General features: G+C 47.0%; 136 protein-coding genes and 1 pseudogene. 63 read left to right on the forward strand and 74 right to left on the reverse strand.

Features of this window, described 5'->3' with window-relative positions; all coding sequences use genetic code 11:
- Positions 1 to 193: 193 nt before the first annotated feature.
- The 5 genes from pdxA to D0S45_10240 form a co-directional block, all read right to left on the reverse strand.
- Entirely contained in the window at positions 194 to 1,174 is a 981-nt protein-coding gene (gene pdxA, locus D0S45_10220) for a 4-hydroxythreonine-4-phosphate dehydrogenase PdxA (GenBank protein ID TIH15564.1), read from the reverse strand.
- Positions 1,175 to 1,460: 286 nt separating this feature from the next.
- Positions 1,461 to 3,365: a 1,4-alpha-glucan branching protein GlgB gene (gene glgB, locus D0S45_10225; protein TIH15565.1), complete on the reverse strand. Its 1,905-nt coding sequence runs from the start codon at positions 3,363 to 3,365 to the stop codon at positions 1,461 to 1,463.
- A gap of 87 nt (positions 3,366 to 3,452) precedes the next feature.
- Entirely contained in the window at positions 3,453 to 4,907 is a 1,455-nt protein-coding gene (gene glgA / locus D0S45_10230) for a glycogen synthase GlgA (protein TIH15566.1), read from the reverse strand.
- Between the two features lie 29 nt (positions 4,908 to 4,936).
- Positions 4,937 to 5,416 carry an NUDIX hydrolase gene (locus tag D0S45_10235; GenBank protein ID TIH15567.1) on the reverse strand — a complete coding sequence of 160 codons (480 nt, stop codon included), beginning with the start codon at positions 5,414 to 5,416 and terminating at the stop codon, positions 4,937 to 4,939.
- Between the two features lie 1,326 nt (positions 5,417 to 6,742).
- Complete coding sequence (locus D0S45_10240; protein ID TIH15568.1) at positions 6,743 to 7,351, reverse strand: threonylcarbamoyl-AMP synthase; 609 nt, start codon at positions 7,349 to 7,351, stop codon at positions 6,743 to 6,745.
- Between the two features lie 201 nt (positions 7,352 to 7,552).
- On the opposite strand from D0S45_10240, the gene D0S45_10245 reads away from it, so the two are divergent.
- Positions 7,553 to 9,217 carry a glycosyltransferase family 2 protein gene (locus tag D0S45_10245; GenBank protein ID TIH15569.1) on the forward strand — a complete coding sequence of 555 codons (1,665 nt, stop codon included), beginning with the start codon at positions 7,553 to 7,555 and terminating at the stop codon, positions 9,215 to 9,217.
- A gap of 4 nt (positions 9,218 to 9,221) precedes the next feature.
- Here D0S45_10245 and D0S45_10250 read toward each other — a convergent pair whose 3' ends face one another.
- Positions 9,222 to 9,812, reverse strand: coding sequence for a tRNA methyltransferase (locus D0S45_10250; GenBank protein ID TIH15570.1), 591 nt, complete (start codon positions 9,810 to 9,812; stop codon positions 9,222 to 9,224).
- Between the two features lie 157 nt (positions 9,813 to 9,969).
- Between D0S45_10250 and D0S45_10255 the strand changes: the two genes are divergently transcribed.
- The 9 genes from D0S45_10255 (at position 9,970) to D0S45_10295 (ending at position 19,461) form a co-directional block, all read left to right on the forward strand.
- Positions 9,970 to 10,365, forward strand: coding sequence for a response regulator (locus D0S45_10255; protein ID TIH15571.1), 396 nt, complete (start codon positions 9,970 to 9,972; stop codon positions 10,363 to 10,365).
- A 27-nt stretch (positions 10,366 to 10,392) separates the two neighbouring features.
- Positions 10,393 to 11,130, forward strand: coding sequence for a histidine kinase (locus tag D0S45_10260; GenBank protein ID TIH15572.1), 738 nt, complete (start codon positions 10,393 to 10,395; stop codon positions 11,128 to 11,130).
- 5 nt (positions 11,131 to 11,135) lie between these two features.
- Positions 11,136 to 12,914 (forward strand): chemotaxis protein CheA, encoded by a 1,779-nt coding sequence (locus D0S45_10265; protein ID TIH15573.1) that lies wholly within the window; start codon positions 11,136 to 11,138, stop codon positions 12,912 to 12,914.
- Between the two features lie 119 nt (positions 12,915 to 13,033).
- On the forward strand, positions 13,034 to 13,831 hold the full coding sequence (locus tag D0S45_10270; GenBank protein TIH15574.1) for a cobalt chelatase: 798 nt from the start codon (positions 13,034 to 13,036) through the stop codon (positions 13,829 to 13,831).
- 130 nt (positions 13,832 to 13,961) lie between these two features.
- Entirely contained in the window at positions 13,962 to 15,521 is a 1,560-nt protein-coding gene (locus tag D0S45_10275; GenBank protein TIH15575.1) for a DUF4445 domain-containing protein, read from the forward strand.
- Positions 15,511 to 16,695, forward strand: coding sequence for an rRNA methyltransferase (locus D0S45_10280; protein ID TIH15576.1), 1,185 nt, complete (start codon positions 15,511 to 15,513; stop codon positions 16,693 to 16,695). Before D0S45_10275 ends, D0S45_10280 begins: the two co-directional genes overlap by 11 nt.
- 242 nt (positions 16,696 to 16,937) lie before the next feature.
- Entirely contained in the window at positions 16,938 to 17,582 is a 645-nt protein-coding gene (lipB, locus tag D0S45_10285; protein ID TIH15696.1) for a lipoyl(octanoyl) transferase, read from the forward strand.
- A complete protein-coding gene (gene lipA / locus D0S45_10290) occupies positions 17,524 to 18,399 on the forward strand; it encodes a lipoyl synthase (GenBank protein ID TIH15577.1) in 876 nt (291 codons plus the stop codon). The genes lipB and lipA overlap by 59 nt, the downstream gene beginning before the upstream one ends.
- A gap of 195 nt (positions 18,400 to 18,594) precedes the next feature.
- The gene (locus D0S45_10295) at positions 18,595 to 19,461 is read left to right on the forward strand and encodes a hypothetical protein (GenBank protein ID TIH15578.1); all 867 of its coding nucleotides are present in this window, start codon (positions 18,595 to 18,597) and stop codon (positions 19,459 to 19,461) included.
- On the opposite strand, the gene D0S45_10300 is transcribed toward D0S45_10295, so the two are convergent.
- Both D0S45_10300 and D0S45_10305 read right to left on the reverse strand, forming a co-directional pair.
- Positions 19,462 to 21,303: an ATP-dependent helicase gene (locus D0S45_10300; protein ID TIH15579.1), complete on the reverse strand. Its 1,842-nt coding sequence runs from the start codon at positions 21,301 to 21,303 to the stop codon at positions 19,462 to 19,464. It abuts the gene before it with no gap.
- Complete coding sequence (locus D0S45_10305) at positions 21,296 to 23,539, reverse strand: ATP-dependent endonuclease (GenBank protein TIH15580.1); 2,244 nt, start codon at positions 23,537 to 23,539, stop codon at positions 21,296 to 21,298. Before D0S45_10305 ends, D0S45_10300 begins: the two co-directional genes overlap by 8 nt.
- A gap of 400 nt (positions 23,540 to 23,939) precedes the next feature.
- On the opposite strand from D0S45_10305, the gene D0S45_10310 reads away from it, so the two are divergent.
- From D0S45_10310 to D0S45_10345, 8 genes are all read left to right on the forward strand, one after another.
- Positions 23,940 to 24,626 (forward strand): metallophosphoesterase, encoded by a 687-nt coding sequence (locus D0S45_10310; GenBank protein ID TIH15581.1) that lies wholly within the window; start codon positions 23,940 to 23,942, stop codon positions 24,624 to 24,626.
- 211 nt (positions 24,627 to 24,837) lie between these two features.
- Positions 24,838 to 29,142 carry a DUF4347 domain-containing protein gene (locus D0S45_10315; GenBank protein ID TIH15582.1) on the forward strand — a complete coding sequence of 1,435 codons (4,305 nt, stop codon included), beginning with the start codon at positions 24,838 to 24,840 and terminating at the stop codon, positions 29,140 to 29,142.
- 220 nt (positions 29,143 to 29,362) lie between these two features.
- A complete protein-coding gene (locus D0S45_10320; protein TIH15583.1) occupies positions 29,363 to 32,635 on the forward strand; it encodes a DUF4347 domain-containing protein in 3,273 nt (1,090 codons plus the stop codon).
- Positions 32,636 to 32,651: 16 nt separating this feature from the next.
- On the forward strand, positions 32,652 to 34,160 hold the full coding sequence (locus D0S45_10325; GenBank protein TIH15584.1) for a TolC family protein: 1,509 nt from the start codon (positions 32,652 to 32,654) through the stop codon (positions 34,158 to 34,160).
- A 69-nt stretch (positions 34,161 to 34,229) separates the two neighbouring features.
- Positions 34,230 to 35,048, forward strand: coding sequence for an efflux RND transporter periplasmic adaptor subunit (locus D0S45_10330; GenBank protein ID TIH15585.1), 819 nt, complete (start codon positions 34,230 to 34,232; stop codon positions 35,046 to 35,048).
- The gene (locus D0S45_10335; protein ID TIH15586.1) at positions 35,045 to 36,400 is read left to right on the forward strand and encodes an HlyD family efflux transporter periplasmic adaptor subunit; all 1,356 of its coding nucleotides are present in this window, start codon (positions 35,045 to 35,047) and stop codon (positions 36,398 to 36,400) included. The genes D0S45_10330 and D0S45_10335 overlap by 4 nt, the downstream gene beginning before the upstream one ends.
- Before the next feature lie 12 nt (positions 36,401 to 36,412).
- Positions 36,413 to 36,679: a hypothetical protein gene (locus D0S45_10340; GenBank protein ID TIH15587.1), complete on the forward strand. Its 267-nt coding sequence runs from the start codon at positions 36,413 to 36,415 to the stop codon at positions 36,677 to 36,679.
- Between the two features lie 4 nt (positions 36,680 to 36,683).
- Positions 36,684 to 38,795: an HlyD family efflux transporter periplasmic adaptor subunit gene (locus tag D0S45_10345; protein ID TIH15588.1), complete on the forward strand. Its 2,112-nt coding sequence runs from the start codon at positions 36,684 to 36,686 to the stop codon at positions 38,793 to 38,795.
- A 4-nt stretch (positions 38,796 to 38,799) separates the two neighbouring features.
- Here the strand turns inward: D0S45_10345 and D0S45_10350 are convergent, their stop codons facing one another.
- The 9 genes from D0S45_10350 to D0S45_10390 form a co-directional block, all read right to left on the reverse strand.
- Positions 38,800 to 40,251 (reverse strand): HlyD family type I secretion periplasmic adaptor subunit, encoded by a 1,452-nt coding sequence (locus D0S45_10350; protein ID TIH15589.1) that lies wholly within the window; start codon positions 40,249 to 40,251, stop codon positions 38,800 to 38,802.
- Between the two features lie 2 nt (positions 40,252 to 40,253).
- A complete protein-coding gene (locus D0S45_10355; GenBank protein ID TIH15590.1) occupies positions 40,254 to 42,428 on the reverse strand; it encodes a type I secretion system permease/ATPase in 2,175 nt (724 codons plus the stop codon).
- 5 nt (positions 42,429 to 42,433) lie between these two features.
- Positions 42,434 to 57,142, reverse strand: coding sequence for a tandem-95 repeat protein (locus D0S45_10360; protein TIH15591.1), 14,709 nt, complete (start codon positions 57,140 to 57,142; stop codon positions 42,434 to 42,436).
- A gap of 49 nt (positions 57,143 to 57,191) precedes the next feature.
- A complete protein-coding gene (locus D0S45_10365) occupies positions 57,192 to 57,854 on the reverse strand; it encodes a hypothetical protein (GenBank protein ID TIH15592.1) in 663 nt (220 codons plus the stop codon).
- Between the two features lie 16 nt (positions 57,855 to 57,870).
- The gene (locus D0S45_10370; protein ID TIH15593.1) at positions 57,871 to 58,362 is read right to left on the reverse strand and encodes a toxin-activating lysine-acyltransferase; all 492 of its coding nucleotides are present in this window, start codon (positions 58,360 to 58,362) and stop codon (positions 57,871 to 57,873) included.
- Between the two features lie 314 nt (positions 58,363 to 58,676).
- Positions 58,677 to 59,747, reverse strand: a complete 1,071-nt coding sequence (locus D0S45_10375) for a hypothetical protein (protein TIH15594.1) — start codon at positions 59,745 to 59,747, stop codon at positions 58,677 to 58,679.
- Positions 59,699 to 60,598 carry an AAA family ATPase gene (locus D0S45_10380; protein ID TIH15595.1) on the reverse strand — a complete coding sequence of 300 codons (900 nt, stop codon included), beginning with the start codon at positions 60,596 to 60,598 and terminating at the stop codon, positions 59,699 to 59,701. Before D0S45_10380 ends, D0S45_10375 begins: the two co-directional genes overlap by 49 nt.
- Positions 60,598 to 62,493 (reverse strand): transposase, encoded by a 1,896-nt coding sequence (locus tag D0S45_10385; protein TIH15596.1) that lies wholly within the window; start codon positions 62,491 to 62,493, stop codon positions 60,598 to 60,600. Before D0S45_10385 ends, D0S45_10380 begins: the two co-directional genes overlap by 1 nt.
- Positions 62,475 to 63,128, reverse strand: coding sequence for a heteromeric transposase endonuclease subunit TnsA (locus tag D0S45_10390; GenBank protein ID TIH15597.1), 654 nt, complete (start codon positions 63,126 to 63,128; stop codon positions 62,475 to 62,477). The genes D0S45_10385 and D0S45_10390 overlap by 19 nt, the downstream gene beginning before the upstream one ends.
- Before the next feature lie 464 nt (positions 63,129 to 63,592).
- Here D0S45_10390 and D0S45_10395 point away from each other — a divergent pair, with 464 nt between their 5' ends.
- From D0S45_10395 to D0S45_10410, 4 genes are read left to right on the forward strand one after another with little or no spacing between them, the layout of a single operon-like run.
- Positions 63,593 to 64,810, forward strand: a complete 1,218-nt coding sequence (locus D0S45_10395; GenBank protein ID TIH15598.1) for an HDOD domain-containing protein — start codon at positions 63,593 to 63,595, stop codon at positions 64,808 to 64,810.
- Complete coding sequence (locus D0S45_10400) at positions 64,794 to 65,924, forward strand: response regulator (GenBank protein ID TIH15599.1); 1,131 nt, start codon at positions 64,794 to 64,796, stop codon at positions 65,922 to 65,924. Before D0S45_10395 ends, D0S45_10400 begins: the two co-directional genes overlap by 17 nt.
- A 50-nt stretch (positions 65,925 to 65,974) precedes the next feature.
- Positions 65,975 to 66,865, forward strand: a complete 891-nt coding sequence (locus D0S45_10405; GenBank protein TIH15600.1) for an ABC transporter substrate-binding protein — start codon at positions 65,975 to 65,977, stop codon at positions 66,863 to 66,865.
- A gap of 2 nt (positions 66,866 to 66,867) precedes the next feature.
- Positions 66,868 to 69,603 carry a PAS domain S-box protein gene (locus D0S45_10410; GenBank protein TIH15601.1) on the forward strand — a complete coding sequence of 912 codons (2,736 nt, stop codon included), beginning with the start codon at positions 66,868 to 66,870 and terminating at the stop codon, positions 69,601 to 69,603.
- Positions 69,604 to 69,723: 120 nt separating this feature from the next.
- On the opposite strand, the gene D0S45_10415 is transcribed toward D0S45_10410, so the two are convergent.
- On the reverse strand, positions 69,724 to 70,443 hold the full coding sequence (locus D0S45_10415; protein TIH15602.1) for a DUF4198 domain-containing protein: 720 nt from the start codon (positions 70,441 to 70,443) through the stop codon (positions 69,724 to 69,726).
- A gap of 344 nt (positions 70,444 to 70,787) precedes the next feature.
- On the opposite strand from D0S45_10415, the gene D0S45_10420 reads away from it, so the two are divergent.
- The 4 genes from D0S45_10420 to D0S45_10435 are packed head-to-tail and all read left to right on the forward strand — an operon-like array spanning position 70,788 to position 74,676.
- On the forward strand, positions 70,788 to 71,318 hold the full coding sequence (locus tag D0S45_10420; protein TIH15603.1) for a hypothetical protein: 531 nt from the start codon (positions 70,788 to 70,790) through the stop codon (positions 71,316 to 71,318).
- A 44-nt stretch (positions 71,319 to 71,362) separates the two neighbouring features.
- Positions 71,363 to 72,928 carry a hypothetical protein gene (locus tag D0S45_10425; GenBank protein ID TIH15604.1) on the forward strand — a complete coding sequence of 522 codons (1,566 nt, stop codon included), beginning with the start codon at positions 71,363 to 71,365 and terminating at the stop codon, positions 72,926 to 72,928.
- A gap of 1 nt (position 72,929) precedes the next feature.
- Entirely contained in the window at positions 72,930 to 73,868 is a 939-nt protein-coding gene (locus D0S45_10430) for an alpha-L-glutamate ligase-like protein (protein ID TIH15605.1), read from the forward strand.
- Complete coding sequence (locus tag D0S45_10435) at positions 73,843 to 74,676, forward strand: hypothetical protein (GenBank protein TIH15606.1); 834 nt, start codon at positions 73,843 to 73,845, stop codon at positions 74,674 to 74,676. Before D0S45_10430 ends, D0S45_10435 begins: the two co-directional genes overlap by 26 nt.
- Before the next feature lie 12 nt (positions 74,677 to 74,688).
- Here D0S45_10435 and recJ read toward each other — a convergent pair whose 3' ends face one another.
- The 10 genes from recJ to D0S45_10485 form a co-directional block, all read right to left on the reverse strand.
- On the reverse strand, positions 74,689 to 76,428 hold the full coding sequence (recJ, locus tag D0S45_10440; protein ID TIH15607.1) for a single-stranded-DNA-specific exonuclease RecJ: 1,740 nt from the start codon (positions 76,426 to 76,428) through the stop codon (positions 74,689 to 74,691).
- Between the two features lie 23 nt (positions 76,429 to 76,451).
- Entirely contained in the window at positions 76,452 to 77,276 is an 825-nt protein-coding gene (locus tag D0S45_10445; protein TIH15608.1) for a tetratricopeptide repeat protein, read from the reverse strand.
- 11 nt (positions 77,277 to 77,287) lie between these two features.
- Positions 77,288 to 77,980, reverse strand: coding sequence for an orotidine-5'-phosphate decarboxylase (locus D0S45_10450; protein ID TIH15609.1), 693 nt, complete (start codon positions 77,978 to 77,980; stop codon positions 77,288 to 77,290).
- A 10-nt stretch (positions 77,981 to 77,990) separates the two neighbouring features.
- Positions 77,991 to 78,623, reverse strand: a complete 633-nt coding sequence (locus tag D0S45_10455; protein TIH15610.1) for a guanylate kinase — start codon at positions 78,621 to 78,623, stop codon at positions 77,991 to 77,993.
- Positions 78,616 to 78,876: a DUF370 domain-containing protein gene (locus D0S45_10460; protein TIH15611.1), complete on the reverse strand. Its 261-nt coding sequence runs from the start codon at positions 78,874 to 78,876 to the stop codon at positions 78,616 to 78,618. The genes D0S45_10455 and D0S45_10460 overlap by 8 nt, the downstream gene beginning before the upstream one ends.
- 9 nt (positions 78,877 to 78,885) lie before the next feature.
- Positions 78,886 to 79,767: a YicC family protein gene (locus D0S45_10465; protein TIH15612.1), complete on the reverse strand. Its 882-nt coding sequence runs from the start codon at positions 79,765 to 79,767 to the stop codon at positions 78,886 to 78,888.
- 110 nt (positions 79,768 to 79,877) lie between these two features.
- Entirely contained in the window at positions 79,878 to 81,167 is a 1,290-nt protein-coding gene (gene mtaB, locus D0S45_10470; GenBank protein ID TIH15613.1) for a tRNA (N(6)-L-threonylcarbamoyladenosine(37)-C(2))-methylthiotransferase MtaB, read from the reverse strand.
- 43 nt (positions 81,168 to 81,210) lie between these two features.
- Complete coding sequence (locus tag D0S45_10475) at positions 81,211 to 82,545, reverse strand: DEAD/DEAH box helicase (protein TIH15614.1); 1,335 nt, start codon at positions 82,543 to 82,545, stop codon at positions 81,211 to 81,213.
- A gap of 210 nt (positions 82,546 to 82,755) precedes the next feature.
- Positions 82,756 to 83,745, reverse strand: coding sequence for a class I SAM-dependent methyltransferase (locus tag D0S45_10480; protein ID TIH15615.1), 990 nt, complete (start codon positions 83,743 to 83,745; stop codon positions 82,756 to 82,758).
- A 273-nt stretch (positions 83,746 to 84,018) separates the two neighbouring features.
- A complete protein-coding gene (locus D0S45_10485) occupies positions 84,019 to 84,876 on the reverse strand; it encodes an exonuclease (protein TIH15616.1) in 858 nt (285 codons plus the stop codon).
- Positions 84,877 to 85,109: 233 nt separating this feature from the next.
- On the opposite strand from D0S45_10485, the gene D0S45_10490 reads away from it, so the two are divergent.
- Complete coding sequence (locus tag D0S45_10490; protein ID TIH15617.1) at positions 85,110 to 86,054, forward strand: PilZ domain-containing protein; 945 nt, start codon at positions 85,110 to 85,112, stop codon at positions 86,052 to 86,054.
- A gap of 90 nt (positions 86,055 to 86,144) precedes the next feature.
- On the opposite strand, the gene D0S45_10495 is transcribed toward D0S45_10490, so the two are convergent.
- The 3 genes from D0S45_10495 to D0S45_10505 all read right to left on the reverse strand — a co-directional run bounded on the left by D0S45_10495 (position 86,145) and on the right by D0S45_10505 (position 88,740).
- Positions 86,145 to 86,498, reverse strand: coding sequence for a hypothetical protein (locus tag D0S45_10495; protein ID TIH15618.1), 354 nt, complete (start codon positions 86,496 to 86,498; stop codon positions 86,145 to 86,147).
- 6 nt (positions 86,499 to 86,504) lie between these two features.
- The gene (locus D0S45_10500) at positions 86,505 to 87,110 is read right to left on the reverse strand and encodes a hypothetical protein (protein ID TIH15619.1); all 606 of its coding nucleotides are present in this window, start codon (positions 87,108 to 87,110) and stop codon (positions 86,505 to 86,507) included.
- 82 nt (positions 87,111 to 87,192) lie between these two features.
- Positions 87,193 to 88,740, reverse strand: a complete 1,548-nt coding sequence (locus D0S45_10505; protein TIH15620.1) for a glycosyltransferase family 9 protein — start codon at positions 88,738 to 88,740, stop codon at positions 87,193 to 87,195.
- Between the two features lie 355 nt (positions 88,741 to 89,095).
- On the opposite strand from D0S45_10505, the gene acs reads away from it, so the two are divergent.
- From acs to D0S45_10535, 6 genes are all read left to right on the forward strand, one after another.
- Entirely contained in the window at positions 89,096 to 91,081 is a 1,986-nt protein-coding gene (acs, locus tag D0S45_10510) for an acetate--CoA ligase (GenBank protein ID TIH15621.1), read from the forward strand.
- Positions 91,082 to 91,387: 306 nt separating this feature from the next.
- Positions 91,388 to 92,236, forward strand: a complete 849-nt coding sequence (locus D0S45_10515) for a pirin family protein (GenBank protein ID TIH15622.1) — start codon at positions 91,388 to 91,390, stop codon at positions 92,234 to 92,236.
- 198 nt (positions 92,237 to 92,434) lie between these two features.
- Entirely contained in the window at positions 92,435 to 93,715 is a 1,281-nt protein-coding gene (locus D0S45_10520; protein ID TIH15623.1) for an MFS transporter, read from the forward strand.
- A 210-nt stretch (positions 93,716 to 93,925) separates the two neighbouring features.
- The gene (locus D0S45_10525; protein ID TIH15624.1) at positions 93,926 to 94,498 is read left to right on the forward strand and encodes a DNA-3-methyladenine glycosylase I; all 573 of its coding nucleotides are present in this window, start codon (positions 93,926 to 93,928) and stop codon (positions 94,496 to 94,498) included.
- 213 nt (positions 94,499 to 94,711) lie between these two features.
- The gene (locus tag D0S45_10530; GenBank protein TIH15625.1) at positions 94,712 to 95,062 is read left to right on the forward strand and encodes a hypothetical protein; all 351 of its coding nucleotides are present in this window, start codon (positions 94,712 to 94,714) and stop codon (positions 95,060 to 95,062) included.
- A 331-nt stretch (positions 95,063 to 95,393) separates the two neighbouring features.
- Positions 95,394 to 97,907 carry a TIGR03960 family B12-binding radical SAM protein gene (locus tag D0S45_10535; GenBank protein ID TIH15626.1) on the forward strand — a complete coding sequence of 838 codons (2,514 nt, stop codon included), beginning with the start codon at positions 95,394 to 95,396 and terminating at the stop codon, positions 97,905 to 97,907.
- Positions 97,908 to 98,047: 140 nt separating this feature from the next.
- Here the strand turns inward: D0S45_10535 and D0S45_10540 are convergent, their stop codons facing one another.
- Positions 98,048 to 98,665 (reverse strand): hypothetical protein, encoded by a 618-nt coding sequence (locus tag D0S45_10540; protein ID TIH15627.1) that lies wholly within the window; start codon positions 98,663 to 98,665, stop codon positions 98,048 to 98,050.
- Positions 98,666 to 98,755: 90 nt separating this feature from the next.
- Between D0S45_10540 and D0S45_10545 the strand changes: the two genes are divergently transcribed.
- The 7 genes from D0S45_10545 to D0S45_10575 all read left to right on the forward strand — a co-directional run bounded on the left by D0S45_10545 (position 98,756) and on the right by D0S45_10575 (position 106,184).
- Positions 98,756 to 100,369, forward strand: coding sequence for an ABC transporter substrate-binding protein (locus tag D0S45_10545; protein ID TIH15628.1), 1,614 nt, complete (start codon positions 98,756 to 98,758; stop codon positions 100,367 to 100,369).
- 205 nt (positions 100,370 to 100,574) lie between these two features.
- Positions 100,575 to 101,549, forward strand: coding sequence for an ABC transporter permease (locus tag D0S45_10550; protein ID TIH15629.1), 975 nt, complete (start codon positions 100,575 to 100,577; stop codon positions 101,547 to 101,549).
- Positions 101,550 to 102,476 (forward strand): ABC transporter permease, encoded by a 927-nt coding sequence (locus tag D0S45_10555; GenBank protein TIH15630.1) that lies wholly within the window; start codon positions 101,550 to 101,552, stop codon positions 102,474 to 102,476.
- Positions 102,477 to 102,479: 3 nt separating this feature from the next.
- A complete protein-coding gene (locus tag D0S45_10560) occupies positions 102,480 to 103,448 on the forward strand; it encodes an ABC transporter ATP-binding protein (protein TIH15631.1) in 969 nt (322 codons plus the stop codon).
- 9 nt (positions 103,449 to 103,457) lie between these two features.
- Complete coding sequence (locus tag D0S45_10565; protein TIH15632.1) at positions 103,458 to 104,471, forward strand: ATP-binding cassette domain-containing protein; 1,014 nt, start codon at positions 103,458 to 103,460, stop codon at positions 104,469 to 104,471.
- 328 nt (positions 104,472 to 104,799) lie between these two features.
- Positions 104,800 to 105,534 carry a hypothetical protein gene (locus D0S45_10570; protein TIH15633.1) on the forward strand — a complete coding sequence of 245 codons (735 nt, stop codon included), beginning with the start codon at positions 104,800 to 104,802 and terminating at the stop codon, positions 105,532 to 105,534.
- Positions 105,531 to 106,184: a flagellar brake protein gene (locus D0S45_10575; GenBank protein ID TIH15634.1), complete on the forward strand. Its 654-nt coding sequence runs from the start codon at positions 105,531 to 105,533 to the stop codon at positions 106,182 to 106,184. Before D0S45_10570 ends, D0S45_10575 begins: the two co-directional genes overlap by 4 nt.
- Before the next feature lie 58 nt (positions 106,185 to 106,242).
- On the opposite strand, the gene bioB is transcribed toward D0S45_10575, so the two are convergent.
- The 10 genes and pseudogenes from bioB to D0S45_10625 all read right to left on the reverse strand — a co-directional run bounded on the left by bioB (position 106,243) and on the right by D0S45_10625 (position 119,993).
- On the reverse strand, positions 106,243 to 107,229 hold the full coding sequence (bioB, locus tag D0S45_10580) for a biotin synthase BioB (protein ID TIH15635.1): 987 nt from the start codon (positions 107,227 to 107,229) through the stop codon (positions 106,243 to 106,245).
- A gap of 6 nt (positions 107,230 to 107,235) precedes the next feature.
- Positions 107,236 to 109,215 (reverse strand): annotated as a pseudogene (locus D0S45_10585) (adenosylmethionine--8-amino-7-oxononanoate transaminase).
- A gap of 1 nt (position 109,216) precedes the next feature.
- Entirely contained in the window at positions 109,217 to 109,573 is a 357-nt protein-coding gene (locus D0S45_10590) for a hypothetical protein (GenBank protein ID TIH15636.1), read from the reverse strand.
- Positions 109,566 to 111,227, reverse strand: a complete 1,662-nt coding sequence (locus D0S45_10595; protein ID TIH15637.1) for a hydantoinase/oxoprolinase family protein — start codon at positions 111,225 to 111,227, stop codon at positions 109,566 to 109,568. Before D0S45_10595 ends, D0S45_10590 begins: the two co-directional genes overlap by 8 nt.
- Before the next feature lie 132 nt (positions 111,228 to 111,359).
- Positions 111,360 to 112,172, reverse strand: a complete 813-nt coding sequence (gene amrB, locus D0S45_10600) for an AmmeMemoRadiSam system protein B (protein TIH15638.1) — start codon at positions 112,170 to 112,172, stop codon at positions 111,360 to 111,362.
- An 18-nt stretch (positions 112,173 to 112,190) separates the two neighbouring features.
- Positions 112,191 to 115,565: a hypothetical protein gene (locus tag D0S45_10605; protein TIH15697.1), complete on the reverse strand. Its 3,375-nt coding sequence runs from the start codon at positions 115,563 to 115,565 to the stop codon at positions 112,191 to 112,193.
- Positions 115,566 to 115,672: 107 nt separating this feature from the next.
- Positions 115,673 to 116,689 (reverse strand): sigma-54-dependent Fis family transcriptional regulator, encoded by a 1,017-nt coding sequence (locus D0S45_10610; GenBank protein ID TIH15639.1) that lies wholly within the window; start codon positions 116,687 to 116,689, stop codon positions 115,673 to 115,675.
- Between the two features lie 203 nt (positions 116,690 to 116,892).
- Positions 116,893 to 118,305 carry an MFS transporter gene (locus D0S45_10615; protein ID TIH15640.1) on the reverse strand — a complete coding sequence of 471 codons (1,413 nt, stop codon included), beginning with the start codon at positions 118,303 to 118,305 and terminating at the stop codon, positions 116,893 to 116,895.
- Between the two features lie 62 nt (positions 118,306 to 118,367).
- Positions 118,368 to 118,580 carry a hypothetical protein gene (locus D0S45_10620; protein ID TIH15641.1) on the reverse strand — a complete coding sequence of 71 codons (213 nt, stop codon included), beginning with the start codon at positions 118,578 to 118,580 and terminating at the stop codon, positions 118,368 to 118,370.
- A gap of 6 nt (positions 118,581 to 118,586) precedes the next feature.
- Positions 118,587 to 119,993 (reverse strand): FAD-dependent oxidoreductase, encoded by a 1,407-nt coding sequence (locus D0S45_10625; protein TIH15642.1) that lies wholly within the window; start codon positions 119,991 to 119,993, stop codon positions 118,587 to 118,589.
- Between the two features lie 246 nt (positions 119,994 to 120,239).
- On the opposite strand from D0S45_10625, the gene D0S45_10630 reads away from it, so the two are divergent.
- The 5 genes from D0S45_10630 (at position 120,240) to D0S45_10650 (ending at position 124,452) form a co-directional block, all read left to right on the forward strand.
- Positions 120,240 to 120,671, forward strand: a complete 432-nt coding sequence (locus tag D0S45_10630) for an RrF2 family transcriptional regulator (GenBank protein TIH15643.1) — start codon at positions 120,240 to 120,242, stop codon at positions 120,669 to 120,671.
- Between the two features lie 159 nt (positions 120,672 to 120,830).
- Entirely contained in the window at positions 120,831 to 121,280 is a 450-nt protein-coding gene (locus D0S45_10635; protein TIH15698.1) for a DUF1499 domain-containing protein, read from the forward strand.
- A 131-nt stretch (positions 121,281 to 121,411) separates the two neighbouring features.
- A complete protein-coding gene (locus D0S45_10640) occupies positions 121,412 to 121,846 on the forward strand; it encodes a rhodanese-like domain-containing protein (GenBank protein TIH15644.1) in 435 nt (144 codons plus the stop codon).
- A gap of 186 nt (positions 121,847 to 122,032) precedes the next feature.
- On the forward strand, positions 122,033 to 123,313 hold the full coding sequence (locus tag D0S45_10645; GenBank protein ID TIH15645.1) for an agmatine deiminase family protein: 1,281 nt from the start codon (positions 122,033 to 122,035) through the stop codon (positions 123,311 to 123,313).
- Between the two features lie 77 nt (positions 123,314 to 123,390).
- On the forward strand, positions 123,391 to 124,452 hold the full coding sequence (locus tag D0S45_10650; protein TIH15646.1) for an IS110 family transposase: 1,062 nt from the start codon (positions 123,391 to 123,393) through the stop codon (positions 124,450 to 124,452).
- A gap of 353 nt (positions 124,453 to 124,805) precedes the next feature.
- Here the strand turns inward: D0S45_10650 and D0S45_10655 are convergent, their stop codons facing one another.
- From D0S45_10655 to D0S45_10665, 3 genes are read right to left on the reverse strand one after another with little or no spacing between them, the layout of a single operon-like run.
- On the reverse strand, positions 124,806 to 125,576 hold the full coding sequence (locus D0S45_10655; GenBank protein TIH15647.1) for a GTP cyclohydrolase I FolE2: 771 nt from the start codon (positions 125,574 to 125,576) through the stop codon (positions 124,806 to 124,808).
- Positions 125,577 to 125,996 (reverse strand): nickel-responsive transcriptional regulator NikR, encoded by a 420-nt coding sequence (gene nikR / locus D0S45_10660; GenBank protein TIH15648.1) that lies wholly within the window; start codon positions 125,994 to 125,996, stop codon positions 125,577 to 125,579.
- Positions 125,997 to 126,014: 18 nt separating this feature from the next.
- Entirely contained in the window at positions 126,015 to 126,686 is a 672-nt protein-coding gene (locus D0S45_10665) for a methyltransferase domain-containing protein (GenBank protein ID TIH15649.1), read from the reverse strand.
- Positions 126,687 to 126,969: 283 nt separating this feature from the next.
- On the opposite strand from D0S45_10665, the gene gcvH (D0S45_10670) reads away from it, so the two are divergent.
- The 6 genes from gcvH (D0S45_10670) to D0S45_10695 all read left to right on the forward strand — a co-directional run bounded on the left by gcvH (D0S45_10670) (position 126,970) and on the right by D0S45_10695 (position 133,108).
- Positions 126,970 to 127,350 (forward strand): glycine cleavage system protein GcvH, encoded by a 381-nt coding sequence (gene gcvH, locus D0S45_10670; GenBank protein TIH15650.1) that lies wholly within the window; start codon positions 126,970 to 126,972, stop codon positions 127,348 to 127,350.
- Positions 127,351 to 127,439: 89 nt separating this feature from the next.
- Positions 127,440 to 128,771, forward strand: coding sequence for an aminomethyl-transferring glycine dehydrogenase subunit GcvPA (locus tag D0S45_10675; GenBank protein TIH15651.1), 1,332 nt, complete (start codon positions 127,440 to 127,442; stop codon positions 128,769 to 128,771).
- Complete coding sequence (locus D0S45_10680) at positions 128,771 to 130,216, forward strand: glycine dehydrogenase subunit 2 (GenBank protein TIH15652.1); 1,446 nt, start codon at positions 128,771 to 128,773, stop codon at positions 130,214 to 130,216. The genes D0S45_10675 and D0S45_10680 overlap by 1 nt, the downstream gene beginning before the upstream one ends.
- Positions 130,203 to 131,591 (forward strand): FAD-dependent oxidoreductase, encoded by a 1,389-nt coding sequence (locus tag D0S45_10685; protein ID TIH15653.1) that lies wholly within the window; start codon positions 130,203 to 130,205, stop codon positions 131,589 to 131,591. The genes D0S45_10680 and D0S45_10685 overlap by 14 nt, the downstream gene beginning before the upstream one ends.
- A gap of 173 nt (positions 131,592 to 131,764) precedes the next feature.
- A complete protein-coding gene (locus D0S45_10690) occupies positions 131,765 to 132,175 on the forward strand; it encodes a hypothetical protein (GenBank protein ID TIH15654.1) in 411 nt (136 codons plus the stop codon).
- Positions 132,176 to 132,352: 177 nt separating this feature from the next.
- Positions 132,353 to 133,108 (forward strand): ABC transporter substrate-binding protein, encoded by a 756-nt coding sequence (locus D0S45_10695; GenBank protein ID TIH15699.1) that lies wholly within the window; start codon positions 132,353 to 132,355, stop codon positions 133,106 to 133,108.
- Here D0S45_10695 and D0S45_10700 read toward each other — a convergent pair.
- Entirely contained in the window at positions 133,105 to 134,283 is a 1,179-nt protein-coding gene (locus tag D0S45_10700; GenBank protein ID TIH15655.1) for an SGNH/GDSL hydrolase family protein, read from the reverse strand. The genes D0S45_10695 and D0S45_10700 overlap by 4 nt on opposite strands.
- Positions 134,284 to 134,358: 75 nt before the next feature.
- Between D0S45_10700 and D0S45_10705 the strand changes: the two genes are divergently transcribed.
- Complete coding sequence (locus tag D0S45_10705; protein ID TIH15656.1) at positions 134,359 to 134,988, forward strand: MBL fold metallo-hydrolase; 630 nt, start codon at positions 134,359 to 134,361, stop codon at positions 134,986 to 134,988.
- A 57-nt stretch (positions 134,989 to 135,045) separates the two neighbouring features.
- Here D0S45_10705 and D0S45_10710 read toward each other — a convergent pair whose 3' ends face one another.
- Positions 135,046 to 136,113: a phosphotransacetylase family protein gene (locus D0S45_10710; protein ID TIH15657.1), complete on the reverse strand. Its 1,068-nt coding sequence runs from the start codon at positions 136,111 to 136,113 to the stop codon at positions 135,046 to 135,048.
- Positions 136,114 to 136,333: 220 nt separating this feature from the next.
- Complete coding sequence (locus tag D0S45_10715) at positions 136,334 to 138,442, reverse strand: CoA-binding protein (GenBank protein TIH15658.1); 2,109 nt, start codon at positions 138,440 to 138,442, stop codon at positions 136,334 to 136,336.
- A 28-nt stretch (positions 138,443 to 138,470) separates the two neighbouring features.
- On the opposite strand from D0S45_10715, the gene rnc reads away from it, so the two are divergent.
- Positions 138,471 to 139,178, forward strand: coding sequence for a ribonuclease III (gene rnc / locus D0S45_10720; protein ID TIH15659.1), 708 nt, complete (start codon positions 138,471 to 138,473; stop codon positions 139,176 to 139,178).
- A gap of 172 nt (positions 139,179 to 139,350) precedes the next feature.
- Here rnc and D0S45_10725 read toward each other — a convergent pair whose 3' ends face one another.
- The 5 genes from D0S45_10725 to D0S45_10745 all read right to left on the reverse strand — a co-directional run bounded on the left by D0S45_10725 (position 139,351) and on the right by D0S45_10745 (position 146,537).
- Entirely contained in the window at positions 139,351 to 140,223 is an 873-nt protein-coding gene (locus D0S45_10725) for a flagellin (protein ID TIH15660.1), read from the reverse strand.
- A 525-nt stretch (positions 140,224 to 140,748) separates the two neighbouring features.
- Positions 140,749 to 142,398: a flagellar hook protein FlgE gene (locus tag D0S45_10730; protein TIH15661.1), complete on the reverse strand. Its 1,650-nt coding sequence runs from the start codon at positions 142,396 to 142,398 to the stop codon at positions 140,749 to 140,751.
- 73 nt (positions 142,399 to 142,471) lie between these two features.
- Positions 142,472 to 143,209, reverse strand: coding sequence for a flagellar hook assembly protein FlgD (locus tag D0S45_10735; protein ID TIH15662.1), 738 nt, complete (start codon positions 143,207 to 143,209; stop codon positions 142,472 to 142,474).
- A 42-nt stretch (positions 143,210 to 143,251) separates the two neighbouring features.
- Positions 143,252 to 144,988: a flagellar hook-length control protein FliK gene (locus tag D0S45_10740; GenBank protein ID TIH15663.1), complete on the reverse strand. Its 1,737-nt coding sequence runs from the start codon at positions 144,986 to 144,988 to the stop codon at positions 143,252 to 143,254.
- A gap of 136 nt (positions 144,989 to 145,124) precedes the next feature.
- Positions 145,125 to 146,537 carry a glycosyltransferase family 9 protein gene (locus D0S45_10745; GenBank protein TIH15664.1) on the reverse strand — a complete coding sequence of 471 codons (1,413 nt, stop codon included), beginning with the start codon at positions 146,535 to 146,537 and terminating at the stop codon, positions 145,125 to 145,127.
- Between the two features lie 126 nt (positions 146,538 to 146,663).
- On the opposite strand from D0S45_10745, the gene D0S45_10750 reads away from it, so the two are divergent.
- Together D0S45_10750 and D0S45_10755 are read left to right on the forward strand one after the other, a co-directional pair.
- A complete protein-coding gene (locus tag D0S45_10750) occupies positions 146,664 to 146,876 on the forward strand; it encodes a ribbon-helix-helix protein, CopG family (protein TIH15665.1) in 213 nt (70 codons plus the stop codon).
- Entirely contained in the window at positions 146,860 to 147,129 is a 270-nt protein-coding gene (locus D0S45_10755; GenBank protein ID TIH15666.1) for a type II toxin-antitoxin system RelE/ParE family toxin, read from the forward strand. The genes D0S45_10750 and D0S45_10755 overlap by 17 nt, the downstream gene beginning before the upstream one ends.
- A 55-nt stretch (positions 147,130 to 147,184) precedes the next feature.
- Here D0S45_10755 and fsa read toward each other — a convergent pair whose 3' ends face one another.
- Entirely contained in the window at positions 147,185 to 147,829 is a 645-nt protein-coding gene (fsa, locus tag D0S45_10760) for a fructose-6-phosphate aldolase (protein TIH15667.1), read from the reverse strand.
- A gap of 403 nt (positions 147,830 to 148,232) precedes the next feature.
- Between fsa and trpB the strand changes: the two genes are divergently transcribed.
- Entirely contained in the window at positions 148,233 to 149,444 is a 1,212-nt protein-coding gene (trpB, locus tag D0S45_10765; protein ID TIH15668.1) for a tryptophan synthase subunit beta, read from the forward strand.
- An 80-nt stretch (positions 149,445 to 149,524) separates the two neighbouring features.
- Here the strand turns inward: trpB and D0S45_10770 are convergent, their stop codons facing one another.
- From D0S45_10770 to D0S45_10800, 7 genes are all read right to left on the reverse strand, one after another.
- Entirely contained in the window at positions 149,525 to 150,283 is a 759-nt protein-coding gene (locus D0S45_10770; protein ID TIH15669.1) for a YkgJ family cysteine cluster protein, read from the reverse strand.
- Positions 150,273 to 151,211 carry a bile acid:sodium symporter family protein gene (locus D0S45_10775; GenBank protein TIH15670.1) on the reverse strand — a complete coding sequence of 313 codons (939 nt, stop codon included), beginning with the start codon at positions 151,209 to 151,211 and terminating at the stop codon, positions 150,273 to 150,275. Before D0S45_10775 ends, D0S45_10770 begins: the two co-directional genes overlap by 11 nt.
- A 191-nt stretch (positions 151,212 to 151,402) precedes the next feature.
- Complete coding sequence (locus D0S45_10780; protein ID TIH15671.1) at positions 151,403 to 151,720, reverse strand: Hpt domain-containing protein; 318 nt, start codon at positions 151,718 to 151,720, stop codon at positions 151,403 to 151,405.
- A 3-nt stretch (positions 151,721 to 151,723) separates the two neighbouring features.
- The gene (locus tag D0S45_10785) at positions 151,724 to 154,102 is read right to left on the reverse strand and encodes a response regulator (GenBank protein TIH15672.1); all 2,379 of its coding nucleotides are present in this window, start codon (positions 154,100 to 154,102) and stop codon (positions 151,724 to 151,726) included.
- A gap of 15 nt (positions 154,103 to 154,117) precedes the next feature.
- Positions 154,118 to 155,125, reverse strand: coding sequence for a BMP family ABC transporter substrate-binding protein (locus D0S45_10790; protein ID TIH15673.1), 1,008 nt, complete (start codon positions 155,123 to 155,125; stop codon positions 154,118 to 154,120).
- Positions 155,126 to 155,143: 18 nt separating this feature from the next.
- Positions 155,144 to 156,652 carry a [FeFe] hydrogenase H-cluster maturation GTPase HydF gene (gene hydF, locus D0S45_10795; protein ID TIH15674.1) on the reverse strand — a complete coding sequence of 503 codons (1,509 nt, stop codon included), beginning with the start codon at positions 156,650 to 156,652 and terminating at the stop codon, positions 155,144 to 155,146.
- A gap of 212 nt (positions 156,653 to 156,864) precedes the next feature.
- On the reverse strand, positions 156,865 to 158,559 hold the full coding sequence (locus tag D0S45_10800) for a glutamine--tRNA ligase/YqeY domain fusion protein (protein TIH15675.1): 1,695 nt from the start codon (positions 158,557 to 158,559) through the stop codon (positions 156,865 to 156,867).
- A gap of 394 nt (positions 158,560 to 158,953) precedes the next feature.
- On the opposite strand from D0S45_10800, the gene D0S45_10805 reads away from it, so the two are divergent.
- Positions 158,954 to 159,412 carry a chemotaxis protein CheX gene (locus D0S45_10805; GenBank protein TIH15676.1) on the forward strand — a complete coding sequence of 153 codons (459 nt, stop codon included), beginning with the start codon at positions 158,954 to 158,956 and terminating at the stop codon, positions 159,410 to 159,412.
- A gap of 46 nt (positions 159,413 to 159,458) precedes the next feature.
- Here D0S45_10805 and D0S45_10810 read toward each other — a convergent pair whose 3' ends face one another.
- Entirely contained in the window at positions 159,459 to 161,798 is a 2,340-nt protein-coding gene (locus tag D0S45_10810) for a diguanylate cyclase (protein ID TIH15677.1), read from the reverse strand.
- 93 nt (positions 161,799 to 161,891) lie between these two features.
- Entirely contained in the window at positions 161,892 to 162,209 is a 318-nt protein-coding gene (locus D0S45_10815) for a helix-turn-helix domain-containing protein (protein ID TIH15678.1), read from the reverse strand.
- Between the two features lie 224 nt (positions 162,210 to 162,433).
- On the opposite strand from D0S45_10815, the gene D0S45_10820 reads away from it, so the two are divergent.
- The 3 genes from D0S45_10820 to groL all read left to right on the forward strand — a co-directional run bounded on the left by D0S45_10820 (position 162,434) and on the right by groL (position 165,313).
- Positions 162,434 to 163,078 (forward strand): helix-turn-helix transcriptional regulator, encoded by a 645-nt coding sequence (locus tag D0S45_10820; GenBank protein ID TIH15679.1) that lies wholly within the window; start codon positions 162,434 to 162,436, stop codon positions 163,076 to 163,078.
- Between the two features lie 185 nt (positions 163,079 to 163,263).
- Positions 163,264 to 163,551: a co-chaperone GroES gene (locus D0S45_10825; protein TIH15680.1), complete on the forward strand. Its 288-nt coding sequence runs from the start codon at positions 163,264 to 163,266 to the stop codon at positions 163,549 to 163,551.
- Between the two features lie 85 nt (positions 163,552 to 163,636).
- Positions 163,637 to 165,313, forward strand: coding sequence for a chaperonin GroEL (gene groL / locus D0S45_10830; GenBank protein ID TIH15681.1), 1,677 nt, complete (start codon positions 163,637 to 163,639; stop codon positions 165,311 to 165,313).
- Positions 165,314 to 165,582: 269 nt separating this feature from the next.
- Here groL and gcvH (D0S45_10835) read toward each other — a convergent pair whose 3' ends face one another.
- The 4 genes from gcvH (D0S45_10835) to D0S45_10850 all read right to left on the reverse strand — a co-directional run bounded on the left by gcvH (D0S45_10835) (position 165,583) and on the right by D0S45_10850 (position 169,302).
- Positions 165,583 to 165,972 carry a glycine cleavage system protein GcvH gene (gene gcvH / locus D0S45_10835; GenBank protein TIH15682.1) on the reverse strand — a complete coding sequence of 130 codons (390 nt, stop codon included), beginning with the start codon at positions 165,970 to 165,972 and terminating at the stop codon, positions 165,583 to 165,585.
- Positions 165,973 to 166,017: 45 nt separating this feature from the next.
- Positions 166,018 to 167,442, reverse strand: coding sequence for a dihydrolipoyl dehydrogenase (lpdA, locus tag D0S45_10840; protein TIH15683.1), 1,425 nt, complete (start codon positions 167,440 to 167,442; stop codon positions 166,018 to 166,020).
- A gap of 24 nt (positions 167,443 to 167,466) precedes the next feature.
- Positions 167,467 to 167,895 (reverse strand): OsmC family peroxiredoxin, encoded by a 429-nt coding sequence (locus tag D0S45_10845; GenBank protein TIH15684.1) that lies wholly within the window; start codon positions 167,893 to 167,895, stop codon positions 167,467 to 167,469.
- 417 nt (positions 167,896 to 168,312) lie between these two features.
- Positions 168,313 to 169,302 carry a hypothetical protein gene (locus D0S45_10850; protein TIH15685.1) on the reverse strand — a complete coding sequence of 330 codons (990 nt, stop codon included), beginning with the start codon at positions 169,300 to 169,302 and terminating at the stop codon, positions 168,313 to 168,315.
- Positions 169,303 to 169,576: 274 nt separating this feature from the next.
- On the opposite strand from D0S45_10850, the gene D0S45_10855 reads away from it, so the two are divergent.
- The 3 genes from D0S45_10855 to D0S45_10865 all read left to right on the forward strand — a co-directional run bounded on the left by D0S45_10855 (position 169,577) and on the right by D0S45_10865 (position 172,179).
- On the forward strand, positions 169,577 to 170,815 hold the full coding sequence (locus D0S45_10855; GenBank protein ID TIH15686.1) for a M48 family peptidase: 1,239 nt from the start codon (positions 169,577 to 169,579) through the stop codon (positions 170,813 to 170,815).
- Positions 170,816 to 170,911: 96 nt separating this feature from the next.
- Positions 170,912 to 171,565 carry an L-fuculose-phosphate aldolase gene (locus D0S45_10860; GenBank protein TIH15687.1) on the forward strand — a complete coding sequence of 218 codons (654 nt, stop codon included), beginning with the start codon at positions 170,912 to 170,914 and terminating at the stop codon, positions 171,563 to 171,565.
- A 2-nt stretch (positions 171,566 to 171,567) separates the two neighbouring features.
- Positions 171,568 to 172,179 carry an NAAT family transporter gene (locus D0S45_10865; GenBank protein TIH15688.1) on the forward strand — a complete coding sequence of 204 codons (612 nt, stop codon included), beginning with the start codon at positions 171,568 to 171,570 and terminating at the stop codon, positions 172,177 to 172,179.
- Positions 172,180 to 172,230: 51 nt separating this feature from the next.
- Here the strand turns inward: D0S45_10865 and D0S45_10870 are convergent, their stop codons facing one another.
- From D0S45_10870 to D0S45_10900, 7 genes are all read right to left on the reverse strand, one after another.
- On the reverse strand, positions 172,231 to 174,201 hold the full coding sequence (locus tag D0S45_10870; protein ID TIH15689.1) for a response regulator: 1,971 nt from the start codon (positions 174,199 to 174,201) through the stop codon (positions 172,231 to 172,233).
- Between the two features lie 247 nt (positions 174,202 to 174,448).
- Positions 174,449 to 174,997, reverse strand: coding sequence for a chemotaxis protein CheW (locus D0S45_10875; protein ID TIH15690.1), 549 nt, complete (start codon positions 174,995 to 174,997; stop codon positions 174,449 to 174,451).
- A 93-nt stretch (positions 174,998 to 175,090) separates the two neighbouring features.
- Positions 175,091 to 177,127: a HAMP domain-containing protein gene (locus D0S45_10880; GenBank protein ID TIH15691.1), complete on the reverse strand. Its 2,037-nt coding sequence runs from the start codon at positions 177,125 to 177,127 to the stop codon at positions 175,091 to 175,093.
- A 171-nt stretch (positions 177,128 to 177,298) separates the two neighbouring features.
- Complete coding sequence (locus D0S45_10885) at positions 177,299 to 177,643, reverse strand: Hpt domain-containing protein (GenBank protein TIH15692.1); 345 nt, start codon at positions 177,641 to 177,643, stop codon at positions 177,299 to 177,301.
- Between the two features lie 47 nt (positions 177,644 to 177,690).
- A complete protein-coding gene (locus D0S45_10890) occupies positions 177,691 to 179,343 on the reverse strand; it encodes a glycosyltransferase family 1 protein (protein ID TIH15693.1) in 1,653 nt (550 codons plus the stop codon).
- A gap of 228 nt (positions 179,344 to 179,571) precedes the next feature.
- Entirely contained in the window at positions 179,572 to 180,852 is a 1,281-nt protein-coding gene (locus D0S45_10895) for a response regulator (protein ID TIH15694.1), read from the reverse strand.
- A 231-nt stretch (positions 180,853 to 181,083) separates the two neighbouring features.
- Positions 181,084 to 182,841 carry a tetratricopeptide repeat protein gene (locus tag D0S45_10900; protein ID TIH15695.1) on the reverse strand — a complete coding sequence of 586 codons (1,758 nt, stop codon included), beginning with the start codon at positions 182,839 to 182,841 and terminating at the stop codon, positions 181,084 to 181,086.
- Positions 182,842 to 183,206 lie beyond the last annotated feature (365 nt).

Here is a 183,206-nt window from a genome sequence, read left to right on the forward strand (position 1 = left end):
TACCGAATCGGTACTTGGTGCCTCAGAGCACGAATAAGAAAAGGAATATCAATAGTTACACCATTAGGTGAGGGACGACTACGGCCTAAAAAGACTTGAAGATAGATTTGACGGGGTGCTTGACATTGTGCCGCATAAGAAAAAGCCCGCAAGATGAACTTCTTACGGGCCTCAAAAAACTTCTTAGATATTTCTATGCGTCAACCATCATCTCGGCACATTCCATGGCAGCCTTAAAACTCTCCAATGAGGCCTTCCCGGTTCCAGTAATATCATAACCGGTTCCATGGTCCGGGGAAGTGCGAGGAAAAGGCAGGCCGAGAGTAATATTAACTGCCTCGCTGAAATGAAGAAGCTTAAGCGGGGCCAGACCCTGATCGTGATACATGGCCAGCACGGCGCTGTAATCACCCTGTGCTGCAAAATAAAAAACCGTATCTCCGGGAAACGGCCCTTCCACATCAAAGCCCATAGCCCGTGCTTCAGCAATGGCAGGTTCGATGACCTTGATCTCTTCATCACCGATACGGCCGGACTCCCCGGCATGGGGGTTCAATCCGCAAACTGCAATGGGCTTGCTAAGTCCCAGAGACTTTACCAGACCGTCAGTAAGCTCAATACAACGCAGAATCCGCTCTTTGGTAACCAGCCCCTGAATATCCACAAAACGGGGATGGGTAGTCACCAGACTGACCTTAAGCTTCGGCCCGCCCAGATGCATGCAGACATTTTCCCGCCCCACGCCTGAACGGGTCGCCAAAAATTCCGTATGGCCCGGAAAATCAAACCCGGCCAATTGCAGCATGGCCTTATTCAAAGGACAGGTGACCAAACCAGCAAGCACCTTCCTATTCAGAAGATCCATGGCAGTTTCCATGGCTTCCCCGGCGCAGCGTCCGCCTTCAGGATCAGCCACACCGACCTGCAACTCAAAATCGTCCAGAACTTCCGGGCAAAACAGATAGTATCCCGGCTTTGCGTCCACAATCTTCTCAGGGTCATCAAGCAATGTATAAAATTTTTCCAGACCCAACTTTTCCAAATGATACACCAAACCATTCTCAGGTCCGATCATCAAATAAGCACGGTCCGCTTTGCGCTCTGCCAAAAGACGGCAAGCCAACTCAGGTCCCAAGCCATTAGGGTCACCAAGTGTAATGCATATATTTTTCATAAGATCTCCTTAAAAGATGCCTCCGGCGGCTGGGGAAGGGGAACTTTTGGAAAAAGTTTCCCTTCCCCAGACCCCATCCCTTCAAAACTTTTCAATTTGCTTCGCATATGCTTCACAGTCCGACTTTCAAAAAAAAGGACCACAATATCTTTTAATATACTGCGGCCTTGATTTTTGTAACAATTTACTCACGAAGCGGCGAAGCCTCGATAAAAAGTTTTGGGATTCTTAAACCCTTTTCCCCAAAGGGTTTAAGGCCCCCGGCAGGGCCGCCGGAGGCATATTCCTACGCCTGCTCGGGGCGAAGTGCAATAGCTCCAAGCGGCGGCAGGGTCAGTTCCAAATAATAGGGAAACGCGCCTAGATCCCCGGCCTTACGGGCCTCGACCTTACCGACATTACCCATATTTGAACCGCCATAAATCTCAGCATCGGAATTAAATATTTCTTCCCATTTTCCGTCCTGCGGACAACCGAGACAATACCCGCTGCGCACCACCGGGGTAAAGTTGAATACCCAGAGTACCGGACTCTCCCCTTCGCTCTTACGCAGAAAACTTATGGTAGAAGATTTGTAGTCATTAAAATCTACCCACTCGAAACCGGACCAATCAGTATCGTGTTTGTACATAGCCGGGTTCTCATGCATGACCCGGTTAAGATCGATAACCGTGTTACGCAACCCCTGATGAGAAGGAAAACCGAGCAAAGTCCAGTCCAGCTCCTGACGGCAATTCCACTCATTCCATTGCCCGAACTCACAGCCCATAAAAAGCAGGTTCTTGCCCGGATGCGCCCATTGATAAGAAAAAAGCAACCGCAGATTAGCCATTTGCTGCCACATGTCGCCGGGCATCTTGGAAAGCAGCGCGCCTTTGCCATGCACAACTTCATCGTGGGAAAGGGGCAAGAAAAAATTCTCGCTGAAAGCATAGACCATAGAAAAGGTCAGTTTATTGTGGTGAAACGAACGGTGAATAGGACTCTTTTCTATATAATCAAGAGTGTCATTCATCCACCCCATGTTCCACTTGAAGGTAAATCCAAGCCCGCCAGTGTAGACCGGACGGGACACACCAGGCCATGACGTGGATTCCTCGGCAATCATCATGGCACCGGGGAATTGTTCGTGAACCACGGTGTTGAGCTTCTTGAGCAACTCAATGGCCTCGATATTCTCGTTGCCGCCATGCTCGTTGGGGATCCACTCTCCTTCGCGGCGGGAATAATCGAGATACAGCATGGAAGCCACAGCATCTATGCGCAGCCCGTCAATATGAAATTCTTTGAGCCAGTAGAGAGCGTTAGCCAGCAGAAAGTTGCAGACCTCATGCCGCCCGAAATTAAAAATATATGTTCCCCAGTCCGGATGTTCCCCTTTACGGGCATCGGCATGCTCGTAAAGAGCGGTGCCGTCAAAACGCCCCATTCCCCAATCATCCTTAGGAAAATGGCCCGGAACCCAATCAAGAATTACGCCTAATCCGGCCTGATGGCACTTATCGATGAAATAGCGCAAGTCATCGGGACTACCATGACGGGAGGTGGGCGAATAATAATGGGTAGTCTGATAGCCCCAAGATTCATCAAGGGGATGCTCGGCAATGGGCATCAGCTCGATGTGGGTGAAGCCCATATCCTTGACGTAAGGAATCAACTCTTTGGTCAGTTGGCGGTAGGAACGGTAATCCCACCCTTCCCTGCGCCATGAACCGAGATGAACCTCATAAACGGAAACAGGCTTATCCAGCGGCAGTCCGGTCTGGCGACGCTGAGCCATCCATTCTTCGTCCAGCCATTCATAATTATCAAGCCCCCAGGCAACGGCAGCGTGTCCGGGACGCATTTCTGTACGGAAAGCTAGAGGGTCAGTCTTGGTTACTTCATGCCCGTCACTCTGAACAACGTGATATTTGTACATCTGCCCGGGCTTAACACCGGGAATGAATCCGGCCCAGATGCCGGAAACGCCCACAGGCAGGAGCTTGTTGGCCCGGTTATCCCAGCCGTTGAAATCACCGGTAACAAAAATTTCACGGGCATTGGGCGCCCAGACCGCAAAACGGTAGCCCTCCTGCTCTTCCTGAAGGTCAAAATGCGCTCCGAGAATCCGGTATAAATCCCAATGTTCCCCTTTGCCGAACAAGAAAAGATCAAAAGGGGCAATGTAGACAGGTAAAGTTTCTGGCATCAGGGCTTAATCCTCTGGCTTGCTGCAATCGTCCATAAATTCAACAGCGGGTAAAATTTTTTAAACTTCTGAGAAACTGGAAGATTTCTATAGTCTGGCACCCAGCTCCCGATATAATTTAATGTACTCAGCAGCCGAACGGTCCCAGGTGAATTCCTTAAGCATAGCCCGCTTCACCATTTTCTCCCACTCTTCGCGGTCATGCCATGCATCTACCGCCTGAATCACCGCCTCGTAAAAAAGATCGGCATCCGTATCCGTTTTTTCAAAAGTAAATCCAGTGGCATCCGCTGCCGGATAAGGGGTGATGGTATCACGCAGGCCGCCCACAGCAGTGGCAACCGGAGGAGTACCAAACCGCAAGGCATAAATCTGGGTCAACCCGCATGGTTCATAGCGTGAAGGCATGAGAAAAATATCCGACCCGGCCTGAATTCCATGGGCCAGATCTTCGGTGTAACCCACCTGCACACAGAACTGACCGGGATACTCCTCCATGAATTCAAGCAACTGTGCTTCGTAACCGAGATCGCCCTCACCGAGCACAATCACACCTACATCTTTCTTCATCAGCCTCGGCAGGATGTCAATGAGCAGGTCAATGCCCTTCTGCCCCCGCAAACGACCGATGAAACCGAGCACCGGCTTATCTTCCAACTGGTCGGACATGTAAAAATCACGAAGCATGCTCCTCTTGCACTCCTGCTTGCCGCTGATGTCCTCAGCACTATAACAGCAGGGCAAAAACTTATCATTGCAGGGGTCCCAGATGGAATAATCGGCACCGTTCAGGATACCGTACAATTTATGGGTCTGGCTGTTCAAAAAGCCTTCCAATCCACAGCCGAATTCAGGTCCAAGAATTTCTTTCGCATAGGAAGGACTGACCGTGCTTACCGCATCACTATAAGCAATGCTGGCTTTAAGCATATTCAAGTCACCGTAGAACTCTGCTCCGTGCATGGACCATGCTTCAGCAGGCAGACCGGATTCATGAAAAAGCCTCTCCGAAAAACGACCCTGAAAAGCGAGGTTATGGATCGTGGTCACCGTCTTGGTATTCTTCCAGAATGAATCTGTTTCCCGCTCAAAATAAAGGTAAGGCGGCACCAGCGAGGACTGCCAGTCATGAGAGTGGATCACCGCCGGGGGCGACGGAAGCAAACGTGCCCATTTAAGCACGGCTTTGCAGAAAAAGATAAACCGCTCGCAATTATCAAAGTAGTCGCCGTAATGGGTATTGTAATAATGACGGCGGTCAAAAAATTCACCACGTGACACGAAATATACGGAAATCCCGTCATAATCAGTCTGGTAAATTTCGGCGGTAGTGGACGGCCATGGATAGCCCACATGCAGGTCGGAATAGACCAACCGCAACTTGTGACCATCAAGATTCATACGCCCATAAAATGGAGTTATTACTGCGGTTTTGACCCCCTTGGCATGGATGGCAGGCGGTAATGCCCCCATAACATCACCCAGCCCTCCGGTCTTGGAAAAGGGATACATTTCAGATGTAACATAAAGAACGTCGTGCACTGGTGAGACTCCCTTCAATTTTCAGCTTGTTATTCTTTACTGCCCACGGCTGCATGATCCTGCAAACGGATCAGCTTTGAAGAAAAATCGCTAAGAATGTCCCTATGATCGAAAACAAGATCAGGCAGGCTGTCCAGCTTGAAAAAACGAGCTCCTCCGGCATCATCCCCGGCCTGCAAAGCTGAAACATCGCTGGTCACCGCGCTGTAGGTAACGCTGATGGTGTGCTGGCGATCATCACGGCAGGGCATGGAATAGACCCCTACCAACCCGGTCAGGACCACCTCAAGCCCGGTTTCCTCTTTTGCCTCCCGCACGGCAGCATGTTCAAGAGTTTCCCCGTAATCGACAAACCCTCCGGGCAAAGCCCAGCCCAGAGGAGGATTGTTGCGTTCAATAAGAACAACTCCGAGGCTAGGATCATAAATAACAACATCAACAGTGGGGACGGGATTGCGGTAAAGTACAACATCTTCTCCGCAGTGAGGACACGGTTTTGAGCCGAGCATAAATAAACAGCCTTTCTTTGATCTACTACAAATATATTAACTTTTATACATGGGGAACAAATTACAATCGGTTCCTATAAATACCGCGAATGGATTTTCATTACAAGGAAATCCGAATTATTTTCTAAAAGTCCACCTTTGTAACATCTCCCGGTCAGGTTCAAAATATTTAACCGCCCTACGCACCAAAACCTGACTAGAGCAAAACCGTTACCCCAAGCCGTTTTATCCGCCTTTACGGCTCTCTATTTCAGGAATGCAATAGAATCTTTTTACCGTAACAATGAAAAAGGCCCCGTCGGTTAATTCCGACGGGGCCCGTTTCAGCATTTTTTTTCAGCAAAAGTCTGAAGGTAATATCTATCTAGCAACCCTTGTGCCAAAGTTGAAAGCAGCCCAATAAAGATAGATAACGCATTGTAATATCTCATCTTACTCAAGATAAACCACCCATCCCAAAAACAACAAATTAGTACAAGATTTTTTACCTGACAAATAAATACCGGATGAAACAAGCATCCGGGGTAAAATATTTTTTACCGGATTTACTACTTAGCACGAGCATAAAAAATTATTTTCCAAACTCGCCCCACCATAAACTCCAGCTCATTCATAATTCCGTTCGCAACAAATTTCCTTACAGAATGAAAAAGGCCCCGTCGGTTAGTTCCGACGGGGCCCGTTTCAGCATTTTTTTTCAGCAAAAGTCTGAAGGTAATATCTATCTAGCAACCCCTGTGCCAAAGCTGAAAACAGCCCAACAAACACACCTAACGCATTGTAACATCTCATCTTATTCAACAAAAGTAATTCATCCCCAAAACAGCAAATCAGTACAAGATTTTTTACCTGACAAATTAATACCGGATGAAACAAGCATCGGGGGTAAAATATTTTTTACCGGATTTGCTGCCCAGCACTAGCATATAAAATTATTTTCCAACCCGCCCCACCATAAACTCCAGCTCATTCATAATTCCGTTCGCAACAAATTTCCTTACAAAATGAAAAAGGCCCCGTCGGTTAGTTCCGACGGGGCCCGTTTCAGCATTTTTTTTCAGCAAAAGTCTGAAGGTAATATCTATATAGCAACCCCTGTGCCAAAACCACAAGCAGCCCAAAAAACCAACCTAACACATTGCAATACCTAACTTTACCCAAAAGGAACTACCCACTCCCAAAACAGCAAATTAGTACAAGATTTTTTACCTGATAAATAAATACCGGATGAAACAAGCATCAAGGGTTAAATATTTTTTACCGCTAAAACAAAAAGACCTGCTCTAATAAAAGAACAGGTCTTAAAATTATATTTCAAAATAAAATCTAATCAACTAGCTCAAATCCGGCGCGAATCAACTGCTCACGAGTAACCACCCCGTCACGGAAAATCTTCAAACGGTTGCCCTTGAGCGGCTCAACAACAGTTGAAGGCTCTCCGCCTTTCGGACCGGGGTCAGGGTTGTAGATCCCCTCCACCATCATGGTCAGCTCTTCATCCAGCTCAGCGGCAATACCGGTTCCCGGCTTACCACTCATATTGGCACTGGTGGCTACAAGCGGAGTGTGGGCTTTAAGGCACAACTCGGCAGCACATGTATGCTCAGTCCAACGCACGGAAGTATAGCCCCTAGAATCCTTAACAGCAGAAGGAAGCTCTTCCCGCCCTTTAACCAAAATGGAAAGCGGTCCGGGCCAAAACTCATTGGTAAGTTTAAGCAATTCGGGGGAAACAGATTCAGTAACAAGGTCAAGCTGGTCAATACTGCCGATAATAAGAGGTAAAGGCTTGGACACCGGACGCCCCTTAATACGGGCAACACGATTCGCAGCCCTTTCATCCATGGCATCCGCACCAATGGCAAAAAGGGTTTCCGTGGGATAAATCAATACTCCGCCGGTCCTTATTATATTTACAGCTTCCTGTTCACTCATACCTGTTTAACTCCCAAAATGCATAACGGCATACGGAGCGACTATTAATACCAACTTTGTATCTTATGTCCAGCATCTTTTACTATGTCAGAAATATCATTATTAACAATCCACATTAAACACTACAGAAGCAGCATGACTTTATCACCCGTTTGGCATATTAAAAGGCACAGCCAGTACGTGAACAAACGGAGATGACAAATGGTTGCTACCACACACAATTTTGGAACTGAAAAAGTAGACACCTTTCTTTCAGCAATTAAGAATACCGTCCCCCTCTGGGTTATGGGAACTGAAGAGTTTTCTCACCAGAATGGCTTGATCAATGTTTTTCAAAACCTTTCATCCGCCAACCCTCAGTTTAAGGAAATCAGCTCGGGGCTGGCCCTGCTGGCGTGGCAGCAAAATCCGCTTGACCGTTCAGCGGCCGTGCGCTGTATGGACCTGAATAATTCATCACGCCCGCCCGCACTGATCAAAATCTTGCAAGCCCTGATAAGTTCCCCGGTATCGCACATCCCCCTTCAGGACCTCGACAACCTGCTTCAATCCGGGGATCAAACCCTCATTATCCGACATTTATTTCCCTTGTTGCGTGGATCGGACGGCTTGAACTGGCTGACCCATTCATGGGATACCCTGCTACGCATGGGCAATGCGGAATTGCCCAGAACGGCCCTTGATCTGGTTAATTGGAATGACAATTTAATCCAGCTTAAACAGAGACTTAAAACACAGTACAATTTTTTATACAGTTCAATTGATGAAACTGTGCAGGACCTTGAAGAGCTGGATCACGACATCTGGTCACTGTGGCAGGATTACATGCGCAGTGAACTCCTGCTCCGCTCCGGACAGACCGAAGAGGGCAAGGACATACTGGCGAAGCTATGGAAAAAGAACATCTGGAACCTCAACTGGGGTCAAAAACTGCATGGACTGCTCAATCCTATAGATACAACTAATGCCCTCAGCCATTCAGATGAAGTCGCCATTCTGCTCTATTCTTGGAACAACGGACAATTGATTGAGAACACGCTAAAAAATGTTGCGACATCAAATATCGGCAATGCGCGGATATTCGCCCTGAACAACGGCTCTGATGACAGCACCGGACAGGTTATAAATGAGGCTCAGTATCGCTTTAAAAAGGGGCACTATAAACCTATCAACCTGCAAGTTAACGTAGGTGCCCCGGCGGCCCGCAACTGGCTGCTGGCTGAACCGGAAGTGCGCAAGGCCAAATGGGCCGTATTTCTGGATGATGATGTGGAACTGGAACCCAACTGGCTGGAAGAACTTCTGGCGACCGCGCAAAGTTACAACAACCCCGGAGCTGTGGGATGCAGAATCACCTCCACAGAAACTCCCCGGTCATTACAGTCAGCGGATTACCACCTCTTTCCTCCCGGAAACGGGACTTCCCAAATCGAAGGGCTAACTGAGAAGATCATGGTCTTTGACAGTTGCCGCAACGGCTTTGATTATGGACAGTTTTCTTACACCCGTCCGGCAATGCACGTTTCAGGCTGCTGTCATATGCTGAATATGGAAGCAATCCATCAATGCGGGAATTTCGACGTGCGCTTCAACCCCACCCAATTCGACGATCTCGAAAGGGACCTGCGCGCAGCACTTGGCGGGTACGAACATGTCTACGCCGGGCAACTGCGCATCGGGCATATCCAACACTCAAGTCTTGCCAAAGCAAGCAATGTGCGTTCCATGGCTCAGGTTTTCGGCAACAAGATAAAACTGGAAAGCAAATACAGCGAGCATGACCTGAACGTCCTTTTCGGGAAAGACATGGCCATGCTCTGGCAGGATGTTGACCGCAAATGGAAAGAGCTGGCAGAAGTCCTTTAACAGACTATCTGGCAAGCCACTCTGCTGTTAATTTTTCCATCTCTTCGGGAGAAAAAGACGGATTATCGTACATACCTTTTGCATATCGCTGGGAAAATCCGTGATACAGAATCAAGGCAGCAGCAACGGAAACGTTGAAACTCTGGATCATACCCTGCATGGGAATGTAGACTTCATCAGGAACCAATTCCGCCAATTCCGGCGCGGTTCCGCTATGTTCGTTGCTCAGGATAACCGCTGAGGGTTTGCTGAAATCAAAATCCATAAGCGGCTTTGCCGTTTCGGAAAAACCAGTTCTTACAACCTGATATCCCTGCTCACGCAGCCCTCCGACCATCTTTACCGGGTCGGTATGTTTAGTGCGCTCAACCCACTTTTTACCTGAAGCGGAAGATTTTTTTGCAAGTTCAGGCCACTGTGATACAGTATAATACAGATGTATGCCGTAGATGCCGAAAGCGTCACAGCTTCTAAGGATGGCCGAAACATTGTGGGGGTCCCAGACATTATCCACAATCAGGGTAAAATCCTTCTGGCGTTTTGCCAGAACTTCCCGGACTCTTGCTTCTCTTTGAGGTGTTCTCTGTCTTTCCATGGCGTACTGGGTACTCAACCTTTTGCAAGTTTGCAAGGGGTGAGGCTGCAACAGCGACACAGCGCAGCATAAAGCAGATTATTGAGAAAGACATTAGATTGATTTAAAAAAGATGATATGTAATGATTTCAGAGGATATATATTCACGGAGGCTTTAATGCGCGCGCTGATTGCAGAGGATGAATTTGTAGGACGAAAATTACTTTCGACCTTTCTGGCCCCACTTTTCGTGATTGATGTCGCGGTAAACGGTAAAGAAGCGGTCGAGGCATACAAACTGGCCTTTGAAGAAGGTGATCCATACAGCTTAATTCTTATGGACATCATGATGCCTGAACAGGACGGCCTCTCCGCCCTTGAAGAGATCAGGAATTTTGAAAACAAAAACAAAGTAGTGAACCACTGCAAAGTGGTCATGACCACAGCACTTGATGACCCCAAAACAGTCATCCGGTCTTTCCATGATGTTGAAGCATCCGCATTCATCGTCAAGCCGGTAGACAGGAACAAACTTTACGAAGAACTCGAAAAAATCGGGTTGATGAACAAATAATTTTCCGGCTGATGGAGCATCTGCAAAATGAGTGAAGACGATTCTCTTGTTGAAGAATTTTTCTCCGAAGTAAATGACAAGTACTACCCACAGGTACTTGAAGGAATCGACCTCCTTGATGAACAACGCATTGAGGAAGGCATCGAGGTGCTCTCGCGTCCGCTGCACACAATCAAAGGGGTCACCGGATTCATGTCCGGGTTTGAACCGGCTTCCACCTTTACCCACAAGGTCGAAGATTTCCTCAAGAAAATGCAGGCCGGAGAGGTTGAGCACGACCTCATGCAGATTGCCCTAGCCATTGAGTCCGTCAACACGATTTTCATGCTCATCGAACAGCTTCGGGAATCCGGCAGTTTTGACCAAAGCCTCACTGACGACATTGAAACCAGACTCTGCGGGGAAGGTCAAAAATCCGGAGCCGCAGATGAGTCCGGCATAAACCCCATTGAAGCCGAAGAACTCCCTGATGCGCGAATATTCAATCTCAAGGTAAACAGACTTTACAGCTCCGAACAATTGAAAATGGTGGAAGAAAGCCTGCAATCAATAGACGGAACAAGCAGGCTCCTTTTTGATTTCGGGATCACCATGTCCGTAGGGTCTGCATTTTTCGAACTAATTGCGTCTTATTCCGAAATTTGCGAAATAGGCATCACCGGAATGAACAGCCATTGTACAAGCACTTTTTATTCTTGGGGTTTCCAGCGCTATCTGACTGTTTTTGACAGCAGGGAAAGCTTTCTGAACAACACCGGAGTTTGAGGATAATGAAGGACAGTATTTCCAGTTGTATAAGCCAGATTCAAGAATCAATCATCGGCCTTGAGCACGGGGACGGTGATATTAATGATGTTTTGAACGCACTAGGGCTTGACAATGCCCAGATGAGATCGGCTCAGATAATCGCCCTTATGGATATGCTGACTGACGGCATTACCCCTGTAACCCCGGACCTGATCACCTCCCTGCTTGATATTGCCGAAGCCCAAAAAAAATTCTTTTACTGCATCGGGGGACTGCTTGATCAAGGCGGTGCTCCGATTGATTCAAGAAAGGATGACAGTTCCGCCTGCGACACAGAAGACCGTGAAGCAATCGCTACAGCACCGGATAAATATGAACAGGAAATGATGGCCGAGATGATGGCCATGACCGAAGGAACTCCAGACGAAGATGAAGGCTGGGAAAAAGTTGAAGGACAGCCTGAAACCCCGCTAGCTGAAGCAGAGAAGAAACAACAGGAACAGGCTGTCGAATCGGAAAATAGAATCGAGCCTGAACAGGTTGCAACAGCAGCAAAGCAAATCCCAGACGAAGAGAAAAGTGCCAAAGTCCAACCTGCTCCCGCTAAAATGAAAGACGCACAAGCTATTTCCTCCATTCGTGTTTCCACCCAGCAACTCGATTCCCTCATCGAGTTGGTAGGTAAACTGATGGTCACCTACGCGGTCATTGCTCAGACTAAGTCTGATAATATTTCCAAAATTTCATCCAGCCTTTCTGAGTTGGATAAAGTCATCCGCAACCTGCAATCGGAAGTGGATGAAATCAGGATGGTTCCGCTAAAACAGATTTTCATGCCCATGCACAGGCTGGTTAAATCCACCTCGCAAAAGCTCAACAAACGCATCAAATTCACCATTATCGGAGAAGAGCTGGCACTGGATAAGACCATCGTGGAATGTTTGAATGAACCGCTGGTCCATCTGCTGCGCAATGCGCTTGACCACGGCATTGAAACTACTGAAGACCGCCAGATGTGCGGCAAGAACGAAATGGGTAAGGTAGACCTGAAGGCCTACCGTCAAGGCGAATTCGCTTACATAGAAATTATCGACGACGGTAAGGGTCTTGATGCCGACATCCTGCTCAGCAAAGCCCTTGAACGCGGACTGGCCGACCCGGAAAAAAAATATACCAAGGAAGAAATTTACGAGTTCATCCTGCAATCAGGCTTCTCCACAGCCAGTGCGGTCACCGATATTTCCGGTCGCGGAGTAGGCATGGACGCGGTTGTTGCCGCCATCCAGAATACGTTGGACGGGAAAGTATCCATTACCAGTGAACTGGGCAAAGGATCTACTTTCACCATTAGCATCCCCTTAAGCCGCTCGGTAAACGAAGGAATCGTGGATGCCCTGATCACCTCAGTTGGCCCGGAAACCTTCATCTTCCCCAGCCGGGAAGTGCTGGAAGTATACGAGCCCGTAGAAAAAGAGTTTACCGACCTGCCCGATGGCCGGGAAACCGTATCTGTTCGCGGCAAGATTCACTCCCTGATCCGTATGCACAAAGTTTTTGACCTCCCGGACCCCACTGACGAGGTAATCCCCAAGGTCATCATGGTAAAATTGGGAGAAACAGTTGTCGCCATTCTCGTAGACGAAGTCCTGCGTCAGCAAAAAGCGGTCGTCACCGGATTCACCCTGCCGGTAAACTCCATCTACAAACTGCCCATCCTCGGCTTCGGCATGATGGGCGAACACGATGCCCTGGTGGTGGATACGGAAACATTGATTGCCGCACACATGGAAGGGGAAGCCTAAAAACAATCCGCGCCATCCCGCAATTTTCCAGCGCACAGGAAAAACTTTTCTCTGTGGCCTTTGTCTGCTATGCATGCGTGTTCACGACAAAGACAACCTCTCAGCGCAGGAAATAGCAGATGAAAAAAGCCATCCTTTTTGCAGCACACGGATCGAAAAACAGAGCTGCCAGTTCGGCACTGGGCAATATTTTGAAGATGGCTAAAGAGGCCCATCCGGACATCCCGGTTTACAGTGCTTTTACTTCCGGGCATGTACTGAAAAAGCTTCGTGAACAGGGCCAGAACATGCCCACCGTAAAACAGAATCTTGAAAATCTGGCCGAAGAAGGTGTCACCCATGTGGTTGTGCAATCCCTGCACGTGATTCCCGGAACGGAATTCAACAACATCAGCAGGCTGTTGGACAGGGTCGACAAAGGCGAAATTAAATTTGAAAAAGCCGTACTTGGCGAACCGCTGCTGACCAATGAACAGGAGATCGACGAAATATCCGACATCATCCTGAATCTGCTGGAAGAACGGGATTCGCAAAATGAGGCTCTGATCCTCGTGGCTCATGGTTCCAAATTTTCCGAGAGCGGCAACTCCTTGTATGATAAATTCAAGGAAGTACTGGAAGCAAAAGACAAAAACGCCTACCTCGGCAAGCTCAATTCCGAAGGTGGCATTGAAAAGATAAGCGACTGTATCAAGGGTTCCGGGGTAAAACGAGCCTATCTGCTGCCTCTGCTCTTCGGAGCCGGAAACCATGTAAAAAAAGATATGGCCGGAGAGCACGATGGATCATGGAAAAATGTTGTGGCCTCACGAGGAATTGAACCGATTCCTGTAGTGCAGGGAGTCGGGGAATTCGATATTTTCGCCCAACGCTGGATGGACAAACTTGAAAAAGCCATCAGCCAGCTTGATACATAAATTGAGGTTTTGAAAACAGGCTCCACGCCACCACAATTTATTACCTGCCCAAAAATTTCTCACTTGATTGTACTCCGCACCGCATATACATTATGCTGGTGCGGTTAATTTTTTAACGGACCGGAAAACAATGACAACTTCCATCACAGTGCATTGCCATGACAAAAAAAACATGGAGATTGCACCCACTGCCGGGCTGAACATGGCCCAGACTCTTTTCCTGAACGGAGCATTCAAAGGAGTGCCTCTCTGTTCCGGCATGGGACGTTGCGGGCTGTGCAAAGTGAAGTTTGAATCTGCGCCGCCCGAGCCGCGCAAGGAAGAGTTGCAAAAATTTTCCGCCACAGAAATAAAATCCGGCTGGCGGCTTTCCTGCCTGCATCCGGCAGCCCCGGCAACAATTTTTCTGCCTGAGCCGGAACGGATTGTACCGCGTGTCTCAGACAAATTTTCCCGAGAACTCCCTGACAACATGGCCCTTGCCGTGGATCTGGGCACCACCGGAATGCACTGGGCGTTCACCCTTGGAGACGAAACAGTAAAATCAGGACAGGAACTGAATCCCCAGATGGGGCTTGGCAGCGAGGTTATGTCCCGGCTGGCTTTTGCCGCAAAACCAGAGCAGCGCAAAATACTTTCAGAGCTGGTCACAAGGCGATTAAATGAGATCATAGCTGAAACAAATCAGGTTAAAGAACTGGTAATTTCCGGCAATCCGTCCATGACTTCCATCCTCGCTCAGGATGATGTTGAAGGCTTAAGCCGTGCTCCCTACTCCCTGCCCAGCAAGGGAGGGCAAAGAGTAAAGCTTGACGCAAACCTTCCCGAAGCGTACATCCCGCCACATCTGGCCCCGTTTGTTGGTGCAGATATAACAGCCGGGATTGTAGCCCTGAATTTTTCCGAGCCAAAAGCGCAGCCGCCGTATCTCTTCGCGGATCTCGGCACAAATGGCGAATTCGTGCTCTGCCTTTCCGAGAACGAATACATTATCTCCTCGGTACCCATGGGCCCGGCGCTTGAAGGTGTCGGCATGAGTAATGGACGCACAGCCGGACCGGGAGCAGTATCAGCTTTCACGCTTACCCCGCTGGGACTCTCGCCATCAATAATTAAAGCGGATAGACAAGAGCAAAATCGGAAACCGGGCATCACCGGAACAGGCTACCTTTCACTCTGCGCCCTGCTGCTCAAATCAGGTGTGCTAACCCGTGAAGGACAATTCGGCATGGGAAACACCCCGCTTGCCGCAAAGCTTGCCGATAAATTGACAGAGATAAACGGAACCCCGGTCCTTGATCTGGGACATGAGGGATTAACCCTCCCGGCCCCGGATGTGGAAGAAATTTTAAAAGTTAAAGCGGCCTTTAACCTCGCCATGTCTGCCTTGCTGAATGAAGCAGGGCTGGCACCTTCCGATCTAAAGGAACTCATTCTCGGCGGGGCCATGGGCCAACATGTAAACAGAAATGATCTGGTAACAACCGGATTCATCCCTGCGGAAAGCGGTGCAATCACCCGAGCCGCAGGAAATACTTCCCTCGCGGGAGCAAAAATTTTAACATACAATAAAAAAGCAAGAGATTTTGCCGCCAGCCTGCCCAGCCGTTCCAAAGTTCTGGAACTGGCCGGAAGCAACGATTTTGGCGATAAATACCTTGCGAGGATAATTTTCAAATATGTCTATTAAAGTAAGTTCACTTTTCCCCCTGCCGACTAATAATGTAACAAAATTACTGAATAACTACTTAAAAATTCTACAAAAAACAGTCCCGCTTAAAAGTAAGCACAGCGAGGAACTGCCCTACGCAATACGCGACCTTTCCCGCGACCTGACCGGGGAACGCTCCGGCCTGTCCAATGATTACATGGGCGACCCGCGTAGCCTGAACGCATATCTGCGTTATTTCCTGCCTTGGAACCTGTACCGTCTTGCAAGGCTGTTTCAGGGGCTGGACATCAACCTGCCCGATAAAGGTATCGTCGTTGATCTCGGAGCCGGACCGCTTACCGTGGCTCAGGCCCTGTGGATTGCAAGGCCGGACCTGCGCGATAAAAAACTGACTTTTATCAACGTGGACCGCACCCCGAAACCCATGCGCGAAGGCACCAAGCTCTTTCAGGCACTTGCCGGTGAAAAATCACCATGGCGCATGGTTAACGTAAAAGGCGGCTCCACTTCCAAACTGCGCGAAAAAGCACACCTGCTGGTCACCGCCAACATGGTCAATGAGGCTTCCGCAGGCACACGCATTCCTCTGCCTGTCTGGGCGGAAAAATTCTGCATGTCCATGGTCCACAAGCTGGCCCCGGAAGGCAGAATTCTGATCATCGAACCGGGCATCCGTCGTTCAGGGCGGGTACTTTCCGTGATTCGTGGACAATTTGTCGAAGCAGGATTTCCCATTCTCGGTCCCTGCACCCATGAACAGGAATGTCCCATGAACGGCGAACAGGGTAAGGCATGGTGTCATTTCAACTTTGATTCCGAGCACGCCCCGGCATGGTTGCAGAAGCTTTCAGCCCAGTGTCGTCTTGAAAAGGACAACGTCAGTCTGAGCTTTCTTTATGTAGGGCTGCGCAAGGAAGAAGTCGAAGCACCGCGCGAAGGTGAAATGCGTATCCGCGCTGTATCCGAATCTTTCAGACTTGATGAAGGCGGTTTCGGTCAGTACGGCTGTGCAGCCGAAGGTCAAATCCTTCTCTCTGCGCAAGGCGGAGCAAAAACCTTGTACCCCGGCGGACTTATCGGTATGCCCGTTCCTGAAGAAGAAAAACGGGATGAGAAGTCCGGCGCACTCATCGTGCCCCTGCCCATACGCGAGCACGACAAACGCAAGCTGGAAGAGAAAAATAAAAAGTAAGAAATGCCTCCGGCGGCTTAAACCCTTTTGCAAAAGGGTTTAAGAATCCCAAAACCTTTTATTAAGGCTTCGCCGTTTGTATATTCGAAAGTCAATTTAGCATATTATATGCGAAGCTTACTAAAAGGTTCTGAAGGGGATGGGGTCTGGGGAAGGGGAAACTCTTGCAAGAGTTTCCCCTTCCCCAGCCGCCGGAGGCAAAATCTTTTCATAAAAAGCGCGAAGCGCATCAAAAGACTCTTATGGAATTTATAGATCTGGGATTAATTTCCCACAAAGAAGCCGAACAGGTCCAACTTGAAAGGTTGAAACAAGTAATGGAGGGCAGCGCATGCGAAGCCCTCTATCTTTTGGAGCATCCTCCTGTTGTCACGCTGGGCAGACAGGGCGGGCTGGAAAACCTGCTTATCAGTGAAGAAGCCCTCAAGCAGATGGGGGCCGAAGTGGTCCAGACAGCTCGCGGCGGCAACATCACCTGCCATTATCCCGGACAAATGGTGGTCTACCCGGTCATACGCATTGAAAAACGGCGCGGCGGCATCAAAAAATTCTTTCATGACATGGAAGAGACCGCGATTCGTACTGCGGGAAGGTTCGGCGTGGAAGCAGCAAGAAGCGAGGGTAGACCCGGAGTCTGGGTCGGTCCCGGTAAACTCTGCTCTATCGGCATCGGGGTAAAAAAATGGATCACCTACCACGGCTTATCATTCAATGTTTCCAGTGACATGAAACTTTTCGACGCCATCACCCTTTGCGGGCTACACGGCGCGCACCCCACTTCTCTTTCAAGGGAGGCGGGCAAAGAAATTTCTACCGAGGAAGTAAAAAATGTCTTCAGAGAAGAATTCAGAAAAATATTTGCGGATACCGCCGTGGCTGCGGGTTAAACTGCCCACCGGAAGAACTTTTAACAACACCAGCAAGATGCTGGAAGACCTGAATCTGAATACGGTCTGCCAGTCCGCGAAATGCCCCAACTGCTGGGACTGTTTCTCGCGCAAGGTAGCAACCTTCCTGATCATGGGCAATAATTGCACCCGCAACTGTGCCTTCTGCAACATCTGCCCCGGCCTGATCGAACCTTTGGACGCAGACGAACCGCGCCGTGTTTCCGAAGCTGTGAAACGGCTGGAGCTAAAATACGCAGTTGTAACCTCAGTTACGCGCGATGACCTGCCCGACGGAGGCGCATCCCATTTTGCTGAAACCATCGAACGCATCCGAGCTGAACTTTCTGAATGCAAAATCGAAGTGCTCATCCCGGATTTTAAGGGCAACCTCGATGCGCTAAAAGCTGTCATCGCTGCCAAGCCGGACGTAATCAACCACAATGTGGAAACCCCGCCCGCACTTTACCCGCAAATCCGCCCACAAGCAGATTACCAGCAGAGCCTGGAACTCATCGAACGGGTCAAACAGCTTAGCGACATCCACGCAAAATCGGGCCTCATGGTCGGCCTCGGCGAAACAGACGAGCAAGTTTACCAAGTAATCGACGACCTCGCGGCCATAAATTGCGACATCATTACCATCGGCCAATACATGCGCCCTTCAAAAGCCCACCCGGCTGTGAAACGCTACGTAGAGCCGTCAGTATTCGATGAATATGCCGAATACGGCAAAAAGCTCGGCGTACCGCACATGTTCTGTGCACCGCTGGTTAGGTCGAGCTTTAATGCTGCTGAGGCTTTTGACAAGATTTAGGCTGTCATTTACATCGCTAATCGCGACTGTACATTGATAATCGCGACTGGCACAACGCTAATCGCGACTGAGCAATGATCCCATATACTAAAAACGCAAAAAGTCACCCACATTTATTGATTATAAATGTGGGTGATTTTTTATTTTTAGCGCAGGGCGTACACTTAAACTCAGTGCGGCGGTCTTCTTAAAAATATGTCAGGGCCAAAATTATCTATGTGGCCAGTCCGGCCTAAAATTCAAGAAGATGAATCGTTAACGTCTTGGTTAACCAGAACAGCTAACGAGTATGACTATAAACCATATATGCTATGTCAAATTGCATTAGATAAAAAAATAAGACCGAATCTTGACTTCGACATCAAAATAAAAAGTGATGATCTAAAAAAATTATCAAGGTTGTCGGGACAACCCTATAACAAATTAAAGGACGCTACTTTTCTAGATGAATATTTTAAATGGGATAGAAGTACTAAACTCTGGCTAGATTGTAGAATTAACCGTCCACCACGGAACGCAAGAGTCGTATTTTGCCCTAAATGTATCACGGACCCAAAACAACATACTCCATACCTGAGAAAAGAATGGAGAATTTCATACAACGTAATATGCAAATATCATAGGATAAGACTAATTGAGAAATGTCCCATTTGCTACACACCATTTAATCTAAATAGTCCTTTCTTGCTCCAAAAAAAATTACAGGTATGCCACAATTGTGATCAACCTATACGAAAAATGGCTATACAGATCTCTGATCAAACAAGACTTGATCAGATGCTTATAAACTCGAAAGCCATCTCATCTAGTTTAATTAATTATCTCAACAACGCTGTGTTTGAGGAACTGAAGAAACAAAGAGAAAAGTCGTCTAATCCAAAAGTACTAGAATTAATTAACCCTAAACTACAGTCACTATGGGATTGCCGAACAACCCCACTTGGAGAAATGGACATAGGATTACGATACGAGTTAATGAGGCTAACTATGCCAATATATAAAAATGTCATCAATCGATCATATGATTACATTGCTAACCTTGGAATAAATATATTAAAATAATTATGGCAAAACAATTTCATCAGCAGAAAACCATCCATGTTTAATTACCTGATTCGCTACATCATCTGGGTTGTCTGAATACATAATCAATGCGAGGCTCTCTTCGGCCCGACTACAGGTGACATAAAACAGACGACGGGTATTCTCTATTGATGAAGGAGAGCCTTCTTTTACACCGAAAAGCTTTTCGTATGAGAACATAAAACCTCTCGCATCGTGGTCGTCCAAAACAACACACACCCTTGAAAATTCGAGCCCTTTAACTCCATGGTGAGTGTCAAACGGGGCGTCTCCTTTAACATACTGGCTGTATGCCTTTATCTGCTGAAATGGGGTTGCCCCAAACTGCCGCCAGGCTTTAGTCTCATCGTCCGCATCATCTTCTTCGTCTTCTTTCTCATGTATAGGAGAACTAAAAGGTTTCAGCTTGTCTGGAATTAAAAATAAATTTGTTTCCGCGATGTTATGAAGAACGTCAAAAAAAGAAACATTAGGATTCTCCTCAAGTAAGCCCACCAGTGATTGAACAGCCTTATTAGCAACCTTTAATTGTTTAAGCTGATTACTGCCAAGTTCTTTAAGAAGATCTTTATCCAATAAGGGAGAATTTTCACGGACAATCCTTCCAACAGCAAACCTATCACAATTCTTTGCCGCCTCACTCACCGGTAAAATGAGCTCCGAAAAAATGCGTAAACTTGGCAACTCTCCATTGTTCAGCCCAGTCTTAAGTTTGTCTATCGAACTCAAAGGATCCCACATATCAAGGAAGCCCAGACGGTTAGCGGCCATACGATGCTCTAACACAAGAGTTTTGACATCGGTAACATTTGACCACTTGTCATCCCCAGTAATCTCCTTCATTTGATCATAGACAACCTTTTCTGCAGCTCCTTTGTCAGCTGTTGAATTAGGTAAAACGAAAAGCCGAGCAAGGCCTTCATGTGGTTTATCTTGGCGAGGCCGTTGACGTTGATTATCTACAGGCTCCCGAACATTATTTATGAATTCAACAATACGTGGATAACAACGATGATTCATCAACTTTGCTGGTTTGGCCCAATCTTCGGGGACTGATGCTGCCAAATCTGTTTTGCCATCAAAATAAATCCGCTGCATGGTGTCACCAATAACCCCAATAACAAATCTAGCACTGTGAAGAGCCTGCACAACCAGCAAAGCATTCATAAGATGTTTGTTGGTATCTTGACTCTCATCGATTAATAGAATGGGAAATTTGTTTACAAGAATGCTCTGCATCATTGGCTTTTCAGCCAGAAATCCAGATGAAATTTTGATAATTTCACTATGGTTCAAAGCATTTCTTTCATAGTTATCGCCGTTGGGGTTGTAGATGAATTCTTTAAATCTATCTAACTGTTCAATCCGTTCACTCTTGACAGCAATCTGCCGCAAACGCTCTGCGGAAGCTTTGGTACCAGCCCGACCTTTGGCTTCCTTCTCACGAATCTCTATAATTTCAACATTAAGATTCACTCTCAACCATTCTCTAATATCATTATGTAGTCCTTTTATAAGTGACCAAGCAAAACTATGAATGGTTGAAACTTCAAAAAGATCATCAAATTCAATACGCCGTTTAATTTCATCACAAGCATTGTTGGTGTAGGTAATAACACCAATCTTTCTACCATGAAGACAGAGCTCATCCCCCCTAACAGTCCTTGCCACCTTGAGGGCTTCAACCAAAGAACGCGTTTTACCAGAACCGGCACCAGCAAAAAGAAAAAAACTCTTAGGTACGTCCGAGGTAAGGCAATCCCTTATCGTTACATCTGCAGGAGCATCAAAGACATCGTCCGGAGACTGCGCTTTACTCATCTTCAACCCTCTCTTTGACAGGAATAGTATTGTTCAGTTTTTGCCGGACATTCAAACGCTCTTGAAGCCACTCAAGGCCATCTCTGATGTAAGCTGGTGGGGCAAGATCTTTTGGATTTTTGGTAAAAAGAAGATCTAAGGCAAACTGAGCTTTGCTGCCAGTTTTCAAAACTTCAAGTAACTCCTGTCCTAAAGTATCCAATGATTTATTCTCATCGATAGCCTTTTTAAATTTCTTTATAAGCCCAAATCCATCATCAATATTTTTAAAAAAATTGATGTTATCGAGAACAAGCGCATCTTCGAATGTAGTTGGTATAGCCTCAATATTTCCGTCCATCAAAATCGGCACTTGATAAGCCACACGAACGGAAAAACCATCCAAAACCATCTCTTTGTATTTGGAGTCTAAGTCAAGCAACTCATCAAGAATCTCTTTATTAGGAAGTTCCTTTCTGATCAATGTATTCCCTGTCTTCATCTCTATATCGCGTACGGGAGGAGCAGATTTACCATCTTTCTGTGAATCCAAATCAGTAATAATAAGAGTGTCTATACCTAATATTTTAATTAAGGGCAGCAAACGGTGAGCGTGACTGCCATTAATTTCAAGCATGGTAATATAATTTTTAGCAAGGTCTTTACAGTGACGGTTGATAAAGTGAGGAACAAGCATCCTTTCTGCTGCCCCTTCAATAAGGATCACGCCATCAGCAAAAAAAAGATCTGCGTGAGTAGCTTTCAGATAGCGCTTAACAAACTTAGCTGTTTGATTTGGATTTCCAAATACTTCTGTTAAGTTAGTAACCGTTGTCGTTGGAATAGCACTACATTTCCCTGCTGGTTGCCGCCTAAAATAGCGAAGGTTAACGAAATCTGTCTCGTGGGCAATATGACTAGAATGCGTGCTTACTATAAGCTGACTAGTCAATTGCCCATCTTCGGGATGCAAAATTTCATGCGCCTTTCGGATAAACACCTGTTGCACTTGGGCGTGAAGATGAGCTTCTGGCTCTTCCAGTAAAACCAAATGAATAGGCTTAGATGGTGTGTTCGTAGATTTTGCCTTACCAACTCTCAAGCGAGCGTCTCGAAAACTAAGTAAATGAAAAACCATGGATATCAAATTTTGGTATCCTAAACCGTTGCAATGCTCTGGCAACCGGCAAGCCGAAGACATCTTCTTGGCCGAGATCACTTCATATTGAACTGCTGAGTCGTGGTGAAGCCCATCAGTTGGCCTTATCTGAGTGGAGAGTGTAATTTTGGGTTCAGTTACACCAGGATAACCAAGCGTTTCAAGTTCACTAAGGGGAGAACTAAACCCCTCCTCTAGTTTTCTATCAAATGCTTCTTGAGCCTTATATATAGCCTCAAGGATTCTGACATCAGTACTATCAACGGCTTCTTCTGGATCAAGATGTTTTTTATAGTATCTATCTAACTGGGTAGACAACCGCTCTTGAAGCTTTGGTGTACTAATATCGTCTTGAGACCTGCTGTTTGGGTCCTGTTGAGGCCATAGCACATCTAATCTGACCAAATCAGTTAATGGATTAAACTCAAGAGGCTCCCTATCATTAGTAATAGATTGAGGCCTTGCTAAACCACATGCCGGTTTTTCCTGCTTTGCAGGGTCCAACAAGTAAGCATTAACCTTGAAATATATAGTTTTTGTCAAATTCTTTTTTAAAAAATCGGTCAGCGATGCAGGCCAAAGATCAAACCCTTTCTCTAGCTCTCCACCAGCCCCCTTCAAAGCTTGCTTAGCCGACTCATGCGCAGATATGTAATCTTTTTTGAGAAGGTCAACCTCCACTGGCTCAAGCTGTAAACGCACCCCAATTCCTTCTTCAGGTTTCCAATCAAGAGCCGGTAGAAAATGGGAGACATGATGAATTTCATTCTCTTCTACATTAAGCCAAACATCGATGGAGGGAAAAAGGTCGGGCCACTGGAAAGGTAGCTCTTTATCATCTTCCTTTTGAAAACTATCTCCAAGCTCATCGATAGCTGCCCAGCGGTCCAAAGGGATATCGTGCATTGAAAACCTAGGCTTTCCACGAGTTGTCAAAAATCGATCTAAAGCGAGGACAGCTGAAGTTTTTCCGCTGTTGTTGGCTCCAACTAACAAAGTTGTTTTTTTTGAGAAATCAACTTTAACAGCACCTAATCTTCGAAAATTTCTAATTTCAATAAAATCAATGTTCACTTGTCCACCTCTACTGTTAACCATCTATAATGGTAGATGAAATCAGCTAAGTTCACCCAAGCACTTACCGCTTTTCAATAAGCATCGACAGCTAACCCAGCATTTGCATAAGCACCACGAGCCTATGAAAGAAATTCATTTATTTGCTCGTTTTAAACGAAAGACCGATAGATTTATTACCCACCCCATAATTCTAAATTTATCAACAGGCCAAAAAGTACATCTAAATTATTATAATATCAACCAGATCACTAATTTAAAGTTAATACTCACTCCACTTTTGCCGATAAATTAAAGAGGAGCATTTTTCGCAGCCAGCGCAACACATCATAAATATTATCGGCAGAAGCTATATACTAACGGACAAGACATGAGAGTGATCTCATGGTGACGCAGGCATCAAAATGAATTACATTTGGACCATATGAAAACCATAATCCTAGGCGACATCCACGGGGACTTCCAAGTCATCAATCATTTGGTTGAAATAGAACAGCCAGATATTATTATCCAATGCGGAGATTTCGGATATTGGCCACGTAAAAACGGATGGCCGCCTAACGACCCACCGTTGAAACTAGGTAATGCAAAACTATATTGGTGTGACGGAAACCACGAAGACCATGAATCCCTTGCTAAGATTGCAAGCTCAGGACAACTTGAGGTTGCACCCAACTGCTTCTATCAGCCTCGCGGATCAATTCTGACGCTACCAGACAACCGGACGGTTCTTTTCTTTGGAGGAGCAGATTCAACGGACAAAAATTCAAAGACTGAAGGGGACAGTTGGTTTTCTGGGAAAATCCCAACAACAGCGAACTTTGAGCGGCTAGATAAGAATCTGCACATAGACATTGTAATCAGTCATACCTGCCCAAAATCATTCGAACTTAGACAAGCAGCACCGTTGGGGTATCGCAAATCTTCATGGCTTGCCAAAGCAGATGACCCGACACGCGATATTCTTGAATCCGTTTTACGACAATACAGCCCAGCACAATGGTTTTTCGGGCACTTCCACATCCATCAAACAGGTAAATTCAAAAACACGGCATGGACAGCTTTAGCGATTCCTATGGAGGATGAAGAGATTTGGTGGGTTGATCTTTAAAACCATCATTTCAATCGATTAAAGCTATACCAAAAGCATATTACTATAAACTCTCCCCTCTCTAGACATACTTATAGACAACCAATGATTCACATGCTAATCACGCTTTTGTTTTCTTAATCATACACATAGCTATCTTAGTCCTGATTTATACTAGATTTATTCTTTTAAAAAAAAGAATCATTTTAGCACACTGAAAGAGAGACAAAAAATGAGACTTGAAGAGAGAATTGTACTTGATGGTGCGGCAGCTGTTGTTATTGACCACGCTATCCGGACTGTGGCCGACGCGCATGCTTCTGATGCAACTACCGATACGAACTCCGCACAGGATTCACATATAGCTCTTGAAGCCAAAGAGACTGTACAAGCCAACGCAGATGCTACCAACACCACAGGCACTCCCGATGTTGCCGCGCTCCTGAATGCTGTCGCTCCCCAAGACAACCTGTCTACAAGCACAGCAACTCCCACCAAAGACCAAATACTCTCTTCAAATTCTAAAAAGAACTCCCAGCCGGAAGAAGATCCGGTTACTGTTCTGGTGGCCTCCAGCGGACTTACTGACGTTAATGACCTGCTTGGCGCTGCCAAGGACAATGTGGTCACCGTAACCTATGACGGTGACTCTGATAGTCCTGACAATATTTTTAATAAAATCGAATCCGCTCTCGACGGCAAACAGGCAGCGTCCATCGGCTTTGCCTCCCACTCCATTGGTTCCGGTTCCATTCACCTTGGCGGAGACTATTCCGTTGATGCCGACACTCTTCTCTCCAATCCTGAAATGAACGAATTCTGGAAGAACGTCGGCTCACTTGTCGAATCAGATGGTCATATAGACCTACTCGGTTGCGGCGTAGCAGAAGGTGAAGTGGGTAAAGATTTCATTAACAAGCTTGAACAAATCACCGGACGCGAAATTGCCGCAAGTATTGATGACACCGGGAATGCAGAATCCGGCGGTAACTGGTTGCTTGAGGATGGAAGCATTAATCTTGCTGAATTATACTTTGACGGTGCTAAACTAAATTCTTTTGACGGGGTGCTTGCTACATCTTCAGTCACTATTGAGCTTGCTTCCGGTGGACCATCGCAAACTTTGTATGACGTTGATGGAGATGGGGCCTATGAAATCGACAGTGCTGAAAAGTTAATCGCTCTGTCTCAGACAACAGATAAAGGACGGGACTGGACCGGTTGTAGTTACGAAATTACTGCCGACATAACATTTGATGCAGACCACAATGCCGTTGACTGGGATGGAGACGGCACCGTTGGAGATGCAGATGATGCTAAGGGTTTTAATCCAATCGGTGATAGCACAAATATTGCCGATATTAATGATAAACCATTCGTCGGCACATTCTATGGAAACGGACATTCCATCAATAACCTGTTCATTAACAGAGACACCGAAGACCTTGTTGGCCTGTTCGGTTCTGCCCAGTTCTCATCAATACAAGACATCAACTTGGTTGATGCCAACGTCCGGGGGCAAAACAACGTCGGAGCTATTGTTGGTCAAACACTTGCTTTTACCATTAAAAACTGCAGCTCTACAGGAACCGTAAGAGGAACTAAGTCTGTAGGGGGCTTGGTTGGTTATCACGCCCAGAACAGTACCATTACCGGCAGCAGCTCATCATGTCTGGTTACCGGAAATTCTTCTGGCGGCTTAGTCGGATCCATAGACACAAGTGATATAACCAAGTCCTTTGCTTCAGGTAACGTTATCGGCGGAAACAGTGTTGGTGGGCTTCTGGGTTACGCATTTTCCGCAAACAATACCATAACCGAGTGCTATGCCACAGGAACGGTCAAAGGCGTCAGCAATGTCGTTGGCGGGTTGGCAGGTCTTTTTAACGGCACCATCAATAATTGCTACGCCACAGGAAATGTGGACGGCAATGAAAACATAGGCGGACTCGTCGGTGAGACCAGAGAAGGTTCAGATGCCTCTATACAGAACAGCTATGCCACCGGGACTGTCACCGGAACATCAAATATCGGCGGGCTGGTAGGTCGTGCCCGAGGAACAAGCACCATAGACAACTCCTACGCAACAGGAGCGATCGATGGAGCAGCTGCAGGCGGACTTGTCGGCAGACTTGCCGACACTATAGCATCAAGTGCCCCCAAAATTACCAACAGCTTTGCCTCCGGCAAGGTAACCGGGTCATCTGGCTTAGGTGGATTAGTTGGTATTATTGAGTATGGAGGATCTGTAGAGAACAGTTCTTCATTTGGTACCGTAGAAGGAACCAACGCTATTGGTGGATTGGTCGGATTTATGAGCGTCAAGACATCACTCACCAACTGTCACGCTACAGGTACAACCAAGGGGAATAACGAGATTGGTGGACTTGTCGGAATGATTGACGGCTCCGCTGCAGAAAACACTTTCATTAAAAACAGTTATGCTACAGGAACTGTGAACGGCAACGACCGGACAGGAGGTTTGATCGGCGACCTCGGCGATCATGTAAATATAAACGATAGTTACGCAACGGGGACAGTCACAGGAAATGACTATACGGGCGGATTTGCAGGTAAAATCTTATCTTCCACAGCAGTGGATAGCTGCTATGCAGCAGGAAGTGTAATAGGAAACGACTACGTTGGAGGCTTTGCAGGACTTCTATCTGGAACCGCAGGAACAGAAGCCAGTATCAGCAACAGCTATGCAACAGGTACAGTCTCAGCAACAAGCTACGTAGGCGGATTAGTCGGCAGGTCAAACGGAAAAATCAACAGCAGCTATGCACTGAGCAGTCAGATAACAGGGCAAAGTTATGTCGGCAGAGTCACGGGACAGAATTCTGGAAGCGGGGTACTGAATAATAACCAAGCCAATGACTCAATGTCTGTTACAGATAACTCCAAAATAACAGTTGTGGGCGGCAATGTTGTTGTAGGAGAAATGATTACCGACAGAGGATCTGCTGGAGAAGACGGCGAAGATTTTTCCGGCAATACATACCAAGCATATCGCCTGTGGGATGAAAACATCTGGTCATTCCCAGCCAACAAAAACCAGAGCCCCACCACCAAAGTAGCTGCAAGTACTTCAGCACACGATATCTATAAAAATTGGGGCACCACAATCTGGAAGATCCCAGCCGACACAACTAAAAATCCCACTCTGAAAAACGCGGGAACTACTGCTGTTAATCCGGGCAATGACCATGGTGCGGGAACTGGTTCCAGTTCAAATGAAGGAAACACCAATTCTCCCGACTACAATCCTTCTGGTCACGATAGTCATAAAGTTACAGATGTTATTCGTGATCCAAATGAACATGACTGGATGCATGAAGTAGATAACGCGCATGCAAACTCAAAATCTCAAAATGAATACCTTTCGGGAAGAGTTCAAAACGACCTCAAAAAACTTGGCGAATTTTGGGATAAAAATGCGCAACCATATCTTGAAAAAGCAAGCGACTATTTTGAGACAGAATTTTCCGAACTAAATTTCAAAAAATCAAAATGGTCTATCCGTGAAAGGTACGCTCTTGATCTATACAAGGCCAACCATAAATATATGGCCCCTACCATAGATTCAGAAATTGAAAATGCTGTAGAAAATTACGTTTCAACCTACAGTCCGGATGAAACCGCAAAAATTGGTGACTACGTTGATGCAGTCCAATACGCGGAAATATCTGAAAGCGTTTACCAGTTAGATGACAACCCCACTATGGGATGGGAACAAATCGGATTTATGGCCTTTGATGAAAGAATCACCAAATCCCATGGCAACAATGTCCTACAATCCAACAACGACGAAATAAGCGCACAAGAAAATCAGGAATTAGAGTACGCACTTGGCCTCGAATACATAAAACTTCAAGCTGATCCCTTACAAAAAGGGGATCACACGAAATATTTTGATCTCCACAAAGACGCACTAATTGGTTCTTTGCAAGGCTTTAAAATGGGGATTTATAAAAAAGATGGGCACATTACTTTAGCTTTCTCTGGAACAGACTCTATGTTTGATGCTGGTGATGTAATGGCTGATATAGCCCCGGATGGTTTCAACCCTCAGCTAAAACTAGCCAATGCCATTGCTGATGTTGTCATTGAAAAATACGGCGAAGATATAACTATCACCGGGCACTCACTAGGAGGATTTTTGACTCAAAAAGTAGTTAAAAATCTTCAAGAAAATGGCAATTCAAAAGTAAGAGGCATTACATTTAACCCAAAATCTGGAGTTGAAGGAACAACAGGTATAAACGTTACCAATTATATTTCTACTGCTGATGGCGCAAATGCGGTCACCGCAAGCCCCCATCCTGTCACTAGAACATTAGGAGTAACAGGCGATCATATAGGTGAAATAAAATATATCAACGGCGGCGGGTTCCATGGAATAGATGCCATATCTCAAAGGATAAAACTGCTTGCCAATGATCAGTTAATGGAAAATGTAATTGATGATTCATCCGAAATTATGAATGATTTTGCAAAAACAAAAGAAGCAAACTCATACAAGATTCTGATGTAGGTGTACCCAAAAGAGTCATGCTAGTCCTATGATATTCCAAGACTATGCCAGTATATCTATAACACATAAAGCAATCTGTTATAGACTACCAATGATTCATATGATAAATCCCTCACTGTTTTCTTAACATTCGACCAAGATATCTTTGTTCTTATTCATAATCGATTAATTCTGACGCCAGTACGGAATTATCTTCGGGATACTAGAGAGAGGGCGGAACATGAGACTGGAAGAGAGAATTGTACTTGATGGTGCGGCTGCAGTTGTGGTTGAGCATGCAGCACAGGCTATGGCTGATGTGCATGTCGTTGACACTGCTAACGATGCAAATGCCGCACAGGATTCACATGCAGCCCATGAGGCTAAGGAGACAGCGCAAGCAGATTCGGGCCCAGCCGACACCGCAGACGCACCTGATGTTGCCGCGCTCCTGAAGGTTGTTGCCCCTCAAGAGAATCAGCCGGTAAATGCTGTTGCTCCTATCAAGGATAAAACAGGCTCCTCTACCGCCGAAAACAACTCCCAGCCGGAAGAAGATCCGGTTACTGTCCTTGTAGCCTCCAGTGGCCTTGCAGATGTTAATGATCTACTAGGTGCCGCAAAGGAAAACGTGGTTACCGTTACCTATGACGGTGACACTGATAATCCTGACGAAATTTTTAATAAAATAGAATCCGCCCTCGACGGCAAACAGGCCGCTTCCATCGGTTTTGCCTCCCATTCTATCGGCTCCGGTTCCATTCATCTGGGCGGAGATTACTCCGTTGATGCCGATACCCTTATTTCTAATCCTGAAATGACCGAATTCTGGAAGAATGTCGGTTCACTTGTCGAACCAGATGGTCATATTGATCTGCTCGGTTGCGGTGTTGCTGATGGAGAAATTGGCAAGGATTTCATTGCCAAACTTGAGCAGGTCACCGGGCGCGAGATTGCCGCAAGTATTGATGATACCGGAAATGCCCAGTCCGGCGGAAACTGGCTGCTTGAGGAAGGCGGGGTTGATCTTGCTGAGTTGTATTTTGATAGCGGGAAGTTGGGGGAATTTGATGGGGTGCTGGCTACTCCTTACATTACAACATCTTTAAGTCATCTTAAGTTTTATGATACAGATAGAGATGGATTTTACGAGATAGATAGTGCTGAAAAATTAATTGCATTGTCTATTACTAATGATCGAAGAGATTGGCAAACTCATAACTTTGAACTCACTAAAGATATTGTGTTTGATTCAGATGAATCAAAAGTAGACTGGAGTGGTGACGGAAGACTAGGTGATGCTGAGGATCTAAAAGGTTTTAAGCCCATTGGGCATCCTTTTGTGGCATTTAACGTTGATTTTGAGGGTAATGGATATTCAATTAAAAATTTATACATCAATCGGCCGACACAAGATTATGTTGGTTTATTTGGGTCTGCTAGTGGTGGGAGCATCGATAATGTGGGATTGATAGATGTTAAAATTACAGGCAACGAATATACAGGTGGTCTAGTTGGAAAATCTGAATCCACAATTACAAATTCTTCCGTTACTGGGAATATTACCGGATCTTCGCATACAGCAGGCTTAGTTGGCGGGGGCGTTGCCTCAATTGCAAATTGCTATTTTACGGGTAATGTTCAGGGGGAACATTATGTTGGAGGATTAATAGGCTATTTGGGGGATAACGTTGGCTCTAGTGCAAAAGTAACAAGTTGTCACGCTTCCGGGAGTGTGACAGGGGTGTCAGCATGTGGTGGATTGATCGGACGGATATATGGTTCCGGAGGTGACTTTACTGTCTCTGATAGCTATTCCTCTGGTTTTGTCTCAAATACCTTACAGAAAATTGGTGGGTTAATTGGAGAAGTTTACTCCGGTGTTGGTGGGAATTTTTTAATCCAAAGTAGTTACTCAACAAGTTTTGTTGATGGTAACACAAGTGTGGGTGGGCTTATTGGTATGATTGGCGGGAAGGGAGATTATAACGTCACTAATACATACGCAAGTGGCAATGTTAAAGGATTCAATTCTGTAGGTGGATTAATTGGGTTCTCATTAGGGGCTAATATACGGTTAAGTTCAGCTTTAAATTCTCAGGTGGAAAATACAAGTAAAGCCGGGACAGGAAGAGTTGTTGGGGCTAACGATAAAGGTTCCATCTTCGGTAATTCAGCTAATTCCTCGATGAGGACAATTGGATGGGACGTTGCTGATGAGGACAAAGGAGCTGACACTCTTGATGGTAAAGATGTCTCCAGTTCTCCATATAATGCGTATAAAGATTGGGATCAAACAATCTGGAAATTCCCTTCTTCGCATGATGCTCATCCTGCTTTAAGGTCAGAAAGGATAGTCCTTCCAACTTCAGAATCAAAACTTGAACCTGAAGTTATTGTTGATCCTGTAAATCCTATTGTTATAAATTCAAATACAGATTTAACAAATACTCAGGAAATTTTTGTAAGAGAAATTAAAAATAAGTGGAATGATAGTATTAAACCATACCTTACTAACATTACAAATAAAATTAATGCTGAGCTATCAAAGGTTTCTTCCTTTTTTGATTATCATGAATTAACTCGTAGTGAAGCAGGGCTTCGATTTGTCAAAGCGGTCTCCAATCCTGAAAATATGGTGGAAATATATAGTTCTCTTGAAGATTACATATCTACATTTTCTCCAGATGAGACAAAAGAAAAGGGGTGGCTTTTTGATTCCATACAATATGCAGAGATGGCGGAAGCTGTTTATTCAAAAGAAAGAAATAACGTCATGGGATGGGATTTAATCAGCAGAGTCGATGAAGAAATTAGTGGTCTTGATGAAAGTGCTAGCTATGCTCACAATTTTAGCTCATCAGACAGCGATTTGCAAAAAAAGATAGAAAACACTTTTATTAAAATAGCCACGAAATACAAAGAAAAAGCAACTTTTGAAGCTAAAGATAGTGTTTATGACAGCCTTTATGAATTAGGTGGATTTATTTTTGAAAAACAACAAGAAGTTATGCTTTTAGGCCTTGAGGCAGGAGTCTATAAAAAGGGTAATCACGTAACACTGGCTTTTGCAGGTACAAACGAACTTACAGACTGGATCGCTAATGTAAGTCCGGATGATATGAATACTCATAAAGAGCTTGCTTTAGAAATAGCTAAAGTTGTCATAGATCATTACGGAGATGATATCACTATTGTTGGTCATTCTTTAGGTGGATACTTGGTCCAAGAGGTTGTCCATGATTTAAATCTTTATTATGGGAAAAAAAATATTGATGGTGTTGCATTTAATGCCAAATCTGGAAGAGAAAATAACAAACATGTTCAGGTTATGAATATCAAATCTGATGGAGATGTCGTTCAGCATCTGACTAATAAACTTTCCAGCAACATTGGAAATGAAGAGCATACAATATCTGATGGAGGATGGCATATGATGGATACTCTTTCTGATGCGATGAAAAGAGATCTTGTTTTGAAGACTGTGGTCGATGTTGTCGTTAACAACAACTAAACGTTATTGGTGAAACATGTATAAATATATTCCTTTTCTCCTTCTCCTCCTCACCGCCTGCGCCCCCAAAACCGGCACAGAAATGAGGAACGAGAATCTGGCTAAGGATCTCTCCTTTACTAAACAGGCTGAGATGACTCTTTCGGGTCAGAACTCAAATGCGACTTCAACTGAATCCAGTGAAGTTATCAACGGTAAGGCTATCTCTTTGCGGGATGCCATTGATTATGCTTTGAAGCATAACCTTGATAAAGCCGTGTCAGAGCATCAGGTTGCTGTGCAGCGTGAAGTGCTGACCGGATCATACTGGCGTATGCTGCCTTCTTTGATGAGTAATGCGGAATTCTCTACTCAGGATTGGTACACCCCCAGCTCGTCAAAGAGCTTCCAGAGCGGACAGCAGTCTCTGGAGCCTTCCATTTCTCATGATCTGGAAACCTCCACCCAGTCTGTGGAACTTTCATGGAACCTGCTCAATCTGGCGGTTGATTTCCAGCGCACCTATCAGTCTGAAGCACAGCTGGGCATGAGCAAACAGCAGCTTAAGCGTGTGAAGCAGAATTTGATTGTGAGCGTTATTCAGGCTTACATGCGCTGTTCTATTGCCAAGGATGCTAAAGGGCGGGCTGATGACCTGATTGCTAGTGCTCTCAAGCGTCAGGAAATAATCATCAAGCAGATGAAAGCGGGAAGCCAGAAAAAGAAAGATGCTCTGAACGGTCAGATTTCCATCATTAAGCTGCGCGACAGTGTGCGCCGCTATGAATATGATTACCGTCAGGCCAAGAAAGAATTGGCTCAGCTGCTGGGACTCGCTCCTGCTGCGGAATTCAGCATTGAGGGAATCAACCTTGCGGATGTTCCCAATGAAATGGCTATGAATCTTCCGGCATGGGAAAAAGAAGCACTGGCATCGCGTCCTGAAATGTTTGAAATGGACCTGAAGGAAGATGAAGCCGTGCGTGAAGCGGATATCGCTCTTACCCAGATGTTTCCGGCTCTGACTCCCTTTGCCCGCTACAGCCGTGACGACAACTCCTACATGTCCCGTCACCAGTGGTGTAATGTAGGACTACGTGTATCATGGGATCTGCTGACCATTCCTCGTCTTTCGTCCGAGCAGCAGACCGGTATGAAACGGGCCGCGGTGGTTCGCAAACAACGTCAGGCACAGGCTCTGGCTGTTCTGGTACAGTTGAATCTGGCTACTATTGAATACCGCGACGCTTATGAATCTCTCGGCATTGCTACCGAACTTGAGCAGAGCCAGAAAGAACTTCAGGATGTAATTGACCGGGGAGTTAAATCCCGCACTGAAAGCGAAAGTCTTCTGCTACAGACTAACCAGCAGTACCTTGAGGCCCGTGTTAAAAGGCTTCGGGCTTACTCTGACCTGATCATTGCAAAGGCCAAGATTTACAACTCAATTGGTCGTGACTTTGATCAGCAGGACCTGACCGCAACCAGCGGAATCAGCACTAAGCATGCTGAAGTCACAGATGAAATGTCCTACGCCCTGAAATAGATAAAACCAAACCGAACAGCCGGGTGAGCCTTTTGGGTTTTCCCGGCTGTTTTTTATGATCGAATCAATATGAAAAAACTGCTTCCAGCCATAGTCTTGCTTGCACTGCAATTACTGCTTGTCCCTTGCGCACTTGCGTATAATTCCACCTTGCCTACTTTCCCTGATTTTTCTGAACAGGGAACCGGGAATGATCCAGATCTCCACAAAACTATGCAGGGCACATTTAAGGTGGTTTTTTCCCCGCGCAAAGAAGTAATTCTTTCTGCGGAGGTGGATTCCACAGTCAGCCTTATTGCAAAGGAGTTCGGGCAATCTTTCAAAAAAGGGCAGGTACTGATCAAACTGAACCCGGAAATGTTTATTTGGCGTCAGGATAAGGCCAAAGCTCTTCACAAAAAGGCGGCTGAAACTTTCAAGGTTATCGAAAATCTGTACAAAGACAAATCCCGTTCCATCATTGATTTGGAAGAGGCGCGGGCAGATTTGACCATTTCCAAAGCCAATATGCGTATTGCCAGTAAGGAAGTAGGATTTTGCACTATCACGGCTCCGTATTCCGGGCGGATTGAAAGGCTGCTGGTGGATGAACGGGAATGGGTGGAAGCAGGGACCCCGCTGATCAAGATTGTCAGCGATTCCGTCCTGCTGGCCCGTACACTAGTGCCGTGGGATGAGCTAAAATCATTTCCCGTCGGTAGCCCTATAAATATCAAACTGAGCAGTGGTGAAACAGTAAAGGGTAAGGTTTCTCATGTAGGCGCGGTTATGGATTCCGCCAGCCAGACCTTTGAAGTGAAGATTGAGGTCCCCAATACAAAACGAAAGCTCAAATGCGGCATGACCGGCCATATTCCCACGCCCGTAGCCAAGGTTGCTGAGCGATGAGTAGTGAACAGCACCCTGCAATGATCCTGCACCAGCTTTCCACGGAATTACTGGCTGCGGAAGACCTGAAGCAACTTTATTTTCGGCTGCTCAACCGCTCCATCTCGCTTTGCCCTTATAAGCGGGCTGTGCTGTTCAAGGTTGATGGAAAGCGCGCTAAATTTCTGGCTGTGTCCGGTAAATCCGGAGTAGATGCTTATTCCGAGATGGTCGAAAAATGGGAATCTCTCGCCTCGTCGCTTTCTGACAAAGAGAACCCGCAATTGCTGAAAGCAGGTGTATTGCCCGATCAAGAAGCGCAGAATTGGAAATTTATCAACGACCATACCAACGGTCTTTCCGTATACTGGCTGCCGATCAAACCGTGGGGAAAGACTAAGTACGTCCTTTGGTTTGAGCGTTGGGAGCAGGAAGAGTGGACTGAACGGGATTTACAACTGCTCAGTCTTGTCGGTGTTAGTGCGAATTCGGCTTTTGAAAGATTGGAGCCGGAAACCTTTTGCCGTCGTATGAAAGATAGAATTTTTAGCTGGCACCGTTTTCTGGTTGCAATCGTTATCCTGCTGGCGATGCTGCTCTCATGGCGCGTTCCGCTTCGGGTAGTCGCTCCATGTGAGATTCTTCCGGAAGATCCTTATATTGTTACCGCGCCACTTTCTGGAGTAATTTCGGAAGTGCTGGTTGAGTCTGGCGACATGGTTACCGAAGGCAGCCCGCTTTTTGATTATGACCCTCGTGTTGTTAATGAAGAACTTGAAATTGCCAAGCAGCAGGTAAAGATACTTGAGACCACCATGCGGACCACCGAGCTTAATGCTCTTAACAGTAAGAAAGCAAAAGCTGAACTGTCCATTTTGAATTACCGTCTTAAGCAGGAAAATATTCGACTGAAGATGGCAGAATACCGTGCTTCAAAGTTAAACGTTCGGGCGGAAATTCCCGGTTCAATCATTGTGGACAGTCCAGACGAATGGCGCGGCAGGCCAGTTGAAGTTGGCCAGAAAGTGCTCATGGTGGTTGATCCGGAGAACATCAACCTTCGCATCTGGCTCCCGGAAGCGGACAATGTAAATTTCAGCAACAGTACTGAAGTAAAAGTACTCTTGAACGCCTTTCCTGATGACTCCTTGCAGGCACGTCTTAAATACGTGGCCCAGAGTGTTTCTGTAAGTCCAGAAGGAGTCCCATCGATAATGGCCGAAGGAGTCCTTGATGGCCTAGCGAATACCGGAGAAGGAAATCTTCGAATGGGTTTAAAAGGATCAGCAGTGCTTTATGGTGAAAAGGTTTCGGTCGCCTACTGGCTGCTACGCAAACCATGGGCATCAGCTCGAAGAATAATGGGAATTTAAAGGAGAATAGATATGGCAGACGAAAGTAACGATCTCAAAGTGGTTATCCCCAATGATCTTGATTACAAATTTCGCGATTTTTTCAACGTAAATGCTTCCGCCACGGAAGTGGTTATTGAAATGGGTAATGTGCATCGCTCGGTACAGAATGAAGCCGTGCTGCGCGATCGTGTAGTCTTTTCTGTTCCCGGAGCAATCCAGCTCAAGGATGCCTTGAACTCAGCTCTTGCCGAAGTGGAACGCCAGATTCGGGAAGCAGCAGAAAACAACAAGGCTTAATCTTATGATGTCAGGGGATACTCCCCTTCCGATTCTACGCCCGGACCTTGATATTATTCCGGGCCCGAAAGCCCATGACGGCTCACCCACAACGGTTGTCTATGATCCTCTTGCAAGGTCATACAACCGTTTTTCGTGGTTTGAATTTGCGGTAATCAGGCTTCTGGGGCAGCCGCGTACTCTGGACGAAGTGGTCGATCTACTGCAGCAGGATACAACCATGAATCCGACCCCAGAAGAAGTCCTGAGCGTATGTCAGGAGCTGGTTATGCAAGGGCTGACCGTGAACACCCTAGTTCAGCAACCAGATCAGCTTGAAAAAGAAGTCAAAGCCAGAACCCCGCACTGGTTCAAATGGTTGCTGCATCACTATCTGTATTTTCGTATTCCCCTTTTACGGCCCGACGCATTTCTCAAAAAGACAATCAACTATGTGCGTCCGTTAGCCTCCACTGCGGCTTTTGTCTTATATTCCATTTGCGGAATTATGGGGCTGATTCTGGTAAGTATGCGACATGAACAATTCTTCCATACTTTCCAGTATTTTTTTAATTTTAAAGGATTGCTCTATTACGGCTCGGCTATAACGCTCGTTAAAATTATTCATGAATTTTCACACGCATACACCGCCAAAGCGCACGGGCTAAGAGTCCCTGTCATGGGGGTGGCTTTCATTGTGCTCTGGCCGGTGGCTTACTGTGACGTAACCGATGCATGGCGCATCCCCAAACAGAGAAAGCGACTTCCGGTTGCTGCTGCCGGGATAATTGCGGAACTGGTTATAGCTGGTTTCTGTCTCATGGGCTGGGCTTTTACCCAACCGGGATTGCTGAACAGCCTATTCTTCGTAGTATCTACAGCGTCGCTTATTTCCACGCTGCTGGTGAACCTGAACCCGGCTATGAGTTTTGACGGTTACTACATCTTTATGGATGTGTCCGGCATCGACAACCTGCGCTCAAGGGCCTCCAATTATCTTAGGTATTTATTCCGGACATCCTGTCTGGAAATGAAGCTCACCGCCCCGGAGAAACCTAAAGGATGGCGCAAATTCCTTTACGTCACATATTCTATATATTCATGGGTTTACCGCTTTTTTTTGTATATTGGTATCGCCGTGTTAGTTTACTACAAATTCACCAAGCTGCTTGGAATATTATTGTTTCTGGTAGAAGTGTGGTGGTTTATTGCCCTGCCCATAGTCAAGGAGATTACAGCTTTGATCAAAATGCGCCAAATGCTTACCCTCAATACCCGGTTAATAACCTCGCTGTTGCTACTCTCCTCGATAATCGCTTGGCTTGTTTGGCCTCGTACCCATACGTACTATTTTCCTGCTGTGGTTGAAGCACGAAATCTGCAACAGATTTACGCCCCTTTCTCTGGTGTTGTAACTGAGATCAAGGGCTGTCGGGGTAAAGAAGTCAAAATCGGTGATGAGATATTGAGCATAGCATCAGTTCCCCTGCGGGCGGAAATAAGTGAACTTTCATTGCAGGAGAAAATCCTTGAGACTGAAGCACAACTGCTATTCATTCAGCACAATTTTTCCGCAATTCCTCAGAAGGAAGAAGAAAAACATCAGATCGCTTCCAGATTGCAGGGAATTAAAAAAAGACAGGAATTCTACAATCTTTCCGCACAGGTTTCAGGAACAATCACGGACTGGGATCGCAATCTACGTTTAGGACAGCATGTGCAGCAGAATCAGATTTTCGGAAAAATAGTTAACCCTGATGATTTCTATCTTGCAGCCTACCTCCCGGAAGATAAGGTCTCTCTTCTTTCTGAAGGGGATACTGCCCATTTTTACCCGGAAACAGGGGCTAAAGCTGCATCCGGTACCATCATAAAGATTAGCAAAAGCAAGACCGACTCAATCCGCCATATCGCACTGACGTCTCTAGCCTCTGGAGATATTCCTGCCACACAGGACCGTTACGGCAAGATATCTTTGTTAGAAGCTAGGTATGTGGTTGAAGTTAAACCGGATAGCCCTGTTTTATTCCCCCTCGGTAAGAGTGGGCAAATGCGTATGCAGACTGCTCCCAGGTCATATCTGATCGATCTGTGGCATAAGGTTTACAGGACTTTGGTTAAGGAGAGTGATTTTTAACGGATTACCGCTCCTTCATGCTCTCGCTGGTATACTTCATCAAAGGAGAGAGGAAAAACTCAATAAGCCTCCGCTGACGAATCTTCACTTCAGCAGAAGCGCGCATGCCGGGACTTAAATTAACTTTCCTACCGTTAACCAAAATAAATGTCTGAGCCATATCCACCCGGGCATTATAGTAAAGTTCTCCCTTTTCGGTCTGTACGGCATCTCCAGAAACGTGACGCAAAGTACCATCAACAATCCCATACTCGGTAAACGGAAAAGCTTCTAGCTTGACTTCAACACTCTGTCCGGGCCTAACAAAACCAATATCCTTATTCTGTACTTTAGCTTCGATCTCTAACTTAAAATTCTCCGGAACAAGGATCATAAGAGGCTGAGCTGGAGTGACAACACCACCGACAGTGTGAACATTGAGTTGCTGAACTTTGCCTGAAACCGGCGCAACTATACGCTGCAATGTATCAACCTGGGTAGCTTTTTTAAGTTCTTGAACCAGCGATTGAACCTGAGTAGAGACCTGCGTTCTTCGTTCAAGAAGATCCCTGCGATACTCTGAAAGAGTTTGAACTCTCTGTTCAAGAGCAAGCAACATTGAGGCTTCAGCTTCTTCGTACTTTTGCTGTTCAGTTTTAAAATCCTGTTCAACCTGAATACGCTGGGTCTCTATTTCCAGCCATTCATTTTCAGGGGCGACATCCTGATTATACAGCTGCTTGCGCATCGCAGCCTGTTTCGTAATGATTGGCAGAGTATTTTTTAATTTTTGAACAGTATGTTTGGCTGCCTGCATTTGCGCTTTGATACGCCGAACCTCATTATCGTAAGTCTTAAGCTTGGAAAGTAGAGCCTCAGCTTCCTGCGCTAGATAACGCTTTTCCTGCTCCACTTCATATGGCTCTGTCCCCTTCGGGGCAACTAAACGGGGAAGTCTTCCTAAATTTGGCTTCCAAGCCAGCAAGGCATCAAGCCTAGCCTTTTCCATGCGGGCAGCGTCAAGTTCGGCATCATAACGGTCCACGTCGGCACCACTTGAGGTGGTATCCAACTCAATAAGCAGATCCCCCTTTTTAACCAACTGGCCATCATGAACCAAAATTTTGGAGACCACCCCATGTTCAAGAGGCTGGATAGTCTTTACGCGTCCCGAAGGAATAATTTTTCCCTCAGCAACAGCCACGACATCCGTTTTACCGAGACAGGCCCAAATCACTCCCAGTACGACAAAAAGCACTATACACCAGAGAATGGCCCGACCAATTGGTGAAGGCGGAGTTTCCACAACTTCAAGAGAAGCGGGTAGAAACTCCATCTCATCAGAAGCCATCTTCGGCGTACATGCAGCCTGAATTTTTCCCCATCTACTTTTTATATCTTCCCGAAAAGTTTTTTTCTCATTTTCAGGCGGCATTCCAGAGTCACTGTTTGGTTTCTGCAAAGGGATTTCCTGCATACCTATATTCCCTCCGCCGCACCTTGCGATTGATAATTCCAAAGCTGAGAATAGTATCCACCTGTATCAATTAACTCATCATGCGGTCCAGACTCTACAATCTGTCCCTTGTCCACGACTACAATCCTATTGCAATCTTTAACAGTTGAAAGGCGATGAGCAATTATCAAAACAGTACGGTTCTGGCTGATAGCAGCCATATTTCGCTGAATAATATGTTCGGATTCATAATCCAAAGCTGAAGTGGCTTCATCAAGAATTAAAATACGAGGATTGGTAAGTAAGGCCCGGGCAATGGCTATCCGCTGACGCTGCCCTCCTGAAAGGCCCGTCCCCTGCTCACCAATCATAGTGTCATAACCTTCGGGTAATTCAAGGATAAAATCATGCGCCCCGGCAAGCTGGGCCGCCCGCACCACGGATTCCATGGGCGCACCGGGCTCAGCAAGTGCAATATTATCACGAACAGTGCGGTTAAAAAGCATATTTTCCTGTAAAACCACACCAACCTGACGGCGAAGCCACGCAGTATCAACCAATGTTAAGTCAATTCCATCCACCAAAACTCGTCCTTTTTCAGGTACATAAAGTCTCTGAACAAGGTTGGTTAAAGTGCTTTTCCCTGAACCGGAACGACCGACAATCCCCAAAGTCTCACCAGCCTCTATAGAAAGATCGACATCTTGCAGAATAAACGGGCCGTCCTGCCGATATTTAAAACTGCAGGTCTCAAATTTAACCTCTCCCTTGAGCGAAGGAAGTGTCGATCTATTCGGGTTGTAGCCCGGTTCTGTAGGGTTATTTAAAATATCCCCCAGCCTCTCAAGCGACACTCCTGCCTGTTGAAAGTCCTGCCATACCTTTGAAAGTCTCAGAATCGGGCCACTGACACGTCCGGCCATCATATTGAAGGCAATGAGCTGACCGATACTCAAATCGCCGTCAATAACGCTTCTGGAGCCTATCCAAAGGATAAGTAGAGTCGTAATTTTGCTTAAGAATGTAGTGGCCTGAACCGCAAAGTTACCTAAATTATCGGTACGAAATGCAGACTTTACATATCCAGCCAACAAATCTTCCCAGTGGCGCTGAAATTGCGGCTCTACCGCCATGGATTTTAACGTCTGCACTCCGGTAATCGTTTCGACCAAAAAAGCTTGGGATTCTGCTCCACGCTGGAATTTTTCATCCAGCCTGCGTCGTAAAACGGGAGTGACGAACACTGAAAGCCCAACATAAAAAGGCAAAATCCCAAGCACCAGCAAGGTCAATTTCCAGCTGTAAAAAAACATTACCAAAATAAAAACAAAGGTGAAAAACAGATCAATAACAATCGTTAAAGTAGATCCGGTCAAAAATCGGCGTATACTTTCAAGTTCACGCACCCGCGCAACTGAATCCCCAACCCTCCGGGCATTGAAATAGGCCAACGGCAATGAGACAAGGTGTGAGAATAACTTAGCACCCAGAGTCACATCCACCCTGTAAGTAGTATGCGAAAAAAGCCACGTTCGTAGTCCGCCTAGAACGACCTCGAACGCGAAAATCGCCAAAAGACCAACCGCAAGTACATCAAGGGTTGTCAGCCCCTTATGGACAAGAACCTTATCGATAATAACCTGAAAAAATAGAGGCGTAACCAGCCCAAACAACTGTAAAAAAAACGAAGCAAGCAGAACTTCTCCAAACAGCCGCTTATACTTCAGAAGAGCAGGGATAAACCAGCTGATATTAAACTTACGTATTGCCTCCGGAAGAATTGATCTCTTCGTGATCAGCAGCAACCTCCCGGACCATACGTTGGAAAACTCATCTATTGAAATTTTCTCAGCACCTTTTTTAAAAGGATGCTGCAACAGGACATCGTCTTCTCTGGCTCCCCCAATGATCATCCAGTTACCGTCGTTCATCAGAGCCATAGCCGGAAAAGGAACTTTCAAAAGTTTCGCACAATCCCGCTCAATAACCTTGGCTTTCAATTCAAGAGCCCGTGCGGCCTTGATAAGATCAAGCTGACTCATGGCTGAACCGGCAGGGGCAAACCTGTGCCTGATACCGTCGGGGTCAGCCGCGACACCATGAAAACGGGCTAAAAGAACTAAAGAAACAAGTCCAGTATCTTGAACTTCAGATGGGCCTGCTGAACTATTTTCGCCGCTGTTTTTTTCTTCACTCATATAAACTAATTCTTTTCCCAGCTTGCGGCGATCATACTTTGCGCCCCGTCATGAATTTCAGAAGGCACAGTTAAAATTCCTGCACTACTTGGAGAGTATGAGGACATGGCTTCAACAAGTCCCTGCACTTGACTTTCTACTAAAACAGACCCGTCAGATAATTTAAATTCCGCTAGATGATTATCTTGCGAACTATACCAACCATCCACGCTAAGCTTATCAGCACTGCCAATAACCCCAACTGTCAGATCGGCTCCTGTCTTGAAAAACCACAACTCATCTTGAGTTATGCCTTCGCCGAAAACAGCGGTATTGGATCCGGAATTGTCATAGATCTGGTCAGAACCATCACCTTCGTTAAATAGGTAGGTGTCGTCACCTTCTCCACCATAAAGGCGGTCATCACCTGTTCCGCCATGGAAAGTATCATTGCCGACATCACCGTAAAGCCTGTCATTGCCGCTATCGCCATGAAATTCATCATCACCGGAACCACCGTACAGCCCGTCATCGCCTTCGCCGCCATAAAGCTTATCTGCATCATTACCTCCATAGAGACGGTCTTCACCGATTCCACCGGAAAGGGTGTCATCACCGTTGCCTCCGTTAAGGTAATCGTCGCCGGAATCTCCTACCATAGTGTCATCACCGGAACGACCATAGAGAGCATCTCCGACAGTAAGTCCCCTCATAAAATCATCACCGCCGGAACCGTAAACTACGTTCTGGTCCAGCTCCGCGCCTGTGGTAGTAAGTTTGGCTCTCCCTGCAATGGTCTGGTCACCATCGCTCACATCAAAAGCCAGCTCAACTTCCCCCACGCCGGAAAGCGAAGAGGTAAACGTCCAGAAATTATCCGCATTCCTGAATAGTGATCCCGAACCTGAAGCAATGGTAAGATTTGTAATACTTAAACTATCACCCTCGATGTCACTGACATTTGCAAGCAGGTTGGCGGAAGTAATATATTTAAAAGTGCCGCTGGCTACATTACCAAGATAAGTTTCTGCATTAACAACAGGGGCATCATTCACAGCAGCAACGGTTAGCCCAGCAGTGGCCGGAGCGGTCAGTTTTCCATCACTGACCTCGTAACTTAGGCTGACCGGGCCATTAAAATTTTGGGCAGGAGTATAGGTCCAAGTGCTGTCACCGTTATCTACCAAAGAACCGGAAGACACCGTCAGACTAGCAATACTCAAGCTATCACCGTCAATATCGGAAGCATTGGCAAGAAGATCGGCGGCACTTATCAGGAAAGGAGTATCTTCATCTACACTGCCAAGATCTATCGCACTGCCGAAAGTAGGAGCATCGTTTACTGCTGTGACTATAATCCCGGCACTGGTTGGAGCACTCAAATGACCATCGCTGACTTCGTAGCTCAAACTGACCGGACCGTTAAAATCTTGGGCAGGCTTGAAAATCCAAGTGTTGTCGCCGTTATCCACCAAAGAACCGGAAGAGACGGAAAGGTTTGCGACACTCAGACTGTCACCTTCTACATCAGAAGCATTAACAAGAAGGTCTGCTGCACTTATAATTAAGGAATTATCTTCAGCCACATTGCCGAGATCGATCACAGCACTGGAAACAGGGGCATCGTTCACCGCTGTTACTGCAAGAGCAGCACTGGCCGGGGCACTCAATTGACCATCACTGACTTCATAGCTGAAGCTGACCGGCCCACTATAATCCTTGGCGGGAGTATAAGTCCAAGTGCTGTCACCATTATCTACCAAGGCCCCCGAAGAAACGGAGAGATTCACAACACTCAAGCTATCACCTTCCACATCAGAGGCATTGGCTAGGAGATCAGCTGTACTTATCAGTAAGGGAGTATCCTCAGACATATTGCCGAGATCAACGGCTGCACCGGACAGAGGCGCATCGTTAACCGCTGTCACAGTAAGCCCGGCGCTGGCTGGAGCATTTAAATCACCGTCACTAACATCGTAACTGAGGCTGACTGAGCCGTTAAAATCCTGAGCAGGGGTAAAAGTCCAAGTGTTGTCACCGTTATCCACCAAAGACCCGGAAGAAACGGACAGATTTGCGACACTAAGGCTGTCACCATCTACATCGGTTGCGTTTGCAAGAAGATCAGCGGCACTTATCAGTAGAGAATTGTCTTCAACGACATTGCCAAGATCAACAGTAATCCCAGCAACAGGAGTATCATTCACTGCTGTTACAGTAATTCCAGCACTAGCCGGAGCACTCAGATGACCGTCACTTACATCGTAACTGAGGCTGACAGAACCATTAAAATCTTGGTCTGGAGTATAGGTCCAAGTATTGTCACCGTTATCTACCAAGGCCCCGGAAGAAACAGACAGATTTGTTACACTTAGACTGTCGCCATCAATATCGGAAGCATTGGCAAGAAGATCTACCGCGCTTATCAGTAAAGGTGCATCTTCACCAACACTACCGAGATCGATAGCAGCACCAAAAACAGGGACATCATTCACTGCTGTTACAGTAAACCCGGCACTGGCCGGAGTGCTCAAATTGCCGTCACTTACTTCGTAACTGAGGTTGACTGATCCGTTAAAATCATGGGTGGGAGTAAAAGTCCAAGTATCGTCGCCGTTATCAACCAGCGAACCGGACGAGACACTCAGATTTACAACATCCAGACTGTCGCCGTCTATGTCCGAAGCATTAGCAAGAAGATCTGCTTTGCTGAAGGTCAGCGACTCATCCTCTGCCACATCGGCAAGCATGATAGCGGCTCCTGCAACAGGAGAATCATTAACAGGATCAACCTTCAACTCAGCCGAAGCCGGGGTTAAATAAGTCCCGTCTGACACAGAAAAATCAAACTTAACTGTTCCGTTAAAGTCTGCAGCAAGAGTATAGTCCCAGACACCATTGCCTTTATCTGTCAGGATTCCGCCCCCCTGGACAACAGTCAAATCGACCACAGTCAGAGAATCACCATCAACATCAATTGTTTCAGCCAGTAACCCCGCAGCGGTGATTTCAAGGCTGTTATCCTCCGAGACAGCACCCAGATCAGCAACTGCACCGACTCTTGGAGCGTCATTAACGGCCTGCACAACAAGATCTGCAACAGCTACCTCAGTAAACATTCCATCGGAAACCTGATAAGCCAAACGGATATTTCCAGCCCAGTCTGAAGCAGGACTGAAACGCCAGTTGCCATTCTCTAGCCGGACAATTTCGCCATCACCTTCGGCAACGGTAAGCCCTTCAACCGTCAGCTCATCACCATCTACATCATTCACATGCTGCAGTAGATCGGCCTTAGAAATTTCAAAAGAACCATCTTCTTCAATGCTCCCCAAATCTGCAATATCAAGCACTACCGGAGCATCATTATCAGGGACGATCAACAGAACTCCCGTGGCATGCACAGCGTACTCGCCATCACTAACAGAGACATTCAGATCAACAGAACCGTTCCAGTCTGCATCCGGGGTAAACTTCCATTTACCGCCACCCAAATCTTCCAGCTCTCCCACTTCGGAAGCAAGGGTCAGTGAATCCAAGGCGAGGTCAGGAGAATCCACATCCTTAATTGAACTCCAGATGTCATCAAGAGTAAACTCAATGGAGCTGTTCTCCCTAGCCACCCCAAGACTGAAGGAAGTGGGAACCGGGCCGTTTGCTTCATCCTTGCGCCCGGTAATACCAATTCTGGGGGCATCGTTCACCGGAGTAACAATTGCGCTGGCTGTTGCCGAGACCGGAAGCTCGCCGTCAGAAACGACATAAGAAATATCCGCAGTGCCGTTCCAGTCCAAAGCAGGCCGAAAAGTCCATGTACCGTCACCGTTATCAACAAGTTCACCTACGCTCTCCGGCACACTGATCTCGGAGACAAACAACACTCCGTCTTCTACATCGCTAACCGCAGAAAGCAATTTCTCAGCCGAAACAAGCAGTTCACCATCTTCTGCAATGGTTCCCAGTTCAAGACTACTTCCAGCCACAGGCGCGTCATTAACCGGGGTCACATCCACAAGTGCTGATGTGGAAACAGAGTACTCACCATCACTGACATCGTAGCCAAACTTAGCAGTACCATTCCAGTTTCCAGCTGACTTGAAAGTCCATCCATTTACGCTGTCACCGGAAACAACTCCCTCGCCTTCAAGAAGGACTACATTTGTTACGGTCAATTCAGAGGTCAGGTTATCGATATCGGTAGTATTGGCCAGAAGGTCGGCTGCGCTGAAATTTAAGGTTCCGTCTTCGGCAACATCGCTTAACTGAACGGGATCACCGGCAACAGGCGCGTCATTCACGTTAGAAACATCAAACGAAACCTCAGTAGAAACCGACGCCTCGCCATCTGTTATGTCATAAGTAAACTTGGCTGTTCCGGTAAAATCTTTCGCTGGCTTAAAAGTCCATGTGCCATCGCCGTTATCAACAATTGTTCCAAATTCAGGAGCGACAGCCAAATTCTGCACATTTAGGTGGGAGTTATCAGCAGTATCAATATCAGATGCATTGGCGATCAGCTCCGCACGGGTAATGACGAAATCGACTTCCTCAATCTGTCCGCCCAAGATGACAGGATCACTCACCACTGGAGCGTCGTTAGTAGCCACAACATTCATCTCCGCTGAGTTGGCAACGGAAAATTCGCCGTCAGTGACATCATAGTTGAGAGTCACTTTACCATTAAAATCCTTCGCAGAGACAAAGTTCCATGTGCCGTCACCGTTATCTGAGATGGTGCCAGCGTTATCAGCTACAGTAAGATTTTCAATATTCAGATCAGTTGAATCTATATCGGTAATATTTGAGGTCAACTCTGCTACACTGATGATTCTGAAAGCATCCTCTGCGGCTTCAGCAAGGATGAGGTTATCATTATTCTTTACAGGGGCATCGTTTACAGCATCTACGGTAATCTTAGCAGAGTTGGGGGTGATGATATTGCCCTGTTTTACGTCATAAGTAATATCTAGTTCGCCGTTCCAGTCTTCTGGGGGAGTGAAAGTGTAGGATGTGCTTTCATTAACTAAATAAGTGCTGAATACCATATTTTGGGATGTACTAGCGCCATCAATCATCCAATGAATTATATACGCGTTGTCCTTTTGGATGGCATTATAAATTACTGCGTCTGGATAGGGAGCATCAAAATCAAACGTTTTAACAATTTGTTTTCCTGACTTGTCAAAAAGCCATGCAACTCCTGAATTTTCAGAAGAATTATTTCTTGATGTTGTTATAAAAAGGAAACCATCCGCCACGGCAAAAGTACTACCTGGCCTATAATTTGGCCGATATGTCCGATCAATATAAGAATTACTTTCTATCTCATTTCCGTATTTATCGAAAACACAAGTACGTATAGAACCACTAATGAAATGTTCACCACAAAGAACAAATGCATACTTTTGTTCTGGCAACTCAACAAATTGAATTCTATCAGCAAAAAGGCTACTGCCCCAGATATATTCTTTTTGCGAAATTAATTGTCCCTCAAAATCATAAATAGTATGGCGATATAAAGTGTTATGTTCATCAATATCATCTTTGTTTTTTTCAAGAACTAAATATCCACCATTAAATGGATAAATACCTCTTTGAGGTGCATGGTGCAGTAATTCATAATCAGAATCTGTCCCTATTGCTAGATTAGATATGATTTCGTTACTAGAGTTAATGTAGGCACATTTCCAAACACTTCCTTCATTTTCAGCATAATCTGACCATCGTATAAAACACCTATCGCCAACGCTCATAACATAAGGGGTCATATAGTATCTTCTAATTCGGTCATTGTGAAAATGAGTAGATGTATTGCTCAATATGTTTGTATCTATTTGTAATGGGGGCCCTTGTTGTGCTCCAGTTTGATCAAAGCGCATAAAAATCATTTTCTCATCATTATCGCTTTTTTTGCTAGGGCAACCATACAACACAAACCCACCGTCAAAACATGATGTTCCACCAAACAGATACTCTGTCTCTCCTAGGGTATATATAACCTTGCTAATATGGCCACTCTGGTCATATAAAGCAACTTCTTGCTTATCAACATAAATAAATTTACCGTTTTCAAGGTATACAATTCTCCTACGGCCTCCCCCCCAATAATCTCCTAACCTAAGATTACTATCTATCTCCTTACTAATCTCAAAATCAAATGACTCTATCTTTTTTTCAATACTTACATTTTTACATTCAAAGTTAACATTTTCAACACTTAGTTTTTCACCATTCCCCCCCGCGATATTCCCCAACAGCTCATTTGTGGTAATGGTAAAAGTCCCATCCTCATTCATATGCCCAAAGTCAACACTTCCGGTAACCACGGGTTTATCAACAGGAAGAACATTGAGGGAGGCGCCAGCCTCAACACTGGCTTCACCATCTGAAACATCATATTTAAATGTAACCGGGCCGGGGTTATTTACTGAAGTGGTATACTTCCAGCGATTAGGGCCGACAGCTTCAATTGTACCAGCTCCACTTTCGATTCTTAAATTTGAAATAGACAAATCGCTGTCATCAACATCAGAAACACCTGCAACAAGCTCTGCAAGAGTAATGTATTTCCAGTCTCCTTCGTCGACAGAACCGAAATTGACCTCTTCATTAAACACTGGAGCATCATTGATATTGCTAACTTGAAATGATTTTACGGACTTGGTGCTCTTTTCGCCATCTGAAACATTGTAGCTGACCTCCGCAGTGCCATACCAATCTTTCGCAGACTTAAAAGTCCATGAACCATCTGAGTTATTGACTATTTCACCTTCGCCAGATTCAATAACTACATCACTGACGGATAATTGAAGCCCCTCAGGGTCCGAGGCTCCGGCAAGCAGTTCATCCAACTGAAATGTAACATCCACTTCCTCTTGGGTAGAGTTAAGAGTGAGTCCACTTTCAACAACAGGCGCGTAATTAAAATTTGTTAATTCAAGTGATGCGGAACCAGTTCTGCTGACTGAACCGTCTGAGACGGTAAAACTAAGCTTCAAAGTTTCCTCAACACCCTCTATTGGCCTATATGTCCATGAACCGTCACCGTTACTTTCTAAAACGCCTTGCCCCTCAAGTACCGAAATATCTGTCACAGAGAGAATATCACCATCAACATCGTCAACAAACGCGAGAAGATCTGAACTATAAATTATTTGCTCAGAATTATTAAATCCGGAATCCAGAAATGTAGAACTAAAAATCGGGGCATCATTTACCGCAGCAACCTGCATCACTGCTTCAGTAGAAATAACTGGCCCACCTTCCACCCCAACATCATAAATAAAGCTAACCTCTCCATTCCAGTTTTCAGTAGGCTTGAATGTCCACTGCCCATCACCATCTGTCACAATAGAGCCTATTTCAGAAGGACAAGTTAGATTGAGAACACGGAGATTAGGTGAACGTATAGAGACATTGGCAAGCAACTCTGCTGCCGAAATAGTCAAATTACTATCTTCATCTGTGTTTAGGACAACGCTAGAACTATTCTCCCAGAGAGGAACGGAAAGACTGAACTCTTTGTTAACACTTGCACCGGATTCATCGGTAACAGTGACCTTTAACTGTTGATTGGCTACATCGGTTAACGCGGGAGTTCCACTTAACACAGTACCATCAAATGAAAGCCATGCCGGAAGGGCAGAACCATCTGCACAAGTAACAGAGTATGTGAGCTGATCACCGTCAGCATCCTTACCAATCTCTGCAAGGTTGAGGCTGAATTCTGACTCTGGATTAGCAATAACTTCGGTATCCCAAATATCGGAAACAAGGGTGGGAATAAGATTTGTGCCAGCCGCGCCGAGGATATTTTGTTTTTTAAGGGATGTTGAATCAAAATTCTCAAGAACTATAGATTGACCATTGGACAGTTTGATGACGGTATTATCACCATCCATTGTGGTAGCAGAACGTAATTTACTAAAGTCTGAAATTTCATCAAACGCGCTTAAATCAAGAACATCGCCAGCACTGGGATCAAAGTCTGAGATTGTGGTCACTGCGCCATAGTCACGGGTAATGACAAAGGTATCCTCGCCGCCATTTCCTCGCAGGGAATCATTTCCGCCGCCACTGATCAGGACATTGCTTTCTTCATTACCAACGAGAGTATCACTGTATTTACTACCTTCGACACCTTCAATACTTACAAGCGTATCATTCTCGGCATCGCCGCCTGACATTTCACTTGTGGCAAGGTTAACCGAAACGCCTTCAGCAGAATCTTTATAACTGGCAATATCGACTCCAGCCCTACCATTCAAAACATCTGAGCCGCTGTATCCTATTAGGGTGTCATTGCCAGCACCACCAAAAATCTGGTCATTTTCAGCAGTTCCTCTGAGGGGAACGGCTGTACCATCGCCAAGAATAATTCCATTTACATTGGAAGCAGCAGAACTGTTTTCAGCAGATTGCCAAACAACAACAGTCTGCCCATTATCCAGTGTAACCAAAGAAGGCGTAGCATTCTCGTCTTCTGAATAATCAGCAATTACTTCAATTTCACTAACAGCTTGCCCATTGGCATTAAAAGTCTGCTGCTTGATATTTGTTTCTTTGTAATCTGCCCACGCGATTGTAAAACCACCATCTGCAGTTGCGGCTAGTGACTGTAGGCCATTAAGTTTTGAGGACCCTGAACATCGTCTGATATTAACAAGTTCTTTTACTTCCCCAACACAATCACCCTTACTATCATACCGTTGGGAATAAAAAGCGATGCGGTTATCATAATAAGCATTCCAAACAATCAAAACATCGCCATTAACGAGCTCTACGGCCTGCGGAATTCCTCGCCCATAATTAATTTTATTCTGCTTTTGGTTAACCTGAAACTCTGCCCCGACTTTCTCGCCTTGAGCTGAAAACCTCTGGGCAAAAACATTATATTTCTTACTTTCATTAGCAACATCACGATTATCCCACATAATCATGTATCCGCCGTCTGAAAGACTCAAAATATTCGTATTTACACGATATTGCTCCTGCCCCCCACTAACAATGATATCTTCACCAATCGCTTGGATTCTCGAATCAAATTGCCGCGCATAAACATTATCCGATTTAGAAGCCCCATCCCAATCACTCCAGACGGCAACAAAACCACCATTTTCAAGAGACGTAACAGCAGGCATCTCTTGCCCGACTCTGCCCTCACTGCTGATCAAAAACTCATTACCCTGCGGATTGCCCAAATCATCAAAACGCTGCCCGCAGATATAATTCTTCCCTTCGTATGAATTCCAGACAACCAGATACCCACCGCCTTCCAAGGCGGTGATTGAGGTTTCCAACTGATGCGATGAGGTCTGGCTGTTTACACGTCTTTCCTCGGTCAACTGGTTACCGGCAGCATCGTAAATCTTTGTGTAGACATCCGTATCTTCCCCGTAGCCGCCATAGGCGACTGCAAATCGCCCACCACTGAGGGCAGTAATGGCAGGACGCATCTGATCGGCCATTTCTTTATCTGTGCCGTAAAACTCAGTACGCAGGTTGTCATTGACCTGAAAAACATTCTGCGATGCGCTTTGATTGATAAATCTAACAGGGACATCCAATACGGTTGCTGCACCGCTCGGATCAGTAACCTGAACTTTAAAAACATCATCGCCATGGTAACCATTGTCAGCGGTGTAGGAATAGGTGCCATCCTCATCAACCACAACACTGCCATGCCCGGCATCTTCCAGAACTGAATACTTGAGACTTGAATCGTCATCATCAATATCCGAAGCCTGAAATTGACCGGAAACAGCACTGCCGTCAGTTACGATAATATTGCAGGAAGTAAATGTAGGGGCATCATTAACATTTTCAACATTTATATGGACGGTGGCCGTGACCTCATTTCCGTTGCCATCTTCCACGGCGTAATCAAAGCTGGCGGCCCCGGTGAAATCTTTATCCGCAACAAACTTTACATTGCCGCTGGAATCAACACTGATCTGGCCGTGCTGGGGGTTAAGGAATGAACTGATTGAAACGGTATCTCCCTCAGGGTCGGTAATTCCGGCGATTATGTCGGAAGCACTAACTTCAAGGGTCCCTTCTTCCTGCATATCGTAAGAAAAATCCTGAACCTGAGGGGCAAGATTGACTCCGATATATTTTGTCTGGTCCGCAAACTGTAGAAATTCAGCATTGGAGATGGTGTCTATGCCGTCTGCTCCGGTAACAGTGACCTTGCCATTTACAACATCGGAAATAGTATAGTCGTCCATGTAGCCGGAAAAACGAACAGTATCATTTCCAGCACCGCCATCAATTATATCATCCCCGGCACCGCCGACAATTTCGTCATCAGCAGCATCACCGAAGAGAGTGTCCGCACCTTCGCCGCCAAGCAGGAGGTCAGCACCCGCACCACCGTGCATGGTATCTTCGCCAAGTCCTCCCGAGAACTTGTTGTCTTCAGCGTTACCTGTAAATGAGTCATTATGGTCGGAACCAATGACACTTTCCACATTGGTGATGACGTCACCCTCGGCATCACCGCCGGAGCTTGCTCCGGTTAAATTTACGCTGATACCACTTTCCGATTTTGCATAAGAAACGAGATCATCACCGCGTCCACCATCAAGCCTGTCAGCCCCTTTACCGCCGATTAGCCTGTCATCTCCACGTCCACCGCGAAGATAATTGTCAGAATCGTTACCAACCAGAATATCGTCACCGTCGCCAGTAAAGGCGTTTTCGATAACAACATCATCGCCAATTTTGAGCGTATTTTCTGCAACCCAGCTGGTTGCTCCCGCTTCAAGGTTGATTATTTGATCTGTGGTAACAGCTGCGGCATTGATGGTATCAATCCCTTCAGCATCATTGAGGACACGCCGATTAGCAAACTCATCTCCAGCAAAATTCTTGTACTCATTGGTGTAAACGTAGGTATTATCGGCTGTCGCGGCATCGCCGTAAGCAGTAAGTTTCCAATAATTAAGCCGCCCGGTGTCACCTGTGCGATGATCCTTAACTGTTAGAGTCCAGTCACCTTCACTGATTTCACCCCAATTATGGGTGGTCATGAAGGTCCAGTTTATGTTGTTTTCATCAGCCCCTGTATCATTGGGATCATCAGGGTTCTTTTCAATACGGTTGAGCAGGACGCTCTGGGTGCCATCTGGAGAAGTTAAAATAAGTTCAAGGTCGCCGATATGGGTATGGGAAATATTAACGTGGACTTCTACGGTCTGAACATCAATACCCGCATTAAAGTGGATGGAATCTGAAATTCCGGCAGAATCGCCGTCAGTGATAGATTTATAACAGGTCCGAGTGCCGCTCACCGAGACTTCATTTGCTGAAGTTCCAGCACCTATGGAATCGTGTGTACTGGTTTCTGTCCAGACTTCAGCAAGACGCACCGCTGCGAGAGCATCTACGAGTCCGTATCCATCGTCATGGCTGACATGGAGACCGCCGCCATTCCAGTTATTAGCACCATTTGTTGCCCAGCTTTCGCTAGTAGGGTCATTCTGAACTGCGGAATATGCAAAAATTTCTTGAACATCACGCCATCCAAGTTGAGGATTGGCTTCAAGGATGAGTGCTGCAACTCCAGCTACAACAGCTGAGGAACCGCATGTCCCACCAAAAAAGCGGTAATCATCAAGCGTTGTTTCTGTAAAATTTGTTACATTAGTGGTGATTATTTCATCGCCGGGAGCTGTGATTAGTAAAGACGCCCCTGGATTGCTCCAGTGCATATGTTTGAAGTCTTTACCAATAGCAGCAACGCTTATGTGCCTTCTAGAGTTACTCTTGGTTGTATAGTTGGAGTCAACAAAATATTTACGATCATTCCCACCGGGACTAACGAAGACTGTGCCAAGTCCATTTCTGCCCGCTCGCAATGCGTTCTCCTGATCATTGATAAAAATGTCATCTTTTCCTAGAGGAGAAAAAAGATTGCCTTTTGTATAAACTTTGGCTCTTGCAATTTCTGCGGGAGTCATTTTGCCGTAATACATTTTAGTCGCAAAACGAATTGCAACATCAAATTGACTTTGTCCCTTTAAATCTAGTCCATCTACATATTCTTGAATCGTATTAGTTATAGATGCATTATATGCGATTCCTAATACGCCTTTTCCATCGTTGGCTGCAGCGATAATTCCAGTTGTTCCAGTTCCGTGACTATTTGAAGGATCTCGGTCTCTAACAAAACCATCTCTAGCGCCTGTTCTGTAATTATAATCCTTACTTTTGTCGTAGTTAGGTGCAATATCCGTATGAGTGTAGTCAACTCCGGTATTTTCATTGTTCCCGATAAAAACACCAGCACCAGTATAGTCCTTCCATACTTCCGGGATATTCATGGCCTCGAAATGCCATTGGTGTTCAAAGAACTCCCCTTTATTATCGGCCTCAATATCAATTGTTACTTTTGCGGAATCTTTCCCGCCGTGGCCGTCATCCACTTTATATTCGAAACTTGCTTCGCCGGAAAAGCCTTCATCTGGGGTAAAAATTACGGAATCATTAAAACCTAAACGAACGCTACCGCCAATGGTTTTACCCACGGAAGCTATGGAAAGAATATCAAAATCTTTATCTGAATCGTTTTTAAGCAGATCGTACTTTGTAAATACTATATCTTGATTTTCTTTACCCTTACCGGAATCACCCTTGGCGATGGGGGCGTTATTGCTTGCGCTTAAATGTACTGTTTTGTCTTTGAAAATTATTCTCTCAACACTCACAAGGGTATCTTCACCTTCTCCATACCCTTCGGGATAATTGTGCTTTACTGTTACTGAACCATCTGTATTTTCTAAAACGGTATACTCGCTGCTGTCCCCAGCAAACAGCGCAGAATCGTCACCATCACCGCCATCAAAATAGTCATTGCCACCGCCACCGCGAAAATAGTCATCCTTATTACTACCGATTAGACAGTCGTCCCCGCCGCCTGCCGTAACCACTACCGCTGAATTGCCAGCAGTAAAACTATCATTCCCAGCACCGGACTCAACTATCTCAAAACTTGTAGCACCCAAATCAATAGTAAAATCATCATCACTCTCAACGATAAGCTCATCGACGCCACTTCCGCCATGGAAATATGCATCCTCGGAATCAATGGTAATATTATCATTGCCAGCACCGCCGGAAAGAGAGTCACTACCTGTCCCGCCAGAAATAGTGTCGTCTCCTGCCCCTCCAGACAAAATATCATTTCCTGCTTTACCTAACAGAAGAGCAGACTTCTTTCCTGCTAAAGAAATCTCATCATTACCAACGCCACCGTAGATATTCTGTACTTCTTTTAAATCCTGATCAAAATTATGTGCAGTTCCTGAAACGACTGCAATTTTCTCTCCTCTGTTATCGAGATATATTTTGGCATCACCGACTTGCTCAACCAATTCATATTTAGAATAATAAGAACTTAATCCAACATCAGCCACCTCATGAATCTCACCATTTATTATAGCGTGAGTTACACCAAGCACGACATTACCATTAACAAAATAACTCTCATCATCCCGGTTCAACTTGATGGATTCAATACCAAGAGAGCTTAAACTGAAAAGTTCGCCCTCATCTGAAACTGCATCCTGATCTAAATCACGCCAAACTTGAACCTCATCATACTTAACGTCATTAGTATCAAATTGGCCGTCATGGTTTGAATCAAACATAGCAAGAGCAGCAACGCCCGAATCTGCATTGTTAAACATGATATCTGAAAACATCTCGGTGCGATCCGAGATAAACCCATCAGAATTACGATCCCAGACCAAAATGCCATCATCTGGAGCAACCCACCCAACTCGTTGCAGGCTCCCATCTCCCTGCATATCAAACAAAACTGTGGATTGATCTATTCCAATCAGTTCAATACCATCACCATCAAAATCAATTGTTAATGGATCTCCATCTGGACCGGGGAGCAGGGACCCAAAACAGCCGCTCTCAAACATTTCCTCCTGCTCATTGAATATTGTCGTTACATTCTCAACAAACTCTGAAAAACCTTTGTCTAGTTCATCAAAAGCAATCTCAACGTATTCTTTAACTTTGTTACCAAGCTCTCCGAAAGTATAAGCTGCAACCATTCCTGCGCCGGGCCCTCCAAGCTCAGTTGCTGCTGCAACTACTGGGGTCCCTGCACAATAAAAACCAAGGCTTACCAATGCCTGGCAGCCATCTTTTGTTGCTCCGATCACAGATCCCTTTTTCACATTCTCAACTAATTCTTTCAATTCAGTGGCAAAGTCGCAGGCAGTCGTAAAACTATTCATAACCTTGCCAAATTGTTTCAACACTTTATCTTCAGTTGCTGCGGTAAATGCTAAAGTCGCTTTATATACCTCGCTATCTTTACCCAAAATATTATTAATATCCTTCCCATACTTATCTGCCATATTGATCAAAGTGGAAGGATTCGCATTATTAACTACTTTTGTATCAAAACTAAATTCATTTGTTGTAACATTAAAAGACACAGGATTGGGAACTGCACTATTTCTAATATCGTCAACATATCCAAATTGAACCTTTGATGTGATCGTGCTATTTTCCCCAAATACCATATCTGCATAAGCTTCACTCGGCGTTAATACCCCTACAAAACTATCGCTAATACTGTCTAAAAATTCTAATGCCCCATCTGCATACGCCATTGCATCATTTACAGCTTCACTGACATCCTCCACAGATCTTTCCAAAAACTGTCCTATTTGCTCAGCTGGAGATGAACTTTGGCTTGACTTAATAGACATTTAACCCACCTTACTAATTATAATAAATTGTAGAAGCCAACAGAAAACGTTATTTCTCAATAGCTATAAGAAAAACAACCGTACTACAGATAAGAAAAGCCATCACAACAGTAATCGATTCCTTTAAATGAGTTAAACCTAGCACATGACCATCAAAATAAGACATAGACAGTTCAAAAAGAAACGAAATCCCACAAAATAGCACAAAAACATAAATAAACAAAAATGAGATCAAATATTTACCACTTGCATTCCCAATAAGTCTGAAAGAATATACATAAAAAAAGCGCCTAAAGAGACAAACTGAGAATATAAATAGCAAAACAAAAACACCAAACAACGACTTTAAAATCAAACTAGTTACCGAATATGAGAAATAGCCCATGATGGATCCCAGCAAAATTGGTATAAACAACAATGACAATGTAGCGAACTGCCACAAAAATGGATTATTTCTAATTAAACTTGATTTGTTCAAAGCTATAACAACTTTCTCAGGGCTCTTGTCTGCTGAGAATCCCGTATAAAAACCAATCCCGACAACTCCCAAAATCTCTATTATTGATTGCGAATCAAATTTATCCCATGAATTAACACCATACCTTGTAAGCTTAATCCATAGCTGATAATATAAGGCAACTAGTGTACACGCGAATATCCCGCGAAATCGTATTACAAACCGACAAACCGGATTACTCTTAATCACTTGCATCTTCATCACCCCTTACCTACCACTCAACAACTGCAGCCCCAGCCCCATCAGGAGCAACCTGACGACTCTTAACAGTCTTCCCTTCAAAAACAGTCCGCTTCAAATCTTTCATCACCTCTTCAGCCCCACCAAACGGCGCAACCAAATCAACAAGCCAGATATTATCGCCATTATTCCATTCATCCGGGCGAAGTTTCACATGCCCGGCCTTGAGCCTTGCCTCAGTCTCTTCATTGACAGATGCCCAACAAACATAAGCGAAGGGCATTCCGTCTTTGCGAAAAATCCTGAACTGACGCAAACGAACCGGAGGAACAACCAACCATTTCATATCGGAAAGGAAAAAATATTCATGGACGGGACTATCCATCATAAGAGCAGTAACAACACCAAGAACAGATGAAAGGTCGGGCTGGACTTGAGCCTGCGATTCACTAGCTTCAGCATTTACATCAGGAGAAACATTATCACTCGAATCAACTGTATTCTTATTATTCTCTTCAGACACATTATACTCCTATTTTTATCAGCAAGAATTGAACTTGTATTTCATGATGGCAGGGTTAATTTTCAATTATGCCTATCTATGCATATTTGAATCAACTTGATTAACAGACTTTATCAAAAACGAGACTCGTATTATAACAATGCTCACTCAAATGCAATGCTTCAGAAAATATATCTTAAGATTAATAAACAAACGGTACTGCTAAAAACAAACCCGCCAGCTTTGCGTGCAAAACTGGCGGGTTAAATTTCTGATCGAGAGGCATCACATAAGAATGACTGTATATCGAATTTAAATATTAGACGATTAGACTGCTACTTATTACATTTACGACACGTATTCAGGCGGTTAAATTCCCAAACCATATCTGCAAACCATTTTGGAGGATGTCGAAAATCTCTTAAAAACAAATTATAGCGAACAGCCTTTGCTTTCCAGGCAGACTTCAACCTTCTCTTAGGAAAAACCAGTAACCACAATCCCAATGAGACAATATAATAGCGCAGGTCAATCCTCAACTCTTCGATCGATCCACCTTTGCTGAGTTCAAATACTTTGGGGACAATTCCTATTTTGGAACAAAGATACTCATGAAGCTGATTCTTATTGGAAGTTGAGACAATTATCTTACAAAGCTGATGTAACACCTCAAAATACGACAAATTAAATTTCTTCCGACACCCCATATGAAAATCATTCAGCAACGCCGAATATAAGCCGTAAACTCTCTGATCATAAATAATCGGCTTCTCTGGAGGGACATCGCGCAAGTCGGCTTCGCATTTGGCACATTGGTATATTTCTCGGGCCTGATCAATATCCCGATTAAAATCACGTCGGTGAAAAACGATCGAAGCCCCGCATTCAGGACATGAATCGCGCAGCATTGTCCCATGCTTGGGACAAAAAGCATAAAAAGCAATGCGCCACGCGCGCCTGTAGTACGGCTTCTCGTCTTCCATAAGACACTGAGGGCAGTATTGAACCCCATAACCAATCCGATCTGCGCTTTTACTTTTTACAGGAAGAATCCAATGAGTCTGACCGCTAATGCGCATATGCCGAAGGACCCACCCTACATATCCATGGAGAGTCGTCTCGCGCACCCTTGAAACAGGTGTTCCCGTTACTTCAGCTATCTTATTTATAACAATATCTGGCCCATGCCGCCCTATATCCCTAATCCATGGAGAATAGTTAAAGCCAAACAACATTCGGGACATAGTATGAAGTTTTACTGCATTAGCCTCGGCAATGCGTACAAGCCATGATGACAGGAGTTCATCTTGCAAAGGTTTAGGGTGTGCAGGAAGATATTTTCCCTGAAAGCATGTAATTATCCCCCAAATTCTGATCGATAACGCCTTTGACTTGGAGAAATCCAATTTATTTTTCCAAGAATATCAACATCAATTCTTTCATGTCCTGACTTAATTGCAAAAACAGATGCATCTGCAAGAATCCTGGCAATTTCTCCGATATACCCTTCGCTCATTGACAATATCTTTGTTGACAATCCACGCTCATCCAAACCAGATGGTTGCGCCAAAGGCAAAATCCTTTCAAAACTCAAAAGCAATCTTATATAGTTAGCATTTAATCTCCACCTCGGCAAAAAAGCAGCGTCAAACCTGTTAGACAGCTGCAAATCAGTCTGAATGGCTCGATCGGCTTCTCTAGTGCCCACACCAACAATAGGTATCTTAAGTTCATTACCAAGACCCTTTATAACATTCAAAAACGCCCTTTGCTTTTTCATACTTCCAGCTAGAATTTGCTGAATTTCATCAATAATTAATAATTTTACTCCGACAGCCTTAAGTAACTTCACAGCTTGAAACGCTTTTTTGGATGCCCTATCTTGTGGCCTAAACGGAGCATTAATGTTCTCCAAAATATTATCATAGAAACGGCCTTCCTCCGGTGTTGGTGGAGCTTGGATATACAACACAGGAATAATTGCCGCCTCTCCATCAGGATTGTCATCACGCGGGTGTGCCTTACAAAATCTATTCACAAGCATCGTCTTACCGTTATTGGTATCACCAGTTATCAACAAATTCGGCATGCGATGCGACTTCGGATATTCAACAAGTTCTTCCAAACGTGCCAAGATTTTACTTGCCACTGGGTAACCTATCCAAACTGGAGTCTGAATTTTCGCAATCCTTTCTTGCTCTGACAATGCCATCAGGCTTACAGCAGACTCGCATAAATGCGGAAATTGAGAAGTCATTACAGATCATCCATGAATTCAATTTCATCAAAAGGTTTTAAATCATCAAACTCCAAATTATCATTCTGGATTTCTTCATTCAAACCAACCTTCGCAGATTTATTAATAATTTTATTCGTAGCACCAAGCCCTGAAATCCTCTTTTGCCTTTTTAATCTTGCTGCTTTGGTTTGCTTCACTGCATTTTCCTCGATCTTATCCATTCGATCATATGCTTCAAAAATCTTCCGCTCATCAACATCCTTTTGACCTGCCTCCTCTAAATCTTTCTTTATTTTACGAAATTCCCATATACTGATAGGGGGATGAGAGGTATCCCGATACGGAATAGGGTAATAAGTCTCCAATTCAGGATCAAAAAACCAAATCTGACTAACATCTCGCGGGTCCCGTCTAAATATAAATTTACGAGTTAATTTAGAACGATCCGAGTATGAGCAATTAATCCATCTGCGAAGGACATCACTCCAATATTTAATTTTATCTATTGATACCCCATCTCTTTGAACTGACCTTTTAATCATAGGCATAAAATCCAGAAGCAAAGCTTCTTCATCTGCAATCTTTGGATAAAGACCAACCCCTGGATGACGATCATCACCAAATATCCCCTGTCTATATTTATTATATGGAGTCATATTTAACGATGAATGCACCTCCTCATGATAAATTTGTGTAATATAAATAGTAAGCCATTTTTCAAAATCTGAAAGGGTGAATGAAGCTTTTTTCTCGGACTGGTACCGCCCTCTTTGCTGTACATTGGAAAAAGTTGTTCCAGGAAGGTTATGTATTTTTTTCGCAAAATTACCCAATAACCTCTCGATATGAGGACCAAACTGTGGTCGCCCAACAGGACGCCATTCGATATTAATTCCATATTGAGCACATGCATTTTCAAATGAGATGCTTCTAAATTCTTTTGCATTATCAACATGAATAGTTTTTGGAATTCCGTAGCATGGCCACTTTACATCTATCCCCATTTCAGCCAGCCACTTATCCTTCAATGCAATTGACCTATAAATACTAAGCCCTGTTCCAACATATCCCGGTCTATCGAAAGAGAGATAAAAACCAACAACCATTCGGCTGTATACGTCCATCGCAAGAGTGATCCATGGACGCCCGATAGCCTGACGATGGATGTCGTCGACAAGGATTAAATCAATTTGAGTATGGTCGATTTCAACAACAGCTAAAGGAAAATCTGCACCAGGAAAACTACCCTTTATTTCCCCATAGCTATCATTAGCCTCTTTATCTCCATGACGACGCTTGGTTTTAATATAGGGTGAAATTTCTTTAATCCTATTACGCACTGTATTTATATGCGGTGCCTTTAAACCCTCTTCATAACATTTCTTTTTTATCTTTTTATAAACTTCAGAAACAGATTTCTTTTGGGGGCTTAAATATTCTGTCTCAATAGTACTCTGAACAAGACTCTCAATCTCCTCTGAAAATTTCTTTTTCCCTTTATCGTTCCGATTTCTAGGTACCAGTGATGTCAACTTCCCTGATTGTTCATACCAATGCAGCCAATTATAAAGAGTGCTTGGGTGAATTTGTAATTCTTTCCCTCGTGCTTCAACGACATCCCGAGTTCTTCCCTTAAGATCAACCAAAGGTTCTATTGCTTTATATCGCTCCGTCGCCAACGTCATTCTTTCCTCTGATACGGCATCAATTGCAGGGGAGTCGTCTAAAACGACCTGAAACGGCTCAATGGCAACAATATTAGTCGCTGTTATTTCGCCAGAACTGAGAACCTTAACTAACGCAATATCAAAGTCAGACATCTCAATAAATGCACATTCTTTTCCATCCACATATACTCGATCCCCCCGCGTAAAACGGTATGTTGCAGGAGGTCCTATTTTTTTAGAAACCATATTTCCGACCTCATAGTCAGCGGTAAAGATAAATCACACCCTATTTGAAATGTCCCAACCATATACCATAAAGTAGGCAACAATTCTGCTTGATCCCACTCATCTTCATAAATGCTCTTCAGAAGATCAGCAGGAGTACTTGAATGAAGCTTCTTTAGCGAACCAAGGAGAATATCTCCATGGGTAGAGTCGTAAGTATTCTGACATTTAAACCTTATCAAAAACTTCACATTCTTCAAAAGGCCAGTTCTGATTTCTTTCTCACTAACAATTTTAAAGCGCCACCTTCTGCTTTTAGCAAAAGATAGCGCTTTCATAAATTTGGGCTTCAACTTATCCCAGTTCTTCTTCAGATCACTACGATACTTGACTTCAAAAATTGTTGGCTTTAACTCAACCCCGTCAGCATAGAATACCAAAACATCTGGGGTATACTTACGAAGCTTTCCTTTTGAATCGATCCAATTTATCTCGACTGGCTGGACCTCGAACCTCAATACCTCCGGCGAAAATTCAAGAAGTGACAAGAAGTCCCTTTCCAAGGTAGACTCAAATCCAGCAGGACCGTCTGACTTGGTATTAACAAGTTTACCAGTCACATTGCGATAATTCTTTGGAATTTTTCTTACAGGCATTTGCAACCTAGTCGTGATTATCGTTGTATATCTTATTTACAAAATACGCTTAGATCACACCAGTCGTCAAGAGCGTTGTAGAAACTAGACAAATCCTAGACTTCTAGTCGCGATTAGCGATGTAAATCACATAGGCCAATCTTTTAAAAAACTTACTCATTACGGAACTTTCGTTACGGAAGTTCCGTAATTCTATTTTAAACATAGAATATCACACAAACAATCTCAAAAATAATACAATCTATTCTTTCACGGCCACATTTTTTCAAACGAAACTCTGCCCCTACAGCCACGCAATAAAATTTACTCATCAATGCATGGGAGTTATAGTCTCCATTTCCGGTATTATAAATATCCGCAAATTCGAAACAAATGTTGTAATTTTCTTTACAAGAAAAACAAAAAAGCGATATTTATTACTTAAAAATTGAATCTCAAAAATAAATACAACATCAAGGTACAATATGAGCCCGAAAATTCTCTTTGTCGACCATGATAAGAATATTTTGGACAGCTTCAGGGCCATGATGCACGGCCTGCGCAAAGAATGGAAAAGCCGCTTTGCCGCAACCGGGCAAGACACGTTGGAAATGATCGGCAAAAACGAATTTGACGTTGTCATTACCGATATGAAACTGCCCGACATGGACGGCTGTGAGCTACTTAACAAAATCGCTAAAATACAACCGGACACTATCCGCATAATGCTATCCGGGCATTCGGATATGCCGTCGTTGCTGAAATCCGCAAAACATACCCATCAATTCCTGAGCAAGCCATGCAGCACCGATCTGTTGATCAATACCATCCGCAGAATGATGGAACTGCGCCCAATTCTGGAAGATCGCGAAGTCAGGAAAATAGTAACCGGGCTTGATGCACTGCCAGCACTGCCGGACTTATACATTGAAATAACCCGCGAACTCAACAAACCAGAGCCAAGCCTGCAAAAGATAGGCGAACTTGCCAAGAAAGACCCCGGCATATCAACTACTCTGCTAAAAGTGGTCAACTCGTCCTTTTTCGGCTTCTATGGTTCTGTCTCCTGCCCTTCCCGGGCGGCGGTACTACTGGGGACTGACGTCCTCAAAGGACTGATTCTCGGGGTCCACTTCCTTCAGGAACTGGATACTGATATCCTCGGCCCATACTCCATAGAAAAACTTTGGGAACACTGCCTGCAAACCGGTTACCTCGCCAAGGGAGTCTGTGCATTTATGGATGCGGACGAAAAAACCGTAACCGACTGTTTCGTGGCTGGACTGCTTCACGATATCGGCAAATTCGTCTTCATAACCGAGATGAACAAGGAATATCAGGAAGTACTGAAAAACGTTCGGGAATTCGGCGGTCCGGTGATTAATGTTGAAAAAAAGATTCTTGGGGTAAGCCATGCGGAAGTGGGAGCTTACCTGCTGGGGCTATGGGGATTCAATGAGGAGATAGTAAAAATGGTCTACTTTCATCATTCACTCGAAAATTGCGATAACGTATTTACCCCCACGCACGCAATTCATGCAGCCGATGTACTGCAACACGAGCTTATCCCCCATACTTCCGGCTATATATTTACTGAATTTAATGATAACAAGCTTGCAGCAGCAGGTCTTTTGAAACACATTAATGACTGGCGTGCGGAGTGCAACAACTTGCTGGAGAACAAGCATGAAGAAGAAAAGTAAGGTCCTCTTTGTAGATGACGAACAGAATATACTCGACACATACAGAGCCCTACTGCGCAAACGGTTCAAAGTAGAGACAGCTCTCGGCCCAGAAGAAGGGCTAGAAAAAGTTAAAACATCAGGACCATATGCTATTGTTGTTTCAGACCTGAAGATGCCAAAAATGGACGGGATCACATTTCTCAGCAAGGTTAAACAACTTTCACCGGATACTGTCCGGGTCATGCTCACAGGACATGCCGACCTTGAAGCGGCTATCTCCGCAGTTAACGAGGGCTCGGTTTTTCGTTTCCTGACCAAGCCGAGTGCTATTGAAGAAATGATCCGTACCCTTGAAGCTGCCATGAGGCAATATTCCCTTGTCGTGGCCGAGCGGGAGCTGCTGCGCGGCACATTACGGGGAAGTGTCAAAGTCCTCACCGACATTCTTGCTCTGGTCAATCCAGAGGCTTTCGGGCGCAGTGAAAGAGTCCGCCGCCTTGCCGGATATGTGGGCCAAAACCTGAATCTGAAACAAACCCTTTATCTAGACCTCGCCGCCATGCTTGGACAGTTAGGCTGCGTGACAATACCTGATACGTTACTTCTAAAAGTTTTTACCGGGGAAACTCTCACAGCTGAAGAACAACAAATTTACGGAATGCACACCTCAGTAACAGCAGGTATACTATCCCAGATTCCGCGTATGGAAACAGTTTCTGAAATCATTCAACACCAGAATGATAGACTGGACGAAAATCCCACCATGCCAGTGGAGTCACGTGTACTAAAAGCATGTCTGGACTACGACTCCCTGATTCAGCAAAAAATAGACAAGATGGATGCAATCAGCATCCTGCGCGGCATGAACGGCATATATGACATCAAAGTTCTTGATGTCCTAGAAAAAGGAACTGCCGGGGAGGATGGATACGTACGCCGAGAAATTGAACTTGAGGAACTCAAACAAGGCATGATTCTGGATGAAGGACTTTGGAGTGAAGACGAAGTTCACCTTGTTGCCGAGGGCACAGAAATGACGGAAACCGCAATCATCCGTATTAACAATTTCAGAAGGGCCAAAAAACTTCCCCCCAGAATACGGGTGCTTGTCCCACTCAAATATATCAACTAACCGACAAAGCGTAACTGTCCCAAAATTCAAGCCTGTAGGCGGAGAAAGAAATGTGCGTTAAAAGAAAAACATCTCTATTCATTGCATCCATGTCCCTGCTTACAATAATCATATTTGCAGGATCAGTCTTCGCCTCGGACCTTGAACAGATAAAAGAGAGAGGAGTCCTGCGGCATCTGGGAATCCCCTACGCAAATTTTGTAACCGGACATGAAACCGGATTGGATGTGGAAGTAATCAAACTCTTCGCCGCACATCTAGGTGTCAGATATGAATTTGTGAAAACCGATTGGTCTACCATTTTTGGGGACCTGACCGGAACAATGGTCAAACCCAAAGGAGACGATGTTGAGTTTCTGGAAAAAACTCCCATCAAGGGTGATATTATTTCCAATGGGCTGACCAGACTGAAGTGGCGCGAAAAAATCATCAACTATTCAAAGCCAACATTTCCAACCCAGGTCTGGTGTGTTGCCAGAGAAGACTCCCCTTTGCGCCCCATCAACCCCAGCGGCGACATTGATCAGGATATCCGGACGGTCAAAATCATGCTCAAAGACAAAAAAGTCATGGGCAAGCAGGGGACCTGCCTTGCCCCGGAACTTTATGGTATTGACTCCAGAATCGCCACAATCATTAATTTTACGGGCAGCCTCAACGACATAGCTCCAGCCATTATCAAAGGAGAAGCGGATGTTGCCCTGCTTGATGTTCCTGATTCGCTGGTAGCGTTGAACAAGTGGCCCGGAAGAATAAAAGTTCTCGGCCCGATCTCTCCGCGGCAGATCATGGGATCAGGATTCCGCAAAGATTCACCGCAACTTCTCAAAGCCTTTAATGAATTTTATGCAGAGTTGAAAAAAAGCGGAAAGTACAACAAGCTGATAATTAAATACTATCCTGCTGTGTTCAGTTACTATAAGGATTTTTTCAAAAATTAATCATGTTCCGATTAAAGGAGCCCCATTTGTTCAAAAGCAATAAAGCGATCCCGGCAGCACTCGCTCTGATAGCGATTTTCGTCATATCCATAATCTGGACTAATTATAGTTCTCAGGTGGATTTGCGTAAAGCATCGTTGCAGCAATTCAGCGAGTACTCAGGACGGGAGGCCGACTCATTCAGTCATTTCTTTTCTGAAAGACGAAATGACCTTATCGACCTCTCAACCAGCAGGGCACTTTTAAGCTATTTTGATAACAAAGCTCTGGGCATGGCCCCGGAATACGGCCTGCACGCCAGCCTCGTCCAGATTTCCGAACTGCTAACCCGGATCATCAAGATAAAACAGATTAACGCGGTCCCCACTTACACAAAAATCATCTTTGTTGACGAGACTGGAAAGATACTCGCGGACAACGATCACGCCCGGACATTAAATGCAAAATGCAAAGTAAACATTCCTACGGATCTTGATCCGGAAAAGGTCCGAATTGTTTTAAAAAAAAGAGAAGATAAAACCAGCTTCATACTCATGCTCCCGTACATATTCAGAGGAGAAAAAGTAGGAACTCTTCTGGCATGGCTTAATACAAAAACAATCCTTCCTTTCAGATCCGGATCTCAAACCAACTCAGAGCTGCACAGCTTGAATTATTTGCTTTACGACAAAACCATATACTCCCCGCTGAAGAGTATTCCAAAACAACTGGCAGAGAAAATATCTGACGATTGGGAACTTCAAACAGGCAAGGTAAATGAACTTGTCCTTGACCTTGAGGGACAGGGGGCCCCTTCAAAAAGCCTTGTTGTCCGTTCTGCAATTAAAGGAACCACGATCTCATTACTGAGCATTATTCCCGAAGAAAAACTTATCGGCTCAATTTCCCCACAAAGCCTGCTCATGTACACGCTTCTTCTGGCATTATTCCTTTTAGGCGGTGGTGTGTTCATCATAAAAATTAATGCTCACAACCTTGTCCTCAATACACGGGTGGAAGAAGCAGCAAAACAAGCAAAAAAAATTGAAACTAAAAACAAGCAATTAATAAACGAAATTGAAGCCCGCGGTCACGCAGAAAAAGCCCTTCGCCAAATCAACGACGAACTTGAAAACCGTGTTCAGAAACGGACAGAAGACCTGACCCGAGAGGTTCTTGAAAGACACGAAGCAGAAGAAGCCATGAGGCTTATATTTAATAACACTCATGACTCAATTTTTATCCACGATATTGACGGAAAAATTCTGGATGTAAACGACACCATGCTAAAGACTTATCAAGTGGACATGGAAACAACTCTTCAAATGTCAATCAAAAATGATTTTTCCGCTCCAAGTATGGATCTGGATATACTGGATAAAAAATGGCAGCAAGTTGTGAACGGAGAAGAGGTGGTATTTGAATGGACAGCCAGAAGGCCCGGAAACGGATTCTTATTTGAAGTTGAAGTGGCTTTGAACCGTATTGAGCTGGACGGTAAACAGGTTATTCTAGCAAACGTACATGATATTTCAGAACAGAAAAAAATTTTAATCCAACAGGCCGAACATCAAGAATTTCTTGGGACCATATTCGAAGGCATCGGTGCGGCTGTATTCGTATTCGATCCCACCAAAGGGATTATGGTCGATTGCAACAGTATGGGAGAAAAACTGCTGGATATGAGCCGCAGTGCCATACTCAACGCCGCCTGCCAAACCGAAATCACATTCACATCAGATACCAAAAAAGACCTGCTTTGCCCCAACTGGCATGAACAAGGCTCCTACGAAGAAGGATTTTTATCAATACAAAACTCTGCCCCGCTGCCTGTTTCCCGTCACCTTTTTGAAATCCACATAGGCGGCATGACCCACCTCGTGCAGGTTGTTTTCAACATAGCTGACCGCAAGCACCTTGAAAGAAAACTGAACATCGCACAGAAGCTCGAATCCGTAGGGTTGCTGGCCTCCGGGATTGCGCATGAAATCAACACCCCTATCCAGTATATAGGTGACAGCATCCGTTTTGTAAGAGAAGCATACAGCGACTTAAATGAACTGGTCGAACTTTATGAACAGTATATTAAGGCAGAATCCTCCGAATCGCGTGCAAGCCTCCTTGATGAAATCGAAAAACACAAAGATGACATTGATCTGGAATTTATCAGCACCGAATCCATCAAAGCCTGCGACCGGGCTCTTGAAGGGGTTGAACGAGTAGCTACAATTGTCCTGGCCATGAAAAACTTTTCCCATTCCGGGGAAGAAAAAAGCAAAGCCGTGGACATCAACAAGGCCATTCAGAATACCATTGAGGTCTCCCGCAATGAATGGAAATATGCTGCAAAGCTTGAGACATCCCTCGAACCGGACCTGCCTCCGGTTAAATGCCTGCCCGGAGCCATCAATCAGGTACTGCTGAACGTGATTGTAAATGCAGCCCATGCCATCGCTGAGAAGAAACATGAGGATGAAAAGGGGACTATCTCTGTTACCACAAAATTTGAACCACCCTTTGCAATAATCATCATCAAAGACACGGGCTGCGGAATTTCAAAAGAGAATATGCACAAAATCTTTGATCCGTTCTTCACCACCAAGGAAGTGGGCAAGGGGACAGGGCAAGGACTGGCCATTGTCCATGATATCATCGTTGAAAAACATTGCGGGACCATCGACATTAAATCCGAAAAAGGTGAAGGCACAACTTTCATAATCAAATTGCCGATTGAAGGCGGTGGGGAAATGGACTCGTAATTATTTAACAGCCCCACGTCGGCATTACAAATAATTATTTTTTTGTAAGCCCAAAACAAAACCTCCCTCGGAGCAAGTCCAAGGGAGGCGATCAATCAGGATATGTCCGGTAAAAATCTGCTACTTCGTAGTGCGGAAGGTCAAGGAGAATGCGTACCAGACATAACGAGTATCATCGAGAGCCTTTGCGTACTTACCGATAATGATTTGACGTCCGGCAGGACCGATCTTCACATTGATGGGCTTGGAATTCTTGAGATTCATCAGTTCGGGATGCTCAGAGGTACGATCAGAGGTAGTGGAAATGCGAGCACCTGCTGCGGGCATGGGCTTTCCTTCATAGTACATCATGACCGGAAGAATATCGCCTTCTTTGAGTTTGGAAGGATCTTTAAGGGGAACAATTTCCGCACGCTGCCCAACTGGTTTGCTCATGCTAGGCTGCCATTTGAGAATAGTCTTGGAAAGTTTGTATGAACGTCCTTCCTCAACAACCTTACCGCAAACCTGTCTAGGACGTTCAAAATTCTGCCAACCGCCTTCTTCAGTGTGATACCAATACTTATTGTCAAATTCGACAGTAAGCATGCTGTAGTCGTCGTCAAGCCATGCAAAGGCTTCGCCCTTTTTGTAGACAGCCTCAAGGGGAGTTTTCCAATTACTCTCATTAATCCCGGTCAACGCAGTAATACGACTGATGGGATACGGATCAGTAGAGCCGGGATGGCCGTAAATCAAGTGTGCCGTACGTCCCTTTTTTTCCAGCCACATGTCATGGGCGGAGCAAACGGAAGTAAATGCTAAGACAAAAGCCATTGTTAAAACGAGTTTTTTCATCATCAGAGTTCTCCTTATGTGATTGTGAAAATGAATTTCATTTCCAATAAGAGCGTGACTAACAGACAGAATAATCAAAAGTCAACAGTTAAGTACTAATCCAACCAATAATTATGACTATTAAGGCAGAATAACATGACCAAATAGAGATTCTCAGCTGTCCAACAAATGCCATACCCAGGTTCACGATAAAACCGCCAACTTGACCTTTCAGGTAGATTGATGCACTGCTTTGCCAGGGTCGGATTTAATTAATTTATTGTACTGAGATTGAAAGCTAATGCTTAACATAAATCTACCCGAATCCGCTTAAGCCACGTGATTCTGTTACAATATGGAGAATTACAATGCGCAAACCTATACTATTAGTATTATTCACATTTTTTCTACTATCTAATCTTACCTGCGTTGCCACAGCCAAGGGCAAAGCTGATGTTCCCGCGAACAACAATCAAAACATCGTCGCAGGCTACATCGAAAACGTATCCATCAAGATCTGGAATCGCAAAAGCCCGATCATCATGGAAGCAAAAATGGATACCGGAGCTGACAGTTCCTCGTTGCACGCAACAAACATCAAAATCGACAAAAAGAAAAAAAAAGTAAGCTTCACTCTCACTGACCAGCACGGCAAAGCCCAACGCATAACCTGCCCTTATGCCCGGATTGTACGCATTAAAAAAAGGCCTTCCGGCTACCAGCGCAGAGCGGTAATCCCTGTACAGCTCCAGATCGGACCCAAAAGTTTCGAAGCCTTTGTCAACCTGACCGACAGAACCAACTTTTCCTACAAAATGCTGATAGGCAGAAAAGAATTGCGTCACGGCATACTCATTGATTCCTCACGCCATCACCGCCTCAGCCAATCTGTGAAGTAAAGCCTTTCACTTAACAAACGCAATTTTTTCCGGAAAAAACCACCATGAATTCTATTCAGCTAAAAATACTTGTCGCCCTACTCCTGACCGTGGGATTGGGCATGTTCAGCTACAAAGCTGTCATACTCGGCTTTCCCCTCACTCCAGAGGAACAGACCGAAATCTGGAACGTGGAGGCCCATGTTTCCTTTGAAGCCAAAGGAGCGCCGGTCAAAGCAAGTTTGCAAACCCTGAATCGGTTGCCGAAATACACAGTGACCGACGAATATTTTATCGGAGATGACTATGGACTGCTGCACGCATTGCAATCCGCAGACGGAACTCCGCAGCAAAACCGGAATCCTGATAACATTGTCGCGATCTGGTCCAGACGCTCTGCCAAGGGTAAGCAAGACCTGTTCTACTCTGCCCGGTTGAGACCGGAACATAGTAATCAAGAGGAAAGTTGGGTCCACCCTACGGAAATCCCCAAGCTAACCGACCCTCAATTTACTGAAGCAGAACAAGTGGCAGCAAATTCCCTGATCACTGAGGTGGGAAATGAATCCGCTGACATAGAAACTTTTGTCCCCCAGCTCATGAAACGGCTCATGGAGCCTTCTGAAAACCCGGACGGAGCCTACCTGCTCCGCGATAACGCAAATACACTGGGCGCGGTAAATATGGCTGTGCGTCTGCTGCACTTTTCCGGTATCCCGGCCCAATCAGTACACGGCATTACCCTTTCCACTTCCAAGAATGCCAAAATCAAGCATTGGCTGGAGCTTTTCCACAACGAAAAATGGCACATGTTCGATGTGACTAAAGGAACCTTCGGAACACCGGTCAACTTCGTTACATGGTGGCGCGGAAATGCCCCATTAGCCACTGTCAGCGGCGGAAACAATCTTAGTGTTACGCTTTCCGTGGTGCCGGCAACTGTCAGTGCTCTGGGTAATGTGGTGGACCGTCTTACTGTCACCGCTCCCACCATACTGGAATTCTCCCTATTCAACCTGCCCGTACAGGCGCAGGCCACTTACCGAATCATCCTGCTCATCCCCATCGGTGTACTCCTGCTGGTCTTTTTGCGAAACGTGATCGGCGTCACCACCTTCGGCACATTCATGCCCGTGCTGATCGCTCTTTCCTTCCGCGAAACCCAGCTGATCTGGGGGCTTTGCCTGTTTTCCATCGTTATCATCCTCGGACTGGCAGTACGCCTTTATCTGGAACACCTGAAACTGTTACTGGTACCGCGTCTGGCCTGTGTACTCATTGTGGTAGTCCTGCTCATGGCCGGAATCAGCATCATAAGTTTCAAGCTGGGCTTTCCGCGCGGAGTATCAGTCAGCTTGTTCCCCATGGTCATCCTGAGCATGACCATTGAACGTATATCGGTCATGTGGGATGAACTTGGTGCCGGAAAAGCCATCCAGCAAATTATCGGCTCCATGGCTGTTGCCGTGCTGGCCTACATCGCCATGAGCAACCTGTTCATCGAACATCTCATATTCGTATTCCCGGAACTCTTTCTCGTGCTGCTGGCACTGACCCTCATGATCGGACGCTATACCGGATTCAGGCTACTTGACCTGATCCGCTTCCGCGCATTCCTCAAGGAAGGTTAAAATGGGCTGGTTCAGCAAACTTAAAAAAATCGGGATCATAGGCCTAAACGGACGCAACGGGGCCTATGTGTTGCCCAACAATCCGCGCAAGCTCTACCCGCTGGTGGATGACAAGATCACCACCAAGGAGCTGACCCAATCCGCAGGACTCAATGTCCCGGAACTTTACGGAGTTTTTCAAGCCCAACATGAACTGAAACGCCTACCAAAACTGCTTCAAGAACATGATTCCTTTGTGGTCAAACCGGCACGGGGAGCCGGAGGAAACGGCATTCTGGTCATCACCGGAAAGCTCGGCCCGCGCTTCCGCAAACCTGACGATTCACTGGTGGCTGAGGATGCCATATCCTTCCATATTTCAAACATTCTAAGCGGCATGTACAGCCTCGGCGGAATGCCGGACAAGGCTATGGTTGAATATTGCGTGCAGTTCGCCCCGATCTTCAAAAACATTGCCTATCAGGGAGTCCCGGACATAAGAATCATCGTCTACAAGGGAATCCCGGTCATGGCCATGCTCCGGCTGCCCACACGGGAATCAGACGGCAAGGCTAACCTGCATCAGGGTGCCATGGGCTGCGGAATAGACATGTGCAATGGTACGACCACCAGCGCAGTCTGGAAGAACGACAACTGCACCCATCACCCGGACACCCTACATCCCGTTGCAGGGGTGACCATCCCGGACTGGCCTCAGCTGCTTAAACAGGCAGCTCTGGGCTACACCGTAACCGGGCTGGGCTACCTCGGCGTAGATATTGTGCTGGATAAAAACATGGGACCGCTGATCCTAGAACTGAATGCCCGCCCCGGTCTGGCTATTCAGGTTGCCAATAAATGCGGGCTCCAGCACAGGTTAAATGAAGTAGATAAAGTACATCAGGATCTGCACACAGAAAACCAACGGATTCAATATGCCATGGATAATTTCGGATCATAAGAAAATAAGACTACTTGCCGCTCTGGTCGTCAGCCTGAGCCTGTGTCTACTGGCTGGATGCAAACAGCAACCGAAGGTCATTGTGCCCCCGGTGCCTCCTCTTCCAGTGGAAGTTGCAAAGGAAAAAGCACCGCTGGGTAAAAAAGAAATACGGTTGAATATAAAACTGACCCGCCAGCCGGATAAACGCAAATTGCGCAAGGTCCGCTCCCAGAGCATGCCCACCGGAACCAGGATTTCCTATCCCGCCGGAGCAGATATTCTCCGTTTTCTGCAATACGATGAGGAGATAATCACTCTGCCCAAAATGCAGGCCGTGAGAGATTTCAAAATAATGCTGCTGACAAGAGACCAGAATCCGCCCCTGACCGTGAACGGATATTCCAATGTAACCTACGAACTCATGGATTCAGATCAGCCGAAAGGGGTTATCCTGCTGGATTCATTTTACGGTACTCAGAAAAAAGACGGCACCCTTTCCAAAACCATGCTGCTTCCCACAGAAAGAAAAGATGTATTCAGAAAAGTACAGGCGGAAATCAGCCCGAAAAGAATCAAGTTCAAACCGGTAATCAGGACCAACGTCCTGCCGGATTCAGAACGGCATTACGTAATCAGATTTTTAGGTAAAAAAGGAATGACTATCCTCTTTGAAATCCGCCATCTGGAAGGGGGCAGCCGTCCCAAAGTGGTCAACCGCCAGACCATAGAAATACCGCTAGGCACCCCGCGGATCGAAATCAACGGGCACAGATTCAAGGTCCATACGGCTACGACTGAGTTTATTGATATTGAGCGGCTGAGTTAACGCGATAGCGCCTCAAATTCTCTGCCTTTTTCTCGTATAATCACGAATGGTAAGCTCAATCGTAGGGATACCGTTGAACTTATCGATCTTGGGTGAGAAAGCGAACCGCATAGTGGCCCCGATCAGTTCGGAACCGAGCTCTTCGCCCATGCGCCATGCTTTGGCGGGCATTTTGCGGGTCTTATCAGTGTCGGTAATGGTAAGCTTGACGTGGGCCTTACCCATGGGTCTGCGCTCAAGCACTTCCACCGGAGGGGTGGTAAAAACAGGTTCCGGGTTACCCATGCCGAAAGGCTGCATGAGATCAAGCTCTTTGAGCAATACGTAATCAATATTTTCCAGCGGCAATTCCCGGTCAACTTTAAGCGAGGCTTTAAGAGGTTCGGTGCCGATCTTATCAATTACGGCCTGATCAAACCTTTCCCGGAACTCGGAAAGCAGATCAGCCTTGAAGGACATCCCTGCCGCAAGCTTGTGGCCGCCGAAATTGAGAAACAGCTCGGACATGGAGGTCAGCCCTTCGTGGATATGAAATTCCTTGATGGAACGGGCCGATCCTTTGACAACTCCGTCCTCTTCACAAAGCATGATCGTAGGGCGGTAAAATTTTTCTACAACGCGCGATGCAACAATACCGATGATGCCGGGATGCCAGTTTTTGGAGTAAAGCACCAATCCGGCCCGGTTGTCCCTTTTGACATGCTGCTCAGCCTGCGCGAGGGCTTCCTGTAAAATGAGTTCTTCCTCGGCCCGACGCTCGGAGTTCAACTCATCCAGAACTTTGGCAATAGGCCTTGCGGTTTCCATATCTTCAGCCATCAAAAGCTGGAGAGCCTTGCCCGGATCGCCCATTCTACCCGAAGCATTGATACGCGGCGCCAGTCCAAAACCGACCTGTCCGGCCCCGATAGCCGCGAACATGTCGTACCCGCTGACCACTTTCAGAGCAGCCAGTCCGGGACGTTTTGCTTCTTTGAGCAACAGCAATCCGTTCTTGACCAGAATACGGTTCGGCCCCTGAAGTTCCACCACATCGGCAATGGTTCCAAGGGCCACGAAATCAAGATAAGCCCGCACATCCGCAGGATCACCGGGCAGCAGCCTGTTCAGCTGGGCCATAAGCATAAAAGCCACGCCCACCCCTGCTAAAGTTGCGCAGGGGCAATCCTCGAATGTCTGTCCGTTGTACTCGGTAAGACGCGGGTTGCAGACAGCAGCCGCAGGAGGCAGCTCATCACCTTCCAAATGATGGTCTGAAACAACCACGGTCATGCCCAATTCATTGGCAGCTGCAATTTCCGCATTGTTAGTGATGCCGCAGTCCACGGTTAAAAGCAGGTCTATGCCCTGTTCGTGCAGCTTTTTAATCCCATCCACATTAAGGCCGTAGCCTTCCTCCAGACGGTTGGGCAGATAGTGCTCGCACTCATAACCACGATCAGCGAGAAAAGTTTTGACCACGGCGGTGGAGGTAACTCCGTCCACATCGTAATCGCCCCAGACAGCCATTTTTTTGCCCGCAGCAAGACCATCCGCAAGGACCTGCGCGGCCTGCTCCAGACCGGGAATTTCAGTAGGTTTGCAGAGGTTGCGCAAACCGGGGGAAAGATAAAGGTCCATTTCAGCAGAACTCTGAAAGCCACGGTTCCATAAAATTTCCGCAAGAAGCTCGGTGATACCGAGTTCATCAGCAATAGCAGGTATGGAGGAGGGAAGTTCCTCCTCGCTTCTCAGCTTCCAAATTTTAGGCAATGGTGGCTCCGTAAATTTTCAGGCTAGAAATCAATCTGAAGGTCTTTGATGGGACCATTTTTATCTTTTTTCTTGGAAAGAGCGTCCGTATTGATATTCGGGGCATCATTTTCTTCAGTGATAAATCCATTCCCCTTTAAGTAGGACCAGAACATGATCCCTTCTTCCAGTTCAGGATTCAACTTCAAAGATTTTTTGATATATTTGATGCAATTATCAAATTTACCCTTTTCATAATAGGCACGGGCGATATTCAGGCAGAGGTTTTCGTCATGCTTACTGATTTCCTCGGCCTTGTGATAATATTCAAGGGCCTGATCAATCATTCCATTGCGGCGCAGATTAATGCCGAAATCATTAAAAAGATGCTTATGCTGCGGCTCGTAAATTGCCCCGATACCCACCAATCTGCGAAAGACATCCTCCGCACGCCCGGTCTCCCCGCGCTCAAGATAGGTCAATCCGAGGCCGAAATTGGCCCGCACATTTTCTTCATCCGCATCAATGGCATGCCCGAATTCATATTCCGCGCTGTAGCTTTCACCACTAGCGCGATGCCCTTCCCCACGCTTAATGGAGCCATTCAGAGATTCCATACTGGGCCGAACAACTTCAGCGTAATATTCCGGTTCAGGGTGGTAATTATCGAGGAAAGTATCCCGCTCCACCGTAAGTTTCGGCCCGGAAGGAACATTGTTGATATTCAGCGGCTGCACTTCCAAAGCACCATTCTCCTGCTCTTCCACAAACCAATAAGTTTTCTGCACGGTTTGACGCGTGGTGGTTCCGGTACCGACAGTTGATTCGGTTCGGGACGAGAAGACTCCGGTAATTCGATTGGCAGCCATAACAACCCCTGTTAGGAATTCATTTCCGCAACAATCCTGCGCGCAGCTTCCGCCGGATCATCAGCCCCGGTGATGGGTCTGCCGACCACGAGAAAATTGGAACCGCGATCTACTGCCTGCGACGGAGTAACAACCCTGCGCTGATCATCGGAAACAGACGCGGGACGAATTCCCGGAGTCAAAGCCAGAAAATCCTTGCCACATTTTTCCTTGATAGCTTCCACTTCCAGACCGGAGCAAACTACGCCGTCGAGTCCTGCCTGCGATGAAGCAAGAGCAAGATCAAGCACAGCGGAACCGAGTCCATTGGGAACAGGGAAAGGAATATCGTCCTCGTCCATGCTGGTCAGGATGGTGATTGCCATGAGCAACGGGCCTTCTTCGCCTGTTGCACCTTCGGCGCGGCCCTCACGGGCGGCAATGGCCATGCGTTCCCCGCCAAGGGCGTGCAGACTGAGCATATCAGCCCCAGCACGGGTTGCAGAACGTACCGCACCTTTTACGGTGTTGGGAATGTCAAAAAATTTCAGGTCCACAAAAACCTTGAAACCCATTTCCTTAAAACGAGTGATAATTTCAGGGCCTTCAGCGCAGAAAAGTTCAAGACCGACTTTCACCCACGGAGCAACCCCGCGTACTTTTTCAGCCATTTCAACAGCACTGCGTGCATCTTTAAAATCAAGGGCAACTACTAATTCAGACATATTACTCCCATTATTCCCATGTACTTAAAATACTTTCAAGAAGTCCCGGATTACTACAAGGACGGTTTTTCCCGGCAAGATAAATGGCCCTCAGTTCTCCGTAAGCCTTTTCCAGATCATCATTAACAATCCAGTATTCAAACTTAGGTGCGGAGGCCATTTCCTTCATGGCATTGAGCATGCGGCGATTGATAACCGGCTCAGTATCAGTGTTGCGACCTTCAAGGCGTTTTCTAAGTTCTCCGTAGGACGGAGGCATCAGAAAAACGAAAATCCCATCAGGCATGGATTCCATCAGCTGCATGCAGCCCTGAAAATCAATGTCAAAAAGGATATCCATGCCCTTGAAAAGCATTTTCTCAACAGGCTTTTTCGGAGTGCCATAAAAATTGCCATGGACCTCGGCCCATTCAGCGAATTCCTCGGCTTCCAGCTTTTCGTTGAATTCATCAACGCTCAGGAAAAAGTAATCCTTGCCATCCTCTTCACCCTCGCGCGGATCACGGGTGGTGCAGGAAATGGAAAAACCGACCTGCGGAAATTCTTCACGCAGTTTTTTTACCAGAGTACTTTTCCCGGTACCGGAAGGAGCGCAGATAACCAGTACCTGCCCTTTTCTTTCCGGGATCAGTATATCAGTCATTATCTACCTCCTCGGAAGTGTAACGGTGACCGATTGTTTCCGCCTGAATTGCCGAAAGAATAACATGATTGGAATCGGTAACAATGATGGAACGGGTTTTACGGCCCTGAGTGGCATCCACCAATCGCCCTTCCTGCCTTGCGTCCTCACGCAATCTGCGCATGGGCGAGGAGGAAGGGTTAACGATGGTGATGACGCGGCTTGAAACCACGTAATTACCGAATCCGATATTTAGTAGTGTCTGCTTCTGCATCGGGAAAAATTACTCTATATTTTGAACCTGTTCACGGCATTTTTCAAGCTCGGCCTTAAATTCGACCACAACCCTGCTCACTTCGGAATCCTGACATTTGTTACCGCAAGTGTTGATTTCCCTGAAGGTCTCCTGCAACAGGAAGTCGAGGCGTTTACCAGCATCTTTGTTACCACGCAGAACTTCAAAAATACGTTCAAGATGGGCATCAAGTCTTGTGATCTCTTCGGAAACGTCAAGCTTATCAGTCAGAATGGAAACTTCCTGCACCATGCGGTCTTCAATGTATTCCGCGCCGAGGTTTTCCATGTTGCCCTTAACTCTTTCGATCAGAGCAGCACGCTTGGTTTCAAGGATTTCAGGAATCTTGACTTTAACCTGCTCAGTGTATTCCTTAAGCAGAGTGAAACGTTCCTCAAGGTCACGAACAAGGTCATCGCCTTCGGCCTGTCTGGATTCCTTCCAGTTTGCCAATGCCTTTTCCAGACCTTCGCTGATGGACTTGGCAAGTTTCGGATCAGGTTCGCTGGACGCATCACGCCACAGACCGGAAATGCTGAAAAGCCTGTTGTAATCCGGAGTGAATTCCACGCCGTCTTCAGTTGCCATAGCTTTAAGCTGGTCAAGCATAGCTGTGGCCTGCAATCTATTCAGGCTGATGCCCAGCAGTTCGGTGCTGAAAACTTCAAGGTTAAGGGAAAGGTCAACACGACCACGTGAGCCGTATTTACGGACAATCTTTTCCCAGCGGGATTCATAGCCGCGCAGGGAATTAGGCAGGCGCCATTTCAAATCCAGAAAACGGGAATTAACGCTACGGATTTCCCAAACATGGCTCCACTTGTCTTCGGTGGTCTCAGCGCGACCAAAACCAGTCATACTTACGGGCATTTATTGCTCCTTGGCCTCCGGCGGCTCTCCGAGGGCCAAAGAACCTTTTTGAAAAAAGGTTCTCTGGACTCTCCCAAAACTTTTAATGGGCTTCGCCGGGGTAAATTAAATTATTTTATTTTTACCGTTAGGCTACCATCTTTGGCAGCTACGGGCTTTACTTCTACTAAATCACGGGGCACTTCGTTTTCGAATTCATCTTCCAGAATACAAGTGGAATAGAATTCACAGATGCCCTTATTTTTGTTTTGGAAAAGGACTTTCAGTGAGTCCATTTCTGAAATTTTTTGCAGGAATTCCTGCTTCTTTTCTTCTACCATTTCACGCAGAATCCGGCCCCGTTCCTTTTTGGTGGGTCCGTCAAGCTGCCCTTTCATGGAAGCAGCTATGGTTCCCGGACGCACAGAATACGGAAAAACATGCGCATAAGATAGAGGAAGTTTGCGGCAAAATTCAAGAGTATTTTTAAATTCTTCCTCGGTTTCTCCGGGAAAACCGGTCAGAATATCCGCTCCAAGCCCGAAAACAGGCCATATCTCCTTAAGTTTATCCAAAAAGCCCAACACATCTTCCGGCTTGTAATGCCCACGCCCCATGCGTTTAAGCACCTGACGATCACCGCTTTGCAGAGAAAGATGAAGCTGCGGACAGATCAGCTTGGACTTGGCAAAAATTTCCAGAGCACGCTCTTTAAGCTGGCCCGGCTCAAGGGAACTGATGCGCAACCTTGCGCGTCCGCCCCACTCTGCGCCGAATTCATCTTCGATGCGTTCCATGAGATCCCAGAAATCAATACGCTCTTCAAACTCGCGGCCATAATGACTGAGGTTGATGCCGCTGACGATCATTTCACGGAATCCAGCTTCAAGAAGACGGGAAATTTCCTTAAGTACATCGTCAACCGCACGGCTCACGCTCGGCCCTCTGGTGATGGGGACAATGCAATAGGTGCAACGATGCGAACAGCCGTCCTGAACTTTGACCACCGCCCTTGAGCGTTCGTAGTCTTCAATTTCAAAAGGCTGAAAAATTGTTGTGTCGTCAGAAACTTCAGGCCCGTCTTCAAGCTTAAGCAACTCGAATTTGCGCTCCTGCGGAATTACATCTGTCACTCCGGGAAGCTCTGCCAATTCCTTTGCAAAGACCTGCGCCGCACACCCTGCGATGATAATTTTTCCTTCGGGATTGCGGCGATTGATGGCCCGCACGGTCTTGCGCAGATCACGCAGGGCCGCAGCAGTCACAGCACAGGAGTTGATAATAATTTCGTGCGCTTCTGCATCATTTTCGGCCTGCTCATAGCCCATGCGCAGCCAGCGTTCACGTACGGATTCGCTTTCGTATTGGTTGATCTTGCAACCTAAAGTGGTAATCCAGAATTTTTTCATAACCATATCCATATAATCCGCTCCTTTTATCATGGAGCCTTAAGATATAAAACTATTACTTTTTTCGCGAGGTGTTACGCTTTTTTCGTCCTTTCTTATCCGGGGCGTTACGCTTCCTTCCCTCTTTTTTGTCTGAGCCGTAGCGCTTTTTACCTTCTTTTTTGTCTGATCCGTAGCGCTTTCTCCCTTCTTTTCTGTCCGGCCCGTTGCGCTTTTTTCCCTCACCTTCATCCGAGGTAGATGAAGTGAAATCAGACTTGGGAGCATTGTAATTGAACTGATCCAAATAAAGAAGCTCCAACCCACAGCCCAGACCTTCTTCTATTTCAGCAAGACGGGTCTTTTCTTCATTTGCAACAAAAGTATAGGCAGTCCCTTTAGCATCAGCCCGTCCAGTCCTGCCCGTGCGATGGACAAAAATTTCCACATTGTCCGGCATATCGTAATTTATGACGTGGGTGATGTTTGAGCAGTCGATGCCTCGCGCAGCAAGGTCAGTGGCAACAAGGATGGAGAATTCCCCACTCTTAAAGCCGTCAAGGGCACGGTTACGCTTGCTTTGGGAGAGATCTCCATGCAGGTCAGCAGCAGGCAGCCCATCTTTCATTAGCCGCAGAGCAAGCCTTCTGGCCCAGCGTTTGGTGCGCACAAAAATCAGCACCCGCTCATAAAAAATTTCCATGAGCAAATTTTTGAGAAAACTCTGTTTCAAATGCAAAGGCACAGGACAACAAAAATGCTTAACCCCGTCCGCACTGACTGTAACTGCCACCCGCACCACTTCCGGGTCATTCAGAATAGTCTTGGAAAGTGTGCTGATTTGATCGGGCATGGTGGCCGAGAACATCAGATTCTGCCGCTTAGCCGGAAGCTGAGCGAGAATATTGTTCACCTCATCCATGAACCCCATATCAAGCATATGATCCGCTTCATCCAAGATAAGGGTCTCCACATGGGAAAGATCTATTTCACCACGCTCCAGCAGATCGAGCAGCCTTCCGGGAGTGGCATTGACCACGGCAGCCTTCTTGACCTCTTTGGCCTGCTTGCCGATGCCCGCGCCGCCATAAACGGCAGCACTGCGGATTCCGGTCTGCCTGCCCAACTCAATGAATGTTTCATGAGTCTGCATAGCCAGTTCGCGGGTGGGTGAAAGTATCAACACCCGAACCGGACCACGTTTCGGGGCTTCTTGATCGAGCAAACGTTGCAGCACAGGCAGCGCGAAAGCGGCAGTCTTACCTGTACCGGTCTGGGCAAGGCCCATGACATCACGTCCTTCAAGTACAGCGGGAATAGTCTTCACCTGCACAGGGGTGGGCACTTCATACCCGGCACTGCGGATGCCCGAGACAAGACGCATGTCAAATTGGAATTGATCAAAGCTCAAACAAGACTCCATAAATATTATAAAAAAACAGACAACCTAAGATATTATACAGCGAAGCCCATTAAAAGTTTTGGGGATTCTTAAACCCTTTTTACAAAAAGGGTTTAAGCCCCCGGAGGGACCGCCGGTTGGCACTACAAAAAAACGCGCGCCTCATTAATGAGGCGCGCGGACTATTATATAATTATGATGCTGTGTAAAGTGCTGGATCTACCACCTGCGCGGCAGCCTGCGCTGGGCCCATTCCGAAAGATAAGGCAACAGATCTTCGCCAAGCTGGTGCAGGGGTACAATATTCCCTTCGATTATGATGCCTTGCGGAAACAAATTCATGTCATGATATTCTCTGGGTCCCTGAAAAGCAGTATTTTTCGCCAGCAGCACGGACACATTCAAATCCTTGCAGAAAGCGATTAATCCTTCAGGAAAGAAGGCGGCATCCTTGATATTTTTTCCAAGAGTGCGGAACAAAGTCTTACAGATGGAAACAAAATGTTCACGACGCAGGGGCTGATGCATGGCGGCCACGGTTTCGTTAGAAACAAAGGTCACGACTTTATTAGCCAGCGGTGCATAATTCTTGGCATCCCGTGCATCACCGAGGATAATTTCGGCAATACCCAGCTCCTTAAAAATTTTATAGCTCTGCAAACCTACCATCTTATCGTATTCGATTCCGTAGAGGGTAATGTTCTTAAAACCGTTTCGGCGGGCATGGATGTGCTGGGCAAGGAGCAAAATTCCGGTTCCGGTACCAATATCGAGACCAACATACTCATCCTGCTCAAGGAGCTTGGGAGAAATATTCTGGGTCACGATGGAACGAATGATATGGCTGGTCTTGGTGATGTCCGCGAGCATGCGCAGGGAAAAGGACCACTGACGCAGATAATTCATCAGTTCGATATCGTCATCAGGCTCGTTGAGGCTGCGATGGCGGCTGAACATCTCGCACAATTTGCTTACTTCCTCAAGGGAAACGGGCTTGTCGAAACCGTCCTTATGCACATAGCAATAGAAAAATTTGAGCACCATGCCCATAATCATGGAATCGGAAATTCTGACTGAAGGGTCACTCATGCGGCCCACGTCCGTAAGCAACGAACTGTCAGAATATAGTGACGGATCAATGACCATATCTTCCGGGCCCATGAACGCATGGTGAATCTTATCAATCTCAACTGTGCTTTGTTCCTGCATTTCAACACTCCTTGCGAACATCATATATTAAAATCATGAAGGCATGCTTTACCTACTGCAACGGTGAAATGCACAGACTGTTCCCATTTATTAAGAAGATGCCGCAGGACGTATAAAAAAACTCTAAACTTCCATATAACCTACTATTTTTTAAATGAAAATTTTATTTTTAAAACATAAAAGAGGGCCGTCTTCAAATTTGAAAACGGCCCTTAGAGGCAAAAAGTTCCATCTCCCGCAGGCAGGAAAAAATGACACTTACAATTGCAAAAATTAAAATCTACGAAATGATCCTTCCCCGGAATATTTCGCCCTGATTCCATCAACAACCTCACGGTGGGCCTTGAACGGATTCAATGGTTCGATTTTCTCGGCAATGGACTCAAGGCCGTGCTGGGGAAACCTTTCAAGATGCAGATTGTAACCCTTGATCATCAAATTTTCCAAATTCACACTGTCCAGCACATTATAAGCCAACAGGGTTTCAAGGGCGCGGTCATCACCGTTCATCTCATATTCATTCCAAAGCAGCACTGCGAAGTAGCCGTCCAGCCCTTCAGCATCGCCACGGTCCATACCGAAATAACGCTCAATCCCTTTTAACCCTCCGGTAATTCCCAGAGAGCGAAAGACAAAACGCAAATCGATATGGGCGGCATCGACCTTAATCCCAAAATATTTTTCAATAAACGGCACATCAAAACATTTGCCGTTAAAACTTACAATCAGTGGATAGCGGGCGATCTCTTCTTCGAAATCATAGAGGTTCTTGCCCTGCACATAAGTTTTGATCTCTTTTCCATTCCAGAGGGCAATGGTTGTGATATCGCAACTGTGTGCATCGGTACCGGTGGTTTCAATATCAATATAAGCAACGTCATCCCGGAAATGGGAATAAAGCCGCCACTGATCCGAAGCTGGAAGACGATCCGCAAACCAATTAGCGTCACTCTCTTCAAGCTTCTGCTTTGATTCACCGCAACCTTTTTCCAGTTCATTCATTTTTGCATCGGAAAGGGGCGTGGCAACACCATCGAGAATATCATTCCAGTTGTTCACTCCAGCCTGCCAGATTTTGGCCTCTGTAGTACTTCCAATTCCCTTGAGATGACAAAAAGTTCTTTCGAGCATTTAAAAACAGCCCTGTTTTTCAAATAGTTAATTAAAAACGGACAAAACGTCCTATGTACGGCTCCCGGCACAGCTTCCGGGAAAATAACCCTACGTCAGGGAGAGGATTATCCATAATACCTCTCTTAGTCCAGCAATTACGTAACATTGACATTATTCTGCCACTGACCATACATATATGGATGGTAAAAAGATTATCACTGTAAATAATAGCCGCTATGGGAAATTTGACAATGGAAAAAATCAATTTTCAATACATTCTTGACCTGATTCAATCGCAAGTAATTGGTCCTGTTAAAAAATTTATATCCACCCTGCCGCAGGAATCCTTACCTCTGATTCTAGCGGCTGCGGGATTGATAGGACTGCTGGCAGCGATCTTTGCGTTTTTGCTATTACGCCCCAAGCCGCAAAAAAAAATAAAACCCCAAGGTCCGCAAGACTTTGTTCAATTCTTCCAGAACAGCGGAACAATCATGGATATTGCCGCCGCCGGGCACCACGAAAATGTACTGGGCCGAGCGGTATTGACTGCGGTGAAGCCCGACCGCATGCGCCTTGAAATAATTGAAGAAAATGGAATTGCAAAACTATCCCCCACTGCTGAGATAATTCTCATGTTCCCACCAGAACAAAGTGCAGCCGGAAAAGTTAACTCTTTCAGATCGACCATCAGTTCGCTGGAATGTGACAAAGAGGGCTGCGGCAGGATGACCCTGACCCCGCCGGTTAAATTTTCTCTGGTCAAAAGACGTCGCCACAAACGGAAAAGAGTCGTCGACCAGCAGTTCATCCGGGTCAAGCTCTGGCTAGGTAAAGCAGAAAGTGACGACACTTCATTTGTGGACCGCATCCCGGACCTTGCGGTGAATTCATATGACCCCCGCTCCACCGGACACGAAGACAATCAGGTTATCAATATCTCCAATGGAGGTATCGGGGTAGGCGCGTCTCCCACGCTGGTAGAATCAAAATTCAACATCAATGATGATGTGCTGATCAGCATTTTTATGTTCAATTTCCGGCAGAAAGTTTTTAAGCCGTACTGGTATACGGGAAAAATTCGCTCCATGGAAAATATGGACGGCCAAACCTGCCGGGTAGGCGTTGAATTCATCGGCACAGGAAAAATGCGTGATGAGAATGAACAGAATATTGATTGGAAGGAAATAGAGTAAAAAACCCAAAAATCCCCTGCTGATTAAAATCAGCAGAGGATATTTGTACCGTTGTTACGCAAAAGGACAGTTTATGAATCGTTTTGCGATTTATCCAACCTTGTTAATGTAACGATTGGCAATCAAGGGGGTGCCGCGAGCGGCATTGCCGTACCCCTTGAAGCGGGTACTTTCCTTCTTAACCCGCCCGATATCCTGTCTCAGGGATGCATGGAGTTTCTTAGCCTCCGATGTAAGCTGCCCTTGCAGGTTCTTGAGCTTGTTAAGCTTTTCCAGAATTTGGTCCAGACTCACGCTCTCTTTTGTTTCCAGAGCCTGATCGGTGAGAACACCTCTTCTCTCTGCGGCATCAAAGGCATCATCCACCTCGCCTGCCACGAGAAATCTCAACTCTTCGTGTCCGATTTCAAGAGCCTGATCCAGAAGTTCCAAGGTTTCGGCCATAACAGTCTACCTCTTGGCTACCTCCCTGAGATCCTCGCGAATGATGGAGATAACATTCTTCCATTTTTCAACGGAAGGCAGGAATTCATATTCGAGCAAATCAGCCAGTAAAATCCAGTCCTCGTTTTCAAGGACTTCGGTCATTTCAGTGAAAAGACCGGAAAAATCTTCCACAACTTTTTCAAAATCGTTGTTCTGCTTGATAGCGAACTGGTCACGCAGGTTGCCGACCATGCCGAGGAAATCCCTGATAACATCAAGAAGATCCTGATAAAGCTCAAGTGCTTCAGCATCATCTGCCTGCCTGAAAAGTTCTGCAACCTGCTTGCCGCCGCCAGCCATGATGTTCACAACCTTGTAGAGTTCAAGGGTGATGGAGCTGGCCATTTCAATAGCGGAAGCACTGACGATTTCAAGGCTTTCAATTTCGGAAGTTTCAATATCTTCCGACTGGTTGGGGTAAATTTCACTGAATGGTTCATCGTTGACCTTGACGTCGGTCACAATGCGGTCTTCAAGGTGTCCGGATTCCAGCACCTTATCAAAAACCTGCTCAAGATTTTCAAAACTTCTGATATCGAGATCAGTTTTGGTTCCATCGATAACGATCATAGTGACTCTCCTCCTAAATTAGGTACGTAATTTTTTCCGGTTGGTCCGGTACGCCCTATTTACTACAAGAGTCATGCCAACATTATTCAACGGAAAGGGACATACCACTGACCAAGTCCATGTACCGGGATAGCTGATCCATGACCCCATCCATATTTTCATGGATTCTGGACTCGATCATCCACATGGAAGAAAGTACGGAAAGTTCAGGACAGGACGACAAAATATCCTGTATTTTCTGTAAATTAGCTAAGAACTTAACTTTCATTGATTCAATGGGATCAGCCTGTAGAATCATCGCCTGCTTGCTGAGCAAAAAGAGAACATCCCGGCTGCTGTTAAGCGCGCTGAGCAGTCTAGCCCGGAAGTCGGAGGAAAGCTCCACCCGGGGAAGGTCGGCAGCGGCAATATTTTCTCCGTCAAGAAAACGACGGTAAAGTTCACGCTGCAAAAGAATCCACTTGTGACGATCACTCTGTTCATGCCCGGAAAGTGAACTTAGGGAAATAAAGCCAAGCTCATCCCGCCCGGTCTGATATGCGCGTACTTCCCTGCTTTCAATACGCGGCCATTCTCCTGTATCAATAAATGATGAAGCAGCTTCAAAAACAGCATCAGATGTGACTTCCTGCCGACAGACATTGTCGTAAACACACTTCTGTCCGAAGGAGCAAGGGTGACACTTAAGGTCCGGCTCAAAGCAACACAGCTTTTCGGCAGCCGGGCCTGTATCCCACGGCTGGGCAGTAGCCAGAAAAATAGCAGCCAGCGGAGTTCCAACCCCTGCGGCAAGGTGCATGGTCCCGGTATCGTTGGTCACCAGCAGGTCAAGGCGGCGCAAGACCGCGGCAAGCTCCGGCAGAGAAGTCCCCCCCATCAGATTAACGGACGGAAATTCTGCGCCTTCTAAAATACGTGCGCCTAAAACTTTCTCACTTTCAGTACCCAGCAAAACCGGAATTCTGCGCTTTTCCTTCCACAATCTGCGAGCCAACGCTCTGAAATGACCTACGGGCCAACGTCTGCGGTCTTCACTGGCTCCGGGCTGAAATCCAACAAATCCTTTGACTCCGGGAGCAGGATTCTCCAGCAGTTTCAGTGCCGCGACCTTCATTTCCGGGGACGACTCTGCCAGCTCAAACGGTGCGGTTTTATCGAGACCTGCAACCTTGCTAAAAAGATCAACCACATTGAACGGACTGGAACCACGATTAGCGGAGGCCATTTGCAGAAATCCGGCCCAGCGGGAAGTGTCGGCATTAAAACCGAATTCATCCATGGCGAATCCACGCACCTCGCGACCTTTGGCAAGCCTTAGCGCGATCAATCTGGATGAAACGGACGGGGTCAGATTTATGACCAGAGCCGGATCAAAGGACTCTTCTATTTCAGCGCAGTATGAGTCAAAAATATTAACAGCATCACGCCAGTCCCGATCAATGGCTGCCAGCAGGGATGATCCGGGCAAAGGGAAAGTCTTTGCTACATTGCGCAGCAGTTGCGTTGTTCCGGCAAAATTTTTCAAGCACATGACCCCCACTTCATAGCCCTGCTCTGCCAAAGCAGTAATGACAGGTTGGGTCTGGAGCAGGTCCCCGAAACGGGTGAGATTTATAACTAACGCTTTCATTAAGAACGCCTCCGGCGGCCCTCCGGGGGCCAGAGAAACTTTTTGAAAAAAGATTTCTCTGGACTCTTCAAAAACTTTTAATAGGGCTTCGCCGCTTCGTTTTGGTTAATTTGTATTTATTTAAGGGTATACCGCAACTCTACAAACAACGCCACTAACAGCAAACGGCAAGTTTTCCGGATAAACGGCACGAAGATTCCGCCAAACGGTTTTTAATTCCGTTGAGTGATTTTCTTCCACCGTTTATCGAAAACCATGTGCATGCAATCTTAAAAATGTATATAACACTAGACATCCGGTAAAAATTTTCTGCTGACACATGCACTTTAAAAAAATGACCTCAGGAGGCCACCTCATGACTGAAGAACAAAAAATTGAAAGTCTCTCCAAAGAAAACAGGCTCTTTAATCCTCCTACCAACTTCCCCGGCGCATGCGTAAAAAGCCTCGAAGAATACAAGGCTATTTACGATCGTTCCATTAACGACATGGAAGGTTTCTGGGCAGAACGTGCTGACGAGCTGCTCACCTGGGACAAGAAGTGGGACAACGTTCTTGATTACGATTTCGACAAACCGGAAGTTAAATGGTTTGAAGGCGGCAAGCTCAATGCCTCCGCCAACTGCCTTGACCGCCACATTGAAAACGGTCGCCGCAACAAGGCCGCCCTCATCTGGCAGGGCGAGGAAGACCATGAAGTAAAAGTTTACACCTACGACATGCTGCACCGCGAAGTCTGCCGCTTTGCCAACGTTCTCAAAAAACTGGGCGTACAGAAAGGCGACCGCGTATCCATCTACCTGCCCATGATCCCGGAACTGGCCATCGCCATGCTGGCTTGTACCCGTATCGGCGCACCCCACTCCATCATTTTCGCTGGCTTCAGCTCCAACAGTCTGCGCGACCGCATCAATGACTGCGGCGCAAAAGTACACATTACCGGAGACGGAGTTCTGCGCGGCGGAAGAAAAATCCCGCTCAAGCCCAACTCTGACGAAGCTCTCAAAGAGTGCCCCTCCATTGAACAGTGCGTTGTTGTTCCCAGAGCAAACAATGAAATCGAAATGGTTGAAGGCCGTGACCGCCTCTGGTCCGAACTCATGGAAGACCCGGAAATTACCGACAACTGCCCCTACGAGCTGATGGATTCCGAAGATCCGCTCTTCATCCTCTACACCTCCGGCAGTACCGGTAAGCCCAAAGGCGTTTTCCACACCACCGGCGGATACATGACTTACGCCGCCCACACCTGCCAGTGGGTATTCGATCTTAAAGATGACGACGTACACTGGTGCACCGCCGACATCGGCTGGGTCACCGGACATTCCTACATTGTATATGGACCGCTGGCCCTCGGTGCCACCAGCGTCATGTTTGAATCCGTACCCACCTACCCGGACCCGGCAAGATTCTGGCAGGTCTGCGAAAAATTCCGGGTAAATATCTTCTACACCGCGCCCACTGCAATCCGTGCCCTCATGAAGGAAGGCGACCAGTGGACCAAGAAATATGATCTCTCCAGCCTGCGCATTCTCGGCACGGTCGGCGAGCCTATCAACCCTGAAGCATGGATGTGGTACCACGAAAATATCGGTGCCGAGAAACTGCCCATCGTTGACACATGGTGGCAGACAGAAACAGGCGGACATGTACTTTCTCCGCTGCCCTACGCCACCCCGCTCAAGCCCGGATCGGCTACCCTCCCGTTGCCCGGCATTGATGCGGCAATTGTGGACCGCCACGGCGATGAAGTCGGTCCCAACGAAGGCGGTTTCCTCGTAATCCGTAAACCGTGGCCCGGTATGCTGCGCGGGGTCTGGGGTGCTCCTGAAAGATACAAGAAGCAGTACTTTGAAGGCTTCCCCGGCACATACGAATCCGGCGACGGAGCACGCAGAGACGAAGACGGCTACTTCTGGATCATGGGCCGCGTGGATGATGTAATCAACGTTTCCGGCCACAGACTGGGAACCGCTGAAATTGAATCCGCACTGGTTTCCCACCCGGCTGTTTCCGAAGCAGCGGTTGTAGGTATGCCTCACGAGGTTAAAGGCCAGACCATCTACGCATACGTGACCCTCAAGTCCGAATATGATGAAGATGATGACCTGATCAAGGAACTGCGTATGCATGTCCGCAAGGAAATCGGGCCTCTGGCATCACCGGAAGTGATTCAGTTCGCTCCCTCCCTGCCCAAGACCCGCAGCGGTAAGATCATGCGCCGAATCCTGCGCAAGATTGTAGAAGGCGATACTTCGAACCTCGGCGACACTTCGACACTGGCTGATCCTTCAGTAGTGACCGATCTCATCGAAGGTTATGAAGAAATAATGAATCCTTAAGTATAGCGGAAGTTGTCCGGAAGTCTCCCGGTTCTTTGTGCCACCTCAAAATTCATAAACAATGAATTTTAGAACAAATAATAATTATAAGTTATTATTGGCAGATAGAGCCGGGAGATAATTCAACAGCTTACACTGTACCGGATCGGACCGGAATGTACGGAATATGTTTCTATCTATTTTGGAAGGTGGCTATGGAAACATCGTTCATTCCGGTCTATTTTTTTGCCCTACCGCTTGCAAATCCACTCCATACTGATATTATGAGAAATAATAATATCAGTATATTTGATGCAGGAGCTTGCAATGCGGCGAGAGATCACACAGATATTCTACGGCGAACCTGTTCATGAAGGTGCCGGGGTAAAATTACACCGGGCCTTCGGTTATTTTGAAGCCTCCCTTTTCGACCCTTTCCTCATGCTCGACGACTTCCGGTCCGACAATCCCGAAGATTACCTGAAAGGATTCCCATGGCATCCCCATCGGGGCATAGAAACCATCACCTATCTATTAAAAGGGGATGTGGAGCACGGGGACAGCCTCGGCAATACCGCAGTTACCAGAGCGGGAAGTGTGCAATGGATGACCGCAGGCAGCGGAATAATTCATCAGGAAATGCCCAAAGGAGACACGAACGGCTTCATGCACGGCTTCCAGCTCTGGGCCAATCTCAGTTCTGAAAATAAAATGGTCGATCCCGAATACCGCGAGATTCCGGCTGAAGATATTCCGGTGGTAAAGCGCGAGGACGGCAGCAGCATCAAGATAATTGCCGGAGAAGTAGATCAGATCAAAGGTCCGGCAAGAGGCATCGGCATAGATCCGCAGTATCTGGACGTGACCATTCCAGCAGGACTTGAATTTATCCACCCCACCAAGCGCGGCTACACGGCCTTTATCTATATCACTGCTGGTGAGGGAACCGTTGACGGACAGAAAGTTAAAAACCGTTCGCTGGTTCTCTTCGAAGATGGTGAGGAACTGGCGGTCAATGCGGGCAATGAACCGCTCAGCTTTCTATTGCTGACCGGAAAACCCATTAATGAAATGATTTACTGGCGCGGTCCTATTGTCATGCATACAGCGGAAGATCTGGAAAAGGCTTTTCAAGAATATGAGGAAGGCACTTTCATTAAGCATCCAAAACCATAAACGGACAAATATGCAGGACGGACGGCAAATAACCGGACAAAGACACAAAAGACAACAACGACCTTCCCGTTCACCGAAAATAGAATGCACCAAGAACCCAGCCATGCTTTTATAGCAGCACGGATAAGGATAACAGCAGAAAAAGGACCCGGACTAGAAACACAGTAAAAAGAATCAACTTCAACATCGGGGGAAAAGATGAGCGAAACGAAAGTAATGAATAGATGGTTTGCTGTAGCAGGGGCAGTGCTCATGCAGCTGGCTCTCGGAGCAATCTATGCATGGTCGGTATTCACCCCGTCACTTATTGAGGCCGGATGGAGCAAATTTCAGACTCAGGTTGTTTTTTCCATCGCCTTGGTCAGTTTTGCACTTTCCATGGTCTGGGCCGGAAAAAAACTCGCCAAATGGGGCCCCATGAAACTTTCCTTCCTCAGTGCCCTCGTATTGGGAGCGGGCTACGCCCTTGCCGGTCTTGTCGGCGGAACAAGCTTTACCGCCCTTTGCCTTTTTATCGGACTCATCGGCGGGGCCGGGATCGGCCTTGGTTACGTTGTCCCCATTGCCGTGGGTATGCGCTGGTTTCCAGATAAAAAAGGCTTTATCACCGGACTGGCCGTTGCAGGATTCGGCTTCGGAGCCATGGCCTGGGTCAAGCTCGCCGGGGCTTGGGGTAACCTGATCGGAACAATCGGTCTTTCCTCCACCTTTTCACTTTACGGCCTGCTCTTCTGTTTGATGATCGCAGCGGGTGGATTCTGGATGCGCTTTCCCCCGGAAGGCTGGGCACCAGAAGGCTATCATCCTGAAACAAATGTTGATGCAGCAAATGATGCTGAAGAAGAAAATTTCAGCACCGCTGAAATGCTCAAAACTCCGCAGTTTTTCCTCATTTTCGTCACCTTCACCTTCAGTGCCGCAGCCGGACTCATGTCCATCGGCCTGATGAAACTCTATCCCATGGAAGCCTTGCAGGCATCCGGGCACAGCATGACAGAGGCCAGTGCCATAGCAGGAACTGCCATGGCTGTATTTTTCAGCCTCGCTAACGGACTGGGCCGCATAATCTGGGGAACCTTGAGTGATAAACTGGGCCGCAAACGTTCCATCCTGTTCATGACCGCCATTCAAGGCGCAACCCTGCTGGCATTCACCTCCATGGCCGGGAACACATTCCTGCTCTATGTGGGTGCAACCATTATCGGCTTCAACTTCGGCGGCAACTTTGCCCTTTTCCCCACCATCACGGCTGACACCTTCGGTACCAAAAGCGTGGGCCAGAACTATCCGTATATCTTCCTCGCATACGGAGCGGGCGGCATCGGCGGGCCTTTGCTTGGCGGAGTACTCGGAGATATGGGTAACTTCCCGCTGGCCTTCACCATCTGCGGGCTCTGCTGCTTCATCGGAGCAGCGGCAATATTCATGGTCAAAAGGCCGCACCGAAGCTTAAACGCCAGCCCGGAAACATCCAGCTAGCAAATTTTCATCAGGGTTTTGAGAACTTCTCATCTCTGATGAAACTCCTAACGGAAGCTTAGCTCATTTAACTTCCGTACCCCCTAAAACTCCTCGCCCGATGCACGGTGCATCGAAGCGGGGAGTTTTTATTTTAAAGGACTCTTCCTATTGAACTTAGCTCCTGAACCGCATACCATCCAACATCAATCATCCTAAAGGAGTCACCCCATGCCCCAATCCCGCTGCCAATGGGCAAAACACGACCTCGAAATCGCCTACCACGACACCGAATGGGGAGTCCCCCTGCACGATGACCGACGCCACTTTGAATTTCTCGTTCTGGAGGGCGCACAAGCCGGACTCTCATGGCTGACCGTGCTTAAAAAGCGTGAAAACTACCGCAAAGCCTTTGCTGATTTTAATCCTGAAATTGTTGCCCGCTTCACTGAAGATAACATTGAACGTCTGCGTCAAAACGAAGGGATTATCCGCAACAAACTTAAAATAAACTCAGCCGTGCGCAATGCCCGGTCCTTTCTGGATATTCAAAAAAAATTCGGCAGCTTTGATAACTACATCTGGCAGTTCACAGATGGATGCACGATTCAGAACAATTGGAAATCACCTGAAGAAGTCCCTGCCAAAACAAAAGAAGCGGAAGCCATGAGCAAGGATTTGAAAAAAAGAGGATTCAATTTCGTAGGACCGACAATCTGCTATGCTTACATGCAGGCCACCGGAATGGTTAACGATCATCTAGTGAGTTGCTTTCGGCACAAAGACCTGTTTGATGCTGGATAAGATGCACGGAAACATAGCTTTCAAATATACAATTAGCATACGCACCAAGCCTTGACACACCGCCATTCAAGCACTAATTCTTACGAGTTGCCCGAAAGCGCAACCAATGAACCGGAACCGGATTTTATAAACCCGTCCGGTCTTTTTTTTCTAATGAAATTTTAACAGGCATACGCGCCCGAAACGAGGCCGGCCTGATAAGGAGAATTTAAAATGGCTTACGATGTAAAACTTTTCAAAATTATCAACGGCGACATGGTTATCGGTAAATGGGACGCAGAGAACAACCTGATCAAAGATCCCGCAGTACTCCAGACCGTTCCCGCACAGCAGGGCGTACAGATGATGATCCTGCCTTTCGGCTATCCCTTTGATAACGAAATCGAAGGCGAAATCGAAGGCCGCCACATTCTCTACACCTACCAGAACTGCCCTGAAGATGTTTCCACCAAGTATCTCGAAGCTTCCAGCAACCTGACCCTCTCTTCCGGCGGTCTCGGCGGCATGGGTGCAGGCATGGGTGGCGGAAATGTTTCCGATATTTCCGAACTGCTTAAGAAATAGTATAGTTTTATAAGCCTCTGGCGGGTCTTCGACGACACCGCTGTTATCACGTATCCGTAAAACTCAAAGCAAAGCTTTTCGTTAACGGCTACGAGTCCTGCCGGGGGCCTTAAACCCTTTGAAAAGGGTTTAAAAATCCCAAACTTTTTTAGTAAAGCTTCGCCCCTCGTATTCAAAGACCGTCTTAGTGTGCTACATGCGAAGCATAACTAAAACGTCTTTTGGGAAGAGGGGATGGGGTCTTGGGAAGGGGAGAAACCCTTTTGGGCGTTAGCAAAAGGGTTTCTCCCCTTCCCCAGCCGCCGGAGGCATACTCTATAGGATTTAAGTTTTGAAAAAGCTGCTCCCCCTTTTGCCCCGTCCTACCCGTTATCTGGGTTCGGAATGGGGTTCCGTCCACAAGGACCCCGCTAAGGTCAAGGCGCATATCGCCATTGGTTTCCCTGATCTTTATGAAATTGGTATGTCCTACCTTGGACAGAAGATTCTTTACGAGATCGTCAACCAGCATAAAGATTTCTACGCCGAGCGTGCCTATACGCCCTGCGAAGAAACTGCCGAAATCATGCGTGAACACGGCGAACTGCTGGCTACCCTTGAAAGCGACACCCCGCTAAAAGATGTGGACGCGCTGGGCATCAGCCTGACCCATGAGCTGTGCTACACCAACGTGCTCTTCATGCTCGACCTTTCCGGCATCCCGTTCAAATCCGCAGACCGCGACGATTCATGTCCGCTGGTCATCGGCGGTGGCGGAGCCTGCTTCAATGCCGAGCCTGTAGCAGATTTCTTTGATGTGATCATGCTCGGTGACGGCGAAGAATCCATCATCAAAGTCATGGAGATCATCGCCGAATGCAAGGAGCAGGGACAGGGTCGTAAAGCACGCCTTGAAAAGCTTGCCGAGCTACCCGGAATCTACATTCCTGAATTTTTCGATCCTGAGAATCCCGGTGATTTCTTTGTAGAAAAAGCGGTGGTGGAAGATTTTGAACCTATCCCCTTTCCCAAAGAACAGATCCTGCCATACGGTCAGGTTGTCCATGATCGTCTGACCATGGAAATAGCCCGTGGCTGCACACGCGGCTGCCGCTTCTGTCAGGCTGGAATCATCTATCGCCCGGTCCGCGAACGTACCCCGGAAACCCTGACTAAAGTCCTCATGGAAGGGCTTGAGGAAACCGGATACGAAGAGACTTCCTTTCTCTCACTCAGCACCGGGGACTACTCCGCGCTGGATACCCTTTTCGCTCAGTCTTTCGATAACTGCGCAGCCGAACAGATCTCAATTTCACTACCTTCCTTGCGTGTCGGTTCCCTTTCCGAGCCGATTATGGAGCGAATCGCCACCATCCGGCGCACCGGGGCCACCCTTGCTCCCGAAGCCGGAAGCCAGCGCATGCGTGATGTCATCAACAAAGGCATCACCGAAGAAGCACTGCTGGACCATGCACTCATGCTTTACGAAAACGGCTGGCAGAACATCAAACTCTATTTCATGATCGGTCTGCCCACTGAAACTTTCGAAGACCTTGATGCCATTGTCGATCTTTGCGTCAAAGTTCGCGACGTAGCCGGTAGGCACATTAAGAAACTAAACATTACCGCTGCGGTTTCGCCTTTCGTGCCCAAACCGCACACCCCCTTCCAGTGGGAACGCCAGATTTCACTTGAGGAAATCGGTGAACGGCTGGACTACATGCGCGAAAGATTCAGCAGACAGAAACGCATCAATATGAAATCCCACATTCCGCGCATGACCTTTCTCGAAGGTATTTTTTCACGCGGAGATCGCAGGCTCGGCCCGGTAGTTGAAAGGGTTTACAAAAAAGGTGCGCTCTTCTCAAGCTGGAAAGACCACTTCAAACTTGAGCCTTTCCTTGAGGCCATGGAAGAAGAAGGACTTGATCCTCTGGAATTTACCGGAGCGCGGGAACATGATGCCCGTCTGCCGTGGGATCACCTCTCTGCCGGGGTCAGCAAAAGATTCCTGCTTGCGGAACTGAAACGCGGTATCTCCGAAAAAATCACTGGTGATTGCCGTTACGAAGAATGTCGCAACTGCGGAGTCTGCAACTTTGACGGACGCAAATCTCTGCTTAAAAAGCAGGCTGAGACAATGGACCTACGTCCCAAAATGGTCTTTGAAAGCCGCGACCAGACCGGGGATGTTCCTGATTTCGTACAAGAAGAAAAGCCGGACCTCGGCATCAAGGGCAGCCATTTCAGACTCTGGTACACCAAAACCGGAACTTCGGCCTACCTTTCACAGCTTGACCTGCAACCGGTTATCGAACGAGCCATGCGCCGCGCCGAACTGCCGCTGACCTTCTCGCAGGGTTTCCACCCCATGCCGCGTATGTCCTTTGGGCGTGCACTGCCTGTTGGTGTGGAAAGTATGAAAGAATGGATGAACATTATGCTGCGCACTGAAATAGGTGCACAGGACTTGGTGGACCGCCTCAATAAGCAAATGCCAATCGGCATGAAGATTGTGGGCGCTGATCCGCTGACCTTATCCAAAAAGCAGAAACACCCGGAAGTGGAAGACTTCACCCTGATCTTCACCTGTTCAGATGAAGAAGCAAAAGACAAAATGGACCGCATACGCGAATACGCCCAGTCGGACGAATACGTTGTTTCCCACACCACCAAGAAAAAGGTGAAGGAGAAAAACATCCGCCCCATGCTGGTCAAATTTGAAGAAATAAACGAGAGAACCCTGAAGATGACCTTCGATTGGACTACATTATATATGAGTCCGGTCAAGATGATCGCCGCCATCTGTCCCAGCACAACGCTGCTGGACTTTGATCTGATCAAGACGGATCAGCGGTTTGAGTAAATAGATCAAAATCTTCAGACGGCTTAGAAAGTGCCAGATGCAAGGCGCGCAAAAAAGGCAGGAACGAAGCGTATTAAACATACGTGAGTTTCTGCCTTTTTTGCTGCAACGCCGCAGATGGTGCTTTATAAGCCGTCTGACTACCATTCAAAGAACGGCGGGCCATCCTCGGTTATATCCAAATTGATAACCTTGTAGGCATCGCGGGTTTTCTCTCCCGGCCTTTTAATATTAATGATCACCGGGTCCGATCCCAGCCCCACGGTTGTAAACTCAAACCGCCAGCGTCCGAAATCACCCATCATGCCGGAATCAGGCTTGATGATCTTAAACTTATCCAGACTGACCATTGCCGGATTAAAGGAAACCCCGTCAAACTGATATCCGCCTGATCCGGGATTACGCATTTCGAAAGCAAGCTCTTCACCGGGCATCAGCCCAAGGCTTATTTCATACTTTCCATCCATGTCATACTCGGTAATCGAGTCGGCAAAAGGATTCAGGGATGCGCATCCGCTAATAATAAAAGTCAGAAAAAACAGGATCAACAGCCGATTATACGAATTATATTTTTTTATTTTCATAAATTCTGCATTTTTATGTGCCCATTTTGACACTAAAGTTAATAAAATATTTTTCCTAAAACATTTCAGCACGTTAACAATTTGAGAAAAAACTGATTCAAGTGTAATAATATTAACCGCATACGGCAAGGGGAAGCCGTACGCTTTAACTGTTTTACCAGTTATAATACTCATTTCGATGTGCGTCTAACTCAGGAATGTTCCTGAAATCCCGGGCGCTTGGTGCTTTTACTACTGTTTTTACCCTTTCTAAGGAGTGTGAGGATGAAACGTTCATTACTGTTTCTTGCGCTTGTTGCTATTCTGAGTCTCGGACTTGCCGGATGCAGCGCAGAAAAAAAAGAAGAGGCCCCTGCCAAAAAGGAAACCGCTGAAACTGCTCCCGCAGCTGCTGCCGGTAAAACCCTTAAACTGGCTATGGATGCCGACCCTGTATCTCTTGACCCTCATGTACAGCTTTCCGGTGGTATGCTTCAGTACTCCCACATGGTTTTCGATCCTCTTGTTCGCTGGGCCAAAGACGGTTCCTTTGAACCCCGTCTTGCTGAATCCTGGGAACGTATTGATGATAAAACCATGCGTTTTCACCTGCGCAAAGGTGTAAAATTTCACTCCGGCAACCCCTTCACCGCTGAAGACGTTGTCTGGACCATCGAACGCCTCAAGAAAAGTGCTGACTACAAAGGCCTGTTCGAGCCTTTCTCTCCCGCAAAAGTTGTTGATGCCAACACTGTGGACATCATCACCAAAGAGCCATACGGCCTGCTCCTGAACATGGCTACCTACATCTTCCCCATGGATAAGAAGTTCTACTCCGGTAAGGACGAATCCGGTCAGCCCAAAGACGCTATCGTCAAGACTGGTCCTTCCTTTGCCAACGTGAACGAATCCGGTACCGGTAAATACGCTGTTGCCGAACGCGAACAGGGTGTACGCGTGGTCTTCAAAGCTTTCCCCGAATACTGGGACAAAGCAGGTAACGTAGACACCATCATCCTGACCCCCATTAAAAACGACGCTACCCGCGTAGCAGCCCTGCTTTCCGGCGATGTTGATTTCATCATGCCCGTTCCCCCGCAGGACCTGAAACGTGTTGATACCACAGAAGGTCTGCAGCTGGTAACCATGTCCGGTTCCCGCATCATCACTTTCCAGCTGAACCAGAAACGCCAGAAGCCTTTCCAGAACCCCAAAGTTCGTCAGGCTATCGCTTACGCTACCGATAATACCGGTATCGTAAATAAAGTAATGAAAGGCTTCGCTACTGTTGCCTGCCAGCAGGGCCCTGAAGGTTTTGCAGGTTACAATGCTGAACTCAAGCCCCGCTACGACCTTGAAAAGGCCAAGCAGCTCATGAAGGAAGCAGGTTACGAAAACGGCTTTGAGTGCACCATGATCGCACCCAACAACCGTTACGTTAACGATGAAAAAATCGCGGAAGCATTTGTTTCCATGATGGGTAAAATCGGCATCAAGGTTAACCTGAAGACCATGCCTAAAGCCCAGTACTGGGATCAGTTCGACGCACAGATTGCTGACATCCAGATGATCGGCTGGCATCCTGACACCGAAGACTCCGCCAACTACACTGAGTTCCTGCTCATGTGCATCAACAAAGAAACCGGTTACGGTCAGTACAACAGCGGTAACTACTGCAACCAGGAAGTTGATTCCCTCGTAATCGCTTCCCAGACTGAAACAGACCTGACCAAGCGTAATGCAATGCTCCAGAAAGTGGAAAAAATCCTCTACGACGAAGCAGCATTCGTTCCTCTTCACTGGCAGAACCTGTCTTGGGCTTCCAAGACCGATATGAACACCGAAGAGATCGTAAACGTACAGAACTTCCCCTACTTCGGCGACCTCGTCATCAAGTAAGGGTAATTCTTGATAAAGTTAAATTAAACAAAGGGAACTCCGCAAGGGGTTCCCTTTGCCATGTCTGAAAGACTACTTTTCTAAGCACAGCCAATCCCTTAATCGGGATTCCAAAGGGGCTTAGTTCCTTTGGCCGCCGGAGGCGAAATAATTCGTCAAAAGCGCGAAGCGCCTCAACTGTTTGCCGTCTGGAGTTAATTAAAAAATGTTTGCTTTTATAGTCCGAAGGATCGCACAGGCGATCATTGTAATGCTGATCATCAGCTTCATCGGCTTTGCCATCAAGCAAAGCTTCGGTGACCCGGTCAGGGAGATTACGGGGGTTTCCGTATCTGCTGCTGAAAGGGAAAAAATCAGGGACGAGCTGGGACTCAATGATCCATTCATGGTCCAGTTCGGCCGCTTCATGCAGGGAGCGGTCAAGGGTGATATTGGAAAATCATTCTTCTACAAAAAATCAGCCCTTGAAGTTATTCTGAGTAAGGCTCCGGCAACCTTAGAACTCGTTATGTGTTCCGCCCTGATCATTGTAATTTTTTCCATACCGCTGGGCATTTATTCCGCTATCAGGCCAAAGGCCCTCTTTTCGCGGTTTGTCATGGGTGGGTCCATTGTCGGGGTTTCAATCCCGGTTTTTCTGACCGCGATCCTCATGATTTATGTTTTTTCGGTGGAGCTGCACTGGCTGCCATCATACGGGCGCGGCGAAACAGTCAACATCGGCGGCTGGCGCACAGGATTTTTAACTGCCGACGGCTGGCTGCACCTGATCATGCCTTCCATCGCACTCTCTTCCATCATGCTCCCGCTTTTTATTCGACTCATCCGCTCCGAAATGATGGAAGTTCTTGAAAACGACTACATCAAATATGCTTGGGCCAAAGGACTTACCCCTAAGCGGGTCTGGATTGTCCACGCCTTCAAGAACACCCTGCTCCCGGTTATCACCGTAGGCGGTGTCCAGCTTGGAACGATGATCGCCTTCACCATTCTCACTGAAACCGTATTTCAGTGGCAGGGTATGGGCTTCATGTTCATTGAGGCAGTGGAACGCGGTGATGCTCCGCTCATGGTGGCCTACCTCGTTGTGGTTGGACTCATCTTTGTTGTTGTTAACACGGTGGTTGACGTCATCTACGGACTGGTCAACCCGCAGGTCAGAATAACGGGGCAAAAATAAATGAAAACCAGATCACGCTGGCAGAGATTCAAAGAATCATATTTTCTGCACGACTTTCTGCACGACAAAGTTGCCCTCACAAGCTTCATTATTTTGGCCGTGCTTCTGTTCATGGGTTTTGCGGCACCGCTTATCGCGCCTTTCAACCCATATGATGCCAACAACATCAACATCATGGACGCGGAAATTCCGCCCTCATGGCTCCCGGGCGGAAACAGTGCTTTTCTGATGGGAACCGATGCACAGGGTCGCGATCTTTTTTCCACCATGCTTTACGGTATGCGCGTTTCCTTGATCATCGGTTTCGGAGCTGTGGCTTTGCAGGCTTTCCTCGGCATCATGACCGGACTTGTTGCCGGATTCATGGGCAAAAGGGTGGAATCCATCCTCATGCGTATTGCCGATGTGCAGCTCTCTTTTTCAACTTACATGGTCGCGATCTTCATCTCAGCGATCTTTCAGGCTGCCTTCGGGGTCGCCAAATATGAAGAGATTGCTGTTCCGCTCCTGATTTTAGTAATCGGCTTCGCTGAATGGCCGCAGTACGCCCGTACTGTACGCGCCTCGGTGCTGGCGGAAAAAAAGAAAGAATATGTAGAAGCGGCAAGAGTCATCGGGCTTTCCCAGAAACGTATCATGTGGCGCCACGTACTGCCCAATACCCTTTCCCCGGTATTCGTTATCTCCACAATTCAGGTGGCTAACGCCATCATGAGTGAAGCTGCGCTTTCCTTTGTGGGACTAGGCATGCCTGTAACCCAGCCCTCGCTGGGATCACTGATCAACGTGGGCTTCGAATACATCTTCAGCGGTTCTTGGTGGATCACCATGTTCCCCGGCATTGTACTTGTTGTGCTCATTCTGGTCATCAACTTGCTCGGCGACTGGCTGCGCGACTTCCTCAACCCGAAACTCTACAAGGGGTAAACAATGCAGCCACTTCTTGATGTTAAGAATTTAAGTGTCGAGTTTGCATTGCGCCAAGGTCCCCTTGAGGCTGTCCGCAATGTAAGCTTTACCCTCAACAAAGGTGAAAGACTTGGTCTGGTAGGTGAATCAGGTGCTGGTAAATCCGTAACCGGATTCTCCATCATCAACCTGATTTCCAAGCCCGGACGTATCTCAAACGGATCAATCATGTTCGAAGGGCAGGATCTCGCGAAAATGCCTTTTGATAAAATGCGCGGCATTCGCGGCAATCGCATTTCCATGATCTTTCAGGATCCCATGATGACCCTGAACCCGGTACTGACTATCGGGACCCAGATGATTGAAACCGTGCTGGCTCACATGGATGTTACCCGCAAGGAAGCTGAAGAAATTGCGCTGGAAAAACTGCGCAAAGTCTACATCCCTTCCCCGCGCAAACGTCTGGCCCAGTACCCACATGAATTCTCAGGCGGCATGCGTCAGCGTATCGTCATCGCCATCTCACTTTTGACCGATCCGGCCCTGATCATTGCCGATGAACCGACCACAGCGCTGGACGTAACCATTCAGGCTGAGATCATGGACCTGCTGCTGGAACTCTGTGAAACCGACAACATGGGGCTGATCCTGATCACCCATGACCTTGCGGTTGTATCAGAAGTAACCCAGCGCATCGCAGTCATGTATGCGGGCGGGATTGTGGAAACAGGTTCCACCCGTCAAGTAACGGAAACTCCGGGCCATCCCTATACTCAGGGACTTATCGCCGCGCTGCCCCAATCCGGCGGAGCAGGCGATCGTTTGACTCAGATTCCCGGTGCCATGCCTTCACTCATGCATATGCCCGGCGGCTGTCCCTTCCATCCCAGATGTTCGCACTGTACGGATATCTGTAAGCAGGAACTCCCCGTGCTGAAAGAAAATAAATCCGGTATTTTGGTGGCCTGCCACCATGCCGACAAAGTATAGAGATTCGTCATGCCAACCGATTCCCTCGTAAAAATAAAAAATCTGGTCAAGCACTTCGACATTTCCGGCGGGTTGCTCGACCAGCTGCAAATGGAAAACGGACGCATCGCACGCAAACGCACCATCGTCAAAGCTGTCAACAATGTCAGCTTTGAAATCCAGAAAGGTGAAACCTTAAGCGTGGTCGGCGAATCCGGTTGCGGTAAATCAACCCTTGCAAGAACCGTCATGGGCCTTTATCCGCCCAACTCCGGTGAAGTTATATATGGTGGTGAGCGGATCGATAACCTGCCCCACGGGCGGATGCTTCCCTACCGCACAAAGATGCAGATGGTCTTTCAGGACCCCTACGCCTCGCTGAACCCGCGCATGACCGTGCGCCAGATCATTGAGGAACCCATCTACTTTCACAACAAGGGTATTTCAAGAGGCGACGCAAAGAACAAACTGCATGAAGTCATGCGCAGTGTAGGAATGGACCCGGACTGGGCTGGTAACTACCCCCATGAATTCTCCGGCGGACAGCGTCAGCGCATCAGCATTGCCCGCGCTCTGGCTGTTGAACCGGAATTCATCGTGGCTGACGAACCCATTGCCGCGCTGGATGTTTCAATTCAGGCCCAGATCCTGAACCTGCTCATGGATGCACAGCAAGAACGCAATCTGACCTATTTGTTCATCAGTCATGATTTGTCCGTTGTTGAACATATCTCCACCCGCGTGGCGGTAATGTATCTGGGCAGTCTCTGTGAACTGGGTACTGCCAAGGAAATCTTTGCCCGTCCGCAGCATCCCTACACAAGGGCACTGCTTTCGGCTATCCCGACCCTTGGCGGGGAAAAGAAAAAACACGTGCACCTTTCCGGGGACGTGCCAACTCCCATTAACCTGCCCACAGGCTGTGTATTCCATGGCCGCTGCACCTTCGCAAACGACCGCTGTCTGGAAGAAATTCCCCGCGCACGCAATCTGGAAAACGGTACCCTCTGTGCCTGCCACGCTGTAGAAGAAGGCAGACTATAGATACATAGACGTTAAATCAACGCATTTCCAGTCGACAAAAACAGCAAGGCCCGTTTATAAATAATAAACGGGCCTTTGTATTGGCAGAAGAAAAGAAAATCAAAACCTATAAAACAGCAACCGGAAGACCTATAATTTTCTCCATTAAAACCACAGCACAACACCCCTTTTGCTGAGGGAATTCCGTTACACAACGGGTTTCTAATCGACTTTTTAAAAAAGCCTGCTTATAACGGGCAGGCTTTTTATTTCACAAACAAAAGAATATATTATAAAGAAAGTACACAACAGCTTACTTGATACTAATGATTTTTTCAGAGAGGGTTCGATGGGCGACATGTTTCAAGTACTTGGTGTTTTTTCCAAAAACATCAAAGACCATACCGGTGCCGGAGCAACCATGCAACGGGCCGAGAGCAAAACATTTTATTATGTTACGCGCTCTGGTGTGGACCAATTTCAAGTTCAGCCCCTCAATGACCGAAACATCCCTTCAGGCGTAGTTGTTACTTTAAGCAAAAAAGAGTTCATCACCCAATACGCCCCTGAAATCGACTACTACGAAAAAAAGACCCTTCCAGCCCTGAAATCCCTTCACGCCAAAATCGAAAAAGGTGAGAAAGAATTTCTGGACGGCAATCTGGATGAAGCGGAGCAGTCCTTTACAAAAGCTCTTTTTCTGGACCCGGAACATCCCAAAGCTAATCTGGGCATGGGGTCGGTTCAGTGTACCAAGAAGAATTTCAAGAAGCTGTCCGGGATCATAGACAGGCTTTTGAACAAAGATGAAGTTTTCATGGAAAGCCAGCGGCGGGAATTCAACCTTTTTGCTATCAGCCTGCGCAAACAATCTCTATTTGAAGAAGCTGTAACTTTCTATAACAAAGCAATCCAGATCAATCCCTACGATGAAAATTTGCATTTCAATACTGCCAGAGCTCATTTCGACGCCGGAGACAATGAAATGGCGTTAATTCACCTTGATAAAGCACTTGAAATTGCACCCTCACTTGAAGTAGCCTCCATGTTCAAGAAGTACATCATCAAACGGACTAAGAAATGATCTCTCAAAAGGAAAAACTGAAGGCTGCCTGCACTCCCGGGCTTAAAATTACCATTGAACTGGGAGGACTGAACGATAAAGCCCCGACAATTGTGGTCGGTGGTGATTTCACCAAATCCCTCATCGTCAAAGAACCCATGGTTCACCATGCAGACCGCGCCCTGTGGGCCGAATATCTGTATCCGGGAAATGAGGCCACCATACGCTATATTTTTGAAGGGATTGCTTCAGGTTACAAAACCGAAGTGATCAGGATGATCAGCTCGCCGGACCGACTCCTTTTCCTCAAATATCCTAAACGGATCGAGTCATATAATCTCAGAAGACATAAAAGGGTTTCCTGTTTCATGGAAGCAAAGGTCGAACTCGGCAAAGAAAAGACTGTTGCTGTGCTGGAAGATTTAAGCACCAGCGGCTGTTGCATCAGCTATATCCAGGACAAAAAATATGCAGACCCTGAAATAGGGGATGAAATGAAGGTCTACTGTCCCTACTTCACGGAAAACGGGACCACCTTCATTCCCTGCAAAGTACAGCGCTGCACCAAAGATTCACGGAAAATCATGCTGGGTATGACCTTTGAAAAACCATCTCCGGAAATCCTTATTAAAATACAGGATTACATCGCCACCATCCTCTACCATTCCTGATAAAATTTCAAAAAAGAAGCCCGGTTGAGTCACTCAACCGGGCTTCTTTTTTAATAAACTAATTCTTTTTATTTCGGACCGTCAGTCCCAAATCTTCAAGCATGGTCAGGTCATGGTCTATGCCTTGACCGGATACAGTCAGAAAATCACCAACCATCAGCCCGTTACATCCGGCATGAAAAATAAATGATTGCAATGAGCGCAGCGCGGCCCGTCCTGCGGCCATACGTACCTCAGCATGAGGATTGACCAGCCGGAACATGGCAATGGTCAACAGAATTTCAAGAGGCTGCAAAGGCTCCACATTCTCCAGTGGAGTGCCCGGAATCGGAATCAAGAAATTAAGCGGAATGGAATCAACTTCCAATTCAGCAAGGGCCAGTGCAAGCTCCACCCGCTGCTGATGACTTTCGCCAAGCCCCAACAGACCGCCGCTACAGACCTCAAGTCCGGCCTTTTTAGCATCGCGCACCGTGCGCACTCTCTCCGCATAACTATGAGTTGTACAGACATTGGGGAAGTAACTTTCGGAGGCCTCAAGGTTATGATGGTAGCGAATCACGCCGGATTCATACAGCTTTTCCAAAGATTCAAAATCAAGGCAGCCCAACGAGGCGCAATGATTGAAACTTTTCCCGCGCATACCATCCACAGCTTCGCAGACATGATCAAGAGACTTACCCTTAAGTGCCCTGCCGCTGGTCACGTAGCTGAAAAATTCAAGAGGAGATTGTCCGGCTTTCTCAGCGCAATCACGAATTTCCTGCACTGACATAAGCGGATAGGCTGGAGCCGGAGTTCCCTTGAAATGGCTGGACTGGGCACAAAAGGTACAATCTTCGGAACAGTTTCCACTACGCACATTGGCGATGGAACAAAGGCTCACCTCACGTCCGAAACGGCGCACGGTCATGGTATGTGCGGCGTGAAGCACTTCAGCCAGTTCCCCATGGGAAGCACCAAGTACCGAAACCGCAGTATGCTCATCAATAGCCCCGCCACCGTGAGCAGCGTCCCACAAAGCCTGTTTCTCTTTTCTATCCAATTTATATTACCCCTGAAGACCGACAACTTCACAGACTGCGGAAGTAAGGGCCTCAAGTTCAAGATTTGAAATTACATAGGGTGGCATCACGTAGACCAGCTTCCCGAAAGGACGAACCCAGACCCCACGCTTTACAAATTCCTGCTGAATGACTTCCATATCCACGGGCTTTTTCAACTCCACCACTCCGATGGCTCCGAGGCAGCGAACATCCGCCACCGCATTGGATTTGGCACAAGGAGCGAGACCGGAACAAAGCATATGGGTAATTTCAGCTAGCCGCTCTTTCCAGTCACTTTTCAGCAACAGATCTATGGAAGCGTTAGCCACAGCACAAGCCAGCGGGTTACCCATGAAGGTCGGTCCGTGCATGAACACGCCGCCCTTGGAGGAAATTCCCTCGGCAACCTCGCGGGTGGCAAGGGTTGCAGCCAGAGTCATCAGGCCCCCGGTAATGGCCTTGCCCACGCACATGATATCCGGGCTGATCCCGGCCAATTCACTGGCGAACATAGTCCCAGTGCGCCCGAATCCGGTAGCGATTTCATCGCAGATGAGCAACACATTATGCTCATCGCAGGCCTCGCGAACCCGTTTCAAATATTCCGGGGAATAAAAACGCATGCCCCCGGTTCCCTGCACCACCGGCTCAAGAATAACCGCCGCAAGTTCATGAGCATGCGCTTCAATCTTGGCCTTAAAATCTGCAAAATCTTCATCTGTGCATCCGGCATCAAATCCACATTGCGGGGCCTCAGCAAAAACATGTTCCGGCAAAACCGAGGTAAACATGGAATGCATGCCGTTAACCGGATCGCAGACCGACATGCAGCCGATGGTATCGCCGTGGTAACCGTTACGGATAGTCATCAGCCGGTTCTTTTCCGGTTTTTCCATGACATACCAGTATTGGATGGCCATTTTAATCGCCACCTCAACTGAAACCGAACCTGAATCAGCCAAAAAGACATGCTGCAACGGTTCCGGGGAAGTTTCGACCAGTTTCCGTCCCAGTTCCACCGCAGGTTCGTGGGTCAAACCGCCAAACATAACATGGGGCATGGTCTCGGCCTGATCACATAGAGCCTTACGTAAAACCGGATGGTTATAGCCGTGGATGGCACACCACCACGAAGACATGCCGTCAATAAGCTCAGTACCGTCCTCAAGGACAATTTTCACGCCTTCGGTACGCTTCACCGGAAAAACAGACAGAGGATTCGTAGCGGAAGTATAGGGATGCCAAAGATGGTCCCGGTCAAATTCGAGAATGGACATGATATGCCTCCGGCATTAAGAATCTAAGGCTTTATCTACAATTTCCCAGCATTTTGGATCATTGTAATCCCAATTTTCAATATATGGAATGGAAGCGATTACTTTTACTTCAGCAATTTTTTCGATGAACCGGATATTCTCTTCGGCTATGCCGAACTCTTCAGGCGCAGGCCGACTTACCGCGGTCATAACCAGCCCGGAAATTTCCAGCCCGGACTGCTGCAAGGCTGCGATGGAAAGCAAAGCTTCATTGATACAACCCAGCTTATTTTCTACAACCAGAATCACCGGATACCCAAGCTCTTTCATAAGATTGAGCATGGAGGATTCATCGCTCAAAGGAACCATTATTCCCCCGGCCCCTTCCACCAAAAGAAAGCCATCGTCCTCGCGTTCGCGTACTTTAGCTGCGATTTTTGCAGGATCAAGCTCCACCCCGGCAAGTCTTGCGGCCAGATGCGGAGAAGTAGGCGGCTCAAAAATATACGGGCATTGTCTATTGATATCCCAGACCGCCCCGGCAGCCCGGTAGACATCCCCGTCCGGGGAATCCAGAGACCCGTCAGGCTGGACAATAGCCCCGGACTGGACAGGCTTGATCGGCAATATGGACCGCCCGGATTTCATGAAGAAACGGGCAAGCCCTGCGGTAACCACAGTCTTGCCTACATCCGTACCTGTTCCGGTGATGAAAAAACCGGCAGACAATTTATTCACTCCCGCCGGATTCGATTACTTCCAGCGGATCACGATCACTTGTTTCAGCAAAGAAAAGCTCTTTGTCGTAAGGTCCGAAATGACCTTCATCACCAACAAGGGTAAAAAATTCAATGCGTGAGTAGCGGCGACAACGTCCCTCACTGACCCGATGGGTGATGTAATAATTGAATTTATCCGTGGAATGGGTGGATTGCCCCAGATCGATAACCCGGTTGTCAAACTCGCACCACGCATGGGCAACCCATTTATCATCCTTAAAGATCCAACCGTGGACAACCTCTACTGCGCTGTTCTCACTGGCAGGCTCAAGGCAGTATTCGTATGCGGAAGGTTGATTTCTACTCATTACAGCTATCCTTTTTCAAAGTATCCAGAGCCATTTTTATGGCACCCAGTGCATTACCCACTTCATGATGGGAGGGGAAAACAGCTTCGGTATGCAGTTTCTCAGCAACTTCAGGCAACAATTTCTGCGCAGCGGCACCGATCCCTACGATAGGCAGGTTCAAAGATGCGTCAAAGCTGACCAGTGAACTGGCTGCACGCCCGGAAATAAAGCCAGCCATGTTGCCGCCAATTTCCTTGCGCACAATATGTTCCAGCATGGCGTTTTCGATTTTGATCCTTGTCTCGGAAAGGACCATTGTTGCAAAACCTGTTGCATCAAGATCAAACGCCTTGCCCAGAATGACGGCGGCAGACTCAGAAACGGACTTGTCGCCAATTTCAAGCTGACCCTGAACATGGAGGGCATCAGTAGGAGTAAAGCCCACTTCTTCCACCAACTGTTCACGTACAAGCTTCTGGACCTTGCCGCCAAGACCTATCTCGCCAAGCCCGGTTCCGGCCATAATCTGACCGAAGGTGGCGGGACCGTTTTCAAAAAGATATTTCAGGACCACATCATCAGAACCGCTCTCCGCGGAAGGCCCGATTTTGAGCAAATGAGATTCATGTCCTTTGCCGATCCATTTATCAGGAGCGGGAATATCACCGGCCATGCACAAGGGCACAACTCTTCCCGGACCGACTTCAAAATTTCCAGACCTGTTGATGCGCGCAAAACTGTCACCACCCACGCCCACAGTAAACATCTCCACCGCTTCGACATGGGTTTCCCATTCGCCGATGATGGAACCGCTTTCCTGAATGGTGGGCTGGGAATTGCGGATCAAGGTAACATCGGTAGTGGTTCCACCCACGTCAACGATGAGCGCGTCCTTTTGCGGGGAATAGATGGAACCATAATAAGCGGTTGATGCCGGGCCGCTGGCAAAAGTGTCAGCCGCGCGCTGCACAGCCTCTTCCATGCTCATGGGGGTAGCGTTACCGCGAACCACAACCACGGAAGATCCGAGACCGCGTTCATCAAGGGCCTTGCCGACCCCGGCCAAAAATTCTTTCATTACCGGCATAAGCCGGGCATTGAGCACCGCTGTAGCTGCACGCTCGGCCTGTCCGGCACGGGTACTGATGGTGTGAGAACAAAAAACAGGTTTGGAATCGGTAAGTGAAATGGCTTTTTCAGCAATAAGCTCATGGGCGGGATTCTTGATACTCATGGCGGAACAAACCGCGTAAGCGTCCACATGTCCGGCCATATCCTGAATACCGTCCACAAGGGATTCAATATCCAGCGGATCTTCCTCTGCTCCGGTAATCTTGTGTCCACCCTTAACGTAACGCAGGGTCACCACAGGCAGCTTGAGTGCCTTGGTTGTGCCGATCATAAACAGACCGACCCTTGCGCCCTTGTTCTCAACAATGGCATTTGTGGCAAGGGTTGTGGACACAGAAACAAGGTTAACCTCGTCCGGGGAAATCCCGCTTTCCTTCATGGCCTTATCCAGAGATGAAGCCAAACCAAGGCTCAGATCATGATGAGTGGTGGGAGATTTGGCAGTCGCCACCACGCTTGAGTCTTCGCATTTTACAACAACAGTGTCAGTGTAGGTTCCGCCAGTATCAATACCGATTGCATAACCGCTCTCAAAACTCATTGCACATATATCCTTCGCCCGCAGGAGGCATTTTTGTTCGATAACAGGCCGCACCGCCGCAGACCCGACCAGTACAAATAATGCCGCTTTTCCCGATTGGCAAGGGCTAGGATTCATTTCATAAAGCAGACCCTAGGAAATAATGACGCCCGCATAGGCCACTACTCTTTCATAGTCCCCGGTGGCCTGTCCTGAATTTGTGTACTGCACCAGCTTACCGGAAGTAGATCCCAGCTTTTTCGCGGCAAACATCCCCATGGTCATGGGCAGGACACCACACATGCTGATCTGGTTAGATGAAACAATGGAATAAAGGTCGGACGGGTCCATGCGGATGATAGCCTCAAGAGCCATGGAATCAAGCTTCTTGGCCTGATCCGCAGAAATAAAATGGCTCATATCGGAACTGACCACTATTGAAACAGGCTCCGGGTGGTCTTCCATAATTTCCGCAATGACTTCACCGGCCTTACGTAAATTTGACGGGGAAGCTTCGGACACGCAGACCGGAACAATGCGCATATCCGGATTGATGTAATGCAAAAAAGGAACAATAACTTCAAGAGAATGTTCCCGTGAATGGGCTTTCTCATTGGAAACAAATCCAGCACCGCTTTCAATGAGTTTTGCGGACAATTCCTCATGTACATCCAGCTTACCTCCGGGAAATTCCCAGCTGCCTTTATCCCAAACCGAAAGAGGAGAGCCAAGCCCGGTGTGGTTGGGCCCGAGCAGGAAAACGGTGGAAGCAAGCTGACTCTGAGCAAGGGTCTTGCCACATGGTTCACCGGAAAACATGTACCCGGCATGAGGAAGCATGACCAGACGGTCAACAGCCCGGTCCATATGGGCTTCCGGTGTTCCAACGTACATTTCAATTTCTTTACGAAGCTGATCGGGACTATCCGGGTAAAACTGTCCGGCTACTACGGGCTGTCTGTTCATAATTACCTGCCTTAAAAATTATTGGAAAACAGGGTCCGGCTGGAATTTGGACGCATCCTGTTCAATCTTGTGAGTTGCAAGTGCTGAAGTTGCCAGACGGCCATACAGATCACCCGGCTTCTTCTCTGCCACTTCTTCCATCAGCTTCTTCCACTCGGAAATAGCCCCGGCCTTTTCATAGAGCTGGGCCAAACGAAACCGCGACGATGCCCACTCCGAATCAGTAAGAGGAATATATTTGTCATATTCAGCGGCCCATTTAAGAGCTTCACGGTAACGGCCGGAACTTTCAGCCGCAAAAATAGTCATCAAAATGCAATCCTTGATCTTTTCCCGGTCGCCACCGGTTTCAAGAAGCATGGAAAGGGCTTCCTGCGCATAGACAAAGACCTTCTTCAACTCCTTTTTCTTCATGGAAGCCTTGGACATGTAGTACATGGCGTAAGCCCTTGAAGATTGGGGAAGAAGCAGATTAGAGGCCAGTCCCGCCCAGAGCGGGGTGCTGCGTTCGGTCTCCCCGAGATTTTCATAAGCCATGGCCTGTGCGTATTCTATATGAACCTGCTGCTTGGGATCAAGCTTCCACCCATCCTTTGCAAGATCAACCAGCGCGGTAACCTTGCTCCAGGCCTGTTCATCAACATAAATACCAAGAGCCATATCAAGGGCCATAGCTGAATACTTTGGAATTTCCTCGCCCTGCAAATAACGGTCGATCAATTCCAAAGCCTTTGCAGGCTGCTCTTTTTTCCAAAAACTAAGAGCAACCCCGAGACGGGTCTCGTCATTTACGTCTTTGCCTTCATTATTCTGCTTGGCATACTTATTCCAGTAGCTGACCACCCGGCCATAGTTCTCATCCTTGACCAGTTCCGGTACGGCCTTATCAAAAACCCTTGTACCCAGTTCACTGGCCCGGTCACGCAGGGAACTGCGCGGATACTTATCCAGAAAATCATGCACCGCACCGAGGCAGTCCCCATACTTTTTGTTCCAATAATACCACATACCGAGCTTAAGCTGTGCCAACGGAGCCAGCGGGCTGTCGGGAAATTTATCAATAATATGGGTGTATATCTTCTGAGGCCTGAGATTGTATGGACGGTCGAAAACCTTATCCATCTGGCTCATGCTGGGATCATCGTAAATACCTTCCTCAGCAAGACGCATCATGGCAACAAGACCGCCCTCTTTATCGGGGAAATCCTTTGCTGCTTTTTCGTAAATTTCCTTGGCCGCAGACTTGTCCCCGGTCTTGAGATAAATATCGCCGATACGGGCCAGAACTATGTCCGCTTCCGGGGCTTCGGGGGAAAGGTTGTAGTAGGCCCAGTAATTCTCCCTTGCTGCATCAATTTTGCCCAACCTGTTCTGGGTATTAGCAGACATGAGCAGGAAACGCAGGTCTTCGATATAAAAACGGGGCCAACGTTTATCAATGTAATCAATAATTTGATAGGCCTGCTCATCATAACCAAGAGCATCTAAGGCCTTGGCCAGACCGAGAGCTGCATCGCGGACAATCTTGCTGTCAGGATACATCTGAACCAGATACTGAAACTGGTCCGCAGCCTTTTCATATTCCTTCATGCCTAGATAATATTCACCCCAGTAATAACTGACGTAGGGAATATTAGGATCGTTGGGATATTGAGATTTAAGCAGGTTAAAATAAGCTTTGGCTTCAGGCATGTTGCCGACTTTAAGGTTCAGCAAGCCCAGATTAAGCAAAGCCATGGGTACATTTGGCGACTTGGTGTCGGCGTTCATGGCCTCCATCCAGGCACTGGCAATTTCACCATAATTATCAGCCAGAGCTTCGCGATGCATCTCGGTCAGGGCCTCGGCCTTTCCGTAAAGGGCACGCAAACGCATTTCCTGCGGCAATTCCTTTATCAGAGAAATTTCAGTAAAACCCGCTATGGCAGCTTCTATCTCCCCTTCATCAAGCGCACCTTCCGCAGCAAGTAAAATACCCTTGGCAACCTTAATTCGATCTTCAGGGCTTATTTCCTGCTCACCTTCAACTCCCTCTTCGCCTTCAGCAAAATCTTCGGAATCCTCAACAGGATAGGCATCGGAATCAGATGCATCCTGCTCACCTTCCACAGCTTCATCACGAACATCTGTTCCGTTATCCACATCAGAAGGCTCTTCCACGCCACCCTCATCTTCAGGGGAGAGATAGTCGGTAGCCTCAAAGGAATCTCCATCTTGCGGGGGAGGAGCGACCTCTCCAGAAGCAACAGGCTCAGAAGCTTCTATTTGTCCGGTAACCTGTCCGGAAACACTGCCGGACGCCTGCCCCCCATTCTGAGAAGGAGGCGGGGCAATACTCCCGGAGACACTGCCCGATGCACTACCAGCGGACTGCTCTGGCGGAGCAACTGAACCTGATGCACCACCGGATTCAGGAAGCTCTGCTTCGTAAGCAGCATCCTGCACATCTGCACCTTCATCCATGGCTTCGTCTGTTGCTTCGTCAAAGGGCTTATCTGTAGGGGGAGGCGCAATAGTACCACCAGCCGAGCTGCCGGAACTATCCGGTTCTATGCGTCCTGCGACCTGTCCTCCGACACTTCCACCGGATTGCGTTTCGGTGGAATCACCATTGGACAAAACACGCCGGGCACTGCCCCCGGCACGGGCGGGCAGAATGGAAGTATCCACGGGCTGAGCCTGCCCCGGACCAACATTGGCTACCGGAGCACGGTAAGTATAAGGTACGGAATAAAATGGACGTTTCGTCGGCTGAGGAGATACCTGTTGCACCGGGGTTTCTTCCGCCGCCTGTTCAAGCTCCTGCTTAATCTGCGGGGATTCTTCATCTTCAGGTAAATCTATTTCATCGATGACCGGAGGCTGCGGTTCTTTTTTTACAACTTTTTTAGCAGCAGCGGCTTTATCGGCAGCGCGCTTGGCAGCAACTTTTTTACGGGCAGCCTCTTTAGCCGCAGCCTTCTTACGGTCAGCTTTTTGGCGAGCCGCTTTTTTACGCTCAGCTTCGCGTTTAGCCTTTTCCTTGGGGGAACGCCACTTGGAGCCGATGGGATCACGGAAAAATTCGATCTGCATCTTGCCGTTACCCGCAGGCATGCGGATAAAACCAAATCCGCTGGTCCGGGTTCCGATAGTAATGAAGCTGGGACCGACTTTCAAAGACTTGACGATACGCAAAGAAGAAAGCGGTGCCGGAGTTGGAGCTTTTTCTCCTTTTAACGCATTTTTGGGAAAAGAAATGGTAATCTGCTGCCGCCCGGTACGGGCAACTTTACCTGATAAGTTCTTCTGATCAAAGACAAGACGAATGGAATCCATGTCAGCCTTGGTCTCGATAAAATACTCCAAGGCGTAACCCGGATGAGGGCAGGCTAACCAAAAAATGGCCGCCAGAAAAAGGGTCCGGAAAACTCCGGTAAATCGGCTAAGCGTCACAATCAATTGTCGCTGCAATATTCCTGCCTACCCCTCACAAAACTCACACTTTTTTTTAAAATTTACTAAGTTTCCAAATTTCTTTTCTTAATCTTTTCAATGAGCGTGGTCCGCTTGACTCCGAGAAGTTCCGCGGCTTTGTTCTTCACACCACCGGCCTTTTCAAGGGCCTCGATCATGAGCCGATCCTCGACCTTCTCCAGAAAATCTTTAAGTCCCTTGGCTCCCTGCTCTTCCATATCTCCAAGGGTCGGCCAGTTAAACCCGACGGGTTGCATAAGCTCGGCAACCTTCTTCTTCGGTTCCTTACCCACATCCTTCCAGATTTTTTCCGGCAGGTCATCGGGAACGATCTCATCCTCATCACAAAGGATGCACATTCGCTCCATGAAATTTTCAAGCTCACGGACATTACCGGGCCAAGTATAGGAAACCATCATATCCGCAGCATCAGGATCAACCTTCAATGGCTCCATTTCCTTGTCTTCGCAGAAACGACCAAGGAAATGTTTTGCCAACAAAAGCACATCCCCGCCTCTATCACGAAGGGGAGGCAGATGCATGGGAATTACATTGAGACGATAAAAAAGGTCTTCGCGGAATCTTCCGGCAGCGACCTCGATTTCAAGATCACGGTTGGTAGCAGCCACGATGCGCACATCCACTTTTTTAATGGAAGTACCACCGACCCGCTCAATCTCCTTTTCCTGCAAAACCCTAAGGATCTTGACCTGAAGACTGAGATCCATTTCCCCGATCTCATCAAGGAAGATGGTTCCGCCGTCAGCCAATTCAAAACGTCCCGGACGGGAGCGTACCGCATGGGTGAAGGCCCCTTTCTCATGCCCGAAAAGTTCCGATTCCAGTAGTTCCTTGGGGATGGCCCCGCAGTTTACCGGAACAAAAGGCTTGTTCTTGCGTTTGCTGTTGTGGTGCAAAGCACGCACAAGCAGTTCTTTACCCGTGCCGGATTCCCCGGTGACCAGCACGGTACTGTCTGTCGGCGCCACCTTTGCGAGAATCGCAAAGACCTCCTTAAGCGCAGGACTGTTTCCAATTATACCACCTAAATTAAGAGCCATTCGGCCTCCAAAAAATTCTATTCCGGGGGAACTTTTTCGTTCTGTTCCGCCTTGTACGGACTACCCCATCATATAAACATGGGACAACCCTACACATTCACTGTCAATGAAATGACACAAAGTCAATATACATTTGAATTTTTCTTGTAAAAATCAAATAAAAAACAGCCGAATATCCTGATTTCGTATTCCATAAACAGGAATCACTCCATATCTTCCAATTCTTTGCCTTTGGTTTCTCGGACCAGAAACATGACAAAGAGAAAAGATAGAGCCGCGAAAAAAGCATAGATAGAGTAGGTTGATCCCAATCCGATCCACAGCACAAGCGAAGGAAATGAAGCGGAAACAATAAAATTCGCAACCCATTGCGCCCCGGCACCAAGAGCAAGGGCAGAAGCCCGGATACGATTGTTAAACATCTCACCAAGCAGCACCCAGACTATCGGTCCCCATGAGAACCCAAAGCAAAAAACGTAAAGGTTAGCGGAATAAAGCGCGGCTGTAGCCGAAGTTCCGCTCAACACCGGATGTCCGGCAGCATCAAGCGGGGCATTCCCGAACAGATAAGCCAGAATTCCAAGGGTAACCACCATTCCTGCTGATCCGGCCAAGAGCAAAGGTTTGCGCCCTATCCGGTCGATAAGGGCAATGGCGACCAGCGTGGTTACAATGTTCACAACTCCGGTAATAACCGTAATCCACAAAGAATTTTCTTCGGAAAACCCCACACTGCGCCAGAGCATGGAGCCGTAGTAAAAAATCACATTAATGCCCACGAACTGCTGCAAAACTGAAAGTCCCAACCCGATCCAAACGATGGGTTTGAAACCGACTTTCCCCTTGATAGCTGCAAACGAGGCCTTACTTTCAGTCTCGAGCGTAAGCTTGATCTCCTCGATCTTTTCCAACACGTTTTCCCCGAGAACCCGGCTAAAAATGCGTTCAGCCTCATCCTCGCGCCCGGTCCCGATCAAATAGCGCGGAGATTCCGGGATCATCATAGCCGCAAAGCCGTAAAGCAATGCTGGCGGAACTTCAGCCCAAAACATCCAACGCCATGTTTCAAAACCGAACCAAAGTACATTCTCAGCCGATCCCCCGGCAATACCCACCAACATGTAATTACTGAGCATGGCCACAAATATCCCCACCACAATGGCAAGCTGCTGCAATGAACCAAAACTGCCACGCAAATTTGCCGGAGATATTTCCGCAATGTAGGCCGGGGTAATGGCACTAGCCAGACCGATGCCGACCCCACCGAGAAATCGCCAGAAAATAAAATCCCAGACGCTGACCGGAAGCCCGGCTCCGATCCCGCTGATGGTAAACAAAAAAGCAGCAAGCAACATGGGCTTGATGCGCCCGTAACGATCAGAGACCGGACCGGAAAGCAAAGCTCCGATGGCAGACCCGATAAGCGCGAGCGATACTGACATACCCACCAGCACCGGGCCGACCTTGAAATGATCGCCCAGTGCAACCACTGCGCCGTTAATAACAGCAGTATCAAAACCAAAAAGAAAACCGCCAAGAGCTGCGGCAGCGGAGATGAGGAGAACAAAAATTATACTGGCGGATTTTTTGGAATTGGAAGTGGGACTTGCGGACATGCTCACCTTCTTAAAAATTGAGAGATTTGCAACAGAGTAACAGTAACAAACAATACAACCTGTTACCACACTCTCTGTAGCAATGTCATCACAACTTCAAAAAACAACTCGCTTGAAAATAAAAAAGGGAGATACCGACCAAAGTCAGTATCTCCCATTCTTTCTAGAGAAGCTCTCCCACTAACCCCAAAACCAACTATTAAAAGTTTTGGGGAAAGGAATGCAGAGGAAAACACTTTTTTCAAAAAGGGTTTTCCTTTGCCCGCCGGAGGCATTTTTTCTTATTTCTTAGCTCTCTTGGCAATCTCTTTAGCAGGAATAATACCGGTAGCGGAAGCGGAAACAATGTTTCCTGCCACACCCGGACCGTCACCGGCTACGAAGAGGCCTTCCAGCGCGGTTTCAAGCTGATCGCTGGTTTCCACCTGAGTTGAGAAGAACTTAATCTCCGGTGCATAGAGCAAAGTTTCTTCGTTGGCTACACCGGGCACTACGTCGTTGAGCTTTTCAAGACCTTCGATGAGGTTACGCACAATACGCTCGGGCAGGGCCATAGCGATATCACCACAGGTAACGTTCTTCATGGTCGGCTCGACAAAGCTGTTGCGTACACGGTTCCATGTGGAACGGCGACCGCGCTTGAGATCACCGAAACGCTGAAGGATGGGCTTGCCGCCACCGATGATGGTAGCGAGCTTACCGATGGATTCACCGTAAGCCTGATTATCGGTAACAGGTTCTTCGAGCACAACCTTGGACAGGAAGGCAAAGTTTGTGTTCTCGGATTTCTTGTCCATGTAAGCGTGTCCGTTTACACAAACGAAATCCTGATAGTTTTCAAGAGCTACGAATCCACCCTGATTGGTGCAGAAAGTACGGACCTGATCATCATAGGTGTTGGTGCGGATAAAGAAAGTAGGATCATAGATCACGGAACAAAGATCACGCATGATGTCGCCGTGAACTTCAACACGCACACCGACTTCGATACCACGCTGGGTAATAGCCAGGTCATGTTTCTTGGCTACACTGCCCATCCACTCGGCACCCACACGGCCCGGAGCAAGGATAACATTCTTGGCGCGGTATTCGCTTTTCTTGGTAACAACCCCGGCCAGCTCACCATTCTCGATGAGAATATCATCTACGTGCTCACCGGTGCGAAAGGTCACACCCTTTTGCATGCAGTAGTCGGCCATTCCGGCAATGTGTCCGGGCAGGTTATCACTACCAAGGTGCTTCTGCTTGATCAGCAGCAGATCGATGCCGTTTTTGAGGGCATCCTTCCTAATATTTTTAGCTTCCTCCATGTCGGTGGGATAAACCTTACCGTCCATTTTGAAGCGATTGAAAATTTCTTCGGTTTCATCAATGAGGGCTTTAGCCTCGGAAACAGACATAAACTGGGTAAGGTCGGTCTTACCGAGCTTGTGAATATAGTTGAGTTTGCCGTCAGAAAAAAGTCCTGCCCCGCCAACACCGGAAAGAATGTTGCAGGGTTTGCATTTAATGCATTCCTGATCCCCGGTTATGGGGCAATGTCTTTTCAGGGACGCCTTTCCCTTTTCAATGACCAGAACATCAAGATCAGTATTCTCACCAAGATAGAAGGCTGCGAAAAGTCCCGCAGGACCGCCGCCGACAATAATTACATCAAACTCTTTTTTCCCGTTCTCTTTCGGGCTCATAATATACTCCAGATTGGTCTTTTTAGCCTGCTTTACACAACACGCGCAGACATGCCAATATACGCTTTTAACCAGATATTTTCAAAAACACAACCTTTTCTTATTATTTTTCAAACCGAACAAAACATCAATCTAAACAAGATGTTACAAACCATAATACAGACAATCGGTTGCCGTTGAAGCGATCCCTCTTGACCCAGAGCAATTACTTTTCTACATGGTTTATTAAACCAAAAAGGAAAATTCATGAGACTGACAACCAGAAGCAGATACGGAACCAGAATGATACTTGATATCGCCATGCACTGTACATCAGGCCCGGTGCGTATCAGCGACATTGCCAGCCGACAGGGGCTTTCTACAAAATATCTCGAAAAACTTATCCGCGAACTGAAAAAAGCGGGTTTTATCTCCAGTAAACGCGGTCCCGGAGGCGGACACTCACTGGCCATGCCACCGGAAAACATCACTGTCGGCGCCGTGGTGAGAAGCCTTGAAGGAGACGCCGGGCTGGTTGAATGCCTTGATAACGATGAACTTTGCGGACGCATCGATAACTGCCCCACCCGTGAAGTATGGGTGAAGGCCAGCAAAGCAATGTATGCAGCCCTTGATGAAATATCTATCGCCGACCTGCTCAAAGAAGGATCGTTCTGCATTAAAACCAACCCCTACTAGACTACCACAAACCAAACTTTTCCACCCCTGATTCGTACCCGCGGATCAGGGGCTTTTGTTGTTACGAACAATATTGCCCACAGAATGTTCATAACTTCCGCCTACACAGATCAATTTATTCCCTTGCACATAGCCTGAACAATGCAGTATCTTGCTTTTATGATTTACAAACTAACCGCACTTATTGTCATTATCTGCGCCGCAGCCCTGTTCACCGCCGCACATTTTTCATCTCCCCCGGAAAATCTGGGTATCACCGGCGGAAACCTTTCCCCCTGCCCAAACAGCCCCAACTGCGTATCTTCACAAGAAACCAACAAAGATCATAAAATCCAGTCACTCAAAGCGAGTGGTTCAAACAAGACAGTTATGAAGAAACTAAGGTCCTGCATCAGAAAAATGGGCGGAAAAATAACAACCCGCAGCGGCCCATATCTGCATGCCGAGTTCAGGAGCAAATGGTTCCGCTTTGTGGATGACCTTGAATGTATTTATGATGAAGCTGAAGGCAAAATTGATGTTCGCTCCGCAGCACGGCTCGGTTATTCCGATTTCGGAGTAAACAAGAAGCGGCTGGAAGAGTTGCGCAAACTTTTTGAGAAAGAATAAAAAAAAACAGCAAAAGATACTATCAAGAACTAAAATACCACATCTTCACAACTATCAGTTTTAAATATTCGACGAATTCTCCTGCCTGAGCTTAAGGATTGAAGCTAAACCACTATCCGAAGGAGAAACAAATGAATTTTAACAAGAAGATTATGGTAATGCTTGGATTGGCAACTCTGCTCTTATGCATTGCAGGTAATGCTTTTGCCATGAAAGACAGCTACAATTACATGAGCCCAGCAGCACTGCAAAATGCTATTAACACCAAGGCCGACGTTGCCATCGTGGACATTCAGGTAGCTGATGAATTTAAATCCCACCACATCATGGGAGCAATCGAAACATGTGCCTATCCGGTAAAAACCGCCGCCGACACAAATAAACTCAACACTCCCCTAAGCAACCTCAAAAGCTCAACACAGCCCATCGTAGTAATCTGCCCACGCGGAAAAGGCGGAGCGGAAAGAACTGTCAATTATCTCGCCAAACAAGGAATTGCCCCTTACCGCTTATTCATCCTCACCAACGGTCAGGACGGCTGGCCCTATGCTGTTGAATCCAACTAAAAATAAAGCTTCACAAAAGCCCCTTCTGCCAACCCTCAGGCAGAAGGGGCTTTTAATTTGCTACAAGCACACTGCAAACAGCCGAGGCCTCTGCATTCAGCAACCTTTCGTAAATTGTTGACGTCACTGTGTAACTATTGTGTATTACCACAATACCCGCATAACTCTAATCAACGAGGCAAAAGGATGATAAAACTCGGTAAAGCTTGTCTTCTGGCAACATTATTTCTCCTTGCAACAACAATTACAGCCGCAGCAGAATGGAGATTTCCCGGAGAATTCGAAAAGCAGGAGCGGGTTTATCTCGGCTGGCTTAGCAAAGAATATGTTAAAGGCTACCACACCGATGATGTATTGCTGGAAATAGCCAAAAATCTTGCTCCATATACCGACATCGCCGTCTGTGTGCCGGACGTAATCCAGCTTAAACATGTGCAGGATCTGCTAAAAAAGAACAACCTGCCCATGAACAAAATTTCATTTCAGACCATCCCCTTCACCATGCTTTACTGGAGGGATTTCGGCCCCATATTCACAATAAACAAGCAAGGGCAAAAAAGCATCGCCGACTTCAGCTTCAACAGTTGGGGTTATTTTCTGCAATCGAACATTCATTCCCGGATAATGGAACGTATTGACCGGGATATAGCCAAGCAACGCAACATTCCTTCCAGAATGACCCGACTGATCAGCGAAGGTGGTGACAGGGAGCTCAACGGCAAGGGAACTTTACTGGTAACTGAAGCCTGTGAATTCCAGCGCAATCCCAATCTTTCACGTGATGACATTGAGACTAAGTACAAAGAAATGCTGGGAGCAACCAACGTCATCTGGCTGAAAAAAGGAACAGTTGACGACGATGCATACAACACAAGCACCTTACCCGGGCCCGACGGCAAAGGTGTTGCTTACCGTAGCGGCTCAGCTAACAACCACATAGATGAATTTTGCCGCTTCGTAGCCCCGGACACAATCCTGCTGGCCGAAGTAAGCGAAGAAGAAGCGGGCCATGGTCCGGTTGAAGCTGAAAACCGCCGCCGCATGGAAGAAAATTATCATATCCTTAAAAACGCAGTAGATCAGGACGGTAACCCATTTAAAATAATTCGCATCCCCATGCCGGAAACCCTGTTTTTTGAAATAACCCCGCAAGACGAGGTATACAACGGACTGGCTTCATTTCCCCGTTTTTCAGACGGAACCGCTTTTCCCGTAGGTCACCCGGTACAAGTTGTCCCGGCACAGAGCTATTGCAACTTCCTTATTTCCAACGGCGTAGTTCTGGCTCAAAAGTACTGGCGTGAAGGCCTGCCCGAGAAAGTCAAAAAACGCGATGCCGAAGCATTGGCTGTCCTGAAAAAGGCCTTTCCGAACCACAATGTAGTTGCCATCAACACCCTTGGAATCAACTTCGCAGGCGGTGGAATTCACTGCTCTACGCAGCAAGAACCGTACACAGGTAAATAATAAAAATACCATGTCAGCACTCCCGGGTTTAATCTGGTAGAATACCAGTAAAAGCGAAACTCACAAGGAGGGCTGACATGGCTAGACTAACAATATCATCAATCAGTAGGTTTGTGGAAGGCTTTCAGGGGCAACGTTTTTCCGTAGGTCTCGATGTCCATAAGCGCAGTTTTAGTGTGGCTTTGCTTAGACCAGACGGCATGGTTGAAAGCTGGACTACTCCTGCCGATGTAAAAGCCATAACCAACAGGCTGACTTCACTTCCAATATACATTTCGGCTGTGTGCTATGAGGCCGGACCGACAGGTTTCGGCCTAGCGCGCAGCCTCCGCTCCGCTGGCATCAAAGTTATCGTTGCCGCTCCAAGTCGTATTCCCCGCCCAGTTGCCGCTACCAACAAAACCGACAGTCTCGACTGCATAAAGCTTGCGGAACTTGCAGCTTCAGGATTGGTTCGATCAATCGCTGTTCCTAGTGAAAAAGAAGAAGCATTTCGTGCTTTATCGCGAAGGCGCCACCAGCTTACAGATTCAATTCGCAGAGCTAAGCAGCGCATCAGGTCTTTGTTTTTGGCTTTAGGCGTTGTAGAGCCAGCTGGCATAGATAGTTGGAGCAAGTCAGCGATTTTGGCTCTTGAACACCAACCGCTCCCAGCGGGGGCAGCCGAGACTCGCGACAGCCTTCTTGCAGAACTAAGGTATTTCATAATTGCTCAAAAAGAAGTTGATACGAAACTTGAACGGCTGGCGCAGGGACAAGACGAGGTGAGACGCATTGCCGCAATGAGGTCCGTTCCTGGAGTCGGAAAAGTCGTAGCAACAACGTTTGCAGCAGAAATATTTAACCCGAAACGTTTCAGTCACAGCAAAGAAGTTACAGCCTACCTCGGCCTTGCTCCGGTAATCCGCCAAAGCGGAGGCAGCAAAGGCAAAGCAACACTTCGTCCTGTTGGGCAACGGAGATTACGAAGCCTGCTTGTAGAAGCAGCATGGATCTGGAAGCAAAAAGACAAGTGGGCTCAGGAATTTTACAACAGAATTTTGGGCAAGCATGGAGTGCCACAGAAGGCAATTGCTGCGCTTGCTCGAAAACTTGCTGCTTTGCTTTGGCGATTAAGTTTGCCACCGGCAACAGCATAACGGATCGCGGGGGGCTTTTGGTTGCTTAGACAACGGAATAAAAATGGCGATCCATAATTGATTTGGTACCGAATCGGTACTTGGTGCCGCTGAGCACGAATAAGAAAAGGAGTATCAATCACTTACACCGCTAGGTGAGGGTATGCTACGGCCTATGAAAACTTAGAATTAGAACTGGCGGGGTGCTTGACAACGTGCCGCATAAGAAACTCCCGCCGGTAAATCCAGCGGGAGTTTTTTATGATCCAAAGTGTCGCCGCAATCGCTCAATCCATTCGGTAAGCAACTGCGGCTGTCGTCGGAGATCAGGTGGGGAAGATTCCCCTCTGCCTCCTTACTATAATAGTAAGCACTTATTCCGGCTTGGCAATACTTGCGAAGGCACAATGATTGTGGATTGATTCAAAACTTTCCACATCAACTTTGTACCATAAAATTTTCGGATGTTTTTCCAAGCCCATAGCGGCATTTCTAACCACATCCTCAACGAATGTAGGATTTGAAAAACTTTTTTCAGTCACGTGTTTTTCGTCCTCACGCTTGAGCAGAGAGAAGACTTCGCAGGAACCTGAAGCCTCGGCAATCTCCACCAGATCCTCAATCCAGACAAAACCCTTGGATTTGGTCCTGATGTGCACCACTGCGCGCTGGCTGTGTGCACCTTCGTCGCTGATGGCCTTGGAACAAGGGCAAACGGTCATGACCGGAACCTTCACTCCGAGGGTGAATTCCAGATTTTCACCGACCATTTCACCTTCCACCGTACACTCATAACTCATAATACCCTTCCGGCCACTGACCGGGGATTTCTTTTGCAAGCAGTAGGGAAAGCTGAGTTCCGCATGTGCGCGTTCGGCTTCAAGGCGGCGCAGAATATCACTGAGCAGATTGTAAAAACTCTGGTAATCCAGTTCCTCGGTCCAATCCTCCAATGCTTCCACAAAACGGCTCATATGAGTGCCCTTGAAATGGGCGGGCAGATCAACAGATAAAGCTACTTTAGCCATGGTGCTCTGGCTGCCGGATTCCCGGTCACGCACCACAAGAGGGAGGGTCAAATCCCGCACGCCGACCCGATCAATGGGCATGGCGACTTTGGCGGGACTGTTCTGTACATCTTCCATCTAAACAAGTTCCTCACCGGTAGTGGTCAATCCTAACTTACCGTGCTTGACACCTTTGGTAGATATGAGGCGATGAGCAAGTTCCTTGATCTGCTTACCGTCACCCTTGAGCACCATGACTTCGAGGCAGTTATCATGATCCAGATGCACATGCAGGGTGGACATGATCAAGTCGTGACAGTCGTGCTGTAACTCAGTGAGCCGCTGGGAAAGTCCGCTCTGATGATGGTCATAGACAAGAGAAAGTGTCCCGGCCATTTGCCCCTCGGTCTCATCCCACTCCTTCTCCACAAGCATATTGCGGATCAGGTCGCGGATGGCCTCTGAACGGGTCTGATAACTTTTCTCGTCGCAAAGCTTATCAAACTTTTCAAGAAGATCGGAATCAAGGGAAACCCCGAAACGTATTGTTTTACCCATTTCAAACCTCCGTAAAAATCATATGGATTTGCCGGGAACAACCTCCCGGATGTTAACTGTCATTTCCGCATTGCAGCAGGCAGCCTTTTCGGTCAGGGGTAGCGATGTTTTCCAGCCCATACTTTCAAGTTTATCCCAGACCGGAACTGAAACATCACGTCTCGGCTCGGCCATCCAGATGGTGCCGCCCGGCTTGAGTACCCGCCGGAAAAGCTTTTCCAGCGGATCAAAAAATCTTTTCTCGTAAAGTATATCCCCGCCCCAGATAAAATCAAACGAATGTTCGGCAAGGGACGGTTCCCGCCAGTCCATCTGTAACCAGAGCGGCTGCGAAGCTCCGTTGGAAACGGCATTCTCCTTTGCAAAATAAAGCGGCGGCAATTCGTAATCAAAAGCTACAACTTCTGCACCGAGAGACTGACCTATTACGGCGGTAAGCCCCAGTCCGCATCCGAGATCAAGGCATTTGCGCCCTTTGATCAATCCGGAATTGCGGTAGAGCCATTCCCCCAGCAACACACTGGCAGGCCAGAGTTCAGCCCAGTAAGGTAGTCGTTCGTCGTCACCGAATTCATCTTCACCGATTTCGTCCCAAAGGGTCTCTAGATCGGCTGTACGCTCTATTTTCCAGACCCTTCCGGCGGTCTCTACTTCTATTAATTCCCGTTCACCGGAAACATAATCCTTCAATGAAAAGCACTCCTATACAAGAAATATCCAGACGACACTCTATACTTTGTCTGCGTATGTCTTTTTTCGCCAAAAGACAAGCTTTAGTAACACGATCTACCTTGCTGCAAAATTATTAAATCATTAAATTTTAATTTATGGATAATTTTACAGAATATTTTTCTGCAAATTAGGCCTGCTGAAGCCTTTTATTTCTTAAGCAGGAATGCTATCAGGTGCAAGTTATCCATAAAGACACGGTCAAGTAACACAACAAATCAGTCTATCCATAGAAGGAGGCCCCATGATTCCGCAGGAACTTCTTTACGCCAAATCTCACGAATGGCTCAAGGTTGATGGTGAGAACGGAACTATCGGTATCACCCATTTTGCTCAGGAACAGCTCGGCGACCTTACTTTCGTCGAACTCCCGCAGGAAGGCGATACTTTCGCAGCAGGCGACGAATTCGGTTCCATTGAATCCGTAAAAGCTGCCAGCGAAATGTACGCTCCGGTTGATTGCGAAGTTGTCGCAGTTAACGAAGCACTGGAAGACGCACCCGAAAAAGTCAACGAAGATCCTTACGGTGACGGCTGGCTCATGAAAATTAAAATTACCGGCCCCACTGACGGACTTCTTGATGCCGCAGCCTACGAAAAGGTTACCGAAGAAGAAGCCCACTAATCCGGAGCCGCCCTTTATATAATTGTACACAAACTTCCCCGCCGACCGCTTAAGTCAGCGGGGATTTATTTTTTATACCGGAGGACATAATGCCTTACGTACCCCATTCCCCGGAAGAAATCCGGGAAATGCTTGATGTGATCGGCGTGGACTCCGTGGAAGATCTCTTTGCCGAAATCCCGGCTGAACTGCGCCCCAAAAGCTTTGCCCTGCCTAAAGGCAAAAGCGAAATGGCGGTTTTGCAGCAGCTTGGAGAAATGGCCGCAAAGAACACCACGGACCTAACCAGCTTCCTCGGAGCAGGATTCTACGACCATTTCATTCCCACTGCGGTTGATGCACTTTCTTCCCGCAGCGAATTCTACACCGCCTACACCCCCTATCAGCCTGAATCATCTCAGGGGACTTTACAGGCAATCTTCGAATACCAGACCGCCATGGCCCGGCTCATGGACATGGACTACGCCAACGCATCCGTTTACGACGGCGGGTCCGCGCTTTACGAAGCCACCCTCATGGCTGTGCGCAAGACCAGACGCAGGAAAATCATAGTGAGTGAAGCACTGAACCCCATCTACAGGGTCATGCTTGATTCATACACCACCAACCTGAACCTTGAACTTGTCACCGTGCCCCACAACCACGGCCGCACCAACGTCAAGTCCATAACCGCAGCAGTAGACAAAGACACCGCAGCGGTTATCGTTCAGAACCCCAACTTTTTCGGCTCAGTAAACGATTTCACTGAAATGTTTGCTGCCGTTCACGAACACAAGGCACTGGCAATCATGTCCACCTATCCGGTTATGCAGTCTGTACTGAAGACTCCCGGACAGATGGGCGCCGACATCGCCGTTGCAGATGGACAGTCCATCGGACAGCCCCTCTCTTTCGGCGGTCCCTATCTCGGAATCATGACCTGCTCCAAAGCCCTTGTCCGCCAGATGCCCGGTCGTATTGCCGGACGCACAGAAGACGAAGACGGCAAGCCCGGTTACGTTTTGACCATTCAGGCTCGTGAGCAGCACATCCGTCGCCAGAAAGCGACTTCCAACATCTGCTCCAACCAGGCCCTTTGTGCTCTGCGTACCCTGATCCATCTTTGCCTGCTGGGCGAAGAAGGTCTGCGCCGCACTGCCATACTTTCCGTGGAACGCGCCCATTACGCAGCCGAGCGACTCACCGCCATTAATGGCGTTGAAATGTTCACCAAGGGTCCCTTTGGCAACGAATTCGCAGTATCCCTTCCGGTCAATGCTTTTGAAGTCATTGACAAGCTCACCGAGCGCGGCATCATCCCCGGCTTCCCTGTGGGACGTTACTACGAAGGATTTGAAAACGTGCTGCTGGTGGCCTGCACCGAAAAGACCACTGAAGAACAGATCGGCATCTTCGCCGAAATTCTGCGGGGGACAATCTAATGAAGACAGTATTTGAAAAATCCGTTCCCGGTCGTGAAGGCTGCTGGCCTGAAGAACCCAAGTCCAAAATTGAGGACTTCATTCCCACTGAACTTCTGCGTGAAGAAGCGGGTATGCCCTCCCTTTCCGAGCTGGACGTGGTCCGCCACTTCACCCTGCTTTCCCAGAAAAACTTCGGTGTGGATTCCAATTTCTATCCCCTTGGTTCCTGCACCATGAAATACAACCCCAAGTTCACTGAAGTAGTGGCTGCCATGCCCGGATTCGCCAAGCTGCATCCGGTGATCTCCCAGCTTAAGGGAGCAGGCCGTCATTGTCAGGGCGCACTTGAGGTTATCCACGAGACCGAATCCCTGCTCAGTGAACTGACCGGAATGGCTGCATTTACCATGCATCCCATGGCCGGTGCACACGGCGAGCTGACCGGGGTTATGCTCATGGCCGCTTACCATCGTGACAAGGGCAATAAGAAAACCAAAATCGTCTGCCCGGATTCCGCCCACGGCACCAACCCCGCATCCGCCGCAGTTGCTGGATACGATGTTGTTTCCGTTGAATCCAAAGACGGTATCATCACCCCTGAAGCTCTTGCAGAGGTTCTGGATGATGAAGTGGCAGGCGTAATGATGACCTGCCCCAACACCCTTGGTCTTTTCGAGACCCACTTGCAGGAACTGGTGGAAATGATCCACGAGAAAGACGCCCTGCTCTACTATGACGGCGCAAACATGAACGCCATCATGGGCAAGCTGCGTGTGGGCGATGCCGGATTCGACATCGTGCACCTTAACCTGCACAAGACTCTCGGTACCCCGCACGGTGGCGGCGGTCCCGGTTCCGGTCCTGTAGGCGTAAGTGAAAGGGTTAAGCCCTTCCTGCCCATCTCCCGCGTTGAAAAACTGGAAGACGGTCAGTATTACCTTGACTACGACGCCCCGAAATCCATCGGTTACGTTGCTCCCTTTTACGGTAACTTCGGCGTCTATCTTAAGGCTTACGCATACATGCTCCGTCTCGGCCGCGAAGGTCTGACCCGCGCCACCGAAGGTGCGGTCCTCAGCGCAAACTACATGCGTAAACGCCTCGAAAACCACTACGAGATTCCCTACAACCGCATCTGCATGCACGAGTTTGTCGCATCCGCAGTTGAGCAGGCCAAGAACGGCGTACGCGCCCTCGACGTAGCCAAAGCCCTGCTCGATAAGGGACATCACGCCCCGACCATCTACTTCCCGCTCATCGTGAAGGAATGCTTGATGATCGAACCCACCGAGACTGAAAACAAAGAAACCATCGACCGCTTCATCGACGATCTCATTGAGATTGCCGAAATAGCGGAAAAGAACCCTGAAAAGTTGCAGGCTGCCCCGCTTACCACCTCTGTAAAGAGACTGGATGAGACCAAGGCTGCACGTTCCATGGTGATTACTGATGACATCAAATAGTTTCCCGACAGAATCACGCTCCTACGACCTCGTGGTCGTAGGAGCCGGTCCGGGCGGTTTTGACGCGGCCCTTGAAGCTGCTGAGGAAGGCATTAAAGTCGCACTGGTAGAAAAAGACCTGCTCGGCGGTACCTGCCTTAATGTGGGCTGCATTCCCACAAAAATGTACCTCGGTGCAACCTCTCCGGTGGAAGAACTGGCTGCTCAGTCCAAAGCCCGCGTTGCCAAAGGCGAAATCGAAATTGATTTCAAGGCCCTGTGCACCAAGAAGGACCGCTTCATCGCGGCCACCCGCAAGGCCATGGCCCAGAAAACTAAAAAGCTGGGTATTGATATTTACCCCGCTGTCGCCAAGGTGATTGAACCGGGTAAGATAGAAGTTTCCCACCCCGAGGAGCAGGCTGTTCTTGAATATAAGAACCTGATTCTCGCCACGGGTTCCCACCCGACAGCTTTCCCCGGACTTGAGCCGGATAACGAAACTGTCCTCGACAACACCGGATTCCTTGCGCTTACCGAAATGCCCACCTCGCTGCTGGTCATCGGTGCTGGTTTCATCGGCCTTGAAATGGCTCAGATCGCCAGCCGTATGGGTTGTAAAATCACAGTTGTCGATGCCCTTGACCGCATTGCGGTTTATGAAGACCCGGAAGTTTCCAAGACTTTGCAGGGTGTGTTCAAGCGTCACAAATGGAAATTTAATCTTGGCGTAAAGGTTAAGTCCGTAACAGCTGAAGATGGTAAAGCAGTACTGCGAACCGAAGACGGCGAAGAATTCACAGCCGACAAGGCTCTCATCGCCATCGGACGCCGCCCCAATTCCGCAAACCTCGGTCTCGAAGCGTTGGGCGTGGAAACAGTAGGTCCCGGATTCGTCAAGGTTAACGAAAATCTTGAAGCCGCTGACAACGTCTATGCCATCGGTGACCTGAACGGAAAAATTCTGCTTGCCCACGCCGCCAGCCATCAGGCCGGGTACGTGGTCCGCCGCATTGCCGGAAAAACCGATGGCCCATACGAGCACGGTCCGGTCCCGTCCGTTCTTTACGGTGCCCCGGAAACCATGCGTGTGGGTCTCATGCCCGCAGACCTTGAAGGTCAGGGTGAAGTGAAGGTTTCATCCTTCCCGCTGGTAGCCAACCCCATTGCGCAGGCTTATGCATCAACGCAGGGCTTTGTAAAAGTGGTCTGGCTTGATGGACGTGTTGCCGGGATAACCGCGGTAGGACACCATGTTTCCGGTTTCACCACCGCAGCAGCCATGATCGTACAGGAAGGCTGGACCAAGGACGACATCCATAAAGTTGTCTTCCCCCATCCGTCTCTGGACGAAGCTCTTTTGGGCGCGCTCAAGGCTGGGCAAAAACGCCTATAAGTACTTTACTTAATTCAGAATACACAAGCCCTTCTGGACATAATTCGGGAGGGCTTTTTAATAGCAATAAATATATCTAAACCTATAAAACCGCCTGTATACAGATTTAATATTGACCAAACTGACATTTTATACAATTCTCTATAAAAACATTTAGAGGAGAACCGCAGGCAATGTCGGAACACGAAGAAATCATCAAAAAATATGAAGAGAACATTGGATACTACAGAAATAAAGCATCTTCTATAATGGGCGTCGCTTATACTGTAGGTTTTTTCTTAGTGTTCCTGTTTGCATCAGTGGTATACCCCGACCTCATACCAAACCTCATTGAACTCAGTATAACTATACTAAACGCACTAAAAAAGGGCGAAGGTACAGCTATAAAATACCATGACTTCAAACTACAGCTTGAAAATTTACCTATAAACGTTCTATTTTCATCTCTACCGATTTTATTCGGTGGAGTATTTGCAGGATGCCTCTTTACTCACAGATTCCTTTTACAAAAAGCACATGAACTAGAGATTCTAAAATACACCCATCTTTCCAAAAATCATCAAAACATTAGAGAGAAAGAATAAGCCTCCCCTGTCGTAAGGCATACTTTCCAAGCACACGAAAAAGTCCTCTGTTCTATCGAACGGAGGACTTTTCTTATTGGAGCAACAGATTTTCTCCAGATTGCAACAAAATGCTGCAAGTGTTAATATAGTAGACAAGGCTTACTCCTTTGCAATGCCAATCAGGAGGAAATTTTGATTAAATTCATATCTGCATTTATGCCACTGCTACTTGTTGCAATATTTCAAACCAGTGCAGCTGCACGCATGGAAATAAATTTTGCCACTCAAGACTTCTTTCCTTTCTCATACGAAGAAAACAGAGAAATCAAAGGTCCGGGAGCGGAAATAGTGCGGGAGGTATGCAAAAAAATTAATGTAAAATGTAATATTGGACTTTATCCATGGCGCAGATCACTGGCGATGTGCAATAAAGGACAGGTTCAGGCTCTTTTCATGGTAGGGAAGAATAGGGAAAGAGAACAGGATTTCCATTTCAGTCCCCCTTTAATTGCAACCGAATACGGTTTCTTCGAATGTATGGAGAAACCAATAAATTATGAAGGAATTGCAAGCCTTCATAACATGACAATTGGGACGTATGGCCCATCAAATACATCTTATAGCTTGGAGAAAATTGTAATAAAATCTAATAGCAACATAAATATAGATATAACCCCGGACGACCTGACGCAATTCAAAAAACTGGCTAGATGCAGAGTTGATGCGGTATACTCAAACAAAGACGTTGGGTTGGCGATAATGAAAAGGTTAAAGATTGAGAATATCGCCTATGCTGGAACTCAAAAAGAACTGAATTACTACATAGCATTTTCCAAAAAATATACACCATCTGTACTTGTAAGAAAATTCAATCTTTGTCTCTCTCTCATGAAACAATCAGGTCGTTTGCAGCAAATATTACAAAAATACAATCTGAAAGCAGCCTATTAACCACCCAATACGAATCGTTCAATCTCATCAATGCGCTTCAAATAATCCTGCGTATACAAAGGTCCGTTGGCGATAAATAACGCAGCCTTGTTGCGGTGCGCCTGACACCAGTGCGCCAATATTGGATTAGGCCAAATGCGGGCATAGGTTTTAATCATATGCAAAGTATTGTGGCAGACCGGGGTAAATTCCGCTGTACGGGCCAAAAGCTCGGTATAATCTGTACCAAGGTCGAGAAAAAAAGATCCGATTGCCCGTGCGCAAAGATAATTGGCCCCGGAAGACAGCATTTCAATTAATTTACTTTCATCAAATTTTTCAGGCTGCCATGGACGTAACCACTCGTCGGGCACTGTTTCTTCCTCAGAATAATCAATGCGCCCTTCTCTCAGGAATTGATCAATTTTCTCGGACAAAACAGGCCACATGGAACCGATATGCTCCACATCACGACTGGCGTGCAGTCCGGTGATGGTGTTATTTTCCTCGGTAAGCTTGAACTTTAAAAATGGACAATGGGCTTCAATCTTCTTTTCAGATTTATTCCAGATTCCACCGAAAATACGGTCCATTTCAATTATTTGTAAATTCTCAATTTCACTTTCCCAACTTTTAAGAATCGGTTTGGCAGTGCGCCAGAGATCAGACCAGCCATCAAGATACGAATATGGATCAGGACCGAATGCCGGAGAATGAGAGAGTCTGGAAACCACAATAATGGGCACCTGCGGAAAACGCTCACGCAGCTTGCCGAGCATTTCCCGGTAGCGTTTCAAATAACTCCCCGGTTTGGCCTGCACCATGCCAAAATTTCCCTTCATCCATGCTTCAAATTCTGGATGTTCCTGCCATGCTTCAGGGTTTATAAAAAAGATATACTTGGAAGCAGTATTAACAAAAAGCGGACTGTTCTCATGAAACAAATTCATCACGATAAGTCGAGGTTCAGGGTCATCAGGTGTGACCATCTGAAACTGATGGACCAGCTTACGGTCATGGTAATATTTATCCAGACTGAATTTTGCATCCATGGCAGCCAATTCTTCTGGGATGACTCCCGGCGAACTGTTATAAGTAAACGGGGAAGCTAAAACCCGGTAGGTGCACGGGTGTCCCGATTTTTCTACCGCCCTGCCGAGGAAATCCATTTGACAGTTTCCCAAAAAGTAAAGCATTCTGATTCCTTGATGGTTGTTGTTAAGCTAACAGGATTTCACTCTATTGCCGACTTACAGTCAAGTCCCTGAAGAATGAAAGAAATACAGGTCGAAACATTTGTACTCGGTCCCCTTGAGACCAACTCCTATCTGCTCACAGCCGGATCTGACGCAGTAGTCATTGACTGCGGAATGGACCCGGACCCCATGCTGCAAGCCATCCGCGAACGGGGCTTAAATGTTCATTCCATCTATCTAACCCACATGCACCTTGACCACATAGGCGGCGTAGGACTGCTGCGAGAACTTACCGGAGCTACGGTCTACGGCAATCTGGATGACATTTACCTTAACGATGTTCCGCTCAAAGATGGCGGATCTCTTGAATTCAAGAAACAGCTTAATTTCGAAATTACAGATATTAAACAGGGCCGCAAAACCATCCTCGATAATCCAGTGATGATTATCGGAACTCCGGGACATACTCCCGGCAGCCTGTCTTATTTTTTCCCGGCCCAGAACTTCATTTTTGTTGGCGACTTGCTGTTCATGATTTCCGTTGGCCGTACGGATCTCCCCGGTGGCAATAGTGATGAGCTGCTCAGCTCCATTAAAAACCGCATCTTTATCCTTCCCGGACAGACCCAGATATTCTCCGGTCACGGTCCCATGACTACCGTCAAGCACGAACTGCGCAACAATCCTTTTTTTATTGATAAATAAAAAAGGAGTGCTCAATTTTGAGCACTCCCTTATCCAATTCATATTGAAAGCAGAAATCTAGTACTTCATACCCAGCTGTTTTTTGAGATAGGTGAAGTCAATATGCTTTTCCACCAATTCAACGCCATGTTTGATCTTGGCTGATTCACGCAACTTGTGCCGTGAAAGGATATCTTCCATCTTCTTGGCAACACTGAAAGTATCGTCACGGACCACAATGATGGGAGTTTCCAAAACTTCCGAACGGGTCAAAATGATATCGTTAGGATAAAGATTACCGGTCAGCACCAGACAGGGACATTCCCCTTCAAGGGCCACCAGTTGCACGTCCGAACGGTCACCACCGACAATTACCGCTGAATTACGGTGCCTACGGAAGTGGGTCATAAAGTTCTCCACCTGCATGGTTCCGATTAGAAAACTTTCCACAGGCTGATCTTTACAGTTATGGGCGGTAATAATTTTTCCGCCGAGGCGGTCGGCAAGGTCGCCAACCTTGATAGTGCCCATGAGCGGGTCTTTGGGAATCACGCCAAGGACCTTGACGCCCTTGCGCTCAAGAAAAGGTTTGATCAGAGTGGTTATCTCATCCATGAAGGTCGGAGGAATGTCATTCAGAATAACCCCTGCAAGGTTATCCCCCAGTGCTTCCTTGAGCACCACCAGATAGTCGTAATTAAGTTCCTTCTGGAAACGGTCAATTACCACACACTTAACGCCCAGTGTCTTGACCAGATGAATTCCATCCACTCCGCAATATTTGCCGGAATACATGGAACCGGACCCGGCAATCAGCGTGAGATCCTTGCCCGCGCTGATCTTGGCATAACCGTCAACAATGGGCTGAACATGGTCCTCAACCTTACCGTTGAAGGCCTGCACCTTGAAATCGTGGGTAACAACTACCGGGGTAACAACGTTGGGAGGATTGGAAACGCCGAGCACATCCTGAATAAAGAAGGCATCCTCATCACCCAGCCTGCCGTCAACTTCAGCAGGAATAGCTCCCACGGGCTTCATGTACCCAAGGCTGATACCCTGCTTCTGAAAATGCAAACCCAAGCCCATGACAATCATGTTCTTGCCGGAATAGCCGCTAGTAGATCCTATATATAAACCGGACATAACGTCCTCCTTCTAATCCATAAAAAAATCTTAAGAGAAAACTAATATGATTAATTAACAGGAAAAGTCACGAAACAACAGCGGCGAAGCCCTAATAAAAGGTTTTGGGATTCTTGCACTAGCTCTTAGGCAAGCGGTCTCCCGCGAGTCTTAGAGATAGCGACAGTGGAACAAACCCTTTTGCAAAAGGGTTTAAGGCCCTCGGCAGAGCCGCCGGAGGCTAACTTACTGTCATCCTCATGTTAGCGACAACCGCTCCGTCAGGTCCTGCGATAACCGGGTTAAATTCAGCTTCCTGAATCTCCGGCAGATCGGATGCCATCTGAGAAACCATGAGCAGCACATCTTCCAGCGCACCCAGATTAACTGCCGTGCCGTTGCGTACCCCTCTTAAAATGGGATAAGCTTTAATCTCGCGGATCATCTCCTGCGCGTCGTTAAGTGCCAGCGGAGCCAAACGTGATGATACATCACCAAGCAGGTCCACGTGAAGCCCCGCAAGGGAAAAATTTATAAGCGGCCCGAACTGCGGATCACGCTTGAAGCTGACCACAATTTCATGGGCATCCTTCGGTCCCATGGCCTGCACCAGACACCCGGTAATGTAGGAATCCTTACACCTTCTAGCCGCACGGGTAGTGATTTGCATAAAGGCCTTACGCAGTTCCTGCGGAGTCTTGAGATCTGTAACAACCAAACCGAGTTCCTGCTTACGGGAGATCTGCGGCGAAGCAACCTTAAGTGCCACGGGATAACCAATCCGTTTGGCAGCCTTGGCAGCCTGATTGGAAGTACGGGCCAGCACAGTTTCAGGAACCGGCAACTCGTAAGCTGAAGCCAACTGCTGGGCATCCAGCTCAACCAACTCGGTAAGTCCGGTCTTGCGGCAATTTTCCACAATAGACTTGGCCTTGGAATAATCACGCCTGAAACAGACATCAATGGGCCAATCTTTTTTCTGCCAGCGGTAACAACGGGTCATGGCATCAAGGGAGCGGACAGCGGCTTCAGGAAATTCATAGCAGGGAATTCCAGCAGCGCGGAGCATCCTGCGTGCTTTTCTGGTCGAATGATCACCCATGAAACAGGTGAGAATCGGCTTGTCGCATTCCTTTTCCAGCTCGATAATATCTGCGGCAACTTTTTCCACATCATCAAGAATATTTGCCGCCGGGGTCAGGATCACCAGAATGGAATGAAAAACATCATCTTCGGCAACAGCACGAAGCACGCGGTGGTATGTATCCGCATTGGCATCACCAAGCATATCAATGGGATTGTACAGGGAAGCGTAAGGTGGCAGAACGTCCTTCATCTTTTCAAGAGTGGCGGAAGACGGCCGGGAAATATTCAAAGTGCCCTTTTCAGCCATATCAGTGGCAAGAATACCAGGACCGCCGGAATTCGTCACAATAGCCACGTTAGAACCGTTCGGCAGAGGCTGGCAGGAAAAGGCATGGGCAAGGTTGAACATATCTTCAATATCAACAGCCTGCATGACCCCGGTCTGATTAAAAGCTGCGTTGTATGCGGTGGTGGCCCCGGTCAAATGTCCGGCATGAGCGGAAGCAGCCCTTGCACCGGAAGGAGTTTCCCCGGCCCGCAATAGAATCAACGGTTTCTTGAATGTAGTATCGTAGGCCGTGCGTAAAAAATCCTGACCATCCTTGAGAGTCTCGCAATAACCGACAATAACTTTTGTATCATCGTCATTGGCAAGATAGCTGAACATTGTAGCTTCACCCAGCGCAGCTTTATTACCGAGACTTATAAATTTTGAAAACCCAACACCTTCACTGTTAGCCCAGTCAAGGGCTGTACTACACATAGCTCCAGACTGGGAAAGAAAAGCTATATTTCCTTTGAGAGTAAAATCTGGATCAAGGCTGGCATTCAGGGACAAAGTAGAATTCATGAGTCCCATACAATTAGGACCTAGAATAATCATGTCATGGTTCTTGGCAGTTCTTGCCAATTGCTGTTCCAAACGGTAACCTTCACGTCCTGTTTCCCCGTAACCGCCGCTGGTAACAATTACAGCCCGGACCAGAATCTCTGAAAGATCGTCCAAAACTGAAATTGCATCAGCAGGAGAAAGGCAGATCAAGGCCAGATCGATCCCGCGGGGTAACTCAGACACAGAAGAAAAAGCATCAAGACCGTGAACTTGGGCCCCTTCCCCATTGACGGGGAATATTTTTCCCTTATATCCAGAGGCAAGAAGGTTGGCAGCAATAATACTGGCCTTATCCTCGAGATCGGCGGTAACACCGATTACGGAAATTGCTTTAGGCTCAAACAAGGCCTTTAAACATGAGTATGAATACATTCGTTAATATAAATTCAAGCAGGGTTGTATGGTAGAAAATTTCTCTCGCCTCCAGCAAGGTATCCACTATCGATTTTCTCAAGTCAAGCATTTAGCCACAGCACTGACCCACAGTTCTTGGGCAAATGAGCAGTCTGAACCAGTTGAAGACAACGAAAGGTTGGAATTTTTAGGTGATGCAGTACTGGAACTCTGTGTAACCGAAGAGCTGTTTAAGCGGTTCACGGATGCCCATGAAGGCCAGCTGACCAAGATCAGATCCAAGCTGGTCAAAGAGAAAAGCCTTGCTACCATTGCCCATGAGCTTGAAATCAACGCCTTCCTGAAGCTGGGTAAGGGCGAAGAAGCACAAGGCGGCCGAACAAGGTCTTCCCTCATGGCAGATGCCATGGAAGCGGTTATCGGAGCGGTATTTCTGGATGGGGGTTACGCTGAAGCCCAGAAATTTATCATGAGAATATTTGAAGGCAAGTGGCCTGAAACCTTCAAGATTGAAAGCTCCAAAGACTTCAAAAGCAAGTTGCAGGAAGTAACTCAGGCACAATACAAAGAACGCCCGACCTACGTGCTGACCGGAACCAAAGGCCCCGAGCATGAAAAAATATTTATGGTAACTCTGAATCTCCCGGACGGGATATCATTTGATTCGGAAGGTTCCAGCTTGAAAAAAGCCGAGCAGATCGCTGCGGCAAAAGCTCTGGACTATCTCACTGAGGACGAAACAGACCTTTCTTAATTTTCCATCTTAGGTCCTACCCATCAGGCAGTCAAAAAAAAGGCTGGAACGATACGTATACAGATATACGTGAGTTTCAGCTTTTTTATGCCTAAAAATAGTTCAAGGACCGGGAGGCGGTGATCAATCGCCTCCACAGTCCTTAATCTTCACCCGATTATCTCAAGCGGCTTTAGCCGCCAATGAGCTGCATTGCCATCTTCGGCAGTGAGTTAGCCTGCGAGAGCATCGCTACCGCGGACTGAGTGAGAATCTGATTACGTACGAATTCGGTCATTTCAGTTGCTACGTCCACATCGGAGATGCGGGATTCAGCAGCCTGAACATTTTCTGCCTGAATGGAAAGGTTGGTGATGGTATTTTCCAACCTGTTCTGCATGGCACCAAGATTCGCACGAATCTTATCTTTAGAAATAATTGCCTGCTGGAGCTTATCCAGAGCTTCCTGAGCCAACTGCTGGGTGGAGATGGAAGTCTGTACACCGAGTGCGGAAGCGGTAGATTTACCGATTGCGATATAATAGTAATCTTCCGCGCAGTCGTTACCGGTTCCGAAGTGGACCTTCAGCGGGCCGGTAGAGTGGATACCGGAGCCATCATGAGAGCCTGCACCACCGGAAAGGTTACCGTTAAGCAGGTGAATACCGTTGAAGTCGGTAGCATTGGCGATACGGGTAATTTCCGAAGCCATGGCCTGGAATTCAGAGTCGATGATCAGGCGCTGATCGGAGTTGTAGGTACCGGTGGATGCCTGAGTTGCGAGCTCTTTCATACGGATGAGCTTTTCATCGATTACTTGCAGTGCTCCGTCTGCGGTCTGAATCATGGAAATCGCGTCGTTGGCGTTTCTCATACCCTGGTTAAGGGATTTAACGTCAGCGCGCATAAGTTCACGAATTGCGAGACCAGCAGCATCGTCAGCTGCGGTGCCGACTCTCAAACCTGAGGAGAGACGACGGGTAGAAGTACCAAGGTTGCCGTACGATTCTTGAAGATTTCGCGAGGCACGCATTGCCATAAGGTTGTGGTTAATGACTAAGGACATATCTGAACCTCCTTGTAGTTCACAAAATTCCGTTTTTGTTAACCAACCTTAAGCAGGGCACGTGCCAAAAGCATCTTGTTCCAATATTTCAACATGTTATATATATAAATAAAGTCTAGACTTCTTAATGTCCAGCTCAAGAGTCAATTTTTTCCCGCCCTGCCGGGGTGTTGACCGTCATTTTTCAGAGCAACAGGAAAAAGCTGTCCCACAAGACACACAAGAACCCGTTATATCTATTTTTTTTGCGTCAAAACATTTAGTCTGGAGGAATTTTATTCCGCCAACACCAACAACAATGCTGAGACAGAAACATTAAGAAGCTTAGGGAAAGTTCGCTTGGAAAAACATTTCTTAAGACGAAATCCAAAAGACAAAAAAAATGGGAACCCCACATCCGAAACGGCATTTTCGGCTGTGGGGTTCCCGGGTACCTGTGCAGTCGGGGGAGTCAATCCCGTCTGCGGAGGTTGTAGAAGGATTTTTCCTATATATTCAGCATCAATTCAGGATACATCATTCACTTTAGCGCTTGAGCTGGATAAGCTCGCCCATCATGGTATCTGTGGTAGTAATAACCTTGGAGTTCGCCTGAAAACCACGCTGGGTGGTAATCATGTTCACAAACTCGACCGCAAGGTCCACGTTGGACATTTCGAGAGAGTTGGCTGCGATGGACCCTTTACCACCGCTGTTAGGCAGCCCGGTCAGAGCATCCCCTGATTCTCTTGTCTGAGTAAAGAGGTTACCGCCTTCACGCCTGAGTCCCCAGTCATTATTGAACGAAGCGAGAGTCAGTACATAAAGTTCCTGAATCTGGCCGTTGGAATAACGCCCGGTCAGGACTCCGTCCCTGCTTACAGAAGTACTCTGCAAGAAACCTGCGGTGTAACCGTCCTGAGACTGGAACAGAGTTGTGGAGCCGGAGCTGTAACTGGTGGTGGACAGGGCACTTTTTTCCGCATCACCGAAGTTGGGGATACCGCTTATGTCAGTAATATTGGTTCCAAGGTCAGCGGCAGTAGTATTAGTTGTGCCTCCCCAACCTTTGTTGGCACCAGTTCCGGAAAGATCCTGGTTGGTTAAACCGAAATTCATCTCAATTGTTACCGGATCATTACTGGCATCAGTAAAACTTGCGTTGGACCTTGAAAGGAAGTTTGCAGTTAGAACCGGCAAACCATCCTGTGAGAATTCGGCCAAAGACCATTCAGCAGGATCTCTGAGGTCAGCAGCAGCAGTACCGCCGTTACTCTTAAGGGAAAAGGCAGATACACCGGTCAGGTCACCGGCAGCGTTGAAAGTCATTGTTCCGGTCATGAGCAGGCCAGCTGCGGAAGTTCCGGCGAAATTAACACCGTCATCGGAAATACGCCCATCTTCTTCGGGATCGCAGGTCACGATAAATTCCCAGACTTTCTTACCACCGGCGTTACTGAGAGTAACCTGATCAAAATAAGTGGTTACATTATGAGCAGAACCGTTGGCATCATAAACCTTGAGAGTAGACTGATAGCCGTACAGGGAATCACCAAGCGGCGGTTCAGCAGCTCCGTCCCAAGAATTAAAAAGGGAAAGATAAGGAGCAGTGCTGTCAGTTGAGCGACTTGCTTCCCCGGAATCAAGGTTAGTTATCATATTAACAGTAGTAGTAGCCTTCGGTGCGGACTGAAAATTTTCCAGCCGGATATCGGTAGGCACGCCAACAGTACGCACGGCTGTGCTGGTGTTTACGCTGGAACCGGTGGCAACCTGTGAGTTGCTTTCATCCTGAACTTTCCAGCCCTGAAGCACATAACCATGAGGGTCGGTAAGGTAACCGTCTTTGTCAAAACGGAAGTTACCCGCTCTTGTGTAATAGGAAGTCTCTTCACTCTTGGGAGAGACTATGAAAAATCCGTCACCACCGATTGCAAGGTCGGTGGACTCAGAAGTTGTTTCAAATGACCCCTGAGCATAGTCGGCATAAATTGCCCCAACCTGCACGCCTCGACCTACCTGTGCAATACCGGTAGCGGTGGACATGTCCTGGCTGATGGCGTCTTCAAAGTGCATTTTAGCACTCTTGAAGCCGACCGTGTTTACGTTTGCGATGTTGTTACCAAGCACGGACATTTTGTCGCCGTGTGCCTGCAAACCTGTGATTCCTGAGAATAATGATGCTGATAAACCCATTAGAACCTCCTAAAGTCCTATTGACTCGCGAATGAATCCTTATCCTTTAAGCTGGGCCATGCCGTTGGCCTGATTAGCTTGAAGATGAATCAGATGAATCAGATGATCCACTTGATGAGTCGGTAACATCCGTCGGACTTACTACTTCCTTGATGTTGAGGAAGTTAATGTAACGACCGTCTTTAAGGTGCAGAAACTGCTGACCACCTTCGGAAACAACTCCCGAGACTTCGCCACTGACTTCCGTCTTAACCATTACCGGGCTGCCGTTTGCGTCTTCCGCCGCCATGGCGATAGTGTAAACACCGTCCGGTACATCTTTGCCTGCCCAGTTCTTTCCGTCCCATTCGAACTCGTAGGTCCCTTCAGCCTTCGAGCCGAGTTGAACTGTGCGCATAAGATTCTGGTTTTTGTCGTAAATATTGATGAACGCATTTGCCACCGGTTCTCCAAGACCGTAAAAGATCTTGCTAACCTTATCCCCTTCACGGCTTACGGTGTAACCTTCCGCTTTGACTTCTTTGCCGATGAAGCCCACTGCGGAAACCATTTGCTCCTGTGAACCGTTATTGATCATGGTCTTGATATTACTGTTCACCTGAGTGAGCTGTTCAAGACTGGAGAACTGTGCCATCTGCGCCATGTATTCTTTATCTTCCATGGGATTAGCCGGGTCCTGATTCTGCATCTGGGTAAGGAGAAGCTTAAGAAAGTCATCCTGTCCCAACTGACTTTTATGCTCAGGCTTGTTGCTGGCTGCCATATCGGCTTCCGCCCTGCCGAGAATATTACTGAACCCTACGTATCCCATGACTATACCTCTTTATTTTTACTAAGCGGGGCTAAATTTATGTTAAGCCACTATGTAAAGCCCGCTCTGGGAAATTTGTGCCTTCTGTCCTACAGTTTGCATTTCCTGGGCCAAAGAGGTTCCTTCTTCCCTTAAAGTCTGCCAGCGTTTGCGCATTTCGGACATCATCTCCTGATATTGCGCGCTGTTATGATCCTGAGCATTTCTCCATGAAGAGTCTGTCTGACCGTCAGAAATACCGGTCTGGACTTCAAGTTTTTCCACCTTGAGCCCCTGTTCTTCCAGAGCCTGCTTCACAACTTCCAACTGCTCGGCAATAACTTTCGCTGTATCGGGATTTTCCGCCCTGATCGTAGCCTGAACATCCCTGTTCTTGACCTGCAAAATCACATTAACTGTGCCCATATCATGGGGGTTAAGTTGCAATGTCAGCTGCTTGCGTCCCTGGCCAAGATTCTTGAAAATCCCTTCCTGAACCTGTTCAAGAATATTTGACCGGGCAGTATTTTCCCACATAGTGCTGGTTTTGCCGACCTGTGCGGACTTGACCGCACTCTGCAAGGTTCCCATGCCGTTACCGAAAATATTTCCGTTGAGATTGCCTTCGCCCTTCACAAAGGACTCATCAGTGAGCTTGCCGAAAAAATCGTTCCAGTTATCCTGATCATCAGAATCTGAAAGAAGCTGCTCCAGCCAATGACGGTTGGAATTCTTATCATCAGACTGTCCGGCATTCTGCTTGCCCGGATTGGAGTCTCCCTTCAAATTGGGATTGCCGTCTTTCTGAGCTTGATTATTCGAACCATTCTGGCCATTTTGGGCGTCCTGCTTAGCACTCTCACTAACATCCTTGGCCGCACCCATGGAGTCGCTGATGACTTCAGCGGAGGCCATACGCACAGTACTGGGAGACTGGTCGGAAGCTTTTTCCATGGCTGAATGCAGGGAATTGGCAACAGACTTAACCAGCTTAAGATCCTTGGCATCCTGAGCCGCCTGCTGCTGAGCCAATGCGGACTTAAGAACCGAAAAGCCTTTCTTGAAATCACCGACAGTTGCTCCCTCAGCGGTGAGCAGCTGGGAAATCTTCTTACCGGCATCACCGCCAAGCTTGAACATATCGGTTAATGTCTTTGTCTCATCTTCAGAAAGCTGGAGCTTGGCGGAATCAGACATGGATGCAAGCTTGGCCTGCATCTTATCAACTACATCACCGAGCTTGCCCTGACGGATGGAAGCCAGCAGCCCCTTGGATTCAGCCGGATTAAAACCGAGCTGAGAAAAAATGGAATTCAGGTTCTGTTCCTGAATCGGACTGAGCGAGATTCCCTTCATGCCCTTCATCATGCCGGAAAGTTCAGACACAAGCTGACCATAAGTAAGCCCGTTCTCGCTCATCACCTTCTCTTCAAGGTCGGAGATATCCTTTTTATCAAGGCCGTACTCTTCAAGCTCTTCCTTGATTTCATTCCAGTCTTCACGACTTACCTGAAGGTCCTGCGGCTGTTCTTCAACAGACTGCATAGCAACGCTTTCCGCAGCTTCATCAATGTACTCAGTTGCTTCAGATTCGGTATAAGAAGCCGTATCCTCATAAACAGAGCTGGCCTCATTCACGATATCCTGAACAGGCTGGTACGCTGCCTGAGCTTCGGACTGGCTGGAATAAAGGAAATTATCGAACATTGATGAGCGAAAAGAATCTTCAGACAAAGACGTTCTGTCCAGAAGATTGCTCAAGTCCTGATTTTTTTGATCGAGATGGGGAAGTATTTTCATTTTCTGACTCCTCGATCTAAACGTATTCACGAGGCGTGCCAAAACTGAAATAGATATATTACAAATACTTATAGGGAATTAATTCAGTGTCGGGATGGAAAATTATTCCCTTTTAAGGAAAATAATTCAGTGTTGTTCAACTTCGGCTAAAAATTGCCGCAAGCTGTTCATAGTAGGAAAGGACACGAATCCATGACTGACGATTGTAGTCATTATTTTGCAGGAAAAGATGAATAAAACCTGTAAATTGCCGTAGAACCAAGGGACATGAGTTCCAAAAAGAATCATCCAGCGGAGCACTGCGGGCCAGCCCCCTGCTGAATTCTTTGCCCAGACGCGGGAGATGGGTCCTCATTTTAGCAGCAAGGGACGGTTTCTGCGCTGCAAATTCATCCCATGTCCGTTCGGCTTCGGCAGCATCCCAGAGCCCGAAGACCATACCAAAATACTGCTGCCAGAACAGCCCCAAGAGATCCCCGGCTTGTGCCTTACTACCGCTTAGCTGGTTAAGGCCGTACAAACCATTTGCATTGCGTGCGGACAGAGACATGCGCAGCCCCGGCATATTCATCTTCTGCAAACTGGCCCGGTCATCTATAATCATGCGCTTTGCAGCCACAGCTATGCGCGAAGGAGTGAACGGGGAGTGGCAGTACAGCTTATCACGCGAGCAGGACCAACAGCCGAGGGCACAACTCATGGTAGAACGAAGCACATAATGTCCGTTCTGGTATGGTCCGGTCTCCCACGGATTCACATTGCCCATGGAAAGATTAAGCACCTTCAGTCCGGACCATGCCGCCAGATGCATAGGCCCTGTATCCGGGGTAATGAAAAGTTGCAGAGACTGGCCCACGGCAATAAGTTCGCCCAAATTAAGCTTGCCAGACATATCCAGCACAGGCCCCTTGCAAAGACGGGCCACTTCCTGCCCCATGCCCTGCTCCAAAGGACCGCCAAAAAGCACCGGGCGCAAGCCCCGCCCCAAAAGCTCTGCGCACAAATCAGCCCAAAAGCGGACCGAAGGACGCTTGGCTTCCTCACTGGCCCCCAGAAAAAGACCGATGCGATTGGAATCTTTATGCAGAGTGCGCGGCTGTGGCCATCTTGTAGCGGCAAGAGTACTTACGGGAATACAATCAAGGGCATTCAGATCCGCCCAATGATAAAGATTATGGCGGTTGTTCTCCACCACACTGGCCCGGTAAAGCTGCCAATTGCCGAGAATATGGGTTGCTCCGCCCGGAGATGCCACCGCGCCTAGCTTGGATTCGGCATGCAATTCCCCGGCAAGATTCGCAGCCTGCTCACGGATACTCAGGTTGACGATCAGCTCATACTTATTCTGACGCAGTACACCCACCCCTTGCCAAGGGAAATAGGTAACCTTGGGACTGACAGGCATGAGCGGACGGAAAAACTTCTCCTCAGCCACCACCCAGATAGGATGACCGGGATAGGTTCTCTCCAGCCAGAGAAAAAGCGGAAATGAGAAAATCAAATCCCCCATGCGCTGCATCTGAAGAACAAGTATCGGGCGTTTGGACATGTGCGCAGTCTACAGGAATCTTTTGGAAAATTCCAATGTGGTGCAGTAGCTGAAATTATAGCAATTGACAAAGCAATGCCGCATGCTCATACTTTCATTATAAGCATTTATTAAGGAGATATTAATATGATCGAAATTCGTGTAGAGCCGGAGCTGGAGCAACGTCTGGACCATGAGGCAAGGATCTCCGGAAAAACCCGTGAGGAGTGTTTGCAGGAAGCGTTATCCCGCTATCTTGAGGACCGGGAGGACTACCGGGAAGGAATCGCAGTGCTGGAAAGCGGAGAGCCTTTTTCTTCTCTTGAGGATGTGGAGAAGCGTCTTGATCTGGAAAATTGAAATTTCACACAAGGCGGAAAAGCAACTCAAGGGACTGAACAAAAGTCTCCGCACCCGCATAATAAGTTTTTTAAAGGAGAGAGTACAGCCCACCGATGATCCGCGGCAGTTGGCAAAATCCCTTAAAGGCGACAAAGGCGGGCTGTGGCGGTTCCGGGTTGGTGATTACCGCATCATCTGCGATATTCGCGGCGAGGAAATAAAAATTCTTGTTTTAACAATAGGCCACAGAAAAGAAATCTATAAAAAATAAACCCCAATCCTGCTCACACAAAATCGGGGCTCAAATCAATATCTCTCCCGCAAGACTACTTAGTAAGCTTATCCCAATCCGCATTAAACGCTGCAAGTCCCTTGTCGGTTAAGGGATGGGCCGCGAGTTGGCTGATCACCTTATATGGAATAGTCGCCACATCCGCGCCGATGAGGGCGGAATCCAGCACATGCATAGGATGGCGGATGGAGGCCACCAGCACCTTGGTGGGGAAATCATAATTATCATAAATAGTGCGGATCTGCTCGATCAGCCCCATGCCATCCTGTGAAATTCCGTCCAGACGGCCCACAAAAGGACTTACGTAGGTGGCTCCCGCCTTGGCTGCCAGCAGTGCCTGAAGCGGAGAGAAAACGAGGGTCACATTGGTCTTCACGCCCTTGCGGTACAAGCTCTCAGTTGCCACCAATCCTTCGTTAGTCATGGGCACCTTGATAACTACGTTGTCACCGAATGAAGCTAAATCCTCAGCCATGCTGATCATTTCAGGGGCACTCTCGCCCACTACTTCAAGACTTACCGGACCTTCCACTTCAGCACAGATAGCCTCGGCCTGCTTGCGCCAGTCGCCTCCCTCGCGGGAAAGCAGGGTCGGATTGGTGGTTACGCCGTCCATCAGTCCCTGTGCCTTGGCCTTTCTGATCTCAGAAAGATTCGCCGTATCAAGAAAAAATTCCATATTAACCTCTCTTGGTAACTGTCAGCCATCACTGAGTTTTTCTATATCCATTTTCCCGAAACAACTGTGAATTCAACTTCCATTATTTTCTACATAGCCCATTTTACACATGAGTAAAAGCACTATGTTCATAAATAACTGTGAGTTAACATAACCTTACCCCAGCCCCCCCTCCCAGTTGACAACTTCACAGGACCGGGGTAAACACTTTCTCACTATGAACGTTTCTTACTCCAACTTTACACTTTATTTTTGGTGGTGGCGCAGCTAATGCGTCGCGGTAGGTTACGTTCTTAAAACAGGTAACGAATAAAAATTTTATAGAACCGCGACAGTGAAAACTGATCGCGGTTTTTTTATGCCTGCACAGCACTGTCGTAGAAAAAAATTCAGGAGAGAAAAAATGACTGACAACGCAACTATCAATGCAGACGGCTTTTTCGGTGAATACGGCGGACAGTACGTTCCCGACCAGCTTATTCCCATCCTGAACGAGCTGGCGGACACCTACGAAAAATACAGGAAAGATCCCGATTTCATCAAAGAATTCCAGTATTATCTCGCAAAATATTCCGGTCGCCCTACTCCTCTCTATCTTTGCGCCAATCTTACTGAAGAACTCGGTGGTACTAAAATTTACCTCAAGCGTGAAGACCTTAACCATCTTGGCGCGCACAAGGTCAACAATACCATCGGTCAGATTCTGCTGGCAAAACGCATGGGCAAGAAAAAAATCATAGCTGAAACCGGTGCCGGACAGCACGGCGTAGCCACTGCCGCAACCTGCGCGCTCATGGGCATGAAATGTACCATCGTCATGGGTGAGGTGGATATAGAAAGGCAGAAGCTGAACGTTTTCCGTATGCGCATGATGGGTGCTGAAGTTGTGGCTGCAACTTCCGGCCAAAAAACCCTCAAGGAAGCTGTTGACGAAGCTCTTACTGCGTGGATCGGTGATGCAGAAAATACTTTTTACCTGCTCGGTTCCGCTGTCGGCCCGCATCCTTATCCGATGATGGTCCGCGACTTTCAGTCTGTAATCGGTAAAGAAGCTAGGCAGCAATGTCTTGAAGACGAAGGCCGTCTGCCTGATTACTGCATCGCCTGTGTGGGCGGCGGTTCCAACGCCATCGGCATGTTTGCAGATTTCATCGTCGACGAATCGGTTAAACTGGTTGGCGTAGAACCTTCCGGGCGCGGACTCAAGCTCGGCGATCACGCCGCAACCCTCTCCTTTGGCGAGCCGGGTGTAATGCACGGATTCAACTCCTATATGCTCAAGGATGAACAGGGCGAACCTGCTCCGGTCTACTCCATTTCCGCAGGTCTCGATTACCCCAGCGTCGGTCCTGAGCACTCCCATCTCAAGGATCTTGGTCGCGCTCAATACGAGTACGCTTCAGACAAGGAAGCTACCGATGCATTCTTCAAACTTTCCCAGTGCGAAGGCATCATCCCCGCACTTGAGTCCTCCCACGCGCTTGCCTATGCACTCAAGCTGGCACCGCAGCTCGACAAGGACAAAATTATCATCGTCAACCTTTCCGGGCGCGGCGACAAAGACGTGGCCCAGATCGAAGACATGATAGCTAAAGGCGAACTTGAATTACCATAGGACTTCGCCATCATTTAATAACAAAACGGCCTGTTCTCTGAAGAGAACAGGCCGTTTTTATTAGAATAATCATATACTATTCACATCTGCCCATCTAATTTTTCACCTGACAGCCATTTGGCATAACTGCCTTCAAAATCGGTCAATATCTGCGCCATCATGGGCATGAAAGATCCTATGCCGCCCTCAATGCCGAATCCGGCAAGATAAGCCTGCTGTCCACTAAATACCAGATCCTTCTGGACCATAATCAATGCGTTCTGCGGGACAGTGACTTTGTTCTTTGTGTTGAAGCTTTTCTTACAAGCATCAAGATCCGTTGAAATCCAGTTGCGACAAAGAATAGGCCGCACTTCATAGATGGAACACTGGTCATCATTGAGAAACGGACAGGGATGGAAATAACCTTTGGCAAATTCCTTGAGCTGACCGGGAGCAAAACCGCTGGCAGCAGCCATACATTCCTCGGTTAAACGGACAAATTCATCTTCAGAACAATTTGCAGCCAAATGGAGTGCAATGCGAAAAGCTTCCTGCGGAGTCAGGGTAATGTGCGAAGAGCAGCAATAGGAACAACCGGATGCACAGGCCACCTTGAAGCCCTGATCCAGACTCTCCACCTGTCCCTGCACCGCGCTGAAATTTGCATCAAACAACCCACAACCTTTTTCCGCCAACAAAACCGGAAACTGCGGCATATCGGGAGTAATCTTTCCGCAATCTGCGCACACAGCCATACTCATATCCCGCAAGAATTTAATCATCTCCGGGTGGGCTTCAAAAAAAGGATAGACATGGGCAAGCCCGCTATCGATAATTTTATCAAGACTATTTTCCATGCTCTCCTCCTGAAGAAATTGTGCGATTGCGATTGGCAAGCAGTATACCCGAAATATTGTGCCACAAACTAAAAAGTGCACCGGGCAATGCGCTTACCGCGCTGAAATATTTGGTTGCCAGTGCCACGCCCAGACCGGAATTCTGCATTCCCACCTCAATGGCAAGAGTCAGGCTGTCACGATGGTTGAATCCGGCCAGCCTGCCCGTCCCGTACCCTACTCCCAGTCCGCCAAGATTATGCAGGGCCACAGCGAGAAAAATCAGCAACGGAAAAGAAGACAATAAATCACGGTTCAGACCGATAATACAGGCTACCAACATGGCAATTACCATAATGGAAATGGAAGGGAAAATGTGCAACAGAGGGTCCAGCCTGCTGCGTAAAAGCCTGCGCAAAACCAAGCCGTCCACTAACGGGAAAATAACTATCCAGAACACGGATTTGACCATGGGCAGAAATGGAATTTCGATCTGCTGGTTCAGGACGGCATAAATAATCAGCGGGGTCAGAACCGGAGCCAGACAGGTTGAAACGAGAGTCATAGTCACCGAAAGGGCCACATTGGCCTTTGCCAAATGCGCGATGACATTGGAAGCCGTCCCGCCGGGACAAGCCCCAACAACGACCATACCGACCAATGCTTCCTGCGGCAGTCCCAGCAGAGCAGATAAAGTCACAGCCAGAATGGGCATGACAGTATATTGCAGCAGGACACCCAGCCCAACGGCTTTATAATTCCTGATCGCCGCTGCAAAATCACTGAACTCAAGGGTCAAGCCCATGCCGAACATAATGATCCCCAGACTGAGGGCGATGTGCGGTTTCATCCATGTAAACAGGGAAGGTTCAAGAAAGGCGGCAAAACTCAAAACCAGTGCCAACAAAAGAAAATGCCGTTCGATAGAGCGACATAAGGTACTAATCATCTCCACTCCTGCGAAAAACTACTAGCAAACATCATGTTTGTGTTGCTGCACGGCACAAATCAAAATTCTGAGGAACTAAGAAAAAAGTATACATAGCGAGCAATGCAGGCTGGTTCAGGACAATGAGAGCGGCTTCTAGTACATGCGGGCTGGAACTATAGCGGGGAACGGCAAACAAACAGCAAAGAACTTTAACTTACCTGAATTTTCAATTCATCAAGATAGAAACGGTATTTTTTTACAAGAGGAGCAAGAGCCTCTTCCATGCCCAGCTTGGAAACATCATGTATTGCCATACCCAATCGGGAAAGAGGATCAAGGCAAAAATTTGCGGCAGCACCTTTCAAACTGTGGCCCAACCGTCCCACTTCTTTCAGGTCGCCGATTTCAAGACTGCTTTCCATCTGCTGCAACTCATCAAACTGATGAACCACAAAATGCGGGATCAATTCTCTGAGATCATCATTGATGATAAACAGGTCTTGACCTGCACTCTCTCCAGACATCATTTCTTACTCCAGAATAGTAATATTTTCAGGGAGTCCGCCCTTTGCAGCAACAGCCGAAACGGTTGACCTTATAGTATCCCATTTTACAGGCTTGGAAATGAATCCGTCACACCCCGCCCGCGCAGAATCCATCCGATTGGAACTGTAAGCTCTGGCTGCAAGCGCAACAATTACAGTCCGCTGCCTGTCACTGTCCAGTTCGAATTCACGCATTCGCTTTACAGCCGTAATTCCATCCATAACCGGTAATTCCAGATCCATGAACACAAGGTCGTAGCTATTGTCGCTAAAAAGCTGCACAGCCTGCAACCCATCAACCGCAACAGTTATATCCGCCCCGGTATCAAGGATAAAAAGTTCCAGAATCTTGCGATGGCTTTCATTGTCCTCCACCAACAGGATATTCAACCCCCGACCGGCCCTATTCCTATCTTTGGATGGATCCCCGACAGAAGCCAGACAACGGATCAGATCCGCATCAAACACCGGCTTAATCAAAGTATAATCAGCTCCGACCAAACGGGCATTCTGCCTGTCGTCTTCTGTGCATCCGGCTGAAAACATCATTGCCACGCGTCCGGGAAGCAAACCTTTTTGCTGTGCTTTTGAAAGGAAGTCAACCCCCGGCATGTCTGGCATGTCACTATCTACAAGCAACAAATCATAAGCCTTTTCGTGCTCTGCTCCTCCCGCAAGATAATGTAGCCCTTCAGGGCCATCAGCAGCCATAACCGCATCAATTCCAAATGATTGCATCCTGCGGGCCAACACTTCACGCACGGTGTGATTATCATCCACCAGCAAGACCCGCGTTCCAGAAAAATCAGCGACACTGCGCATGGGTTCATACACTGATTTTTTGAATGGAATGGAAAAATAAAAAATACTCCCCTTCCCGCTTTCGCTCTCAAAGCGAATTTCACCATCCATGAGAACTGCCAAACGCGAAGCTGCGGCCAATCCCAATCCAACCCCGCCATATTCGCGAGAGGTGGAACCATCCACTTGAACAAAACTATCAAAAATACTTTCCCGCCGCCCTTCGGGAATACCGATCCCGGTATCGCGGACAGTATAAAGCAACCGTTCAAAATCATCACCCGACTCTTCGATGCTCAAACGGACATCAACCTCGCCACTGGAGGTAAACTTTACGGCATTGGAAACAATGTTCAGCAGGATCTGACGCACCCGGACCGGATCACCCACAACCTGCACCGGGACTCCCAGCTCAGCATCACAGATGACTTCAATATCCCTTGCATGTGCAGAATGCGCCACACTCTTGCAAACACTCTGGACTTCTCGCGAAGGATCAAAAGGCACAGGGACCAACTCGATCTGCCCGGATTCTATCTGCACAAAATCAAGAATATCGTTAATGATCTTGAGCAACAACTCCCCCGACCCACGGAAGATCTCTACATACCCCATCTGTTCAGGATCAAGCTCGGTTTCAAGCAGCAAGTCCCCCATGCCGAGTATGGCATTCATGGGAGTCCTGATTTCGTGACTGATCATAGCCAAAAATTGGCTCTTGAACCGGCTGGCCTTCTCAGCCTTGTCCTTTGATTTCTCAAGTTCCCCCACAGTGAAAGAAAATTCCTCAAGTGCCGTGTTTAAATCCCTCTCTGCCTTACGGCGAATATCCACCTCCCCCATGAGCTTACGATTCGCTTCGCTTAGGGACTCGGTTCTTTCAACAACCTTTTGTTCCAATTCGGCCTGCATTTGGGACAATTTGATGCAAAGCTGTTCAAGAGAACCGGCAAGACTGCCGATTTCATCTTCTCTCTCCAGCCCCTCAAAAGTAACATCTTCTCCTTCATTAGCCCGCTTTGCCTGTTTCGAAAGACTGACCACAGGTGAAACCACCGCCCTGCGGAGAAACAATCGCAGACTAAATCCCCCGACCAGTGCTGCTCCCAAAAGCAAAGGTAGGATATAGAACAATGCAAAAGAAGCATTATTTGAAAATTCACTATTCAAAATTCCAACACGGACATAGCCCAGATATTCGCCATCTTTAAGAATTCGTCTTTCAACAAAGACCACTTTATTCGCATCCGCTCCTTCATCCAGCTCCTGAAACTGGCTAAGCAAGGTCCCGGACTGACTGAAAACGGAACAGGAAACGACATCTTTATCAGTACATACATTTCTTACTAATTCTTCCAGTTTATAATCCTGAAAGGTAAGAATTGCCTCACTGCCTGAAAATGCAACCAAAGAGGCAACCATATTACCTTTGGATTCTATAGAACCTTCAACTTTGTAGAGGTAGAGTTCATTGAAGCAGTACCCCAGCGGCAATAAAATCGCCACCAGCACCCCTACAAGACCTAGGGTAATTCTACGTTTGATCCTGAAAAAATTAGCCATCAAAAATATCCCGTTTTAATCGACTGAAGGTTCCACTTTTATCTTTCCTGAAACAAGATCCCTTTTCAAACCATCAAGCATATTCAGGACATCAGGAGAAAACAGATGTTTGCTGTATTTCATCTCAGTCAAACCGACACCGAAGTTTGCCAAGTCATAAATCTTGCGTCCCGCAACATAGGTTCCATTCAACACAGCGAGTCCCTCTTTATACACAGCAACATCGAGCCTTTTCATCATGCTGGTCAAAATAGATCCCTTGGCCATGTAGTCCTGATCCGAGTCCACGCCAACAACATAATTACCAGTCTTGCGCGCAGCCTGAATTATGCCGTTGCCGGAAAGTCCGGCTACCGCATAAACAATATCTACTCCAGAACCGTACATATTCATGGCTAAAGCATTGGCCTGCTGAGGGTCCTCAAACCCTCTCGCCGAGAGTCCTGAACGCACGAATTTAACTTCAACCTCCACATCCCTGCCGGAATGCTTCACCCCCAGAAGAAAGCCATTCAAGAAATCCTTGATCACAGGCATCTCATTGCCGCCGATAAAACCGATTCTGCCTGTCTTAGTCTGCCACGCGCTAAGTGCTCCCACCAGACAAGAGCCCATACCCTGCGCATATTCAATCGAAATTATATTGGGATACCCTTCAATGGAACAATCATTGAGGATAAATACAACATCAGGATGATCAAGGGCTATTTCACCGAATCGCGGGTTGGCGGACGCACTATTGACGACCACTATGCTTACATCCTCCTTAAGCAGAGAATCAATGGCACCCCTGACCGATTCAGGACAAAAGCCGCCCTTACGGACAATAATTTCGACCTGTTGCTCCTTTTGCAACCTGCGCAATCCGGCAATAGCCATCTCATTAAAGGAGCTGTCATTAACAGTATCTCCAGAAGCTACAAATCCAATTTTTACCTCTTTTGCGTGACAAACAGAAATCACCCCAAAAGCAATAGAAAGAAGGAATGCCGCCATCAAGAAATATGACTTTGCCCTGATCATGATATCATCCTGTCAAAATCACACATCATTATTGTCATCAGGATCAAGAAGGCCCCCAAGATCAGCGCCTAGGACCCGGCCCGGCCACTTGTAAAAACAATATCCGTGTTCCTCCACAAACTTTCTGATCTTCTGCTGCCCGCCACGGGCAAAAGGAAGCGAAGAAAAACCGATATGTTCTTTGGTCACTTCAATATCACCAAAAAGATACATCAGATTGAACGGCACCGCCTTTTCGGGATGAATTTCAGCGGGGACAACCAGATGCATAGCCTGAGAATTACTCCCCCTAAAAACATTGATCTTACCGGTCAATTCCTTGCGTTCTACAACTTCATCCTTGAAAAAAGGCTCAATCAGACGTTTAAGAGTCCCATCCACCTTGGCAACCGCAAGGCCATAGTTCGTGATGGGAACATGCTGACGATCACAATCCCTGATTCTCCTGAGCATGTCCGCCCGCTCGGCCATGCATGCTCCGCAATGAACCACAAGCTTATACTCCGACAAATCAAGAGGTAGACCGCACCCGGTCTTGGATTCAAAAATGATATTACGGTCTGTATATCCGGCAATCCTTGTCGGAATCATATCCTTACCGAGGTCCTCGGCCTTTGGATGGTGCGGGCAGGCCTCGACAATCAGCACCTTGTCTCCGTCTTCAAGATTATCAATAGCATTGGCTCCCTGAACAAGCTGTTCCAGATTGCCTTTATGACGGGCAAATAGAATAGGAAAAGTGGTCAGAGAAACATCGCGCGGAATGATGTCCATAACTTTCTTGATTGGTTCGGAATCGGCAATAACAAGGGCAGGACGTCTCTTTTGACCTGAAATCGTCTGGTAAAGTTCACCTTCCTTGACGATAACCGCGATCCCACCGGCATCAAGGATTTCACGCAGGACCTGCGACTTGGGAAGCCCCAGCCTTCCTTTAGGCGAGACAGGATCCTCCGAGACCACGCAGACCACGAAATCACCCCGGCCCATAAGATCTCGGGCTAACACCGGATCAAGCATATTATCTTCAGGCGCAAGAGCCATTATGGATTTCTTGAGCCGCTCAATACCACGTCCGTCCACTGTGGAAGTGGCCACAAACCGGACACCGCGCGAACCGCAGAACTCCATATCCGCAAGGCTGGGCCGCCTGATATCCGCCTTGTTGAAAACCATAACGCAGGGAATACCGCGGTCACGTAACAAATTGGTCAGCTCCCGTTCCTCATCAAGAATACCGGAATCATCGGTAACAATGACCGCAACATCAACGCTGTACAAGGCATCCTTTATAGCCTTTGCCCGGTCATCCCCGGGAACATGCGCATCGGTATCGTAAATGGTCACCGGACCCAGAGGATGAATCTCTGCCCTTGTCAGGGGATACATTTCATCTTCACTGGCCACGGGACTGACTTCGCCACCTTCAATTCCTGAAAGGGCACGTATTATTGAAGACTTACCCACATTGCTTCTGCCCGCAATGGCTATGGCAAGCTTGGAACCACTTCCAATTTCAGCAGTCATTCTTCAACCTCCGGTTCATATCACTAACTGACAAAACAACTTCTGTACGACTGAGTATTATCATTTGTTCAAGAAATAACACTTTTTACAAAACCTTTCATCCTATTATCCTGAATTGATTTTAAACCGAGAAACATTCGCGACGGCAAAAAAAAATGCGGGACCCCCTAAGGACCCCGCAAAATTTTTCCCACACCCGCAAAGGTACGGTATTACTTTTTCTGGTTCTTGGCAATTTTCTTCCAAGTGTCACGCAAAGTGGCAGTTCTGTTGAAAACCGGCTTTTCAGAAGTAGAATCCGGATCAGCACAAAAATAGCCGATTCTTTCAAACTGGCAACGGAAACCGGGCTCTACATTTTCAAGGGAACGCTCCAAATAAGCAGTACGAACTTCAAGGGAATCAGGGTTGATATGATCTTTGAAATCGGAATCATCCTTGTTGCTCATGGGGTTCTCTTTAGTGAAGAGATGGTTGTAGAGGCGAACCTCGGCTTCAACAGCATGGTCCACGGAAACCCAGTGAATAGTTCCTTTAACTTTGCGACCATCATCGGACCAGCCGCCACGGGTTGCCGGATCGTAAGTGCAGCGAAGTTCAACAACCTCGCCGTTCTCATCCTTGATCACATCGGTACAGGTTACATAGTAAGCTGCACGCAAACGGACTTCACGGCCCACGGAAAGTCTGAAAAATTTCTTGGGCGCATCTTCCATGAAATCGTCACGTTCAATATAGAGAGTCTTGGAGAAAGGCACCTTGCGAGTTCCGGCAGCCTCATCTTCAGGATTGTTCTGGACTTCGAATTCCTCAACCTGACCTTCGGGATAGTTATCAATAACCAGCTTGATGGGATTAACTACACCCATGACCCGGTTGGAGTGGGCATTAAGGTCTTCACGCACGGAAAACTCGAGCAGTGCGAAGTCAACCATGTTAGCAGCCTTAGCCACACCGATTCGTTCGCAGAAATTACGAATGGAAGCCGGGGAGTAACCGCGTCTTCTCATACCGGAAATTGTGGGCATGCGCGGATCATCCCATCCGGAAACGTGACCTTCTTCCACCAGCTCGATCAAACGGCGTTTACTCATAACAGTATAGCTGAGATTGAGCCTTGCAAATTCAATCTGCTGCGGACGGTACGCTCCGAGAGTTTCAAGGGTCCAGTCGTAAAGGGCGCGGTTGTTTTCAAATTCGAGAGTGCAGATTGAATGAGTAATCTTTTCCAGCGAATCGGAAATACAATGGGTGAAGTCGTACATGGGATAGATGCACCATTTGTCACCGGTGCGGTGATGGTGGGCCTTCCTGATCCGGTACAGAGTGGGGTCGCGCAGGATCACATTGGGGGAAGCCATATCAATCTTGGCCCGCAGCACATGTTTCCCATCCTCGAACTCACCGTTTTTCATACGCTCGAAAAGATCAAGGTTCTCTTCAATGGAGCGGTCGCGGTAAGGGCTGTTTTTACCCGGTTCTTTGAGAGAACCACGGTATTCACGGGTTTCTTCAGCACTCAGACTGTCCACGTAAGCATTCCCGTCTTTGATCAACTTGACTGCATATTCATACAATTTATCAAAATAATCTGAAGAATAATGCAGCCTGCCTTCCCAATCAAATCCCAGCCAGCGGACATCCTTCTCAATGGATTCCACATACTCGGTATCTTCCTTGACCGGGTTGGTATCATCAAAACGCAAATTGCAAGTTCCATTGTAATCTCTGGCAAGCCCGAAATTCAAGCAAATGGATTTTGCATGGCCGATATGCAGGTAACCGTTAGGTTCGGGAGGAAAACGAGTCGCCACCCGTCCTTCATATTTTCCCGTTTCATTATCCTTATCAATAATCGCGGTAATAAAATTCTTACCTACATTGGATTCGCTATTATTATCTGACATTTATCTGCATCCTTAATTTTTTTTATTCTTCAGCTGTCCTGCATAAAAACTCACAGGAAAAAGCATCATTCACTAAGAAACTTATTCAAATACGAAAATTTATGCCAACGGTCAAATATGCCGAAATTTAAAATATACATATTTTTTTACTTTTTCAGCATAATAAACTTCCACCTAGGAAACAATCCTAAACAATGAGTCAAAATACTGAAAGCACTCTTAAAAAAATTGTTCATGAGCTTTTTTTCTGTTAAGATGCTGAAAGCACAACTGCAACGGTTTAATTCCTGATAAAAATATGGAATAAAAAATCTAGCCGGGTTCATACGAAATATTTTTATTCCGGCTTACTGCACCAATAATATATGCCAACTTTTTTTAAGGAGTCGCAATAATGAATGTAGAATTGGCTAAACCTTTTATCAAGGCAACTTCGGACATCCTGACAATGATGGCCATGATAACGCCTACAGCGGGTAAACCGTTTGTAAAAAAAGGTAATGTTGCCAACGGAGATGTCACGGGCATAGTCGGCTTTACAGGCACAGTAACTGGAAGTGTTTCAATTTCTTTTGAAAAAGCGTGCGCCGCGCAAATCGTGAGAAATATGCTCGGCGATGATATTCAAGACATTGTTCAGGATGTGAAGGATGCTGTGGGTGAAATAACCAACATGGTTTCAGGTCAGGCAAGGGCCGGACTCACAGAAATGGGCTACAAACTTCAAGGCTCCACTCCAACTGTAGTCATGGGCGACAACCACACCATTGCCCATGTCACCTCCGGAGCGGTGATGGCGATTCCATTCAGCACGGACCATGGCAACTTCACCATCGAATTCAGCTTCGATTAAAAAATTAAAGCCCGGAAGTTTTTCTACTTCCGGGCTTCTTCTTATCTCATTCCCCAGCCGAACTTTCCGGCGACAACTGCACCTTGACCTGATTACGCCCGGCTTCCTTGGCCGCATACAAACCGATATCTGCGGCTTTAAGCAGATGTTCCAATGTATTTGTATCTTTATTAAAAGTGGCAACCCCTATACTCACAGTAATGTTCAAGACCCCGGACCGGGTATTCATTGCCGTGGACTCAATTTCTGAACGCAGCCTTTCGGCAACCAGAGTTGCTCCCTCAAGCCCGGTATCAGGAAGCAGGACAGAAAATTCTTCCCCTCCGATCCTTCCAAAAACATCTATATTACGTAAAATTTTCAATCCGGTACCGGAAAGAGCTTTCAAGACATCGTCTCCGGCATCATGACCATGCATATCGTTCACTGTTTTAAAGTAATCGATATCAATCATCAGCAGAGACAGTTCACGCCCATACCTGCGGGTCCGCTCCAAGGCATCTTCGGCACTTTCCATGAAAAAGCGACGGTTGCTGAGTCCCGTCAGAGAATCAGTAGTCGCCAGTTTACGTAATTTATCCTCGGCTTCCTTGCGTTCGGTAACATCCCTGAACGTTCCGACCACCCACCACTGCTCATCCTTACGTAAAGGCGAAAGAAGAACTTCAGCCGGAAAAACCTCACCGCCCTTACGGCGTACGTTTACAGTAAAAGATCCGTAACTGGAAAGAAGTCCATCAATATAATTATCGTCCTCTCCCGATGCATCTGAAGAAATATTATCCTCGGCAAAAAAGCAACACTGCAAACTTTCACCAAGCATTTCGTCAGTCCTGAACCCGAAAATTTTTTCAGCTGCCGGATTCCAGAAATGAACCAGACCTTTCTCGTCCATCAGCACCAATGCATCCTGAACAGAATCACTTATGCTCTGGAGCATGTCTTCCCGATCCTGCAAGTCCTGAACAGCCTTCTTCTGGGCACTGATATCAGAGGTAGCCCCGCGGAATCCGGTCACCGTACCTTCTGTATCAAAAACAGGCACTCCGTTAAATTCAAGCCATATTTTCCGGCCATCACGATTAACAAATTTAAAAACCAGCCCTCGAAAATTGTGTCCGAACTGGGCAGCATCCAAAAACTCCTTACGCACATCCCAAGAAGATTCCTCATCCACAAAATCAAAAGGGGAACGCCCGATAAGTTCTTCCGCACTATATCCGAGCACATCCTCAGCCCTGCCGGTCACAAAGACAAAACTGCCGTCAGGCCCGGTTTCCCAGATAAATTCTCCGGCAGCGTCTGCGACATCCATAAATCTTTTCTCACTATCCTCAAGAGCCAGACGAATATCTTCGCTGGAAAAAGTCATGGATGTCTGACGCCAGAACAGATAACCAACCATTAAAATCAGAAAACTCAACAAAAAAAGCATGGTATTCCTGTGCGGAACCACCAAAGCTTTATCCATGACACGGGAAACAACTTTCCACCCTTCATTAAAAATAACATCCTGTCGCAGAACGTAATGAAAAGAATTGCGATTCAGAGAATCAAAGGTGTAAACACCGTCCGAAGCCATGAACTGCCCATGATTATTCCCCTTTATTTCATTCCATATATCAGGAAATTCACGCTCAATAAGCCCCTCTTCCGGATTAAACAAAAACTTCCAGTCATAAGTTTCGTCCGGACCGAGAATCCAACCGCCGTTATCATTAAGAAGATAAAGACTTCCAAATGACTCCGCTCCGATTTCACTGAAAATCTTGAACAACTGCTCACCTGAAAAATTAATAACCAGAAAACCGGAGTTCATGTCGTCTACATAGATTTTCTTTACAATCCTAATCACCGGCGTGAAGGGAACAACTACTTTGCCGAACTCCATATTCAGGTCAAAGCTGGAAATATAGACCTCGTCCTCCAGCTTTAATGCTTCCTTAATATAAGTACGACCGCTTTTGTCCTGAAGATAATTCCCGGCAACACGCAGCGGACGGCCATTGGTAATATTAACCCTAACCAGCTCCATGCCCTGCGGCGAAAGGTAGCGTAACTGAACACATCCTTTGCAGCGGGAACCAAATACAGAAAAAATATCCGCGATCTGGTCATCAATTCCATACGGGTCTCCCCGCATTGCCAATTGCGCCTCGAGCAGGCCGGCAAGTATCGTGGTATTTTCAATGCCGGATTCTAGCCAGGAATTGAAAGCCGAAATATTGCTTTTTACCAGTTCCACCTCATGATTTTTAACAATGCCGAAATACTGATTTCTCTGAGCAATCATTGCCCATGCAGAGACCGCGATAATCAGTACCGCAACAAGAAAAAAACGCTTGATGAAATATAAAAAGACACTGCTTGAGCTTTTTGTTTTCATAAAATTAAATATCCCGAACAGAAGTTCATTGTGAGCATCACGATAAGTCGAACAATGGAAATTCAACGGTGAATGCATTACAGCAACAAAATATTACATTATTTCAGGATCACGTTCAACGTAATTGGAAAAGTTACGAATTCGCTGAGCCGTTCGAACAGATATACCGAACCTCTCCGCCACCTGTGCAGGAGTTGCCCCACCATCATAAGCCTTGAAAATCCGTTCCCGAAGCTTGAGTTTATGCAATTCTTCCAGATCAGGTACGGAAACCCTTATCCCACCCCAGAAATACATCAAACGTTCAGCTGCCTCCCTGCCCAGCACACTGATCAACCCCTCTGCGGACATAGCCCGCCTTCCCTCCATATCCGGATAAGTATCACTTCCTGAAACAGTGCCCAACCTCATATGATTACTCCTTTTCAGCTAACGATTACCTTAATCACCAACCAAAGATTCCCTCTAAAGATCTTGGCCTGATGGTAACAACGGAACCGTACTATTACCAAAAAGAACCCAATGCAAGCCATTTCGGCTATAAATTTTACCAATTGGTAAAAACTTAAACAAAAAGAAAACTTAATAGGGACTTTTCTTAATAAAAAGTGTAATTATATTTACAAGGAGGAAACATGGGTTTTTACACAGATTTAGTCGAAGGACTGCGAAATATGATCGGTCCAAACCGCAAATATGCCAACCCTACACAGATGGCTAAAGCATGCGAAGTGGCTCCCAATCAGATTATTCGCTACATTAAACAGGAACGCGGCAAACATATTCAGGTACTGGCGAGAGTACTCGATAAAATCGGAGCCAGAATTGTCTTTCCAGAAGAAGAAACAGAAAGCAGCAACGATTTCCGAAAAGCCCCTAGAGCACTGGCCCGCACCGAGCGGGACGGCAAAAAACTTAATATAGACAACGATGCACCGGACCTGCTGGCTTTCAGCACCAACTGGATGGCTGAAAAGGGCGATCCTGATTCCATGAAAATATTAACCGTCACCGGCAATGCTATGGCTCCACGTATTGAAGACGGTAATCATGTGCTGGTAGACGAATCTCAAAAAGATTTCTTTGAAGGACGCATATATGCCGTGAGAATAGATGAAGAAATTCTCATCCGCCGAGTAGCAAGGGAGCCAGGAAGAATCCTGCTCATTTCCGAGAATCAAGAAGCTTCTCCCGGACCGATAACTTTGGAAAACAGCAATCCGACTCACAACTGGGCCTCCATCGGCAGAGTCGTCTTTGTAGCCAAAGACATCCTTTAAGAATATCAATTTCATGATTTACAAAAAAAACTCAATCATGCTGTTGACAGTTTTTAATAATGACTTACTTTCATTCAATCCCTGCGGCAGGATTCTATTTCCTACAACCTCATGAAAGGCCGTAGCGGTTCACAGGCGATAAGCCTGAAAGCAAAAAATTGTATCGAAATATTGGAGGAAAACTGATGAAACTTAAGCCGTTAGCAGATCGTGTTCTGGTCAGACGCCTTGAAGTGGAAGAAAAAACCGTTGGTGGAATCATCATCCCTGATTCCGCAAAAGAAAAACCCCTTAAGGGTGAAGTCGTAGCCGCCGGTCCCGGCAAACTCGACGACAATGGTTCCAGAATCGTTCTGGGTGTGAAAGAAGGCGACGCAGTACTTTTCGCAAAATACGCTGGCACTGAAATCAACATTGAAGGTGTAGACCACCTGATCATGCGCGAAGACGACATCCTCGCGGTTGTCGAATAATCAGGCCGCTCCGGTAATCGCACTTATGTACAGCCCCAAGGCTGGATAGTTTAATACATTTCTTTATTCTAAGGAGAAACACCAAATGGCTAAACAGATTCTTTTTGATGCCAAAGCTCGTGAAAAACTGAAACTCGGCGTAGACAAACTCGCCAACGCTGTGAAAGTAACCCTCGGACCCAAAGGCCGTAACGTTGTTATGGACAAATCCTTCGGTTCCCCGGTCATTACCAAAGACGGTGTTTCCGTAGCCAAAGAAATCGAACTGGAAGACAAGTTCGAAAACATGGGCGCACAGATGGTTAAGGAAGTTGCTTCCAAAACCTCCGACATCGCCGGTGACGGTACCACCACTGCTACCATCCTCGCTCAGTCCGTTTTCACCGAAGGTGTAAAACTCGTTGCAGCAGGCCGTAACCCCATGGCTATCAAACGCGGTATCGATAAAGCAGTTGAAGCAATCATCGATCACCTCGAAGGTCTTGCTAAACCCACCCGCGACCAGAAAGAAATCGCTCAGGTCGGTACCATCTCCGCAAACAACGACGTAACCATCGGTAACATCATTGCTGAAGCCATGAACAAGGTCGGCAAAGAAGGCGTTATCACTGTTGAAGAAGCAAAGGGCCTCGACACAACTCTCGACGTTGTTGAAGGTATGCAGTTCGACCGCGGTTACCTTTCCCCCTATTTCGTATCCAACGCAGAAAAAATGATCTGCGAAATGGATGAGCCTCTGATCCTGATCAGCGAAAAGAAAGTCACCAGCATGAAAGAACTCCTGCCCGTTCTCGAGCAGGTTGCTAAAATGAGCAAACCTCTGGTGATCATCGCTGAAGATATCGAAGGCGAAGCTCTGGCTACTCTCGTAGTTAACAAACTGCGCGGTACCCTCAACGTTGTTGCTGTTAAGGCTCCCGGTTTCGGTGACCGCCGTAAGGCCATGCTCGCTGATATCGCAGCTCTCACCGGCGGCGCAGTTGTTTCCGATGACATCGGTCTCAACCTCGAAGCAGTTTCCCTTGAGCACCTCGGTTCCGCTAAACGCGTTGTAATCGACAAAGACAACACCACTCTCGTAGACGGTGCTGGCGAAGGCGAATTGATCAAAGCCCGTGTTGGCCAGATCCGCAACGAAATCGACCTCTCCACTTCCGATTACGACCGTGAAAAACTTCAGGAACGCCTCGCTAAAATCGTTGGCGGCGTAGCAGTCATCAATGTTGGTGCTGCAACTGAAACCGAAATGAAAGAAAAGAAAGCACGCGTGGAAGATGCACTCAACGCTACCCGCGCTGCTGTTGAAGAAGGTATCGTTCCCGGTGGCGGAACCGCGCTTATCCGCTGTCTCCCCGCTCTGGAAAACGTAACCGCTTCCGACGACGACGAAACCGCAGGTATCGACATCATCCGTCGCGCCATTGAAGAGCCTCTCCGCCAGATCGCTGGCAACGCAGGCCTCGAAGGTTCCATCGTTGTTGAAAAAGTAAAAGAAAGCAAAGATGGTAACGGCTTCAACGCTGCTATCGGCGAATACGAAGACCTGATCAAGGCCGGTGTTATCGACCCCAAAAAGGTTACCCGTATCGCTCTCCAGAACGCAGCTTCCGTTGCAGGCCTCCTGCTGACCACCGAATGCGCTATTGCTGAAAAGCCCTCCAAAGCTGATGACATGCCCGCAGGCATGCCCGGCGGCATGGGCGGCGGTATGCCCGGCATGGGTGGCATGGGCGGAATGGGTGGCATGGGCGGCATGTACTAAGCCAGCCTTACCATCCGGCTCACAAAGCCAATTAAAAATCCCCGGCAGCCTTTCAGGTTGCCGGGGATTTTCTTTTGCTCTCTTTAGGAGGAAATGAGAACTATATATTTAAGCCCGCAAAATGTGCTGAGAAGGCTTGGAAGAATCTTAAGAGGAAATCTACTAACCTTTGATTATTTTAGAGCGGCCCGCACAATGCAGACCGCTCTTAAGGTATAAGCTCCGTCTAAGGAGTGGAATCCCGGCTATGAAGTCCGGGACTAGGTGACTTATTTAATTTTCTCTGCGTAATCTTCGTGATTCAGCAGCTGGCATTTATCTGCGTCAGCATCAATGGTAATGCGCAGCATCCAACCCTCTTTGTAAGGAGAAGTGTTCACATCTTCAGGTGCATCTTCAAGGCCTTCGTTCACTTCAGTCACAGTACCGGAAATGGGCATGTACAGGTTACTGACTGCCTTGATGGATTCAACAGAACCAAACTCTTCACCAACATCAAAATAATCGTCTGCGGAAGGCAGGTCCACGAAAGCAACTTCGCCAAGCTGATCCTGTGCAAAATCAGTAATGCCCACGACAGCAGTATTGTCATCGTTGATCAGTACCCAAGTGTGCTCGGGGTGGTAAAGGACGTCTGCGGGAAAAGTAAGTTCACTCATGATTATCTCCAAAGTGTATATTGTTCTGAAAAGTTAAAGCAGGAATTAGCAGCCCCGGAGCCATGCTTCACAAACCTCGTAAAAACCTTCCGCGAGGGTTGGATGGGCATGGATAGTATGAGCCACATCAGCTGCGGTGAGTCCCTTCTTAATGGCAAGAGACGCTTCAGCAATGAGATCAGTGGCATGTGCCCCGGCAATGTGGGCGCCGAGGATCTTTCCGCTCTCTTTTTCGCAAATAATCTTAAACATGCCCGCAAGCTCGCCCATGGCCTGAGCTTTGCCCAGTTCACGGAACTGGAAAACCTGTGAACGGACTTCAATGCCTTTTTCGAGAGCTTCATCTTCGGAAAGGCCCACGGTTCCGATTTCGGGAGAGGTAAAAATTCCTGAAGGAATTACGGAGTAATCGAGTTCACGCTCTTTACCGAAACAGTTGTCCACGGCGCAAAGCCCTTCAGCAGAGGCAACATGGGCAAGCATTACCCGGGAAGGCCCGAGAATATCACCGATGGCGTAAATACCTTCGGCGGATGTACGCATGTTCTGATCAGCCTTGATCCAGCCCCGCTCATCGATTTCAACCCCGGCTTCAGCCAGCTTCAGACCTTCAGTATTGGGAGTACGCCCCACAGCGACCAGCACCACGTCGGCTTCAACGGTGGTCTCGCCGCCCTTTGCGTTTTCAACAAAAGGAGAAGGCCCGAGCACACACTGAACTTTGCCGTCAACAACTTCAGCACTCTGCACCGTCTTAGCCAACTGCACCTTGATACGGTGTTTTTTGGCCTCGCGTTGCAGGAGCTTGCTCATATCCTTATCCACAGAAGGGACAGGAAGCAGACGATCCATGCCTTCCACAATGGTCACCGCTGAACCGAAAGCACGGTAGATGAATGCCAACTCACAACCGATTACTCCACCGCCCACGATGACCATCTTCTCAGGAATATGGTCCAGATCAAGAGCATCATCACTGTTGATGATATGCTTGTGATCCACAGGCAGGGAAGGCAAATCAAGAATGCTCGAACCGGTAGCAATGATGACATAATCGCTTGTGATTTCTTCGGTTTCTTCTCCAGTATGAACGAGGACTGTTTTATCGGAGCCAAGTTCCGCAGTTCCGCGCACGACTCGGATATTCAGGGATGCACAGGTCTTTTCAAGACCACCACAAAGTATCTTGCGGACCCTTTCCTTCCGAGCCACAACTGCGTCTATATCAGCCTTGAAGCTTGCGGTCTCTTGGCCGCTCTCCACAGCAATACCGAATTCCTTGAGACGTGCTGTTGTTTCAAGGGCTTCAGCCGAAGATTTGAGAGTCTTAGTGGGAATACAGCCGGTATTCAGGCAGGTTCCGCCCATGTCCGCCTTTTCAACCAAAGTAACCTTAGCTCCCCTCCGGGCAGCATCAAAAGCTGCAATGTGACCGCCCGGACCTGATCCAATAATCGTGATGGATGGCATTCTTTGCTCCTGTTCTGAAAATTTTTACAATTCTTCAAGCTGAAGGTTGTAGGTCATGGGAAATGCTTCGTGGAGAGAAGCGGTGACCAGACAACCTTTGCGCATGATTTTCTCCACACGATCAAAGATAAATCCGTAATCTTCATCCATGTGTACGGTCACATCAAGGGTAATGCCTGTAACACGGGCGCGTTTCTTCTCATCAACACCGGTTTCAAGAGTAGCGGTTCCGGTAATGCGCTCGTACTCTGCACCACGGGTTTCCAGAGCCTTGCCCAATGCTCCGCAAAAACAATACAGAGCGGATGAAGCAAGCAGCTGCTTAGCGGTTCCACCACGTTCGTCTGCGGGGATATCAGTGTGATCAATAACGATCTCGCCGAGAACCTTGGAATTTGTATCTATAACCTGCTTATCGCCTTCACGGTCGTATGAAACTGAAAGTTGAGCCATGTATATTCTCCTTTGTGATTTTTCAGACAATCTTAGTTGTCGCCCTTAAGCTTCATTCGTGCCAACGATAAAAACAAGTTCAATTACAAGCACTTGAAGAGAAGAACCTCGAATTCACGACGAATTAGCTGTGTCCAGCCCCAATCAACACGACACATACGTCGTGTTGATTCAGCAAACAATTTACACATGGCCTGATATATAACGATCCACGCAAAGGCGACAACTTTGTCGCACATTCATGCATAGCCCACATATTTTCTTAAGACTCTCAATAAAACCGCAATCTATACTGAAAAAGTAGACTTTCTGAACGGGCGACATATTTGTCACCAAGCCTGTACATGAAGAGAAAATGGCAAAGAAAAAGACCGCATAAGCGGCCTTATAAAATACAAATAACAAGCTAAAACTAAATTAAAAATCGAGTTTAATTGCTTTGGAAGCAGCGGGCTTCTTGGCAGGGGCTTTTTTCTTGGCTGGTTTGTCCTTTTTTGCACCAGAGCTTCCATCAAGACTGAAGGAGACACTTTCCTTTTTGCCTTTAGCACCTCCGGCAGAAGACTTGGCCTTGATATCACTGGCTGTTGCTCCGGGAGTGTAGCCGCGCCCGAAAATCTTGGGACCCAATTTATCGGAAATTTTCTTGGCCTCACGGTTGAGCGGGTTAGCTTTCAGCGCGGCAGCAGCGGCATCGTAGGCTTCAGTGTACATGCGTTTGCCTAGGAAAAGCTTGGCCTGCCGGATAAAAACACTTTCATTGGCCCCGAAGCGGCGGACAATATCCTTGATGACCGCAAGTGCTTTATCCTGCTCAGTCATCATTTCATAAGCTGAGAGGAGTGAAATATAAGGCCTGCTGTCCGAAGGGGTTTTCTCAATTGCCCGTTCAAGATATTCCACACCGTCAGACGGAAATCCTGTTTTTACAAGTCGTCCGCCGACATCCTGCAACAGCCCCCTTTCATCGGGAAAGGCTTCAGTAATTTTACGGAAATATTTCTTGGCTTCCTTGACATCTTTTTCCATCAGAAATTTATGCCCGGCCAGTACAAATTTATCGATCTGGTTTTTCTGCTTACGGACTTTCTCTACCGCAGCCTTTTCAAGGGCGTTCTTGATGGTATCGTGAATTTTCATCAGCAGGGCAGCAAGTTTTTTTTCCTGCCCTTTGACGTATTTCAAGCCCCGGGGCAGTACGCGCTTAAGCTCTTCCATGGCCATAAGCTGTCGGAAAACTTCATCAATAAGAATCCCGATTTCAAACTTTTCCCGCCCGAAAACCTGACTCGATGCCAACTCATCAAGTGACAGACTAAGCGCATGCAGACAGCGCATGTAATCCTTACGCTGTCCGTAAGACTTTGCGCGGGCGACATTTTCCTTAATGCTTTTTGGCGAACTCATCTATAAAAACTCCCCCTAGAACCACGAACCGAAACAACAATGCTGGTTCGAAAAACAGAAAAGTTAAATTTCTTAATTTTAATATATAATTGTTGTCTCTATACCATATATTGTCAAGGACAGAGCATTATTAAAATCTACGCCGAATCACCCAGCTTCCGGCGCCTGCATTGACGAGGTCCAGCCCAAGAGGTAGTTATACGCCGTAACATGTTAAGGGCCCAGCTATCCGAGCATAAACTAGAATTCAATAACCAGAAACCACGACACATAAATGAACATCTATCTTTTTATTATCATATTTTCCCTTGCCGGAGCATGCTTGCTGGGTATTTTTGCCCGCCAGCTTAACCGCAAAGCACTTTCCCCGAATCTTCCCGAAGAATTCAACGGAACTTTTGACGCGGATGAATACCGCAAATCACAGGATTACGCCAAAACCGGAATGGGCTTTGAAAATATTTCAAGTTCATTCTCCACGCTAATCACCATTCTGTTCATCCTCTGGGGCGGATTCAACGTCATGGACCTCTGGGCCAATGGATTCGGTTACGGAGAAATTATAACCGGGCTGATCTTTTACGCCGGGCTGGCAATACTCAGCGATTTAGCATCCCTGCCCTTTTCGCTCTACGGCACCTTTGTCATCGAGGAAAAATTCGGTTTTAACAAAACCACTATCAAGACCTTTTTCATGGATAAGCTCAAGGGCTACCTTCTGGGAGGAATCATCGGTGGTGCCATCCTCAGCGGTGTGCTGCTTTTCTTCAATGCCGCCGGAACACTGGCCTGGCTCTGGTGCTGGTTGTTTACCGTATTCATCACCCTTGGAATACAATATATTGCTCCCACATGGATTCTGCCCCTGTTCAATAAATTCACCCCCCTTGAAGATGGTGAATTGCGGGATAAAATTGAACAATTCGCCGCAGAAAACGGATTTGAGCTTTCTGGAATCTTCATGATTGACGGCTCCAAGCGTTCCACCAAAGCTAATGCCTACTTCACCGGATTCGGAAAAAAGAAACGTATCGCGCTTTTCGATACCCTGATCAACAATCTTTCCAGCGATGAAATCGTCGCCGTACTGGCCCACGAAATCGGACACAGTAAGTTGGGCCATGTTCGTAAAATGATGACCATGAGCATCCTCAACACCGGGGTGGTCTTTTTGCTCATGTCTTTCTTTCTCGGCAACAAGGAACTATTCGATGCATTCGGCATGCAGAATATCTCCGTACATGCGGGCTTGATCTTTTTTGCACTGCTTTACACGCCTGTATCAATTGTGCTTTCCATCTTCAGCAATATCCGCTCCCGCAAGCATGAGTTTGAGGCTGACGCATTTGCAGCGAAAACCACTCATAACCCGGAAGCACTGGTCGGCGCGCTCAAGAAGTTATCGGTAAGCAATCTCTCCAACCTCACACCGCATCCTTTTTACGTCTGGCTTGAGTACAGTCATCCTCCTGTGCTGAAGAGGATTGATGCGCTGCGCGCTTTTGATAGATAGATTTCGCCTCCGGCGGCTTAAACCCTTTTGCAAAAGGGTTTAAGAATCCCAAAACCTTTTATTATGGCTTCGCCTCTTCGTATGGGACATTGCGATATGCTTTTAAGAAAAGAAAGAGAACTTGTCGTTGAATATGGAAAAAAACTACTGGAATCCGGTTTAACCACCGGGACTGGCGGCAACCTGAGTATTTTTAATCGCGAGCTGGGACTTGTTGCTATCAGCCCCAGTGGATTGGATTATCGGCTTTCCACCCCGGAAGATATTGTGGTCATGGATCTCGATGGCAATATCAAGGATTCAGAGCGCAAACCTTCAAGCGAGTATGGATTTCACACCGTACTTTACCGCGAACGGGAAGATGTAAACGCTGTGGTTCATACCCACTCTGTATACGCTACCACTGTAGCATGTCTGAATATGGAACTTCCGGCGGTGCATTATCTGGTCGGATTTGCAGGTAAAAAAGTTCCCCTTGCTCCCTACGCCACTTTCGGAAGCCCCGAACTGGCCGAGAACGTAATCAGGACAATCGGTAAGTACAACGCGGTCCTTCTGGCAAATCACGGGCTGATCACTGTGGGACGGAAAATCGGAAATGCCTTTGATGCGGCTGAAGAACTGGAACTGGTTGCTAGAATCTACATTCAGGCCCTTTCCGTAGGAAAACCTGTTATTGTTCCTGACGATGAGATGGACAAGGTTATCGATAAATTTTCAACTTACGGACAAGCCGGCGGCAAGGATTAGCCATGGAAGCAGGACAGCTGAGCACAATTTTTGAAATTGCATTTCCCCTATTCCTGATCATGGACCCGCTGGGCAACCTTCCGGTCTGCCTGTCCATGCTCCGGGAATTTTCACCTTCGCGACAACGCAAAATCCTGCTCCGTGAACTTTTCTTCGCGCTGGGGGTCATCATCATGTTCATGTACCTTGGTGCAGGGCTGATGAAAATACTCAACATCCATCAGTCCACCCTGCGCATTGCAGGCGGGGTAATTCTGTTCATCATCTCCATGAAAATGATATTTCCAAAACCGGAAAGTGCTGCCGAGGAAATCGAAAAAGACCCATTCATCGTCCCCATTGCGGTTCCGCTCTTTGCCGGACCTTCACTGCTGGCAGCGGTTATGGTCTATGGATCAAAAGGGGATGCCGGGGTTAATGTACTTTCCGGGGTGATGATTGCTTGGGGTATGAGTTTCATCATTATGATGATTGGTCCGACCATGGCCCGGGTGCTTGGGAAACGAGGACTCAGAGCCTGTGAAAGGCTTATGGGCTTGATACTTATTCTTTTATCAGTACAGATGCTTGAGGACGGGATTGCCTACTACATAACCAACATCCTTCCCCACTAGAGGGTTCCCCTCAGCAAAATGGATTTTTGGGTACCGTAGCGAGAAATAAACCTATAACTTACCCAGAGAGCTAAGGCGTTCAAAGGCTTTCGCAAGATCTTCGGTGCTGACCGGCTTAGCAATATAGTCATCTACGTTCAACTCGGACATTTTTTCAAAATCATTTTCCCGGCCATATGCACTCATAACTATAATGGGGAGATTCCGCGCAGCTGTCTCTCCCCCTCTGATAGCAGCAATTGCGTCAAAACCGTTCATCTCAGGCATTTGAAGATCCATAAGTACCAGATCAAATTCTTCAGCTTCCATATAATTAAGCACTTCAATCCCAGTACTCGCAGTTCGCACCAGATGTCCCCAATTCTCAAGCTTCTTACGCATAAAAACCTGACTGCTGATATCATCTTCGGCCAGTATAATCCGCAAAGACTGTACAGATTCCAAAGCCTGCTCGACCTTATTTTTCCCAGCTGAAACTTTTAAGCTGAAGCCAAGCTCCGCAGGCGGACCAGCATTAAAATACAATTCTCCATCTATTATTTTTGCATTCTGTTCAAGGCAATCAGAATAAACTTTTCCTGAATCAGCCACACTTCCCTTACCCGTAACATAAAAAGAAATAACAGAATAATTCTCGACAATCGAAACCAGCTTCAACCCTACAATTATATCTGAGTCAGGAAAGACTTCCAATCCGGTATTTATCAGACAGAACAGAGTCTGACTGAGAACCTTGCGGTTACAAATTATTGCCTCCGGTATAGCGGAATCAAGGGAAAACAAAATAGACCGATTCTGAATGGCTGCGGCAGGTAAAAAAAGCCCCACGTTCTTTTCAAGACAGGCCGCCGGGTCAAGTGATTCCATCTTCTGCGGGTCAAAATTTCCAACCAGATCGTTCAACGAAATATTGACCACATCCTTAAAACGTTCAGCTGAGACCACGCATTTACGCACATACTCCCGAGCATCGGGCGTAAGGTCCATATTATCCAACACATGAAGGCTGCCGATAATTCCGGCCAACGGAGTACGCATCTCGTGACAAAGAGATAGCATCAGATTCGTATCACCTTCCCCTTTAGGGGGGCACTCTTTTTCTACAGGATCTGCAATCCTTTTAGCGTAACCGACTATGACTTCAGGATCACCGTCCCCGTTACGGCAAAGCACATGGCGAACATCAAGTTGTAATTTTTCCCCACGGGAATTAATAGCCGGGATCTGCATGGAAAATTCGTCCCCGCCGGCTGAGAGATCTTTAAGTCTATGTAAAAATTTATCCGCAATCTGCGGTGCAAGATAATTGTAAATACTTGTTCCGACACACAGCTTTGGTGCTACCCCGGCAAAATCCGAAAACTTATTATTGACCCTTAAAAAATTGCCTTCAAGATCATGGATAAACATGGTCTCGACTGCGCTGTTCATAACCGTATCCAGATAACGACTTTCACGGTCCAGATCGGACCGAAGCTCTTCCTGCTCGGAAACATCTCGAATAGTGCCTGCCAGCCCACTGCTCATGCCGTCAACAGCATCAACGTATTGCACCGCATGGCTGAGCTGAACTTGCTTTCCCTCAACGGAAGTCAGGCTCACATGAAATTTATAAATCCCATTGCCGGAATTAATTTTGTTGAAAGTATCGCTCAGAGTTTTTTCGGAATAGAGATGCTCCAAAAGAATGGGAAAGTCATCCTCTACAACATTGCCAGAAAGCTTCCCTTCCAGATCACGGCATGCATCATCGGCAAACGTAAGTCTCCCCTGTTCATCGGTCATGTAAAAAGCAGCTCCACCCGTATCTGCAATAGAAGCTCCCAACCGGGCAAGGCGAGACTCACTTTTCATAAAAAGTGCCTTTATTTTCAAACCGGCCACAACGAACAGCCCCACCCCGCAGACAAAAAACATTAACCTCGGGAACAGATGCGGACCGCCCCAAAAAACACCAGAACCAAAACACAGAACAGCTGCGCTACCATATAAAAAAAAGCTTATATTATTGGACAGAACCATTCCTGCGAAGCCTCATTATGTTAAAAAAATTCCCGAACCCTAGACCACTTCAAAAAAGTAACAACAGACTTACTAATATTTTCGAGACACCACAACCAATGTATTGAGGATCTAAATTATTATCAATAGATCAAACACATAGTCTCACGATTGAGACAACAAAAACAAAGCCCGTTTCCAATAAAAGGAAACGGGCTTTGTAAGTAAGTTTAACTTTCTGGCAGAGAACCTTGCCGCGCATAAAACTTTATAGGCTCAAGGTCATCCCTTGATCGGGATTAACTTCAGGAACAGCTTCCTGCGAAGGGGAATCCTGATGGACACTCTTAAGCATGGCCAGTTCTTCTACGGACAAGATTTTATTGATATCCAGAATGATTACAAACTCATCACCCTGCTTGCCCATGCCCCGGATGAATTCGGTCTTAATTGTCGTGCCCATTCTGGGCGGCTCTTCAATCATATTTTCTGTAAGCTCAATAACTTCCCGAACCGAATCGGCTAGAGCACCCATTACCGTACTTTCTCCGTCAAAAGAAACCTCAACGATAATAATACAGGTATTAATGGTATCCTCTGTTCTGCTCATTCCGAACTTAAGGCGCATATCAACAACAGGGACTGCATGCCCCCTAAGATTGATTACCCCCCGCATAAACTTGGGCGTTCTGGGAATTCTGGTTATGGGGGTAAGCTCTAGTACTTCCCGCACACTGGCTATATCCAATGCATAAATATCCTTGTTTAAAGTAAACGTCAGATATTGATTGGTCGTACTATTTATTTCAGCATTCATTATTCCACCTACCTCAATTTAATCATCCCTGTAACAAAAAACGGCCTAATTGCGACAACTATATATCAAGTGCGCAAAAACAACCAGCGCTTATCAGAATTTTTCAAATTCATTGTCTGAAAAATCACTTCCCATATCCAGAGCAACACCACCGGAAGGTTCACTATCAGCCCGAACCTTGGATTCTGATGACATGCTATTAATCCGGGACACCGAGGTGGAAGCCCTCGGAGCGGAACTGCGGGGAGCGGGCGCTGACTTTACTACGGCCCTTGCAGCAGGCAAAGCCTGAACTCTTGAACGAGGCTGATTTCTAACCCTGAAGAAACTCATGACCTCCTGCAACTGTTCAGCTTGACTGGATAATTCCTCAGATGTGGAGGCCATTTCCTCAGAAGCGGAAGCATTCTGCTGGGTGACCTGATCAAGCTGCTGCACAGCCTTGTTTATCTGTTCCGCACCGCATAGCTGTTCACTGCTTCCAGCTGTTATTTCCTGTACAAGTTCCGCTGTCTTCTTAATATCTGGAACAAGCTGCTTCAACATCTCACCGGCTTTTTCAGCCACACTGACTGTGTTTGAGGAAAGCTCACCGATCTCACCGGCAGCAGCACCGCTTCGCTCTGCAAGCTTACGCACCTCCGCAGCAACAACGGCAAAACCTTTACCGTGTTCCCCGGCGCGGGCAGCTTCAATAGCAGCATTAAGTGCAAGCAGGTTAGTCTGACGAGCGATTTCTTCAATGATGGAAATCTTTTCCGCAATATTCTTCATGGCATCTACAGCCTTGATAACAGCTTCACCACCCTCTTCTGCCTGTTGCGAAGACTGCAAGGCTATCTGCTCGGTCTCGTGAGCATTTTCAGAATTCTGTCTGATGTTGGCGGTCATTTCTTCCATAGAAGCGGAGACCTCCTCGACACTGGCAGCCTGCTCGGTGGATGCCTGAGAAAGGTTTTCTGCGGTGGCTGAGAGCTCTTCACTGCCTGAAGCAACATTCTCGGAAGAAATTCCTACTTCACCCACAACAGCAGAAAGCTTTACCACCATATCATTCAAGGCCGCAGCTAGAGTTCCAATCTCATCGCGCTGATCAATATCCAGAGTTCTTGTGAAATCACCCTGCGCCATATGTTCAGCAAAAGAAACACCTTCACGAATAGGTCTGGTAATAACTCTGGTCACGGCTATTGATATTATAGCTCCAAGCACAAGAGCCAAAGCCAGACCGCCCAGAATCATAGAAAAAGAAGAAGTAATGACGTTTTGAGCAGCAACCTGTTGTTCATCCATTAAAACCTGACTAAGATTCAGTGCGTCTGCTCCAACCTCGGCCATGCCTTTTAACTCAACACCCTGCAAATCAACTTTTTTGACGATGGAATTGAACCCGTCAAGGTAATCACGAGCAGCACTTTCAAGCTCTCCTACGTCCAGATCAGAATTCGAAGCAACCCAGCTGTTACTGCGAAAAGCGTCACATTTGTCAATCACCGAACTTAACAGAGAGCGAGTCTGTTTTACGTATTCATCACTACTTGTGCGCAGGTAATTTGAAAGAGTAAAACGACTGGTTATAAACTTTTTCTCAAGATCAGAAATGGTTGAAAATGCTTCAAAAACGCTCGCCATGTTTAATCCAGCAGAAGCACCGTTCATGCCCTGCTCCATGGCCGTATTAGCACGAGCTTCAATGCGGGAAACCGCTGAATCTAGCCTTCCAACAGCCGCTACACAATTTTTTATTGCTTCTGTTTTTTCATGCTCATACTTTGCATATCTATCAAAAATTACACTATATTCAGTAGACTTACCTGCAACAGAAGTGATGTCGGCAAGACCTTTACCTGAAAAAATATTTTTATTAGCTGATATACTTTTACCAATCTCGTCTATGGAACTGTTAAATTTGTCTTCATATTCGACTGTTCCCCGCAAAGTATAATAAAGGACCATCAACCTTGAGTTATACATATCGGAAACAGCCTTGCTGACAACATCAGTGCGTTTGGCTTCATCTGCAACTTTCGCTAAGCCGTACCACCCGACAACGCCGACAACTGCTGTCAGCAGCAGAACAACGACAAATCCCCCACCAATTTTCCATCCGAGCTTCAAATTTTTGAACATCTAATGTCTCCTGTCTGTCAGATATAACTACCGTCTCAACCTCAATTTGAAAAAACACTAAGAATCGTCTTCGTTGCTAGCAATCATGCAGTTAACACTTTGCTGTTAGCATTTTTGTATGTTCAATTTAAAATTCACCCAAGACAAACGAATCAGCATAACCCAAAAGACTCACTTTTCAAGATGATTTTGAATAGCCTCAAGTACAGCTTCCAGTTCTAAATTTACCTTTGGCATAAAGACTCTGGCCCTTTCAAGATCTCCTTTCCGGGAGACCATCTCAATTTTTTCAGCAATCAAGGCTATTCCATTTGCCCTGATCGTTGCGGAAATTCCTTTCAAGGCATGTGAATACTTCACAACCTGAGCCAAATCCCCCATATCAATAGCTTCAGCGAGAGCTTTGGCGCGTGCTGGGGCATCTACCATATACACGCTTAATATCTCAGCACCGAGTTCCAGATCTCCCCCGAGATGACTATAAAAAGCTTGCTCATTAAAAATTACATCAGACATTATCGTCCTCCGCTGTTGTAAAATTTACAGCCTTGTTAATAGCACATTCAAGAACGATTAACCAACCTAGAAAACAGGGGAATTTCCAACTCAATTTTACGTTTTAAGAAGCGTTCCTGCCCTGCTTTTTCGGCAATAACGCGTGCATTTTCAAGTTCTCTGAGCCCCTCGTGCAACCTAAAAACTTTTAGATTGGTAACAGCAACTTCAGCACTGACCCGCCAATCCTCGGTGTAGTGAAGCGAAAGATGGGAAAGAAATCCAAGCCTGCTTGGCTCCCCTCCTTTCACTCCGCTAAAGATGGAGCCAAGCTTCCGATAGATTTCTTTGTCAGAGGGTTTCCGGTAAAGAGCAGCAAAAAAACAATCTGATGCGCATGACGGTATACCTTCATCTTCGTTAAAAGTGACCCCCGAACGTATATTCAAGCCACTTTTGAATGCCGCATCCCCCCAAAGCTTCAAAAGATGAACATCATCTTCAGGCTTAGCTGCTTTATCGGATCTGCCTGTCACGGAATACGAATACCAAAAATGCTTCGCCACTTCCCATTGCCCCAACTTGAGAGCACTCAAAGAAGCTGACATATTGAAATAACAATCAGAAGAACCGATACTTTTATCGAGATAAGGATGCGCGATTTGCATAAAAAGATCTGTAAACCCGGATCTGGCCAAAATCCTGAATAATGCAACATCGCGCAATTCGCATCTGCCAAGAGAAAATAATCTTTTTAACAGCAGATCTAAATCTACTGATTTGTCGCCAGCTTCAGCCAGCAAGAACTCACTCATACAAAGCAACAACTCGGCCCTATCAGCAGCAAGACTGCGCGAAGTTAGACTCTCAGCTATTTCACAGATCGCGGCGACCCTTGAGGAAGGTAGATGGTCTTTCAGAACCCTTGCATATGCAGCCATTCCGACTGAGCCGCTAAGTTCTGGACTATTAATAAACCGATCAAGTACTTCCTTCAGTTCAAGAACATCATTATAAACTTCGATTTCCTTGCCGACCTCGAACAGCTCCTCAAGCCCCCCCCCCACGTCAGGAGTAACAACAGCGCAACCACAGGATGTAGCCTCAAAAAGCCTGAAATTTACTTCACCAAAAAGAGCTTCATTAGGAACGACTCTGGTTTTCCTGTAAACCGCCATCATCTCGGAATAATTCAAACTGTCTTCCAGATTCAAATTATATTGAGACTTTAAAAAATCCACAAACCAGAGCCGAGATTTCCTGTGACTTGTGACCCTGCCCACAAAAGTCAGATCATGCTGCCGTCTTGAATGCCGAACAAACCCAGGCCCAACAGCAGTAGGTCCCGACGGTATCGCCATCCAAGGCATCCACTCAACTTTTGCACTGCAAGCATTGATAAATTCCGGAACATACTTTTTCTGTGTAGTTAAAACACAATCGAAAAGATCAGCATAGTATCTGTGCCAGTACATATTCATATGTGTATCCACAGACCAGAAAACCTTGATGCAATCCAACTTATGAAGACCATACAGGAAAAGCCGTCTGCCTAATGATTCCTGCTGCAAAATTAAGTCAGGATTAAAACCCAGCTCATCCAACTTTTCGGGAAGATCAAGTTTCCCTTTCTGCCCATGAAGAGACCTAACTTCATACCCCATTGCGGTGAAAGCATTAACCACTGGCATAGTACAATTTATCAACAAAAGTTTATGCATGTGGAATGTATACGCTAAGCATGCGCAACTTGAAAAGTTAAATTACAGCCTGCTTTGGGTTCTAAATCCTTCCAAAAGCACACAAAGGAAATTGAATATCAAAATCAACAAATTCATTCAATATAATTTTTAGACGACCTAACATAGAAACCAATTTACTTGAAACAAACTAAGCCTAATAAAAAAGCCCATAGTTTCTGGACCGAAACTACGGGCTTTTATCGTCGCTTAAGAACACTTAAGACTGCCACCACCTTTCATTTTCGCTGCTTGTAATAACCGTTCAGCTCCGGATATCATTTCTTCTAATGAATTTGCAGCAATGGTGTTAACTCCAATTGAAACAGTAACCTTTATTTTATACTCGCCAATATCAAAAGCATTCTTAGCAATATTACCGGCCAACTCCATAAATACTGATTCCACATACTCAAGCTTCATATCTGCACACAAAATACAAAAGGCATCACCGCCATAACGGCTAACCACATCTCCCTTTCGAAAGCGGTCACGCAGAATTTCAGCTACAAATCTTATAACCTCATCACCAACAAGGTGCCCATAAGTTTCATTGCAAGCCCTGATGTTATCAATATCTATCATTACGGCGACCAATGAAGATTTAGAACGCTTCTGCTGGGAAAATAGCTTTTCGCCGTATTTAAACAATGCACTGCGACTGAATACATCTGTTAAAACATCATTATCGGAAATACGCTTAATCGTCTTAATATATTCAGCACTATCAATTGTATTATTCACACGGCAGTAGAATTCTTCAGGTTCAAAAGGCTGTCTGATATAATCATTAGCACCACTTTTCAAAAATTCAGCTGAAGATCCGGTTCCATCCTCACAAGAAAACCCAATAATAGGAAGATCGTCTTTGGAATAAATTTTCCTTACTTCTTTAATAGTGCTAGGTCCGTCCATCCCTGACATCTTATCACCAGTTATTAAAAGTCGGATATCATCGGTCTTAATAAGTTCTAACACTTCCTCTCCATCAGAAGCTTCAAAAACTTGAAAATTATTAACCAGAAGTAAATCGCGGCAAAGGGAGCGAGTAGAACTTGATTCATCTACAACTACTACTTTTCGAGAAGTATTTTTCCCAAGTCGATCCACCAGACTGACAACGTGCTGAATATCATCAAAGTTTACCTTCTGCACATAATCAACAATTCGTTTGGACCACATGGCAGCACGCAACTCTTCACTGATTTCTCCAGTGAAAACAATTGACGGAATTTCATATGAAACTACTAAATCAACAACCTCCCCATTGGGAGCATCAGGTAGGACAATATCGAGAAGGGCAACAAAAAATTCATCGCTCTTATGTTTTAGGTATTCCTCGGCACTGGCATAATCCCGAAACAGCATAATCTCGACATCTAATTTTGCTAAAATGCTTCTTTTAAGAATACCTGCAAAAGTAATACTATCTTCAACAATTAAAACTTTACTTGGCCGGGCAACACCGGATGACATACTATCTTGGGACATATACGCCTCAATATTTTTTGAAGACCAGTTGTGCTGTAATGCTTTTAACGACAACCCCACAACAAAGTATACCAACTATAACAAGTGGATAAAGTTGTATTCTAAGCACTTTATTAATGCCTTGAATAAAAACAGTCAATCCAAAGAAAATGTCAGACTAAGTCGGAACTCATACACACTAATCGAGATGCGCGGTAATAATACTTTCACAATCAACAACACACAGCTACCCTATGGACACAACCGCGACTCACGAGCCTGATATAACAGATCACAATTACCAAGCCCGCAGGCCCGTTGGGCATCCTGACAGCCAAGTTTCGTCTGCTTGGAATAAAAATAGACAATTCCACGATTGTAATAGCCATCAGCATTCTGGGGTTCCAACTCCAAAACACGGTTATACTCAACTAAGGCCTTATGATATTGCTTCCTTGCCAAATAAATATTTCCTCTATTTAAATAAGCACTTGCATACTCAGGATTTGCCTTGAGAGCATTATTTAAATCCTTCAACGCAGACTCCTCCTGCCCTAATTTACGATAGCAGATGGCGCGATTATAGTGTGCATCCGCATAGTTTGGGTCTGCTGCAATTGCCATGGTAAAATCTTCAATGCCTTTTTCAAATTTGTTCGCAAATGTATAAATCAACCCTCTATTATGATAGGCAATGCTTAATTCAGTATTGAATTCTATAGCCTTGGTATAATCATCTATAGCCCGCTGATGGTTACCCATATTGAAATAGGTCAAAGCACGATTCAAATACGCATTTTCATGCTTTGGATTTATTTCAATTACCCGGTCATAGTTTATAATTGCCTTTTCAAACATACCTCGCCTTGTATAGGCTGCTCCTCGATTATTGTATGCCTTTGTATTATCAGGATCCATATCAAGAACACGGTTAAAATCCTTCATAGCAAGATGGAATTTATCAAGATCATCATAAACACGACCACGACTATTATACGAATTAGTGGCGTTAGGATTGATTTCAATTGATTTTGTGAAGTCATCTATAGCGCGTTGACGTTGCCCCATATCATCGTATGCAACGCCACGGTTATGAAATGCATAGTAATTCTGAGGCACCAAATCGATAGCATGATCATAATCAGCTATAGCCTTTTCATACTGCCCAAGTTCAGCGTAAACCAACCCCCTATTGCTGTAGGTCAAAGAATTTTCAGGATTGATATCAATTGCTTCGCTTAGATAGGCAAGTGCTTTATGAGGATCTGTAAATTCCCCATCAACCCAAAGATTCTCGGCTTTTAAAATCCAGACTTCTGCATCCAAGGCCTTGCCTGCCTTTTTCAAATCTCGCCTTATATTCTCAGCTTCCTGTGGAGACTTCTTTAGTTTTATATTCTCTTTCTCCAATTGATCAATCTTGGCCAGCAGCTCCTTATTCTGTTCCTGCACCTTATTAAATTTATCCAGATGATCCCGATCAGCAAGAAGCTTCTCCACCCTTTTTTCCAATATGGTGGGATCAATCACAATTCTGACGACAGCTTCGATACAAAAAACATTGCCTTCCATGAATTGCCGTTCACTGATAACCTCAGTTTTAAGAACTCCAACAGCCAAGGCCATTATCTCATTCTGAGCAAGCTTGCCCTTCTTCACCATGGTCATAGTTTCAAGGTAGGTACCAGCCTCCTCCAAAGCATCACGTTTAGCCCTGCCTATAGCAAATTTGCGTGCCTGCTCAGGAGAGATTTCACCAGTCACGTACTGACGGACCGTCTTCCGGACTATGCTTTTTCCATCACTAATAATTGCCGGTTCAGATAAGGAAATTTCTTCTGACTGAACCTCCTGTTGAGCCACTTTATCCTTACTTATTTGGTCAACAGTAGATTCAACTGTTTTTGAAGGGACAGACTCTATATTCTGTTTACCCTGAGGGTGAGCACAGGCAGTTAGCAAGACCATGCTAGTTGCTAACATCATAAATAGAATTGCACGCGTATCCATAAGCCCCTCCAAGGATTACAGGAATAAAAGCACCCTATTTAGAATATAAACGACGAAAGCCTTGAATGCAAAAAATGAATATTTTTATTAACTCTTACTTCCCCTCATCAGGGATTCCAAACTTTGGTCCCGCTAGAAGCTCCCCTCGGGGAACCTCCGGAGGCCCTAAACGCATCCCCCAAAAAAAATCGCAAAACTCCCCGCACTTGGCAAGTGCGGGCTCTACCTCAAAGAAAGGGGCGATAGACTAATCCGATAAAAAGAAAGGCATACCGAACCGACTCGATATGCCTTATAAGTTGATCAAATTTCCTACCACAGAAAGGAGATCAATTTATGGATCGGATTTTAATCGGTCTGCCCGA

Source organism: Marinifilum sp. JC120, assembly GCA_004923195.1.
Lineage (GTDB): Bacteria > Desulfobacterota > Desulfovibrionia > Desulfovibrionales > Desulfovibrionaceae > Maridesulfovibrio.

Excerpts from the sequence above, each read along its gene's own strand:
- pdxA (TIH15564.1), bottom strand. The coding sequence starts at position 1,174 with ATGAAAAATATATGCATTACACTTGGTGACCCTAATGGCTTGGGACCT.
- glgB (TIH15565.1), bottom strand. The coding sequence starts at position 3,365 with ATGCCAGAAACTTTACCTGTCTACATTGCCCCTTTTGATCTTTTCTTG.
- D0S45_10235 (TIH15567.1), bottom strand. The coding sequence starts at position 5,416 with ATGCTCGGCTCAAAACCGTGTCCTCACTGCGGAGAAGATGTTGTACTT.
- D0S45_10240 (TIH15568.1), bottom strand. The coding sequence starts at position 7,351 with ATGAGTGAACAGGAAGCTGTAAATATAATAAGGACCGGCGGAGTATTG.
- D0S45_10245 (TIH15569.1), top strand. The coding sequence starts at position 7,553 with ATGGTTGCTACCACACACAATTTTGGAACTGAAAAAGTAGACACCTTT.
- D0S45_10250 (TIH15570.1), bottom strand. The coding sequence starts at position 9,812 with ATGGAAAGACAGAGAACACCTCAAAGAGAAGCAAGAGTCCGGGAAGTT.
- D0S45_10255 (TIH15571.1), top strand. The coding sequence starts at position 9,970 with ATGCGCGCGCTGATTGCAGAGGATGAATTTGTAGGACGAAAATTACTT.
- D0S45_10260 (TIH15572.1), top strand. The coding sequence starts at position 10,393 with ATGAGTGAAGACGATTCTCTTGTTGAAGAATTTTTCTCCGAAGTAAAT.
- D0S45_10265 (TIH15573.1), top strand. The coding sequence starts at position 11,136 with ATGAAGGACAGTATTTCCAGTTGTATAAGCCAGATTCAAGAATCAATC.
- D0S45_10270 (TIH15574.1), top strand. The coding sequence starts at position 13,034 with ATGAAAAAAGCCATCCTTTTTGCAGCACACGGATCGAAAAACAGAGCT.
- D0S45_10275 (TIH15575.1), top strand. The coding sequence starts at position 13,962 with ATGACAACTTCCATCACAGTGCATTGCCATGACAAAAAAAACATGGAG.
- D0S45_10280 (TIH15576.1), top strand. The coding sequence starts at position 15,511 with ATGTCTATTAAAGTAAGTTCACTTTTCCCCCTGCCGACTAATAATGTA.
- lipB (TIH15696.1), top strand. The coding sequence starts at position 16,938 with ATGGAATTTATAGATCTGGGATTAATTTCCCACAAAGAAGCCGAACAG.
- lipA (TIH15577.1), top strand. The coding sequence starts at position 17,524 with ATGTCTTCAGAGAAGAATTCAGAAAAATATTTGCGGATACCGCCGTGG.
- D0S45_10295 (TIH15578.1), top strand. The coding sequence starts at position 18,595 with ATGTCAGGGCCAAAATTATCTATGTGGCCAGTCCGGCCTAAAATTCAA.
- D0S45_10300 (TIH15579.1), bottom strand. The coding sequence starts at position 21,303 with ATGAGTAAAGCGCAGTCTCCGGACGATGTCTTTGATGCTCCTGCAGAT.
- D0S45_10305 (TIH15580.1), bottom strand. The coding sequence starts at position 23,539 with ATGGTTAACAGTAGAGGTGGACAAGTGAACATTGATTTTATTGAAATT.
- D0S45_10310 (TIH15581.1), top strand. The coding sequence starts at position 23,940 with ATGAAAACCATAATCCTAGGCGACATCCACGGGGACTTCCAAGTCATC.
- D0S45_10315 (TIH15582.1), top strand. The coding sequence starts at position 24,838 with ATGAGACTTGAAGAGAGAATTGTACTTGATGGTGCGGCAGCTGTTGTT.
- D0S45_10320 (TIH15583.1), top strand. The coding sequence starts at position 29,363 with ATGAGACTGGAAGAGAGAATTGTACTTGATGGTGCGGCTGCAGTTGTG.
- D0S45_10325 (TIH15584.1), top strand. The coding sequence starts at position 32,652 with ATGTATAAATATATTCCTTTTCTCCTTCTCCTCCTCACCGCCTGCGCC.
- D0S45_10330 (TIH15585.1), top strand. The coding sequence starts at position 34,230 with ATGAAAAAACTGCTTCCAGCCATAGTCTTGCTTGCACTGCAATTACTG.
- D0S45_10335 (TIH15586.1), top strand. The coding sequence starts at position 35,045 with ATGAGTAGTGAACAGCACCCTGCAATGATCCTGCACCAGCTTTCCACG.
- D0S45_10340 (TIH15587.1), top strand. The coding sequence starts at position 36,413 with ATGGCAGACGAAAGTAACGATCTCAAAGTGGTTATCCCCAATGATCTT.
- D0S45_10345 (TIH15588.1), top strand. The coding sequence starts at position 36,684 with ATGATGTCAGGGGATACTCCCCTTCCGATTCTACGCCCGGACCTTGAT.
- D0S45_10350 (TIH15589.1), bottom strand. The coding sequence starts at position 40,251 with ATGCAGGAAATCCCTTTGCAGAAACCAAACAGTGACTCTGGAATGCCG.
- D0S45_10355 (TIH15590.1), bottom strand. The coding sequence starts at position 42,428 with ATGAGTGAAGAAAAAAACAGCGGCGAAAATAGTTCAGCAGGCCCATCT.
- D0S45_10360 (TIH15591.1), bottom strand. The coding sequence starts at position 57,142 with ATGTCTATTAAGTCAAGCCAAAGTTCATCTCCAGCTGAGCAAATAGGA.
- D0S45_10365 (TIH15592.1), bottom strand. The coding sequence starts at position 57,854 with ATGCAAGTGATTAAGAGTAATCCGGTTTGTCGGTTTGTAATACGATTT.
- D0S45_10380 (TIH15595.1), bottom strand. The coding sequence starts at position 60,598 with ATGACTTCTCAATTTCCGCATTTATGCGAGTCTGCTGTAAGCCTGATG.
- D0S45_10385 (TIH15596.1), bottom strand. The coding sequence starts at position 62,493 with ATGGTTTCTAAAAAAATAGGACCTCCTGCAACATACCGTTTTACGCGG.
- D0S45_10390 (TIH15597.1), bottom strand. The coding sequence starts at position 63,128 with ATGCCTGTAAGAAAAATTCCAAAGAATTATCGCAATGTGACTGGTAAA.
- D0S45_10395 (TIH15598.1), top strand. The coding sequence starts at position 63,593 with ATGAGCCCGAAAATTCTCTTTGTCGACCATGATAAGAATATTTTGGAC.
- D0S45_10400 (TIH15599.1), top strand. The coding sequence starts at position 64,794 with ATGAAGAAGAAAAGTAAGGTCCTCTTTGTAGATGACGAACAGAATATA.
- D0S45_10405 (TIH15600.1), top strand. The coding sequence starts at position 65,975 with ATGTGCGTTAAAAGAAAAACATCTCTATTCATTGCATCCATGTCCCTG.
- D0S45_10410 (TIH15601.1), top strand. The coding sequence starts at position 66,868 with ATGTTCCGATTAAAGGAGCCCCATTTGTTCAAAAGCAATAAAGCGATC.
- D0S45_10415 (TIH15602.1), bottom strand. The coding sequence starts at position 70,443 with ATGATGAAAAAACTCGTTTTAACAATGGCTTTTGTCTTAGCATTTACT.
- D0S45_10420 (TIH15603.1), top strand. The coding sequence starts at position 70,788 with ATGCGCAAACCTATACTATTAGTATTATTCACATTTTTTCTACTATCT.
- D0S45_10425 (TIH15604.1), top strand. The coding sequence starts at position 71,363 with ATGAATTCTATTCAGCTAAAAATACTTGTCGCCCTACTCCTGACCGTG.
- D0S45_10430 (TIH15605.1), top strand. The coding sequence starts at position 72,930 with ATGGGCTGGTTCAGCAAACTTAAAAAAATCGGGATCATAGGCCTAAAC.
- D0S45_10435 (TIH15606.1), top strand. The coding sequence starts at position 73,843 with ATGCCATGGATAATTTCGGATCATAAGAAAATAAGACTACTTGCCGCT.
- D0S45_10445 (TIH15608.1), bottom strand. The coding sequence starts at position 77,276 with ATGGCTGCCAATCGAATTACCGGAGTCTTCTCGTCCCGAACCGAATCA.
- D0S45_10450 (TIH15609.1), bottom strand. The coding sequence starts at position 77,980 with ATGTCTGAATTAGTAGTTGCCCTTGATTTTAAAGATGCACGCAGTGCT.
- D0S45_10455 (TIH15610.1), bottom strand. The coding sequence starts at position 78,623 with ATGACTGATATACTGATCCCGGAAAGAAAAGGGCAGGTACTGGTTATC.
- D0S45_10460 (TIH15611.1), bottom strand. The coding sequence starts at position 78,876 with ATGCAGAAGCAGACACTACTAAATATCGGATTCGGTAATTACGTGGTT.
- D0S45_10465 (TIH15612.1), bottom strand. The coding sequence starts at position 79,767 with ATGCCCGTAAGTATGACTGGTTTTGGTCGCGCTGAGACCACCGAAGAC.
- mtaB (TIH15613.1), bottom strand. The coding sequence starts at position 81,167 with ATGGATATGGTTATGAAAAAATTCTGGATTACCACTTTAGGTTGCAAG.
- D0S45_10480 (TIH15615.1), bottom strand. The coding sequence starts at position 83,745 with ATGCAGGAACAAAGCACAGTTGAGATTGATAAGATTCACCATGCGTTC.
- D0S45_10485 (TIH15616.1), bottom strand. The coding sequence starts at position 84,876 with ATGCTCGAAAGAACTTTTTGTCATCTCAAGGGAATTGGAAGTACTACA.
- D0S45_10490 (TIH15617.1), top strand. The coding sequence starts at position 85,110 with ATGGAAAAAATCAATTTTCAATACATTCTTGACCTGATTCAATCGCAA.
- D0S45_10495 (TIH15618.1), bottom strand. The coding sequence starts at position 86,498 with ATGGCCGAAACCTTGGAACTTCTGGATCAGGCTCTTGAAATCGGACAC.
- D0S45_10500 (TIH15619.1), bottom strand. The coding sequence starts at position 87,110 with ATGATCGTTATCGATGGAACCAAAACTGATCTCGATATCAGAAGTTTT.
- D0S45_10505 (TIH15620.1), bottom strand. The coding sequence starts at position 88,740 with ATGAAAGCGTTAGTTATAAATCTCACCCGTTTCGGGGACCTGCTCCAG.
- acs (TIH15621.1), top strand. The coding sequence starts at position 89,096 with ATGACTGAAGAACAAAAAATTGAAAGTCTCTCCAAAGAAAACAGGCTC.
- D0S45_10515 (TIH15622.1), top strand. The coding sequence starts at position 91,388 with ATGCGGCGAGAGATCACACAGATATTCTACGGCGAACCTGTTCATGAA.
- D0S45_10520 (TIH15623.1), top strand. The coding sequence starts at position 92,435 with ATGAGCGAAACGAAAGTAATGAATAGATGGTTTGCTGTAGCAGGGGCA.
- D0S45_10525 (TIH15624.1), top strand. The coding sequence starts at position 93,926 with ATGCCCCAATCCCGCTGCCAATGGGCAAAACACGACCTCGAAATCGCC.
- D0S45_10530 (TIH15625.1), top strand. The coding sequence starts at position 94,712 with ATGGCTTACGATGTAAAACTTTTCAAAATTATCAACGGCGACATGGTT.
- D0S45_10540 (TIH15627.1), bottom strand. The coding sequence starts at position 98,665 with ATGAGTATTATAACTGGTAAAACAGTTAAAGCGTACGGCTTCCCCTTG.
- D0S45_10545 (TIH15628.1), top strand. The coding sequence starts at position 98,756 with ATGAAACGTTCATTACTGTTTCTTGCGCTTGTTGCTATTCTGAGTCTC.
- D0S45_10550 (TIH15629.1), top strand. The coding sequence starts at position 100,575 with ATGTTTGCTTTTATAGTCCGAAGGATCGCACAGGCGATCATTGTAATG.
- D0S45_10555 (TIH15630.1), top strand. The coding sequence starts at position 101,550 with ATGAAAACCAGATCACGCTGGCAGAGATTCAAAGAATCATATTTTCTG.
- D0S45_10560 (TIH15631.1), top strand. The coding sequence starts at position 102,480 with ATGCAGCCACTTCTTGATGTTAAGAATTTAAGTGTCGAGTTTGCATTG.
- D0S45_10565 (TIH15632.1), top strand. The coding sequence starts at position 103,458 with ATGCCAACCGATTCCCTCGTAAAAATAAAAAATCTGGTCAAGCACTTC.
- D0S45_10570 (TIH15633.1), top strand. The coding sequence starts at position 104,800 with ATGGGCGACATGTTTCAAGTACTTGGTGTTTTTTCCAAAAACATCAAA.
- D0S45_10575 (TIH15634.1), top strand. The coding sequence starts at position 105,531 with ATGATCTCTCAAAAGGAAAAACTGAAGGCTGCCTGCACTCCCGGGCTT.
- D0S45_10590 (TIH15636.1), bottom strand. The coding sequence starts at position 109,573 with ATGAGTAGAAATCAACCTTCCGCATACGAATACTGCCTTGAGCCTGCC.
- D0S45_10595 (TIH15637.1), bottom strand. The coding sequence starts at position 111,227 with ATGAGTTTTGAGAGCGGTTATGCAATCGGTATTGATACTGGCGGAACC.
- amrB (TIH15638.1), bottom strand. The coding sequence starts at position 112,172 with ATGAACAGACAGCCCGTAGTAGCCGGACAGTTTTACCCGGATAGTCCC.
- D0S45_10610 (TIH15639.1), bottom strand. The coding sequence starts at position 116,689 with ATGGCTCTTAATTTAGGTGGTATAATTGGAAACAGTCCTGCGCTTAAG.
- D0S45_10615 (TIH15640.1), bottom strand. The coding sequence starts at position 118,305 with ATGTCCGCAAGTCCCACTTCCAATTCCAAAAAATCCGCCAGTATAATT.
- D0S45_10620 (TIH15641.1), bottom strand. The coding sequence starts at position 118,580 with ATGCCTCCGGCGGGCAAAGGAAAACCCTTTTTGAAAAAAGTGTTTTCC.
- D0S45_10625 (TIH15642.1), bottom strand. The coding sequence starts at position 119,993 with ATGAGCCCGAAAGAGAACGGGAAAAAAGAGTTTGATGTAATTATTGTC.
- D0S45_10630 (TIH15643.1), top strand. The coding sequence starts at position 120,240 with ATGAGACTGACAACCAGAAGCAGATACGGAACCAGAATGATACTTGAT.
- D0S45_10635 (TIH15698.1), top strand. The coding sequence starts at position 120,831 with ATGATTTACAAACTAACCGCACTTATTGTCATTATCTGCGCCGCAGCC.
- D0S45_10640 (TIH15644.1), top strand. The coding sequence starts at position 121,412 with ATGAATTTTAACAAGAAGATTATGGTAATGCTTGGATTGGCAACTCTG.
- D0S45_10645 (TIH15645.1), top strand. The coding sequence starts at position 122,033 with ATGATAAAACTCGGTAAAGCTTGTCTTCTGGCAACATTATTTCTCCTT.
- D0S45_10650 (TIH15646.1), top strand. The coding sequence starts at position 123,391 with ATGGCTAGACTAACAATATCATCAATCAGTAGGTTTGTGGAAGGCTTT.
- D0S45_10655 (TIH15647.1), bottom strand. The coding sequence starts at position 125,576 with ATGGAAGATGTACAGAACAGTCCCGCCAAAGTCGCCATGCCCATTGAT.
- nikR (TIH15648.1), bottom strand. The coding sequence starts at position 125,996 with ATGGGTAAAACAATACGTTTCGGGGTTTCCCTTGATTCCGATCTTCTT.
- gcvH (TIH15650.1), top strand. The coding sequence starts at position 126,970 with ATGATTCCGCAGGAACTTCTTTACGCCAAATCTCACGAATGGCTCAAG.
- D0S45_10675 (TIH15651.1), top strand. The coding sequence starts at position 127,440 with ATGCCTTACGTACCCCATTCCCCGGAAGAAATCCGGGAAATGCTTGAT.
- D0S45_10680 (TIH15652.1), top strand. The coding sequence starts at position 128,771 with ATGAAGACAGTATTTGAAAAATCCGTTCCCGGTCGTGAAGGCTGCTGG.
- D0S45_10685 (TIH15653.1), top strand. The coding sequence starts at position 130,203 with ATGACATCAAATAGTTTCCCGACAGAATCACGCTCCTACGACCTCGTG.
- D0S45_10690 (TIH15654.1), top strand. The coding sequence starts at position 131,765 with ATGTCGGAACACGAAGAAATCATCAAAAAATATGAAGAGAACATTGGA.
- D0S45_10700 (TIH15655.1), bottom strand. The coding sequence starts at position 134,283 with ATGCTTTACTTTTTGGGAAACTGTCAAATGGATTTCCTCGGCAGGGCG.
- D0S45_10705 (TIH15656.1), top strand. The coding sequence starts at position 134,359 with ATGAAAGAAATACAGGTCGAAACATTTGTACTCGGTCCCCTTGAGACC.
- D0S45_10710 (TIH15657.1), bottom strand. The coding sequence starts at position 136,113 with ATGTCCGGTTTATATATAGGATCTACTAGCGGCTATTCCGGCAAGAAC.
- D0S45_10715 (TIH15658.1), bottom strand. The coding sequence starts at position 138,442 with ATGTATTCATACTCATGTTTAAAGGCCTTGTTTGAGCCTAAAGCAATT.
- rnc (TIH15659.1), top strand. The coding sequence starts at position 138,471 with ATGGTAGAAAATTTCTCTCGCCTCCAGCAAGGTATCCACTATCGATTT.
- D0S45_10725 (TIH15660.1), bottom strand. The coding sequence starts at position 140,223 with ATGTCCTTAGTCATTAACCACAACCTTATGGCAATGCGTGCCTCGCGA.
- D0S45_10730 (TIH15661.1), bottom strand. The coding sequence starts at position 142,398 with ATGGGTTTATCAGCATCATTATTCTCAGGAATCACAGGTTTGCAGGCA.
- D0S45_10735 (TIH15662.1), bottom strand. The coding sequence starts at position 143,209 with ATGGGATACGTAGGGTTCAGTAATATTCTCGGCAGGGCGGAAGCCGAT.
- D0S45_10740 (TIH15663.1), bottom strand. The coding sequence starts at position 144,988 with ATGAAAATACTTCCCCATCTCGATCAAAAAAATCAGGACTTGAGCAAT.
- D0S45_10745 (TIH15664.1), bottom strand. The coding sequence starts at position 146,537 with ATGTCCAAACGCCCGATACTTGTTCTTCAGATGCAGCGCATGGGGGAT.
- D0S45_10750 (TIH15665.1), top strand. The coding sequence starts at position 146,664 with ATGATCGAAATTCGTGTAGAGCCGGAGCTGGAGCAACGTCTGGACCAT.
- fsa (TIH15667.1), bottom strand. The coding sequence starts at position 147,829 with ATGGAATTTTTTCTTGATACGGCGAATCTTTCTGAGATCAGAAAGGCC.
- trpB (TIH15668.1), top strand. The coding sequence starts at position 148,233 with ATGACTGACAACGCAACTATCAATGCAGACGGCTTTTTCGGTGAATAC.
- D0S45_10770 (TIH15669.1), bottom strand. The coding sequence starts at position 150,283 with ATGGAAAATAGTCTTGATAAAATTATCGATAGCGGGCTTGCCCATGTC.
- D0S45_10775 (TIH15670.1), bottom strand. The coding sequence starts at position 151,211 with ATGATTAGTACCTTATGTCGCTCTATCGAACGGCATTTTCTTTTGTTG.
- D0S45_10780 (TIH15671.1), bottom strand. The coding sequence starts at position 151,720 with ATGATGTCTGGAGAGAGTGCAGGTCAAGACCTGTTTATCATCAATGAT.
- D0S45_10785 (TIH15672.1), bottom strand. The coding sequence starts at position 154,102 with ATGGCTAATTTTTTCAGGATCAAACGTAGAATTACCCTAGGTCTTGTA.
- D0S45_10790 (TIH15673.1), bottom strand. The coding sequence starts at position 155,125 with ATGATCAGGGCAAAGTCATATTTCTTGATGGCGGCATTCCTTCTTTCT.
- hydF (TIH15674.1), bottom strand. The coding sequence starts at position 156,652 with ATGACTGCTGAAATTGGAAGTGGTTCCAAGCTTGCCATAGCCATTGCG.
- D0S45_10800 (TIH15675.1), bottom strand. The coding sequence starts at position 158,559 with ATGTCAGATAATAATAGCGAATCCAATGTAGGTAAGAATTTTATTACC.
- D0S45_10805 (TIH15676.1), top strand. The coding sequence starts at position 158,954 with ATGAATGTAGAATTGGCTAAACCTTTTATCAAGGCAACTTCGGACATC.
- D0S45_10810 (TIH15677.1), bottom strand. The coding sequence starts at position 161,798 with ATGAAAACAAAAAGCTCAAGCAGTGTCTTTTTATATTTCATCAAGCGT.
- D0S45_10815 (TIH15678.1), bottom strand. The coding sequence starts at position 162,209 with ATGAGGTTGGGCACTGTTTCAGGAAGTGATACTTATCCGGATATGGAG.
- D0S45_10820 (TIH15679.1), top strand. The coding sequence starts at position 162,434 with ATGGGTTTTTACACAGATTTAGTCGAAGGACTGCGAAATATGATCGGT.
- D0S45_10825 (TIH15680.1), top strand. The coding sequence starts at position 163,264 with ATGAAACTTAAGCCGTTAGCAGATCGTGTTCTGGTCAGACGCCTTGAA.
- groL (TIH15681.1), top strand. The coding sequence starts at position 163,637 with ATGGCTAAACAGATTCTTTTTGATGCCAAAGCTCGTGAAAAACTGAAA.
- gcvH (TIH15682.1), bottom strand. The coding sequence starts at position 165,972 with ATGAGTGAACTTACTTTTCCCGCAGACGTCCTTTACCACCCCGAGCAC.
- lpdA (TIH15683.1), bottom strand. The coding sequence starts at position 167,442 with ATGCCATCCATCACGATTATTGGATCAGGTCCGGGCGGTCACATTGCA.
- D0S45_10845 (TIH15684.1), bottom strand. The coding sequence starts at position 167,895 with ATGGCTCAACTTTCAGTTTCATACGACCGTGAAGGCGATAAGCAGGTT.
- D0S45_10850 (TIH15685.1), bottom strand. The coding sequence starts at position 169,302 with ATGAGTTCGCCAAAAAGCATTAAGGAAAATGTCGCCCGCGCAAAGTCT.
- D0S45_10855 (TIH15686.1), top strand. The coding sequence starts at position 169,577 with ATGAACATCTATCTTTTTATTATCATATTTTCCCTTGCCGGAGCATGC.
- D0S45_10860 (TIH15687.1), top strand. The coding sequence starts at position 170,912 with ATGCTTTTAAGAAAAGAAAGAGAACTTGTCGTTGAATATGGAAAAAAA.
- D0S45_10865 (TIH15688.1), top strand. The coding sequence starts at position 171,568 with ATGGAAGCAGGACAGCTGAGCACAATTTTTGAAATTGCATTTCCCCTA.
- D0S45_10870 (TIH15689.1), bottom strand. The coding sequence starts at position 174,201 with ATGGTTCTGTCCAATAATATAAGCTTTTTTTTATATGGTAGCGCAGCT.
- D0S45_10875 (TIH15690.1), bottom strand. The coding sequence starts at position 174,997 with ATGAATGCTGAAATAAATAGTACGACCAATCAATATCTGACGTTTACT.
- D0S45_10880 (TIH15691.1), bottom strand. The coding sequence starts at position 177,127 with ATGTTCAAAAATTTGAAGCTCGGATGGAAAATTGGTGGGGGATTTGTC.
- D0S45_10885 (TIH15692.1), bottom strand. The coding sequence starts at position 177,643 with ATGTCTGATGTAATTTTTAATGAGCAAGCTTTTTATAGTCATCTCGGG.
- D0S45_10890 (TIH15693.1), bottom strand. The coding sequence starts at position 179,343 with ATGCATAAACTTTTGTTGATAAATTGTACTATGCCAGTGGTTAATGCT.
- D0S45_10895 (TIH15694.1), bottom strand. The coding sequence starts at position 180,852 with ATGTCCCAAGATAGTATGTCATCCGGTGTTGCCCGGCCAAGTAAAGTT.
- D0S45_10900 (TIH15695.1), bottom strand. The coding sequence starts at position 182,841 with ATGGATACGCGTGCAATTCTATTTATGATGTTAGCAACTAGCATGGTC.